At 62.3% G+C, this 225,876-nt stretch carries 204 protein-coding genes, 4 tRNA genes, 7 pseudogenes and 1 riboswitch (1 of these 216 running past the window's edge); of the genes and pseudogenes, 91 read left to right on the top strand and 124 right to left on the bottom strand.

The window, feature by feature from the left end; translation table 11 throughout:
* Both NKH50_RS02930 and NKH50_RS02925 read left to right on the top strand, forming a co-directional pair.
* Positions 1 to 314: the 3' portion of a DUF922 domain-containing Zn-dependent protease gene (locus NKH50_RS02930; protein ID WP_254817394.1), read on the top strand. The gene continues 304 nt to the left of window position 1, outside the view; only the last 314 of its 618 coding nucleotides appear in the window; its start codon lies beyond the left edge, outside the window; its stop codon occupies positions 312 to 314.
* A gap of 210 nt (positions 315 to 524) precedes the next feature.
* Positions 525 to 2,006, top strand: coding sequence for an MDR family MFS transporter (locus tag NKH50_RS02925; protein WP_352876575.1), 1,482 nt, complete (start codon positions 525 to 527; stop codon positions 2,004 to 2,006).
* A 27-nt stretch (positions 2,007 to 2,033) separates the two neighbouring features.
* Here NKH50_RS02925 and NKH50_RS02920 read toward each other — a convergent pair whose 3' ends face one another.
* The 3 genes from NKH50_RS02920 to NKH50_RS02910 form a co-directional block, all read right to left on the bottom strand.
* Positions 2,034 to 3,062, bottom strand: coding sequence for an NAD(P)/FAD-dependent oxidoreductase (locus NKH50_RS02920; RefSeq protein ID WP_254817396.1), 1,029 nt, complete (start codon positions 3,060 to 3,062; stop codon positions 2,034 to 2,036).
* 82 nt (positions 3,063 to 3,144) lie between these two features.
* Positions 3,145 to 3,465, bottom strand: coding sequence for a 2Fe-2S iron-sulfur cluster-binding protein (locus NKH50_RS02915; protein ID WP_254817397.1), 321 nt, complete (start codon positions 3,463 to 3,465; stop codon positions 3,145 to 3,147).
* Between the two features lie 97 nt (positions 3,466 to 3,562).
* Positions 3,563 to 3,931, bottom strand: coding sequence for an Hpt domain-containing protein (locus tag NKH50_RS02910; protein ID WP_352507889.1), 369 nt, complete (start codon positions 3,929 to 3,931; stop codon positions 3,563 to 3,565).
* Between the two features lie 285 nt (positions 3,932 to 4,216).
* On the opposite strand from NKH50_RS02910, the gene NKH50_RS02905 reads away from it, so the two are divergent.
* Both NKH50_RS02905 and NKH50_RS02900 read left to right on the top strand, forming a co-directional pair.
* Entirely contained in the window at positions 4,217 to 10,603 is a 6,387-nt protein-coding gene (locus NKH50_RS02905) for an apolipoprotein A-IV repeat region-like domain-containing protein (protein WP_352876571.1), read from the top strand.
* A 130-nt stretch (positions 10,604 to 10,733) separates the two neighbouring features.
* Positions 10,734 to 11,189: a macro domain-containing protein gene (locus NKH50_RS02900; RefSeq protein ID WP_352876904.1), complete on the top strand. Its 456-nt coding sequence runs from the start codon at positions 10,734 to 10,736 to the stop codon at positions 11,187 to 11,189.
* 40 nt (positions 11,190 to 11,229) lie between these two features.
* On the opposite strand, the gene NKH50_RS02895 is transcribed toward NKH50_RS02900, so the two are convergent.
* The 4 genes from NKH50_RS02895 to NKH50_RS02880 are packed head-to-tail and all read right to left on the bottom strand — an operon-like array spanning position 11,230 to position 15,312.
* On the bottom strand, positions 11,230 to 11,883 hold the full coding sequence (locus NKH50_RS02895) for an ABC-type transport auxiliary lipoprotein family protein (RefSeq protein ID WP_051406244.1): 654 nt from the start codon (positions 11,881 to 11,883) through the stop codon (positions 11,230 to 11,232).
* Between the two features lie 37 nt (positions 11,884 to 11,920).
* Positions 11,921 to 13,294 (bottom strand): MlaD family protein, encoded by a 1,374-nt coding sequence (locus NKH50_RS02890; RefSeq protein ID WP_023679998.1) that lies wholly within the window; start codon positions 13,292 to 13,294, stop codon positions 11,921 to 11,923.
* A gap of 13 nt (positions 13,295 to 13,307) precedes the next feature.
* Positions 13,308 to 14,126: an ABC transporter ATP-binding protein gene (locus NKH50_RS02885; protein WP_352593549.1), complete on the bottom strand. Its 819-nt coding sequence runs from the start codon at positions 14,124 to 14,126 to the stop codon at positions 13,308 to 13,310.
* 1 nt (position 14,127) lies between these two features.
* Positions 14,128 to 15,312, bottom strand: a complete 1,185-nt coding sequence (locus NKH50_RS02880; RefSeq protein WP_352742600.1) for an ABC transporter permease — start codon at positions 15,310 to 15,312, stop codon at positions 14,128 to 14,130.
* 78 nt (positions 15,313 to 15,390) lie between these two features.
* Here NKH50_RS02880 and dgcA point away from each other — a divergent pair, with 78 nt between their 5' ends.
* Complete coding sequence (gene dgcA, locus NKH50_RS02875; RefSeq protein WP_352645536.1) at positions 15,391 to 16,374, top strand: N-acetyl-D-Glu racemase DgcA; 984 nt, start codon at positions 15,391 to 15,393, stop codon at positions 16,372 to 16,374.
* On the opposite strand, the gene NKH50_RS02870 is transcribed toward dgcA, so the two are convergent.
* Positions 16,345 to 17,562 carry an MFS transporter gene (locus NKH50_RS02870; RefSeq protein WP_352507850.1) on the bottom strand — a complete coding sequence of 406 codons (1,218 nt, stop codon included), beginning with the start codon at positions 17,560 to 17,562 and terminating at the stop codon, positions 16,345 to 16,347. The two genes, dgcA and NKH50_RS02870, sit on opposite strands and share 30 nt — an antisense overlap.
* A 127-nt stretch (positions 17,563 to 17,689) precedes the next feature.
* Entirely contained in the window at positions 17,690 to 18,511 is an 822-nt protein-coding gene (locus tag NKH50_RS02865) for a UDP-2,3-diacylglucosamine diphosphatase (protein ID WP_352876565.1), read from the bottom strand.
* Between the two features lie 120 nt (positions 18,512 to 18,631).
* On the opposite strand from NKH50_RS02865, the gene NKH50_RS02860 reads away from it, so the two are divergent.
* Positions 18,632 to 19,411, top strand: coding sequence for an SDR family oxidoreductase (locus NKH50_RS02860; RefSeq protein WP_352705551.1), 780 nt, complete (start codon positions 18,632 to 18,634; stop codon positions 19,409 to 19,411).
* A 140-nt stretch (positions 19,412 to 19,551) separates the two neighbouring features.
* On the opposite strand, the gene NKH50_RS02855 is transcribed toward NKH50_RS02860, so the two are convergent.
* Together NKH50_RS02855 and NKH50_RS02850 are read right to left on the bottom strand one after the other, a co-directional pair.
* A complete protein-coding gene (locus tag NKH50_RS02855) occupies positions 19,552 to 20,217 on the bottom strand; it encodes a hypothetical protein (RefSeq protein WP_254820173.1) in 666 nt (221 codons plus the stop codon).
* Between the two features lie 24 nt (positions 20,218 to 20,241).
* Positions 20,242 to 21,642, bottom strand: a complete 1,401-nt coding sequence (locus tag NKH50_RS02850) for a selenium-binding protein SBP56-related protein (RefSeq protein WP_352507847.1) — start codon at positions 21,640 to 21,642, stop codon at positions 20,242 to 20,244.
* Positions 21,643 to 22,041: 399 nt separating this feature from the next.
* On the opposite strand from NKH50_RS02850, the gene NKH50_RS02845 reads away from it, so the two are divergent.
* Positions 22,042 to 24,366: an NADP-dependent malic enzyme gene (locus tag NKH50_RS02845; protein ID WP_254820171.1), complete on the top strand. Its 2,325-nt coding sequence runs from the start codon at positions 22,042 to 22,044 to the stop codon at positions 24,364 to 24,366.
* 12 nt (positions 24,367 to 24,378) lie between these two features.
* Here the strand turns inward: NKH50_RS02845 and NKH50_RS02840 are convergent, their stop codons facing one another.
* A complete protein-coding gene (locus tag NKH50_RS02840; protein ID WP_352736618.1) occupies positions 24,379 to 24,999 on the bottom strand; it encodes a DUF1287 domain-containing protein in 621 nt (206 codons plus the stop codon).
* A 258-nt stretch (positions 25,000 to 25,257) separates the two neighbouring features.
* Between NKH50_RS02840 and NKH50_RS02835 the strand changes: the two genes are divergently transcribed.
* Positions 25,258 to 26,460 carry a DUF2865 domain-containing protein gene (locus NKH50_RS02835; RefSeq protein ID WP_352876559.1) on the top strand — a complete coding sequence of 401 codons (1,203 nt, stop codon included), beginning with the start codon at positions 25,258 to 25,260 and terminating at the stop codon, positions 26,458 to 26,460.
* Here NKH50_RS02835 and gltX read toward each other — a convergent pair.
* The 5 genes from gltX to NKH50_RS02810 all read right to left on the bottom strand — a co-directional run bounded on the left by gltX (position 26,378) and on the right by NKH50_RS02810 (position 32,972).
* Positions 26,378 to 27,751, bottom strand: a complete 1,374-nt coding sequence (gene gltX / locus NKH50_RS02830; protein WP_352876556.1) for a glutamate--tRNA ligase — start codon at positions 27,749 to 27,751, stop codon at positions 26,378 to 26,380. The genes NKH50_RS02835 and gltX overlap by 83 nt on opposite strands.
* A 133-nt stretch (positions 27,752 to 27,884) precedes the next feature.
* A complete protein-coding gene (locus tag NKH50_RS02825; protein WP_352691109.1) occupies positions 27,885 to 29,690 on the bottom strand; it encodes an ABC transporter ATP-binding protein in 1,806 nt (601 codons plus the stop codon).
* A 380-nt stretch (positions 29,691 to 30,070) separates the two neighbouring features.
* A complete protein-coding gene (locus NKH50_RS02820) occupies positions 30,071 to 30,484 on the bottom strand; it encodes a GNAT family N-acetyltransferase (protein ID WP_352876553.1) in 414 nt (137 codons plus the stop codon).
* A 26-nt stretch (positions 30,485 to 30,510) separates the two neighbouring features.
* Entirely contained in the window at positions 30,511 to 32,193 is a 1,683-nt protein-coding gene (locus NKH50_RS02815) for an NAD+ synthase (RefSeq protein WP_352706623.1), read from the bottom strand.
* 65 nt (positions 32,194 to 32,258) lie between these two features.
* Positions 32,259 to 32,972, bottom strand: coding sequence for a DNA-3-methyladenine glycosylase I (locus NKH50_RS02810; protein ID WP_352876550.1), 714 nt, complete (start codon positions 32,970 to 32,972; stop codon positions 32,259 to 32,261).
* 83 nt (positions 32,973 to 33,055) lie between these two features.
* Here NKH50_RS02810 and NKH50_RS02805 point away from each other — a divergent pair, with 83 nt between their 5' ends.
* Positions 33,056 to 33,619, top strand: a complete 564-nt coding sequence (locus NKH50_RS02805; protein ID WP_254820163.1) for a DUF1003 domain-containing protein — start codon at positions 33,056 to 33,058, stop codon at positions 33,617 to 33,619.
* Positions 33,616 to 34,203: a DedA family protein gene (locus NKH50_RS02800; RefSeq protein WP_352876547.1), complete on the top strand. Its 588-nt coding sequence runs from the start codon at positions 33,616 to 33,618 to the stop codon at positions 34,201 to 34,203. The genes NKH50_RS02805 and NKH50_RS02800 overlap by 4 nt, the downstream gene beginning before the upstream one ends.
* A gap of 3 nt (positions 34,204 to 34,206) precedes the next feature.
* Here the strand turns inward: NKH50_RS02800 and NKH50_RS02795 are convergent, their stop codons facing one another.
* The 7 genes from NKH50_RS02795 to NKH50_RS02765 all read right to left on the bottom strand — a co-directional run bounded on the left by NKH50_RS02795 (position 34,207) and on the right by NKH50_RS02765 (position 41,225).
* The gene (locus tag NKH50_RS02795; protein ID WP_352876901.1) at positions 34,207 to 34,461 is read right to left on the bottom strand and encodes a hypothetical protein; all 255 of its coding nucleotides are present in this window, start codon (positions 34,459 to 34,461) and stop codon (positions 34,207 to 34,209) included.
* Positions 34,458 to 34,793, bottom strand: coding sequence for a hypothetical protein (locus NKH50_RS02790; protein WP_352876544.1), 336 nt, complete (start codon positions 34,791 to 34,793; stop codon positions 34,458 to 34,460). Before NKH50_RS02790 ends, NKH50_RS02795 begins: the two co-directional genes overlap by 4 nt.
* Positions 34,794 to 34,895: 102 nt before the next feature.
* Complete coding sequence (locus NKH50_RS02785) at positions 34,896 to 35,255, bottom strand: diacylglycerol kinase (RefSeq protein WP_254820160.1); 360 nt, start codon at positions 35,253 to 35,255, stop codon at positions 34,896 to 34,898.
* A gap of 77 nt (positions 35,256 to 35,332) precedes the next feature.
* A complete protein-coding gene (locus NKH50_RS02780) occupies positions 35,333 to 35,752 on the bottom strand; it encodes a GFA family protein (RefSeq protein ID WP_352876541.1) in 420 nt (139 codons plus the stop codon).
* A 121-nt stretch (positions 35,753 to 35,873) separates the two neighbouring features.
* Positions 35,874 to 37,247 carry a class II 3-deoxy-7-phosphoheptulonate synthase gene (locus tag NKH50_RS02775; RefSeq protein WP_352508814.1) on the bottom strand — a complete coding sequence of 458 codons (1,374 nt, stop codon included), beginning with the start codon at positions 37,245 to 37,247 and terminating at the stop codon, positions 35,874 to 35,876.
* Between the two features lie 179 nt (positions 37,248 to 37,426).
* On the bottom strand, positions 37,427 to 40,924 hold the full coding sequence (mfd, locus tag NKH50_RS02770) for a transcription-repair coupling factor (RefSeq protein ID WP_352876538.1): 3,498 nt from the start codon (positions 40,922 to 40,924) through the stop codon (positions 37,427 to 37,429).
* A 13-nt stretch (positions 40,925 to 40,937) separates the two neighbouring features.
* Complete coding sequence (locus tag NKH50_RS02765; RefSeq protein ID WP_352650500.1) at positions 40,938 to 41,225, bottom strand: FAD assembly factor SdhE; 288 nt, start codon at positions 41,223 to 41,225, stop codon at positions 40,938 to 40,940.
* A 91-nt stretch (positions 41,226 to 41,316) separates the two neighbouring features.
* Here NKH50_RS02765 and recG point away from each other — a divergent pair, with 91 nt between their 5' ends.
* A complete protein-coding gene (gene recG, locus NKH50_RS02760; RefSeq protein WP_352876535.1) occupies positions 41,317 to 43,425 on the top strand; it encodes an ATP-dependent DNA helicase RecG in 2,109 nt (702 codons plus the stop codon).
* Here recG and NKH50_RS02755 read toward each other — a convergent pair.
* The 4 genes from NKH50_RS02755 to NKH50_RS02740 all read right to left on the bottom strand — a co-directional run bounded on the left by NKH50_RS02755 (position 43,377) and on the right by NKH50_RS02740 (position 48,705).
* Positions 43,377 to 44,126, bottom strand: coding sequence for a DUF502 domain-containing protein (locus tag NKH50_RS02755; protein WP_352650496.1), 750 nt, complete (start codon positions 44,124 to 44,126; stop codon positions 43,377 to 43,379). The two genes, recG and NKH50_RS02755, sit on opposite strands and share 49 nt — an antisense overlap.
* A gap of 80 nt (positions 44,127 to 44,206) precedes the next feature.
* Entirely contained in the window at positions 44,207 to 46,030 is a 1,824-nt protein-coding gene (glmS, locus tag NKH50_RS02750) for a glutamine--fructose-6-phosphate transaminase (isomerizing) (RefSeq protein WP_352650494.1), read from the bottom strand.
* A 235-nt stretch (positions 46,031 to 46,265) separates the two neighbouring features.
* Positions 46,266 to 47,627, bottom strand: a complete 1,362-nt coding sequence (gene glmU / locus NKH50_RS02745; RefSeq protein ID WP_352650493.1) for a bifunctional UDP-N-acetylglucosamine diphosphorylase/glucosamine-1-phosphate N-acetyltransferase GlmU — start codon at positions 47,625 to 47,627, stop codon at positions 46,266 to 46,268.
* A gap of 130 nt (positions 47,628 to 47,757) precedes the next feature.
* Positions 47,758 to 48,705: an AraC family transcriptional regulator gene (locus tag NKH50_RS02740; RefSeq protein ID WP_352876531.1), complete on the bottom strand. Its 948-nt coding sequence runs from the start codon at positions 48,703 to 48,705 to the stop codon at positions 47,758 to 47,760.
* A 129-nt stretch (positions 48,706 to 48,834) separates the two neighbouring features.
* On the opposite strand from NKH50_RS02740, the gene NKH50_RS02735 reads away from it, so the two are divergent.
* A complete protein-coding gene (locus tag NKH50_RS02735; protein WP_352876528.1) occupies positions 48,835 to 49,728 on the top strand; it encodes an SDR family oxidoreductase in 894 nt (297 codons plus the stop codon).
* Positions 49,729 to 49,751: 23 nt separating this feature from the next.
* Here NKH50_RS02735 and NKH50_RS02730 read toward each other — a convergent pair whose 3' ends face one another.
* Both NKH50_RS02730 and NKH50_RS02725 read right to left on the bottom strand, forming a co-directional pair.
* A complete protein-coding gene (locus NKH50_RS02730; protein ID WP_352479022.1) occupies positions 49,752 to 50,498 on the bottom strand; it encodes a cytochrome c biogenesis CcdA family protein in 747 nt (248 codons plus the stop codon).
* A gap of 55 nt (positions 50,499 to 50,553) precedes the next feature.
* Positions 50,554 to 50,691 (bottom strand): hypothetical protein, encoded by a 138-nt coding sequence (locus tag NKH50_RS02725; protein ID WP_352806902.1) that lies wholly within the window; start codon positions 50,689 to 50,691, stop codon positions 50,554 to 50,556.
* Between the two features lie 14 nt (positions 50,692 to 50,705).
* Here NKH50_RS02725 and NKH50_RS02720 point away from each other — a divergent pair, with 14 nt between their 5' ends.
* The 8 genes from NKH50_RS02720 to rpmG all read left to right on the top strand — a co-directional run bounded on the left by NKH50_RS02720 (position 50,706) and on the right by rpmG (position 59,759).
* A complete protein-coding gene (locus tag NKH50_RS02720) occupies positions 50,706 to 51,083 on the top strand; it encodes a COG4315 family predicted lipoprotein (protein WP_352479023.1) in 378 nt (125 codons plus the stop codon).
* Positions 51,084 to 51,529: 446 nt separating this feature from the next.
* Positions 51,530 to 54,145 carry a type I DNA topoisomerase gene (gene topA / locus NKH50_RS02715; protein WP_352876523.1) on the top strand — a complete coding sequence of 872 codons (2,616 nt, stop codon included), beginning with the start codon at positions 51,530 to 51,532 and terminating at the stop codon, positions 54,143 to 54,145.
* 6 nt (positions 54,146 to 54,151) lie between these two features.
* A complete protein-coding gene (gene rnr, locus NKH50_RS02710; RefSeq protein WP_502900965.1) occupies positions 54,152 to 56,455 on the top strand; it encodes a ribonuclease R in 2,304 nt (767 codons plus the stop codon).
* Positions 56,455 to 56,907: a DUF983 domain-containing protein gene (locus NKH50_RS02705; protein ID WP_352650487.1), complete on the top strand. Its 453-nt coding sequence runs from the start codon at positions 56,455 to 56,457 to the stop codon at positions 56,905 to 56,907. The genes rnr and NKH50_RS02705 overlap by 1 nt, the downstream gene beginning before the upstream one ends.
* A gap of 72 nt (positions 56,908 to 56,979) precedes the next feature.
* Positions 56,980 to 57,714, top strand: coding sequence for an NUDIX hydrolase (locus NKH50_RS02700; RefSeq protein WP_352876520.1), 735 nt, complete (start codon positions 56,980 to 56,982; stop codon positions 57,712 to 57,714).
* Between the two features lie 16 nt (positions 57,715 to 57,730).
* Positions 57,731 to 58,906, top strand: coding sequence for an MFS transporter (locus NKH50_RS02695; protein ID WP_352508826.1), 1,176 nt, complete (start codon positions 57,731 to 57,733; stop codon positions 58,904 to 58,906).
* Between the two features lie 110 nt (positions 58,907 to 59,016).
* Entirely contained in the window at positions 59,017 to 59,472 is a 456-nt protein-coding gene (locus NKH50_RS02690) for a YqfO family protein (RefSeq protein WP_352650484.1), read from the top strand.
* Positions 59,473 to 59,591: 119 nt separating this feature from the next.
* Positions 59,592 to 59,759, top strand: coding sequence for a 50S ribosomal protein L33 (gene rpmG / locus NKH50_RS02685; protein WP_006201775.1), 168 nt, complete (start codon positions 59,592 to 59,594; stop codon positions 59,757 to 59,759).
* Positions 59,760 to 59,842: 83 nt separating this feature from the next.
* Here rpmG and NKH50_RS02680 read toward each other — a convergent pair.
* From NKH50_RS02680 to NKH50_RS02640, 9 genes and pseudogenes are all read right to left on the bottom strand, one after another.
* Positions 59,843 to 60,593: pseudogene (locus NKH50_RS02680) on the bottom strand (IS5 family transposase).
* Positions 60,594 to 60,749: 156 nt separating this feature from the next.
* Entirely contained in the window at positions 60,750 to 61,817 is a 1,068-nt protein-coding gene (locus NKH50_RS02675; RefSeq protein WP_352876517.1) for an ABC transporter ATP-binding protein, read from the bottom strand.
* A 4-nt stretch (positions 61,818 to 61,821) separates the two neighbouring features.
* Entirely contained in the window at positions 61,822 to 62,670 is an 849-nt protein-coding gene (locus NKH50_RS02670; protein ID WP_352508829.1) for a carbohydrate ABC transporter permease, read from the bottom strand.
* Entirely contained in the window at positions 62,670 to 63,593 is a 924-nt protein-coding gene (locus tag NKH50_RS02665) for a carbohydrate ABC transporter permease (RefSeq protein ID WP_352876514.1), read from the bottom strand. Before NKH50_RS02665 ends, NKH50_RS02670 begins: the two co-directional genes overlap by 1 nt.
* A gap of 215 nt (positions 63,594 to 63,808) precedes the next feature.
* Positions 63,809 to 65,086, bottom strand: a complete 1,278-nt coding sequence (locus tag NKH50_RS02660; protein WP_352876511.1) for an ABC transporter substrate-binding protein — start codon at positions 65,084 to 65,086, stop codon at positions 63,809 to 63,811.
* 30 nt (positions 65,087 to 65,116) lie between these two features.
* Positions 65,117 to 66,304: a PLP-dependent transferase gene (locus NKH50_RS02655; RefSeq protein WP_352876508.1), complete on the bottom strand. Its 1,188-nt coding sequence runs from the start codon at positions 66,302 to 66,304 to the stop codon at positions 65,117 to 65,119.
* Positions 66,301 to 67,035, bottom strand: a complete 735-nt coding sequence (locus tag NKH50_RS02650) for a FadR/GntR family transcriptional regulator (RefSeq protein ID WP_352876505.1) — start codon at positions 67,033 to 67,035, stop codon at positions 66,301 to 66,303. The genes NKH50_RS02655 and NKH50_RS02650 overlap by 4 nt, the downstream gene beginning before the upstream one ends.
* A 462-nt stretch (positions 67,036 to 67,497) precedes the next feature.
* Positions 67,498 to 68,871, bottom strand: coding sequence for a PleD family two-component system response regulator (locus tag NKH50_RS02645; protein WP_352876503.1), 1,374 nt, complete (start codon positions 68,869 to 68,871; stop codon positions 67,498 to 67,500).
* Positions 68,872 to 68,904: 33 nt separating this feature from the next.
* Positions 68,905 to 69,321, bottom strand: a complete 417-nt coding sequence (locus NKH50_RS02640) for a response regulator (protein WP_352876500.1) — start codon at positions 69,319 to 69,321, stop codon at positions 68,905 to 68,907.
* A gap of 172 nt (positions 69,322 to 69,493) precedes the next feature.
* Here NKH50_RS02640 and NKH50_RS02635 point away from each other — a divergent pair, with 172 nt between their 5' ends.
* Positions 69,494 to 69,793, top strand: a complete 300-nt coding sequence (locus NKH50_RS02635) for a DUF3572 domain-containing protein (RefSeq protein WP_254820136.1) — start codon at positions 69,494 to 69,496, stop codon at positions 69,791 to 69,793.
* Positions 69,794 to 69,977: 184 nt separating this feature from the next.
* On the opposite strand, the gene NKH50_RS02630 is transcribed toward NKH50_RS02635, so the two are convergent.
* Positions 69,978 to 71,525, bottom strand: a complete 1,548-nt coding sequence (locus NKH50_RS02630; protein ID WP_352876497.1) for a hypothetical protein — start codon at positions 71,523 to 71,525, stop codon at positions 69,978 to 69,980.
* Between the two features lie 97 nt (positions 71,526 to 71,622).
* Positions 71,623 to 72,198: a GNAT family N-acetyltransferase gene (locus NKH50_RS02625; protein WP_352706581.1), complete on the bottom strand. Its 576-nt coding sequence runs from the start codon at positions 72,196 to 72,198 to the stop codon at positions 71,623 to 71,625.
* Positions 72,199 to 72,266: 68 nt separating this feature from the next.
* On the opposite strand from NKH50_RS02625, the gene NKH50_RS02620 reads away from it, so the two are divergent.
* Positions 72,267 to 73,595, top strand: coding sequence for a DNA polymerase IV (locus NKH50_RS02620; RefSeq protein ID WP_352650470.1), 1,329 nt, complete (start codon positions 72,267 to 72,269; stop codon positions 73,593 to 73,595).
* A 3-nt stretch (positions 73,596 to 73,598) separates the two neighbouring features.
* On the opposite strand, the gene NKH50_RS02615 is transcribed toward NKH50_RS02620, so the two are convergent.
* A complete protein-coding gene (locus tag NKH50_RS02615; protein ID WP_352479038.1) occupies positions 73,599 to 74,105 on the bottom strand; it encodes a hypothetical protein in 507 nt (168 codons plus the stop codon).
* 174 nt (positions 74,106 to 74,279) lie between these two features.
* Here NKH50_RS02615 and NKH50_RS02610 point away from each other — a divergent pair, with 174 nt between their 5' ends.
* On the top strand, positions 74,280 to 75,161 hold the full coding sequence (locus NKH50_RS02610; protein ID WP_352736655.1) for a DMT family transporter: 882 nt from the start codon (positions 74,280 to 74,282) through the stop codon (positions 75,159 to 75,161).
* Between the two features lie 9 nt (positions 75,162 to 75,170).
* Here NKH50_RS02610 and NKH50_RS02605 read toward each other — a convergent pair.
* The 4 genes and pseudogenes from NKH50_RS02605 to NKH50_RS02590 all read right to left on the bottom strand — a co-directional run bounded on the left by NKH50_RS02605 (position 75,171) and on the right by NKH50_RS02590 (position 83,094).
* Positions 75,171 to 75,973: pseudogene (locus NKH50_RS02605) on the bottom strand (ion channel).
* A 108-nt stretch (positions 75,974 to 76,081) separates the two neighbouring features.
* Positions 76,082 to 77,092: a methyltransferase gene (locus NKH50_RS02600; RefSeq protein WP_352691088.1), complete on the bottom strand. Its 1,011-nt coding sequence runs from the start codon at positions 77,090 to 77,092 to the stop codon at positions 76,082 to 76,084.
* Between the two features lie 39 nt (positions 77,093 to 77,131).
* Positions 77,132 to 80,659, bottom strand: coding sequence for a DNA polymerase III subunit alpha (dnaE, locus tag NKH50_RS02595; RefSeq protein WP_352736657.1), 3,528 nt, complete (start codon positions 80,657 to 80,659; stop codon positions 77,132 to 77,134).
* A gap of 422 nt (positions 80,660 to 81,081) precedes the next feature.
* Positions 81,082 to 83,094, bottom strand: a complete 2,013-nt coding sequence (locus NKH50_RS02590) for an acetyl-CoA carboxylase biotin carboxylase subunit (RefSeq protein ID WP_352691085.1) — start codon at positions 83,092 to 83,094, stop codon at positions 81,082 to 81,084.
* 212 nt (positions 83,095 to 83,306) lie between these two features.
* Here NKH50_RS02590 and NKH50_RS02585 point away from each other — a divergent pair, with 212 nt between their 5' ends.
* The 6 genes from NKH50_RS02585 to NKH50_RS02560 all read left to right on the top strand — a co-directional run bounded on the left by NKH50_RS02585 (position 83,307) and on the right by NKH50_RS02560 (position 88,083).
* The gene (locus tag NKH50_RS02585) at positions 83,307 to 84,434 is read left to right on the top strand and encodes an S-(hydroxymethyl)glutathione dehydrogenase/class III alcohol dehydrogenase (protein ID WP_352876492.1); all 1,128 of its coding nucleotides are present in this window, start codon (positions 83,307 to 83,309) and stop codon (positions 84,432 to 84,434) included.
* Between the two features lie 70 nt (positions 84,435 to 84,504).
* Positions 84,505 to 85,074, top strand: coding sequence for an S-(hydroxymethyl)glutathione synthase (gene gfa, locus NKH50_RS02580; RefSeq protein WP_352508734.1), 570 nt, complete (start codon positions 84,505 to 84,507; stop codon positions 85,072 to 85,074).
* 66 nt (positions 85,075 to 85,140) lie between these two features.
* Positions 85,141 to 85,608, top strand: a complete 468-nt coding sequence (locus tag NKH50_RS02575; protein ID WP_254818384.1) for a YaiI/YqxD family protein — start codon at positions 85,141 to 85,143, stop codon at positions 85,606 to 85,608.
* A 5-nt stretch (positions 85,609 to 85,613) separates the two neighbouring features.
* Positions 85,614 to 86,291, top strand: a complete 678-nt coding sequence (locus NKH50_RS02570; RefSeq protein ID WP_352737115.1) for a DUF1345 domain-containing protein — start codon at positions 85,614 to 85,616, stop codon at positions 86,289 to 86,291.
* A gap of 102 nt (positions 86,292 to 86,393) precedes the next feature.
* On the top strand, positions 86,394 to 87,272 hold the full coding sequence (locus tag NKH50_RS02565) for a cytochrome b/b6 domain-containing protein (protein WP_352876488.1): 879 nt from the start codon (positions 86,394 to 86,396) through the stop codon (positions 87,270 to 87,272).
* A 1-nt stretch (position 87,273) separates the two neighbouring features.
* On the top strand, positions 87,274 to 88,083 hold the full coding sequence (locus NKH50_RS02560; protein ID WP_352876486.1) for a molybdopterin-binding protein: 810 nt from the start codon (positions 87,274 to 87,276) through the stop codon (positions 88,081 to 88,083).
* Positions 88,084 to 88,110: 27 nt separating this feature from the next.
* Here NKH50_RS02560 and NKH50_RS02555 read toward each other — a convergent pair whose 3' ends face one another.
* The gene (locus tag NKH50_RS02555; RefSeq protein WP_352876483.1) at positions 88,111 to 88,713 is read right to left on the bottom strand and encodes a DUF3011 domain-containing protein; all 603 of its coding nucleotides are present in this window, start codon (positions 88,711 to 88,713) and stop codon (positions 88,111 to 88,113) included.
* 86 nt (positions 88,714 to 88,799) lie between these two features.
* Between NKH50_RS02555 and NKH50_RS02550 the strand changes: the two genes are divergently transcribed.
* The 4 genes from NKH50_RS02550 (at position 88,800) to gcvP (ending at position 94,274) form a co-directional block, all read left to right on the top strand.
* Positions 88,800 to 89,627: a transporter substrate-binding domain-containing protein gene (locus tag NKH50_RS02550; RefSeq protein ID WP_352689968.1), complete on the top strand. Its 828-nt coding sequence runs from the start codon at positions 88,800 to 88,802 to the stop codon at positions 89,625 to 89,627.
* A 93-nt stretch (positions 89,628 to 89,720) separates the two neighbouring features.
* A riboswitch (glycine riboswitch) is annotated at positions 89,721 to 89,807 on the top strand.
* Between the two features lie 147 nt (positions 89,808 to 89,954).
* Entirely contained in the window at positions 89,955 to 91,073 is a 1,119-nt protein-coding gene (gcvT, locus tag NKH50_RS02545; RefSeq protein WP_352689967.1) for a glycine cleavage system aminomethyltransferase GcvT, read from the top strand.
* A 5-nt stretch (positions 91,074 to 91,078) separates the two neighbouring features.
* Positions 91,079 to 91,447: a glycine cleavage system protein GcvH gene (gene gcvH, locus NKH50_RS02540; RefSeq protein ID WP_352508741.1), complete on the top strand. Its 369-nt coding sequence runs from the start codon at positions 91,079 to 91,081 to the stop codon at positions 91,445 to 91,447.
* A 16-nt stretch (positions 91,448 to 91,463) separates the two neighbouring features.
* Positions 91,464 to 94,274 (top strand): aminomethyl-transferring glycine dehydrogenase, encoded by a 2,811-nt coding sequence (gene gcvP, locus NKH50_RS02535; RefSeq protein ID WP_352876479.1) that lies wholly within the window; start codon positions 91,464 to 91,466, stop codon positions 94,272 to 94,274.
* 72 nt (positions 94,275 to 94,346) lie between these two features.
* Here gcvP and NKH50_RS02530 read toward each other — a convergent pair whose 3' ends face one another.
* Positions 94,347 to 95,516, bottom strand: coding sequence for a GGDEF domain-containing protein (locus NKH50_RS02530; protein WP_352508743.1), 1,170 nt, complete (start codon positions 95,514 to 95,516; stop codon positions 94,347 to 94,349).
* A gap of 274 nt (positions 95,517 to 95,790) precedes the next feature.
* On the opposite strand from NKH50_RS02530, the gene parE reads away from it, so the two are divergent.
* Positions 95,791 to 97,842, top strand: a complete 2,052-nt coding sequence (gene parE, locus NKH50_RS02525; protein ID WP_352876477.1) for a DNA topoisomerase IV subunit B — start codon at positions 95,791 to 95,793, stop codon at positions 97,840 to 97,842.
* 168 nt (positions 97,843 to 98,010) lie between these two features.
* On the opposite strand, the gene NKH50_RS02520 is transcribed toward parE, so the two are convergent.
* Positions 98,011 to 99,132, bottom strand: a complete 1,122-nt coding sequence (locus NKH50_RS02520) for a DUF2336 domain-containing protein (protein WP_352876475.1) — start codon at positions 99,130 to 99,132, stop codon at positions 98,011 to 98,013.
* 152 nt (positions 99,133 to 99,284) lie between these two features.
* Here NKH50_RS02520 and NKH50_RS02515 point away from each other — a divergent pair, with 152 nt between their 5' ends.
* A complete protein-coding gene (locus tag NKH50_RS02515) occupies positions 99,285 to 99,737 on the top strand; it encodes a MaoC family dehydratase (RefSeq protein ID WP_352876473.1) in 453 nt (150 codons plus the stop codon).
* A 2-nt stretch (positions 99,738 to 99,739) separates the two neighbouring features.
* On the top strand, positions 99,740 to 100,621 hold the full coding sequence (locus tag NKH50_RS02510) for an HpcH/HpaI aldolase/citrate lyase family protein (RefSeq protein WP_352876471.1): 882 nt from the start codon (positions 99,740 to 99,742) through the stop codon (positions 100,619 to 100,621).
* An 18-nt stretch (positions 100,622 to 100,639) separates the two neighbouring features.
* Here the strand turns inward: NKH50_RS02510 and NKH50_RS02505 are convergent, their stop codons facing one another.
* Positions 100,640 to 101,224: a nitroreductase family protein gene (locus tag NKH50_RS02505; RefSeq protein ID WP_352876469.1), complete on the bottom strand. Its 585-nt coding sequence runs from the start codon at positions 101,222 to 101,224 to the stop codon at positions 100,640 to 100,642.
* A gap of 156 nt (positions 101,225 to 101,380) precedes the next feature.
* Here NKH50_RS02505 and NKH50_RS02500 point away from each other — a divergent pair, with 156 nt between their 5' ends.
* Entirely contained in the window at positions 101,381 to 102,346 is a 966-nt protein-coding gene (locus tag NKH50_RS02500) for an RgsD C-terminal domain-containing protein (protein ID WP_254818398.1), read from the top strand.
* 234 nt (positions 102,347 to 102,580) lie between these two features.
* Here the strand turns inward: NKH50_RS02500 and thrS are convergent, their stop codons facing one another.
* From thrS to NKH50_RS02480, 4 genes are all read right to left on the bottom strand, one after another.
* Entirely contained in the window at positions 102,581 to 104,554 is a 1,974-nt protein-coding gene (thrS, locus tag NKH50_RS02495; RefSeq protein ID WP_352876467.1) for a threonine--tRNA ligase, read from the bottom strand.
* A gap of 168 nt (positions 104,555 to 104,722) precedes the next feature.
* Complete coding sequence (gene blaOXA, locus NKH50_RS02490) at positions 104,723 to 105,535, bottom strand: class D beta-lactamase (protein WP_352876465.1); 813 nt, start codon at positions 105,533 to 105,535, stop codon at positions 104,723 to 104,725.
* 145 nt (positions 105,536 to 105,680) lie between these two features.
* Complete coding sequence (gene yidD / locus NKH50_RS02485; protein ID WP_502906828.1) at positions 105,681 to 106,067, bottom strand: membrane protein insertion efficiency factor YidD; 387 nt, start codon at positions 106,065 to 106,067, stop codon at positions 105,681 to 105,683.
* Positions 106,068 to 106,134: 67 nt separating this feature from the next.
* On the bottom strand, positions 106,135 to 106,302 hold the full coding sequence (locus tag NKH50_RS02480) for a hypothetical protein (RefSeq protein ID WP_352876463.1): 168 nt from the start codon (positions 106,300 to 106,302) through the stop codon (positions 106,135 to 106,137).
* A 91-nt stretch (positions 106,303 to 106,393) separates the two neighbouring features.
* Between NKH50_RS02480 and NKH50_RS02475 the strand changes: the two genes are divergently transcribed.
* Positions 106,394 to 107,308, top strand: a complete 915-nt coding sequence (locus tag NKH50_RS02475) for a LysR substrate-binding domain-containing protein (RefSeq protein ID WP_352876461.1) — start codon at positions 106,394 to 106,396, stop codon at positions 107,306 to 107,308.
* Here NKH50_RS02475 and NKH50_RS02470 read toward each other — a convergent pair.
* Positions 107,305 to 107,751 carry an iron-sulfur cluster assembly scaffold protein gene (locus NKH50_RS02470; protein WP_023720146.1) on the bottom strand — a complete coding sequence of 149 codons (447 nt, stop codon included), beginning with the start codon at positions 107,749 to 107,751 and terminating at the stop codon, positions 107,305 to 107,307. The genes NKH50_RS02475 and NKH50_RS02470 overlap by 4 nt on opposite strands.
* Positions 107,752 to 107,990: 239 nt before the next feature.
* Between NKH50_RS02470 and folE the strand changes: the two genes are divergently transcribed.
* The 3 genes from folE to NKH50_RS02455 all read left to right on the top strand — a co-directional run bounded on the left by folE (position 107,991) and on the right by NKH50_RS02455 (position 110,190).
* Positions 107,991 to 108,653, top strand: a complete 663-nt coding sequence (gene folE / locus NKH50_RS02465; protein WP_254818364.1) for a GTP cyclohydrolase I FolE — start codon at positions 107,991 to 107,993, stop codon at positions 108,651 to 108,653.
* Between the two features lie 10 nt (positions 108,654 to 108,663).
* Positions 108,664 to 109,134, top strand: coding sequence for a phosphoribosyl-AMP cyclohydrolase (hisI, locus tag NKH50_RS02460; RefSeq protein WP_352479758.1), 471 nt, complete (start codon positions 108,664 to 108,666; stop codon positions 109,132 to 109,134).
* Between the two features lie 84 nt (positions 109,135 to 109,218).
* Positions 109,219 to 110,190 (top strand): patatin family protein, encoded by a 972-nt coding sequence (locus NKH50_RS02455; RefSeq protein ID WP_352876457.1) that lies wholly within the window; start codon positions 109,219 to 109,221, stop codon positions 110,188 to 110,190.
* 21 nt (positions 110,191 to 110,211) lie between these two features.
* Here the strand turns inward: NKH50_RS02455 and recJ are convergent, their stop codons facing one another.
* The 5 genes from recJ to NKH50_RS02430 all read right to left on the bottom strand — a co-directional run bounded on the left by recJ (position 110,212) and on the right by NKH50_RS02430 (position 116,241).
* Positions 110,212 to 111,996, bottom strand: coding sequence for a single-stranded-DNA-specific exonuclease RecJ (recJ, locus tag NKH50_RS02450; RefSeq protein ID WP_352876455.1), 1,785 nt, complete (start codon positions 111,994 to 111,996; stop codon positions 110,212 to 110,214).
* A 60-nt stretch (positions 111,997 to 112,056) separates the two neighbouring features.
* Positions 112,057 to 113,040 carry a class II fructose-bisphosphatase gene (gene glpX, locus NKH50_RS02445; protein WP_352620512.1) on the bottom strand — a complete coding sequence of 328 codons (984 nt, stop codon included), beginning with the start codon at positions 113,038 to 113,040 and terminating at the stop codon, positions 112,057 to 112,059.
* A gap of 200 nt (positions 113,041 to 113,240) precedes the next feature.
* Positions 113,241 to 114,554: a homoserine dehydrogenase gene (locus NKH50_RS02440; protein WP_352876453.1), complete on the bottom strand. Its 1,314-nt coding sequence runs from the start codon at positions 114,552 to 114,554 to the stop codon at positions 113,241 to 113,243.
* A 42-nt stretch (positions 114,555 to 114,596) separates the two neighbouring features.
* Positions 114,597 to 115,814, bottom strand: coding sequence for an LL-diaminopimelate aminotransferase (locus tag NKH50_RS02435; RefSeq protein ID WP_254818358.1), 1,218 nt, complete (start codon positions 115,812 to 115,814; stop codon positions 114,597 to 114,599).
* A 40-nt stretch (positions 115,815 to 115,854) separates the two neighbouring features.
* On the bottom strand, positions 115,855 to 116,241 hold the full coding sequence (locus NKH50_RS02430) for a hypothetical protein (protein WP_254818357.1): 387 nt from the start codon (positions 116,239 to 116,241) through the stop codon (positions 115,855 to 115,857).
* A 97-nt stretch (positions 116,242 to 116,338) separates the two neighbouring features.
* On the opposite strand from NKH50_RS02430, the gene phaC reads away from it, so the two are divergent.
* The 3 genes from phaC to NKH50_RS02415 all read left to right on the top strand — a co-directional run bounded on the left by phaC (position 116,339) and on the right by NKH50_RS02415 (position 119,853).
* Entirely contained in the window at positions 116,339 to 118,165 is a 1,827-nt protein-coding gene (gene phaC, locus NKH50_RS02425) for a class I poly(R)-hydroxyalkanoic acid synthase (protein WP_352508758.1), read from the top strand.
* 270 nt (positions 118,166 to 118,435) lie between these two features.
* Positions 118,436 to 119,605, top strand: coding sequence for a YcbK family protein (locus NKH50_RS02420; RefSeq protein ID WP_352876450.1), 1,170 nt, complete (start codon positions 118,436 to 118,438; stop codon positions 119,603 to 119,605).
* Between the two features lie 173 nt (positions 119,606 to 119,778).
* Positions 119,779 to 119,853 (top strand) — tRNA-Glu (locus tag NKH50_RS02415).
* 123 nt (positions 119,854 to 119,976) lie between these two features.
* On the opposite strand, the gene NKH50_RS02410 is transcribed toward NKH50_RS02415, so the two are convergent.
* Positions 119,977 to 120,276, bottom strand: a complete 300-nt coding sequence (locus NKH50_RS02410) for a DUF982 domain-containing protein (protein WP_254818355.1) — start codon at positions 120,274 to 120,276, stop codon at positions 119,977 to 119,979.
* Positions 120,277 to 120,578: 302 nt separating this feature from the next.
* On the opposite strand from NKH50_RS02410, the gene map reads away from it, so the two are divergent.
* Positions 120,579 to 121,406, top strand: a complete 828-nt coding sequence (map, locus tag NKH50_RS02405; RefSeq protein ID WP_352751297.1) for a type I methionyl aminopeptidase — start codon at positions 120,579 to 120,581, stop codon at positions 121,404 to 121,406.
* A gap of 53 nt (positions 121,407 to 121,459) precedes the next feature.
* Positions 121,460 to 122,206 (top strand): RadC family protein, encoded by a 747-nt coding sequence (gene radC, locus NKH50_RS02400; protein WP_254818353.1) that lies wholly within the window; start codon positions 121,460 to 121,462, stop codon positions 122,204 to 122,206.
* A gap of 88 nt (positions 122,207 to 122,294) precedes the next feature.
* Here radC and NKH50_RS02395 read toward each other — a convergent pair whose 3' ends face one another.
* The 3 genes from NKH50_RS02395 to NKH50_RS02385 form a co-directional block, all read right to left on the bottom strand.
* Complete coding sequence (locus NKH50_RS02395; protein ID WP_352704654.1) at positions 122,295 to 124,874, bottom strand: bifunctional diguanylate cyclase/phosphodiesterase; 2,580 nt, start codon at positions 124,872 to 124,874, stop codon at positions 122,295 to 122,297.
* A 359-nt stretch (positions 124,875 to 125,233) separates the two neighbouring features.
* Complete coding sequence (locus NKH50_RS02390; RefSeq protein WP_254818352.1) at positions 125,234 to 126,100, bottom strand: class I SAM-dependent methyltransferase; 867 nt, start codon at positions 126,098 to 126,100, stop codon at positions 125,234 to 125,236.
* A gap of 234 nt (positions 126,101 to 126,334) precedes the next feature.
* The gene (locus NKH50_RS02385) at positions 126,335 to 127,429 is read right to left on the bottom strand and encodes a glycosyltransferase family 4 protein (protein WP_352508760.1); all 1,095 of its coding nucleotides are present in this window, start codon (positions 127,427 to 127,429) and stop codon (positions 126,335 to 126,337) included.
* Between the two features lie 493 nt (positions 127,430 to 127,922).
* Between NKH50_RS02385 and NKH50_RS02380 the strand changes: the two genes are divergently transcribed.
* From NKH50_RS02380 to NKH50_RS02340, 9 genes are all read left to right on the top strand, one after another.
* Positions 127,923 to 128,279, top strand: a complete 357-nt coding sequence (locus NKH50_RS02380) for an SPW repeat protein (protein ID WP_254818350.1) — start codon at positions 127,923 to 127,925, stop codon at positions 128,277 to 128,279.
* Between the two features lie 128 nt (positions 128,280 to 128,407).
* Complete coding sequence (locus NKH50_RS02375) at positions 128,408 to 128,857, top strand: DUF2231 domain-containing protein (RefSeq protein ID WP_352689959.1); 450 nt, start codon at positions 128,408 to 128,410, stop codon at positions 128,855 to 128,857.
* Positions 128,857 to 130,203 carry a PQQ-dependent sugar dehydrogenase gene (locus tag NKH50_RS02370; protein ID WP_352876445.1) on the top strand — a complete coding sequence of 449 codons (1,347 nt, stop codon included), beginning with the start codon at positions 128,857 to 128,859 and terminating at the stop codon, positions 130,201 to 130,203. The genes NKH50_RS02375 and NKH50_RS02370 overlap by 1 nt, the downstream gene beginning before the upstream one ends.
* A gap of 271 nt (positions 130,204 to 130,474) precedes the next feature.
* A complete protein-coding gene (gene coxB / locus NKH50_RS02365) occupies positions 130,475 to 131,290 on the top strand; it encodes a cytochrome c oxidase subunit II (RefSeq protein WP_254818347.1) in 816 nt (271 codons plus the stop codon).
* A 91-nt stretch (positions 131,291 to 131,381) separates the two neighbouring features.
* The gene (gene ctaD / locus NKH50_RS02360) at positions 131,382 to 133,151 is read left to right on the top strand and encodes a cytochrome c oxidase subunit I (RefSeq protein ID WP_254818346.1); all 1,770 of its coding nucleotides are present in this window, start codon (positions 131,382 to 131,384) and stop codon (positions 133,149 to 133,151) included.
* The gene (locus tag NKH50_RS02355) at positions 133,148 to 133,852 is read left to right on the top strand and encodes a cytochrome c oxidase subunit 3 (protein WP_352508764.1); all 705 of its coding nucleotides are present in this window, start codon (positions 133,148 to 133,150) and stop codon (positions 133,850 to 133,852) included. Before ctaD ends, NKH50_RS02355 begins: the two co-directional genes overlap by 4 nt.
* 13 nt (positions 133,853 to 133,865) lie before the next feature.
* Complete coding sequence (locus NKH50_RS02350) at positions 133,866 to 134,588, top strand: heme-copper oxidase subunit III family protein (protein WP_352876441.1); 723 nt, start codon at positions 133,866 to 133,868, stop codon at positions 134,586 to 134,588.
* 10 nt (positions 134,589 to 134,598) lie between these two features.
* Positions 134,599 to 135,003, top strand: a complete 405-nt coding sequence (locus NKH50_RS02345; protein ID WP_352876438.1) for a cytochrome C oxidase subunit IV family protein — start codon at positions 134,599 to 134,601, stop codon at positions 135,001 to 135,003.
* A 138-nt stretch (positions 135,004 to 135,141) separates the two neighbouring features.
* Positions 135,142 to 135,615 (top strand): aminoacyl-tRNA deacylase, encoded by a 474-nt coding sequence (locus NKH50_RS02340; protein ID WP_254818342.1) that lies wholly within the window; start codon positions 135,142 to 135,144, stop codon positions 135,613 to 135,615.
* A gap of 65 nt (positions 135,616 to 135,680) precedes the next feature.
* On the opposite strand, the gene NKH50_RS02335 is transcribed toward NKH50_RS02340, so the two are convergent.
* From NKH50_RS02335 to tig, 5 genes are all read right to left on the bottom strand, one after another.
* A complete protein-coding gene (locus tag NKH50_RS02335) occupies positions 135,681 to 136,493 on the bottom strand; it encodes a DUF2189 domain-containing protein (RefSeq protein WP_254818341.1) in 813 nt (270 codons plus the stop codon).
* 316 nt (positions 136,494 to 136,809) lie between these two features.
* Positions 136,810 to 137,742: a heme o synthase gene (gene cyoE, locus NKH50_RS02330; protein WP_352876434.1), complete on the bottom strand. Its 933-nt coding sequence runs from the start codon at positions 137,740 to 137,742 to the stop codon at positions 136,810 to 136,812.
* A 147-nt stretch (positions 137,743 to 137,889) separates the two neighbouring features.
* Complete coding sequence (locus NKH50_RS02325) at positions 137,890 to 138,243, bottom strand: c-type cytochrome (RefSeq protein ID WP_502906836.1); 354 nt, start codon at positions 138,241 to 138,243, stop codon at positions 137,890 to 137,892.
* 213 nt (positions 138,244 to 138,456) lie between these two features.
* The gene (locus tag NKH50_RS02320; RefSeq protein WP_352479775.1) at positions 138,457 to 138,981 is read right to left on the bottom strand and encodes a hypothetical protein; all 525 of its coding nucleotides are present in this window, start codon (positions 138,979 to 138,981) and stop codon (positions 138,457 to 138,459) included.
* Positions 138,982 to 139,142: 161 nt separating this feature from the next.
* A complete protein-coding gene (tig, locus tag NKH50_RS02315) occupies positions 139,143 to 140,618 on the bottom strand; it encodes a trigger factor (RefSeq protein WP_352876892.1) in 1,476 nt (491 codons plus the stop codon).
* 375 nt (positions 140,619 to 140,993) lie between these two features.
* Between tig and NKH50_RS02310 the strand changes: the two genes are divergently transcribed.
* Positions 140,994 to 141,281, top strand: a complete 288-nt coding sequence (locus NKH50_RS02310; protein WP_352704515.1) for a tyrosine-type recombinase/integrase — start codon at positions 140,994 to 140,996, stop codon at positions 141,279 to 141,281.
* Between the two features lie 412 nt (positions 141,282 to 141,693).
* Here NKH50_RS02310 and NKH50_RS02305 read toward each other — a convergent pair whose 3' ends face one another.
* Positions 141,694 to 142,002, bottom strand: coding sequence for a hypothetical protein (locus NKH50_RS02305; protein WP_352704517.1), 309 nt, complete (start codon positions 142,000 to 142,002; stop codon positions 141,694 to 141,696).
* A 239-nt stretch (positions 142,003 to 142,241) separates the two neighbouring features.
* Here NKH50_RS02305 and NKH50_RS02300 point away from each other — a divergent pair.
* Positions 142,242 to 142,326: transfer RNA gene (locus NKH50_RS02300), tRNA-Leu, on the top strand.
* 168 nt (positions 142,327 to 142,494) lie between these two features.
* Here the strand turns inward: NKH50_RS02300 and NKH50_RS02295 are convergent.
* Together NKH50_RS02295 and NKH50_RS02290 are read right to left on the bottom strand one after the other, a co-directional pair.
* Positions 142,495 to 143,079: a GDYXXLXY domain-containing protein gene (locus tag NKH50_RS02295; RefSeq protein WP_352704519.1), complete on the bottom strand. Its 585-nt coding sequence runs from the start codon at positions 143,077 to 143,079 to the stop codon at positions 142,495 to 142,497.
* Entirely contained in the window at positions 143,076 to 144,194 is a 1,119-nt protein-coding gene (locus NKH50_RS02290) for a DUF2157 domain-containing protein (protein WP_352876429.1), read from the bottom strand. The genes NKH50_RS02295 and NKH50_RS02290 overlap by 4 nt, the downstream gene beginning before the upstream one ends.
* A gap of 222 nt (positions 144,195 to 144,416) precedes the next feature.
* On the opposite strand from NKH50_RS02290, the gene NKH50_RS02285 reads away from it, so the two are divergent.
* The 5 genes from NKH50_RS02285 (at position 144,417) to NKH50_RS02265 (ending at position 147,203) form a co-directional block, all read left to right on the top strand.
* The gene (locus tag NKH50_RS02285) at positions 144,417 to 144,557 is read left to right on the top strand and encodes a DUF1127 domain-containing protein (protein ID WP_352876426.1); all 141 of its coding nucleotides are present in this window, start codon (positions 144,417 to 144,419) and stop codon (positions 144,555 to 144,557) included.
* A gap of 48 nt (positions 144,558 to 144,605) precedes the next feature.
* On the top strand, positions 144,606 to 144,746 hold the full coding sequence (locus tag NKH50_RS02280) for a DUF1127 domain-containing protein (RefSeq protein ID WP_352876424.1): 141 nt from the start codon (positions 144,606 to 144,608) through the stop codon (positions 144,744 to 144,746).
* A gap of 363 nt (positions 144,747 to 145,109) precedes the next feature.
* Positions 145,110 to 146,519 carry a methylenetetrahydrofolate--tRNA-(uracil(54)-C(5))-methyltransferase (FADH(2)-oxidizing) TrmFO gene (trmFO, locus tag NKH50_RS02275; RefSeq protein ID WP_352704523.1) on the top strand — a complete coding sequence of 470 codons (1,410 nt, stop codon included), beginning with the start codon at positions 145,110 to 145,112 and terminating at the stop codon, positions 146,517 to 146,519.
* A gap of 77 nt (positions 146,520 to 146,596) precedes the next feature.
* Positions 146,597 to 146,899, top strand: a complete 303-nt coding sequence (locus NKH50_RS02270) for a type II toxin-antitoxin system ParD family antitoxin (RefSeq protein ID WP_352704525.1) — start codon at positions 146,597 to 146,599, stop codon at positions 146,897 to 146,899.
* Positions 146,871 to 147,203, top strand: a complete 333-nt coding sequence (locus NKH50_RS02265; protein ID WP_352704527.1) for a type II toxin-antitoxin system RelE/ParE family toxin — start codon at positions 146,871 to 146,873, stop codon at positions 147,201 to 147,203. Before NKH50_RS02270 ends, NKH50_RS02265 begins: the two co-directional genes overlap by 29 nt.
* Before the next feature lie 52 nt (positions 147,204 to 147,255).
* Here NKH50_RS02265 and NKH50_RS02260 read toward each other — a convergent pair whose 3' ends face one another.
* The 5 genes from NKH50_RS02260 to yajC all read right to left on the bottom strand — a co-directional run bounded on the left by NKH50_RS02260 (position 147,256) and on the right by yajC (position 152,619).
* Complete coding sequence (locus NKH50_RS02260; RefSeq protein WP_502906835.1) at positions 147,256 to 148,083, bottom strand: phytoene/squalene synthase family protein; 828 nt, start codon at positions 148,081 to 148,083, stop codon at positions 147,256 to 147,258.
* Between the two features lie 25 nt (positions 148,084 to 148,108).
* Positions 148,109 to 148,498 (bottom strand): Mth938-like domain-containing protein, encoded by a 390-nt coding sequence (locus NKH50_RS02255; RefSeq protein ID WP_352505854.1) that lies wholly within the window; start codon positions 148,496 to 148,498, stop codon positions 148,109 to 148,111.
* A 15-nt stretch (positions 148,499 to 148,513) separates the two neighbouring features.
* The gene (gene secDF / locus NKH50_RS02250; RefSeq protein WP_352876419.1) at positions 148,514 to 151,066 is read right to left on the bottom strand and encodes a protein translocase subunit SecDF; all 2,553 of its coding nucleotides are present in this window, start codon (positions 151,064 to 151,066) and stop codon (positions 148,514 to 148,516) included.
* Between the two features lie 88 nt (positions 151,067 to 151,154).
* On the bottom strand, positions 151,155 to 152,225 hold the full coding sequence (locus NKH50_RS02245) for a SecDF P1 head subdomain-containing protein (protein ID WP_352876417.1): 1,071 nt from the start codon (positions 152,223 to 152,225) through the stop codon (positions 151,155 to 151,157).
* Between the two features lie 52 nt (positions 152,226 to 152,277).
* Positions 152,278 to 152,619, bottom strand: a complete 342-nt coding sequence (gene yajC / locus NKH50_RS02240; protein WP_254818328.1) for a preprotein translocase subunit YajC — start codon at positions 152,617 to 152,619, stop codon at positions 152,278 to 152,280.
* Here yajC and NKH50_RS02235 point away from each other — a divergent pair.
* Positions 152,525 to 152,761: a hypothetical protein gene (locus tag NKH50_RS02235; protein ID WP_254818400.1), complete on the top strand. Its 237-nt coding sequence runs from the start codon at positions 152,525 to 152,527 to the stop codon at positions 152,759 to 152,761. The two genes, yajC and NKH50_RS02235, sit on opposite strands and share 95 nt — an antisense overlap.
* 148 nt (positions 152,762 to 152,909) lie before the next feature.
* Positions 152,910 to 153,785, top strand: coding sequence for an ATP-binding protein (locus tag NKH50_RS02230; RefSeq protein WP_352876416.1), 876 nt, complete (start codon positions 152,910 to 152,912; stop codon positions 153,783 to 153,785).
* 97 nt (positions 153,786 to 153,882) lie between these two features.
* Here the strand turns inward: NKH50_RS02230 and NKH50_RS02225 are convergent, their stop codons facing one another.
* The 13 genes from NKH50_RS02225 to NKH50_RS02165 form a co-directional block, all read right to left on the bottom strand.
* Complete coding sequence (locus tag NKH50_RS02225) at positions 153,883 to 155,415, bottom strand: peptidoglycan DD-metalloendopeptidase family protein (RefSeq protein WP_352704536.1); 1,533 nt, start codon at positions 155,413 to 155,415, stop codon at positions 153,883 to 153,885.
* Positions 155,416 to 155,678: 263 nt separating this feature from the next.
* Positions 155,679 to 156,344 carry a protein-L-isoaspartate(D-aspartate) O-methyltransferase gene (locus NKH50_RS02220; protein WP_352479785.1) on the bottom strand — a complete coding sequence of 222 codons (666 nt, stop codon included), beginning with the start codon at positions 156,342 to 156,344 and terminating at the stop codon, positions 155,679 to 155,681.
* Positions 156,341 to 157,099, bottom strand: coding sequence for a 5'/3'-nucleotidase SurE (gene surE, locus NKH50_RS02215; protein ID WP_352505850.1), 759 nt, complete (start codon positions 157,097 to 157,099; stop codon positions 156,341 to 156,343). Before surE ends, NKH50_RS02220 begins: the two co-directional genes overlap by 4 nt.
* Positions 157,099 to 158,403, bottom strand: coding sequence for a serine--tRNA ligase (serS, locus tag NKH50_RS02210; RefSeq protein WP_352505849.1), 1,305 nt, complete (start codon positions 158,401 to 158,403; stop codon positions 157,099 to 157,101). Before serS ends, surE begins: the two co-directional genes overlap by 1 nt.
* 415 nt (positions 158,404 to 158,818) lie before the next feature.
* Positions 158,819 to 159,682 carry a twin-arginine translocase subunit TatC gene (gene tatC / locus NKH50_RS02205; protein ID WP_254818322.1) on the bottom strand — a complete coding sequence of 288 codons (864 nt, stop codon included), beginning with the start codon at positions 159,680 to 159,682 and terminating at the stop codon, positions 158,819 to 158,821.
* Positions 159,679 to 160,365 carry a Sec-independent protein translocase protein TatB gene (gene tatB, locus NKH50_RS02200; RefSeq protein ID WP_352505848.1) on the bottom strand — a complete coding sequence of 229 codons (687 nt, stop codon included), beginning with the start codon at positions 160,363 to 160,365 and terminating at the stop codon, positions 159,679 to 159,681. Before tatB ends, tatC begins: the two co-directional genes overlap by 4 nt.
* A gap of 28 nt (positions 160,366 to 160,393) precedes the next feature.
* A complete protein-coding gene (locus NKH50_RS02195; RefSeq protein ID WP_352505846.1) occupies positions 160,394 to 160,615 on the bottom strand; it encodes a twin-arginine translocase TatA/TatE family subunit in 222 nt (73 codons plus the stop codon).
* Positions 160,616 to 160,793: 178 nt separating this feature from the next.
* On the bottom strand, positions 160,794 to 161,573 hold the full coding sequence (scpB, locus tag NKH50_RS02190; protein WP_352689947.1) for an SMC-Scp complex subunit ScpB: 780 nt from the start codon (positions 161,571 to 161,573) through the stop codon (positions 160,794 to 160,796).
* Positions 161,570 to 162,370 carry a segregation and condensation protein A gene (locus NKH50_RS02185; RefSeq protein WP_352689972.1) on the bottom strand — a complete coding sequence of 267 codons (801 nt, stop codon included), beginning with the start codon at positions 162,368 to 162,370 and terminating at the stop codon, positions 161,570 to 161,572. Before NKH50_RS02185 ends, scpB begins: the two co-directional genes overlap by 4 nt.
* A 58-nt stretch (positions 162,371 to 162,428) precedes the next feature.
* Positions 162,429 to 163,448 carry a beta-N-acetylhexosaminidase gene (nagZ, locus tag NKH50_RS02180; RefSeq protein WP_352505845.1) on the bottom strand — a complete coding sequence of 340 codons (1,020 nt, stop codon included), beginning with the start codon at positions 163,446 to 163,448 and terminating at the stop codon, positions 162,429 to 162,431.
* 118 nt (positions 163,449 to 163,566) lie between these two features.
* A complete protein-coding gene (locus NKH50_RS02175; RefSeq protein ID WP_352876410.1) occupies positions 163,567 to 167,220 on the bottom strand; it encodes an SPOR domain-containing protein in 3,654 nt (1,217 codons plus the stop codon).
* Positions 167,221 to 167,323: 103 nt separating this feature from the next.
* Positions 167,324 to 169,081 carry an arginine--tRNA ligase gene (argS, locus tag NKH50_RS02170; protein ID WP_352876408.1) on the bottom strand — a complete coding sequence of 586 codons (1,758 nt, stop codon included), beginning with the start codon at positions 169,079 to 169,081 and terminating at the stop codon, positions 167,324 to 167,326.
* Between the two features lie 61 nt (positions 169,082 to 169,142).
* Complete coding sequence (locus tag NKH50_RS02165) at positions 169,143 to 170,357, bottom strand: deoxyguanosinetriphosphate triphosphohydrolase (protein WP_352876406.1); 1,215 nt, start codon at positions 170,355 to 170,357, stop codon at positions 169,143 to 169,145.
* A gap of 73 nt (positions 170,358 to 170,430) precedes the next feature.
* Here NKH50_RS02165 and erpA point away from each other — a divergent pair, with 73 nt between their 5' ends.
* The 4 genes from erpA (at position 170,431) to NKH50_RS02145 (ending at position 172,390) form a co-directional block, all read left to right on the top strand.
* A complete protein-coding gene (erpA, locus tag NKH50_RS02160; protein WP_254818314.1) occupies positions 170,431 to 170,778 on the top strand; it encodes an iron-sulfur cluster insertion protein ErpA in 348 nt (115 codons plus the stop codon).
* A 2-nt stretch (positions 170,779 to 170,780) separates the two neighbouring features.
* A complete protein-coding gene (locus NKH50_RS02155) occupies positions 170,781 to 171,170 on the top strand; it encodes a VOC family protein (protein ID WP_352479794.1) in 390 nt (129 codons plus the stop codon).
* 30 nt (positions 171,171 to 171,200) lie between these two features.
* A complete protein-coding gene (gene xth / locus NKH50_RS02150) occupies positions 171,201 to 171,995 on the top strand; it encodes an exodeoxyribonuclease III (RefSeq protein WP_352751310.1) in 795 nt (264 codons plus the stop codon).
* A 77-nt stretch (positions 171,996 to 172,072) separates the two neighbouring features.
* Positions 172,073 to 172,390 carry a hypothetical protein gene (locus tag NKH50_RS02145; protein WP_254818311.1) on the top strand — a complete coding sequence of 106 codons (318 nt, stop codon included), beginning with the start codon at positions 172,073 to 172,075 and terminating at the stop codon, positions 172,388 to 172,390.
* Between the two features lie 24 nt (positions 172,391 to 172,414).
* Here NKH50_RS02145 and NKH50_RS02140 read toward each other — a convergent pair whose 3' ends face one another.
* The 8 genes from NKH50_RS02140 to NKH50_RS02105 all read right to left on the bottom strand — a co-directional run bounded on the left by NKH50_RS02140 (position 172,415) and on the right by NKH50_RS02105 (position 183,532).
* Entirely contained in the window at positions 172,415 to 173,251 is an 837-nt protein-coding gene (locus NKH50_RS02140) for a tetratricopeptide repeat protein (protein WP_352876403.1), read from the bottom strand.
* Positions 173,238 to 174,962: a dihydroxy-acid dehydratase gene (gene ilvD / locus NKH50_RS02135; RefSeq protein WP_352505837.1), complete on the bottom strand. Its 1,725-nt coding sequence runs from the start codon at positions 174,960 to 174,962 to the stop codon at positions 173,238 to 173,240. Before ilvD ends, NKH50_RS02140 begins: the two co-directional genes overlap by 14 nt.
* Before the next feature lie 276 nt (positions 174,963 to 175,238).
* The gene (locus NKH50_RS02130) at positions 175,239 to 176,459 is read right to left on the bottom strand and encodes an OmpP1/FadL family transporter (RefSeq protein ID WP_352737152.1); all 1,221 of its coding nucleotides are present in this window, start codon (positions 176,457 to 176,459) and stop codon (positions 175,239 to 175,241) included.
* A gap of 381 nt (positions 176,460 to 176,840) precedes the next feature.
* Positions 176,841 to 179,624, bottom strand: a complete 2,784-nt coding sequence (locus tag NKH50_RS02125; protein ID WP_352876400.1) for a valine--tRNA ligase — start codon at positions 179,622 to 179,624, stop codon at positions 176,841 to 176,843.
* Positions 179,625 to 180,016: 392 nt separating this feature from the next.
* The gene (locus NKH50_RS02120) at positions 180,017 to 180,925 is read right to left on the bottom strand and encodes a DUF2497 domain-containing protein (protein WP_352876398.1); all 909 of its coding nucleotides are present in this window, start codon (positions 180,923 to 180,925) and stop codon (positions 180,017 to 180,019) included.
* A 198-nt stretch (positions 180,926 to 181,123) separates the two neighbouring features.
* A complete protein-coding gene (locus NKH50_RS02115) occupies positions 181,124 to 182,515 on the bottom strand; it encodes a TolC family outer membrane protein (RefSeq protein WP_352505833.1) in 1,392 nt (463 codons plus the stop codon).
* A gap of 185 nt (positions 182,516 to 182,700) precedes the next feature.
* Entirely contained in the window at positions 182,701 to 183,369 is a 669-nt protein-coding gene (locus NKH50_RS02110) for a protein-L-isoaspartate O-methyltransferase family protein (protein ID WP_352646741.1), read from the bottom strand.
* A gap of 89 nt (positions 183,370 to 183,458) precedes the next feature.
* Positions 183,459 to 183,532 (bottom strand) — tRNA-Cys (locus tag NKH50_RS02105).
* A 216-nt stretch (positions 183,533 to 183,748) separates the two neighbouring features.
* Between NKH50_RS02105 and NKH50_RS02100 the strand changes: the two genes are divergently transcribed.
* Positions 183,749 to 183,949, top strand: coding sequence for a hypothetical protein (locus tag NKH50_RS02100; protein ID WP_352505831.1), 201 nt, complete (start codon positions 183,749 to 183,751; stop codon positions 183,947 to 183,949).
* Between the two features lie 55 nt (positions 183,950 to 184,004).
* On the opposite strand, the gene NKH50_RS02095 is transcribed toward NKH50_RS02100, so the two are convergent.
* Positions 184,005 to 184,265 carry a hypothetical protein gene (locus NKH50_RS02095; protein WP_254818304.1) on the bottom strand — a complete coding sequence of 87 codons (261 nt, stop codon included), beginning with the start codon at positions 184,263 to 184,265 and terminating at the stop codon, positions 184,005 to 184,007.
* Positions 184,266 to 184,485: 220 nt separating this feature from the next.
* Between NKH50_RS02095 and NKH50_RS02090 the strand changes: the two genes are divergently transcribed.
* Positions 184,486 to 184,560 (top strand) — tRNA-Asn (locus NKH50_RS02090).
* Positions 184,561 to 184,652: 92 nt separating this feature from the next.
* The gene (locus tag NKH50_RS02085) at positions 184,653 to 186,038 is read left to right on the top strand and encodes a tyrosine-type recombinase/integrase (protein WP_352777455.1); all 1,386 of its coding nucleotides are present in this window, start codon (positions 184,653 to 184,655) and stop codon (positions 186,036 to 186,038) included.
* Positions 186,039 to 186,189: 151 nt separating this feature from the next.
* Here the strand turns inward: NKH50_RS02085 and NKH50_RS02080 are convergent, their stop codons facing one another.
* Positions 186,190 to 187,797: an AAA family ATPase gene (locus tag NKH50_RS02080; RefSeq protein ID WP_352876393.1), complete on the bottom strand. Its 1,608-nt coding sequence runs from the start codon at positions 187,795 to 187,797 to the stop codon at positions 186,190 to 186,192.
* Positions 187,798 to 188,326: 529 nt separating this feature from the next.
* On the bottom strand, positions 188,327 to 188,809 hold the full coding sequence (locus NKH50_RS02075; protein WP_352876390.1) for a DUF2127 domain-containing protein: 483 nt from the start codon (positions 188,807 to 188,809) through the stop codon (positions 188,327 to 188,329).
* 33 nt (positions 188,810 to 188,842) lie between these two features.
* Between NKH50_RS02075 and NKH50_RS02070 the strand changes: the two genes are divergently transcribed.
* Positions 188,843 to 189,385, top strand: a complete 543-nt coding sequence (locus NKH50_RS02070; RefSeq protein ID WP_352737159.1) for a phosphatase PAP2 family protein — start codon at positions 188,843 to 188,845, stop codon at positions 189,383 to 189,385.
* A 51-nt stretch (positions 189,386 to 189,436) separates the two neighbouring features.
* Here NKH50_RS02070 and NKH50_RS02065 read toward each other — a convergent pair.
* The 6 genes and pseudogenes from NKH50_RS02065 to NKH50_RS02040 all read right to left on the bottom strand — a co-directional run.
* Positions 189,437 to 189,616 (bottom strand): annotated as a pseudogene (locus tag NKH50_RS02065) (DUF982 domain-containing protein); the annotation flags it as partial.
* A 189-nt stretch (positions 189,617 to 189,805) separates the two neighbouring features.
* A complete protein-coding gene (locus tag NKH50_RS02060; protein ID WP_352876387.1) occupies positions 189,806 to 190,351 on the bottom strand; it encodes a hypothetical protein in 546 nt (181 codons plus the stop codon).
* Between the two features lie 129 nt (positions 190,352 to 190,480).
* A complete protein-coding gene (locus NKH50_RS02055) occupies positions 190,481 to 190,774 on the bottom strand; it encodes a DUF982 domain-containing protein (protein ID WP_352704558.1) in 294 nt (97 codons plus the stop codon).
* Between the two features lie 167 nt (positions 190,775 to 190,941).
* Entirely contained in the window at positions 190,942 to 191,367 is a 426-nt protein-coding gene (locus NKH50_RS02050; protein WP_352876384.1) for a hypothetical protein, read from the bottom strand.
* A gap of 360 nt (positions 191,368 to 191,727) precedes the next feature.
* Positions 191,728 to 192,006 (bottom strand): annotated as a pseudogene (locus NKH50_RS02045) (AtaL-like protein); the annotation flags it as partial.
* A 39-nt stretch (positions 192,007 to 192,045) separates the two neighbouring features.
* Positions 192,046 to 192,909: an SDR family oxidoreductase gene (locus NKH50_RS02040; RefSeq protein WP_352876381.1), complete on the bottom strand. Its 864-nt coding sequence runs from the start codon at positions 192,907 to 192,909 to the stop codon at positions 192,046 to 192,048.
* Between the two features lie 104 nt (positions 192,910 to 193,013).
* On the opposite strand from NKH50_RS02040, the gene NKH50_RS02035 reads away from it, so the two are divergent.
* The 4 genes from NKH50_RS02035 to NKH50_RS02020 all read left to right on the top strand — a co-directional run bounded on the left by NKH50_RS02035 (position 193,014) and on the right by NKH50_RS02020 (position 197,859).
* Positions 193,014 to 193,901 carry a LysR family transcriptional regulator gene (locus tag NKH50_RS02035; RefSeq protein ID WP_352876378.1) on the top strand — a complete coding sequence of 296 codons (888 nt, stop codon included), beginning with the start codon at positions 193,014 to 193,016 and terminating at the stop codon, positions 193,899 to 193,901.
* A gap of 267 nt (positions 193,902 to 194,168) precedes the next feature.
* Positions 194,169 to 194,654: a (2Fe-2S)-binding protein gene (locus tag NKH50_RS02030; protein WP_254818266.1), complete on the top strand. Its 486-nt coding sequence runs from the start codon at positions 194,169 to 194,171 to the stop codon at positions 194,652 to 194,654.
* Positions 194,651 to 195,640, top strand: a complete 990-nt coding sequence (locus NKH50_RS02025; protein ID WP_352876375.1) for an FAD binding domain-containing protein — start codon at positions 194,651 to 194,653, stop codon at positions 195,638 to 195,640. The genes NKH50_RS02030 and NKH50_RS02025 overlap by 4 nt, the downstream gene beginning before the upstream one ends.
* Complete coding sequence (locus tag NKH50_RS02020; protein ID WP_352876372.1) at positions 195,637 to 197,859, top strand: xanthine dehydrogenase family protein molybdopterin-binding subunit; 2,223 nt, start codon at positions 195,637 to 195,639, stop codon at positions 197,857 to 197,859. The genes NKH50_RS02025 and NKH50_RS02020 overlap by 4 nt, the downstream gene beginning before the upstream one ends.
* On the opposite strand, the gene NKH50_RS02015 is transcribed toward NKH50_RS02020, so the two are convergent.
* Complete coding sequence (locus tag NKH50_RS02015) at positions 197,837 to 199,036, bottom strand: amidohydrolase (RefSeq protein WP_352876369.1); 1,200 nt, start codon at positions 199,034 to 199,036, stop codon at positions 197,837 to 197,839. The genes NKH50_RS02020 and NKH50_RS02015 overlap by 23 nt on opposite strands.
* Before the next feature lie 91 nt (positions 199,037 to 199,127).
* On the opposite strand from NKH50_RS02015, the gene NKH50_RS02010 reads away from it, so the two are divergent.
* Both NKH50_RS02010 and NKH50_RS02005 read left to right on the top strand, forming a co-directional pair.
* Positions 199,128 to 199,958 carry a helix-turn-helix transcriptional regulator gene (locus NKH50_RS02010; RefSeq protein WP_352688221.1) on the top strand — a complete coding sequence of 277 codons (831 nt, stop codon included), beginning with the start codon at positions 199,128 to 199,130 and terminating at the stop codon, positions 199,956 to 199,958.
* A 70-nt stretch (positions 199,959 to 200,028) separates the two neighbouring features.
* Positions 200,029 to 200,460 (top strand): cupin domain-containing protein, encoded by a 432-nt coding sequence (locus NKH50_RS02005; RefSeq protein ID WP_352688219.1) that lies wholly within the window; start codon positions 200,029 to 200,031, stop codon positions 200,458 to 200,460.
* Positions 200,461 to 200,515: 55 nt separating this feature from the next.
* Here NKH50_RS02005 and NKH50_RS02000 read toward each other — a convergent pair whose 3' ends face one another.
* The 3 genes from NKH50_RS02000 to NKH50_RS01990 form a co-directional block, all read right to left on the bottom strand.
* Positions 200,516 to 200,962, bottom strand: coding sequence for a nuclear transport factor 2 family protein (locus NKH50_RS02000; protein ID WP_352505818.1), 447 nt, complete (start codon positions 200,960 to 200,962; stop codon positions 200,516 to 200,518).
* A 147-nt stretch (positions 200,963 to 201,109) separates the two neighbouring features.
* Entirely contained in the window at positions 201,110 to 201,451 is a 342-nt protein-coding gene (locus NKH50_RS01995; protein ID WP_352688217.1) for a nuclear transport factor 2 family protein, read from the bottom strand.
* Positions 201,452 to 201,589: 138 nt separating this feature from the next.
* Positions 201,590 to 202,498, bottom strand: coding sequence for a LysR family transcriptional regulator (locus NKH50_RS01990; protein ID WP_352688242.1), 909 nt, complete (start codon positions 202,496 to 202,498; stop codon positions 201,590 to 201,592).
* A 168-nt stretch (positions 202,499 to 202,666) separates the two neighbouring features.
* Here NKH50_RS01990 and NKH50_RS01985 point away from each other — a divergent pair, with 168 nt between their 5' ends.
* On the top strand, positions 202,667 to 203,365 hold the full coding sequence (locus NKH50_RS01985; protein ID WP_352876364.1) for a type 1 glutamine amidotransferase domain-containing protein: 699 nt from the start codon (positions 202,667 to 202,669) through the stop codon (positions 203,363 to 203,365).
* Between the two features lie 237 nt (positions 203,366 to 203,602).
* Here the strand turns inward: NKH50_RS01985 and NKH50_RS01980 are convergent, their stop codons facing one another.
* Genes NKH50_RS01980 through NKH50_RS01970 form a run of 3 tightly spaced genes read right to left on the bottom strand, consistent with a single transcriptional unit; the run spans position 203,603 to position 205,700 of the window.
* A complete protein-coding gene (locus NKH50_RS01980) occupies positions 203,603 to 204,157 on the bottom strand; it encodes a nuclear transport factor 2 family protein (protein ID WP_352688213.1) in 555 nt (184 codons plus the stop codon).
* On the bottom strand, positions 204,154 to 205,137 hold the full coding sequence (locus tag NKH50_RS01975; protein WP_352876360.1) for an alpha/beta hydrolase: 984 nt from the start codon (positions 205,135 to 205,137) through the stop codon (positions 204,154 to 204,156). Before NKH50_RS01975 ends, NKH50_RS01980 begins: the two co-directional genes overlap by 4 nt.
* Positions 205,138 to 205,196: 59 nt before the next feature.
* Positions 205,197 to 205,700 carry a nuclear transport factor 2 family protein gene (locus tag NKH50_RS01970; RefSeq protein ID WP_352876357.1) on the bottom strand — a complete coding sequence of 168 codons (504 nt, stop codon included), beginning with the start codon at positions 205,698 to 205,700 and terminating at the stop codon, positions 205,197 to 205,199.
* 128 nt (positions 205,701 to 205,828) lie between these two features.
* Between NKH50_RS01970 and NKH50_RS01965 the strand changes: the two genes are divergently transcribed.
* Positions 205,829 to 206,731, top strand: coding sequence for a LysR family transcriptional regulator (locus tag NKH50_RS01965; protein WP_352876354.1), 903 nt, complete (start codon positions 205,829 to 205,831; stop codon positions 206,729 to 206,731).
* A gap of 37 nt (positions 206,732 to 206,768) precedes the next feature.
* Here the strand turns inward: NKH50_RS01965 and NKH50_RS01960 are convergent.
* Together NKH50_RS01960 and NKH50_RS01955 are read right to left on the bottom strand one after the other, a co-directional pair.
* A pseudogene (locus tag NKH50_RS01960) lies at positions 206,769 to 207,150 on the bottom strand (carboxymuconolactone decarboxylase family protein); the annotation flags it as partial.
* 71 nt (positions 207,151 to 207,221) lie between these two features.
* A complete protein-coding gene (locus tag NKH50_RS01955) occupies positions 207,222 to 207,665 on the bottom strand; it encodes an SRPBCC family protein (protein ID WP_352477683.1) in 444 nt (147 codons plus the stop codon).
* Positions 207,666 to 207,885: 220 nt separating this feature from the next.
* On the opposite strand from NKH50_RS01955, the gene NKH50_RS01950 reads away from it, so the two are divergent.
* Entirely contained in the window at positions 207,886 to 208,650 is a 765-nt protein-coding gene (locus NKH50_RS01950) for a copper homeostasis protein CutC (RefSeq protein ID WP_352876351.1), read from the top strand.
* A 20-nt stretch (positions 208,651 to 208,670) separates the two neighbouring features.
* On the top strand, positions 208,671 to 209,168 hold the full coding sequence (locus NKH50_RS01945) for a GNAT family N-acetyltransferase (protein WP_352876348.1): 498 nt from the start codon (positions 208,671 to 208,673) through the stop codon (positions 209,166 to 209,168).
* A gap of 20 nt (positions 209,169 to 209,188) precedes the next feature.
* On the opposite strand, the gene NKH50_RS01940 is transcribed toward NKH50_RS01945, so the two are convergent.
* Entirely contained in the window at positions 209,189 to 210,211 is a 1,023-nt protein-coding gene (locus NKH50_RS01940; RefSeq protein ID WP_254818249.1) for an acyltransferase family protein, read from the bottom strand.
* 206 nt (positions 210,212 to 210,417) lie between these two features.
* Between NKH50_RS01940 and NKH50_RS01935 the strand changes: the two genes are divergently transcribed.
* From NKH50_RS01935 to NKH50_RS01925, 3 genes are all read left to right on the top strand, one after another.
* Positions 210,418 to 211,662: an FIST N-terminal domain-containing protein gene (locus tag NKH50_RS01935; protein WP_352876345.1), complete on the top strand. Its 1,245-nt coding sequence runs from the start codon at positions 210,418 to 210,420 to the stop codon at positions 211,660 to 211,662.
* Positions 211,663 to 211,672: 10 nt separating this feature from the next.
* A complete protein-coding gene (locus NKH50_RS01930) occupies positions 211,673 to 213,013 on the top strand; it encodes an ATP-binding response regulator (RefSeq protein ID WP_254818247.1) in 1,341 nt (446 codons plus the stop codon).
* A 70-nt stretch (positions 213,014 to 213,083) separates the two neighbouring features.
* On the top strand, positions 213,084 to 213,311 hold the full coding sequence (locus NKH50_RS01925) for a hypothetical protein (protein ID WP_352876342.1): 228 nt from the start codon (positions 213,084 to 213,086) through the stop codon (positions 213,309 to 213,311).
* A 415-nt stretch (positions 213,312 to 213,726) separates the two neighbouring features.
* Here the strand turns inward: NKH50_RS01925 and NKH50_RS01920 are convergent, their stop codons facing one another.
* Positions 213,727 to 214,410 (bottom strand): response regulator, encoded by a 684-nt coding sequence (locus tag NKH50_RS01920; protein ID WP_254818245.1) that lies wholly within the window; start codon positions 214,408 to 214,410, stop codon positions 213,727 to 213,729.
* A gap of 228 nt (positions 214,411 to 214,638) precedes the next feature.
* Between NKH50_RS01920 and NKH50_RS01915 the strand changes: the two genes are divergently transcribed.
* Genes NKH50_RS01915 through NKH50_RS01900 form a run of 4 tightly spaced genes read left to right on the top strand, consistent with a single transcriptional unit; the run spans position 214,639 to position 217,571 of the window.
* Positions 214,639 to 215,349, top strand: a complete 711-nt coding sequence (locus tag NKH50_RS01915; protein WP_352876339.1) for a fumarylacetoacetate hydrolase family protein — start codon at positions 214,639 to 214,641, stop codon at positions 215,347 to 215,349.
* A 4-nt stretch (positions 215,350 to 215,353) separates the two neighbouring features.
* Positions 215,354 to 216,004: a maleylacetoacetate isomerase gene (gene maiA / locus NKH50_RS01910; RefSeq protein ID WP_352876336.1), complete on the top strand. Its 651-nt coding sequence runs from the start codon at positions 215,354 to 215,356 to the stop codon at positions 216,002 to 216,004.
* Positions 215,994 to 216,470: a DUF4262 domain-containing protein gene (locus NKH50_RS01905; RefSeq protein WP_352505803.1), complete on the top strand. Its 477-nt coding sequence runs from the start codon at positions 215,994 to 215,996 to the stop codon at positions 216,468 to 216,470. The genes maiA and NKH50_RS01905 overlap by 11 nt, the downstream gene beginning before the upstream one ends.
* Before the next feature lie 60 nt (positions 216,471 to 216,530).
* Entirely contained in the window at positions 216,531 to 217,571 is a 1,041-nt protein-coding gene (locus tag NKH50_RS01900) for a zinc-dependent alcohol dehydrogenase family protein (protein ID WP_352876333.1), read from the top strand.
* A gap of 19 nt (positions 217,572 to 217,590) precedes the next feature.
* On the opposite strand, the gene NKH50_RS01895 is transcribed toward NKH50_RS01900, so the two are convergent.
* Positions 217,591 to 218,484: a LysR family transcriptional regulator gene (locus NKH50_RS01895; protein ID WP_352876330.1), complete on the bottom strand. Its 894-nt coding sequence runs from the start codon at positions 218,482 to 218,484 to the stop codon at positions 217,591 to 217,593.
* Positions 218,485 to 218,665: 181 nt separating this feature from the next.
* Between NKH50_RS01895 and NKH50_RS01890 the strand changes: the two are divergent.
* A pseudogene (locus tag NKH50_RS01890) lies at positions 218,666 to 219,808 on the top strand (MFS transporter); the annotation flags it as partial.
* 241 nt (positions 219,809 to 220,049) lie between these two features.
* Here the strand turns inward: NKH50_RS01890 and NKH50_RS01885 are convergent.
* Complete coding sequence (locus NKH50_RS01885) at positions 220,050 to 220,979, bottom strand: alpha/beta fold hydrolase (RefSeq protein ID WP_352876327.1); 930 nt, start codon at positions 220,977 to 220,979, stop codon at positions 220,050 to 220,052.
* Positions 220,969 to 221,877 (bottom strand): DMT family transporter, encoded by a 909-nt coding sequence (locus NKH50_RS01880; protein ID WP_352804087.1) that lies wholly within the window; start codon positions 221,875 to 221,877, stop codon positions 220,969 to 220,971. Before NKH50_RS01880 ends, NKH50_RS01885 begins: the two co-directional genes overlap by 11 nt.
* A 104-nt stretch (positions 221,878 to 221,981) precedes the next feature.
* Between NKH50_RS01880 and NKH50_RS01875 the strand changes: the two genes are divergently transcribed.
* Positions 221,982 to 223,385 carry an aminotransferase-like domain-containing protein gene (locus tag NKH50_RS01875; RefSeq protein ID WP_352876889.1) on the top strand — a complete coding sequence of 468 codons (1,404 nt, stop codon included), beginning with the start codon at positions 221,982 to 221,984 and terminating at the stop codon, positions 223,383 to 223,385.
* 38 nt (positions 223,386 to 223,423) lie between these two features.
* Here the strand turns inward: NKH50_RS01875 and NKH50_RS01870 are convergent, their stop codons facing one another.
* The 3 genes and pseudogenes from NKH50_RS01870 to NKH50_RS01860 all read right to left on the bottom strand — a co-directional run bounded on the left by NKH50_RS01870 (position 223,424) and on the right by NKH50_RS01860 (position 225,869).
* The gene (locus NKH50_RS01870) at positions 223,424 to 223,921 is read right to left on the bottom strand and encodes a MaoC family dehydratase (protein WP_254818237.1); all 498 of its coding nucleotides are present in this window, start codon (positions 223,919 to 223,921) and stop codon (positions 223,424 to 223,426) included.
* 138 nt (positions 223,922 to 224,059) lie between these two features.
* Positions 224,060 to 224,487, bottom strand: a pseudogene (locus NKH50_RS01865) (phasin family protein).
* Between the two features lie 83 nt (positions 224,488 to 224,570).
* Positions 224,571 to 225,869 carry a DUF445 domain-containing protein gene (locus tag NKH50_RS01860; RefSeq protein ID WP_352876323.1) on the bottom strand — a complete coding sequence of 433 codons (1,299 nt, stop codon included), beginning with the start codon at positions 225,867 to 225,869 and terminating at the stop codon, positions 224,571 to 224,573.
* Positions 225,870 to 225,876 lie beyond the last annotated feature (7 nt).

Genomic DNA, 225,876 nt, shown 5'->3' with positions numbered 1-225,876 from the left:
AAGCCGATGCAGGCGTCAGGCTGTTCTGGGATACGTTGTCCGCCGACATCAAGCGCCATGAGGAACGCCACGTCGAGATTGCCAAGAACCATGGCCGCGAACTCGAAGACGCCTTGAAGGCGAGCTACCCGGAAAAGACCTGCGAACTGGCCAAGGCCAAGGCCGCAAAAATAACGGCGGCCATGCTCGCCAAGCACGACCAGGAGCAGATGCGCTTCGATCGTGTGGAAAGCGTCAATTTCCAAAGCCGCATCCTGCGGCTCTTGAATTACCGCATCGAGCGCATTGAGAACGGCCGACTCGCTCCCGGCTGAACTCCGCGTCGTCGGACAAAGCCAATTTTGCCGAAACATGGTGCCAGCTTCGAAAAACTTTCGAGCCGCTGTCGAAATCGGCCTATAGCGAACGACATATATCGAGTTCGCAGGGCTCATCTCAAAGGCACGAGAACACGGCCAATCTGTACACTCGACGCAGTCCAGCGCCTCGCGGACGTGCACCCAAGCGTAATGGGATGAATGGATATGGACCAGGCTATCGACAAGCAAGCGATGGTGGAAACCAGCACGCCGCTGACCGAAACCGAGAAAAACGCCATCATCGGCGGCGTGCTTTTGTCGATGCTGCTGGCAGCGCTCGACCAGACCATCGTCGCGCCGGCGATGCCGACGATGGCACGTCTGCTCGGGCATGCCGAGTATCTGCCGTGGATCGTGACCGGCTATCTTCTGACCGCGACCGCCGTGGCGCCGCTCTACGGCAAGATCTCCGACATTTATGGTCGCCGGCCGACCGTCTATGCTGCAATCCTGATCTTTCTCGCCGGCTCGCTGGTCAGCGCCACCGCCCCCAACATGCTGGTCCTGGTTGTCGGTCGGGCGATCCAGGGCGCCGGCGGCGGCGGGCTGTTCGCCCTGACGCAGACCGTGATCGGCGACCTCGTGCCGCCGCGCGAGCGGGCTCGCTACGCCGCCTGGATCTCGGGCACCTGGGCCGTCGCCAGCATCGCCGGGCCGCTGCTCGGCGGCACCTTCGCCGAACATCTGCATTGGTCGCTGATCTTCTGGATCAACATTCCGCTCGGCCTGCTGGCGATGGCGATCATCAACAACCCGCTCAAGAAGCTGCCGATCGCCGCAAAACATCACCGCATCGACGGCCTCGGCGCGCTGCTTCTGGTCGCGGCCACCTCGCTGCTGCTGCTTGCCTTGAACTGGGGCGGCAGCGAGTTTCCCTGGCTGTCGCCTGAAATCCTTGGACTGCTCTTCTGCTCAGCGGTGTTCTGGAGCGCGTTCGCGCTGAGGCTGCTGCGTGCGGCCGAACCGCTGATCTCGCTCGAAGTGCTCGGCAATCCGATCGTTCTCGCCGGGACGCTGTCGATGTTCCTGCTGCAGGCCGCCAATGTCGGCTTGTCGGTCTATCTGCCGGTCTACCTGCAATCGGTCGTCGGCCTGTCGGTCAGCGAATCGGGCACCGCGTTGCTTGGGCTGATGCTCGGCACGGTGGCCGGTGCGACCTTCAGCGCGCGAATGATCCCGCGCTTTTTCCACTATAAACGCATTGCCATGATCGGAACGGTTTTCTCGATCCTGTGCCTCGGCGTGCTCAGCCTGGTCGCCGGGCATGCCTCACTGTTGCTCGTCGAGGTGTTGACGACCTGCGTAGGCCTGGGCACAGGCACGACCTTTCCGGTTGCCACTGTCTCGGTCCAGAACGCCGTCGATCGTATGCACCTTGGCGTGGCGACCGGCGTTCTCACCTTCCTCCGCTCGCTGGGCAGTGCGCTTGGCGTCGCCATGCTTGGTGCCGTCGCCCTTGGCTACGGCCTGCCGCTGGCCAGCGAAGGCACGCAGCCGGCCGGCCATGTTGCCTCGGCCGTGCCGTTCGTGATGATCTTTCTTGCAGCGGCCGCAACCTTGCTGTTGTCGTTCATCACGCTCTGGCTGATGCCGGAAAAAACGCTTCGCGGCCATGCCGAGGCTGTGGCCCCAGCGTTGGCGGAGTAGACCGGCCCGACGAAAATACAGCGAGGTTCAGTCGACCACGCCGAGCTTCTTCTGCAAGCTGGTCGACGAGGTCGTATACTGGAACACAATGCGCTCGCCGGGGCTGACGATGCGCTTGGCTGCTTGCGCCATCAAGGCGACCTCATGGAAGCCCGACAGGATCAGCTTCAACTTGCCGGGATACCAGTTGATGTCGCCGACGGCGAAGATGCCAGGCACCGAAGTCTGGAATTTTTCGGTGTCGACCGGGATCAGGTTCTCGTGAAGGTTGAGGCCCCATTCGGCGATTGGGCCGAGCTTCATCGTCAGGCCGAAGAATGGCAGCATCCGCGTACACGGTACTTCGATATCGCCCTCCGGCCCCTTGATGATGGCGGACGCGAGCTGGCCGTCGGCACCGGTCAGGCCAGTCACCTGTCCAACCTGGAATTCCAGCTGCTTCATCTCCTGCATGGCATACATCTTGTTGACGCTGTCGGGCGCTGCACGGAATTCGGGCCGCCGGTGCACCAGTGTCACGCTCTTGGCCACCGGCTGCAGATTCAGCGTCCAGTCGAGCGCCGAATCGCCGCCGCCGACGATGACGAGGTCATGGCCGCGAAAGTCCTCCATCCGGCGCACCGAGTAGAACACACTCTTGCCTTCATAGGGTTCGATGCCCGGGATCGGCGGCCGCTTCGGCTGGAAAGAGCCGCCGCCAGCGGCGATCACGACGATTTTGGCTTCGAACACCTCGTTTTCGTCGGTAGTGACGCGGAAGCTGCCGTCCTCCAGTCTTTCCAGGCCCGAAACCATGCGGTTATAGGTGAATTCGGGCTTGAACGGCGCGATCTGCTCAAGCAGCTTGTCGACCAGACCTTGCGCCGAGATCGAGGGCCAGCCCGGAATGTCGTAGATCGGCTTTTCCGGGTAGAGTTCGGCGCATTGCCCGCCGGGCCGGTCGAGTATGTCGATCAGATGGCACTTCATGTCGAAGAGGCCGAGCTCGAATACCGCAAACAGGCCGACAGGCCCTGCCCCGACAATGAGTACGTCTGTCTTGATGATAGCGGTCATGAAGCATGCGCCTTTATGGGAAAACGGCGCGACACTGCATGACCATTGGTCCGCTGCCAAGCGGCAGCGGCAAAAATCGGCTTCAGCCCTGGCGGGCCGGCACGCGCACGACCAGCCCGTCGAGGGCGTCGCGCACCTTGATCTGGCATGACAGCCGCGAATTCGGCTGGACGTCGTAGGCGAAATCCAGCATGTCCTCTTCCATGGCTTCCGGCTCGCCGACCTCCGCCGTCCAGGCTTCGTCGACATAAACATGGCAGGTCGCGCAGGCGCAGGCGCCGCCGCATTCCGCTTCTATTCCCGGCACCGCATTGCGGATCGCATTTTCCATGACGGTCGAGCCGTTTTCGGCATCCACGTCAAAACGCGTGCCGTCATGGGCGATGAAGGTCAGCTTGGTCATTTGTCACCTGAAGGGAGTCTGAGCCGACATAATCACTCTGCCGGACAAGTCAACTGCGGCGCCAAAGCGCCGCTGTGTGGCGTTTCGGGAATAAGTGCTATCGGCTGATGGCGGCGACGAAATCGCGCACTTCTTCGATCAGCGAGCCAAGCCGCTTCAGCGTGCCGGCGTCTTCGGGCCGGCATTCGATCGCACTGGCGCAATCGGCGATGGCGAAGGCGCCGACCCCGCGCGCCGAGCCTTTGAGCCCGTGTGCCAATAGCAGCCGCTGCCCGACATCCGCATCGACGATCTTGTCGCGCACCGACAGCGCCTGCTGCACGAACAGAGCCAGCACCTCCTGCTCGAGGCTCCGATCGCCCATCGTCTGGCGCGCAAGATGCGCCAGGTCGATCGGCCGCGCCCCGGCTGTCCCCGACACATCGCCGCCGGGCATCGAGAAGGCAATGCCGTTTTCGCCACGTATCACTTTGAGACTCCGTTCTTCGACCGCCGCAAAAAATAGGCGTATCCGGTGGACAACGGGTTAATGATTGCCCCGGAAAAATGTCGCGATAACGGCGCCGGAATCACGGCTGTGTTAACCTTATATTTAAAGTTTTACGTATCGGGCGGAATGCATGTTTTCTTTACCCGGCTGTGTCATTACGATACGACAGGTCCATTTTCAGCCTCCTGCGCGGGACACGCTAGGCAGAATCAATAAGCAGAACCATAAGTCCCGCCGCAGCTTGTACAGGGTAGCGAAGGCATGGCGAAGAAACCAACGACGACAAGAACGCTCGACAGCGACGTAGCCAGGGAACTCGAAAAGGCACTCGATATCGACCTGAGCGGCGATGCCGGCGGCGACTTCGACATGGCGGCATCCATGGAAGATCTGGAAGCGCAAATATCGCAAGCCGCCGACGAGCTGGCGCGCGAAGGTCGCAGCCAGAACGAACCGCCTGCGCCGGACCAGACCCAGAACGCGGCACCAGCCGCCAATCAAAGCCAGAACGCAAATTCCGCGCCAAAGGCCAAGCCAGCTGAGTTGCGTCCCGTCGCAACGCGCAATGGCTCGCAGCCGGCAGCTTTCTCGCCGGCCAACGACGATCGTCAAAAAGACTATAAGACGCTCCTGCACACCCTCAATCGGCGCGCCTCGAACACGATCTATTGGGTCGTGGCTTTCGTGTCGCTTGCCTGGATCGCCGGTGCTGGCGGCCTTGCGAACCTGTTGTTCGGACCTGGCATCTGGAACATCCGCACCTTCGATCAGTTTTTCGCCCGTCCCGAGCTGATCGGCCTGGCGGTCGCGGCAATCGTGCCTGTCATCCTGTTCTGGGCATTCGCAGTGATGATTCGCCGCGCTCAGGAGATGCGCCTTGCCGCGCAGTCGATGACCGAGGTGGCCTTCCGTCTGGCCGAGCCGGAAAATCTTGCCCAGGATCGCGTCATGATGATCGGCCAAGCGGTTCGCCGCGAGGTGGCAGCCATGGGCGAAGGCATCGAACGCACGCTTGCGCGTGCCGTCGAGCTCGAAACGCTGGTTCACAGCGAGGTGAACCAGATCGAGCGCTCCTATTCAGAGAACGAGTCCCGCATCCGCTCGCTGGTCGATGGGCTGGGCAGCGAGCGCGAAGCAGTCGTCACCCATGCCGAGCGCGTGCGCGCTTCGATCACCGGCGCCCACGAGACACTGAAAGACGAGATCAACGCCGCCAGCGATATCATTCGCGACAGCATTCTCAATGCCTCGACCAAGCTGTCGATGACGATCAACGAATCCGGCGACACGCTGATCGACAGGATCAACGGAAGCTCGATGTCGATCTTCGATTCGGTGGAAGGCCGGCTCGAATCGATCACCGATCGGCTGTCGACGTCGGGCGAGGCCTTCGCCAGCCTGCTCGACACCCGCATCGCCAAGCTGACGGACACCACCGATGGCCTGACGCGGTCGCTGACCGACCTGCTCGACGACCGCACAAGCGGCATGGTGTCGCTGCTCGGCGGCGCCGCCCGCACACTCAATTCGGAATTCGAAGCCAGCCTCAACGGCATTGAGCGGACGCTTGCCGAACGTGGCCAGGCGCTGATCAGCGAGTTCCAGACCCGCGCCGAGGCGCTCGACACCGGCACGCAGAAGCTCAACGCCGCGCTGGAGGCTCGCGCACGCCAGATCAACGAGACGCTGGTCGAGCGCGCGCGCGAAATCGCCCACACCTTCCAGGATAGCAAGGAGACGCTGTCGGCAATGATCGATCAGGGCAAGACCCAGATCGGTGCCGACATGGCCGACATCATTTCATCGACCTCGACCATGCTTGAAGCCCGCGCCGGCGATTTCGCCGGGCGCATGGAAGCGGCACGCCATGTCGTATCGCGTTCGTTCGACACGGACATCCAGCGGCTTGCCGATGCTCGCGCCGGCATAGAGGAAGCCGTTGAAAACCATAGCCGCAAGCTTTCCGAAAGCCGCGACCGGATGGCGGCGGCAATGCAGGCCGATCTGGCGAAATTCGCCGAGGGTCGCGCCGAAATCGACGCAGCGGTGGCCAACCAGGTGCAGAAGCTTGCCGAAGGCCGCAGCCTTATCTCGCGCGCCCTTGAGGAGGATCTGCGCAAGGTCAACGAATCGCGCGCAGCGATCGACGCTTCACTGGGCAGCCATCTCGAAAGCCTTGAAGAGGGTCGCAACAGGCTGGCCCAGGCCCTGAACGAAGACTCCGGAAAACTCGTGCAAGCTCGTACGATAATTGATGAAATGGTTGCCGGGCACGTCGGCAAGCTCGCCGAAGGCCGCAGCATCCTTTCGCGCGCGCTCGAGGCCGACCTCGGCAAGTTGGCAGAGAATCGCGCCGCCATCGACGGCCTCGTCGCCGGTCAGGTCGAAAAGATCGCCGAGGGTCGCGCCATACTCGCCAGTGCGCTGGAAGCCGACATCGCCGGCATCAATGGCCTCATCGAGGCGCATTCGGCGAAATTGGCGCAAGACCGCAGCGGCCTTTCCCAGTCACTCGATAACGACCTCTCCGACATCAGGAGTCTGATCGCTGATCATTCTGGCAGGCTCGCCGATGACCGCAGCCTGCTTTCGAAGACGCTTGAGGACGATCTTGCCAAGCTGGCCGAAAGCCGGTCGAGCATCGATGGGCTGGTTGCCGGCCAGGTCGAGAAGCTGGCGGAAGGCCGCGACATCCTCAAGCGCGCGCTCGAATCGGACCTGAACGCGATCAAGGGCGTCATCGCCAGCCAGTCTGAAAAGCTGGCGGAAGACCGTGGCCAGTTGTCACGGGCGCTGGAGAGCGACCTGGAGGCTGTGCGGGGCGTTGTCTCCGATCACATGAACAAGCTTGCCGAAGACCGTTCGACCCTTTCGAAGGCGCTCGAAGACGATCTCGCCAAGTTGGCCGAAAGCCGCTCGAGCATCGATGTGATGGTTGCCGGCCAGGTCGAAAAGCTGGCAGAGGGCCGCGACATCCTCAAGCGTGCGCTCGAAGCCGATCTGAGCACTGTCAAGGGCGTCATCGCCAGCCAGTCCGAAAAGCTGGCGGAAGACCGTGGTCAGCTGTCGCGGGCACTGGAGACCGATCTCGAGACCGTGCGGGGCGTCGTCTCCGAACATATGAACAAGCTTACCGAAGAGCGTTCGGCCCTCTCGAAAGCGCTCGAGGACGATCTTGCCAGGCTGGCAGAGAGCCGTTCGAGCATCGACGGGTTGGTCGCCGGCCAGGTCGAGAAGCTGGCCGAGGGTCGCGACATCCTCAAGCGCGCCTTGGAAGACGATCTTGCCAAGCTGGCCGAAAGCCGCTCGAGCATCGACGGACTGGTTTCCGGCCAGGTCGAGAAACTGGCCGAAGGCCGCGATATCCTCAAGCGCGCCTTGGAGGCCGATCTCAACACGATCAGGGGCGCCATCGCCGATCAGTCGCAGCTATTGACCGATAATCGCGCGCAGTTTTCGCGTGCGTTGGAAGCCGATCTCGGCAACGTCAACAGCCTTGTCGCAACCCACGCAGAGAAGCTCGTCCAGGACCGCTCGACCCTGTCGAAGGCGCTCGAGGACGATCTCGCCAAGCTGGCCGAAAGCCGTTCGAGCATCGATGGGCTGGTTGCCGGCCAGGTGGAGAAACTGGCGGAAGGCCGCGACATCCTCAGGCGCGCGTTGGAAGCCGACCTGGAGAGGCTTGCAATGAGCCGCAGCGAGGTCGACGAGATCGTCGCCGGTCATGTCGGCAAGCTGAGCGAGGGCCGCGACATGCTGACCCGCGCATTGCAGGACGATCTCTCCAGGCTCGCCGAAACGCGCAAGGATGTCGACCGTTCGCTGTCCGGCCATATCGACCAGATCGCCGCCAGGAGCACCGACATCTCCGATGCAATCGCTGCCGACGTAGAAAAGATCGAGCAGGCGTTCAGCCGGCAGACAGGCATCATCGAGGAGCGCGCCAGCACCATGGAGCGGGCGCTGTCGACGGGTGTCGACAACGTTCGCAGTGTGCTCGAAAAAAGCGCGGTCTTCGTCGCCGGGGCGCTGCGCGAGAAGGTCCTGGAAGTCACCAGCGCGCTGCATGAGCAGGCGGGCGCGGCATTCAGCGATGCCGACCGCAAGATCGCCGAGCGCGCCGAGCAGACCTCCGCTGCCCTGCTCGCCAGGGCGGAGGACATCGCCCGCACCTTTGAAGAGGCGGACCGTCGCCTTGCCGCGCGCGCCGAGGATACGTCGAGCGCACTGATTGCCCGCGTCGACGACACGTCGAACACCTTGCTCGCGCGCGCCCAGGAAACGGCCGATCAGCTGGCAGCCAGAGCAAGTGAGATTGCCGGCACCTTCGACGCGGCGGACCACAGGCTGGTCTCTCGCGCCATCGAAACGGCCCAGTCGCTGGCGGCACGTGCCGGCGACATCCTGCGCAATTTCGAAACGGCCGACGAGCGGCTGGGCGTGCGCATCGGCGAATCCGCCGAAGCGCTTGCGGCACGCGCGTCGGATCTAGGTCGCATTTTCGATGCCGCCGACCAGCAACTTATTTCGCGCATTGCCGAAGGCTCCGAAGCACTTTCGGCCCGTGCGTCCGAGATCGGCCGCATCTTCGAGGAGGCGGATCATCGCCTGCTATCCCGTATCGCCGACAGCAGCACCGCCATCGGCGAACATGCCGACACCATTGTCGGCGCCTTCACCAGCACCGAGCAGCGGGTTGCCGAGCGCGCCAGACAGACTGGCCAGGAACTCGCCGTCCATGCCCGTGAAATCGAGCAGGTGCTTGCCGGTGCCGACGAACGCCTGGCATCGAGTGCGGCTGCCACAGCGGCCCGCGTCGAGGAGCAGGTCGCCGGCGTCGAGAACCGCCTCGCCTACTCCGCCGAGACAATGGGCCAAAAGCTCAACGAGCAGGTCGCGAACGCCGAGGCGCAGTTGGTCTCGCGTGCCAACACGATCGCCGAAACCTTCACCGCGGTCGGCCAGCATATCGGCCAGAGCACCAATGACGCTGCAAAGACCATCGGTGCCAATACTCGCGAGCTCAATACGATGCTTGCGGCACGTTCGGCCGAAATATCGAAAATCCTGGACGAGACGGCACGGCCTCTGGTCGAGCGCTTTGCCCAGGGCGGCTCCGAGCTGCAAAAGAGCATGGAAGAGGTCACAGAACGTGCGACCGAGAAGCTGCGCACTCAAAACGCCGCCCTCGTCGACGCCCTCGCCAGCCGCACGGCAGAAACCCTGTCGGCCGTCGAAGGCGCGCGCTCGACGCTTGCCGACAGCGTTGCCGACCTCATCGGCCGCATGACCACCTCCAGCTCGCAGCTCGGTCAATTGATCGAGCAGGCGGCGGGCAATCTCGGCCAGGTTGAAGAACGCCTGACCGGGAGCACGCAAAGCTTCGCAGCGACCACGGAAAAGACCGCGCAGACCTTCGCCAGTTCGGCGCGCCTGGTCGATTCGAACACGACGCGGCTCACCGAGCTGTCGTCCTCGACCTTGCGCGAGGTTGCTTCCATCGCCACCAAGTTCGACGAGCACAGCCGGTTGCTTTCCAGTGCCTCGGACCTGTTGAGCTCGGCCCAGAGCAATCTCGAGCACACGCTCGAAAGGCAATCGTCGCTGGAGGACCTCGCCGTCGGCCTTGTCAAGAAATCGGAAGATCTCGAAAGGGTCATGCGCTCGTTCGAGAATCTGGTCGGCCAGACGCTGCAGAACGCCGAAGGCAAGACGCTGGAATCCGCCGACAAGATCCGTACCGCGATTTCCGAAGTGGTCGATTCGGCAACCAAGCGCTTTGCCGATGCGACCGAGGAGATGCGGCGTACCGCCGGCTCGATCAAGAGCGAGCTCGACCTCACCCGGGCCGAGCTTAAGAAAGGCGTCATCGAGATGCCGGAAGAGGCAAAGGAATCAACCACGGCTATCCGCCGTGCCGTTTCCGAGCAGATCAACGCGCTGAAGGAACTTTCTGAAATCGTTGCCAAATCTGGCCGCAGCACCGACAGTTCGGAACAGCGCAACCTGCGTCCGACGCCGCAAGCGCTTGCCGCACGCCCCGCCGAACCGCCACGTCGCCCGGCTCCGGCTCCCGAACAGCGCCGTGCACCGCAGGCGCCTTCGGGCGAGACGGCGCTGCGCGGTACGCTCGACCTCGAACGTCCCGCAGACCAAGCGCCGCGCCAGCGCGACCCCAACGGCCGTACGCCGCAGGGCGGTTGGGTGCGTGACCTCCTGACCGGTGCATCGCGCGAAGACGACGCCAAGCCGGCAGCGCCTGCCGAAGCGCCGCGCCCGGCTCCCGCTGCGCGTTCGCCGCTTCATGTCGTGGAATCGCTGAACTCGCTCTCCGTCGATATCGCCCGCGCCATCGATCACGATGCCTCGATCGAGCTGTGGAACCGCTACCGGCGCGGCGAGCGCGACGTCTTCACACGGCGTCTTTACACGCTGAAGGGCCAGCAGACGTTCGATGAGATCCGCCGCAAATATCAGTCGGAGGCGGAGTTCCGCGCTGCTGTCGATCGTTACTGCGATGATTTCGAAAAGCTGCTCAAGGACGTGTCGCGCAACGACCGCGACAACATCATGGCGCAGACCTACCTGACGTCGGATACCGGCAAGGTCTACACCATGCTGGCCCACGCCAGCGGCCGCCTGCACTAAGCGGGCGACAGGAAAACAGAAAGGGCACTCTGCCCTTTCTGCTTAGACCCGATACTGAAAAAGATAGTCCGCAAATCTCCTGATTTGGTCGGATGTTTGCGCCCAGAGCAGAGGCCGGTATCTCGTGGCAATGCAGACAATTCGCGGTGATCTGCTTCAGCTTGCGCTCGACGGAACGTTCGATGTCATTGTGCATGGATGCAACTGCCAGTGCCAGATGGGCAAAGGAATTGCTCTTTCCATAAAGCAGCGTTTTCCCGAAGCATATGCTGCGGATTGCGCGACATTGAAGGTTGACCCAGCCAAGCTGGGAAGCATATCCGTTGCCGAAATCAAGCGAGGCAGCCGCATTTTCCATGTTGTCAACGGCTACACTCAGTTCCATTGGCAGGGCAAAGGCGTGAAAGCCGACTACCAGGCAATTCGAAAAGTCATGCAGGCCGTCAAAGGTAAATTCGCGGGCAAAAGAATCGGCTACCCGAAAATTGGCGCAGGGCTGGCTGGAGGTGATTGGGAAACCATAGCCTCAATCATCAACGATGAACTCGCGGGCGAAGATCATACGCTTGTCGAATACGCTCCGTGAGCTGCTTCGGTCTCCAGCCGCCTCACAGCAGTAGCCCGGTTCAGATCACGGTGTCCGTCCAGCGGACGATTTGCCCTGCCGCATCGCCGAACGCGGCATCGAGCGCGCCGACATAGGCCTGGTTGCCATTGCCCGAAACGGGCGCGATGGCGCTAAACGTCTTCGAAGCGCGCACTTCACCGTTGCGATCGTTCAACAGGCGCACGAACAGCTCGACCTCGGCATGTTCGCCACCGTCGACACGCACCTCGAACGAGCGGATCTCGACGATCACCTGATAGTCGATCGCCAGCCCCTCGCCTGGCTTGCCGACGCCGGTGAAGCTGCCCGAGCGCTGGAACGTCTCTGCCAGCCGCGCCTGTACGATCATCGGCAGCCGGTCGGCCCATTGCGCGCCCTTGAGATACTGGATCGATCGCGGCGATGGCTTAATGACGATGTTCTGGCTGTCCAGCGCCTTGAGCGCCGATGGCTGAGCGATGAGGATCTGGCGACGGCTGTGGGCACGCGCTTCCAGCGACGGCGCCGAAAGCTCGAACGTATCCAGCGGCGCCGGCTTGCCGCCCAGCGCCGCGCAGCCGGCGAGCGAAAGCGCCAGCAGTGCCGCTCCGGCCTTGAACCCACTCGATCTGACGCTGCCTGAACTGATCGACTTCAAACGCGATCCCCCCCGGATCGTGGAAACAACGCGCATCCGCAAGCTATGTTCTTGCGGTGGGCGCAGGCCGAAGTCAACGGCGCACCCTGCCGTCGAACTGCCGGACCTCACCCTCGCCGCCGGACAGGATCCGCTGTGGATTGCGGCTGAGGTCGGTCACCGCCTCTTCGATGCGGTTGATCGAACGACGGCTGTCCTGGACCAGCGATTCGACGTTTTGCAGCCCCTGTCCCGAGAACCGCGCCAGATTGTCGGTGATGGTGCCGAGGCGGGCGTTCAACGTGTCGGCGACCTGCTTGAACGATTTGAGCGTCGCCCTGGCATCGGCCATGACGCCGTCGGCCTGACCGGAGCCGAGCAGTTTGTCGACCTTGGCAAGGATACCGTCGACTCGCACCGAGGCATCGTTGAGGCGTCCTGCGAGCTGGTGCGCGTCTTTGATGGTTTCGTCGATGTCGTCGGCCCGGTTGGCGAACTTGTTGGTCACCTTGGCGATGTCGGCGGCAGCCTCGTTGGCGTTTTCGCTGGCCTTCTGGATATTGGCCAGCGCGGTGCGAACCTCAGCCGGATCGATGCCGTCGAGAACGCCGTCGACCTTGGCCAGCGTGCCTTGCGTCTTCTGGGCGAACTCGTTGATCGAGCCTACCGCGGTGTCCACGTTCTTGATGACCGTGTCGAACTGCTTGCTGGTTTCCTTGAGGTTGGAAGTGACCGTGTCGACATTGGCGACGATGCTCTTGATCTGGTCCTTGTCGACGGCGTTGAGTAGCCCTTCCGCCGCCTTCAGGGTGCCGTCGAGTTTGCCCGAAACACCCTTCAGTTCGTCCGCCAGCGAGCTGACGCTGGCCAGGAACTTGTCGACGCCGTCCGCATTCCTGGCCAGTGCATCGGAGAAGGTCTGGACATTGTTGACGGTCTGCGTCAGCGGCCCGCGAACATCCTTGGTGAAGCCTTCGAGCTCCGAAAGGACCTTGTCGGCGCGGGTGAAGATGTTCTGCGCCGTCTGTAGCAGATTGGTGACCGCCGACGGGTTGGCAACGATCTCGGCGACACGGCCTTCCTTTTCCGCCTCGTCGAGAAGTTTTGGCTCTTTGGGGTCGGCGCCCTTGAGCTCGATGTTGGCCTGGCCGGTGAGGCCGGCAAGCCCGATATCGGCCTGCGTCGACTTGGTGATAGGCGTATTCCGGTCTATTTCGGTGTCGGCGATAGCAGCGGTCGGATTGTCGACGTCGATATAGACACGGCGCACGTCGCCGACTTTGACGCCATTGAACAGCACGAAGCTGCCACGGCCGAGCCCCGAAGCGGAGCCTGGAATGCGCACGCGCAGCACCGTCGTCTCACCCTTTTCGCCGATTGCCGCCGTCCAATAGACGAAAGCGAAAGCCGCGAGGATCGCGGCCAGCGTGAAAATGCCGACAATGACGTAGTTGGCCCTGGTTTCCATTGCTCACTTATGGCTATGCGCGCGCCGCAAGATCAAGTTGCCGGGCGCGTTTTCCGCGGAAATAGGATTTTACCCAGGGTTCCTCGCTCCTGAGCATGTCGTCGATCGTGCCCTCGACCAGCACTTTCTTGTTGCCGAGCACCGCCACGCGGTCGCACGCGGTAAACAGCGTGTCGAGATCGTGCGTGACCATATACACGGTCAAATCCATCGTATCGCGCAGTTTGACGACCAATTCGTCGAACTCAGCCGCGCTGATCGGATCGAGCCCGGAAGTCGGTTCGTCGAGGAAGACGATATCCGGATCGAGCGCCAGAGCGCGCGCCAGCGCAGCACGCTTAATCATGCCGCCGGAGAGCTCGGAGGGGAATTTCTGCGCCGCATCCGGCGGCAATCCCACCAACTCGACCTTGAGCATGGCAAGTTCGTCCATCAGCTTCTTCGGCAAATCGAGATATTCGCGCATCGGCACCTGGACGTTTTCGAGGACGGTCAGCGCCGAAAACAGCGCACCATGCTGGAACAGCACGCCAAGCCGCATGTCGATGCGAAGGCGCTCCCTTTCGGTTGCCCTCTCGACGTCGACCCCGAACAGTTTGATTGTTCCCGATTGCTTGCGCGTCAAGCCAAGGATGGTGCGCAAGAGAACAGATTTGCCGGCACCGGAGGCACCGACGAAGCCGAGAATCTCCCCGCGCCAGATATCGAGCGATAATTTGTCGAGAACGACCTGATCGGCGAACGACACCGTGACGTCGTGCGCCGACAGCACGATCTCGTCTTCTTTGGCTTTCGCCGCCACCTTGGTCGTGTTTGTGCCCGGCAGCGCCATCTCAGAACTCGATCGCTGCATAGAACATGGCGAAAAGCCCGTCGAGGATAATGACCACGAAGATCGACTTCACCACTGAGGCGGTCACATGCTGGCCAAGCGATTCGGCGCTGCCGCCAACCTTCATGCCCTCGACCGAGGCGATTATGCCGATGATCATGGCCATGAACGGCGCCTTGATCAGGCCGGCAAAGATGGTGCTGAGGTCGATTGCGACACGCAGCCGGTCGATGAACGCTGCCGGTGCAATATCGGAGTAGAGCCATGCAGCCAAAATGCCGCCGCCCAACGCGGCAAAGTTGGCGACGATCGTCAGGCAAGGCAGCGCGATGACCAGCGCGACCAGCCGCGGAAACACCAGCACGCCGATTGGATTAAGACCGATCACCTTCAGAGCATCGACCTCCTCGCGCATCTTCATCGAGCCGATCTCGGCGGTGATCGCACTGCCGGAGCGGCCGGCGATCATGATCGCCGTCATCAGCACGCCGAGCTCGCGCAGGATCAGCACCCCGACCAGGTCGACGACGAAGATGTCGGCGCCGAAATAGCTGAGCTGATAAGCGCCTTGCTGGGCGACGATCGCACCGACGATGGCCGACATCAGCACGACTACCGGTATGGCGCCGACACCCATGCGATCGATCTGGTTGAAGATCGCCGCCATATTGACGGCATGCCCACGGCCAAGCTTCATCTGCGAGCCGCGTATCGTGGCGCCGAGGATATTCATTGCGGCCAGGAAATCGTCGCGCATCTCATAAACGCGCCGGCCAACCGCCTCGAGCCCACGAATGATGAAGTTGGGCGGCTTTGCCGGACCTGATTCGGGCTCGCGTCGGACCGCATCACCGACGGCGCCGAGCAGGATCGAGGCAATCTCGCTTTGCCCCTGCATCGTGATCTCGACGCCCTTCTTTTCGAAGCTGCTGACCAGGCGGTCGATCAGCCACGCCCCGGCTGTGTCCATCTTCTCGATTTGTGAAAGGTCGAGCGCCAGCGTCTTGAAGCCGCTGCGCTTCTCGATCTTGCGCATCTCGGCATCGACCAGCGCCACGGTGCGCGTCGTCCAGGTTCCCGAGAAAGCGCAGCCGAGAACGCCGCCCTCCTCGCCGATCGCGATGCGCGGCTGGTGGTCGGGCTCCTTGGCAGGGCCGCTTGCGTCGCGTTTGCGGATGGTCAACATGGCGTCCTGTTTAGCCTGACGGGGTCGACCTGTCGATTTGCCGATATCCTCCTTGTTGCACAGCCGGAGCAGAAAAATATGGCGCGTGTCATTTCGGTCGAGGCCGAGCGCTTTCCGATAGCCGGGACCTTTACCATTTCGCGCGGCTCGAAGACCGAAGCGGAGGTGATTTCCTGCGCCATCACCGAAAACGGCCGTACAGGACGCGGCGAATGCGTCCCTTACAAGCGCTATGGCGAGACCGTTGAGGGTGTGCGTGGCGCGATAGAGGCGATGCGCAGTGAGATCGCGCACGGCATCAGCCGCATCGCCCTGCTCGGTGCCATGCCTGCCGGCGCGGCACGCAACGCCATCGACTGCGCGCTCTGGGACCTGGAAGCGAAGATCAGCGGAACACCGGTGGCGCATACGATACGAACCGTTCCGTTACGACCGCTTGAGACGGCGTACACATTGTCGCTCGCCGAGCCGGAAGCGATGGCGGCGCAGGCCCGCGCCAACGCCCAGCGCCCGCTGCTCAAGGTCAAGATCGGCGGCGACAACGACATCGCCCGCATCCGCGCAGTGACGGCGGCGGCACCCGACAGCCGAATCATTCTTGATGCCAACGAAGGCTGGACGAACGACAACATCGTAGAAAACCTCGCCTTTGCCGCTGCGCAAGGTATCGCCTTGATCGAACAGCCGCTGCCGGCGGGACATGACGGTATTCTTCGCCACATCGCGCATCCGGTGCCGATCTGCGCCGACGAAAGCGTGCACGAGGCGAAGGATATTGGAGCGCTTGTCGGCCTCTACGACGCCATCAACATCAAGCTCGACAAATCCGGCGGCCTGACCGCAGCACTCGTGCTTCGCGACCGCGCCCGCGAACTGGGTCTTGGCGTTATGGTCGGCTGCATGGTCGGCACATCGCTTGCGATGGCGCCGGCCGTTCTGTTGGCGCAGGATGCCGATTTCGTCGATCTCGACGGTCCGTTGCTGCTAGCCCGCGACCGCATTCCCGGTCTCGTCTATCAAGGGTCGCTGGTGTCACCGCCCGAGCCGGCGCTGTGGGGCTGAACGCGCCGCAAGTCCGATCAGCGCCAGGCCCGTCAGGGCGATCGGGATCATGGCAAAGAAGCCGTTCGCGCCGAAGCGGTCGTAAAGAGGACCGGAAATGAGCGTCGCCACCGCCATGAAGAAGCCGTTGGAAAAATAGGCGATGCCTTGCGCCGCCCCGGTGCGTTCTTCCACGACCGTCTCACCGATCATCTTTTGCAGGCCGATCAGCACCAGCGCCACCGAAACCGCGTGCAGCGTCTGGATCGCGAAAAACCCGCCAACGCCAAGTCCAAGCGGCCAGATCAAAGGGAAGGCGATCCAGCGCACGATAGCGCCTGTCCCGGCAATCAGCATGATCGACACGATCGAGAAGGAGGCGAAAGCCCGAGTGAAGACGACGAACATGCATATCTCGGCGACGACGCCCCACCCCCAGAGCAGCCCAACAACCGAATCGCTGATGCCGATCGACTTCCAGTAGATCGACACGAAGCCGTAGAGAAACGCGTGGCTGGCGGTGATGACGCCGACCCCGGTCGAAAAATAAAGAAAATACGGGTTGAGGAGTTTTGATGCCGATTGCTGGATGTCGGCAGCCGAAAGCGGCGAGGCGCGGCGCGGGCGGCCGAGGCGCGGCGCAATCAGCCCGGCGGCTAGCGCGGCGCATAACGACACGAAGATGATCACCGGGACAGCCTGAGCACCGCTCGCCGACAAGATGAAACCGCCGGCGAGATTGGCACAGAGATAGGAGATCGAGCCCCATTTGCGCATGCCGGCGTAGTTCGAGCCGAAGCGGCGAACACCAGAAAGGGCGAGCGAATCGGCAATCGGCGAATGCGGCGTCCAAACGACCGTCAGCGCCAGGGATACGGCAAGTACCATTGCGTAGGTCGGCGGCAGGAGGTAGCCGGCGGACAGGATCAGCGATGCGGCGACCAGCGCAACATAGACATTGGCGCGATCGCTCGCTTTGTCTGCCAGCGCGGTAAGAAAAGGCGTCGTTGCCACACGCAGGAACATCGGCGCGGCGAGGATCACGGCTATCTGCTCGGCGTGGAACCCCTTGGCCTGCAGCCACAGGGGAAAATACGGCACATGCGTTCCGAGCGGCACGAAGAGCGTGAAGAAGATCAAGCTCATGCGCAGTTCGAAATGGCGTGGCTTGACGAGCTGTTCGGGCGAAAGCGGCGGCAGCGAGGACATTGACAGGCGATCCGTCGGCACGGCATTCAGCCGGGTCGGCCCACCACACCTGCCGCTGCATAACACGGCGAAAAAGTCGATGAAACCGCTGGACTAACCGATTGAAGCGAGGGCGGCCGGGTTTTGGTCAAGCCGCCTGGACTGCCCTGCCCTTGATGTCGATCGGCACGAGCACCTCGCCGCCGACCGGAGTCTCCGGCAGGACATGCGCCCAGTGCAGGATCTCCATCCGGCCGTCAAAATGCTCGACCACCGCCGTGCAGCTCTCCACCCAGTCGCCGGTGTTGATGTACTGCACGTCCTCGTAGCTTTCGATCGCGGCATGGTGGATATGCCCGCAGATCACGCCGTCGACGTGCGAGCGGCGCGCCTCCTCGGTCAGCACGGTCTGGAACGAGCCGATGAAATTCACCGCCTTCTTGACCTTGACCTTGGCCCAGGACGAGAACGACCAGTAAGGCAGGCCGAGCACCTGGCGCAGGCGCGTGATGATGCGGTTGACCAGCATCGCCGCGTCATAGGCGTAGTCGCCGAGATAGGCGAGCCAGCGCGCATTGTGGACGACGGTGTCGAACTGGTCGCCATGAATGACAAGAAGGCGTTTGCCATCGGCGGTCTCGTGGATGGCGCGGTCGGCGACGACAATGCCGCCGAAATGCACGCCCTGGAACTGGCGCGCGAACTCGTCGTGATTGCCGGCGATATAGGTGATGTTGGCGCCCTTGCGCGCCTTGCGCAGCAATTTCTGGACGACGTCATTGTGGCTCTGCGGCCAATGCCAGCTTCGTCTCAAGCGCCAGCCGTCGACGATGTCGCCGACGAGATAGATGATATCGGCATCGTGATGGCGCAGGAAATCGATCAGGAACTCGGCCTTCGCCGCTTTCGATCCGAGATGGACGTCGGAGATGAACATGCTGCGGAAAGTGCGGGGCTCTGCGCCGGACATCATTTGTCACCGTTGCTTTCGCGTGAGGCTATGCCCCGATTCATGCAACAACCGTATGACGGTTGCGATTGGTCCAGCCATCCGGATAGGTTGCCACGGCAATCAGAGGAGAAAATCACCATGGATCTCGGCATTCGCGGCAAGAAGGCCATCGTCTGCGCTTCGAGCAAAGGCTTGGGACGCGGCTGCGCCATGGCACTGGCGGAGGCAGGCTGCGATCTGGTCGTCAATGGCCGCAGCGCCGACGTGCTGGCCAAAACCGCCGCTGAACTGCGGGAGAAATTCGGCGTCAAGGTGACCGAGATCGTCGGCGACATATCCAAACCCGATGTCCAGCAGGCGCTGCTTGCCGCCTGCCCCGATCCCGACATCCTCGTCAACAACAATGGCGGTCCGCCGTTTCGCGATTTCCGCGCGCTCGACCGCGAAAAGATCCTCGAGGGCGTCACCCAGAACATGGTAACCCCTGTCGAACTGGTTCAGGCCGTGATCGACGGCATGGCGGCGCGCGGCTTCGGCCGCATCGTCAACATCACCTCGCTGTCCGTCTATGTGCCTATCCCCGGCCTCGACCTGTCGTCCGGCGCCCGCGCCGGCCTCACCTCGTTCCTCGCCGGCGTCGCGCGGACGGTGATCGACCGCAATGTGACGATCAACAACATGCTGCCGGGAAAACTCGACACCGACCGGCTGCGCGGCCCGCATGAACCCGGCTGTGTCGAGGATCCGGCGGCAGCTGCCGCGCGCAAGGCGCAAGCAGCAGCCAATGTTCCGGCCAAACGGCTCGGCACGCCGGAGGAATTCGGCCAGATCTGCGCCTTCCTGTGCTCGGTCCATGCCGGCTACCTGACCGGGCAGAACGTACCGGTCGACGGCGGCCTCTACGTCAGCGCGTTCTAGTGGTAGAATCCAAACGCTTGGTTACCCTCTGGACGGCGGAAGAACGACCCTTTGCGGTTGTTGGGTGCGAGCGCCGCATGATGCGATCTGACCTTCCTGACATTCGCAGAAGGGAGAATTCCTTTGCCAATGCATGCAAGCTAGCGAGCGAATCCGATACTCGCGATCCCAATTCCGCCCACCAGGATCAGGCTCAGGGCCCACACAGTGTCGAGATTGAACCAGCTTTGTGAGATGAACTTGGGTCCGAGCCATCGATAGACGGCAATGGCGATAACACCGCCGCTTACAATCATCGCGGCCGTATGGACCACGGAGACGGTGGTGGCGGTGATCAGATTACCGGCCATGAGCGTGGTAGCCGCCTGGTGTCCAACATCGAGATCGCCTGCCTGGCACAAGCCGAGATAAATCGGCACCAGCATCAGCCCGGCGCCATGCGCGGTGGCGGCCGCGAAAGACCACAAGGCCAATTGCGCCGGCGGGATACGGGCAAGAACACGCGGGTGGCGCCGGTTGATCAGGAGATAGATCCCGGCTGCGATCACAATCAACCCCGCCGCGATGCGAATCTGTCGTTCCCAGACGATGAGCGTCAGCATCGCGCCGAAGGGCAGCAGGATACCGATCATCGCCACAAAGTGGCCTATTGCCAAAAGGCCGAGCGCCCGAAACAATTCGCCGGCACGTCTGTCCAAAAGGCCGGCCGAAACGGCCAACGGCCAGCCCATGCCAGGATTGATGCCGTGATAAATGCCGCTGGCGACGACGGCCAGCCAGAGACCGGCCGTCGTCCACTCGCTCATCGCTTCATTGACCCGGGCAGTCGGTTACACCGACGGATAGCAGAACGAATCCGTCGAGCAATCGCCACCTTCCAGACGAATCTGGTGCGAGCGATACCCCTCGGGGAACTCGACATAAAAGTCCTTGTCCAGGGTGATTCCACCGTTCTCGCCGACATTGGCCTTGACCATGGCTGCCGGAATACCATCGCGATAGAACTGATCGTCCCAAGTCGAATACAGGGAGTTGGTCCAGTAAACGCGTTTGCCGTCGCGGCTGATCTCGACCATTTGCGGTCCGCCCCTGTAGTCGCCGCCGCCGGGATGCTTGGCCTTGCGCGTGATGCCGCCAATATGGATGGACCCTGCAAGCTTAGGCTTCATCGGATCGGTCACATCGTATTGGCGCATCTCGCCGGTGCCCCAGCAGGATACGTAGAGGAATCGGTCATCGAGCGACAGGTCGATGTCGGTTACTAGCGGCGGCACCGCCTCGAAGCCCTGAAGCAACGGCGGCAGGTCATCCTTGGCGGCTGCCTCGGGCGGGATGGTCGCCGTCTTTTCGCAATGGAATTTGCCGCCCTCGCGCCACCAGGTCCAGATCGATCCCTCGAGGTTTGTCGTGTCGACGACCACTCCAAGGAAACCGTATTCCTTGACCGGGTCATGGGCGGGGCGGACTTCCAGCGCCATCTGGTGGTTGGCGCCCAGATCGATGGTCTGCACGTTCCTGCGTTCGCGCAAATTCCAGAAATGCACCCGGTGTCCGTATTTGTTCGACAGGAGGTCTTCAGGCACGATGCCCTGCTCGAACTGGGGCGGAAGGGCCCACTCGCTCGACACCATGTAGTCGCGTGGCAGGTTCCACCAGAAATCATACTGCTTGTCCTGCGGCCCGCGATCGATCTCGTAGCGCCCGATGACGTCGAACGTCTGGCAATCCATGACAAAGATGCCGGGAGGTCCGTCGGTGCCGTCAGGGCCACCGCCCCCAAGCGTCGAGACATAAATACCTTCCGGACCGCAGTGAATCGTATGAGGCCTGGAATAGCCCGTCTTGGCAAACACTTCTTCTGGCTCGATGACCTTGTGTATCTTGGCCTTGGTCGGTCCGCCCTTGGTGTCGATGACGTAAATGCGCGAAGATCGAATACCGGGAATGATCAGAAAGCGGCGCTCGAGAAACGGGTGACCATTCAGCGGCGAAAGGGCCGAAGAGCACGCGTTCCAGCCGAAATGGTGAAACTCGTCGCCCTTGTTCGGCATTATCACGCTATGGACGACCTGGCCGTAGTCCTTCGACTTCGGGTTTACGTCAACTATGGCTAGTCCATCTGGCTGAGAGAAGTCGGGACTCAACATCAAAGTGTAGGCAAAATTTTCGACTGGCGCCTGCATTGCGAGCTTGGCAGTCGCGTGGAAAGTCGGGTCTGGCCGTACAGTCATTGTCGTCCTCCCTTGGCAGGTTAAGCAGTCCGACCGACAATCAGGGGCACGATCTGTGATGCGTTTGGATGTCCGCCGAAAACGTCGGGGCGCTTTGTTGTTCGCACGCTATTTCGTGCGACTTTTCGAAGAATCTCACGGATTTTGGAGAACTGCAATGTCGACATGTTTCGCCGCAAGGCCTCTGTGAGCGACGAGCGCCACCAGACATTCGAACTGGGCGGCGTACCTCGCCGCAGCACCCCGCCTATCGCCCCAACATCTCAATGGCAGACCGCACAGGAGGGCGGGGGTGCAAGCCGCAAGCTCGCGCTTGCGACATATCACCTCTCGAAAAGCCTCGGCTGCATGCTAAGAGACTCAAAACACCAAACGGACTGAACTGAGGAGGCGGCCGTCATGACAGGCGAAAGCAAGAAGGCGGCCCGATCCGACCTCGACGAAGCGGCGCTCTATTTCCATAAGCACCCCCGTCCCGGAAAGCTTGAAATCCAGGCGACGAAGCCGCTGGGCAATCAGCGCGACCTGGCGCTTGCCTATTCGCCGGGCGTCGCCGCCCCCTGCCTTGAAATCCGCGACGACCCGGCAACCGCCGCCGACTATACAGCCCGCGCCAATCTGGTCGGAGTTGTCACCAACGGTTCGGCGGTGCTGGGCCTCGGGAATATCGGTCCGCTCGCCTCCAAGCCGGTGATGGAAGGCAAGGCGGTGCTGTTCAAGAAGTTCGCCGGCATCGATGTCTTCGACATCGAGATCGACGCACCGGGCATCGAGCGCATGGTCGAAACGATCTCGGCGCTGGAACCAACCTTCGGCGGCATCAACCTGGAAGACATCAAGGCGCCCGAATGCTTCGAAGTCGAGGAGCAGTTGAAAGCCCGCATGGGCATACCAGTCTTCCATGACGACCAGCACGGCACCGCCATCATCGTCGCCGCCGCCGTGCTCAACGGGCTGGAATTCGCCGGCAAGTCCATCTCGGACATCAAGATCGTCACGTCGGGCGCTGGTGCTGCGGCGCTTGCCTGCCTCAACCTGCTGGTCTCGCTCGGCGCGCGGGTCGAAAACATCTGGGTCACGGACCGGTTCGGCGTCGCCCATAAGGGCCGCGTCGAGGAGATGGACCGCTGGAAAGACCCTTATGTGAAGGACACCGAGGCGCGTACGCTGGCCGACGTTCTGCCCGGCGCCGACGTGTTTCTCGGCCTGTCTGCTGCCGGCGTGCTGAAGCCGGAATTGCTCCACCACATGGCGCCAAAGCCGCTGATCCTGGCGCTGGCCAATCCCAATCCCGAAATCATGCCGGAAGCAGCACGGGCGGCGCGGCCCGACGCGATGATCTGCACCGGCCGCTCCGATTTCCCCAATCAAGTCAATAACGTACTCTGTTTTCCTTACATCTTCCGTGGCGCGCTGGATTGCGGCGCAAGCGCCATCAACGAAGAGATGAAGATGGCTGCTGTGCGAGCGATTGCAGCGCTCGCCCGCGAAGAGCCGTCCGACGTTGCCGCGCGTGCCTATTCCGGCGAGACGCCGATCTTTGGTCCGGAGTTCCTGATCCCCTCGCCTTTCGATCCGCGGCTGATCCTGCGCATTGCCCCTGCTGTCGCCAAGGCAGCTTGCGAGACCGGCGTCGCGACCCGGCCGATCACCGATTTCGCCGCTTATATCGACAAGCTGAACCGCTTCGTCTTCCGCTCCGGCCTGGTCATGAAGCCGGTGTTCTCGATGGCCAAGACGTCGAGCGCCAAACGCGTCATCTATGCCGACGGCGAGGACGAGCGCGTGCTTCGCGCCGCCCAGGTCGTGCTCGAGGAAGGCATTGCCGAACCGATCCTGATCGGCCGCCCGCATGTCATCGAGGTGCGGCTGAAGCGCTACGGGCTGCGCATCAAGCCGGGCGTCGATTTCGGCTTGATCAACCCGGAAGACGATCCGCGTTACCGCCACTATGTCGACCTTTTGATCGAGCTTGCCGGCCGGCGTGGGGTGACGACGGAAGCCGCGCGCACCATGGTGCGCACCGACAATACGGTGATCGCGGCCCTTGCCCTGAAGCGCGGCGACGCCGACGCCATGGTCTGCGGGCTCGAAGGCCGTTTCGAGCGCCATTTGCGCAACGTGACGCTGATCATCGGGCCGCGCCCCGGCATTCGGGATCGCGACCTGTCGACGCTGTCCATGCTGATCTCGCAGCGCGGGATCATTTTCCTCACCGACACCCATGTCTCCGTCGATCCGACCGCCGAAGAAATTGCGGAAATGACCGTTTTGGCGGCCGAGGAAATTCAGCGTTTCGGCATTGAGCCCAAGGCAGCGCTGCTGTCGCATTCTGATTTCGGCTCCCGCGATTCGCCAAGCGCCATGAAGATGCGGCAGGCGGCGGCGATCCTGGCGCGCATCGCGCCCGACCTGCAATGCGACGGCGAGATGCATGCCGACTCGGCACTATCGGAGCAGCTGCGCCAACGCGTCTATCCGCATTCGCGGCTGAAGGGCGAAGCCAATCTGCTGGTGTTTCCCAATCTCGATTCGGCGAACATCACGCTGACCGCGCTGCGCACGATGATGGACGCGCTGCATGTCGGCCCGATCCTGCTCGGCACCGACAGCCCGGCGCACATATTGACACCGTCGGTCACCTCGCGCGGCGTCGTCAACATGACGGCACTGGCAGTGGTCGAAGCCGCGCATAAGGCGCAAGCCATCGTCGATCTGGGCTAGCGATGGGCCTTCTCAGACTGGCTTGAACCGGAAATGCCCTGTCTGCCTGAAGGCAAACAAAGTGTCCTCTTCTCTGGCGCCGCCGCCGATATTGTGAATAACCAGCCTTCTTGTCGGCACCACAGTGGAGCGATTGGACGACACGATGGCAATATGCGACAGATTGCCGGGCAGCATCTGTGCGACGAGATCCCCAGGCCGATAATCGGCGGGGTCTTGGCTGACGGGCAAGGCAGCACCGCGCCGCTCGAAATAGACCGCAAGATTGGGCACACGGCGGTGGTCGATGTTGCGGTCGGGCGCCTTCAAGCCCCACGCCTTCGGATAGGCGGCAAAATTGGCCCGCATATCCTCATGCACCAGTTCTTGCAGGTCGAGACCGAAGGCGCGGCGATAGGCACGGATCACGACATCCGTGCACACACCCCGCTCTGGCTCAACGTCCCCGCCCGGATAGGCTAGGCGTGTATAGGTCGGATCGTAGAGCGTGGTGACGCCGATCTGCTCACGAGCGGCTTCGACCAATCTGGTGCCCCAATCCGGCGTGACAAGCTTTTCCTGCGCCATGGCGACCGGCATCGCCAGGCATAAAAGACCAAATTGCACCGCGGCTCGACGGGTAATCGAGGTCATCCCAAGCCTCCGGGCATTACTGAATCCAGGCATTCTTCTCGGCGAATACGCCTTTTTCGTGCAACGCCAGGATGTCGCGGTTCTGGCTCTGTCCGAAAAGGCCGTGGGGGGTGGTCGGCATGACAGCCCTCGTCGTGATCGCGCACAGGCGCAAGCCATCGCCGATTTGAGCCGAAGCCGGAATTGGCGGTATGCTAAACGAACGGTTAACCGCGAGCGCGGTAGTTCTGAATGACAGGCAGGTGGAGGTCCGGAGGGATGACGGGCGCACATTGCAAGCTGACGCGGGCAGCCGCGCTGCTCGGCGTCCTGCTACTGTGCGGCATTGCCGTCACTCAGTCGCAGGCCGCTTCGCGCCTCTGCCGCCAGCTTGAAGCCGATCTTGCCGCCGCTTCTCGTGGTGGCGGCGGCAAGCCGGCCCTGCTCAGGAAATATGACGACGCGATCGTCCGGCAGCGCCAGCAGATTTCAAAAGCCGTCAGCCAGTCCAGCAGCGCCGGCTGCGGCTTCTCGCTGTCTCGCCGCAACGCCAACGCATGCGCGGCACTCGACGCCACCATCGATCGCATGGCTGCCAATCTCGACGCCTTGCAGGCCAAGCGCACTGAGCTTGCCGACGGTGGTTCGCGACGCGATCGCGCGCGCATATTGGCCTCGCTTGACGCCAATGGCTGCCACGATGATGCGGCGTCGACGCCCACACCGGTCCGCGAAGCCAGCCGTGAAAACGGCAACCGAAGCCTGCTCGACCAGCTTTTGGGCAGTGAACCTGGTGCGCCCGACCAGCCCGAAGAGCTCGACCAGGCTGAAGAGCTAAGTCAGCCGCGCAACATCCGCAGCATCCTCAACAACGCCGACGAGTTGGGCCAGCCGCGAGGCGAATTCCGCACCATGTGCGTGCGGACCTGCGACGGCTATTTCTTCCCGATGTCGAATGCTGCCTCGCTGGGCGATTTCGAGCGCGACCAGAAGAATTGCGAATCGAGCTGCCCCGGCACCGAGATGCAGGTTTTCTACACGCGCGGCATGAACGACGATTCGGCGTCGATGACGTCTTCAGTGACCGGCAGGCCTTATATCGAACTGTCGACGGCCTACCTCTACAAGCAATCCGACACGCCCCGGCCGCCGACCTGCGGCTGCAATGCCGTGCAGAATTTCCAGATTATCGCCGGCAACCCGCCAACCCCGGCACAATCCGAGGCGAGCGTGGAGACCACCCCGTTCATTCCGCTGCCGGTTGCCAAGCCTGATCCGGGCGCCGACCCGGAGACCTTGGCCAATTCGCAAGGCGGCCTCAACCGTGAGGCAATCAGACGGCTTGCCGCCAAACCTGTGCCCTCGCCGACGTCGCTGCCGCCGCCGGAGCAGCGCAAGGTCAGGGTCGTCGGGCCAACGTTCCTTCCCGACCCAGCAGCGGCAACAGATCTGCAAGCTCCGGACCGGAAGACTGTCCCGTAAGCGCCAGCCTGAGCGGCATGAACAGGGCCTTGCCCTTGCGGCCGCTCGCCGCTCGGATCTTGCCCGTCCAGTCCTTCCAGACAGTGCCGTTCCAAGGCTCTTCCGGCAGCAGCTCGAATGCCTGGCGAAGAAAGTCGCGGTCCTCGTCGGAAAACTCCGCCGGCTCCTCTGGACCGTCTCGAAGCGTACGCCACCAGATCGCCGCATCGGCCAGTCTGTCGAGATTGCCGCGCACCGCCAGCCAGAAAGGCTCGGCCTGTTCGCCGGAGATGCCGAGCACGATCAGCCGGTCGCGCGCCTCTGAAAACGGCATGTGGTGCAGCAGCGTGCGGTTGAGCACGAAGAGCTCGTCCGGGTCGAATTTGGCGGCGGATTTCGATGTTGCAGCCGGATCGAAGCGCTCGGCTAGCTCGGCCATCGCTGGCACCGCTACGACGTTTTCCGAGGTACCGACGAGCACCGCCAGCGAAGCCACCGCCATCGGCTCGATGCCGCTCTCACGCAGGCTCTGGATGGACAGCGCGCCGGTGCGCTTCGAAAGTCCCTCGCCTGATGCCGTTGTCAGGAGATTGTGGTGGCCGAACGCCGGCGGCTCCGCGCCAAGTGCTCGGAACAGGGCTATCTGAACGCCGGTATTGGTGACGTGGTCGTCGCCGCGAATGACATGGCTGACGCCCATGTCGATGTCGTCGACAACCGAAGGCAATGTATAGAGGTAGGTGCCGTCCTCACGCCGCAGAACCGGGTCTGAAAGCGAGGCGAGGTCGACGGTTTCTTCGCCGCGCACCAGGTCGTTCCAATGGATTTCGGTGCGCTCCGGCTGCAACGGATCGCCGGTGAAGTTGGGCAACAGAAAGCGCCAGTGCGGCCGCCGCCCATCGGCCTCATATTCCGCCACCTGCTCAGCTGTCAGCGTCAACGCCTCGCGGCCATAGACTGGCGGCAGGCCACGCGTGCGGCGCACCTTGCGCCTCAGGTCGAGCTCTTCGGGCGTCTCATAGCAAGCATAGACGAGGCGCGCCTCCTTCAGCCTCTCCAGTGCGGAATCGTAGATTTCCACGCGCCGCGACTGGTACTCCGTGGCGTCGGGGAAGATGCCCAGCCAATGCAGGTCATACAGGATAGCGTCGGAAAACTCCTGCGTCGAACGGGCAACGTCGGTGTCATCGAAGCGCTGGATGAAGCGGCCTTTGTTCTTGATGGCGAACAGCCAATTGAACAAAGCGGTGCGCGCATTGCCGATATGGATGCGGCCGGTCGGTGACGGGGCGAAACGGACGGTAACTGTCATGAGCGGGGCGTACCGGATGGTTTTGCTGTTGACAAGACGCGCCCCCGCGCTCGGCGGGAGACATAGAACATGACAAAGGCGAAGAAAAGACTGCAGCGCCGCACGTCTATCAAGACGTGCGGCGCCGTAACCGTCAGATCACCAGGCCTTTGGTCAGTTCAAGCGCCTGGCGTTCGAACAGCCGGCGGTAGATGCCGCCTTGCAGCCGGATCAGCTGGTCATGCGAGCCCTCTTCGACGATGCGGCCGCGATCGAACACCAAAAGCCTGTCCAGCGCCCGCACCGTCGACAGCCGGTGGGCAATCACCAGCGTCGTGCGGCCGACCATCAAGCGCTCCATCGCCTGCTGGATCAGCACCTCCGATTCCGAATCGAGGCTCGACGTTGCCTCATCCAGGATGAGAATGCGCGCATCGGCAAGGAAGGCGCGTGCGATTGCAACACGCTGACGCTCGCCGCCCGACAGCTTTACGCCGCGCTCGCCGACCAGCGTGCCATAGCCTTTCGGCAAATTGGCGATGAAGTCATGCGCGCTGGCCAACCGCGCCGCGTGCTCGATCTCGGCCTGCGTGGCGGCCGGCCGGGCATAGGCGATGTTTTCGGCCAGCGACCGGTGAAACAGGATCGGCTCCTGCTGGACGATTGCGATCTGTGCGCGCAGCGACGCCTGCGCCACCTTGGCAATATCCTGGCCGTCGATCAGGATATTGCCCGCAGTCACGTCGTAGAGGCGCTGGATCAGCTTGACGAATGTCGTCTTGCCGGAGCCCGAATGGCCAACCAGCCCAACCCGTTCGCCCGGCGCGATATCCACTGAAAAGTCGCGATAGAGCGGCAGGCGGTGGCTGCCATAATGGAACGTTACCTTGTCGAAGGTGATACGGCCATCGGTGATCCGGATCGGTTTGGCTCCGGGCCGATCCTCGATGCCGAGTGGTTCGGACTGGAAGTCGACCAGTTCCTCCATGTCGTTGATCGAGCGCTGCAGATTGCGGATATGCGTGCCGATGTCGCGCAGATAGCCTTGCAGCACGAAGAATGAGGTCAGCACGAAGGCGACATCGCCGGCGCTCGCCTGCCCCCACGACCACAAAAGCAGGGAGAAGCCGATGACCGCTGCCCTCAAAAGCAGCAGCATCGTCCCTTGCGTGGTGCCGTTGACGGTGCCGCGCATCCAGGTGCGGCGCGTGCGACCGCGCCATTTGGCGACGACCTCGGCAAGCCGCGTCTCCTCGCGTTCCTCGGCGCCAAAACCCTTGACCACGGCGTTGCAGCTCACCGCATCGGCCAGCGAGCCGCCAAGCCGTGTATCCCACGCATTTGCAAGCCTTGCCGCGGGCGCGACATAGCCAAGCGACAGCATCGTCGTCACCGCGATGAACAGAACCGAACCGATGGCGACGACAGCACCCATCAGCGGCCAGAACCAGCCAAGCAGCAGCGTCGAGCCGACGAGCATGACGACCGACGGCAGCAGCGCGATCAGGATCGTGTCGTTGAGCAGGTCGAGCGCCCACATGCCGCGCGTTATCTTGCGCACCGTCGATCCGGCGAAGCTGTTGGCGTGCCAGTCGGTGGAGAAGCGCTGGACGCGGTGGAAGGCGTCGGCGGCGATATCTGCCATCATCTTCAACGTCAGCTCGACAATGGCCATGAAGGCGAGATTGCGTAGCACGACACCGGTGAGCGCCAGGGCAACCAGCATCGAAAAGGCCGCCATCGCCGCGTTCCACGCAACATCGTCGGCCGCAGCACTGCTGGCGACGGCATCCACCAGCCGGCCGGAATAGAGCGGCGTCAGCACGTCGGCCAAGGTCGACAGCAGGAACGTGCCCATAATGCCGGCAAGCCGCCACGGCTGACGCCGCCAATGGCTGAGCGTGAAGCCAAGAACGCTGCGAAAGGCGCCCGCGCGCAAATCTATTCGAAAACGAGCCATGATGTCATTCGGGCACAAACGAGCCCGATCCCACGAAAGTAGAAATTGAAAAACCGCGTTGGCGCCGTTTGGCGCCCGGAGATGCGGAGGTTTGGCGTATTTGGCGGCCCTGTAGAGGGCGGCGACCGGCAGCGGCAAAATACCTGCCTTGGTTCAGCCTTGCCGCGAGGCTATGTCGCGGCGCACTGACCAAGACTAGGCTTCGCGGCCTCGCATAACGATCTCAAATCCTGGCATTCGGTTCCTCCTGAAGGGGAATCGCGGAGAGGCGTTTATAGAGACGCCTTAACGCCGCGCCAAGTCAGTAGATAGCCCAAAGCACATCTGGTCCAAGCAGTGAGACGATTTTGCAACAACGGCCGGTTGTACGCCGCGTCTGTTCAAATTGCCGGCATACGGTCGAGGCGCATATAGCGGCCGTCGGTGGACGGCCTGAAGCCGAGCTTCTCGTAAACCGCATGGGCGTCGTTGGTCGACAGGCTCCAATGCGTGACAGTCTTGCAATCCGGATGATCGATAAGCGCCTGGACAAGCCGGGTTCCGATGCCTTGCCCGCGATACCTTGGCCAGACAATGATGTCGGCGAGATAGGCAAATACCGTACGGTCGGTGATCGCCCGACCAAAGCCGACCTGATTGCCGCCGACATAGGCGCCGACGCACAGTGAATTGGCAAAGGCGCGGCGGTGCAGTTCATCGCTGCGGCCGCTGCCCCAATAACTCTCCTTCAAAATGTCGGATGTCGCCCGGAAGTCGATCTGCGACATGTCAAAGCTGATCTCAAAGTTGGCCATTGCTAAACCGTTATGCAGCCAATCGCCTACCCGCCATCCCTGAACCGGTTGGTGATGGGATAGCGGCGGTCGCGGCCAAAATTCTTCCTGGTGATCTTCACGCCGGGCGCCGCCTGCCGGCGCTTGTATTCGGCGACGTAAAGCAGGTGCTCGACGCGCGTCACCGTCGCCCGCTCATGGCCGCGCGCAACGATCTCGTCGACGCCCATCTCGTTCTCGACCAGGCACTCCAATATGTCATCGAGCACCGGATAGGGCGGCAGCGAATCCTGGTCGGTCTGGTTCTCTCGCAGTTCCGCCGAGGGCGCCTTGTCGATGATATTATTCGGGATCACCTCGCCGGACGGACCGAGCGCACCCGGCGGCACATGCGCGTTGCGCCAGCGCGCCAGCGCATAGACCTGCATCTTGTAGAGGTCCTTTATCGGGTTGAAGCCGCCATTCATGTCGCCATAGAGCGTAGCGTAGCCGACCGACATCTCGCTCTTGTTGCCGGTAGTGACCACCATCGAACCGAACTTGTTGGAAATCGCCATCAGGATGGTGCCGCGGGCGCGGCTCTGCAGGTTTTCCTCGGTGATGCCTTCCTTGGTGCCCTCGAAAAGCTGCGTCAGTGTGTGCAGGAAGCCCTCGACCGGCTCGAAGATCGGCACGATATCGTAGCGGCAGCCGAGCGCGCGGGCGCAGTCCTCGGCGTCCTTGAGCGAGTCCTTCGAAGTGTAGCGGTAAGGCATCATCACGGCGCGCAGCCGTTCCTCGCCCAGCGCATCGACGGCAAGTGCCGCGCAGATCGCCGAATCGATGCCGCCGGAAAGGCCGAGCACGACATTCTTGAAGCCGTTCTTGTTGACGTAGTCGCGCAAGCCCAACATGCAGGCGCGATAGTCGGCCTCCTCCTTTTCAGGGATTTTCGACATCGGTCCGTCATAGCAGACCCAGATGTCATTCTTTCGCTTCCAGGTGGTGACGTTGACCGTCTCCTCGAACTGGCTCATCTGGAAGGCCAGCGTCTTGTCAGAACCTATGGCAAACGATGCGCCGTCGAAGACCAGTTCGTCCTGGCCGCCAAGCTGGTTGGCATAGATGATCGGCAGTCCGCATTCGATGACCTGGCGGATGACGATCTGGTGGCGGACATCGACCTTGCCGCGATAGTAGGGCGAGCCGTTCGGCACCAGCAGGATTTCCGCGCCGCTTTCGGCCAGCGTCTCGCAGACGGCAACTTCGCCCCAGATGTCTTCGCAGATAGGCACTCCCACGCGCACGCCGCGGAAATTGACCGGCCCCTGGATCTCGGGGCCGGCCTGGAAGACGCGCTTCTCGTCGAACTCACCGTAATTCGGCAGATCGAGCTTGTAGCGTTCGGCAAGGATTTTGCCACCATCAGCAAAGATGATCGAATTGTGCGTGCCGGTCTTGCGCTTCAACGGCGTGCCGATGATGAAGCCCGGGCCGCCGTCGGCGGTATCGCCGGCGAAATCCTCCGCCGCCCGCTCGCAGGCCTTCAGGAATGCCGGCTTCAACACCAGATCCTCAGGCGGATAGCCGGCAAGGAAAAGCTCGGTGAACAGCACGAGGTCGGCGCCTTGGCGGGCGGCATCCGCCCTCGCCTCGCGCGCCTTGGCGAGATTGCCGGCGACGTCGCCGACCGTCGGATTGAGCTGGGCGACGGCGATGCGCAATATGTCTGGAGCGGTCCTGTCTGTCATGCCCGTGGGTTTAGCGCGGCAAAATTCGTCGGGCAATGGCGTTCGTTTGGACCAAACAATCGATCCTATTCGCCCATATATTCGCGCAAGGCTTCCGGCGGATGGTTCTCGCCGATCGACATTGCCAGAATGCGCGAAATGTGTCGGCGCGGCAGCCCGGTTTCCGCCGCCCAGGCGTTGATCTGCGCCTGGATCCTGCCCAAATCCCTCTTCGACGTCGGGCTCTCCGCGATGTCGAGTCCGGCATCGCGCAGTGCGGCCGCCATATCGGCCGAGACAACAAAAGCGTCCCACTCCAGCCAGCGCAGAAAATACTGGCCGGTATTGCCGCCGAGCCGGCTGCCGTGCTTGCCGAGATAGGCCATCAACCCGACCTGGTCATCCGCCGGCCAATCGGCCAGGAACTTGCCGAAGCTGCCGTGCTCCTTCGACACACGCTCGACGAAGGCCGCGTTGTCGCGTACGGATTTGATCTTCTGCGGATTGCGCACGATGCGCTTGTCGGCAGTGAGATCGTGCCAGAAATCGTCAGGCTGGAACAGCAGCCGCTTCGGTTCGAAGCCAAGAAATGCTTCCTCGAAACCCGGCCATTTCTGCTCGATGACGCGCCAGACGAAGCCGGCGGCAAAGACCCGCTCGGCCATGGTCGACAGGATCCGGTCATCCGCAATCTTTGCCACCGCGGCATTGTCAGGCATTGGACCCAGCAGCGACGTAAGGGCTGCCTCACCGCCTTTGCGTTTCGCTGCACGGGCGCGAATTTTCTGAAAATCCACCATTGTTTCCTGACCCCATCGCGTCAATCTACCACTTCCCGTATGAACCGGCAGCTTCTACCTCATCGCTGACGACGGAGGCGACGATGAACAAAACGATCGAGGACCTGGCAAGCCGCTGGCTGAAGCGAAAGCCGGACGGCCTCAGCGCGCTCGAAAGCCGGGTACTGCAATCTACGCTCGAGCGCACCACGATCTCCAAGGACACCAACAAGGCCGTCGCCTTTCACCAGACGTTTGGAGATCGCCTGGCCGACACCATCGCCCGGATCGGCGGCTCGTGGTCCTTCATCCTGGCATTCATTGGCTTCCTGATCCTGTGGACGGCAGGCAATGTCTGGCTCTTGTCGAGCGCCGCCTTCGATCCCTATCCATTCATCTTCCTCAATCTCGTGCTTTCCATGGTTGCCGCCCTGCAGGCGCCAGTGATCATGATGGCGCAGAACCGCCAGACCGAGCGCGATCGAATCGACGCCGCCCACGACTATGAGGTAAATCTCAAGGCCGAGATCGAGATCATGGCGTTACATGAAAAGCTCGACGAACTGCGCCACAGCCAGATCATCGGCATGCGAGACGAGATCGCCCGGCTGGCCGAGCAGGTGAAGCGCATCGACGATATTCTGTCGAAGCAGCGAACGTCTTCATGACGGAAGCCATCCATCGTCTCATTGAGCAATATGGGTTGGTCGCGGTTTTTCTGGGCTGCGTGGCCGAGGGCGAAAGCGCCGCCATTCTTGGCGGTTTCTTCGCGCATCAGCGTGTTTTCGTCCTGTGGCAGGCTTTCCTCGCGGCAGCGCTCGGCGCCTTCGGTGGCGACACGTTCTTCTTCATCTTGGGGCGAAGCTTCGCCGACCATAAATTCGTGATCAGGCTCCGTGCCCGGCCGGGCTTCAGCCACGCCTATCGCCTCGTCACCTCTCATCCCAACATCTTCGTGCTGTCGAACCGCTACATCTATGGCCTGCGCCTGGTCGGTGGTATCGCGGCGGGGCTGTCCGGCATCGCCGCGGCGCGTTTCGCCATCCTCAACGCCATCTCATCGGTGGTCTGGGCGGCGCTGTTCTGCACGGTCGGTTATGTGTTCGGGCTGGGCGCCGAGCGCATCGTCGGCCAGGCACTGGCCCGCCACGAGCGGCTGCTGATCGCTCTGGCAATCGGCCTCGTTGTGGCTATCCTCGGCTGGCTGACGTCGCACTTCCCCGCCAAGAAGGAGCTTCGCAAGGGAAGCTGATCGTCAATCTGTGCCGAGCGCACGGTCGCCCTTTTCCAGGATCAGCGGGATGATCAGGTCTTCCTCGTCGGCAAGATGCCTGGTCAGCATGGCGATCAGCCGGCTGTTCTCGTCGGCATAGGTGTTGGCGGCGAAGCGCTGCTTGACCTCGCTCTCCTGAAGCGTGCGGATGAAGGCATTTGCCGCCTCGGCATTGCGCTCCAGTCCCTCATGGATTGTGTGGTGATCGGCATCGAGAATCTCGAAGCCGCGCTTCAGACGGGTCTCGGCCCTGGCGAAGACCGGGAAATAATGATGGTCCTCGACATGTGATGGCCGTCGAGATTGCCGAGGAAATGGTTGAGGCGCGGCGCGAACCAGCGCGCGAATTCCGGCGCGTTCAGCCTACCTTCTGGATAATCGCCGATACCACTGGTGAGCATGCCGCCAAGCTCGCGGAACATATCGTGCCGCTGCAGCCACATATTGGCCACGCCGTGAATGTTGGCATGCGCCTGCCAGATCTCGCGCGGATATTTTTCGGCCAGCCAGCGCAGATCGTCCGGCAGGCCCTCACGTTCAAGCAGCAGAAATCCGGCGGTATCGGCCATGTCGGTTCCCTCAGACCATGATCCCGAAAAGTGGTACCGGTTTTTCGGAAGAGATCGTGGTCAAAACGAGAAATGCAGTGACGGCATGTAGTGTCTGAAACGTCAGATCGGCACCCCGAGGATCCGCTCGACGATGGCGACGCCCCAGACGCCTGCAGCGATTACCACCGAAATCAGCACCGCCAGCGAACCGCAATCCTTGGCCAGTTGGATATCGATGTTGAATTCACGGCTGAACGCGTCGCATGCCGCCTCGATGCCGGTGTTCAGCACCTCGATCATGATCATGAGCAGCACCGCGCCGATCAGCAGCGCGTAGCCGCGCCACGATTCCGAAAGGAACCAGCCGAGCGGCAAGGCAAGCACAAGCAGCGTCAGCTCCAGCTGGAAGGCCTCCTCGCTGGCGGCCAGTTTGCGAAACGCCCGCACCGAGTTGTAAAAAGCGTCGATCAGCCGCTGCATGCCAAAACCCTTCGGAATCACCGGCAGGGGATTAGCGCAATGGCTGGACCAAGGGAATAAGGCGACCTCTTCAAAAATCAGTCGCCTGCCACCTTGATCGACGGCGTTGACTTCTCGAACTGCGGCAGCCCGTCGTCGATCGCGTAATAGTCGCCCTTGTCGCCGACGAAGATGTGACATTCCCCTTGAAGTCCGGTTGGCGCGTCGAACAGCCCGGCCAGGACTGAAACATAGCCAACATCCGTCGGCTTCCAGAACAGCAGCGAGCCGCATGTCTTGCAGAAGCCACGTCTGGCAAACGAAGATGCCTCGTACCAGGTGATGCTGTCCGCGCCCGTGATTGTGATGTCGGGGTCGGCAACATTGGTTGCAGCATAAAAATGCCCGCTCTGCTTCCGGCACTGCGAGCAATGGCAGTAGATAACACCGCGCAGCGGTCCTCGTGTCTGGAACCGCACTGCCCCGCACAAGCATGATCCGGTGTGACTGTCAGCCATATCGGCCTCCCGATGCAATTGCCGCCGCTTCGCAGGATTCCAGTTTTGCGTGCGTTAGGCACGGGCAAATGCGACACCGGCCGGACGCGTTTCGCTGACCACCTCGATGATCGAAGTCTAATCAGCCGTTGACGGCCTGCTTGTGCTGGACCGGATGGCTCTTCTTGAGCAGATCGGACACCAGGAACGCCAACTCGATCGCCTGGTCGGCGTTGAGGCGCGGATCGCAATGGGTGTGGTAGCGATCCTGCAATTCTTCGGCGGTGATGGCGCGGGCACCACCGGTGCATTCGGTGACGTTCTTGCCTGTCATCTCGATGTGTATGCCGCCGGGATGCGTGCCTTCGGCGCGGTGCACCTCGAAGAACGTCTGCACCTCCTTCAGGATGCGGTCGAACGGCCGTGTCTTGTAGCCGGCGGCCTCGATCGTATTGCCATGCATCGGGTCGGAAGACCACACCACACTGCGGCCTTCCTTCTGTACCGCTCGCACCAGCCTCGGCAGATGGTCGGCAACCTTATCGGAGCCGAAACGAGCGATCAGCGTCAGCCGGCCGGGCTCGTTCTCCGGATTGAGCAGATCGATGAGCTGCAACAGGCCGTCCGGCGTCAGCGACGGCCCGCATTTCAGCCCCAGCGGGTTCTTGATGCCGCGGCAATATTCGACATGCGCATGGTCGGGTTGGCGCGTGCGATCGCCGATCCAGATCATGTGGCCAGAGGTGGCGTACCAGTCGCCCGAGGTCGAATCGACGCGGGTCAGCGCCTCTTCATAACCGAGCAGCAGCGCCTCATGGCTGGTATAGAAATCGGTCTCGCGCAGCGCATAATTGGTCTCCGAGGTGATGCCGACGGCCTTCATGAAGTCCATCGTCTCGGTGATGCGGTTGGCGAGCGACTCGTATTTCTCGCCCTGCGGGCTGTCGGAGACGAACCCGAGCATCCATTGATGCACGTTCTCCAGGCTGGCGTAGCCGCCCTGGGCGAAGGCTCGCAAAAGATTGAGCGTCGCCGCCGACTGGCGGTACGCCATCTCCTGTCTTGCAGGATCGGGAATGCGCGACTTGGCATCGAACTCGATGCCGTTGATGATGTCACCCCGATAGCTGGGCAGCGTCACACCGCCCTTGGTCTCATTGTCGGACGAGCGCGGCTTGGCGAACTGGCCGGCGACACGGCCGACCTTCACCACCGGTTGAGCGCCAGCGAAGGTCAGTACCACTGACATCTGCAGGAAGACGCGGAAGAAGTCGCGGATATTGTCCGCGCCATGTTCGGCGAAGCTCTCGGCGCAATCGCCACCCTGCAGAAGGAATGCGTCACCGGCAGCGACGGCTGCAAGCTGCTTCTTCAGCTTGCGTGCCTCACCTGCAAAAACCAGCGGCGGAAAGGTGGCGAGCTGGGCTTCCGTGTTCCTCAGCGCGGCAAGGTCCGGATAGGCAGGAACCTGCTGGATCGGCTTAGCTCTCCACGAATTCGGCGACCATTTCGTCATCGAAGCACCTAACGCTCTTTCACGCGGACGCCATCGCCCGCCAATCCGCCCCATATGGGGTCGCGGCTGCATACACGAAGCCGAATTCCTATTCTAGACCGGAATCTCAGCGCTGGCGAATGGCACGGCGGGGCGAAAGTACCAGCGCCGTCATGGTCCAGAGCACCAGCGATACCTTGCTACGCAGCCTTCTCCACCAAACGTGCCAGCTGCGTCATGACAACCGCTGAGCCTGCAAGCCGCTTTTCGGGCGTCGGCCAGTCGCGGCTGAAGACGACGCTCTGGTCCGGCCGGATCTTGGCCAACGAACCCTGTTCGCCGATGAGCTTGACCAGCCCGACCGGATTGGGGAATTCGCGCTTGCGGAAATGGATGACGACGCCTTTCGGTCCGGCATCGAGTTTTTCGACATTGGCCTTGCGGCAAAGTGCCTTGATGAAGACGATCTTCAATAAATGCCTCACCTCTTCCGGCAGCGGCCCGAAACGGTCGATAAGCTCGGCGCCAAAAGCGTCGATCTCTTCAGTGTTTTCGAGATCGCCAAGGCGGCGATAGAGCGCCAACCTGAGCTGCAGATCCGGGACATAGCTTTCCGGGATCATCACCGCTGTGCCGACGGCGATCTGCGGCGACCAGCCGCCGTCCTGCACCTCGCCGGAATCCTTCACTTCGGCCACTGCCTCCTCCAGCATCTGCTGGTAGAGCTCGAAGCCGACCTCCTTGATGTGGCCCGACTGCTCTTCGCCAAGCAGATTGCCGGCGCCGCGAATGTCGAGGTCGTGGCTGGCCAGCTGGAAACCGGCGCCTAGCGTATCGAGCGACTGCAGCACTTTCAGCCGGCGCTCGGCTGTATCGGTGAGCTTGCGGTTGGCGGGCAGCGTGAACAGCGCGTAGGCGCGCACCTTAGAGCGGCCGACGCGCCCGCGCAGCTGATAGAGCTGAGACAGGCCGAACATATCGGCGCGGTGTACGATCAGCGTATTGGCAGTCGGAATATCGAGGCCGGATTCGACGATTGTGGTCGACAAAAGCACATCGTACTGGCCGTCATAGAAGGCGTTCATGATGTCGTCGAGTTCGCCGGGCGGCATCTGACCATGGGCCACGGCCACTTTCAGCTCAGGCACGGATTCGCGCAGGAAATCATGGATTTCCGCGAGATCGCTGATGCGCGGTACGACATAGAAAGAATGGCCGCCACGGTAGCGCTCGCGCAGCAGCGTCTCGCGGATGACCAGCGGATCGAAAGGGGAGATGAAGGTACGCACGGCCATGCGATCGACCGGCGGCGTGGCGATCAGCGACAGCTCACGCACCCCGGTCAAGGCAAGCTGCAGCGTTCGCGGGATCGGCGTCGCAGACAGCGTCAGAACGTGGACGTCGGTCTTGAGATCCTTCAGCCGCTCCTTGTGCTTGACGCCGAAGTGCTGCTCCTCGTCGATGATCAGCAGGCCGAGATTCTTGAACGAGATCGAGGACCCGAGCAGTGCGTGCGTGCCGATGACAATGTCGACTTGGCCTTCGGCGACGCCCTTCTTGGTCTCGGCCAGTTCCTTGGCACCGACCAGCCGCGAGGCCTGGGCGACGCGGATCGGCAGGCCGGAGAAGCGCTGCGAGAAGGTCTTGAAATGCTGACGCGACAACAATGTCGTCGGCACCACCACCGCGACCTGAAAGCCTTCCATCGCCGCGATGAAGGCAGCACGAAGCGCGACTTCGGTCTTGCCGAAGCCGACATCGCCGCAGATCAGCCGGTCCATCGGCTTTCCTGCGCCCAGATCATCCCTGACCGAATCGATCGCCGTTTGCTGGTCGTCGGTTTCCTCATAGGGGAAACGCGCTGCAAACTCGCCATAGAGGCCTTCCGCCGGCAGCAGCGCCGGTGCGGCCCGCATTTGTCGCTCGGCGGCGATGCGGATCAGCTGCCCGGCCATGTCGAGCAGGCGTTTCTTCAGCCGTGCCTTGCGCGATTGCCAAGCGCCGCCGCCAAGCTTGTCGAGTGTCGCCTCGGCCGAATCCGAGCCATAGCGCGACAGCAACTCGATGTTTTCCACCGGCAAGAACAGCCGATCGTCGCCGGCATAGTGGATTTCGAGGCAATCGTGCGGCGCACCGAGCGCCTCGATGGTGCGCAGCCCGATGAAGCGGCCAATGCCATGGTCGGCATGGACGACGATATCGCCTGAGGACAATGCCGAAGCCTCGGCGATGAAGTCGGACGCGCGCTTCTTGCGCTTCGAGCGCCGGATCAGTCGGTCGCCGAGAATGTCCTGCTCGGCGACGACGACCAGTTTCTCCGTCTCGAAGCCGGATTCAAGCGGCAGGACGGCCAGTCCCGCTTGCCCTGGCTCAAGCTTTTCGGCTTCGGCAAGCGTCGCCACCGGTTTCAGATTGCCAAGATGATGCTCGGCCAGGATTTGGCCGAGCCGGTCGAGCGAACCTTCAGTCCAGCCGGCGACGATGACACGGCGGCCTACAGCGCGCTCGTCGGAAATGTGTTTTACGACGACGTCGAAGACGTTGGCGTTAGGGTCGGCGCGCTCCTCGACGAAGCTGCGACCATGGCGCGAGCCGGCATGGAACACCTTTTTCGCACCGGCATCGGGCGCATCGAAGGACGTGAAGTCGATCGCTTCGCGCGGGCCAAGCGAGGCAATCAGGTTCTCGGGCGACAGATAAAGCAAATCCGGCGACACCGGCTTGTAGGGCACGGCATCCTTCAAGGCGCCGTCGGCCTGTTTTTTGCGCGCCTCATAATGATCGAGGATCAGCGCATGGCGCTCGGCCAGTGCCTCATGCGCCAGATGATCAAACACCACCGGCGCATCCGGCAAGTAATCGAACACGGTTTCCAGCCGCTCATAGAAGAACGGCAGCCAGTGCTCCATGCCGGCAAACCGCCTGCCCTCGCTGACCGCCGCATAGAGCCCATCGTCGCGCGAGGGCGCCCCAAAGGCTTCGATGTAGGCGCGGCGGAAGCGGCTGATCGTCTCTGGCGTCAGCGCCACCTCGCTCATCGCCTGTAGCGCCATCGACTTGCGCTGGCCGGTGGTGCGCTGTGTTGCGGTATCGAAGACGCGGATCGATTCCAGCGTATCGCCGAAGAAATCGAGGCGCAGCGCCTCAGTCCAGCCGGGCGCGAAGAGATCGAGAATGCCGCCGCGCACCGCGAATTCGCCGATACCGCGCACCGTCGGCACTCGCTCGAAGCCGGAATTCTCCAGCCGGGAGCCCAGCACGTTCATGTCTATCTGGTTGCCCGGTTTGGCGTGGAAGGTCTGCGCCTCGACGAGTTCAGCCGGCGGAATGCGTTGCAACAGCGCATTCGCGGTGGTGAGGACGACGGCGCGGTGCGGCTTCTTCGCCAGCGCAATCATTGCAGCCAGTGCATCGAGCCGCCTTGCGGCGGCATCGGCGCCGGGCGAGACACGGTCGTAAGGCAGGCAATCCCAAGCCGGCAGTTCCAGCACCGGCAGGCCCGGCGCGGCAAAGGCAAGCGCCTCGACGATCGCCGGCAGGCGCTGGCCGTCGCGGGCCACGAACAGCACCGGCTTGTCCGGTGCGATCTCGCGCGCAGCCTGCACCAGCGCAAAGGCTTCGTAGCCGTCGGCGACGCCATCGACAATGAACTGGCCAGCGCGGCCTTTCGGCAGACCGATCGTAGGAATAAGGCTCATGGCTACACGTTGTTCAGAAGGTCAGGGGCCGGCGCGAGGCCAGGATTTTTTGCAGGACGGCACAATCGATAGTCGCCGGGACCGGGCGCTCGCCGGTGACGATGGGCAGGAATTCGGTGTCGGGAATGTCGAGGAGCCTCTCATATTGGTCGATTTCGTCGCCGGTCAAGGCGCCGATCTCGGCATCCGCGAAGCTGCCAAGTATAAGGTCCATCTCGCGCATGCCGCGGTGCCACGAACGAAACAGAAGCTTGCGGCGGCGGGCATCGAGGCCCTCGCTGGATCGTTTCGTTCCGGTCATCGTGCAACATCCTTGCCCAGGCGGCGCATATAGCGTGGATAGAAGTCGGTGTCAGCCTTGCGCTACGGCCGGCGCAACATAAGCTGACATCATGCGTCCCTCCCTCCTCGACCCTTTGTTTGTCCCGATCACATCGCTTGCCGGCGTCGGGCCGAAGGTTGGTGCGCTGATCGAGAAAGTCGTGACGGCCGACCTCGGCGACCGGACCGCGCGCGCCGGGGACCTCTTGTTCGTGCTGCCGCATACTGTCATCGACCGCCGCAACCGGCCGGGCATCGCTGGTTCGGCCGAGGGCGCCATTGTCACACTCGACGTACGCATCGACCGCCACCAGCCACCCCCACGCGGCAACAGGTCGGTCCCGTATCGGGTCTACGCCCATGACGACACTGGCGAGATCGCGCTGACCTTCTTCCATGCCCATGCCGCCTATCTCGAAAAAGCAATGCCCGTAGGCGAGCATGTCGTCGTCTCAGGCCGCATGGAATGGTTCAACGGCCGCCCGACCATGGTTCACCCCGACCATATCGCACTTGCCGGCGACGCGGAAAACCTCCCGTTGGTCGAGCCGGTCTATCCGCTGACCGCCGGGCTCTCGGCCAAGGTGCTGCGCCGGGCCATCGGCCAGGCGCTGGCCCGCCTGCCGTTGCTGCCCGAGTGGCAGGACGGCGAGTTCTGGCGCCGCCACGCTTTTCCCGCTTTCGGCGATGCGCTCAACCGCATCCACCATCCTGCCGACCCGATCGACGTCTCTGCCGACGGCGCAGCATGGCGGCGCCTTGCCTATGACGAGTTCCTGGCCAGCCAGGTATCGCTGGCGCTGGTGCGGGCCAAGGTCCGCCGATTATCGGGCCGGCCGCTCGTCGGCGACGGCCGCATAGTCGAACAACTGCGCGTGGCACTCCCCTATTCGCTGACCATGTCGCAGGAAATGGCGCTTGCCGAAATCAACGCCGATCTCGGTGACCCCGAACGCATGCTGCGCCTTTTGCAGGGCGATGTCGGCTCCGGCAAGACGGTGGTCGCGCTGCTTGCCATGGCGCGTGCCGTCGAGGCAGGCGGCCAGGCGGCATTGATGGCGCCGACCGAAATCTTGGCGCGCCAGCATCTGGCAACTATTGCGCCGTTGGCGGAACGGGCCGGCCTGCGTGTGGCCGTCCTCACCGGCCGCGAAAAGGGCCGCGAGCGTGCCGACACGCTGATCAGGCTGGCCAATGGTGACATCGACATCGTCGTCGGCACCCATGCGCTGTTCCAGGAGACAGTGACGTTCCGTGACCTCGTTTTCGCCGTCGTCGACGAGCAGCACCGTTTCGGCGTCCACCAGCGCCTTGCCATTACCGCCAAGGGCGATGCGCCCGACATGCTGGTAATGACAGCAACGCCGATACCGCGGACGCTGGTGCTGACTGCATTCGGCGACATGGATGTGTCGAAGCTGACGGAAAAGCCGGCCGGCCGCCAGCCGATCCGCACCGTCACCTTGCCGCTTGAACGGCTCGACGAACTGATCGGACGCATGCTCGACGCCGTCGCCGATGACCAAAAAATCTACTGGATCTGTCCGCTGGTCGAGGAATCCGAGGAGATCAAACTGATGTCGGCCGAGGACCGTTTTGCCTCGCTGAAGCCGCTGTTCGGCGACCGCATCGGCCTGGTGCACGGCCGCATGAAAGGCACCGACAAAGACGAGGCGATGCGCGCCTTTAAACAGGGCGACACCCGTATCCTGATCGCCACCACCGTCATCGAGGTCGGCGTCGATGTGCCTGATGCGACGATCATGGTCATCGAGCATGCCGAGCGCTTTGGCCTCGCCCAGTTGCACCAATTGCGCGGCCGGGTCGGGCGTGGCGACAAGCCTTCATCCTGCGTGCTGCTCTACAAGGACCCGCTTGGCGAGACGGCAAAACGCCGTTTGTCGGTGATGCGGGAGACCGAGGACGGTTTCCGTATCGCCGAAGAGGATCTGAAGCTGCGCGGCGAAGGCGAGTTGCTCGGCACCCGCCAGTCCGGCACGCCGGGCTTCCAGGTGGCGCGCATCGAGGTGCATGCCGACCTGCTCGAGGCCGCTCGCGACGATGCGCGGCTGATCCTGTCGCGCGATCCGGAACTGCAGTCCGAACGCGGCACGGCGCTGCGCCTGTTGCTCTATCTGTTCGGCCGCGACGAGGCCGTGCGGCTCCTGCGTGCCGGCTGAGGCATCGTGTCGAGCGGAGGATTGGCAAGCGCGTGGATCTGCTCGCCGTTCACTGTCATCATTTTGACAGCTGGCGCCACCAGGCCGGCCGACACGATCAGCTTGGCTCCGTCCTCGATCGTCATGTCGAGCGATACGATGTCGGATTTCGGCACATACATCAGAAAGCCTGTCGTCGGGTTGGGCGTACACGGCATGAACACGGCAATCAGCGGATCGCCTTCCCGGTCGAGCTTCTGGTTGATCTCGGTTTCCTTCTCGCTGGCGACGAAGACAAGCGACCAGACCCCTTTGCGCGGATATTCTACCAACCCGACCTGGCGGAACATGTCGCCCTTGTTCGACAGCACCGTCTCGAAAATCTGCTTCAGCGAACGGTAGATGCCGCGCACCAGCGGCATGCGACCAAGCAGGCGCTCGCCGAAGTTGACGATGGCGCGGCCAACGATATTGGCGGTCATAAAGCCGATGAAAGTGATGAGGATCAGGGCAACGATCAGCCCAAAACCCGGCACTGGAAACGGCAGGTAGGTGTCCGGATTGTAGCGTACCGGAATGTAGGGTTTGACCCAGGAATCGACCCAGCCGATAAGCGACCAGGCAATGTAGGCGGTAATCGCGAGCGGCGCGCAAACGACGAAGCCGGTCAGGAAATAGTTTCTCAGCCGGGTCATGCCTGAGGTCTTGAGAGCGTCCGACATGGTTCACCGCAGCGTGTGTTTGCAGCGCGACACTACTGAACCGGAAGGCGCTTTGGAATGGCGAAGTTTTTAAACGAGACCTATTCCACCGTTACCGATTTCGCCAGGTTGCGAGGCTGGTCGACGTCCGTACCCATGAACACGGCGGTGAAGTAGGCGAGCATCTGGATCGGCAGCGCGTAGATGATCGGCGAGATGATTTCCGGCACGTCCGGCAAAACGATCGTCTCCATCGTCTTCACCGTAGCGTGCGCCGCGCCCTTGCCGTCAGTGATCAGGATGATCTTGCCGCCGCGCGCCGCCACCTCCTGCATGTTCGACACTGTCTTTTCGAAGATGCGGTCATGCGGGGCGATGACGATGACGGGCATGTTCTCGTCGATCAGCGCGATCGGGCCGTGTTTCAGCTCGCCGGCAGCATAGCCTTCGGCATGGATATAGGAGATCTCCTTGAGCTTCAGCGCACCTTCCATGGCCAGCGGAAAATTGGTGTCCCGGCCGAGATAAAGCACATTCTTGTAGTGCGAGAGGTCGCGCGCGATCTTTTCGATCTGCCCGTCGAGCTTTAGCACCTGGTTGGCATAACGCGGCGCTTCCGACAGTTCGCGTATCAGCGTTTTCTCGTGCTCATGCGAAATCGTTCCGCGCGCCACGCCGGCCCGCACCGCCAGCGAGGCCAGCACGGAAAGTTGGCAGGTGAACGCCTTGGTCGAGGCGACGCCGATCTCCGGGCCGGCCAATGTCGGCAGGATGACGTCGGATTCGCGCGCCATGGTCGATTCACGCACATTGACGACCGCGCCGATCTTCATGCCAGCCTTGCGGCAGTAGCGCAGCGATGCCAGCGTGTCGGCGGTCTCACCCGATTGCGAGATGAAGAAAGCGGCATCGTTCTTCGACAGCGGCATCTCGCGGTAGCGGAACTCCGAAGCGACATCGATGTCGACCGGCAGCCGCGCATAGCGCTCGAACCAGTATTTGCTGATCAGCCCGGCGAGATAGGCGGTGCCGCAGGCCGAAATCGCCAGCCGGTCGATCTTGGCGAAATCGAACGGCAGAGCGAGCGGCTTCGAGATGCCCCCGACGAAATCGACATAATGCGCCAGCGTGTGCGAGATCACTTCCGGCTGCTCATGGATTTCCTTTTCCATGAAATGGCGGCGGTTGCCTTTGTCGACCATGAAGCTCGTGCTGAGGGACTGTTGGCGTTTGCGGTCGACCTTGTTGCCGCCCATGTCGAAAATATCGACCTCGTTGCGGCGCACTACCGCCCAGTCGCCGTCTTCCAGATAGGTGATCGAATTGGTGAACGGGGCAAGCGCGATGGCGTCGGAGCCAAGGAACATCTGGCCGTCGCCGTGACCGACGGCGAGCGGCGGGCCATTGCGCGCGCCGACGATCAAATCCTCGTCGCCCTTGAACATGATGGCGAGCGCAAAGGCGCCTTCCAGCCGCTTCAGCGCCTTATGCGCCGCCTCGACCGGCTTCAGCCCCCTGGCCAGTTCGCGCGCCACCAGGTGCGCGACGACCTCGGTATCGGTCTGTGAGGCGAAGCTGTAGCCGTCGCGCATCAGCTCGTCGCGCAATTCGGCGAAATTCTCGATGATGCCGTTATGGACGATGGCGACGCCGTCGGAAAAATGCGGATGGGCATTGCTCTCGTTCGGAACGCCATGCGTGGCCCAGCGCGTGTGGCCGATGCCGATCATGCCGTCGAGCGGTTCGTCCTTCAGCCGGCGCTCGAGATTGACCAGCTTGCCCTCGGCGCGGCGGCGGTCAAGCCTGCCGTGCTCGATCGTGGCGACGCCGGCCGAGTCATAGCCGCGATATTCGAGCCTTTTCAACGCATCGACGATAAGCGGCGCGACCGGCGAGTTACCGACAATTCCAACGATACCGCACATCGCGCTTGCCCCCGATTCCGACCTCAAACCCGGCGCTATTTAGAGACTGCCGGGCTGTCGCGAAAAATCACATTCCATTTTGTCCGGTATCAGCCGGACTGTCCTGCACAGATGCACCATGACAGGGCGCACTTGCAATCCGGTTACTGCAATTGCTCAGTTTCTCCGCTTCTGTATCCTATTTCGGCCCAACGGCTCCAGAAATCAGTCAAAGACATGATCCCGCTCGTCGCGCCTACACTTTTTTCCGGGCCGCCGCGGCCGAAGCAAACCGTTCGCGCAACTCCTTGCCCTTGCCGGGTAGAGTCCGCTGACGGGCGCGGCCGAAGGCCAGCGCATCGTCGGGTACGCTTTCGGTAATGATGCTGCCCGAGGCGATGTAGCCGCCCTTGCCGATCGACACCGGTGCCACCAGCGAGGAGTTCGAGCCGATGAAGGCACCCTCGCCGATATCGGTGAAGAATTTCGAATAACCGTCATAATTGCACGTGATGGTGCCGGCGCCGATATTGGCGCCGGCACCGATGCGAGCATCGCCGATATAGGTCAGGTGGTTGACCTTGGCGCCCTCCTCGACGATCGCCTGCTTCACTTCGCAGAAATTGCCGACCTTGGCCTTGTTTCTCAGATCGGCCCCGGGCCGCAGCCGCGCGAACGGCCCAACATCGCAATTCGACGCGATGGTGGCGCCTTCGATATGGCTGAAGGCATGGATCTTGGCGCCGGTCGCGATTTTCACGCCTGGGCCGAACCAAACATTGGGCTCGACAATCGTGTCGGCGCCGATCTCGGTGTCGTGCGAGAAGAACACGGTTTCGGGCGCAACCAGTGTCACCCCGGAAAGCATCGCTTCCTGCCGTCGACGCGCCTGCCAGATACCTTCCGCCTGGGCAAGCTCGGCACGGTTGTTGATGCCGAGCGCATTCTCGAAACTGGCTTCGGTGGCTACGACATCAAGTCCCTGCGCAGCGGCGATCTCGACGATGTCGGTGAGATAATACTCACCCTTAGCGTTCTTGCTGCCGACTTGATCGAGCAACTTCAGCGCGTGCCTGCCGGCGACCGCCATCAGCCCGCCATTGCAGAAGGTGATTTTCTTCTCCTCGTCCGAGCAGTCCTTCTCCTCGCGGATGGCCACGAGCTTGCCGGCCTTTTCGATAAGCCGGCCATAGCCCGAAGGATTTTCCGTACGGAAGCCGACCACGACGACGGCCGCACCTTCGGCCAGCTTCAGCCGCGCCGCCGCGAGCGCTTCCGGATCGATCAACGGCGTGTCGCCAAACATCACCAGGATGTCGTCATAACCTTTTGATATTGCTGCGCGTGCGGCAAGCACGGCGTGCGCGGTGCCGAGACGTTTCTCCTGGACGAAAGCTTCGGCCTTGGGCGCAAACTTGAGTGCGGCCTTGCGCATGTCATCGGCGCCATGGCCGATCACCAGCGCCAGATCGCCGCTGCCGGCGGCTTCGGCGGCCTTGACGACATGGGCAACCATTGGCAGGCCGGCGATTGTGTGCAGCACTTTCGGCACCGCACTCTTCATGCGCGTGCCTTCGCCGGCGGCGAGGATGATGGACAGGCAAGATCTCTGGCTCATGGGGACAGCAACCGTTGAAAGGGGTCTGGAATCGCAGCGTTAGTAGCACCGGCGCCATGCTGCACCAATGCGGTTAAATTCCGGTGAGACGGTGGAACCTCCAACCCGCGGCACGCTCAGGCCGATCGGCTCAGGCGGCTTCCGCCTCGTTGCGTGATGCGAAGCTGGGGGCTCGGCCACGGCCGTATTGCCGTGGCGAACAGTTCATGACCCGCTTGAAGGCTGTGCTGAAGGCGCTTTCGGATTCGTAGCCGAGCGACAGCGCGATGACGGCGACAGGATCGCTGGAATTCGTCAGCCGATCCCCGGCCAGCAGCATTCGCCAGCGCGTCAAATAGTCCATCGGCGACGCGCCGACCGTCTCCTTGAATCTGAGCGCAAAGGTCGATCGCGACATGCCGGCCCGTTCCGCCAATTCCTGTAACGTCCAGCCATGCGCCGGATCGTCGTGCATGGCGCTGATCGCCGCGCCGATCTGTTTGTCCGCGAGGGCAAAGAGCCAGCCGATGCCGCCTTTCAATCCTTCCGAAAGATGCAGCCGCAGCGCCTGAACCAGCATCATGTGGGCGAGGTGCTGGATCACCAGAAAGCCGCCCGGTTGTGGCTCGCGCAGCTCCTGCATCATCCGCTCCACTGACCAGCGCAGCGCCGACTTGTCCGACTCTTTGCGGATATGCACAATGGCTGGCAGCATCCGCAACAGGATGCCGGCATGATTGCCGCCAAGCGCGAAGCGGCTGCTGACCAGAAAGAAATCACCACCGCCATTGTGCGTCACGACACCGCCGGCTCGCGCAGGCGGAAAAATCTTGATGGCTTCAACAGGCGACAAACTCATGTCGCTTGCAAGGCGGAAAGGCCGCCCACTCGGCAACAGGAAGCAGTCCCCCGTCTCAAGGCGCACTGCGTCGGCAACGCCCTCTACTGACAGCCAGCACCGGCCGGAGACCACCGCTCCGGTCTTGATGCTTTGCTGCTGGTCGGGGAACTGGATCGACCATTCACCACCTGCATCGAAGCCGGCCGACATATAGTTTCGCGGCTTCAGCAGCGAGAGCACATCTGAAAGAGGATCCACGTGTCATTCCGGACGATTGCGAAGATAATACGGACTTTACCGCATAGATCGTATTTCCTCAAGCGGCTATCACGACGTCACCGGGCCGCGAAAATGGTCGTGGTCAGAAACGAACAAGGACAAGTCGTGATGCGTGTTTTCGTTACCGGAGCGACCGGATTCGTCGGTTCTGCCGTCGTTCAAGAACTCATCGGCGCCGGCCATCAGGTGCTCGGCCTCGCCCGCTCGGAGGCATCGGCCAAGTCGCTCGCCGCCACTGGAGCCGAGATGCATCGAGGCGACCTCGAAGACGTGGAGAGCCTGCGCAGGGGCGCGGCAGCCGCCGATGCGGTTATCCACACCGGGTTCAACCATGACTTCTCGAAGTTCGCGCAAAACTGCGAGATGGACCGGCGTGCCATCGAGGTGATGGGCGGAGCACTCGAAGGCTCCGAGCGCCTCCTGCTCGTCACCTCGGGGACCGCGCTCCAGGCGCGGGGCCGTATCGCGACCGAGGAAGATGCGCCTGTCCCCTCTTCCGCTTCATATCCCCGCGCCTCCGAAGCGACAGCCGCCGCGCTGGCGGCACGCGGGGTGCGCGCATCGGTTGTCCGCCTTCCTCCGTCGGTCCATGGCCAGGGCGACCACGCCTTTGTTCCTATTCTCATCGACCTCGCTCGCAAGAAGGGCGTGTCGGCCTATATCGGCGAAGGGCTCAATCGCTGGCCTGCCGTGCATCGGTTCGATGCCGCCCGCGTCTACCGCCTTGCGCTCGAGCATGGAGCCGGTGGCGCGCGATATCACGCGATCGCCGAAGAAGGCGTGCCGTTCAAGGACATCGCCGGCGTGATCGGCCGGCGCCTGAACGTGCCGGTCGTCGCCAAGTCCGCCGAAGAAGCCGCCGATCATTTTGGCTGGTTCGCGATGTTCGCGGCGATGGATGTCCCGACCTCAAGCGAACGGACCCAGGCGCTGCTGGGGTGGCAGCCGAGCGGACCTGGGCTGATCGCTGATATCGACCAGCCGGGCTATTTCGAAGGCTGAACAGACCACGTCGGGCGGCAAACCTAGCCCAATTGCCCCAGCACCGGAAAATTCTCGAGCAGCCAATATGACATCGTCTGCACGCCGCCGGTCAGGAAAAACACGCCGGCGACCACCAACAGCGCGCCGATGGCTTTTTCGACGCGGCCGAGATGGACGCGGAATTTCGAGAGAAAGCGCATGAAGGCGCCGGAAAACAGCGCAGCGATCAGGAACGGGATACCGAGGCCGAGCGAGTAGGCGGCAAGCAGCAGCGCGCCCTCGCCCACCGTCTCGCGACCGCCGGCGAGCGTCAGGATCGGCCCCAGCACCGGGCCGATACAGGGCGTCCAGCCAAAGGCGAAGGCCAAGCCCATGACGTAAGCGGCGATCAGGCTGGCCGGCTTGCCTTGTGACTGGAAGCGCGCCTCGCGTGAAAGCAAAGGGATACGCAGTACGCCGAGGAAATTCAGCCCCATCAGGATGATCAGCACACCGGCCGCCATTGCCAGCGGCTCCTGCCAGACCCGTAACAAATGGCCGATGGTCGAGGCGCCAGCGCCGAGCGCGACGAAGACGGTCGAGAAGCCGAGCACGAAGGCGATGGAGGAATTAACCAGCGCGCCTCGCGCACCGGCCTTTGCCGTAATGCCGGCCTCGCCGCGGAAATCGTCGACGGACACGCCGGCCATATAGCACAGGTAAGGCGGCACCAGTGGCAGCACGCAGGGGGACAGGAACGAAATTGCTCCCGCCCCGATCGCACTGACATAGCCGACGTCCAACGCCATTTCCGTCTCCAGATGACTGCACAGCCATATAGCCGCGACAACGTCCGTCCGCCAATCACCATCGCGTGGCCCCCATCACATTGGGTAGCAAGTCGACGCCGTCGCCTGGATCAATGGAAAACAGTGCGGGAAGAAAGGGCAGCCGGGCAGCGTTGACCAGAAGAAGCCGCGGTTCCGCGCGCTTTTCGAACATTCAGGGAGAGGTCTATGAAAACAATCGCAATTGGCATGGCGGCGCTTTTGCTCGGCACTGCCGGATCCTTCGCCGCCGAGGCGTGGAAGGAAGCGGAGGTCGGCGGCACCAAGATCTACACCGACGCCAGCGGCATGACGCTCTACACCTACGACAAGGACGAGGCCGGCAAGTCGAACTGTTACGACAAATGCGCCGCCAATTGGCCGCCGCTGAAGGCTGACGCCAACGCCAAGGCCGAGGGCGAATGGACGATCGTCGACCGCACCGACGGCACCAGGATGTGGGCCTACGAAGGCAAGCCGCTCTACACGTTCATCAAGGACAAGAAGGCCGGCGACGTCACCGGCGAGGGTGTCGGCGGCGCCTGGCATATCGCCAAGGCCGACTAAGCCTTGAGCTTCTGATCCGCTGTAACAGGCGGTAACACGGCTGGTCGCTAGGAGCTTGACCCAACCGCCCCGGCGGCCAACTTTTCAGCACGCCAGTTCCTTGCAACTATCCGGGCAAATGCCGGGCTACCGATTGCGCGCTTCACAGCATCTGTTCAAGCGGGGCTGGCGCGTGCTCGATGTTTCTCTTATATCCGCGGGAGAGTTTGTCCCGTTCTCCAGGATCAATTGCCGGGTTTGTCCAGCGATAGGCTGCTCATTTCCCTTGTCCAGGATTGCGGAAATCGCATGGCGCGCCGTTGGGTTGCGCATTCGGTGCAGGGCCGCATTTTGACTGCTTGGCCTTGACCGGATGCAAAAGCGCGGCCATGTGAGCGACACATTGAACGAGATTTCGTCGCGCGCAGCGGAATTCTTCTGCCGCATCACAACTGATATGAGACCGTATGGACGTCGTCGTCGTCGAATCGCCGGCCAAGGCGAAGACAATCAACAAGTACCTCGGCAAGAACTACAAGGTTCTGGCTTCGTTCGGCCATGTCCGCGATCTGCCGGCCAAGGACGGCTCGGTGCGTCCGGATGAGGACTTTGCCATGTCCTGGGCCGTCGACACCGCGTCTGGAAAGCGTCTCGCCGATATCGCCAAGGCGGTCAAGGACGCCGACGGGCTGATCCTCGCCACCGATCCGGACCGCGAGGGCGAAGCGATCTCCTGGCATGTCCTGGAAGTGCTGAAGCAAAAGCGAGCACTGAAGGACAAGCCGGTCAGCCGCGTCGTCTTCAACGCCATCACCAAGGCGTCGGTGCTGGAGGCGATGGCCAATCCCCGCCAGATCGATGCGCCGCTGGTCGATGCCTATCTCGCCCGCCGTGCGCTCGACTATCTGGTCGGCTTCACGCTGTCGCCCGTGCTGTGGCGCAAACTGCCCGGCGCCCGGTCCGCCGGCCGTGTCCAGTCGGTGGCGCTGCGTCTGGTCTGCGACCGCGAATCCGAAATCGAGCGCTTCATCCGCGAGGAATACTGGCAGGTCGCCGCCATTCTCGGCACGCCACGCAAGGAAAATTTCGAGGCGCGGCTGACCGCCTTCGAGCGCAAGAAGCTGCAAAAGCTCGACATTTCCAACAAGACGCAGGCCGACGACATCAAGGCGATGCTCGAAGGCGCCAGCTTCAAGGCGGCGTCGGTCGAAGCCAAGCCGACCAAGCGCAATCCCGGGCCGCCCTTCACCACCTCGACGCTGCAGCAGGCAGCCTCGTCGGGTCTCGGCTTTTCGGCCAACCGCACCATGCAGGTGGCGCAGCGGCTCTATGAGGGCATGGAGATCGGCGGTGAGACCACTGGCCTGATCACCTATATGCGGACCGACGGCGTGCAGATGGCACCGGAGGCGATCTCTGCCGCACGCGATGCGATCGCCAAGGAATTCGGTGCCAAATACCTGCCTGAAAAGGCGCGCTACTATTCCGCCAAGGCCAAGAATGCCCAGGAGGCGCACGAAGCGATCCGTCCGACCGATTTCATGCGCACGCCGGCTTCCGTCAGGCAGTATCTCGACGCCGACCAGGCGCGGCTTTACGAGATGATCTGGAAACGCGCCATCGCCAGCCAGATGCAGCCGGCCGAGATAGAGCGCACCACGGTCGAGATCGAGGCCATCAACGGTTCGCGTACCGCCGAGCTTCGTGCTGTCGGCTCCGTTGTTCGCTTCGACGGCTTCCTTGCTGCCTACATCGAGCAAAAGGAAGAAGATTCGGAAGACGAGGAAAGCCGCCGCCTGCCCGAGATCCGTGCCGGCGAGCAGCTCACACGCGAGGCGATCAACGCCACCCAGCACACCACCGAACCGCCGCCGCGTTATTCGGAAGCTTCGCTGATCAAGAAGCTGGAAGAGCTGGGCATCGGCCGGCCGTCGACCTATACGGCGATCCTGAAGACGCTCGAGGATCGCGATTACGTCACCATCGACAAGCGCAAGCTGGTGCCACAGGCCAAGGGCCGGCTATTGTCAGCCTTCCTCGAAAGCTTCTTCGAGCGTTATGTCGAGTACGACTTCACCGCATCGCTCGAGGAGAAACTCGATGAAATCTCCGACGGCAAGCTCGCCTGGAAGGACGTGCTGCGAGATTTCTGGAAGGATTTTTCCGGCGCCGTCGCCGACATCAAGGAGCTGCGGGTCACCGACGTCCTCGATGCGTTGAACGAGGAACTGGCGCCGCTGGTGTTTCCCGCGCGCGAAGACGGTTCGAACCCGCGCATCTGTCCGAAATGCGGCACCGGCAACCTGTCGCTGAAGCTCGGCAAGTTCGGCGCCTTCGTCGGCTGTTCGAACTATCCCGAATGCTCCTTTACCCGCCAGCTTGGCGACGCCGCCAATCCCAATGGCGAGAACGGCGGTGGCGAAGACGGCACCAAATTGCTCGGCAAGGACCCCTATACCGCCGAGGAGATCACGCTGCGCAATGGCCGGTTCGGCCCCTATGTCCAGCGCGGCGACGGTAAGGATGCCAAGCGCTCCAGCCTGCCCAAGGGCTGGACTGCCGATTCGATCGATCATGAAAAGGCGCTCGCCTTGTTGTCGCTGCCGCGCGACGTCGGCAAGCATCCGGAATCCGGCAAGATGATTTCGGCAGGGCTGGGGCGCTACGGGCCGTTCGTGCTGCATGACGGCACCTACGCCAATCTCGACAGCATCGAGGACGTGTTCTCGATCGGCCTCAATCGCGCCGTCTCGGTGATCGCCGAGAAGCAATTGAAGGGCAAAGGCGGCCGCAATGGCGGCACAGCCGCTGCGCTCAAGGAACTTGGCGAGCATCCTTCCGGCGGCGGCAAGATCGTCGTGCGCGACGGCAAATACGGCCCTTATGTGAATTTCGGCAAGGTCAATGCGACGCTGCCGAAGGGCAAGGACCCGCAATCGGTGACGATCGACGATGCCGTTGCGCTCATTGCGGAAAAGGAAGCCAAGGGCGGCAATGGCGCCAGGAAGCCCTTCCGCAAAGCGGCCGCGCCTGCCAAGAAACCAGCTGCAGCCAAAAAACCGGCGGCCAGGAAAAAGGGATAGGACGGGTTGGCGCGCAAAGTCTCCGGAAGAAGCCACGGCGATCTGCGCACCGCCGATACCCGCGCCAAGGTCAGGGACAATTACCGGCCGTCACGCGACGAGATACTGCGTTACATCGCCGAAAATCCGGACCGCGCGGGAAAACGCGACATCGCAAAGGCGTTTGCGCTACGCGGCGAAGACCGTATCTGGCTGAAGGACGTCTTGCGCGACCTGCAGGACGAAGGCCTGCTGACCAAGGAGCGCAAGCGGCTCGCCCGTGTCGGCGCCCTGCCCCACGTCGCGGTGCTCGACATCTTCGGCCGTGACGCCGACGGTGTGCTGCTGGCGCACCCGACCGAAGCGATCGGCAATGGCGAACCGCCGGTCATAGCGATCCGCGTGTCGCGCGGCAATGGGCCGACGCCTGGTATCGGCGACCGCGTGCTGGCCAAGACCTTTCCGACCGACGACCCGGCAGGCCCCGCCTATACCGGCCGGGTTATGAAGATATTCGAGAAGCGCACCGATGCGGTTCTCGGCGTTTTTCGCGTGCTGAAGGACGGCACGTTCCGCATCGAGCCGGTGGAAAGGCGCCAGCCGGAGCTGGTCGTCGACAAGGAATTCCAGAACGGCGCCAAGAACGGCGACCTGGTCGAGGTCGAGCCGGCGCGGGCCTCCCGCTACGGGCTGCCGAGAGCCAAGGTTCTGGCGGTGTTGGGCTCGCTGACCAGCGAAAAGGCGGTCTCGATGATCGCCATTCACGCACACGACATTCCGCACATTTTTCCCGCCGACGTCATCGCCGAGGCGGAGGCGGTCAAGCCTGCCACGCTTGCCGGCCGCGAGGATTGGCGCGAGCTGCCGCTGCTCACCATCGATCCGGCCGACGCCAAGGATCATGATGACGCGGTGTTCGCCATGCCCGACACCGACGAGAAGAACGCCGGCGGCGTGGTTGTCACCGTCGCCATTGCCGATGTCGCTGCATACGTGCGCTATGGCACGGCGCTCGATCGCGAAGCGCTGAAGCGCGGCAATTCTGTCTATTTCCCCGACCGCGTCGTGCCGATGCTGCCGGAGCGCATCTCGAACGACCTCTGTTCACTGCGCGAGGGCCAGGATCGTCCGGCGATAGCGGTGCGGATGACTTTCTCGGCCGATGGCCACAAACTCAGACACTCGTTCCATCGCGTCATGATGAAGTCGGCGGCGAAACTCGCCTATCAGCAGGCGCAAGCGGCGATCGACGGCGCACCGGACGACACGACTGGCCCGATCCTCGATGCGGTGCTGAAGCCGCTATGGGACGCCTACGGGATCCTGAAGCGCGGCCGCGACACGCGCCAGCCGCTTGAACTCGATCTGCCCGAGCGCAAGATCCTACTCAAGCAGGACGGCACCGTCGACAAGGTCGTCGTGCCGGAGCGGCTCGACGCGCACAAGCTGATCGAAGAGTTCATGATCCAGGCCAATGTCGCCGCCGCCGAGACACTCGAGGCGAAGCGGCAGGCGCTGGTCTACCGCATCCACGATGCGCCTTCGCTTGCCAAGCAGGAATCGCTGCGTGAATTCCTGCAGACGCTCGGCCTGTCGTTGGCGCGCGGCGCGCAGATGCGGCCGAACCAGTTCAACGGCATCCTCGCTCGTGTGCGCGGCGCCGACAATGAGGGACTGGTCAACGAAGTGGTGCTGCGCTCGCAAAGCCAGGCCGAATATTCGCCTGCCAATATCGGCCATTTCGGCCTCAATCTTAAGCGCTATGCGCATTTCACCTCGCCGATCCGCCGCTATGCCGACCTGATCGTGCATCGCGGGCTGATTGCCGCACTCGGCCTTGGTCCGGGCGGCCTGACGCAGGACGAGGCGGAACGGCTGGAAGAGGTCTCGGCGCTGATTTCGGCGACCGAGCGGCGCGCAATGGCCGCCGAGCGCGACACGGTCGACCGGTTGATCGCCGCCCATCTCGCCGAGCGCATCGACGACCGTTTCGACGCCCGTATCTCGGGCGTCACCAAATCGGGCCTGTTTGTCCAATTGCCGCAGTATGGCGCGGATGGCTTCATTCCGGTCTCAACCCTGGGCGGCGACTACTATATATACGACGAAACTGCTCGATCGCTTTTCGGAGAACGCACCGGCAAGGGCTACCAGCTTGCTGATCGCGTCGAGGTTCGCCTGATCGAGGTGGCGCCGATGGCCGGCGCGATGCGTTTCGAGATGCTGACCGAGCCAAAGCCGCTGCCCGGCTCCAAACGGTCGTTCCACAAGGCCAAAGGCCGCGCCCGGGCGTCGCAATCGCGCCCAGGTTCGCGCGGCAGGAGACGGTAATGCCAACAGAACTGCAGGTGGAAAAACGGGTTTTCGGTGGCGAACATCACTCGGGCCGGACCGCCCGGCCACTATGGACGGCAATGAAGCGCGGCATGCTCGGCCGCTGCCCGCATTGTGGGGAGGGCAAGCTGTTTCGCGCCTTCGTCAAGACCGTCGACAAATGCGATCATTGCGGCGAGGAGCTCCACCATCATCGGGCCGACGACCTGCCGGCCTATCTTGTGGTGGTCATTGTCGGCCACATCGTGCTTGGCGCTTTCATGGGTGTCGAGGCGACCTCGACGCTGTCGACCTGGCAGCACATCGCCATCTGGGTGCCATTGACCATCATTCTCGCCGTCGTCCTGCTGCAGCCAGTCAAGGGCGCTGTCATCGGCTTGCAATGGGCGTTTTATATGCACGGCTTTGGTGGTGACGAAGATCTGATCGAGTCGCATCCCGAGGCTTGAAACCGAGGCTGGCGCAATCGGCATGGCTGGACGCCACTTTCGCATCGGAGAAGATTCCGCTAGGTCGAGCGCATGGACGTTGTGACCAAGGCGGAAGTCGACAAGGTTGAGCGGGTCGCGCTCGACGCCAAGCCTATACGCCCGCGCGACGCCGCGACGCTGATCCTGCTCGACGGCAAGGGCGACGAGATCCTGGTGCTGATGGGCCGCCGCCACGCCCGTCATGCCTTCATGCCGGGAAAATTCGTGTTTCCGGGCGGCCGCACCGATCCGGCCGACAGCCACATCCCGACAGCCACCGCACTTCATCCCGACGAAGAAGCGAGATTGACCGCTGGCATCGGCCGCACCAGCCCGGCCCGCGCCCGCGCCATTGCCCTGTCGGCAATCCGCGAAACCTATGAGGAGGCCGGCCTGCTGATCGGCCAAAAAGGGGTCTTCGCAACCGCCAAGCGCGACTGGCAGGGCTTTGTCGAGCACGGCGTCATCCCATCACTGCAAGCGCTGCGCTTCGTCGCACGCGCCATCACCCCGCCCAACCGGGTGCGCCGGTTCGATACGCGCTTTCTCGCCGCATGGCGCGACGATGTCGCCGTGGAACTGCCGGATGGCGGTCCGACCAACGAATTGGAGGACGTCGTTTGGCTGCCGCTGGCCAAGGCCAGGCAAGCAGATATCCCAGACATCACGCGCACGGTCCTGGAGGGACTGGAAACCCGCCTCGCCCAGGATCCGCTGCTGAGCCCCGGCGGTCGCGTGCCGTTCTACCGGCTTGTCCGCAATCGCTTCGTCCGCGAAATTCTCTAGAGCAGCCAGGCATTCCATGACAGTCGACATCCAGCCGCAGGGCAAGGAACGCGTACACTGGCTGCCGATGGTCGCGGCGATCTCGTCGATCAGCGTCGTCGGCATTGCCATCGGCCTCGGCATGCCGCTGCTCAGCGTGATCCTTGAAACGCGCGGCCACTCCGCGTCGATGATCGGCCTCAACACCGCGGTCGCCGGCCTCGCCTCGATCGCCGGCGCACCGCTCGCCACTCCGCTTGCCATGCGGTTCGGGGTCGCCTGGACAATGCTTGCCATGATTGCGGCCGGAGCGCTGGCCTTTGTCGGTTTCCATTTCGCGCCAGCTTTCTGGATGTGGTTTCCGCTGCGGGTCCTGCTGCATATCGCGCTGACGGTGCTGTTCATCCTGTCGGAATTCTGGATCAGCACCTCGGCGCCGCCACACCGGCGCGGACTGGTCCTCGGCATCTATGCCACCGTGCTGTCTCTCGGCTTTGCCGCCGGGCCTTGGCTGTTCGCCCACCTTGGCAGCAGCGGTTTCCTCCCTTTCGGCGTCACCATCGCACTGGTTACGCTGGCTGCCATACCGGTTCTGGCGGCACGCAACGAGAGCCCGACGATCGTCTCGGACGGCGAAACCAGCAATTTCCTGCGTTATATCTGGCTGGTGCCGACGGCGACCGCCGCCGTGCTGGTGTTCGGCGCGGTCGAGACCGGCGGCTTTGCGCTGTTCCCCGTCTATGGTAGCCGCATCGGCTACTCAGAGGCGGACGCAGCCCTTTTGCTCACCATGATCGGCCTCGGCAACGTGCTGTTGCAGATCCCGATCGGCATGATCAGCGACCGCGTCAGCGACCGCCGCTATTTGCTGATGGCCTGTGCCACCGTCGGGCTTGCCGGCACAATCTTCATGCCGTTCTTCGCGCAGAACTGGCATATGATGGCAGCGCTTCTGTTCGTCTGGGGCGGTGTGGTCGCTGCCATGTACACAATCGGCCTGGCGCATCTCGGCTCGCAGCTTTCCGGCCATGAATTGGCCTCCGCCAACGCCGCCTTCGTGCTCTGCTACGGCGTCGGCATGGTGCTTGGCCCGCAGGCAATCGGCATCGGCATGGACGCTTTCGGGCCGTCGGGCTTCGGTTGGGCGCTCGGCCTGTTCTTCGCCTGCTATATCGTGCTGGTCGGCACCAGGCTGCTCCGCAAAATCCTCTGAGTCGGCCCAGCTGCCGACATCGCTCCCACTGCTGACCAACTACTGACACAACCATGTCAGGAGGGCTCGAGTATATGCTCCTCCAAAGTGCATAAGCAGGGAGACCTCGGATGATCGATAGTGGCTTTGAAACGAAATCGCTGCGGATGGAATTGCTGCTGCTGGTGACCTTTCAGGCACCGGCAGCTGATGTCGATCGCATCATGGAAGCGGTGGTCGCGATCGCGCCGCTCAGAATGGGCAAATATGACAGCAATGCCTTTCAGTCGGCGGACGGCATCGAACGCTACCGGCCGCTTGAAGGTGCCGCCGCCGGCGCCGAGACGGAATTGCGCAGGCGGCCTGGGACTGTCGAGGTGTCGTTCGAACTGCCAGATGACCAGAAGCTCGCCGCTCGCGTCGTCGAAGCGATTTACCAGGTTCACAGCTATCAGGAGCCGGTGATCCGCATTCAGCCACTGCTTGCCAGCCGCTCCAAGGGTCTCGACGACCGCGCCAACCCGAACCGCTGGTGGAACACGACGGGCGATTGGAAGAAGGTGTTGCCAGTCACGGAAGACGCATGAACCTGGACAAGGGTTGACTTTCCGGGCGCGTTCTTTATGTGTCGCGGCAAGTTTCCCGCGTCCGGGTGTTTCCCGTGCTCCAGCGGCCAAAACTCCACGAACATTAACGGACGAACATCATGGCCAAAGCCGCAAACATCAAGATCAAGCTTCTGTCGACCGCCGACACCGGTTTCTTCTACGTAACCAGCAAGAACAGCCGCACCAAGACGGACAAGCTGTCGTTCCGCAAATACGACCCGGTCGCCAAGAAGCACGTCGAATTCAAGGAAACCAAGATCAAGTAATCGGGTTTCTCTCGCAGTACTGAAACGCCGCCTCCGGGCGGCGTTTTTCGTTTCGGGAATTCAGGACTAGGGCTTGTTGAGATTCATTTGGAGTTGATGACGGCAGCAGCGAGATGAATGATGGCATTGAAGCTCTGGTCGGTTTTGTCGGCGCGCATGGCGATGCGTTTGAACTCTTTGAGTTTGCAGAAGAAATTCTCGATTAGATGACGCCATTTGTACATCTCGGCATCGAGCGGGATCGGCTTTGTTCGGCGCGGATGCTGGGAAATGACGATCTTGGCGCCACGCTCATTCAGATCGGCGATGATGGTGTTGCTGTCGAAGGCCTTATCGGCGATCAGAGCGCCGAAGGAGAGGCCTTGGATGAGCGGTTCGACACCGACCGTATCGAAGCGCTGGCCCGGCAGCAGGACAAAGCGCACGAGATTGCCAAGCGCGTCGGTAAGCGCCAAGATTTTGGTTGTCATACCGCCCTTGGAGCGACCTATGGACTGGCTTTGAGTCCCCCTTTTGCGCCCTGGCCGTGTCGATGGACCTTGACGATGGTGGCGTCGACCATGGCGTATTCCATGTCCGGCTGGCCCGAGCAAGCCTCGAAAAGCCGAATGAAACATCGGCTTTGACCCAACCTCGGTATCGCGTGAAAACGCTGTTCCACTTTCCGAAGAGGGCAGGCAGATCACGCCACGGACTGCCAGTCCGCACGATCCAAAGAACCGCTTCGACGAACAGGCGATTGTCGTGGCCGCTTCGCCCAGGATCCGCTGGCTTACCCAGACAATGCGGTTCCATCTTCGCCCACTGGGCGTCCGTCAGCACGAATCGTTCCATCCAAAGCTTGAATCACGATCAAGCCAGAATGGAAATCATGAATATCAACAGGCCCTAGAGCATTTTGCAGCCAAATGGAATCATTTGGCGTCCGCATAAATGCGGCAAAACAGATAGTTAGAGCGAGTTACCGGTTCCAAGAGAACCGGAACCGCCCTAGTCGATGCGATCGCCGCTTGCCGGATCGAACAGATGCAGCGACGCCGGATCAGCCGACAGGCGCACACCCTCACCCGGTTTCACGCTAGCCCGGCCCATGGCAAACACGCAGACCTGCTGGCCGGCAAGCCTGGTATAGAACTGGGTCGACAAGCCGAGCGGCTCCACCACGCCCACCTCGCCTTTCAGCGCGCCATTGTCGACGAGCCGGATATGCTCGGGCCGCAAGCCTACGGTGATCGCATCGCCATCCCTGAGCGGCAGGCCGTCGGGCAGCCTCAGCTTCTGGCCGTCGGCCAGGATGGCATCCGGCCCGGCGCCCTTTTCAACCACGGCAGCCAGAAAATTCATGCCGGGCGAGCCGATGAACCCGGCGACGAACATGTTGACCGGCCGGTCGTACAGATCGAGCGGCGCGCCGACCTGCTGGACGAGGCCGCCATGCATGACGACGATACGGTCGGCCATTGTCATCGCTTCGGTCTGGTCATGGGTGACATAGACCGAAGTGGTCTTCAATTGCTGGTGCAGCGCCTTTATCTCGGCACGCATGTGGACGCGCAGCTTGGCGTCGAGGTTCGAAAGCGGCTCGTCGAAGAGAAAAACCTTCGGGTCACGCACGATGGCCCGTCCCATGGCGACGCGCTGGCGCTGGCCGCCGGACAATTGCCGCGGCAGGCGTTGCAGAAGGGCATCGAGCCCGAGCCGCTTGGCGGCGGCGTCCACCCTTGCTTCGATGGCTGGCTTGCCGGCCTTCCTCAACATCAGGCTGAAGCCCATGTTCTTCGACACGTCCATATGCGGATAGAGCGCGTATGACTGAAACACCATGGCGATGTCGCGGTCCTTTGGCGCGATGTCGTTAACCAGGCGCTCGCCAATATGGATCTCGCCGCCGGAGACCTCCTCCAGCCCGGCGATCATGCGCAGCAGGGTCGATTTCCCGCAGCCGGACGGGCCGACCAGGACCACGAACTCGCCGTCGGCGATTTCGAGATCGACCGCGTGCAGGACGCGCACGGCTCCATAGTCTTTGCGGACTTTGTCGAGTGTGACGGAGGCCATCGATCTATCCCTTGACGGCGCCGGCGGTAAGGCCGGTGACGAGGTAACGTTGCAGGAAGGCAAAGAAGACGCAGACGGGGATCAGCGCCAGGATGGAAGCCGCCATCATTTGTCCCCAGTCGACCGCGAATTTGCCGATGTAGGTGAGCAAGCCGACCGCGAAAGTCTTCTGCTCGTCGCTGGAAATCAGCATCAGCGCAAACAGCAACTCGCTCCACGCGGCGGTAAAGACGAAGCCAAGCGTCGCCCCCATGCCGGGCAGCGTCAGCGGCACGATCACCTTGCGCATCGCCTGCAGGCGCGTGCAGCCGTCGATCATCGCTGCCTCTTCCAGGTCTCGCGGGATGCCATCGAAGAACGACTGCATCAGGAAGGTTGCAAAGGCTGTATTGAAGGCGGTGTAGATGATGACGAGGCCGGTCAGGCTGTTGATGAGACCGATCTGCCCCATGATGCGGTAGATCGGCGGAATGACCATGACCAGCGGGAAAGTCTGGGTGAGCAAAAGCAGGATAGCCAGGGTCGCCTTGCCGCGGAACGAAAAACGCGACATGGCGTAGCCGGCAAGCGTGGCAATGACCGTTACGAAGGCGGCCGTCGACACCGAAACGATAACGCTGTTTAGGAAATAGCGCGGAAAATCGGTGGCTTCGAGCACGGTGACGAAGTTCTGCAGCGTCGTTTGCGACGGCCAGAAAGTGATGCCTTCGGAATAGAGCAGCCGCTCCGGCGTGACCGAGATCTTCAACGTCCAGAAGATCGGGAACAGCGCGAAGGCCATGTAGGCTCCGATCGCGCCGTAAAGGCCGATGCCGCCGAGAACGCGCGAGGAGACGGAGCGTCCGGCAATCATCAGACGTGCCTTACCAGCGAACGGCGGATGCCCATCAGCGCAACCGCATAGACGATGAGCAGCACAAGCAGCAGCACCGCCACAGCGGAGGCATAGCCCTTGTCCAGCGACTTGAACGCGCTGACGTAGATATAGACCGGCACCGTGGCCGTCGAACCGGCAGGCCCGCCTTCAGTCATGACGAAGATCAGGTCGGCGAAGGTGGCGATCCATATCGTGCGCAGCATGACGGTAATGACGATGGTTGGCGCCAGGAACGGCAGCGTCACCTTGGTAAAGCGTTGCCACGGCGAGGCGCCGTCGATGGCCGCCGCCTCATGCAGTTCTGACGGGATCGACTTCAACGCCGCCAAAAGCGTGATGGCAAAAAAGGGAATGCCGAACCAGACATTGGCGACGATCGGTCCCCACATGGCTGTCGAGGGATCGGAGAGCACGTTGGTTGGCTCGGTCTTCAGCCCCGAGGCGTAGAGCCAATGCGGCAGCGGCCCGATGATCGGGTTGAACAGCCAGGCCCAGGTCAGGCCCGAGAGGAAGGACGGCACCGCCCAGGGCAGGAACACCACCGCCTGCACGATCTTTCTGCCCCGGAACGGCGTGTCTAGCAGCAGCGCCAGGCCAAGGCCGAGGAAGAACTGGAAGAACAGGCTGGCTGCCGTCCACCACAGCGTGTTGACGAGCGCCTGCCCGAGCACGGGATCCGACAGCATCGCCTGATACTGCCCAAGTCCGACATATTCGGATTTGAAAGCGGAGAATTTGCGGAACGAGTAACCGATACCGATAACCAGCGGCACCAGCAGCACGACGACCAGCAGCACGATCGCCGGGCTGAGATAAAGCCAGGGCTCGATTGCGGCATGGGATAGCCGCTTTTTTCGCGGCCTGCCGACGGATCGTATTTCGGACACGGCGTAGGTCATGGGTGCTGGATTGTCTCCTGGGGCAAGCATGGGCTGGCGACAGCGCCTTTCCCGTTTACGGGGAGATGCCGGTCCACCCTCCGCAGCTGCAGCGCAGCTGCTGCGGGGGACGGGCAGGCAGATGAGAGGCAACACGAGCCACGACGGGTTGGCGCCGCCCCTCATCCGTCACTTTGTGATACCTTCTCCGCGTGAACGGGGAGAAGGGAGGAAAGCTATTTCTTGTTCTTGGCCATCCAGTCCTGCTGTTCCTTGGTCAGGAACTTGGCCCATTCGTCGGCCACGTCCTTTGCCGCCTTCTGACCAAGCAGCACTTCCTGAAAATTCTTGATCGCTACCTGGTCGACGAAATTGCCGAGATTTTCCAGATGCGTCGGAGGCGTCACCATCTCGTATTTGTCGCCGTTGTTCAGTTCCTCGAACCAGCCTTTGAACTGCTCGGTCCTGAAGTGAGCGTCCTGGTCGGCGCCATTGTGGATTGGAATGACTCCGACTTCCTTTGCCCATTCCAGATTGTCCTTGGGCGACAAAAGCGTTGCCATCAGCTTCCAGGCATCGTCCTTGTGCTGGGAATTGGCGAACATCGCCCAGCCGGCATAACCGAGCGTCGGATAGGATTTGCCGCTCGGCCCGACTGGCATCGGCGCCACGGCGAAGTCGTCGGCGCTCATCTTGTCGGCGATGCCGAGCAGCGCGTCGGGATCCTGGTTCAGCATGGCGCAGGTGCCGCTATAGAACCCGGTGACGGTCTCGTTAAAACCCCAGCTCACCGCGTCCTTAGGCGCCAGGCCGTTCTTGTACATGTCGGCGAGCATCTGCAGGCCCTTGACCGAGCCTTCCTCGTTGATGGTCGAGGTGCCGTCCTCGTTGAAATAGCCGCCCTTGCCCGCGGCAATGTTCATGAACATGTGCATGCCGTTGAAGGCGCCAGGGCCGCCGCGCAGGCAGTAGCCGTATTTGCCCGGTATTGCCGAGATTTTTTTGGAGTCCTCGACGAATTCATCGAGCGTCGCCGGCGGACCGTCCAGACCGGCCTCCTTGAACAGCTTCTTGTTCCAGAACAGCGCGTTCAGGTAATAGCCGTAAGGGATCATGTACTGCTTATTGTCGACCGTCGAGCCGAACTGCTTGGCACGCTCGCCCAGCGTTTTGGCATCGTCCCATTTGGCCATATATGGCCCGAGATCCTCGAGCTGGCCGTTGGTCGCATAGAGGCCCATCCAGCGTTCCGGCATCTCGACGATGTCGGGCGTGTCGCCGGCCTGCACCATGGTAAGGAACTTCTCGAACGCCTGGCCCCAGGGCAGCGATACCAGCTCGACCTTGACACCCGGATTGGCCGCCTCGAACTCGGCGATCTGTTTCTTGAGGAATTCGGTACGCGGCGGGCTGGTGATGACCTCGACCATCTTGATCGTGGAATCGGCCAGTACGCTGCCGGCGGAAATCGCCAGACCTGCGACGGCACCAAGAAGGATGCTCAGTTTTTTCATGTTCAGCACTCCCATTTTGAACGGCTCCATTTATCTTTTTGCTTTGTCGAACGCCTGGGCAACGTCAGCCCACAGGTCTTCGACACTTTCCAATCCGACACTGAACCGGATGGTTCGCGGGCTGACGCCGAAGCGCGCCATCGAATTCAGGCCCGGCGTCTGCTCGAGCGAGGCCTTTGCTGGAACGACCAGGCTCTCATGGCCGCCCCAGCTGACGCCGATGCGAAAGAATTTCAGCGCATCGACGAAAGCCGGGATGTCGACGTCTTCCGTCACCTCGAATGAGAACAGCCCGGCATAGCCGGCAAGCGTCGCCTTGCCCGGATGGTTGGAATAGGCCGGGTGGTTGACCCGCTCGACATGGCCATGCGCTTTCAGCCGTTCGGCGATGGTCAGCCCGCTCTTCATGTGATGCGGCAACCGCAGCGGCAATGTGCGCAGCCCGCGCAGCAACAGCCAGGCCTCGAAAGGCGAAAGTTTGCCGCCGAGGTAGGAATAGGTCTGCTCGTTGATATGTCGGATATGGGCAGCCGAACCGGCCACCACACCGGCGACGGTATCGCTGTGGCCGCCGAGATATTTCGAGGCCGAATGCAGCACCAGGTCGACACCGTGCGAAATCGGCTTCTGGAACACCGGCGTCGCCCAGGAATTGTCGATCGTGGTGACGATGCCCTGCTCTTTGGCCAGCCGCGCCAGGTAGGTTATGTCCTGGAGCTCGAACATCATCGACGTCGGGCTTTCCAGGTAGAGCAGCTTGGCGCCGGGGAGTGCCGCGGCGACCGCGTCCGGATCGGAACCGTCGACATAGTCGACCTTGATGTTGAGCCGTGGCAAAAGCCGTTCGAACAGCCGGTAGGCATCGCCGTAGCAATTGCGCACGACAACCATGCGCTCGCCTGCACCGACGAAAGCAAGCACCGTGGCGCTGATCGCCGCCATGCCGCTGGAAAAGCCGCGCGCGGCCTCCGCGCCTTCGAGAGCGGCGACACGCGCCTCGAACTCCATGACCGTCGGGTTGTCGCCGCGCGAATAGATCGGCTGGCGTCGCCTGCCGGCGAATGTATCGGCCATTTCCGTATAATTGGAGAAGGTGAAGAGCGAAGTCTGGTAGATCGGCGGCACTACCGCGCCGCCGGGGAAAGGCTCGTCATGGGCGAGAAGCGTCGCCGCCTCGGCGAGATAGTCGTTTTCGAAACCGGCGGGATGATCGCTCATTTCTGGCCTGAAAGTTCGAGTTTGGCCGCGCCGCGCTTCAGATCGTTCTCGACGGTGGCGATCAGCTTGAGCGCCTCGGCCCGGGCCCCCTCCGGATCGTGCGCGGCAATGCGTTCGTAGATGCTGCGGTGGTAAGGAAAGCTGGCGTGGCCGAAATCACGCACGCCGAGCGGATGTTCCCAGAAACGGTGGAACAGTTCGTGCATGGCGGCGATGATCTGCTCGAAGAGCGGATTGCCGGAACTGCGGTAGATCGACTGGTGGAATTCCCAGTCCTCCTCCGCCGACATGCCGGCGCGCATGTGGAAGGCCTGCTCCATAGTGTCGAGCTTGCGCCCGATCTCGGCGATCTCGGCCTGGTCCGCGCGAACGGCGCACAGGGCGGCGGCTTCCGCTTCCAGTGCCCGGCGGATTTCCAGCGTCTGCATCAGGCTGGTGAAATCATTGCCGCCGGCCAGCGTCAGCGGCATGTGCAGCATGTCCAGCGAGACCACTCCCTTGAGATAGGTGCCGCTGCCTTGCCGCCGTTCGACCAGGCCGAGCCCTTCCCAGCGCGTCAGCGCCTCGCGCACGGTGTTGCGGCTCACCTTGAGGCGCTCGGCCAGGATGCGTTCGGTCGGCAGTCTCTGGCCGGGCCCGAGAGCTTCCCGCATTACAAAGCCGGCCAGCGCCTTGAGCACCGCGTCGTCGCGAGCAGTTGCCTGTATGGGGGAAAGGCCGAATTCGGTCATGCCAACCGGTCACCAAATGGCTCAATGGTCCAACCAATCTCTGCATAGAAGACAGGCCCTGTCAACCGACTGCGGGCGCATACGCTCTGCCCAGCCGGCTATTTCAAAGGGCGCTGTCGCTGCCCAACAAAACCAAAGCGTTTTCCGGGTTTTGGCGCAGAATCCTGATGTGTTTTGAAAATTGGGGGCCGGCCGGCGTTTGGCAGCGGTACGAGGAGGCCACTATGTGCCAGCGCCGGCCAGCCGACCCCACGGACCCAGGAGATGCGGCGGACCTGAGCATCATGGGGTATTCTTTGGGTCGAACCGGCGATCTAGACCTCGTGCCGGTTACGTCTAAGGGCTGCACATTTGCGCAACAACTTATGAAAATCAACAGTTTCTTAACCAAGCCTCGCAACTCGCTTGGATTAAGGTAAATTCGTAACCTTGTCGGGTTGACTGGCTAATTCGTCTATGGTGCTACGCCGCCTTGGCGACGACGCGATTGCGGCCGCCGCTCTTGGCCTCATAGAGCGCGAGGTCGGCTCGTTTCATCAGCGCCGCGACCGTGTCCACGCCTTTCAGCACCGACGACACGCCGACGCTGACGGTGACTTCGATCGCTTTGCCCTCGCTGCCAACGGCAAACGGCAGTTGGGCGATTTCGGCGCGAATGCGCTCGGCGACCTTTTCGGCTACCGCGCCGTCCGTGTCCGGCATCACCACCACGAACTCCTCGCCACCGAAGCGGCAGGCTAGATCGATGCCGCGCACATTCTTGCGCAGCCGCCGCGCGAATTCGCGCAGCACGTCGTCGCCGCCGTCATGGCCGTACGCGTCGTTGATGGTCTTGAAGCGATCCAGATCGGTGATCATCACCGACAGCGGCCGGCGCCGTGCTACGGCGCGGTCGAACAGCGTCTGCAGATGGCTGTCCAGATAGCGGCGGTTGTGCAGGCCGGTCAGTGCATCGGTCACCGCCATCTCTATAGTCTGGGTGACACTGGCGCGAAGCTGGTCGTTGTAGCGCTTGCGGCGAACCTGCGTACGCAGCCGCGCCGTCAGCTCCTGCTGGTCGATCGGCCGCATCAGATAATCGTTGATGCCGAGTTCGAGGCCGCGGATGATACGCCCCTCCTCGCCCTCGTCCGCCAGAAGGATGATCGGCAGGAAACGGGTGCGATCAAGCGAGCGCAATTGCGAGCAGAGCCTCAGCGGGTCGAAATCGGCGAAGGCCGTCGAGATCATCACGCATTCGTAGGGCAGCTCGGCGGCCTGGAAGAAGCCGGCATGCGGATCGTTGGCGACGTCGAGAGCGGCACTGCCGCGCAGCATCTTCTGGATGCGCTCGAACGAGGATTTGCGCTCGTCGACCAGCAGCACCTTCGGCACCGCGTCATCGGTAGCGAAGTTGCGGCTCAAAAGCTCCTCGATGCCGATATTGCGTGTCGTCGAGGCGCGCAGCCGCAGCTCGTCGGTCAGCGACTTCAGCCTGACCAGGCTCTTCACGCGCGTCATCAGCTGCAGATCGTTGACCGGCTTGGTCAAAAAATCGTCGGCGCCGGCCTCAAGGCCACGCACCCGGTCCGAAACCTGGTCGAGCGCGGTGATCATCACGACCGGGATGTGCGATGTCGCCGGGTCGCCCTTCAGCCGCCGGCAAACCTCGAAGCCGTCCATATCGGGCATCATCACGTCGAGCAGCACGACGTCGACCTTGCCGTTCTCGCAGATCTCGATCGCATCCGGCCCGTTGGTGGCGGTCAGAACCTCGAAATATTCGGCGAGCAGCCGAACCTCCAGCAGCCTGACATTGGCTGGGATGTCGTCGACGACGAGGATCCGCGCGGTCATTTCACAAAGCTCCGGCTCGGCTGGAAAAATACATCAGGCATCGCCCAGGTAGGATTTGATGGTTTCGATGAAACGCGGCACCGAGATCGGCTTGGAGATATAGGCTTCGCAGCCGCCCTGGCGAATGCGCTCCTCGTCCCCCTTCATGGCGAAGGCGGTGACCGCAATGACCGGGATGACATGGAGATCGTCGTCCTCCTTCAGCCATTTGGTGACCTCGAGGCCCGATACTTCCGGCAGCTGGATGTCCATCAGGATGAGGTCCGGCCTGTGCTGCCGCGCCAGATCCAGCGCTTCCAGGCCGTTACGTGTGCGCACCGTCTCGTAGCCGCTCGCTTCGATGAGGTCGCGAAAGAGCTTCATGTTGAGCTCGTTGTCTTCGACGATCATAACCTTCTTTGGCATCGATTTCCCGTCCCGGCTGACCTTCCACTCGAAGGGTGCCGTCATGCGCCCCTTGTCGGCACGCACCAAACCTGTTCCCACTATACGGCAATATGATTGACGAAACGGAAACCGGCCGCCCTAAAAGCTTTCGGATTCCAGGTCGGCGAGCTTGCTGCCGGCGACACTTGCCACTACTGCGAAAACAGAACGATTCCGCCCACGAAGGAAGGTAGCGATGGCAAACGCAGCGTCAATGCGCGAGGAAGCGGAAACCATTGCCGTAAAGGCGCTGGGCTTCGTCGCCGCCGATCCGGAACTTCTGCCCCGCTTCCTGGCGATCACCGGCATCGAAGCTCATTCCATCCGCCAGGCGGCGGGTGAACCGGGATTCCTGGCCGGCGTGCTGCAGTTCATCCTTGCCCACGAGCCGACGCTGATGCGTTTTTCCGAGGAGACCGGAACGCCGCCCGCCGCAATCGGCAAGGCATTGCGGGCGCTGCCGCTCGGCGACGACAATCATGAGCGTTCGATATAAGGGACGATCCCGAGACAGATCGCCGCGCCGAAAATCGTGAGTGCACTCGGGCTTTGACGCCAGCCGCGTGGAGAGCAATTCCAGGAAAAGGGTGAAACGGTTTTCCGTCTGGAATTGCGCAAAAACAAAGACATGGAGCGGATCGGCGTTTTCGTGAAACGATGAACCGCTCCAACCTCGGCATTTACGGTTTCAACTTCGCCCCTGCCCCGCCATCGTCATTCTCGCCCGAGCCATGATCCGGAACGGTAACATCGCTTGGGTCCATGATGGGGTTGTCCTGAACGGCATCGGCCGGCTTCAGCATGGCGCCGTTGACCGTGACCGAGCCGTCTGCCTTGGCGTTGATGATCCATTCCAGTCGACCATCCGGCAGTGCCTTGCCGAACCCCTTGACGGCGAGTGCGAACGGAAAATACTGTGCCGCTTCCGGTTCGGTCTTGGCCGCCGTCTGCAGGGCCTCCACGATCTTGTCATAGCCCGCGACATCGATGGTCATGCTCGCCTCCGGCTTCTTGCCGGGGAACGTCATTTCACCTTCGATCGCAATCTCGATGTTGCCGTTCTTGATCGTGCTGTGTCCGAGAGTGGCCTTTGGCGTCTTGGCCAGGAAATCGGCGAAGATCTGCTTGCCGAAATCTGCCGGCAGCGGTGGATCCTTGCTGAAATCAAGGGTTTCGATGGTTTTCTTCGCCATGCTGTCCAGATCGATGTTGGTGCCGCCGAAGTTGAGGTCGATATCGGTCGGCAGCAACGCAACGCTCCAGCTGGGCAGCACCTGCTGTGGCATTGTCAGGCCGGAAACCTTGAACGCGTAGTTGATCTTGCCGTCCTTGGCGATGCCGTCCATGCCGACGGCGGTATTCAGTTGCGTCGCGCCGAACTTGCCTACCGGGCTCTCGACCACAAAGTCCTTGAAGCTGTAGGTGCCGTCGATCCGCTCCCACAATGGCAGTGCTGCCGTCAGAAGCGATTTGAACTCCGCCTCATCCGCCTTGAATTTGGCTGTATCATCAGTCGCCACGATGAAAGCAAGCAGGTCGAGCAGCGGCTTTGTCCGCAAACCCTTGCCGGTCGCGTCCACGGAAAGTTCAGGCGCTTTTACAGCAGCCGGAAAACTCAACCCATTTTTGGGATCGTTGACTTTGATCGTTTCGGCGAAGTTCGTTATTTTTTCCGTCACCGTGAAATCGATGCCGCCATTTGCGGATTTGGTCGAAACTATTGCGGCAGTGCCAGCGCCGACCGTGACATCCGCCTGCTGCTTAGACTCTCGGGTGGTCATCGTCATGCCAGCCATCGAACCGGTTGCGCTCGCGAAAGCGGCCAGGTCAGGGTCATAAACTCCGGTGAACTTGTTGTCCGACACGGAGAAGTCGATGTGCTGCGCCCCCTCAGGGCCAACGAAATCGATAGACCCCTTCGGGGACACGTCCGCCGAAACCTCCCAGTATCCATCCTTGCGTGGCTTGACCAAGATGAAGTAAGGCGTGACGTCGAACTTGAAGGCCTGCTGCTTTGCCATCAAATCCGTGACCGGCTTGAAGTCGAAAGCGAGCTTGTAGGCATCGCCGTCGACTGAAATTTTCACGAACCCGATGTCGAACGGCTTCTTGCCGATATAGTGCGCCAGATCGTCGGAAAGCTGCTTCGCGCCTTGCCTGTCGACCGCTTGGCCGAAGGCCGGTGCGCTGCAGGCAAGAAGTAAAACAACTGGCAAAACGCGCTTCATGTCGATCCTCACTTAGTCGCGGCCCTCAAGCCGTTCTATCACTGGTAGGCAAATCCCATCGCAGCCGCAAGAGAAGGCCTATGTGTTGCGACGGCTGCTAAAGCACCAGCCGCACCAGCGGTCGGCCTGGCTTGCGTTCGACCAACCGCTGGAACCCGGCCTTTTCGAAGACCCGCGACGAGCCGACGAACAGCCCGATCGACCGCGAATCCTTCGACAGGTCGATGGGGCAGGCCTCGATCAGGCGCGCGCCGTTCTGGCGGGCGAACTCGATGCCGCCCGCGACCAGGCGGTGCGACAGGCCTCTGCCGCGTGCCTTGGTGCGGATGAAGAAGCAGGAGATCGCCCAGACGCCCGGATCGGCGGCGTCGGCGGGATCGATCGGCGCCGACCCCCTGCCCTGGTTGTTCCATTCGGGCACGTCGGCACGCGGGCCGATCTGCATCCAGCCGACCGCCTGGCCACCCTCGAAAGCCAACAGGCCGGGCGGCGGCCCGGCCTCGATTCGCGCCTTGATGTGGTCCTTGTTGCGCTCGCGATTGCTCGCGCGGCGCACCGCAGGCGCTAACCGGAAATGCGTACACCAGCAGCCGTAACAGGCGCCCTGCTTGCCGAAAAGATCCTCGAAATCCGCCCAAAGCTCAGGCACTAGCGGCGCTATGGTCGTATTCATGAGCTCTCTCCCGGCCCACCGCCTTGTCGTGGCGTCCGTCCTGACGTACCATTGCATTTGTTCTCTTTATGTTCGCAGCGATGGCGGCTCCTGTCAACAACCCCGAACACGGTTTTTGCCGCGACTGCCTGAATTTTCAGCGCAGCGAGGCACGCCGTTGCGAGCGCTGCGGCAGTCCAAGGCTCGCGCGCCATCCGGAGCTCTACCGGTTGCGCCTTGCCCATATCGACTGCGACGCGTTCTACGCGGCGGTCGAAAAGCGCGACAACCCGGCGTTGAAGGACCGGCCATTGATCATCGGCGGCGGCAAGCGTGGCGTCGTATCCACCGCCTGCTACATCGCCCGGATCCATGGCGTTCGCTCGGCAATGCCGATGTTCAAGGCGCTCGAAGCCTGTCCCGAAGCGGTGGTCCTCCCGCCGGACATGGAAAAATACGTGCGCGTCGGCCGCGAGGTGCGCGCCATGATGCAGGCGCTGACGCCGCTGGTCGAGCCGCTCTCGATCGACGAGGCCTTTCTCGACCTCGCCGGCACCGAGCGCTTGCATGGCCTGCCGCCTGCGGTGGTGCTGGCGCGCTTCGCACTCGGCGTGGAAAAGGAGATCGGCATCACCGTTTCAGCTGGCCTTTCCTACTGCAAGTTCCTGGCCAAGGTGGCATCGGACTTCCGCAAGCCGCGCGGCTTTTCGGTGATCGGCGAGACCGAGGCTATCGGCTTCCTGGCCGAGCAGCCGGTGACGCTGATCTGGGGGGTCGGCAAGGCCTTTGCCGTCACGCTCGAGCGCGACGGCATCCGCACCATCGGCCAGCTGCAGCGCATGGAGCGCGGCGATCTGATGCGCCGCTACGGCGTTATGGGTGACCGGCTCTACCGGCTCTCGCGCGGCGAGGACGACCGTCGCGTCGTTCCCGACCAGGACGCGAAAAGCGTCTCGGCGGAAACCACTTTCGACACCGACATCGCCTCCGTCGACGACCTGGTTTCGGTGCTGAGGGCGCTGTCGGAAAAAGTCTCGGCCCGGCTGAAAAAGTCCGGCATTGCCGGACGCACCGTCGTCCTCAAGCTGAAGACCCAGGATTTCAAGATCCGTACGCGCAATCGCCAGCTCGGCGATCCGACCCGGCTGGCCGACCGCATCTTTCAGACCGGGCTCGAACTGCTGCGCAAGGAGGCCGACGGCACGAAATACCGGCTGCTCGGCATTGGCGTCAGCGACCTCTCCGACGATGACCGGGCGGACCCGCCCGATCTGGTCGACGTCCAGTCACGCAAGCGCGCCATGGCCGAAGGCGCTATCGATACGCTGCGCGGCAAGTTCGGCCGCAGGGCGGTGGAAACCGGCTATACCTTCGGCAAGGGCCGCGATGCCCATCCGCCCGAACCGGTCGAGGAGTGATAGTCAGGTGCGCCGCAGATCGATCCTGCTGGTCACCACACTCTTGCCGGTTTTCGGATCGGTATCGATAACGGTCAGCCGCATGCCGTCCTCGCCGGTTTTCTCAACAGTCATTTGCGCCCTGCGGTCGCCATTGACCTCCTTGGCCCAACGAATGCCGAGATTGATCGCGTTGCCGGAGCGGCTGCCGCTCAATTGCGCCGGCCCGGTGCGCGATCCGACATAGGTGCCGGTGTATTTCGTCCCGCTCGATTTGAGATCGGCGCTGATGGCGCGCGTCACCACGATAAGACCGCGGCAGCTGCCGTCGAGCGATAGCGAGCTCGACGTTGCGTCGGAATTGAAATGACAGGAGACATTCACCGTCGGCGCATCGGTGGTGACCTTGACGGTGCCTTTGCCGGCGAAATTCCCCTGGAATGAGCGAAGAAAATCCGGATCGTCGGCATGCGCTGCGCCGGCCCCGGCCGTCAGGCACCCGGCAAGTACAAATCGTGCAAGTGATTTCATCGGACCGCTCCTCGTTGGTATCCAAAACACAGCACGCAAACACTGAGGGACCAACGCTTCCCTCAGCAGCGGGTTCCGGCTTCAACATCACTGTTTGCAACGCTTCACGGCTGGCCCAGTCGAATGCGCCGGCTAGCGGTTGCGATGAAAGCGCCGGCTTGCGACATAGCGCCCATGGCACCCGCACCCTCGATCCCCAAGGCCGCGTTCTGGATGGCGCTGTCGATCGCCTCGTTCCTGGCGATGTCGGTGGCCGGCCGCGCCACGACGGCAGAACTCAACGTCTTCCAGGTGCTCGAGCTGCGCTCGGTGATCGGCTTTTTCATCCTGCTGCCGCTGGTCATGATGTCAGGCGGTTTTCCGGCGATGCGCACCGGACGCCCGTTGGCCCATCTCGCCCGCAACGTCGTCCATTATACCGGCCAGGCTGCCTGGCTTTATGCCTTGACGCTGATCCCGCTTGCGGTGCTGATCTCGATCGAATTCACGACGCCGATCTGGACTGCGCTGCTGGCGGTAGCTTTCCTCGGCGAAAGGCTCTCCCGGCCAAGGCTGGCGGCGATCGTGCTGGGGCTGATCGGCGTGGTGATCATCGTGCGTCCGGGCGTCGGCGCGGTCAATCCGGGGCATGTTATCGTGCTGGGAGCAGCGGTCTGCTTCGGCGTCTCGGTGGTTCTCGTCAAGTCGCTGACGCGGACGGACAGCGTCGTGCGCATCATCTTCTGGATGCTGATCATCCAGTCGGTGCTTGGCCTCGTCCCGGCGCTTTACGAATGGCGCAACCCGTCGCTCGAGCTCTGGCCGTGGATCCTGCTGATCGCGTTTACCGGCATGTCGTCGCATTTCTGCATGGCCCGCGCACTTGTCTATGCCGATGCGACGGTCATCTCGCCAATGGACTTTTTGCGCGTACCGCTGTCGGCGATGATCGGATGGCTGCTTTATCGCGAGCAGATCGACGCCTTCACCGCCGGCGGCGCCCTGCTGATCCTGCTTGGCAATCTGCTCAATCTGCAGAAAAAAGCCGCCAAACCTGCGGAAGTGGCGGCAGCGTAGCCCTGCGTTTCAATCGCCGTCGTCGGGTATGTTCAGAACGTGCCCACAGGCCTTGCAATGAACGGCGTCGGGCTCGTGCCGCTGCAGCCCGCATTGCGGGCAAGGAAAGAACACGTTGGTGGGACGGAAGAGCGCCTGTGCAAGCCGGACGAACAGCGATATGCCAATGATCATGGTGGCGATCGCGGTGAGCTTGCCGGCCACACCGGGCAGGACGATGTCACCGAAACCGGTCGTGGTGACCGTGGCGACCGTGAAATACAGCGCATCGACATAGCCCTCGAGACCACCCACGGTGCGGAAGAAGAAGGTGTAGACGAAACCCGTGATGACAAAGAGGAATGTCAGGAAATTGATGACCGCACGGCTCGCCTCGCGCCATCGCCTGAAACGCGCATCTCGAGAAATCGCCACAGCGCGCCGCTACGCGACAGCGACCACAGCCGCAGGATGCGCAAAAAACCGAGATTGGCCAGCGCCGTAGGCATCAGCAGAGTCAGCAGGATGAAGGCATCAATCCACGACGCCGGCTGTTTCATCAGGCGCAGCATGTCGTTGGAGGCAAGCAGCCGGGCAATCATGTCGGCGGCGACAAGTGCTGCCACGGAGTAGTCCAGCCAGAGGAACGAAGACGACTTCTGGATCACCGGCGTGGCGATGAAAAAGGCAATGATGGCAAGGTCGATGACAACAGCCGCAAGCTGAAACCGGAACGCCGCCGCTGTGCGCCCGTGATACAGCTTGCGCAACATGTCGCGCAGCCGGGCCAAGGCTGAAATATCTTGGGCTCCGTTCTTGTCAGCTACCTTCATGACGATCGCGATAGCCTTCGCTGCGACAGACGTCCAGTGGACAGCGCAGGCGGAAGCTTGCGCCATCCGACCGATCCCGGCGGTTGCGGCAAATGGCTTCAGCCGCGATCAAACCGGCCTTGCCTCTACAACGCTGATGCGTGGCCCTGCCTGGATGATCTCGGTCACCTCGAAGCCACCCTTTGCCAGCAGCGACTTGAATTCATCGGCCGTCCGCTCCTGGCCATCGGGCGCGACCAGCATGTTGAGGTCGGAGAATTTGGCATTCGCCCCCTGATTGGGCGGCTCAAGCACGGCCTCAAAAACCAGCAACTTGCCGCCCGCACGGATCGCCTGGCGACAGTTTTGCAGGATCGCGACGTTGGTCTCGTCGTCCCAGTCATGCAAAATCCATTTGAGCAGCAGCGCGTCGGCCGCCACGGGCAGCTCGGCAAAGAAATCGCCTCCGACGATCTCACAGCGATCGGCGACACCTTTCGCCGCCAGCACCGAGGCGGCCGGCGCTACCACATGCGGCTGGTCGAAAAGGATGCCGCGGCTGCCCGGGGTCGCGGCCAGGACTTCGGCAAGCAGCGCGCCCTGGCCACCGCCGACGTCCATGATGACCGGAAACGACGAAAAATCATACGCCGCCAGGATGGCTGCCGCCACGCCGCGCGAATTCGCTGCCATGGCGCGATCGAAGATAGCGGACTCCTCTGGATGCTCTGCCCGGTATTCCCAGACGCCCTTGCCATGCGCGTGGCGAAATGCGTTCTTGCCGGTTTGGATGCTGTAGAGCAGTTCGCTCCACGCTTGCCGGTAATAGGGCCTTCCGACGAAGGCGGCCCAGGGTGCAGCGGAAAACTCAGCATCGGAGCGCAAGGCGGCGCCAAGCGGCGTTAGCGAGAACTGCCCGTCCTCTGCCTCGTGAAATATGCCGACCGCCGCAAGCGCCCGCAGCAACCGATAGAGCGCGCGCGGATGTGTGTCGGTCAGGCTTGCAAGATCTGCTGCCGAGCGCTTGCCGCCCTTGATGTGGTCGGCGATGCCGAGCGTCGCGGCGACCGAGATCGCCTGCGAGACGCGGTACCCGTTGACCATCCGTGTTAGTTCGAAAGCGGCTGCGCGTTCATCCATGGCGCCCCCCAATCGCCAAAACCCGAAGGTTTCGGTATCTTAAACCAGCTCCACTTCAACCACGCCCGGCACCGCGCGCATGGCTGACGCGATCTGAGGCGAGATACGATAACGACTGGGCAATTCGATCTCGACCTCCCCCTGGCCGTCGTCCTTTATCAGCACAAAGCTTACCTGTCCCTCGCCCTTGACGGCAAGCTGGCCGGCAAGCGTGCCGATCGGTGCTGCGTCGCGCACGAAGATGCGTAGCGCTTTCTGGACGCGGCTTGCCTCGTCTTCCAGCGACTGCACGGTCTGGATGCGCAGATTGACGCCTTCCGGCCTGTCCTCGGCCGAAACGGTGATGACCACCGAGCGGCCGGGCTCGAGCAGGTCGCGATATTGCGCCAGTCCCTCGGAAAACAGCACCGCTTCATACTGGCCGGACGTGTCGGAAAACTGCACGACGCCCATCTTGTTGCCGGTGCGCGTCTTGCGTTCCTGCTTGGTGGTCACCGTCCCGGCGAGCCGGCCGGCGGCCGCACCGCGTTTGACGGCGGCCGAGAATTCGGCCCAGGTCTGCACCCGCATTTTCTGCAGCGCCGCCTTGTATTCGTCGAGCGGATGCGCCGAGAGATAGAACCCGACCACCTGGAATTCACGGTGCAGGCGGTCGGCGGCGAGCCAGGGGTCGGTCGCCGGCAAGTTGAGTGCCTGCGACTGTGCGCCCAGCGAGGCGCCAAAGATGTCGTGCTGGCCGGTGACGGCATTCTGCTGCGCCAAGGACGCCAGCCCCATCATCCGCTCGACGCCGGCCATCATCGCCGCCCGGTCGAGACCGAAGCAGTCGAGCGCGCCGGCCATGATCAGGCTCTCGAAGACGCGTTTGCCGACGATCTTCGGATCGACCCTTTCGCAGAAATCGGCGAGGCTCTTGAACGGTTTTTCGCCGCGCGTGGCGACGATGTGCTCGACTGCGGCGTCGCCGACGCCCTTGAGCGCGGCCAGCGAATAGAAGATGCGATTCTCGCCGACCTCGAAATCCCGGAACGACGTCATCACCGACGGCGCCACCACTTCGATGCCGAGGCGCAGCGCATCCTGGCGGAAATCGGCGAGCTTGTCCGTATTGCCCATGTCGAGCGTCATCGATGCCGCCAGGAATTCGACGGGGTAATGCGCCTTCAGATAGGCGGTCTGGTAAGAGACGACGGCATAGGCGGCGGCATGCGATTTGTTGAAACCGTAGTCGGCAAACTTTGCCAGCAGGTCGAAGATGAAGTCGGCTTGCGGCTTGCCGACGCCGCGCTCGACCGCGCCCGAAACAAAGCGCTCGCGCTGCTTGTCCATCTCGGCGCGGATCTTCTTGCCCATGGCGCGGCGCAGCAGATCGGCTTCGCCCAGCGAATAGCCGGAGAGCTCCTGCGCAATCTGCATCACTTGTTCCTGGTAGACGATGACGCCTTGCGTCTCCTTGACGAGATGGTCGATCTTCGGGTGGATCGACGCCATCTCCTCCTCGCCGTGCTTTCTGGCGTTGTAGGTCGGGATGTTCTCCATCGGTCCCGGCCGGTAGAGCGCAACCAGCGCGATGATGTCCTCGATACAGTCGGGCCGCATGCCGATCAGCGCCTTGCGCATGCCGGCACTTTCCACCTGGAACACGCCGACCACTTCGCCGCGCGACAGCATGGCGTAGGTTTCCGGGTCGTCGAGCGGAATGTGGGCGAGATCGATCTCGATGCCGCGGCGGCGGATCAGCTTGACCGCCCTGTCCAGCACGGTCAGCGTCTTCAGGCCAAGGAAGTCGAACTTCACCAGCCCGGCCTGCTCGACATACTTCATGTTGAACTGGGTGACCGGCATGTCCGAGCGCGGATCGCGGTACATCGGCACCAGTTCTGACAGCGGCCGGTCGCCGATGACGATGCCGGCGGCATGAGTCGAGGCGTGACGGTACAGACCTTCCAGCTTCTGCGCCGTGTCGAGCAGCGTCTGTACGATCGGCTCGCGCTCGGCCTCCTCGGCAAAGCGCGGCTCGTTGGCGATGGCGTCGGCGAGCTTGACCGGATTGGCCGGGTTCGACGGCACCATCTTGCTCAGCTTGTCGACCTGTCCGTAAGGCATCTGCAGCACGCGGCCGACGTCGCGCAGCACGGCGCGCGCCTGCAGGGTACCGAAGGTGATGATCTGGCCGACCTGGTCGCGGCCGTATTTCTGCTGGACGTAGCGGATGACCTCCTCGCGCCGGTCCTGGCAGAAGTCGATGTCGAAGTCGGGCATCGACACGCGATCGGGATTGAGGAAGCGCTCGAACAGCAGCGAAAAACGCAGCGGATCGATGTCGGTGATGGTCGTCGAATACGCGACCAGCGAGCCGGCGCCTGATCCGCGGCCCGGGCCGACCGGAATGCCTTGCGCCTTGGCCCATTTGATGAAGTCGGCAACGATCAGGAAATAGCCGGGATATTTCATCTTCTCGATGACCCCGAGCTCGAAATCCAGCCTCTCGCGATATTGCTCGACTGTATAGCCGGGCGTCGGCCCGTGCGCCGCCAGCCGCGCCGCCAGCCCTTCATGCGCCTGCCTGGCAAGCTCCTGCGCCTCCGCCTTGACCGCCGCATCGGCATCGGCGACATCGCGGCCGGCAAAGCGCGGCAGGATCGGGTTTCGTGTCTGCGGATAGTAGGAGCAGCGCAGTGCGATCTCGACGGTGTTGTCGATCGCTTCCGGCAGGTCGGCGAACAGCCTCGCCATGTCGGCCTGGCTTCTCAGGAAATTGTCGGGCGACAGGCGGCGGCGATTATCGGCCGCAACCACGGAACCTTCGGCGATGGCGATCAGGGCGTCATGCGCCTCATAGTCTTCACGAGAGAAGAAAAACGCTTCGTTGGTGGCAACCAGCGGCAGATCGTGGCGGTAGGCGAGATCGACCGACGACTGCTCGATCGCGCGGTCGTAGCCGGAGACCCGTTCCAGTTCGACATAGAGCCGGTCGCCGAACAGACCCTTGAGCGCCAGCAGCCGGGTCTCGGCGAGTTCACGGCGGTCCTCTTTCAAGGCATTGCCGATCGGACCGCGCGGCCCGCCGGTAAGGCAGATCAGACCGTCGGAATTTCTCTGCAGCATCTCGCTCGTCAGATGCACCGCCTCGCCGGGCGGTGTCTCAAGGTAGACGCGGCTGACCAGCCTGACCAGATTGCCGTAGCCGGCCTCGGTGGCGGCGATCAGGACCACCGGCCGCATCTCCGGCCCCTGCCGCCTGCGGTCGCGCTGGCTGTCGTTCGCCTCACCGGAAAAGGCGAGGTCGATCTGGCAGCCGATGATCGGCTGTATGCCGTCCTTCACTGCCTTTTGCGCGAATTCCAGCGCACCGAACAGGTTGTTGGTGTCGGTGACGGCGATTGCCGGGCATTCGTCCTGCACCGCATGGCCGACGATCTTGCCGAGCTGCAAGGCACCTTCGAGTAGCGAATAGGCCGAATGCACGCGCAGATGAATGAACCGACGCGCCTCCGCCTCTGCCCGCGATGCCTTTGCATAGGCCTCGCGCAGCAAGGGATCGCGTGGAAGTCTCTCATCCGCCATGGTTTTTTCGCGCCGCCTCACAGGGACTCAGTCGATCAAGATGTATTGTCCGGCAGCAGATAACATGAGTCCAGCAGAAGCGATTGGAGCTTTGGACGTTTAGAGCAACCGCCGAAGCTGCCGATCTCCCCCCTCGTGGGGGAGATGTCCGGCAGGACAGAGAGGGGCGCAGTCCCGCCAACCTCAGGCCGGAAACACAAAACCCGCCACAGCGGGCGGGTCGTTGGGGCCATTTAGCACCATATCCAAATTAGTAGCATAGCTGCCGGCACAAAGCAAGAACAAAATACGTTGTGAGGGCAAAAAAAGCGAATTCCGCACGCCCCTCGCCTTGTCCCTCCTCAAGCGAGCGTGCTCAACCAATTGCAGGATCGCGTTCCTTCGCTCCCCTTTGTCCCACCAACCTCAAGCAGATTACAGCCTCACGCGAATTCCATGATCACCGCATCGACGGCAAGGCTGTCGCCGGGCTTGGCGTTGAGCTTCGAGACGATGAGGTCGCGCTCGGCGCGCAGCACGTTCTCCATCTTCATCGCTTCGACCACGGCAAGCGTCTCGCCGGCCTTGACCTCCTGCCCCTCGGCAACGGCGATCGACACGACGAGGCCGGGCATCGGGCAAAGCAGCATCTTCGAGGTATCCGGCGCCACTTTTTCCGGCATCAGCCTTTCGAGCTCGGCAGTGCGCGGCAGCATGGCGCGGGCTGTCACCGAGATGCCTTTCCAGGCGATGCGGAACCCGTTCAGCACCGGCCTGACCTGCGCCGCGACCTTGCGGCCGCCGACCGTGCCGCGCCAGATGAGATCGCCCGGCCGCCAGTCGGATGCCACGGTCAGTGCCTTGCCACCGTCGATTGTGAGGTCGAGCTCCATCGGAATGGAAATCATCCCTTCGACGATGGCAACCGAAAGATAATCCCGGCCGATCTTCACCACCCAGTCGCGTTTCAAGGCGCCCGAATGCGGCGCCAGCCGCCCGCCCAGCCGGTCGAGCCGGTCGCGGCGCAGCAGTTCGACCGCGGTTGCGATCGCGGCCAGCACCGCGTTTTCTTCGCTGTTCGGCACAATGGGCGCGAAGCCGTCGGGATACTCCTCGGCGATGAACGCCGTCGATAGCCGCCCTTCCCGCCAGCGCGGATGCTGCATCAGCGCCGCCAGGAACGGTATGTTGTGCTCGATGCCGTCGACGACGAAACTGTCCAGCGCTTCCGACATCGCATCAATCGCCGCCAGCCGCGTCGGCGCCCAGGTGCACAACTTGGCGACCATCGGGTCGTAGAACATCGAGATTTCCGAGCCCTCGGTAACGCCGGTATCGTTGCGGATGACGATTTCGCCGAATTTTCCCTCTTTCGGCGGCCGGTATTTCGTCAGCCTGCCGATCGACGGCAGAAAGTTGCGATACGGATCTTCGGCATAGAGGCGGCTTTCCACCGCCCAGCCGTTCAGCTTGACGTCGCTCTGCTTGATGGCGAGCTTTTCGCCTGCCGCCACGCGGATCATCTGCTCGACCAGGTCGATGCCGGTGATGAGCTCCGTCACCGGATGCTCGACCTGCAGCCGCGTGTTCATTTCCAGAAAATAGAAGTTCTTGTCGCTGTCGACGATGAACTCGACCGTGCCGGCGCTCTGGTAGTCGACGGCCTTGGCCAGCGCCACCGACTGCTCGCCCATGGCTTTGCGGGTCTTGGCGTCGAGGAACGGCGACGGCGCCTCCTCCACGACCTTCTGGTTGCGGCGCTGAATCGAGCATTCGCGCTCGCCGAGATAGAGCGTGTTGCCATGCGCGTCGGCGAGCACCTGGATTTCGATATGGCGCGGATCGACGATGAACTTTTCGATGAAGACGCGGTCATCGCCGAACGAGCTTTTGGCCTCCGACCGCGCCCGGTCGAAGCCGTCGCGCACCTCTGCCTTGCTCCAGGCGATGCGCATGCCCTTGCCACCGCCGCCGGCCGAAGCCTTGATCATCACGGGATAGCTGATTTCGCCGGCTATTCTTTCGGCATGGGCGGCGTTCTCGACGACGCCGAGCCAGCCGGGCACCGTCGACACCTTGGCCGTATTGGCGAACTTCTTCGATTCGATCTTGTCGCCCATCGCCTTGATGGCCTTAGGCTTCGGGCCAATAAAGACGATGCCTTCCTGCTCCAACGCTTCGCAGAAGGATGCCCGCTCGGACAGGAAACCGTAGCCGGGATGCACGGCCTCTGCTCCTGTGGCCTTGCAGGCGGCGATGATCTTTTCCGGGACCAGATAACTTTGCGCGGCCGGCGAAGGCCCGATATGCACCGCCTCGTCGGCCATTTCGACATGCACGGCGTCGCGGTCGGCATCGGAATAGACCGCGACGGTGACGATGCCCATCTTGCGCGCCGTCTTGATCACGCGGCAGGCGATCTCGCCACGGTTGGCGACCAGGATCTTTGTGAACATGCAGGCCTCGTCCCTCGGCTGCCCTTTTTTACGGGCTTCCCGTTTTATGGGCTTCAGAAGGGCGGTCAAGGCAAAGTCGGAGCCTATCCCGCATGCAGATCGGCGGGCGCTGACGAAAATCCGGGGTCGGAACGTCGCTTCGTGCATAGCGCGAAGCTGAATGGTAAGTTAAATCTAACTTGGATTGCAGACTGTCTTGGGAGGATTGCCTGATGAAAACGCGCGCCGCTGTTGCCGTCGCCGCCGGAAAGCCGCTGGAGATCATGGAGGTCGACCTCGAGGGTCCTCGCGATGGCGAGGTGCTGGTCGAGATCAAGGCAACCGGCATCTGCCACACCGACGAGTTCACGCTGTCGGGCGCCGACCCGGAAGGCCTGTTTCCGGCGATCCTCGGCCATGAGGGCGCCGGCATCGTCGTCGATATCGGCAAGGGCGTCACCTCGGTCAGGAAGGGCGACCATGTCATCCCGCTCTATACGCCGGAATGCCGGCAGTGCCCGTCCTGCCTGTCGCGCAAGACCAATCTGTGCACCGCCATCCGCGCCACGCAGGGACAGGGCCTGATGCCCGACGGCACCTCGCGCTTCTCGATCGGCAAGGACAGGCTGTTCCACTATATGGGCTGCTCGACCTTTTCCAACTTCACCGTGCTGCCCGAGATCGCGGTGGCCAAGGTCGATGCCGACGCGCCCTTCGACAAGATCTGCTACATCGGCTGCGGCGTCACCACCGGCATCGGCGCTGTGATCAACACGGCCAAGGTCGAGCAAGGCGCGACGGCGGTCGTCTTCGGCCTCGGCGGCATCGGCCTCAACGTCATCCAGGGCCTGCGCCTTGCCGGCGCCGACATGATCATCGGCGTCGATGTGAACAACGACAAGAAGCAATGGGGCGAGAAATTCGGCATGACGCATTTCGTCAATCCGAAGGAGATCGACGGCGACATCGTGGCCCATCTCGTCAATATGACCAAGCGCGGCGCCGACCAGATCGGCGGCGCCGACTACACCTTCGACTGCACCGGCAACACCAAGGTCATGCGCCAGGCGCTCGAAGCGTCGCATCGCGGCTGGGGCAAGTCGGTCATCATCGGCGTTGCCGGCGCCGGCCAGGAGATCTCGACGCGGCCGTTCCAGCTGGTCACCGGCCGCACCTGGATGGGCACCGCCTTCGGCGGCGCGCGCGGCCGCACCGACGTGCCGAAGATCGTCGACTGGTACATGGCCGGCAAGATCGAGATCGATCCGATGATCACCCACACGCTGAAGCTCGAGGACATCAACAAGGGCTTCGACCTGATGCATGAAGGCAAGTCGATCAGGAGCGTCGTGGTTTACTGAGGAGGAGAAAGCCGCCGGCTAACCAGCCAACGGCCGACAATGCACATGTTCAACACGGGAGGAGACAAAAATGCCGGAGAAACTGCATCCTAAAATCGACAATGGATTGCCACGGGAAAAGCCCGATTTTGCCGGCGGCACGCTGGTCTGCGCCTGCACCAGCAACCCGGTCAAGGTGAAGGTCAAGGGCCAGATCGCGCACAATCATGCCTGCGGCTGCACCAAATGCTGGAAGCCGGAAGGCGCGCTGTTCTCGGTCGTGGCGGTTGCCGGTACAAACGACGTGACGGTGACCGAAAACGGCGACAAGCTGAAGGTGGTCGATCCGGGCGCGCTGATCCTGCGCCATGCCTGCACCGGCTGCGGCGTCCACATGCACGGCCCGGTCGAGCGCGACCACGCTTTCAAGGGGCTGTCCTTCATCCATCCGGAGCGCTTCCAGGAGGATGGCTGGTCGCCTCCGGGCTTCACCGCCTTTGTCTCGTCGATCATTGAATCCGGTGTCGATCCCAGCCGCATGGACGGCATAAGGTCACAGCTGAAGTCGATCGGGCTCGAACCTTATGATTGCCTCAATCCTGGCCTGATGGACTATATCGCCACCTGGACGGCCAAAAGATCCGGCGCGTTGCCGGCCTAGTAGCCGCTCGACCATCATCGATCGAGCCGGGCGACGCCGCCCGGCTCTTTCACATTTGGAACAACGATGCCCGCACCTGCTATTCTCGTCGACGCCGACGCTTGCCCGGTGAAGGCCGAGGTCGAAAAAGTCGCCGAGCGGCACGGCATCGTCGTCACCTTCGTCTCCAATGGCGGCTTGCGTCCGTCGCGCGATCCGATGATCCGCAATGTCGTCGTCTCCAAGGGCGCCGATGCCGCCGACGACTGGATCGTCGAAAATGCCCGGTCCAACGACATTGTGGTGACCGCCGATATCCCGCTTGCCGCGCGCGCGGTGGCGCTTGGCGCCCACGTACTTGGTCCGACCGGACGCCCGTTTACGCCCGAAACGATCGGCATGGCGGTGGCGATGCGCGACCTCAAGCAGCACCTGCGCGAAACCGGCGAGAGCAAGGGCTACAATTCGAGCTTCGCGCCGCAGGATCGCTCGCGGTTCCTAGGCGAGCTTGACCGCATCCTACGGCGAGCGCTGAAATCCGCGCCAGCGGACTGAAAACCATGGCGACCGGTACCACGACCAAGATGCCCATGCGACGCCACACGCTGTTCGCGGTGTCGGCCTGCATCGGCGTGGCAGCCTTTGGCGCAGCGCTGATCTGGCGTGCGCCGCTTGCCTATTCGATCGGCGCCAACGTGTTCTTTGCCGCCTATCTCGTTCTTGTCATCGCCCACATGCCTCGGCTTACCGGCAGCTATCTGCGCAAGAATGCAGGCGACACGGACCTGCCGGTACTGGCGATCTTCGCGGTCACTCTGGTTGTGGTCGCCATTGCCATCATTTCGTTGTTTCAATTGATCAACAGGGAGAAGAGCGCGGACGCCGTCGAGCTTACGGTGGCGCTGCTGTCCATCCCGCTTGGCTGGTTGACCATCCATGCCATGGCGGCACTTCACTACGCGCATCTCTATTGGTTGGACGGCGATGCGATGGATGGCGACACCAAAAAGAGGATTCCAGTCGGCGGCCTCGACTTTCCGGGCGGCAAGCGGCCGGAGGGCTCGGATTTCCTCTATTTTTCGACAGTGATCGGCATGACGGCGCAAACCGCCGACACCAACGTCACGACCTCGCAAATGCGCCGTGTCGTGCTTGTGCATTCGATCCTGTCGTTCTTCTTCAACACTGTCATTGTGGCAGCCGCGGTCAACCTCGCCGTCAGCCTCGGCAGTCTGTAATAAATCCGTGATGGGGTGAAACATCGCTTAGGCTGGGGACGTATTTGGGAGAGAAGAGATCTGACGAGGCTGTGGCGAACGCGCGGCCGGAGGAAACAACAGATGGAATCGCTTGCCAGAAACCAAGCCGCCGGAGCAGATACCGCCGCGCCGAGCGATGTGACGCTGATCTATCGCCAGTCGCGCTGGACGCGGCTGACGCATTGGCTATGGGCGATCGCGCTGTTCTTCATGCTGCTTTCCGGCCTGCAGATCTTCAACGCCCGCCCGCAGCTCTACATCGGCAAGGAGTCGGGCTTTGGCTACAACAACACCATCTTCGCCATCGGCGCCGAGAATACCGCGGCTGGCCCGCGCGGTTACACCGAAATTTTCGGCAAGCGCTTCGATACCACCGGCGTGCTCGGCTGGTCGGGTCCGGCCGGCCAGGAGACTTCCCGGGCCTTCCCGTCCTGGGCGACGATTCCTTCCTATTACGATCTCGGCACCGCGCGCGTCGTTCATTTCTTCTTTGCCTGGGTGCTGACCACCACGCTGCTAGTCTGGCTGGTCGCCAGCCTCATCAACGGCCATTTGCGCCGCGATCTTGCCCCGCGCCTCGATGATTTCAGGCGGCTGCCGCAAGACATTGTCGACCACGCCAGGTTCAGGTTTCACCACAGGCGCGAATACAACACCTTGCAGAAGATGGCTTATGGCGGCGTGCTGTTCGTGCTGCTGCCGCTGATGATCATCACCGGCCTTGCCATGTCGCCGAGCATGGATTCGGTGCTGCCGTTCCTGAACGATCTGCTCGGCGGCCGACAGACGGCGCGCACCATTCATTTCACGGTGATGCTGCTGCTCGTCGCCTTCTTCATTATCCACATCCTGATGATCCTGGCCGCCGGTCCGATCAACGAGCTGCGCTCAATCATCACCGGCTGGTATCGAACCGACCCGCCGGCGCATGCCGACAATGCGCCAGAGAGGAGTGCGTGACATGGCGAAATTCGAGATCAGCCCCAAGCTACAGATAAGCCGAAGAAAGTTCCTGAACTCGGCCAGCCTCGGCCTTTCCGGCATCATGCTGTCGGGCTGCGACGCCTTCGACAGCCAGCTTGGCGTCGGCGACAGCCTGCGCAGCTTCCTCGAAAGCGCCAATGGCCTGACCTGGCGGGCGCAGCGACTGCTTGCCGGTGCTGATGCGCTGGCGCCGGAATTCACCGAGGCCGACATTCGCCAGCCGCAGCGGCCGAACGGCGTCACCGCACCCGACGACGATTTCTACAAGGGCCTGCTCGCCAGCGATTTCGCCGACTGGCGGCTGGAGGTTTCCGGCCTTGTCGAAAAGCCGCTGTCGCTGACCCGCGAGCAGCTGATGAATATGCCGAGCCGCACCCAGATCACCCGCCACGACTGCGTCGAAGGCTGGAGCTGCATTGCCAAATGGACCGGCACGCCGCTGTCGCTGGTGCTCGACCAGGCCGTGGTCAAGCCGCAGGCGCGCTATGTCATGTTCCACTGCCTCGATACGATCGACCGCAGCCTTGCCGGCGATATCAAATATTACGGCTCGATCGACCTGATCGATGCCCGTCATCCGCAGACGATCCTTGCCTATGGCCTCAACGGCAAGCCGCTGCCGGTCGAGAACGGCGCGCCGCTGCGCGTCCGCGTCGAGCGCCAGCTCGGCTACAAGATGCCGAAATACCTCTACAAGATCGAGCTGGTCGACGGCTTCGCCAATATCGGCGGCGGCAGAGGCGGCTATTGGGAGGACAATGGCTACGACTGGTACGGCGGCATCTGACTGAAACCTGATCTCAGTTTCGCCTAACTAACTGTCGCCGTCGCTGTCGTCGCCGTCGCTCCGCAGGGCCGGATTCAGGTCGGGATTATCGTCCGGGGTGACGAGCTTCCCAAGCCCGTGCGGTCCTTGGTAGTTGCCGTGGGTATCGAAGTTGGGATTGCCCTGATTGTCGAATTGCGGCGTCGGATCGATTGATTGGTCGTAACGGCGCGGGCGCGGCTTCGGATAGTAATTATCGGAATGATGGCGATGCGAATTGCTGTTGTCGAGAATGGCGCCTACCACGCCGCCGACGATAATGGCTGCGGCGAGGTCGCCAGCAGAGGGGTTACGGTTGGGGCCGGCGACTGCGAATTCGGCCGAGCAACCATTGTCGACCCAGATGCCGCCGCCGTCATAGCCCCAGCTTCTACCGTATACGCAACGCGCCTTCGACAGACGGGAGGTCAACTGCACGCCACGTCGCGTATCGACCCCGCAATAGGAATAACGGTAATCGGCGCTGGAGCAGACCACGCGTTTTGCCCCCGCAGCCTGCGCTGCCGCCGGCAGCAACGAAAGCTTCGCCGGGTTGCCCAGTATGCAACCCAGGAACATCATCGAACCGGTAACCGCCATCCGTGCCGACATCGCAACTCTCCATCAGGGTCCGCTATCGACAGAATGGCACCTCTGTGTAAGTCTGACAACCGGACGGGCTCAGTGAGGTTATATTAATGCGCGCTAAGATTATCGCCACTATTATACTTGCCCTTTCTGCATGGTTGGCTTTGTCGCTGCTGCCAGCCCGGGCGGACGACAGCCTCAAGCGCATCATCGATCAGAAGACACTGACAGTCGGCGTCGCGCTCAACCCGCCATGGATCCTCAAGAAGGCCGACGGGAAGTTCGCCGGCTATGATGTCGACCTGACCAGTGCGCTGGCGTCCGATCTCGGCGTCGACCTGAAGCTGGTCGAGGTGCCATGGAACGACCTCAAGACGCGATTGCTCAAGGGTGATTTCGACATGATCGCGGCGGGCTACGCCAGCACGCCGGAACGCGCACGCGAGGTGGTGTTCTCCGACCAGACCGGTACCGCCGATATCCGAATGGTGGCGACGATCGCCAGTCTTGGGAAAAGGCCGGGCAAGGTACTGGCGGCGCCGGGCTACAAGATCGCCGTGCTCTCCAACTCGACGGACGAAGCCGCCGCGAGGGAAGCATTCCCGAAAGCGGCCATCGTGTCATTCGACAATGCGGCCGATGTTTTCGCCGCCGTCATCAGCGGGCAAGCACAGGCGATGGTGGCGACATCGCCGACGCCGCAAATGGCCGCCAGGCTTTATGACGCCAAGCTCAAGCTGGTGGGCGGCCCGCTGTTGCGGACGCCGGAAGCGTTTGCCATGCGGCCGGACGATGTCCGCCTCATCCAATACGTCAACAACTGGATCGGCGCGCGCACCGCCGACGGCACCATAGGCGGCGTTCGCCGCTACTGGTTCGGCAGCTTCAAATGGATGTCGCGCTTCGAGACAGCCAAGCCCGAGCCCGCAAAACAATAGGGTCGCGACCTGTCCAGTAAAAATGTCGCTGGCAGGTGACAAGGTGTCGTCCACGGGCTATGGATGACGAGTCGAGGGCTCCTGACCGAGTCCTACCTGTTTGCGGGAGAGAGCAGCGAGAGCTGCCGCCGAAGGGGAAATCGCCCGAAATCTCTCAGGCAAAAGAACCGTAGACGGGAAAGACACTCTGGAAAGTCGGGGCTTGCCCCCGCGCCGAAGGTGTAAGCGCTGCCGACAGAGTACGGGGCGCGAGTCTCTCAGGCTTCAGACAGAGGGGCACGGACTGGTCGCCATTCGCGGCCGCTTGCGTGCGACTCTGGAGATGACATGACGGGCGACGACACCAAACACCTTCCCCTCGAAGATCTGCATGTGGCAGGCGGTGCGCGCTTTGGCGCCTTCGCCGGCTGGTCGATGCCGCTGACCTATCCGGCCGGTGTGATGAAAGAGCATCTGCACAGCCGCGAGCATGCCGGCCTGTTCGACATCTCGCACATGAAGCTGTTCGAAATCAGCGGTTCGGGGGCAGCAGCGCTTCTGAACCGCGCCTGCCCGTTCGATGCCGGCGCGCTTGAGGTTTCCCTGTCCAAATATACGTTCTTCCTCAACGAGGCCGCCGGCATTCTGGACGATCTGATCGTCACCAGGCTTGGCGCCGAGCGCTTCATGATGGTCGCCAATGCCGGCAATGCCGCCGCCGACGAAAAGCATCTGCGCGCATTGGCCAAAAATTTCGAAGCAGAGGGCGATTTCGACGTGAAGGTGGACGCACTCGACCGCGTCTTCCTTGCCATCCAGGGCCCCGAAGCATGGGCTGCCCTTTCCCGCGCCGGCATCGAGACGGGTTCGCTGGTGTTCATGCACGGTATCGAGCCGCGCGAAAAATGGTTCATGAGCCGGTCCGGCTATACCGGCGAAGACGGCTTCGAGATCGGCCTGCCGGAAGCGGATGCAAGAAACCTCGTCGCCAGGCTGCTCGAGGACGAGCGGGTGATGTGGGTCGGCCTTGCCGCCCGCGACAGCCTGCGGCTTGAAGCCGGACTGTGCCTGCACGGGCTGGACATCACGCCGGAGATCGATCCGGCCAGCGCCGGGCTGATGTGGGCCATCCCCAAGGAGGTTCGCGCCTCGGGCGCCTTCATCGGCGCCGATGCGCTGCGTGCCATCCTGGAGCGTGGTCCAGCGCAAAAACGCGTCGGCCTGAAGCCGGAAGGCCGCCAGCCGGTGCGCGCCGGTGCTGCCCTTTTCGATGCCGACGGCAACCCTGCCGGCCATGTCACCTCTGGCGGCTTCGGCCCCTCGGCCGGTCATCCGGTCGCCATGGGCTACGTCCAGACGCCGCTTGCCAAATCCGGCGCAAAACTGTTCGCCGATGTCCGCGGGACGAAAATCCCGGTCGACATCCACCCCTTGCCCTTCACGCCCCATCGCTACCGCAAAGGATGATTTCAATGGCAAAGACCTATTTCACCGAAGATCACGAATGGCTTCGCGTCGAGGGCGGCGTCGCCACGGTCGGCATCACCGACTACGCACAGCAGCAGCTCGGCGACCTCGTCTTTGTCGAGCTGCCGGAATTGGGCAGAAAGCTAGCCAAGGGCGACACCGCCGTGGTGGTCGAATCGGTCAAGGCCGCATCGGATGTCTACGCGCCGGTCGACGGCGAGATCACCGAGGCCAATACCGCGCTGTCGGCCGATCCTTCGCTCGTCAATTCGGCGGCAACCGGCGACGGCTGGCTGTGGAAGATGAAGCTGGCCAATGAGAGCCAGCTCGATGGGCTCCTCGATGAAGCCGCTTACAAAGCCCATATTGGTTGATAGCAGGACCAGGAAGATGACCGCAGCACCCTACCCCTTCTCGGCTCGCCATATCGGCCCGGGCCTCCATGACGTCAGAGCCATGCTGGCGACGATCGGCGTCCCTTCGGTCGAGACCCTGATCAGTCAGGCAGTGCCGAAGTCGATCCGGCTCGACCGGCCGCTGGCCCTGCCCGCCCCCGCAAGCGAAGCGGAAGCGCTGGCCGAGCTCGCGGCGACGATGGCAAAGAACACGGTGCTGAAGAGCTTTATCGGTGCCGGCTATCATGGCGTCCATGTGCCGCCGGTAATCCAGCGCAACCTGTTCGAGAACCCGGCCTGGTATACCGCCTACACGCCTTACCAGGCCGAGATCAGCCAGGGCCGGCTGGAAATGCTGTTCAACTTCCAGACGCTGGTGACGGAATTGACCGGCCTGCCGGTGGCATCGGCCTCGCTGCTCGACGAGGCGACGGCGGTGGCCGAAGCGGTCGGCATTGCGCTGCGCCATCATCGCGACAAGCGCACCAAGGTGGCACTGGCCGGCACGCCGCACCCGCAGACGCTGGACGTCGTGCGCACCCGCGCCGAGCCCCTCGGCATCGAGGTGGACGGCGAGGTGATCGACGACAACACCGCCGCCCTGCTGGTCTCCTGGCCCGATACATTCGGCGTCTACGGCAATCACAAGGCAGCGATCGACAAGGCCCGTGCCGCCGGCGCGCTGGTCGTCTTCATCGCCGACCCGCTTGGCTTGACGCTGACCGATGCGCCGGCCAGGCTTGGCGCCGACATCGCCGTCGGCCCGATGCAGCGTTTTGGCGTGCCGATGGGCTTTGGCGGGCCGCACGCCGCCTATTGCGCGGTCTCCGACAGGCTGACGCGGCTGATGCCCGGCCGGCTCGTTGGCCAGTCGACGGATAGCAAGGGCCGTCCCGGTTATCGCCTGGCTTTGCAGACACGCGAGCAGCATATCCGCCGCGACAAGGCGACCTCCAACATCTGCACCGCACAGGCGCTGCTCGCCAACATGGCGACGGCCTACGCGATCTGGCATGGCCCTGCCGGGCTGCAGGCGATTGCCGGCCGCGTCCACACGCTGGCCAACCGCCTGGCTGCCGGCCTCAAGGCAGCGGGCGTTTCGGTGGTCGGCGAAAGCCGGTTCGACACGGTGGCTGTGGAAGTGAAGGGCAGAGCCGGCGCGATTGCCGCCGCCGCAGAAAAGACGGGCCGCCTGTTGCGCGTCATCGACGCCGACCATGTCGGCATCAGCTTCGACGAGACCTCCACCGAAGCCGATCTGGAGGCGATCGCAGCACTTTTCGGCGCCAAGGCCGGCGTTGCCGCCGGCAGTTCCATGCCAGGAAAACCGCGCGGCAAGGAGTTCCTCACCCAGCCCGTGTTCCGCGAAAACCACTCGGAAACCGACATGATGCGCTTCCTGCGCCGGCTGGCCGACAAGGACCTGGCGCTTGACCGCGCCATGATCCCGCTCGGCTCCTGCACCATGAAGCTCAACGCCGCCGCCGAAATGATGCCAGTGAGCTGGCCTGATGTCGCCAACCTGCATCCCTTCGCGCCGGCAAACCATTCGATAGGCTATCGCGCCATGATCGACGAGCTGGAAGGCTGGTTGGCGGAGATCACCGGCTTCGACGCGGTGACCCTGCAGCCCAATGCCGGCAGCCAGGGCGAATATGCCGGGCTGCTCGCCATTCGCCGCTATCATCTGTCACGCGGCGAAGGCCATCGCACCGTCTGCCTGATCCCCTCCTCGGCGCATGGCACCAATCCGGCAAGTGCGGCCATGGCCGGCATGAGCGTCGTCGTTGTGCGCTGCACCGAGGACGGCAATATCGACATGGACGACCTGCAGGCCAAGGCGGCCGAGCATGCGCATAATCTCGCGGCGCTGATGTTCACCTATCCCTCGACGCATGGCGTCTTCGAGGAAGGCGCGCGCGACCTTTGCGCCCTCGTCCACAGCCATGGCGGCCAGGTCTATTTCGACGGCGCCAACCTCAATGCGCTGGTCGGCCTCGCCCGTCCCGGCGATATCGGCGCCGACGTCTGCCACATGAACCTGCACAAGACCTTCTGCATCCCGCATGGCGGCGGCGGCCCCGGCGTCGGCCCGATCGGCGTCAAGGCGCATCTGAAGCCGCATCTGCCCGGCCACGTCACCGAAGGCTCGGTCCATGCCGTGGCGGCGGCACCGTTCGGCAGCGCCTCGATCCTGCCGATCACCTGGATGTATATTCGCATGATGGGCGCTTCCGGCCTGAAGCAGGCGACCGAGACGGCGATCATCTCCGCCAACTATGTGTCGACGCGGCTTGGCGAGCATTTCCCCCTGCTTTACAAGGGGCGCAACGGACGCGTCGCGCATGAATGCATCCTCGACACCCGCGTGCTCAAGGACAGCGCCGGCATCAGCGTCGACGATATCGCCAAGCGGCTGATCGACTATGGCTTCCACGCGCCGACCATGTCGTTCCCGGTCGCTGGCACGCTGATGGTGGAGCCGACCGAATCCGAGCCCAAGCGCGAGTTGGATCGTTTCTGCGAAGCGATGATCGCCATAGCCGGCGAGGCAGCCAAGGTGGCGAAGGGCGAATGGCCGTTGGCCGACAATCCTCTGGTCAACGCTCCGCACACCGCCGCCGAGGCATTGGCCGGCCAGTGGACACATCCCTATTCGCGTCTGGAGGCGGCCTACCCCGCCGGCGATGCCGATACGGCAGCAAAATACTGGCCGCCGGTGTCACGCATCGACAATGTCGCCGGCGACCGCAACCTTGTCTGCTCCTGCCCGCCGCTGTCGGAATATCTGGGTGCGGCGGAATAGATCATGATTCCGAAAAGTGGAATCCGGTTTTCCGACAAGATCATGGGTCTAACAAGAAGATAGAAACCCCAATCAGGCAGAACGCAAGGCCGGCCCGTCGGCCTTGCTCGCCCGGTCCCGAACGACGACGCGATTTCGCCCGGCGCGCTTTGCCGCATAGAGTGCTGCGTCGGCTTCGGCCAGCACATCGTCGAGACCGGTGCCGTTTGTTCCGCCAAAGCCGATGCCGCCGCTGACTGTGCTTCGCAACGGACCAAGTTGTGTGGCCACGACTTCTGTGCCGAAGGCGACGCTGATCTTGCTCGCAATGTCATAGGCCTTCTCTTCCGTCATCCGCGACATGACGAGCACGAACTCCTCGCCGCCCAACCGGAACGCGTCGACGCCGGTCCTGGCGTATTTCCTGATGACAGCGGCAAAGCGGCGCAGAACCTGGTCGCCGACCGGATGACCGAAAACGTCGTTCGTTCTCTTGAAATGGTCGAGGTCGAACATGGCGACGGACATGAACGGGCCGAAGACCCGCTCGCCGTAGAGTGCCGTCAACGCCCGCCGGTTCATCAGCCCGGTCAATGGATCGGTCATCGTCTCGGCCTTCAATTCGATCTGCGCCTGCAAATGGTGCAGGGAGAGCGTCAATGCGCCGAGCCCGGTCATGCAGGCGACGGCTACGACGGAATTCACCCGCTCGGCCCAATTGTCGGGCGCAACACCCAGCACCCATTGCCCCTTGACCAGCAGGACCGCGCCGCAAAGTCCGAACGACAGCGCACAGACGCCGCTCAGGAACGAGACGACCAGCAATATCCGGCGATCGTGACCACCCTCAATCCAGAACATCACCCCGATGAGCGAGAGCAGCGCCGTTACCGTCGCGTAGGTGACGATGAAGCCGACACCATCAAACCCGAGATACGTCGCGCCCGCGCAAACAGCCGTCGCAACCAAGGTCGGCAAGATGGCGCGCCTGTAATCGCCTATGCCGAGATATTGCATGGCCGACAGGCAGATAATCAGGAAACCGAGGCTGAGAAGCGCAAGCACGATCTGGCAGAGCCAGGCGCTTGGATCCCTGGTGTAATGCCAGAACAGCACCACATGTGCGACGAGCACGAGAATGCCGCACGCCACCGTCAGCACAAAGCGTGCCTGTGGCGCGGTGAACCAGATCGCAAACATTGTGATGCTAAGGCACGTGCCCGACAGCGCCGCCGCGAGCAGGAGCGAACTGTAATCCAACATGCGTAAGCGACAGCCTCGTGAGCGTTCCGCTGCATTCTAGGTCAGCGACAGTCCGCAAATACCGTTTTTTCAGCCAGTCTTCCGGCGTAACCTTCGGACAAGGTTTACAAAGCGTCGATGCTCCAAGCTTCGACCCCATTTCCGCCGCTTGGCTGTCGAATGGTTTTGCAGTAAGAGGCTCTATCCTCGAACGTAACAGGAACCTCCGTCGCCTGCCCGCGAAAAGCGTGGCAGTATCGGGTGGTGATTCGCAGCATCGGAATCCAGGACCGGCATGGACGACAACAACGATCTTTTCGCCAAATTGGACAAGCAGCCTCAGCCTGCTCGCGCCGCCGCGCGCCCGGCCGATCCGCTGGTGCAGGCGGCGAAGCGGCCGGCGCCCCGCGACGCCAGCGAGAGTTACAGTGCCGCCGACATCGAGGTGCTGGAGGGGCTGGAGCCGGTGCGCCGCCGCCCGGGCATGTACATTGGCGGCACCGACGACAAGGCGATGCACCATCTGTTCGCCGAGGTCATCGACAATTCGATGGACGAGGCGGTCGCCGGCCATGCGACCTTCATCGATGTCGAGCTTTCCGCCGACGGATACCTGTCAGTCACCGACAACGGCCGCGGCATTCCGGTCGATCCGCACCCGAAATTCAAGAAGCCGGCGCTCGAACTCATCATGACGACGCTGCATTCAGGCGGCAAGTTCGACAGTAAGGTTTACGAGACGTCCGGCGGCCTGCACGGTGTCGGCGTTTCCGTCGTCAACGCGCTGTCCGACCATCTCGAGGTCGAGGTCGCGATTGGGCGCAAGCTCTATCGCCAGCGCTTCTCACGAGGCGTTCCGGTGACCGGCCTTGAGCAGCTCGGCGACGTGCATAACCGGCGCGGCACGAAGATCCGCTTCCATCCAGACGAGCAGATTTTCGGCAAGGGTGCTGCTTTCGAGCCGGCGCGGCTCTACCGCATGGCGCGGTCAAAGGCCTATCTGTTCGGCGGCGTCGAAATCCGCTGGACCTGCGATCCCTCGCTGATCAAGGAAAAGGACACGACGCCGGCCAAGGCAGAATTCCATTTTCCGGGCGGCCTCAAGGACTATCTGAAAGCCTCGCTCGGCGACGAATTCCAGGTGACCCGTGAAATGTTCGCCGGCAAGAGCGAGAAGCAGGGCGGTCACGGCTCGCTCGAATGGGCCGTGACCTGGTTCGGCGGCGACGGTTTTATCAATTCCTATTGCAACACCATTCCGACCGCCGAAGGCGGCACGCATGAGGCCGGCTTCCGCAACGTGCTGACGCGCGGCTTGCGCGCCTACGCCGATCTGGTCGGCAACAAGCGCGCCTCGATCGTCACTTCCGAGGATGTGATGATCTCGGCGGCGGGCATGCTGTCGGTGTTCATCCGCGAACCGGAATTCGTCGGCCAGACCAAGGACAGGCTGGCGACGATCGAGGCGATCCGCATCGTCGAAACCGCCATCCGCGACCCGTTCGACCACTGGCTGGCGGACAATCCGCAGGAGGCCTCGAAACTGCTCGAATGGGTGATCGCGCGCGCCGACGAACGGGTGCGCCGCCGCCAGGAAAAGGAAGTGTCGCGCAAGAGTGCGGTGCGCAAGCTGCGCCTGCCCGGCAAGCTCGCCGACTGCACGCAGAATGCCGCCGCCGGCGCTGAGCTCTTCATCGTCGAGGGCGATTCGGCCGGCGGTTCGGCAAAGCAGGCGCGCGACCGCGCCAGCCAGGCGGTGCTGCCGCTGCGCGGCAAGATCCTCAACGTCGCCAGTGCCGGCAGCGACAAGCTTGCTGGCAACCAGCAGATATCCGACCTGATCCAGGCCTTGGGCTGCGGCACGCGCTCGAAATATCGCGACGAGGACCTGCGTTACGACCGGGTCATCATCATGACCGATGCCGACGTCGACGGCGCCCATATCGCCTCGCTGCTGATCACCTTTTTCTACCAGGAGATGCCAAGCCTGGTCCGCGGCGGCCATCTCTACCTGGCGGTGCCGCCGCTTTACTCGATCCGCCAAGGCGGCAAGGTCGGCTATGCCCGCAACGACGCGCATAAGGACGAACTCCTGCGCACCGAATTCACCGGGCGCGGTAAGGTCGAAATCGGCCGCTTCAAGGGGCTGGGCGAAATGATGGCCGCCCAGCTCAAGGAAACCACCATGGACCCGAGAAAGCGCACGCTGCTCAGGGTCGATGTGATCGACGCCGAGGCGGCGACCAAGGATGCTGTCGACGCACTGATGGGCACCAAGCCCGAGGCCCGTTTCCGCTTCATCCAGGAACGCGCGGAATTCGCCGAGACGGAAGTGCTGGATATCTGAGCGTCTTCTGCCAGGTGAGCCACAGACGGCGGTTGTTGCGATCCGGATATTTTCGCGAAGGACGAGGCCTGGAACGGTTCAGCGTTCACGGAAACGCCGAACCGCTCTTTCTTTTGTTCTGAAGCAATTCCGGACGGAAAACCGTTTCACAGTTTTCCTGGAATTGCTTTAGGCAGCCGCGATCGCCAGCGCGTGCCCGCGCGCGTTCTCGCGCAACGCGTCGAGATGGATCGACTTGATCAGCCCGGCGAGATCGCCCGCGGCGGACTGCCCGCCCAATTCCTTCAGCATCAACCAGCTGACTTCCTGGACGCCGGCGAGGCGTTTGCCATTGGCGACCTCGCGCCAGACCTTCAGCGCGCGCAGGATGATGGCGTGGGTGGCGGCGGCAAGCCCGGCGCTGCGAAACAGTGCCTGCAGCGCCACGTCATGGCCGCCGGCCAGCAGTGCTCTCACCCGTTGTTCGGATTGCTGGCTGAGCGCGACCAGGGCCGAACCAAAGAAATCGACCTTGCCGTGCGCGATGGTGCGGATGACGAAGCTTGCGGTCAGGTCACCGCGCAGACGCAGATGTTCGACAAGCGCTGTATGTTCCTCGGCACGCGTGCCTTCGATCAATGTCACGGAAGCTTTGACGCAGGCATCGCGCGTGACGCGCTCGGCTCTTGCGGCGCCCATCAGCGCCAGCACCAGCGGCGAACCCTTGAGCGTCTCGCCTACTTTGACCAGCAGCAAATGCCGACAATCGGCGGGCAGGCGCGCGTCGGCAATCAGCGCCTCGCGCACCAGAGGCAGATGGCCGTGCCGCTCGGCCATGCGCCGAAAGCTGATCGATGCGATGTCGGCGCCGCTGTTGGCGAGCAACGTGGTGCAGGCCTCCGGCTCGCCGATCTCGGCGATCGCCGCCGCAACCGACATCGACACCCGCGGCCGGTCGGCGATCACCTTCTGCGTCGCTTTCTGGCCGCCGGCAACCCGATCAATCAGGTCGGCATCAGTAAGCAGTGGCGACCGCGCCAGCACCAGGGCTGCGACTTCCGGCTGGTCCGAGGCCAGCGCGCTGACGATCTGCGGCGGCGCATGATGGCTCATGGAAAGCGCGTCGGCGATCGCCAGTCGCACCTTCGACGATGCGTCATCGAGCAGCAATGTCAGCGCCGCCTCCGCAGCGCAGCGGTCCTCGAAAGGCAGGTCCGAATCGACATAGGCGCGAGCAAGTGCGCTTGCCGCTGCAACGCGCTCCGACACCTTCGCCGTGTGGATCCATTTCAGGAAATGCGAAACGACCATGTCGCCTGCTTACGCCCTTTGCCAGAACGCTTCTGGCCCCTGTCGCGACCGTAGGCACAAATGGTTTACGAACGGTTCACCATGTTCGTTAACTGGCTTGCGAGCCCGATATGCAACGCCTATCAACCCTTAGGCAGCAGAGGAGATCGACCATGGCCGGGCTTTATCTTGAGGAGTTCGCTGTCGGCCAAGTGTTCAAGCACGCGCTGCGCAAGACCGTGACCGAAAGCGACAATATGCTGTTTTCGGTGATGACGCTGAACCCGCAGCCGCTGCACATCGATTTCGATTTCGCCGCCAAGAGCGAATGGGGCAAGCCGCTGGTCAATTCGCTGTTCACGCTGGGCCTGATGATCGGCATCTCGGTCAACGACATCACCGTCGGCACCACCATCGCCAATCTCGGCATGAAGGAGACGGTGTTTCCGCACCCCGTCTTCCACGGCGACACCATTCGCGTCGAAACCACGGTGGTTTCGGTGCGCGATTCCAGGTCGAAACCGGACCGCGGTATCGTCGAGTTCGAGCACCGCGCCTATAACCAGAACGACGTGCTGGTCGCCAAATGCACGAGGCAAGCCATGATGATGAAAAAGGCGGTGTGAAGATGCGTTCACTGCTCTTCGTTCCCGGCGATTCGGAAAAGAAGCTCGAAAAGGGCTTTGGCGTGGGCGCCGACGTGGTCATCGTCGACCTCGAGGATTCGATTGCCGCGCAGAACAAGGATCTGGCGCGCGACACAGCGGCGCGTTTCATCGCCGGGCACAGGCACCGAACCAGCTCCGTGATCTATGTGCGCGTCAATGATCTTTCGACCGGACTGACCGACGACGATCTGGCGGCGCTCGTGCCGGCAAAACCAGATGGCATCATGCTGCCTAAGTCGAACAGCGGACTGGATGTCCAGCATCTCTCGGCCAAGCTCAGGGTGCACGAAGCTGAAAGCGGCCTGCCCGATGGAGCTATAAAGATCCTGCCGATCGTCACAGAAACGGCCGCAGGGGTCTTGGCCGCAGCGACCTACGCCCGTGCAAGCGCGCGGCTTGTCGGCGTCACCTGGGGGGCGGAAGATTTGTCGGCGGCGATCGGCGCGCGCGCGACGCGCGACGCGAATGGCCGCTACACGGATGTGTTCCGCCTCGCCCGCACCATGACCATGCTTGCCGCAAGTGCCGCGGAAGTCGCGGCAATCGACACCGTCTTTCCGGACTTTCGCGACATGGCGGGCTTCGAGGCCGAATGCGCCGAGGCCGAGCGCGACGGTTTCACCGGCAAGATGGCGATCCATCCGGCGCAGGTGCCGGTCATCAACGCCGCCTTCACGCCTTCGGCGCAAGCGGTGAAAAGCGCCCTGGCGATCGTCGAGGCATTTCAGGCGGCGGGAAACCCCGGCGTCGTCGGCATCGACGGCAAGATGTATGACCGGCCGCATCTCAAGCTCGCCGAGCGGCTCCTGGCGCGGGCCAGGGTAGCTGGGCTTGGCGCTTAGGTCTGTTTCGCGCCGAAATTATCCCACCCACGGCCCCGAATAATCGGCATAGAGCTTTGCCGGATCGGGCCGTGGCCGCTCCGGTGCCGGCCCCTGGTAGGAGCCGATATGGACGAAGCCTACGACCCGCTCATCTGGCGCCAGGCCGAGGATCGCCCTGCCCTCGGGCACGTCGGAATACCAGTTGCTGATCATGTTGGTGCCGTAGCCCAGCGCATTGGCGGCGAGCATCAGGTTCATCGCGGCCATGCCGCCGGACAGGAACATCTCCCATTGCGGGATCTTTGGATTTTCCCTGGGGATCGAGATCACGCCGATAACCAGCGGCGCCCGCGAAAAGCACGCCAATTCCTGGTTGCGGCGGCCTTCCGGCAGCGGTCCTTCACGCTGCTCGGCAAGTGCCGCCAGCTTCTTGCCGATCTCGACGCGAGCTTCGCCGCGATAGAGGACGAAACGCCAGGGCTCCAGCCGGCCGTGGTCCGGCACCCGCGAGGCGGCGGCGATCATCGTCGCGATCTCCGTATCGCCCGGTGCCGGCTCTTTCAAATCTGGGATCGGCGCGGAATTTCGGGTCAGCAGAAAATCGATGATCGGCGACGCCATGGGCGCAAGTCTCCTGGAATTTGAGCTGAAGCGCACCATCGGGACATCGGGCGGCTTGGGCATTGGCGCAGCGCGCCGGACAAAGAGCCCTGTAGCAGAAGCCGACCGGACTCTTAAGCCTTGAAATTGCCACCGCCTTGGGCTTCAACGCAAGGCATGTTTGAGGGGACATTGCGTCTTTTCCTGATATGGCTCGCTGCCGCACTGTTGATGGTGCCGGTTTCGCTCGCCGTCGCCCAGGATGTGGACGGCCTCGGCGAACTGAAACTTCCCGGAATTTCGGGCTATGCGCCTCCGAAAAGCGAGACATCGCTGGTGTTGGGGAGCAGCGGGGCAATCACGCTGTCGGCGCAATTGACAGACAAGGGCGCCGACATCACGCGCGGCATCGTCTGGCGCGTCTTCAAGCCCGAATCGGCCAGCGACGGCAAGTTGCCGATGGTCGCCTCCGCTCATGGCGGTACCGCCGTGTTCCAGCTCGAGCCGGGTTCGTATCTGGTCCACGCCTCCTACGGGCGGGCCGGCGCCACCAAGCGCATCACCGTCGGCAAGGAAGCCAAGCGCGAGAGCCTCGTGCTCGATGCAGGCGGCCTCAAGCTTGATGCCGTGCTGTCCGGCGGGGTACGCATACCACCGAAGAAGCTGCGCTTCTCGATCTATGAGAGCCACGCCGCGGCCGACGGCGATCGCGCCCTGATCATACCCGATGTCGAGCCGAACAGCGTCGTGCGGCTCAATGCCGGCACCTACCACGTTGTTTCGACCTATGGCGCTGTGAACGCGGTCATCCGCTCCGACATCCGCGTGGAGGCCGGCAAGCTGACTGAAGCGACCGTCGAGCACCGTGCGGCCGAGATGACGATGAAGCTGGTGCGCGAACCGGGCGGCGAGGCGATCGCCGACACCTCCTGGTCGCTGCTGAACGAATCCGGCGATCCGATCAAGGAAACCGTCGGTGCCTTTGCCTCGATGGTGCTGGCCGAGGGCGACTACACCATCATCGCCAAGAACCGCGACCGCATCTACCAGAAGGATTTTACGGTGGTGGCGGGGCACAACCAGGACATCGAGGTTCTGGCCACAGAGGCTTCGGCCATCGATTCCGAGGAAGGCGCCGACTAAGCCGCGCCCCTCTAAGCTGCCTTGCGCATGCGGCGCGCCAGCAACTGCGCGTGGCCACGCCATACGACCAGAGCCGGATCGACGACAGCCCGGTAAAGCCGCTCGAGCAATTCGTCTCATTCAGCACCTGACCGAAGCGCACGTCGATCGATTTGCCGGATAGGCGCGCGGCGCAACAGTCATCTGAAAATGGCGGTGGATCGCTCCACCGCCATTCATTGCAGGTCGGCTGGTTCAGGCCGCGCGGCGCTTGCGGTCGGGTGTCACCGCCTCGTCGGCAAGCAGCTTCACGGCAGCTGCGAGACCAAGCGATTCCTGGTCGCGCGAACCGAGACGGCGGATATTGACCGTTTCTTCCTCGGCCTCGCGCTTGCCACAGACGAGGATGACCGGGACCTTGGCCAGCGAATGCTCCCGGACCTTGTAGTTGATCTTCTCGTTGCGCAGGTCGGCCTCGGCGATCAGCCCGGCCGCCTTCAACTGCGCGACGACGTTTCGCGCGTAATCGTCGGCATCGGAAGTGATCGTCGCCACCACCACCTGCAGCGGCGCGAACCAGAGCGGGAAATGGCCGGAATAATTCTCGATCAGGATGCCCAGAAACCGCTCCATCGAGCCGCAGATGGCACGATGCACCATTACCGGCTGCTTCTTTTCCGAATCGGAGCCGATATAGAAGGCACCGAACCGTTCCGGCAGGTTGAAGTCAACCTGCGTGGTGCCGCATTGCCAGTCGCGGCCGATGGCGTCCTTCAGCACATATTCGAACTTCGGCCCGTAGAACGTGCCCTCACCCGGATTGACGCCCGTCTTGATCCGGTTGCCCGACCGCGCCGCGATCTTGTCGAGCACGTCCTGCAGCACGCTCTCAGCATGATCCCACATCGCGTCGGTGCCGACCCGTTTTTCGGGGCGGGTCGCCAGCTTGACGGTGATTTCGTCGAAGCCGAAATCCGCATAGGTCGAGAGGATCAGATCGTTGATCTTGATGCACTCGTCGGCGAGCTGTTCCTCGGTGCAGAAGATGTGGGCATCGTCCTGGGTAAAGCCGCGCACGCGCATCAGCCCGTGCAGCGCGCCGGACGGCTCATAGCGATGCACATTGCCGAATTCCGCAAGTTTTACCGGCAGATCGCGGTAGGACTTCAGCCCGTGCTTGAAGATTTGGACGTGGCCGGGGCAGTTCATCGGCTTCAGCGCAAACACCCGGTCGTCGTCGGTGTCGTCGCCAGCAACCGTCACCTTGAACATGTTGTCCCGGTACCAGCCCCAGTGCCCGGACGTCTCCCATAGGCTCTTGTCGAGCACCTGCGGCGCGTTGACCTCCTGATAGCCCTGCTCGTCGAGACGGCGGCGCATGTAATTGACCAGGTTCTGGAACATCCTCCAGCCTTTGGCGTGCCAGAACACGACGCCCGGCCCCTCCTCCTGGAAATGGAACAGGTCCATCTCACGGCCGAGTTTCCTGTGGTCGCGCTTCTCGGCCTCCTCCAGCATCGTCTGGTAGGCTTCGAGCTGCGCCTGGTCGGCCCAGGCCGTGCCGTAGATGCGCGTCAGCATCGGGTTGTTCGAATCGCCGCGCCAATAGGCGCCGGCGACCTTCATCAGCTTGAAGGCGCTGCCGATCTGGCCCGTCGAGGCCATATGCGGGCCGCGGCAAAGGTCGAACCAGTCGCCCTGCGCATAGATCTTGAGATCCTGATCCTCGGGAATGGCGTCGATCAGCTCCAGTTTGTAGCGCTCGCCCTTGTCGGCAAAGATCCTTTTCGCCTTTTCACGCGACCATACCTCTTTGGTGAACGGCTTGTTGCGCGCAATGATCTCGCGCATTTTCTTCTCGATCACCGGGAAATCGTCGGGCGTGAACGGCTCGTTGCGGGCGAAGTCGTAGTAGAATCCGTTCTCGATCACCGGCCCGATGGTCACCTGCGTTCCCGGCCAAAGTTCCTGCACGGCTTCGGCCAGCACATGGGCTGCATCGTGACGGATGAGCTCCAGCGCACGCGGATCCTCGCGGGTGATGATTTCGAGCTTGCCCGATTTGCCGATCGGGTCGGAAAGGTCGCGCAACGTGCCGTCGATCGAATAGGCAACGGCCTTCTTGGCCAGCGACTTCGAGATCGATTCCGCCAGGCCGGCGCCGGTCATCGCCGCGTCGTAGTCGCGGACGGAGCCATCGGGAAATGTCAGGGAAACGGAATTCAGCATAAGATTCTCCTATCCAGTCCCGCAAACGAGCGCGGGTGGTAAAATGCACGTCGCTCAAAACTGCCTAGCTGTTTTGGGGGTTACGACATACATCAAGTAAGAGCCGGATGCGTCCGGCGGCGAGCGGTCTTTTATGGACAGTTTTCGGCGCCGTAAAGCCGGATATGGTCACCTGACGAGATTCGGCAGCTCTTTCAGGAACATCGCCCGCGTCTTGGGTCCCTTGGGCGTGTCGGAACGTTCCGTATCGATTACCAGGCGGGCAAAGACGATCTTGCGAGCATCCTTCTGCGCCCAGCCGACAAACCAGCCAAGCGAGCGCTTGTCGGCGTCGCCGAGCCCGGTCGTCCCGGTCTTGCCCTGCACCGTCCAATCGCCTGCTCGAAACGTCGGTATGATCGCACCGGTCATGGCGTGGGCCTTGTTCGAAACCGGCAGTTTTCGCGCCAGCAGCTTGCGCAGGAAATCGACCTGCTCGACGGGCGATATCTCGAGCGAAGAATTCACCCAGGAATGGGTGAGTCCATCATTCTTGCCGGGAGTTCCGGAAACGTCCGTGTTGCCATATTCGAATTTCGACACATAGCCGGCAAATTGTTTGCTGCCGAGCCGGCGCGTAATCTCGCGTGAGAACCATATGACCGAATCCCTTTCCCAGATCGTCGGGTCGACGGTCTTGCGGTCCCGTTTCGGCGCATTGAACTCTGCCTTGTACTCCCAGCTTGGCGTGTGCTCGTCGCTCAGGATTCCAGCATCGTAGCCGATCAGCGCCAGCGGAACCTTGAACGTGGAGGCGGGGCTGACGCGCTGATCGCAGGTCCCTTCGCGATACAGCGTCTCGCCGCCTGCGGCGTCGACGATCAGCGTGCATTCGACGTCCCCGAGCGGCGCCGATTGCGCACGGATCGGAAAACCCAACAGCCACGCCAGGACATAGAGAACCACGGCGAAAACGAAAGGAAGACGATCTATCCGGCGCATTTGGCAATCTCTCCTGAAGGGTGTCAGGAGCGGCTTAGCGAGGCGTCTTGTCTCGATTTTGTCTTAAATGCGCTATGTCCGCGCAAGCTGCGGTTAACCCTACCAGATCGTAAAAGCGGTCCGGTTGTTCACCGAACAGTTGCGGTCAACTGTCTAGGTCGCCACGTTTTTTCCTGATCCGCCAGTACCGCCATGGCGTGAACCAACGGTAACGATCAGCCAGGATTTCCGGTACGGGGTCGATGCCGTGCGTTCCGAACGGTCCGCAGCGCAGCACCCGGAAAACCCCCATCCAGCCACCGGCCCACAGCCCGTGGCGGGCGATCGCTTCGTATGCGTATTCGGAACAGGTCGGCAGATGCCGGCAGGAATTGCCGACGAAGCCTGACAGCGTCAGCTGGTAGAGCCGGACGAGCGACGTGCCGAGGAGGCGGCCCGGCGTCTTGCGCCACGGGCCGGGCCAGTTGCGTCCTTGTCGAATCGGCCTGGCGCCGTGCGCATGCCGATGTTGGCCGACCACCGCAGTCTCCACATCGCGTTTCCCTACACGATAGATGTGCGCATCGGGCCAGGAACGCAATGCCGTTCTGGCAATCCCGTCAGGGCCTGGTACGGCGAACCGGGTAGCGGTCGGGCGTCGGCTTCCGGCATACGGCGACGCTGGTCGGCGGCCTCTCCTCGCACCAATCCCTATGCGGTTTCTCGTCATGCCATTGAAACGTCGCGATCCGCACGACATCGCCCAGAACGTTGAGAAACTGGATCATGGCAGCACTCCTTGAGCGCCGATTAGAGCGCCGCTGGCCTTGCCCTTCAAACGAGTATAACGTCCACGTCAGATAACTCTGAGTTATGCGAATGAAGCGCGGACACCTCCCCCTGACGGCGCTTAGAAGCTTCGAAGCAGCCGGTCGTCACCTCAGCTTCAGCCGTGCGGCCGAGGAGCTTTATGTCTCGCAGGCGGCGATCAGCCGCCAGATCCGCGAGCTCGAAACCTTCCTGCGCCAACCTTTGTTCTTCCGCCATCATCGCCGCGTCGAGTTGACCGACACCGGCCGGCGGCTGCTCGACCAGTTGGTCAGAAGTTTCGAGGGCATCGACAGGCTGCTTTCGGAATTGACGGCGGCCCAGACGCAGTCCGTGGTCCGTGTCAGCGTCGAACCATCGCTTGCATCCGAATGGCTGGTGCCGCGGCTCAACCGCTTTCGCGAGTTGCGACCCGATATCGACGTTTCCCTTGAGGTCGACCCGAGGTTGATAGAGTTTCGCAGCGATCAGCCCGAACTTGCCCTACGCTTCAGTGCGCACGCCACCTCATGGCCACGCAGCGAAGCCGAACAGCTTGCCGCGGTCATCGATTCACCAGTCCTGTCGCCGGCGCTTCTTGCATCCGGCCCAGCTCTGGAAAAACCCATCGACCTTGGTCGCTACACATTGCTGCACGAAGAAAACCGTCAGGCTTGGGCGCGCTGGTTCGAAGCGGCCGGCGTGACGGCTGAGGCCGTGCCTGCGCGCGGCCCGATGCTGGCGGATGCTTCGCTTTCGAAGCAGGCAGCCTTGCTTGGACATGGTGTCGCGCTGGGCGATCTTCTGCAGATCGGCGAAGAACTTGCGTCCGGCGCGCTGATCAAGCCTTTCGACATCGACGTCGCGTCCGGCGCCTATTGGCTGGTGGCCAGAAGGCTGAATGACCTTTCAGAGCCGGCCAGAGCTTTTGCCGACTGGGTCCGGGCGGAATTCGCCGAAAGCCGGCGTTTCCTTGCCAAGGCTTAAGCCGCCTGTTCCGCCCGCTTCTTTTCGATCTGGCCGATGGCGTCGACCACTGCGTCGAACGTCAGCATGGTCGAGGCGTGGCGCGCCTTATAGTCGCGCACCGGTTCCAGGTATTTCAGGTCGGCGAAGCGGCCTTCGGGCGGCGGGCCATTTTCCTTCAGCATCTTCAGCATCGTCTCGCGCACGCTGCGCAATTCTTCGGCGCTGGCGCCGACGACATGCTGCGCCATGATCGAAGAGGACGCCTGGCCAAGCGCACAGGCCTTCACGTCATGCGCGAAATCGCTGACGACCCCATCATCCATCTTCAGATCGACGGTCACCGTCGAGCCGCACAGCTTGGAATGTGCTCGTGCGGTTGCGTCGGGCCGGTCGAGCCGGCCGATCCGTGCGATGTTTCCGGCAAAACCCAGAATTTTCGCATTGTAGACATCGTCGATCATATTTTTCCAATCCGTCGCCGCCCAGCGAACAGTCATTGCCGCTCTGGCGCTTCCTTTCGCTCGGCACGAACATATATAATGGCGGTAGTCGGGTATCGACAAGGCGACCACAAACCTCGTCATGCCCAATTCCGTTCACGCCACTTACGGGCTGGAAACCGGGCGAGTTTCTGACACCCGAAAGGTCGTGGTCCGTTCAACTCGTTCCTCCTGAGAGAGGAACTACGGGAGACGCCTTTATGGACGCCGTTATCAAGAAACTCATGCCGCGGTCCGCCTATATGGAAAAGCCGGTCACCGACCGGCCGAGCGAGGCCGAAGTCGAAGCCGCTGTGCGCATCTTGCTGCGCTGGACCGGCGACAACCCTGACCGCGAGGGCCTGATCGACACGCCGAAGCGCGTCACCAAGGCATTCCGCGAAATGTTCAACGGTTATGATATGTGCCCAGCCGAGGAACTTGGCCGCACCTTCGAGGAAGTCGCCGGCTATGACGACCTCGTCCTCGTCAAGGACATATCCTTCCACTCGCATTGCGAGCATCACATGGTGCCGATCATCGGCAAGGCGCATGTCGGCTATCTGCCTGACGGCAAGGTTGTCGGCCTGTCCAAGATCGCCCGCGTCGTCGACATCTTCGCCCATCGCCTGCAGACCCAGGAAGCGATGACGGCGCAGATTGCCGGCGTCATCCAGGACGTCCTCAATCCGCGCGGCGTCGCCGTCATGCTCGAGGCCGAGCATATGTGCATGGCCATGCGCGGTATCCGCAAACAGGGCTCCACCACGCTGACCTCGACCTTCACCGGCGCCTTCAAGGATACACCCGAAGAGCAGGTCCGCTTCGTCACCATGGTGCGCGGCGGCGGAACTGATCAGACCCGCCCCACCTTCGTCAAATAAGGACCGGCGAATGTCGGCATTGGAATTCCCGAAAGCTCCCTCAGACAAGAAGGCGCTTGAGGAAGGCACGGTCCTTTCGCCGCGCTTCGATGCCGGCGGCCTCGTCACCGCCGTCGTCACCGATGCCGAAGACGGCATGCTGCTGATGGTCGCGCATATGAATGCCGAGGCGCTGGCGCTGACGCTCGAGACCGGCATCGCGCACTACTGGTCGCGTTCGCGCAACGCGCTGTGGAAGAAGGGCGAAACCTCGGGCAATGTCCAGCAGGTCGTCGAGATGCTCACGGATTGTGACCAGGACGCGATATGGTTGCGCGTCAAAGTGCTGGGTCATGAAGCAACTTGTCACACCGGCCGACGTTCATGCTTTTATCGGACGGTGGGGCTGAGCGATGGCAAAGGGACGCTTGCCAGCGACGGCAGCAAGCCGCTGTTCGATGCGGAAAAAACCTATCGAAAGCCCAATACACCATCAATATGAACCATTCGCAGCACTTCAGCCACGTGTATTCATGATTTCGATACGGCCCGCCTGTAGGATGACCGTGGGACAAGGGAGATTGTGATGCTCGAGTGGGCGTCATTGCGCAACAGACCTGACGTTCGGGAGGCGAATGGCCTCTCCTCGGCCGCGGGCGCATCCGAAACCAAATCTCCGGGCAAAACAGCGATTTCGCTGGCATTGGGCGGCGGCTGTGCGCGCGGCTGGGCGCATATCGGCGTGCTGCGCGCGCTTGACGAAGCCGGCATCGAAGTGTCGATGATCGCCGGCACCTCGATCGGCGCGCTGGTCGGCGGCTGCTATGTTGCCGGCAAGCTCGACGAGTTGGAAGAATTCGCCCGCAGCCTGACCAGGCGGCGCATTTTTGGCCTTCTCGACCTCAATCTACGCGGCAGCGGCCTGTTCGGTGGCATGAAGCTCGATGCGCGGCTGCGCGAGCACATAGCCGGCATCCGCTTCGAGGACCTGCCAAAACCGTTCGTCTGCGTCGCTTCGGAAATCCGCACCGGCCATGAGATATGGCTGTCGAGCGGCTCGTTGAGCACCGCCATGCGCGCCTCCTACGCGCTGCCCGGCGTGTTCGAGCCGGTCGCCTGCAATGGGCGTGTGCTGGTTGACGGCGCCCTGGTCAATCCGGTGCCGGTCTCGGTTTGCCGTGCCTACGAGCAGCCGCTCGTGGTCGCGGTGAACCTCCACTACGATCTGTTCGGCCGCGCCGCGGTGATCAAGCACAGCGCCGGCGAGTTGGTCATTGAGAAAGACGCGCCAAGAGGTGGCCACGCCGATCCCGAACGCCAGTCGCGCGAGACGCGGCTCGGCATTACCGGCGTTATGGTCGAGGCCTTCAACATCATTCAGGATCGCATTTCGCGCGCCAGGCTGGCCGGCGACCCGCCGGACATATCGCTGCAGCCGAAGCTCAGCCATATCGGCCTGACCGAATTCCACCGCGCCGACGAAGCAATCCGTATCGGCTACCAGGCAACGATGGCGCAGATCGGCGACCTGACCCGGCTGCAGACCGTCCTCGCTTAGGCAGAGCGGACAGCGAGCTTCTCAGGCAAGCGCCGCGTCGACGATACGAAATTGCACCGTGCGGTTGCCGTTCCAGTGGTTGCCCGACAGCGAGCCGGCTACATGCACCGGCTTACCCCTGTTCTTGAACAGGAATTCGCCGAGCGCGGTATCGACGGCGCGAAAGGCGATCGCCTGGATGCGGCCGCCGCTTTCCGACTGCAGGTCGGCGCGGATGTGGTTGGTGCCGACCGCCCGCGCATCGACAAGCCGGTGGCGCGGCAGCGCGAACACCGGCGCGACATGCCCTGCGCCGAACGGCCCTGCCCTCTCAAGTGCATCGAGCAGCGCGAGCGTCGCGCCCTCGGCGGCAAGCGCACCGTCGATCGCCAGGCTCTCCTCGCCTTGCAGGCGGAACACGTCCACCGCCGCGCGCTCTTCGAAGAAAGCCCTGAGTTCGCCGAGCTTCGCCCGCTCGACAGTGATGCCGGCCGCCATTCCATGGCCGCCGCCCTTGACGATAAGTCCGGCATCGGCCGCCTCGCGCACCAGCCGGCCGAGGTCGAAACCAGACACTGAACGGCCTGAACCGGTACCGACACCATTGGCGTTGAAGGCAATGGCAAATGCGGGCCGGCGCGCATGGTCCTTGAGCCGCGAGGCAAGGAGGCCGACAATGCCCGGGTGCCAGTTGCTGCTGGCTGTGACCACGATGGCCGGACCATTGCCGCCGGCAAGCTCGGCGTCGGCCTCTGAGCGCGCCGCGGCCAGCATCTCCTGCTCCATCGACTGCCGCTCCTGGTTGAGTCGATCCAGCGTCTCGGCAACGGTGCGGGCTTCGACCGGGTCGTCGGTTGCAAGCAGGCGGCTGCCAAGTGCTGCGTCGCCGATGCGCCCGCCGGCGTTGATGCGCGGACCGATCAGAAAGGCCAGGTGGAACGTGCTGATTGGCTCGCCTATACGCGACACCCGCGCCAACGCCGCCAGCCCTTCGTTTCTCTGCTGCCGCGCCACCTGCAGCCCCTTGACCACGAAGGCGCGGTTGACGCCGGTGAGCGGCACCACGTCGCAGACTGTGCCCAGCGCCACCAGGTCGAGCAGGGCAAGCAGGTCCGGCGGTGCGGCATCCGGCAAGCGGCCGCGCAGGATCTTCGCGGTCTGCACCAGGCAAAGGAAGACGACGCCGGCGGCACAGAGATGACCTTGGCCGGAAAGGTCGTCCTCGCGATTTGGGTTGACGACCGCAGCCGCCGCCGGCAACGGCCCGCCGACCTGATGGTGATCGAGCACCACGACGTCGGCGCCGGCGGCCTTTGCGGCGTCGATGGAAGCAGCGCTGTTGGTGCCGCAATCGACTGTAACGATCAGCGTCGCGCCGCGCGAGACGAGTTCGCGCATCGCTTCCGGATTTGGGCCGTAACCCTCGAAGATGCGGTCCGGTATGTAGATCTCCGACGCCACCGAGAAATGCGCGAGAAAGCGCTTGAGCAGCGCCGACGAGGCGGCGCCGTCGACATCGTAGTCGCCAAAGATCGCTACCTTTTCCCTGGCCATCACCGCTCGGGCGATGCGAGAGGCGGCCTTGTCCATGTCGGTCAGCGATGCCGGGTCGGGCAGCAGGTTGCGGATGGTCGGATCGAGGAACCGCTCGGTCTGATCGGCGGTGACGCCGCGCCCGGCCAGCACGCGCGCCACGATGTCGGGCACGCCATAACCTTGCGCGATGGCGAGCGCGGCCATGTCCTGGCGCTCGGTCAGCCGGTGTTCCCAGGAAACGCCGGTGGCCGATTGCCTTACATCGAGGAAAAAGCGTCTTTCCCCCGTCACGTGGTGCGCCGTCTGCAATTTGTCATTGCGCACAATATGCAACGGCTAACTGAGTCGAAATCAAAACTTTTCCAGATCCTGATGCCTGGCCTTGATTTCGCGCACGGTCCGCGATGACGAGCGCAGCACGATCGTGTGCGTGGTGATGAAATTGCGGCCGAACTTGACGCCGGCCAGCATATTGCCGTCGGTGACGCCGGTCGCGGCAAACAGCACGTCGCCGCGTGCCATGTCTTGCGTGTGGTAGATCCGTTTAGGGTCGGAGATGCCCATCTTGGCGGCGCGCGCCAGCTTTTCCGGCGTATCGAGGATCAACCTGCCCTGCATCTGGCCACCAGTGCAGCGCAAGGCGGCAGCTGCGAGCACGCCTTCGGGCGCGCCTCCGGTGCCGAGATAGATGTCGATGCCGGTCTCGTCAGGGTCGGTGGTGTGGATGACCCCGGCGACATCACCGTCGCCGATCAGACGGATCGCGGCGCCGGTCGCCCGCACGGCTTCGATCAACGCGCCATGGCGTGGCCGGTCGAGAATACAGGCGGTGATCTCCGCCACCGGCACGCCCTTGGCCCTGGCGAGGCTGGCGATGTTTTCGGCCGGCGAGGCATCGATGTCGATGATGCCGTCGGCATAGCCCGGGCCGATCGCGATCTTGTCCATATAGACATCCGGCGCGAACAAAAGGCTGCCTTTTTCGGCAATGGCGATAACGGCCAATGCGTTGGGCAGGTTCTTGGCGCAGATCGTCGTGCCTTCGAGCGGATCGAGCGCGATGTCGACAGCCGGGCCTTTGCCGGTACCGACTTCCTCGCCGATATAAAGCATCGGCGCCTCGTCGCGCTCGCCCTCGCCGATCACTACCGTGCCGTTGATGGCAAGACGGTTGAGTTCCTGCCGCATGGCATCGACCGCAACCTGGTCGGCGGCTTTCTCGTCGCCGCGTCCGCGCAATCTGGCGGCCGCGACCGCGGCGCGTTCGGTGACGCGCACCAATTCCATGGTCAGTATCCGGTCGAGGCCGGCGACAATGTTCTGGGCCACATTCATCGATGGACAATCCTCGTTGGCACTTTGTTTTCATGCATGTCGTCGTCCCAAAAACCGCCGCACACTTTTGGGCGACATGCATTAGCCTCCCGCCAGAGACGCGCTCCTTGTGTCAAAGCCCCGTGACAACAGCAAGACCTGCGCTGGACCTTTTTGAAAACGCAGCAATATCAATCGATTAAAGGCAAATAAGGAGACTTCTATCCGGCCCGCTCGATGCGGATGACTTGCGGCTTGTCGGTCAGAAGGCTGTCCCTGGTGATGCCGTCGACGGCCTTGCGCACCGCCGCCTCGGTCGTCTCGTGGGTCACCAGGATGACGGTCTTCTGTGCCTCGGTTTCCGGACCGGCGGCATGCTGGACGATCGATTCCAGCGAAATGTCGTTGTCGGCCATGCGCTTGGCTATTGCCGCGAAGACGCCGAGGCGGTCGTGCACGGTCAGCCGGATGAAATAACCCCCGGCATGGCTGCGCATCTGCGCCTTCTTATAGGGCTTGAGCTCCTTCGCCGGCCGGCCGAAAACCGGACCATGCTGGAAGCCAGGCCGGCTTTTAGCGATGTCGGCAATGTCGCCGATCACCGCCGATGCGGTGGCGTTGCCGCCGGCACCGGGGCCGGAGAGCAGCAATTCGCCGAGGATGTCGGTCTCGATGGCCACCGCATTGGTGACGCCGTGCACTTGCGCGATGACCGAGGCCGTCGGCACCATGGTCGGATGCACGCGCTGCTCGATGCCGCTTTCGGTGCGTTGGGCGACGCCAAGCAGCTTGATCCGGTAGCCGAGATCGCCGGCCGCACGGATATCGGCCTGGCTGATGTTGGAGATGCCCTCCATATAGATATCGTTGGCGGCGATCCTCGTGCCGAAAGCCAGGCTGGTCAGGATCGACAGCTTGTGTGCGGTGTCGTGGCCCTCGATGTCGAAGGTCGGGTCGGCTTCGGCATAGCCCAACCGTTGCGCGTCCTTCAGGCAGGCATCGAAGGACAGGCGCTCGGCCTCCATGCGTGTCAGTATGTAGTTGCAGGTACCGTTGAGGATGCCGAAAACGCGGGTCACCGAATTGCCGGCCATCGCCTCGCGCATTGTCTTGATAACCGGAATGCCGCCGGCCACCGCCGCCTCGTAATTGAGCAGCACGCCTTTCCTCTCGGCGATCTCGGCCAATGCCACCCCGTGCTTGGCAAGCAATGCCTTGTTTGCGGTAACGACATGTCGGCCGGCCTCGAGCGCCGCTTTGACGGACGAGCGCGACGGGCCTTCGTCGCCGCCGATCAGCTCGACGAAGACATCTATCTCGGCGATCTGCGCCATCTTGACGGCATCGTCGAACCACTGTGCTGTGCCAAGATCAACGCCGCGGTCGCGTTTGGGATCGCGGGCCGAAACCGCCGACACCACGATATCGCGTCCGCACTGCCGCGTCAGTTCGGCCGCCTTGTCGCGCAGCACACGGGCCACAGACGCACCGACGGTGCCGAGGCCGGCAATTCCAACACGCAACGCTTCAGCCATGTCCGGCGACGCCCCTCAACAATTCGGTCGATGTGTATAAGATCAGCGATGCGCGGCGAGCGGTACGACATTATTCGGCTGCTTGGCGCTGGATGCGAGGAAGCGCTTGATGTTGCGCGCCGCTTGCCGGATCCGATGCTCGTTTTCGACCAGCGCGATGCGCACGTGATCGTCGCCATGCTCGCCGAAGCCGACGCCCGGCGCCACCGCGACGTCGGCGTGCTCGATCAGGAGCTTGGAGAACTCAAGCGAGCCAAGGTGCTTGAACGGCTCCGGGATCGGCGCCCAGGCGAACATCGATGCCGCCGGTGCGGGAATGGTCCATCCGGCACGGCTGAAGGAGTCGACCATGACATCGCGGCGTTTGCGGTAGACGTCGCGCACTTCGGCGATGTCGGCGCCGTCGCCGTTAAGTGCATGCGCCGCCGCCACCTGGATCGGCGTGAAGGCGCCATAGTCGAGATAGGATTTCACCCGCGTCAGCGCCGAGATCAGCCGTTCATTGCCGACCGCAAAACCCATACGCCAGCCCGGCATCGAAAAGGTCTTCGACATCGAGGTGAACTCGACGGCGACGTCTATGGCGCCCGGCACCTGCAGCACCGAAGGCGGCGGATTGCCGTCGAAATAAATCTCCGAATAGGCAAGATCCGACAGGATGATGATGTCGTTCTTCCTGGCGAAGGCCACCACCTCCTTGTAGAAATCGAGCGAAGCGACCAGTGCCGTCGGGTTGGACGGATAATTGAGGATCAGAGCCAGCGGCTTCGGGATCGAATGGCGGATGCCGCGCTCCAGGGCCGGGATAAAGCCGTCGTCCGGCTCGACCTGCAGCGAGCGGATGACGCCGCCCGACATAATGAAGCCGAAGGCGTGGATCGGATAGGTCGGATTGGGGCACAGGATCACGTCGCCGGGGGCGGTGATCGCCTGTGCCATATTGGCGAAGCCCTCCTTCGAGCCGAGCGTCGCCACCACCTGGCTGTCCGGGTCGAGCTTCACGCCGAAGCGGCGGGCATAGTAGTTGGCCTGTGCACGGCGCAGACCCGGAATGCCGCGCGACGACGAATATCGGTGCGTGCGCGGATCGCGCACCACCTCGCATAATTTGTCGACGATGGCCTTGGGCGTCGGCAGGTCCGGATTGCCCATGCCAAGATCGATGATGTCGGCGCCGCGCGAACGGGCGCTGGCCTTCAGGCGGTTGACCTGTTCGAAGACATAGGGCGGAAGCCGGCGGACCTTGTGAAATTCTTCCATGGCAGTTCCAGACAGTGAGGTTGCGGTCGCGCGTATAAGCTTATTTGCAACTAGGGTCGAGAGCGGGGTCGCATTTGCCTTCGATCTGCTTCAGCGCCTCGGCGCCGTGTTTTTTTGCCAGCTGGTCCAGCGCTGCCTGGTCCGCAACCTTGACGCCGCCGCCCTTGGCGGCCTGGCTCTGCTTCTCGGCCTTCAGTTGGGCGAGCTTGGCGTTCTTTTCCTCGTCGGTGAATTGCTCGGCCGCCACCTGCGGCCGGATGTTCAGGTTCGGATAGGAACCGGTGTCCTTCGCGCCGACAAGGCCGGTGGCGGGCGCCGCACCTTCCATGTTGCTGCTCGTGCAACCGGCCATCGTCAACATGACGAGCGCCATGCGGCAAAAACGACCAGTGCCGGAAAAAACGTTCTTGCCAATATTAATCGTCATATTGTTTTCCTGGCGGCCGGGTTAGAGCACATTGGACCCTGTTCGATATCCCATGGTAATATGTCAACAAAACGCTTCGGGAGGAACCCCGCGAACCATGGCCAAAACACCCGATTCGGGCAAAGCGGAAGATGACCAACCTTCGACCGTCGAGCAATATCTGGTGAAGGACCCGGAACGCTTCGCTCTGAACATGGCCCGCATGATCGAGCAGGCCGGCAAAGCCGCCTCGGCATGGGCCGAGCCGCGGGAAAAGGGCGAGGTACGCGATCACGTCGCCGAGCCGGTCGTCGACATGGTGAAGACGTTCTCCAAGCTCACCGAGTACTGGCTCTCCGACCCGCAGCGCGCGCTGGAGGCGCAAACGCGGCTGTTTTCCGGCTACATGACCGTCTGGGCCAATGCTGTCCAGCGCGTCGGCGCCGGCGCCGAGGACGCGGTCAAGCCCGAGCGCGGCGACAAGCGTTTCCAGGACCCGGAATGGGGCCGCAACGCCTTCTTCGATTTCCTCAAACAGGCGTATCTGGTCACCTCGCGCTGGGCGGCCGAACTGGTCGAGCACGCCGACGGCCTGGACGAGCATACCCGCCACAAGGCCGGCTTTTATGTCAAGCAGGTGTCCAATGCCATCTCGCCGTCGAATTTCATCCTGACCAATCCGGAATTGTTTCGCGAGACTGTCGCCTCGAACGGCGAAAACCTGGTGCGCGGCATGAAGATGCTTGCGGAGGACATCGCCGCGGGCAAGGGTGACCTGAAGCTGCGGCAGGCAGATTATTCGCCCTTCGAGATCGGCAAGAATCTCGCCGCCACGCCGGGTAAGGTGGTCGGCCGCAGCGACGTCGCCGAAATCCTGCAATACGAGCCGACTACCGACACCGTGCTCAAACGGCCGCTGCTGATCTGCCCGCCATGGATCAACAAGTACTACATCCTCGACCTCAACCCGCAAAAATCCTTCATTCGCTGGGCCGTCGAGCAAGGCCACACCGTGTTCGTAATCTCCTGGATCAACCCGGACGAGCGGCACGGCGCCAAGAGTTGGGAGGCCTATATCAGGGAGGGCCTGCAATACGGCCTCGACACGATCGAGAAGGCGACCGGCGAAAGGCAAGTCAACGCCATCGGCTATTGCGTCGGCGGCACGCTTCTGGCGGCGGCCCTGGCGCTGATGGCGCAGGAAGGCGACCACCGCATCAAATCCGCCACCTTCTTCACCACCCAGGTCGATTTCACCTATGCCGGCGATCTAAAAGTGTTCGTCGACGAGGAGCAGGTCGCGGCCGTCGAAAAGGCGATGAACGAGAAAGGCTATCTCGACGGCACCAAGATGGCGACCGCCTTCAACATGCTGCGCTCGGGCGACCTGATCTGGCCCTATGTCGTCAACAACTACATGCGCGGCAAGGATCCCCTGCCCTTCGACCTGCTCTACTGGAATGCCGATTCGACCCGCATGGGCGCTGCCAACCATTCCTTCTATTTGCGCAATTGCTATCTCGAGAACAGGCTCTCGCAAGGCATGATGGAACTGGCGGGCCGCACGGTTTCGCTGAAGGACGTTACCATTCCGGTCTACAACCTCGCCTCTAAGGAGGACCACATCGCGCCGGCGCTATCGGTATTCCTCGGCTCGAAATATTTCGGCGGCGAGGTCGACTACGTCATGGCCGGCTCCGGCCACATCGCCGGGGTCGTCAATCCGCCGGCGGCGCAGAAATATCAATACTGGACCGGCGGCAAGCCGGCCGGCGACTTTGACAAATGGCTCGCCGGGGCCACAGCCCACCCCGGTTCCTGGTGGCCGCACTGGCAACGTTGGATCGAAGCCAAGGACAATACCCGCGTACCGGCCCGCAAACCGGGCGAGCATATGCAAGTTCTAGGCGAAGCCCCCGGCACCTATGTCAAGGTGCGCGTGTAACCATCTGTAATGTGTGGTGAGTTGACGCGCCGCCAAAAGCGGGCGAAATGGTGCCGTTAACCCTGAGCAGCCTTGATTCATCCTCTAGCCGCCAAATTACTTTGAGGCTTGCAGATTTGACACAGGTCTCGTTTCCGGTTCGGGGAACAAGAGTCATTTCGACGAGACGTTTCGGCGTCGCGCCAATGACGAACCGGTCGGATATCGAGGGGGAATTTTGTTTTGAGATCAGCAGGATCGCGCCTCGCGAAGGGAGAAAGCCGCGCCATTGTGGCGGCGCTTTTCTCGGTGCTCCTGGCGTCCTGCACCTCGGCCGGCGACCCGACCATGTCGGTCGGCATGCCAGGCTACAATACCTCGGCTACCGAAATCAGCACGGCCGCCGGTGCGCCCCAGGCCAGCACGGCCGCATCATCGTCGCAGATGACAACCGCACAAATGACGATGAATGCCGACGGTGACGCCAACCTTCCCGAGCAGGTCGCCTATGTGCCAATAGCCAAGCCAGGGGCCAAGCCCGATGCCGGCTTCCCGATCGCCGTTCCAACGGCAGCCGAGACGATCGCGGGACACACGCCGCAGCCGCTGCAACCAAACGCCCAGACGGCCGAACAGGCCGTGGCACAAAACAGTGCTGATGCATCGAAGCCCGACGCCAAGGCCGCCGCGCCGGCGATGAACAACCCGGTCTATGTAACCGCCGGCGAGATGCCGCAGCCACAGGCCTACGCACCGAAGAAAAACTTCCTAGCCTCGCTGTTCAGCGCCACCCCCGCTTCGGCAGCATCGCCGGCCAACAGCAGATCGGGCGGGCAGCCAACGGCCGTGCAGGCCAAGGCGACGCCTGCGGCGAAACCCACCGTTACCTTGGCCTCGGCCAATCCGGCTGAAAAGCCGGTGCAGTTGGTGTCGACCGGCGATACCAGCCATTTCACGGCCGATGCGCTGCCGGGCGTGCGCCAGACGGCGTTGTTCGAGATCAAGCGCAAATCCGGCCTCGACGATGAGAGCGACGTCGATCTCAACGAAGACGAAGGTTCGGGTGGTGCCTACCAGGTCGCCTCCGCCGCCGGCCTCGCCAGGCTCGCGCCCAACGGCCTCCTGAAACAGAACGAAAGCGTCGATGTCGCCTGCTTGAAGCCGTCGCTGGTTCGCGTGCTGAAGACGATCGAAGGCCATTACGGCCGCAAGATGACGGTCACCTCCGGCTATCGCGACCCGGCCCGCAACCGCCGCGCCAACGGCGCCAAGAATTCGCTGCACATGTACTGCGCCGCTGCCGACATCCAGGTCCCCGGCGTCTCGAAGTGGGAACTGGCGAGCTACATCCGCACCATGCCGGGCCGCGGCGGCGTCGGCACCTACTGCCACACCGAATCCGTCCATGTCGATGTCGGCCCCGAGCGCGACTGGAACTGGCGTTGCCGCAGGCGCGGTTAGGGAGACGTTCTTCGGCCACAGCGAAGTCCCCTCGGCGACGTTGCAGCATGCTGCAAAACCAGCTTGGCTGTCGGAAAGACGCGGTTTGGAGCCAAAGGAAAAAAGTTGTCGCAGCCGGCGGCAGACGGGTTGCCGGTTTGTCGCGACGCAACTATAAGCGCTCACATCTGAGCGCGCCCATCGTCTAGCGGTCAGGACACCGCCCTTTCACGGCGGTAACAGGGGTTCGATTCCCCTTGGGCGTACCAGCAATTTCAACTTGGCATATGTCTATCGCCAGCGTGATGCTGGCAAACCTGGCCGGACCCCACCCACTCTGATGGGGTGTCAGCAAAGGGGCGAAGACAAACTGCGGATGTGCCGAGGGCTCCCTACGCCCGCAGTCCCCTCGCCTCGCCGCCGCGCTTGCGCGGAGGAACCATCATGTCCCTGGCAAGCAGGCCGCTCACCCGGCAAAAGGCCATGAAGGCCCGCCATGCGTCTTCGGTCTCGACGATGTCCACCGTGGCGCCAAAACAGGCATTGAACGCAGCCTGGTAGGTTGGCCCCTTCCGGCGAACCGGCCACGTTTGCAGGAAATCGAGCGCCTGCTCGACACTGTAGATTTCCTCGACCGGCTGGCTGGGCACAGGCGCGATACGCACCGGCACCGCAAATTGCAGTCTGTCCATTCGACCTCTCCCGAACCGACACCCCCGCAGCAACATCGTTCGGCATAAAAAGTTGCCGTGGCGGCTTCATGCTTGGGCCGACTTCTCGCCTAGAAATGTGTCGTCACTGCGGTAGCCAAATGAACCGGTCGGGAGCATGGGCAGCTACAGGCAAGGAGAGTGCCCCAAAGACCTGAATATCGCCGGTCTTCGGTCGTCGCCGGCAGTTCGTCCTTGAACCTTGCGCCTTCCAGTGCCAAATCTGGGGAGATTTCTCTGGCGGGGGCTCATCCAGCCCTCGCATCCCTGCAAGACGGACAAAAATGGTCACCTATCTCGACGCCGCCACGGCACCGCTCAGAAACACCGGCCAGATCCGTCTTTACGACGAGGAAGGCTTTGTCGGCATGCGCAAGGCTTGCGATCTCACCGCGCGCTGCCTCGACGAACTGGTATCGATGGTGGCGCCCGGCGTCACCACCGAAGCGATCGATCGCTTCGTCTTCGAGTTCGGCATGGACCATGGCGCGCTTCCGGCGACACTCAACTACCGCGGCTACACGAAATCATCCTGCACCTCGATCAACCACGTCGTCTGTCACGGCATACCCGACAGCAAGCCGTTGAAGGATGGCGATATCGTCAATATCGACGTCACCTATATACTCGACGGCTGGCATGGCGACTCCTCACGCATGTATCCGGTGGGCACGATCAAGCGTGCCGCGGAGCGGCTGCTCGAAGTCACGTATGAGTGCCTGATGCGCGGCATCGCGGCAATCAACCCGGGCGCCCGCACCGGCGCCATCGGCGCCGCCATCCAGACCTACGCCGAAGCCGAGCGTTGCTCGGTGGTGCGCGATTTCTGCGGCCACGGCGTCGGCCGGCTGTTTCACGACGCGCCGAATATCCTGCATTACGGCAGCGCCAGCGAAGGCGTCGAGATGCGGCCGGGCATGATCTTCACCGTCGAGCCAATGATCAATCTCGGCCGGCCGCATGTGAAAGTGCTGTCGGACGGCTGGACCGCGGTGACGCGCGACCGTTCGCTGTCGGCGCAGTACGAACACACGATCGGCGTCACCGAGACCGGCTGCGAGATCTTCACGCTGTCGCCAAAAAACCTCGACCGCCCCGGCCTGCGGGCCTAGTGTCTGGCAGATCGGGGCGTTACCGTGCCCGGCAAATGCTGGGTGGGGCAGCCATGAACGGTGACGACGACGAGCGGGCCTTCTTTCCCGAAAGGCCGGTGCGATCGCCCGCGAAGGCGGTGGCCGCCGACAAGCCGCATTATCTCGGCCATCGCGACCGCTTGCGCGAGCGCTTCGCCGCCAGTCCTAACACCCTCCCCGACTACGAACTGCTCGAGCTTCTATTGTTCCGGCTGATCCCGCGCGCCGACACCAAGCCGGTCGCCAAGGCCTTGCTGGCACGCTTCGGTACATTGGCCGAGGTCCTCGGCGCGCCCGTCGAGCGCCTGCAGGAAGTGAAGGGCATAGGCCCGATGGTGGCGCTCGACCTCAAGGTGGTTGCGGCAACGGCGCAACGCATGGCGCGCGGCGAGATCGCCGGCCGCGAGCTGTTGTCGACCTGGACGCAGGTTCTCGAATACTGTCGGTCGGTGATGGCCTTCGAGGAGCGCGAGCAGTTCCGCATCCTGTTCCTCGACAAGAAAAACGCGCTGATCGCCGACGAAGTGCAGCAGGTCGGCACCGTCGACCACACACCGGTCTATCCGCGCGAGGTGGTCAGGCGCGCCCTGGAGCTCTCTGCCACGGCGATCATTCTGGCGCATAATCATCCGTCGGGAGACCCGACGCCGTCGCGCGCCGACATCGAGATGACCAAGCTGATCATAGAGACGGCCAAACCGCTTGGCATTGCCGTTCACGACCACATCATCATCGGCAGGAAAGGCCACTCCAGCATGAAGGGCCTGCTGCTGATCTGAGGTTTGGCGTTGTTTTCAGCTTTGTCCGCTGTGCGCCTATGTACCGCAACCTCAAGGCGGTCGGCTCGATAAATTCTGGCGCCGAGGCTCAGCTGGCCGTGCGCAGGCGCCGCGATCGGACAAATGTCTTAAGTCCCTCGGAGTCTAACGGGTGGCCGAAGGCATAACCCTGCAATATGTCGCAGCCCAGGCCCTTGAGTAGCCGTGCGTGCTGCATCGTCTCGACGCCTTCCGCCACGACCTCGATACCCAGCGATTTGCCGATTTCGATGATCGACGAGACAACCTGCCTTCTCTGCGGCGATTTGACGATTGGGGTGACCAGCTGCCGATCTATCTTCAGCCGGCGCGGCTGCAACTTCAGCAAACTGACCATCGAAGCGTAGCCGGTACCAAAATCGTCTATTTCGATGTCAATCCCCAGTTCTTTTATTTGCTCGATGTTCCACGTGACAAGATCGTCGTTCTCGTCCAGGAAAATCGACTCAACAAGCTCGAACGAAACTGTTCCTCTCTTGATATCTTGTTCTCGCAGGCTCTTGATAAGCTCCTCGTCTTGAAGGCGCCTCGCCGAGACATTGACCGACACCCGTGGAATGTTAAGTTTTGCAGCGGACCACTCTTCGAAATCCGAAAGCGATTGCTTCAATATGGCTTGGTCGATGATCGAGACGACGTTCAGTTCTTCCGCAATCCTCAGGAAGATGTCGGGCGCCAAAATACCCTTTACTGGATGTTGCCACCTCGCCAGCGCCTCAACCCCAACGATTTCGAGCGTCTTTGCGTCAAATTGGGGCTGGTAGAACGGGATGAACTCGTTGCGCTCGAGGCCGCCGAGAATTTCGTCGGCAATCCGTTTTGTATCGACGATTTCGCTTTGCATCGCGTCAGTGAAGAATTCGTATCGATTGCGCCCTCGGCTCTTTGCTCGGTAAAGCGCGATATCTGCGTTCACCAGCAGGTGTTTGGCTTCGACATCTTTTCCGTTGTCGACAGCTATACCCACGCTGACGCCAAAACGGCACCGGTGGCCCTGATAATAGACGGGCTCGCGCATCTGGCTGATGACCCGATCGGCAAGCAGCGCCAGTTGCTTGGTATCGTCGCGTACCACGCACAGAACGATGAATTCGTCTCCTCCAATGCGGGCGACGAATCCTTCGTCGCCGACCTTCGATCTGAGGACTGTCGACGCGTGAACCAGCATCGCGTCACCGGCGGCGTGGCCCAGCGTATCGTTGATGTGCTTGAACCGATCCAGATCGATGTGAAGCAGTGCCGCACGCCCGCCTGAGCGCCTGGCGTTTGCCGCGTAGTCTTCCAGTACCTGGTCGAGGTAACGCCGGTTGGGCAAGCCGGTCAGCGAGTCATGAAGCGCAATGTGCTCTATGCGCGCCTTGGCCGACTCGAGTTCTGCATTTTTCGACTCCGACAGCTGTTTTGCGCGAACCAGATCCTTGTTCAGCAGGACGTCGGCAGTCACGTCCCATTCCGCGCCGATCATTTTTGGGGTGTCGTTTGTGGCCCGGTAAAGGATCGCCTTGGACCGGACATGACGGACCTCGCCATTCGGGCGCACAATCCGGTACTCCGACAAATATGGTCGTCCGCTGGCCACCGCCGTATCGAAATCTGCGTTGGCGCCAGCCAGATCATCTGGATGGATCGCTCCCGCCCAGTCTGTGTAGCCCCGGTGCTCCCCCGCTGGTTTGCCATATATTTCATTGACGCGTTCATCCCATGTAAGCTCGTTGGTCGCGAGATCGTGTTCCCAAACCCCGATAGCCGAAGCTTCCAGAGCGAGTTCGAGGCGTCGTGACAATCGGCGCAATTCCGCATAATTGCGCTGTCTTTCGCCTATCAGACGACCAGTGACCAGGAAAGGGAACACAACCAAGGCCCCGGCCGTCGCCATGATCGCGCGCAACAACCATGCGTTACTTGGCGTCGAAGGCCAGCCGTTCTTGGGAATGGCAGCGAGCTGCCACGAGCCGGAAGGAAGCAAAACGTCAGCCGTCACCGGATCGCTTTTGCTGATCTCCTCATTGCCGTAGAATTGACCACCTCGGTGACCGAGGGCGTCCCTGCCGATCAGCGCTACGTCGATCCCGAGATCGTCGTCAAGCATGCCGCTCGCTTTGTAAAGGCGCTGCACGTCGACAACGGCTGAAATAATGCCCCAGAACCTTTCCGTGTTGCCCGCGCTGGGCACGAAAACCGGAAAGCGGCCGATGAAGCCTTGTCCCCCCTGCTTCAGCTCGACGGGACCGGCAAGCACCAGCTTGCGTTCATCTCGCGCCCTCAGCGCAGCCGCACGCTGCCGCTCGTTCTTGCGGTAGTCCAGGCCCATCGCCTGCTCATTACCCTCCATCGGGTACATCAGGGAAACGACCAGATCGGGCGCGCCGGCAATATTGTTCAATTGCGAGTCGGCGCCAAATAGATTGCTCGCCAGCGAGGCGAAGCGTTGCTGTCCCATATAAGGCTCGGTCACGACGGCGGCGACCAATCCACGCACGAGTTGAAGGTTTCCGTTGATATTGCCTTCGAGCTTGGCGCGGATGAGATTGACCTTGGTCAACACGTCCGCACGGACGGCCTGGTCCGAGACGACTTTGTTCTGGTGCTCCGCGAACGCGGCGCTGATAAGTATGACGATAAGCGCGATCGCCGCCGGAATGTTTGCCGACGAAAAGACGACCTCCTTGATGCCGCCGAACTTAGCGCGGAAAAAAGCCAATAGGCGATTCCTCAAGTGCCATTTCAGGTTCCCGGGTCGACCCGATGAGGAACATTAGCTTTCAATGTTTAATGTCACCTTCACGCTCCTTAGAGCTTTTGCGCTTTCCGACCCGTTGCTGATGTTGCAGGCCCGAGCGGCTGGAGCCAGCTGCCGATTTCCACTGACATCGTCCCACTGATTGAGTTGAGATGCGCTGGCGCCGGCGATCCTTCGGAAGATCGAGGAGCGCGAGCGATTGCAAACTTCGACGCTCCGACCCGAGTACTCAGGAGCGTCGACCTGGACTAGTGCCCCTCGATCGCCTTGGGAGACACAAGGTATGGTATCTTGCCGATGCTACGCTTCGTCGCGCCAATGGAATAGGCCATCGGTATCTTGGGAGAGTTCTCTGGCAAGCCGTACATATCCTTGCCGGCCCGCACGGCAAATGAAAAGTGCTGCCACGAAACAGTGTCATGCTCATTGAGAAAATCGAGCGTCAGACCAGCTGAAATCAGCGCATTCACCACGTCACTGATCGGGTGGATCCATTCATAATAGCGAGGATGCTTCAGGATGCGGTCATCGCCGGTGTAGGTCAGTTCCTCGTTCCAGGCGAGCGGCCGAGCTATCGGCGTTCGCCAGTCGTGCTTCAATTCCAGGGCCGCGGCCTTTCGATCGCACTGAAACATCAATGGATGGCCCTCGGCCATGTAGAGACGGCCGCCGGGTCTCAGGAGGTCGGCAACCACCCGCGCCCAACGGAACACGTCGTCCAGCCAGTTTACCGAGCCCCATGTAACGTAAGCGATGTCAAAGGTCCGACCGAGCGCTTCCACCGCTTCGAACAGTGGCGCTTCCACGAAGCGCACGTCGGTGCCTGCCTTCGCAGCAAAATCCCGCGCCGCCGCGATCGCCGCCGGTGAAAAGTCGAGCCCCGTCACACTGCCTGCGCCGAGATTCTTCAGGCTGATCGTGTCGAGGCCGATGTGACACTGCAGGTGGACGATATCCTTGCCGGCAATATCGCCGACCTCGCGCGTTTCCAGCTCATAAAGATTGGATCCGCCGGCCAGCACATTCTCGATGTGGTAGCTGCCCGTTGTGTCGGTCGAGTGCAGTTCGGCCCGATCATCCCAATTAAGGCGGTTCGCACCCAAAAACCGTTCCAAATTCCCCCACCCCTGACTGACGCATGGTAAACAAGTCGTTAAAGTACCTTTGCAGCGAAAGTATCGCGCGTCAATCCGGACCGGGCGGCAGTTTGCCACCGTTCGCGGACACCATAGCTTCTGGAACGCTTGCCGCAGATCAAAGGCTTCTGGCGCAGTCGCCGCGCTTGGCAATAAGACCCTGCAGGCGCACCTGACGCCATCCTCGTGGTCTGCATGTGGATTGTCGGTTCCTCAGCCCGGCACAGCCACCATCGCGACATTTCGGGAGAGTTCGTTTGTGGGGGCACCTGCGCCCGCCGTGCCGTTCGTGAGTGCTCGGTAGAGTGCCACATAATCGCTGCACATGCGCTCGACCGTGAACCGCTTCTCGAACGTCTGCCGCACTCGTGCGCGATCGAGGCAGTCTATGCGCCGGAGCGCGCCCACAGCTTCCTCCACCGTATCCACGATCCATCCGGACACACCGTCATCGATGATCTCCGGGACGGCGCCACGCCGGAACGCAATTACCGGCGTACCGCAGGCCATTGCTTCGATCGTCACGAGCCCGAAGGGTTCCGGCCAGTCGATCGGGAACAAAAGCGCTTTCGCATTGCCCAGAAAATCCGCCTTTTGCCGCTCATCGATTTCGCCAATGAACTCCACGTTCGAATGCCGCAGCACTTGCGGCTCGACCCTTTCCTTCCAGAACGACTGGTCCACCTTGTCGATCTTGGCGGCGATCTTCAGGGGAAACCCCGCCCGCACTGCTATTTCTATGGCCGCTTCCGGCCCCTTTTCCGGCGAGATGCGACCGAGAAACGCAAGATAGCCAGAGGTGTTCGGGTGGAATGGCAGAAGATCGCGTGGCAGGCCATGATGCACGGTTCCAATCCAATTGACTGGCGGCACGGGCCGGCGCTGGTCGAAGGAGATCGAGACCAGGGGAACATCGTCGAACATAGCATAAAGTTGCGCCAGATCGGGCAGGTCGAGCCTGCCGTGAAGCGTGGTAACCGTTCGTCTGGCAAAATCCCGAATGATGGGGAAGTGCAGAACATCGACGTGGAAATGCAAAACGTCGAATTCATCGGCTCGCCGGCGCACCCGTTCAAGCATCATGACGTGGTGCGGACCACCGTCCTGGACCCTGGGATTCAGGCGCAGCGCGACGTCGCAACACGGCACCAGCTCGGCTGAGGTACGAGAATCGGCGCTGGCGAACAACGTCACCTCGTGGCCCTGTCGGACAAGTTCTTCGGTCAGATACGAAACAATTCGCTCGGTTCCACCGTAGGTTCGGGGCGGCACGGATTCGGTTAGTGGCGCGATCTGGGCTATTTTCATTTAGAAAATCTTTTCGGCGGCGACCGCCGTCTTTCAAACAAGCTTCGGCGGCAACCAAGACAAGCGAGAGCTTCTCGTTGCGAAGTATTCTATGCAGAGCGTATTTATAGTTGTGCCTTCCGTGCTCCTCCCGTGCAAGCAGGTTGCCCTTATTCAACTCCTCTGGATCCAAGAACTGCGATCCATAAGAAATGTTTCACCGGCTCGATAAAAAGACAGAATGAGCTACGCGCCGCCGCCCCGCCGCCCCCTGACAGGCAGCTTTGGATCGCTCGATCACCACCAAGTGATCCAGGCGTGCCGGTGCCGAATGGAACATAAAGCCCGGAATTCAGTTAGATAGCCGGATTTGGCTGGAGTACCGCCAGATGCGAATTCCAGCTGGGCAGGGCACTACCGTGACACGGAGTGAGCGGCTTCGGGCGCATCTCGCCGAACTCAGGCACCACCTTGCCGAACTCGGGAGCCATAAACGCTCCCTATGGAGGATGCCATGAACCAGTGGACAAACGCCAGGCTCTGTGACGTAGCCAACCTGATCCTTGGGGCAATTCTGTTCTTCTCTCCCTGGATCTTCACGTTTGCGGCAGGCCCGCAGACGCAGAACGCCCTCGGCAGCGGAATCTTGATCGTCGTGCTGTCGGTTGCCGCCCTCGCAGCATTTGCCGTGTGGGAAGAGTGGGTGAACCTGGTCGTCGGGCTGTGGGTTCTCGTATCGCCCTGGGTGCTTGGATTCCAGGCGACAACGGCGATGACCGTGCATGTCGTGATCGGCATTCTGGTCGCGGTGCTGGCGGCGATCGAGCTCTGGATGATGTATCAGAACCCGCCGACCCAGTCGGCCGCCTAGCAGGCGCAGCCAGCCAGCGCCCTTTTTGGGCCTGACAGATCGATCGGTCGTCTGCCGGCCTCTCGGCAACAGCCGCCGGAGGCCGGGTAGGCGGTTGTCTGGACGAGAACCAAGAAGGATGGCGCATCATGGTCGGTGACAATCCGCGTTCGACGGCCAGGATTGCAGGACATCCCGTTCATCCGATGCTGGTGCCGTTTCCGATCGCCTGCTTCGTCGGCACCCTGCTGACGGATCTGGCCTACTGGCGAACAGCGGAGATGATGTGGGCTGACTTCTCCGCTTGGCTGGTTACCGTCGGCGTGATCATGGGCTGCCTTGCAGCGATCGCGGGGCTGATCGATTTCCTGGCCAATCCGCTGGTAAGAGCACAGCCCCCCGCCTTGCCGCACGTGCTAGGCAATCTGCTGGCGCTGGCGTTGTCCATCATCAACATGCTCGTGCACACCCGCGATGCATGGACCTCCATCGTTCCTACCGGCTTGATCCTCTCGGCGGTTGTCGTGCTCATCCTCATCTTCACCGGTTGGCTGGGCTGGTCCATGGTTTACCGGCATCACGTCGGAGTGGCGGATTGATGCGCGTAGAAAGCTCCATCAGACAAGCCGGGCGCATCACGGTGTCCGTGCTCATTTGCACTGCGGCGATCACTCTTGCAGCGTGCAGCGGCAACGACCCGGATCCCAGCAGTCAGATAGGGCCGAATCCAAACCTGCCCGAGCCGATCCAATATTTCTTCCCGCCCATGCATCTCGCTTCCGTGGTCGGGTGGAAGAACGACGAAAAGCCGACCGTCGCGCAGGGGCTCCAGATCCAGGCCTTTGCCAACGGCCTGCAGCATCCGCGGTCGCTTTATGTGCTGCCCAATGGCGATGTCCTGGTGGTCGAGTCCAAGGCGCCGGGCGGCGAACCGATCAAACGGCCCAAGGATTTGGTGATGGGCTGGATCGAGTCCTGGGTCACCTCGGGCGGCGACAGCGGCCCGAGCAACCGCGTTACGCTGCTGCGCGACGCCGACGGCGATGGCAAGCCGGAGCTGACCAGCGTCTTCCTCGACCACCTGAGCTCCCCCTTCGGCGTGGCGCTGGTGGGAAGCGATCTCTACGTCGCCAATACCGATTCCATCGTCCGCTATCCCTACAACACCGGTGAAACCAAGATCACCGCGCCCGGAACGCCGCTAACCGCCCTGCCCGGCGGCCCGATCGACCACCATTGGACGAAGAGCCTGGTGGCAAGCCCCGACGGCTCGCTGCTCTATGTCGGCATCGGCTCGAACAGCAACGTCGCCGAAAACGGCATCGAGGCCGAGAAGAACCGCGCCGCCATCTGGCAGGTGGACAGGGCCACCGGCCAGTCGCGCATTTTCGCCAGCGGTTTGCGCAATCCAAACGGCCTGAGCTGGGAGCCGCAGACCGGGGCGCTCTGGGCCGTGATCAATGAGCGCGACGAGCTCGGCCCCAATCTCGTGCCGGATTATCTGACCTCGGTAAAGGATGGCGGCTTCTACGGATGGCCGTACAGCTATTATGGCCAGCATCTCGATCCCCGCGTCATGCCCCAGCGTCCGGACCTGGTCGCGAAAGCGATCGTTCCGGACTATGCGCTGAGTTCCCACGTCGCCCCTCTGGGACTGGCCTTCTATACGGCAAACAACCTCCCCGAGGCATATCGCGGCGGCGCTTTCGTTGGCGAACACGGCAGCTGGAACCGCACGCGCTTCAATGGCTACAAGGTGGTGTTCGTACCATTCAACGGCGGCCATCCTAGCGGCGTCGCTACCGACGTGGTGACCGACTTCCTGAACAAGGACAACAAGGCGCGCGGCCGGCCTGTCGGCCTGGCTGTCGACAAAACCGGGGCCCTGCTCATAGCCGACGACGTCGGCAACACAGTTTGGCGGGTGACATCTGCCGGCAAATAAGGTGACGCCGCTCCCTTCGTCGAGCTGTCGGTCGAGCAGGTGGAAGGTATCCCCGGCGATCGCCGTTCCGGTGGTTCTGCCAGGCGCATTCGGCGTGCTCGCCATTGCCTTCCGCTGTCACCGCCGAACCGAAGGACCGCCAGCGCCGCGAAATGGTATTTTTGCCCTTCCCACAGCCGGCTCTAGAATTTTCATCGCAAATCAAGTTATGATGCACTTGGTATTTCCCGGGACGGCTTGCGCCGCTTGGAATACCGGGAGGAACCGGGACATGGCCGTTGCGCTTGTACTCGTTCTGATAGTCGTGGGCTCGGTGTTGTTCCACTTCCTGAGCCCATGGTGGTGGACGCCGATTGCCTCGAACTGGGACTATATCGACAACACCATCATCATAACTTTCTGGATCACCGGCGTCGTCTTCGCCGCCGTGGTTCTTTTCATGGCCTATTGCGTCTTCCGCTTCCGTCATCGGGAAGGCAATCAGGCGGCATATGAACCTGAGAACAGGCGGCTCGAATCCTGGCTGACGGTCGTCACCGCGGTTGGCGTCACGGCTTTGCTCGTTCCTGGCCTGTTCGTCTGGAGCCGGTTCGTTAACGTTCCAAGCGACGCAACCGAGGTCGAAGTCGTCGGCCAGCAGTGGCAATGGAGTTTCCGCCTGCCCGGCAAGGACGGCAAGCTCGGCACATCCGACACTCGCGACGTCAACGCTGAAAATCCACTCGGCGTCATCGCCACCGATGCCAACGGCCAGGACGATGTCGTAGTGGAAGCGGCCGACCTGCACCTCCCGGTTGGCAAACCGGTCAAGATGCTGCTCCGCTCGATCGATGTGCTGCACGATTTCTACGTGCCGGAATTCCGCGCCAAGATGGACATGATCCCGGGCTCGGTCACCTATTTCTGGTTCACTCCGACCAAGACCGGAACCTTCCAGGTCCTGTGTGCCGAACTCTGCGGCCAGGGACATCCGATGATGCATGGCGTGGTCATGGTCGATACGCAGGAAGACTATCTGGCGTGGCTTGGCCAGCAGCAGACTTTTGCGCAGCTGTCCGCGCCCCAACAGATGGGCTCGGCAGAGTAGGAAACCGAAACGACGGTGCGCCGTCGGGATTGAAAATAGTGCGGCAAGCCCGAACTGTCGGGCTGGCCGAAAAGGGCACGGAGGTGTTCCTATGGTCGATATCACACCTGCAGATGCGGTACCGCCGGCCGAAGTCGCGGAAATGGAACTCTACCATCCGCACAGCTGGTGGACGAAATACGTTTTCTCGCAGGACGCCAAGGTCATTGCCATCCAGTATTCGGCGACGGCGACAGCGATCGGCATGGTCGCGCTGGTGCTTTCCTGGCTGATGCGGCTGCAGCTCGGCTTCCCCGGCACATTCGACTTCATCACCCCGGAAGCCTACTACCAGTTCATCACCATGCACGGCATGATCATGGTGATCTACCTGCTCACCGCACTCTTCCTGGGCGGCTTCGGCAACTACCTGATTCCGCTGATGGTCGGCGCTCGCGACATGGTCTTTCCCTATGTCAACATGCTGAGCTACTGGATCTATCTGCTGGCCGTGCTGGTTCTGGTGTCGAGCTTTTTCGCGCCCGGCGGACCGACGGGTGCCGGCTGGACGCTCTATCCGCCGCAGGCGATCATGACCGGTACGCCCGGCGGCCAGGACTGGGGCATCATCCTGATGCTCGTCTCGCTGATCCTGTTCATCATCGGCTTTACTATGGGCGGCCTGAACTATGTCGTGACGGTGCTGCAGGGCCGCACGCGCGGCATGACGCTGATGCGCCTTCCGCTCACTGTCTGGGGTATTTTCACCGCCACCGTCATGGCGCTGCTCGCCTTCCCGGCGCTGTTCGTCGCCTGCGTGATGATGCTTCTCGACCGGGCGCTCGGCACCAGCTTCTTCATGCCGGCGATCGTCGAGATGGGCGAACAGTTGCAGCACGGCGGCGGCAGCCCGATCCTGTTCCAGCATCTGTTCTGGTTCTTCGGCCACCCGGAGGTCTACATCGTTGCGCTTCCGGCCTTCGGCATCGTGTCCGACCTGATCAGCACCCATGCGCGCAAGAACATCTTCGGCTACCGCATGATGGTCTGGGCCATCGTCGGCATCGGCGCGTTGAGCTTCGTAGTCTGGGCGCACCATATGTATGTCAGCGGCATGCATCCCTATTTCGGCTTCTTCTTCGCCACCACGACACTGATCATCGCCGTTCCGACCGCCATCAAGGTCTACAATTGGGTGCTGACGCTGTGGCGCGGCGATATCCACCTCACCATTCCAATGCTTTTCGCCCTCGCCTTCATTGTTACCTTCGTCAATGGCGGGTTGACCGGCTTGTTTCTCGGCAATGTCGTTGTCGACGTTCCGCTGTCGGACACCATGTTCGTCGTTGCCCATTTCCATATGGTCATGGGGGTCGCGCCGATCCTCGTGATTTTCGGGGCGATCTACCACTGGTACCCAAAGGTCACCGGCCGGATGCTGAACGAGACACTGGGCCGGTTCCACTTCTGGATCACCTTCCTCGGCGCCTATCTGATTTTCTTTCCCATGCACTATCTCGGCTTGATGGGCGTGCCGCGGCGCTACAACGAATTGACCGACATGACGATCATGACGGAATCCGCCCACCACCTGAACTCGTTTATCAGCATCATGGCTTTTATGGTCGGTTTTGCCCAGATTGTGTTTCTGTTCAATCTCATCTGGAGCATCCGCCATGGCCGCGAGGCTGGCGGCAATCCGTGGCGGGCAACGACGCTCGAGTGGCAGACGCCGCAAACACCGCCCGCCCACGGCAATTTCGGCAAGGATCTGCCGATCGTCTATCGCTGGGCCTATGACTACAGCGTACCGGGAGCCAAGGAGGACTTCATACCACAAAACGTTCCGGGCTCCTTCGCGCCCTCCAGGGAGCCGGCATGAGCGTAATCCTGGTCTTCCTGCTCGTGATCGCCGGTATTGCTGGGTGGTGGCTTTCCCATCAGCGGCTAATGACGAAGCCGTGGCTCGAGCAAAGCATGGCCGGGGATTTTGTCGCTCTGGACCGATCGGCGCTGCCGACCGCAAAGATCGGCCTCGGCGTCTTCCTTGCCGTCGTCGGCTGCCTGTTCGCGCTGTTCACCAGTGCTTACTTCATGCGCATGGCGCTGTCGGATTGGCGGCCGCTGCCCATCCCGCCCCTGCTCTGGCTTAACACCGGCGTACTGGTCTTGAGCAGCATTGCGATACAGTGCGCTTCGCTCGCGGCGCGCAAGGGTCAAGTGGACATGGTCAGGCTCGGCCTCGCCACAGCTGGACTCACGGCGCTCGTCTTCCTGATTGGACAGCTTGTGGCATGGCGGGAACTGAGTGCGGACGGCTATTTTCTGGCATCCAATCCGGCCAACAGCTTCTTCTACCTGCTAACGGGAATGCATGGCCTGCATATACTGGGAGGACTGGTCGGGCTGGGCAGAACGAGCGTCGGCGCCTGGAACGGAGCGCAGCCGCAGCGGCTTCGCCTCAGTGTCGAGCTGTGCGCGATGTACTGGCATTTCCTGCTTTTCGTCTGGCTCGCCATCTTTGCGCTTCTGGCCGGCTGGGCTTCGACTTTAATCGACATTTGCCGAGGGTTGCTGACCTAGGAGGAACGGGCGGATGGCAGAGACGACACTGGCCCACATCGGCCGAACAGAGCCGCGGCCCGCAGGCTGGCAAGGCATCGCCGCCGACTGGTCCTCGGATCAGCGGGCGTTCAAGAACGTGTCCTGGGGCAAGGCCATGATGTGGATCTTCCTGCTCAGCGACACGTTCATCTTCGGCTGCTTCCTGCTCTCCTACATGACCGCGCGTATCTCAACACGCGTGCCATGGCCCAATCCAAGCGAGGTCTTCGCCCTGCGCATCGGCGGCTCCGACATTCCGCTGATCCTTATCGCCATCATGACCTTCGTGCTGATCTCGAGCAGCGGAACGATGGCCATGGCGGTCAATTTCGGCTACCGCCGCGACCGCCGCAAGACGGCAGTCCTGATGCTCTTGACCGCAGCACTCGGCGCGACCTTCGTCGGCATGCAGGCCTTCGAATGGACCAAGCTGATCACCGAGGGCGTGCGGCCTTGGGGCAATCCCTGGGGCGCTGCACAGTTCGGCGCATCCTTTTTCATGATTACCGGCTTTCACGGCACGCATGTGACGATCGGGGTGATCTTCCTGATCATCGTGGCGCGAAAGGTCTGGCGCGGGGATTTCGATGTCGAACGGCCCGGCTTCTTCACCAGCCGGAGGGGGCGCTACGAGAACGTCGAAATCATGGGGCTCTACTGGCATTTCGTCGACCTGGTCTGGGTGTTCATTTTCGCATTTTTCTATCTTTGGTGAGAGGCAGGACATGGCTGAAGCAACCGCAAACGGCCTGGGACAACACGCACTGGACAGCGCCCATAGGCATGATGCGACGACGACCGCCGTTACCCCGGCGGAGGTTCATCAGGAGCACCCGATCAAGCTCTATCTGGTGGTGTGGGCGTGGCTGTTCATCCTCAGCACCTGCTCCTATCTGGTCGACTATTTCGGTCTCCATGGCTATCCTAGATGGTCGCTGATCCTGATCTTCATGATGCTCAAGGCCGGACTGATCGTCGCCATCTTCATGCACATGGCCTGGGAACGGCTGGCGCTGACATATGCGATCATCCTGCCGCCGGTGCTGGTGCTGGTGTTCGTGACGATGATGGTCTTCGAAGCGGACTACACGCTTCTCACCCGAATGGCGTTTTTCGGGGCCGGGCCCTGACATGCAATCCGGATCCACGCGGTCCGGTCCTGGAGCCTTGAAACAATCCACGGCTGGTCCATTTCTGTTGGTACTGGAGACGACAGGCGATGCTGGCGTTTCCACATGCGTCGCGAACACCAGCAAGGGGCGCCCAAGATGACCATCGCAAACAGATTGAAGGACTTCATCGATAGGAAAGGAATTTCCTACGACACCGTCGAGCATCACCGCACCGCGACAAGCAGACAATCCGCCATTGCGGCACATGTGCCCGGCAGCATAATGGCCAAATCGGTGGTCGTTCACCACGACCGTGGCTACGCGCTCGCCGTGGTTCCAAGCACGCACAGGATAGAACTCGCGACATTGCAGGATGTCATGGAGAAGCCTCTTGGACTTGCCTCCGAAGACGAGGTGGTCTCGTTGTTCGGCGATTGCGACGTCGGCGCTGTGCCGCCGATCGGCGCTGCCTATGATGTGCCGGTGGTTCTCGATGAAAGCCTCGGCGACGCTCCCGAAATCTATTTCGAGGGCGGCGACCACAAGACGCTTGTGCATGTGAGCGGCAAAGATTTCCGCGACCTGACAAAGGACGCGCGCCAGGCCCGTTTCAGCCACCCCGCCTATTGAAAGCTCTGCCTCACCCTGCCCGCACCGGCACTTTCGCCGGTGCGGGCAGAGTGCATTTTTTCAGCTCACGGTCTGGTCGCCGGCGGCGATTCCACAACTTTCCGGTAAACATGCCAGGTGGCATGGCCAAGGATCGGCAGCACGACTGCCAACCCGGCGAACACTGGCAGCGATCCGATGATCAGGGCGACGGCGACAATAAGGCCCCACACCGCCATCACGATCGGGTTGGCCAGGACAACGCGCACCGAGGTGTGGATAGCTTCGTAGGCGCCGACATCGCGGTCGAGCAACAACGGGAATGCGACGACCGTGGTGCACAACACAACCGCGGCGAACACGAAGCCGATGGCGTGACCCAGGATGATGAGCGTCCAGCCGCGTCCCGTGGCGAATATTTCACTGATGAAGCTGGACAGCGATTGCGGCGGCGCCGGGCCGAACAGGGTCTGGTAAAATATCTGGGCCGTCAAAAGCCAGGCGATGAAGATCGCAAGCAGCATGACGCCGACCGCTGCAATAGCCGGCAGCGCTGGAGAACTCCTGACCTCAAAGGCGTGTCTCCACGACGCGTCGAGCCCGGCTTCCCGCCGCCGGCTGATCTCATACAGGCCGATCGCGGCGAACGGACCAATCAGCGCAAAGCCGGACACAAGCGGAAACAGCAACGGCAGCGTGTTGTTGCCTGATGTCCAGACAGCAAGCACGACTCCGGCAATCGGATAGATCAGGCAGAGAAATACGATGTGCGACGGCTTGACCATGAAATCATCGACGCCACGCCTGAGCGCATCAAAAAGATCGGAGACACCGATTTTTCGAATTCTGGTGTGTTCCAGCGTCTCGCTGGCGCCTGCTATCACGTGAAAGCTTGCCATGACCATTCCTCCAGACCAGGTCCGGTAAGGTCGCGTTTTACGGTGCTGCCGTTCTGCATGATTGGCCCACGCAAACCGCGACCTGCACCATGATCAATATACTCTCATGCGGGGGACTTGTCGCGCTTTGTAGGAAGGCCCGGGAGTAGGAGGTCCCGGGTAGCCCGACTAGCTACGGACGTGGTTCTTCGATATGCTCTTCTAGTCGAAGGTGAAGGTCATGGACGGAAGGACAGTTCTCATACTCGGCCTTGGCGTCGTTATTCTGCTGTTGTTGGGATTTTGTGCTCTGCCAACGTGATGTTTTGAGCCGGGGTCAATAGCCGGCTGAAGCGATCACTCGCATTACAATGGTGTCGGCAAGCAACGCCGCAAATATTGCGAAAAGATAGACAATCGAATACGCAAACATCGCCTTTGCCGGCTTCATGTCCTTGTCGGCGACGAGAACCTTCCAGGCCTGCCAAATGAAACCTGCACCTAACGCGGCTGAAGCAGTGCCGTAATATCCGCTCGCGAAGCCGAAGCCCCAAGGGAGCACGCCGATTGGCGCCAAGAGCAGCGAATAGGCGAAGATTTGTTTTCTGGTCGAGTGCTGGCCGGCCACATTCGGCATCATCGGGATGCCCGCCGCGGCATAGTCGCCGACCTTGAAAAGGGCCAGCGCCCAGAAATGAGGCGGCGTCCAGAGGAAAATAATCAGAAACAGAATGAGACTTTCAATGCCGATTGCGCCGGTTGCGGCCGCCCACCCGATTACCGGAGGAAGGGCGCCTGCCGCGCCGCCTATGACGATATTCTGTGGCGTCGAGCGCTTCAGCCACACTGTGTAGATAACGACATAGAAAAAGATGGTGAACGCCAACAACGATGCGGCGAGCCACCCCACCAGCACGCCGAGCGTCATGACCGACAGTGCGGAAAGCACCAGACCGAAGCCGAGAGCTTCGCCAGGCGTGACGCGACCGGACGGAATTGGTCGCTTGGACGTGCGAGACATCAAGGCGTCTATGTCTGCGTCGTACCACATATTGAGCGCGCCGGCGGCTCCCGCTCCAACCGCGATTGCGCCGATGGCGATTACGGCGATAACTGGATTCATCACGCCGGGCGCCATCACTAGGCCGACGAAGGCAGTAAACACTGCAAGCGCCATGACCCGTGGTTTCAAGAGCGCAATGAAATCACCCGCCGTCGCCTCCGAGAGGCGGATGCCGGTATCCTTGAGACGGCTTTCTTCAGTCGACATTCAGACGACCACCGATGGGAACGGCAGCCTAGCCGCCCAATGTCTTTTTTGCAACGAGCCGCCCTCCCCACCGACACTGCCGGCAGATTGCGGCCGAGGCTATGCCTCGACCTGTTTGCGATACCAAGATCCGGCGGAAGAGCCGCGCTATTTGGAGAATTGCTTCAGGTAGGCAATGACATTGGCGATGTCCTCGTCTTTCTTGAGGCCGGGAAACGCCATCTTCGTTCCTTTGACCATCGCCTTGGGATCGCGAAGGTAGGTCGTCAGCGTGGCTTCGTCCCATTTGACGCCCGACTTGCCGGCCTCGGTCATGGCCTTGGAATAGCTGAACCCTGGATGCGTGCCGGCCGTTCGGCCGATGACGCCGTTCAACGACGGACCGACCTTGTTCTGATCCTTGTCTGCGACGTGGCAGACCTTGCATTTGGCGAAGACCTTCTCACCCGCCGCGGCATCCTGTGCCCGCAAGGGGCCGGCAACGACGGTCGCGACGGACATGACGATAAAAAACACAATGGCACGCATGGCATTTCCTCCCTGATCGCCAATTTACCCTGGCTGACCTGCGCAGGCCGACATTTAGTCCGCTGGCATGCGCTCTTGAATGGCAGAACGGATATCCACTGCTTGGAGTTTGCGGCACCTACATACCACGGAACCCGGCCGGCAGGTAGAGTTCGATCATGCAATGGATTAATGCGGACAATCCGCTCAAGGCAATTTGGTGTTGCAGGTGGTGGCGATCCGGCCGACCGCCTCTTCAACTCCGGCGAGGTCAAACTCGGCTTTGCCGCGCCCCGACAGCAGCCCGAACCGCCAGGACAGCAGCAACCGGTCCGCGGAAATCAGTCGCCTGATGCCATCGGCACCGTCGCGGACCAGCATCCTGCTATGCGGCCCGACCGACCAGCTTTCGTTGAGCTTGGCGGATTGGTCGACAGTCACCGACATGGCGATGGTTCGGCTGGCGGAAACGGTGTCGCTCAGCTGCAGCCATTCGCTCCAACGCGGTTCGCCGGCGGTCCGGCAGGCGATCGTCAACACCGGGCTGTAGCTCAATGCGCCGCCACCGGTGATGAGCTTGTTGGTCGCGTAAAGCGAGGCGGTGACAAGGCCATCGCTGCTCTTGTCGAACCGCCAGTTATCGAGAACCGTATCAGCCTGGGCAATGCCGAAGACCGACGCAAGCAGGAACGCCGCCGCCGCCACGCTTCCGATACCGAAGAACTGTCTCAACGATGCCTCCAACAACCGCTGCGATTTCGCAACCCAGCGCAGATAATCATCAAAGCTTCGTATCGCTACCTCGACCGCCAGATACGTGAAATCCGTTGCGTCTGCGCCACAACGAAAAAGGCCGCCTCGAGAAGGCGGCCTTTCGGAATTCAACAGGAACGTTATTCAGCGTCCTTGGCGGCCTTCTTCTTCGGCGCGGCCTTTTTCTTCGGCTCTTCGGCGTCGTCGTCGGCCTTCTTTGCGTCCGCTTTTTTCGCAGCCGCCTTCTTCGCCGGCTTGGCCCTGGTTGTCTCCGTATCCCCGTCGTCGGCCAGCAGCTCTTCCTTGCTGACTTTGACATCGGTGACCGAAATCTGGCCGAGCAGATGGTCGACCACCTTCTCTTCGAACATCGGCGCGCGCAACGTGTTCAGCGCTTCGGGATTGTTGCGATAGAATTCGAAGGCTTCCTGCTGCTGGTTGGCCGGGTAGCGGCGTACCTGCTCGAACAGGCCGCGCTGCAGTTCCTCGTCCGTCACCGTGACGCCGGCCTTCTCGCCGATTTCGGCGAGAACCAGGCCGAGACGCACGCGGCGCTCGGCAAGCCGCATATATTCAGCACGCGCTTCTTCTTCCGTCGTCTCTTCGTCGGCAAAGGTGCGCCCGGCGGCTTCGAGATCGCGATTGACCTGGTTCCAGATGTTGTTGAACTCGGCCTCGACGAGCTTGGACGGGGCCTCGAACGAGTAGGCAGCGTCGAGCTGGTCGAGCAACTGCCGCTTGACTTTCTGGCGCGTTATCGAGCCGAACTGGTTCTCGATCTGACCGCGCACCACCTCGCGCAGGCGCTCCAGCGATTCCAGGCCGAGATTCTTGGCCATCTCGTCGTTAATCTCAAGCGCGCCGGGCTTCGACACTTCCTTGACCGTCACGTCAAAAGTGGCTTCCTTGCCGGCCAGATGCGCCGCCTGGTAGTTTTCCGGGAAGGTAACCGTGACCTGCTTCTCGTCGCCGGCCTTGCTGCCGACCAGCTGGTCCTCGAAGCCGGGGATGAATTCCTTCGAGCCGAGCACCAGCGGCTGATCGGTGCCGGCGCCGCCGTTGAAGGCTTCGCCGTCGATCTTGCCGACGTAATCGATGGTCACGCGGTCGCCCTCGGCGGCCTTGCCGGTCTTCGGCTCGTAAGTGCGGGCAGATTCAGCGACACGCTTGACCTGCTCATCGATCTCTTCATCCGGCACGTCGAACACCTGGCGCGTCACCTTGATGTCGGAGAAATCCTTGATCTCGATCGGCGGAATGACCTCATAGTTCAGGCGGAACTCGAAGTCGGCACCGCCTGCCAGGATCTTCTCGGCTTCCTTCTCGTCCTCGGTCATGATCACTTCGGGCTGCATGGCAGCCTTTTCGCCGCGCCCGGTGATGATCGAACGGGTCGAATCGTTGAGGATCTCGTTGACCACTTCGGCCATGAACGACTTGCCGTATACTTTGCGCAGATGCTGCACCGGCACCTTGCCGGGGCGGAAGCCGTTGATGCGGACCTTGTTCCTGGCATCGGAGAGCCGCGCCATCAGCTTGGCTTCCATGTCACCAGCCGGCACGGTGATCTTGATCTCGCGCTTGAGACCGGAGTTGAGCGTTTCGGTGACCTGCATCATAAAACCTTTGTTTCCACCAATGAGGCCGTCAAACGGCCCCTGCCGCTTACAGCCTGCCGGTATGATCTTGCCGGGAATGGCTTTTGGTGCGGGACTTGGCGATCTGTCCGCTCAACGCGGCACAAATCCTCCAGAAATACGCTCCAAAATGTGAATAAGTCTTTGTTTTTCCTACTTCTTATCACATTCTGCAGAAGCGGATCGTCGCGTCCCGTCACATTCGACACGCCTTTTGTCACAGCCGCGGCCGATTTTCAACCATCTTTGCACTCCGGCCAATGGTGCCGATGTGGGCTCTGACATTGACAGAATGATGGCTACATGGTGCCTACCCAGATATCAGGGGACCGTTCCAACATATGAAAGGCTCGGATGGAAAGGCACATCACCTCCGAGACCTGTGGGATGTGGGACGAGATGCAGAAGACCCTCGGCTGGGACGATGTTGTGGTCCATACGCTGCGGCACACCTGTGCGAGCTGGCTGGTCAAGAACGGCGTCGACCTCAAGCGCATCCATACGTGGCTCGGCCACAAGCGCATAGAGACCACCCCCAAATACGCCAAGCTGGCTACCGGTGATCTGGACCTTGCCGGCGACATTCTCGGTGACAGCCTCGATGACAACAAGCCGAAGCTGGAGGTTGTGAAGAATGGGTAGACGCTCAAAGGCTGCCGACCAGGAAAGGGTCGTCCCCCGCCAAGTCATACAAACGTGATCGGCCCGTTTCGAGTAAGTTCGTTCCGATCTATGTCCGTTGGTTCCACTCTATTCCTGTTAATGCCGATTGCTATTTGTTTGTTTCCCCAAGGCGTCTCGGGACAACTGCACTTAAGCCATTGACATCGCGCCACGGCTCACCGCTTATCTTAGCAGTTCCTTGTTAGAACTTTTCTCAATGGCGAGATCTGTCTTGAAAGGAACGCTCCCATGATAATCACTCTCGACCTCGGGCAGGTGCTCACCCTGACCGCAAGCGTGTTCGGCGTCGTGGCCGGACTGATCGCGATTGCGCGCTTCTTGAAATGGTGGTGGCACAAGCCCTAGTCGGGCCGACTGCGGCCAAGATCCACTATTCCTCTCCCCGATCCACGATGATGATGGAAGGATCATCAGCGGCACCATAAGCGAAGGTTTCTGGATTTGAGGTAATCGGAACGCGTCCAATGCGAATATTACCGCCACTCGTGACAATCGTGAGCCGTTCGCCCGACCATTGCAGCTCCTCCACGACGACCGGATCAATACCGAAACTGATAGCGACATCCACTGGGGTCCAAGCAGTAATAGCGCCATCTTCAAAAACGACGGAAAAATCGTCGGGTGAATGGTTTAGCTGTCGTATGGCCTTTCCAAGTATGCGATCCCCGAGCAAATCCATCCGTCGCTCCTCCACGTCGCCCGTCTTCTAGCCCAATCACCACCTCTGGAAAGACGGCTTGCAGCCCGGCGCTCAGTGCCAAGAGTTTAATTGGCATTGATACCCTATACGACCAATGTGTGAGGAGCACATCGCTTACGCCCCAGGAATCGGGTGAATGACCCCGACCCCGCTACCAAAACCGCCGCGTTGACTTGTGACAATGCCCGTGACAAACGGTGACGAAGTGACAAACTTTCGCGGGTATGGCGGAACTGGTAGACGCACTTGGTTTAGGTCCAAGCGTTGAGAAACATGGGGGTTCGAGTCCCTCTACCCGCACCAGCTCCCTTAGCGGAACAGATTTAGGTTCCAGTGCCGAAAGGCGTGGGGGTTCGAGTCCCTTCATCCGCACCATCCTCGCTCTTCGAGCTTCGGGTGGCAGGCCACTCGAAGCTCCTCCGAAGCCCTGGCGAAGGAGGATCATTGGCAAGGCCGTCGCGCGATCTAATTCTAATAAAGCGGCTCCTCGAACAGTGTCTTGTCGCCGTCGACCAGCGCCTTGATCTGCGCCGTGCCGTTGGCCGCGATCGCCACGCGGATGCCGAACGGCCGCACCCGCATGTCGTTCTGGATCGTTATCCCCTCGCCTTCCGGCAGATAGAAGCGCTCGATGCCGTACTCCGGCGCGATCGTCGTTGCTCCCTGGCTGATATCCCAGCCCTCGGAGACGTGTCCGACGATATCGGCTTCGCCGGATGCTGCCGGCGCCGGCGCTTGCCCGAACCAAGCCGCGGTCGGCCCCCAATAGCCATCGGCGCCCTGCTTCAGCCTGACCACGATCGACGTTTCCTCGCTGGAAAGCTTGCCGGCCGGAATGTTGCCGATCAGTTTCACCGGTATGCGCGAAATATCGTAGCCGAGCAGAATGTAGTCACCGCGCAAGAGATCGCGCGGATCGATCGGCTCGACTCTGAGCAGGACCTGCTTGCCATCGCGCAGGATTGCCGCGCGTCCGGCGATGATCCAGCTCAGAAAGCCAATCTGGACGAGCGCCACGACCAGCGCCGAGATGATCAGTCTTTTGCCGGTCATCATGCCGCCGCTCCTGTCATGTTCGAGGCGTTCATGCGCTTTTCTATGCGGATGATAATGAAAGCAAGAACGGCGAGAAGCACCGCCGCCGCAAGGAAGAAGCCTGCCGTGTCGAGCATTGATTGCAGCATCACCACATAGATGATGGCGAGTTCGAAGGCGAAGCCGGCATAGGCAACCCAGCGCAGTCCCCGGCTCTCGCGGCCGCCCAGCACGATCGCCGCGACGATGCCGGCCAGCGCAACAGCCGAGGCAATGGCGAAGCCGCTATTGTAGCTGCTTTCATCCGCCAGTTCGAATTGGATCATCGCCAGGCCGGTGAGAAAGCCGATCAGCGCGTGCAAGGGTAACCTGCCGCCGAGTTGCAAAACCCTCTCGACCGGCCCGGCAGCAAAGATCGCAGCGGTAAAAAGCAGCACCGACGCGGCAACGAGCGGGATGGCGACTTGCAGCGTGTCGTATTCCATGGCCAACAGCACGAGGTAGAAAAGGACCGACAGGATGATCAGGTGGCGCGCCGCCTGGCTGCGCGTCCAGAACGAAACGGCGAACAGAATTAGCGCCATGACCACGAAGAGATGCGGAAATTCCGTGCGCCGGAAGTAGTCGAACCCTCTCAGGAACAGCCAGGCATCGGCGATGCCGACGGCAGCGACGGTCAGCGGGTTTGAGCGCAGCGCCACCGCCGCCAGCGCCGTGCCGGCGCCCCAGGTGGTCAAGGCCGAGGCCTCGTCGCCCGACAAATGATACATCTGGCCGATCAGCGCGATCGATCCGCCGAACGCTGCTGCCGCGACGATCCACAGCGCCTCGCCGATCGCCGCATGGTCGCGCATCTTCAGCACCGCCCCGCCGACATAGCCGGCAAGGATAACGGCAAAAAGTGCCGCGACCCGCACCAACCGCGGGATGACTTCCCAGTTGGCGGCGATGAAGATCAGGATAGCGGCGCCGAACAGCAGCGCCGCCATCATCGCCAGGATCGAGCCGAAACTCAGCGATTTGCGTTCGTTTGCCTCGACGTCGCGCGTCAGCGCATAGGCTGTCGGCGCGTCGATCAGGCCGGCCTGTTGCCATCGTGCGATATCCGACCTGACCCGTGACGAATAGCTCGCCATGCCCCTCCCCCTCTGCTTGGTCCTTTTAGCTTGTCCGGCCAAGCGTTTGACCTAACGGCATTTTCCGATCTGGGCGGAAAACCGGACGCGCGTTAATGTTGCATTGCACAATTTGCATTGCTGCCATGCACCAATAGCGCTTTTAAATCGATATGACCCCACCTATTTTCACGGTGCACACAAAGACGGAATGATCCGAAAGAAAGACGAAACGAGACTACCATGAACCTGATCCACAACTATCGCAACTGGCGCCGCTATAGGGACACCGTGTCCGAGCTGAGCCGCCTGAGCACCCGTGAACTGACTGATCTCGGCATCAGCCGCAGCGACATTCACTACGTCGCCCGCAAGTCGGTCTAATCCTTCGGGCCGCAAATGGTCCGAACCAGTTTTGAAAAGAGAACGACAATGAACCTGATCCGCAACTACCGTAACTGGCGCGTCTACCGCGAGACGGTTACCGAGCTGGGTCGCCTGTCGAACCGCCAGCTCAACGATCTCGGCATCGTCCGCGACGAAATCAAGATAATCGCTCGCAAGGCGATCTAACCACAAGAATTTCGCCAGGGTCGACCTCCTCCCCGACCCTGACGGATACGGTCAGCCTTCACCTCCTCCCGAGGGTTGACCACAAAAACGGCGCCCGCCGGACCTCCTCCCCCGGCGGGCGTTGTTTCTAAAAAGGGTTTCGCGCCCTTTCAAACGGCGAAAAGAATTTCGTCAAAGCCGACCTCCTCCCCGGCGATGACGAATACGGTCGATCTTCACCTCCTCCCGAGGATCGACCAACAAAACGACACCCGCCGGACCTCCTCCCCCGGCGGGTGTTGTTGTTTTGAGGCGGCTTCCCCCGTCAGCCATTCTCCCGCGTGGCAATTGCAATCCTTGCGCCAAGCGACTATTTCGGCGCTCATGAGCAACAATCCCATTCACGTCATCGGCGGCGGTCTCGCCGGCTCCGAAGCCGCCTGGCAGGCGGCCGAAGCCGGCGTTCCCGTTGTCCTGCATGAAATGCGTCCCGTCCGCGGTACCGACGCGCACAAGACCGACGGACTGGCCGAGCTCGTCTGTTCCAATTCCTTCCGCTCCGACGATGCGCAAACCAATGCCGTCGGCCTGCTGCACGCCGAAATGCGGCTGGCCGGTTCACTGATCATGAGCGCCGGCGATGCTCACAAGGTGCCGGCCGGCGGTGCGCTTGCCGTCGACCGCGACGGGTTTTCTGACGCGGTGACCAGAACGCTCGAAACCCATCCGCTCATCACCATCCAGCGTGAGGAAGTGCCCGGCCTGCCGCCGACGGAGTGGGACCAGGCGATCGTTGCCACCGGACCGTTGACAGCGCCGTCGCTCGCCCAGTCGATCGCGGAAGCAACCGGCGCCGACGCGCTCGCCTTCTTCGACGCCATCGCGCCGATCGTCCATTTCGACACGATTGACATGGACATCTGCTGGTTCCAGTCGCGCTACGACAAGGTCGGCCCCGGCGGCACCGGCAAGGACTACATCAACTGCCCGATGGATAAGGAGCAGTACCTTGCCTTCGTGCAGGCGCTGGTCCACGGCCAGAAAACCGAATTCAAGCAATGGGAAGGCACGCCCTATTTCGACGGCTGCCTGCCGATCGAAGTGATGGCCGAGCGCGGCGTCGAGACATTGCGCTACGGGCCGATGAAGCCGATGGGACTGACCAATGCGCATAATTCGTCTGTAAAGGCGTATGCCGTCGTTCAGCTTCGCCAGGACAATGCGCTGGGCACGCTCTATAACATGGTCGGCTTTCAGACCAAGCTGAAGCACGCCGAGCAGGTGCGCATATTCCGCACCATCCCCGGGCTGGAAAACGCCGAGTTCGCCCGCCTCGGCGGCCTGCACCGAAACACCTACATCAATTCGCCGACGCTGCTCGACGCTTCGCTGCAGTTGAAGTCGCGGCCCGGCCTGCGTTTTGCCGGCCAGATCACCGGCTGCGAGGGCTATGTCGAGAGCGCCGCCATCGGCTTGCTTGCCGGGCGTTTCGCCGCCGCCGAAAGGCTTGGCCACGCGCCGTCGCTGCCGCCCTTGACCACCGCCTTCGGCGCATTGCTCAACCACATCACCGGTGGCCACATTGTCTCCGACGACGAGCCGGGAAAGCGCTCTTTCCAGCCAATGAATGTCAATTTCGGCCTGTTCCCGCCCGTGGAGGCGCCAAAGATCGAAGGCAAGCGGCTGCGCGGCAAGGACAAGACGGTCGCCAAGCGGCACGCGGTGACATCGCGTGCGCTCGCCGACTGCCGCGAATGGCTGGGGATGCCCGCGCGGTCAGAGGCGGCGGAATAAGGTTCCGGTCTTCGTTCTTGCGGATTGCTCGGCGGAGGAGTAGGATAATATCCCACTCCTAACCCGAGGCTAAATCTATGGAATCCGCCGAGAAACTTTCAGTCACGATCACCCCCGCCATGGCGCGCATGATCCGCGAAAAGGTCGAGGACGGCTCCTATGGATCGGCGAGCGAGGTCGTCCGCGCGGCACTTCGCGCCTTTCGGCGCGAAGAGGAAGAACATGCCGAGCGCATGGCCTCGATCAGGGCACGCGTAAAGACATCGATCGAGGACACGAGGCCTGACATCCCACTGGACCAGGCAATCACGAGAGTAAAGAACAGGATTTCGGAATTGGCGAGAGACAGCAATGATTCAGCGTCTCGCCGTAGTTCTTAACGAAAGCGCGCTCATAGACCTGGAATCGATTGCCGCCTACATCCTCGATAATGGTGGAAGCGAAAACATAGCCAACAGTTTCGTCGATCGGATCAAGGTGCGCTGTGGAAATATTGGCAATGCACCGCGTGGCGGCCGACCGCGCGACGACATTGCACCGGGTTTACGAACGGTGCCGTTCGAGCACTCGGCTATTATCGCCTATATTGTCGGCGATGACCTCGTCCGTATCGTCAACATCTTCTATGGGGGGCGCGACTATGAAGTGTTGATGCGCGACGGCGGATCGAGCGACCCATCGTAATGGAATTCCCTCGCGGCGGCAGCTACGGTTCCGGTTCCCCGAATTCCGGCCTTTATACCGCTGTCCAGCCTTGCGTGGCGCGCCGGAACAACAGCCAATGCCGGCGCAGGGCTGAGAGCCGCGCCACATCCTTGAGAGGCGAGCGGCGGGCATTCTCTATTCTGTCGAGATAGGCGCGCGTCAGAGCCAGCGGCAGAAAGGCCGGGCGCAGTGAAACCGGCAGAGCGAACGCCCCCTGCTCGAAAGCGGAAAGATGCTCGCGTGCCAGCGCGATCATCGCGGCGACCGCGCGTTCCGCGCCCGGCCCGCCGTCACCTGTAACGAACTCTTGCGGCGACGATCCCGCCGCAGCCAAAATATCGGCCGGGACAAAGCACTGTCCCCGCTTGCGATGCAGCGGCAGCAGAAGCAGGAGACCGGTCATCGCCTGCGCACAACCTGCCCTGCCGGCAAGATCGGCAAAGCGCGGCGCTTGGACCGGATCGAGCACCATCGCCGCAAGCTGGATGAGTGCTGCGGCAGTCTCGCCGCAATAGCCTTCGAGGTCGGTGCGTGACGGCATCGGATCGTCATAGAGATCGAAGATGCGCGCTTCGAGCATATTGTCGAAAGCGGCCTTAGGCAGGCGGTGAGCGGAAATCGCCGTCCTCAGCGCGTCCGCCACGGGATGGCCGATCTGAGTCCGATCCTCTTCGGCGGCGATGACGTCGCGCCACCATTGCAGCCGCACCTCGCCCGGCAGCGCCTCGTGGATGCGATCGCGTACGCCGGCGATTTCGGCGTTGAAGGCATAGAGCGAAAACAGCGCGTCACGCTTGTTCTCGGGCGCATAGAGCACGCTGAGATAGCGGTCATGGTCGGCGGCACGCACCGTCTCCATGACGAGTTTGGTGTTTTCGGCCACGTCAGTCGACGGCGATGAGCGCTGCGGCCACGGCGCGATCTTCCGCCAGCAGCACATTATAGGTCCGCACCGCCGCCCCCGTCGACATCGGATCGGCGGAAATGCCCGCTTCTTTCAGTGCCGTACGCAGCGCGGCAGGCAATGGTCTCAGATCCTTGCCGCTGCCAACCAGCAGGATCTCAACCTTGGCGGCCTCGTTGAACAGCTTGGCGAAATCCGCTGCCGTCAGCGCCAACGGATCGGCCGGCTCCCAGCCATAGATGCCCGAAGGCAGGCACAGCAGCGAGCCGCGATGCGACATGTCGGCAAAGCGGAAACCGCCATTGCCGTAAGCCTCGATCGGTGCGCGGCCCGGGAAATGCGCCTCGCGGATGACGATGCCCTTGGCCACTTTTGAGGCAAGCCGTCAGGTAGCTATGGCTTTGCCGCCGCCCACCGGCTTTTCCTCATCGGACGCTGTGGCCTGCGGCCGCAGCTTGAACAGGATAAGCAGTGGCGCGGCGATAAAGATCGACGAATAGGTGCCGAACACGACGCCGAACAGCATCGCCATGGTGAACGAGCGGATCACCTCGCCGCCGAACAGCACCAGCGCCAGCAACGCCAGGATCGTCGTCACCGAGGTCAGCGTCGTCCTCGACAGCGTCTCGTTGATGGCGTTGTTCAGCAGTTGCGGCAGCGGCATTCGCTTGTATTTTCGCAGATCCTCGCGAACGCGGTCATAGACGACGATGGTGTCGTTGAGCGAATAACCGATGATGGTAAGGATCGCCGCCAGCGACGACTGGTTGAATTCCAGGCCGGTGATAACGAAGAAGCCGATCGTCATGACCACGTCGTGCACGGTCGCAACGATGGCGCCGACCGCGAACTGCCATTCGAAGCGGAACCAGACATAGATCAGGATGCCGAGCAGCGCGATAAGCATGGCGATGGTGCCTTGCTTGGCAAGCTCGCCCGAGACCGTCGGCCCCACCACTTCGACGCGGCGGAAATCATACTGATCCTGCAGCTCGCCGCGCACCTTGTCGATGACGGTCTGCTCAGCGTTCTCGCCGCCCGCCTGCGTGCCGACGCGGATCAGCACGTCGTTCGGTTCGCCGAACTGCTGAACCTGCACCTCGCCGATATTAAGTTCCGTCAGCCTGCCGCGGATGTCGGCCAGATCGGCATTGCCGACCTTGGACTGCACCTCGATCAGTGAGCCGCCCTTGAAATCGATGCCGTAATTTATGTCGATGGTCATGAAGCCGATGACCGACAGCACCGAAAGCACGCTGGACAGTGTGAACGTCCAGCGGCGGATACCCATGAACGGAATTTTCGTGCCTGGTGGAATGAACGTCACAGGCGCCCGCGGCAACTCCTTCGGACGGGCGCGGCGAAGCCAGATCGACACGAGCAGGCGTGTGAAGGTGAAGGCGGTGAAGACCGTGGTCAGGATGCCGATGGCATAGGTGACGGCAAAGCCCTTCACCGGCCCGGTTCCGAGCCAGAACAGCACCACGGTCGCGATCAGTGAGGTCACGTTGGAATCGACGATGGTCGCCAGCGCCTTGCTGAAACCGGTATCGATTGCCTGAATGACCGAGCGGCCGGCACGTCGCTCCTCGCGGATGCGTTCATAGATGAGAACGTTCGAATCGACCGCCATGCCGATGGTCAGCACGATACCGGCGATACCGGGTAGGGTCAGTGTCGCTCCAAGCAGCGACAGCAGCCCGACGATCATCGCCACATGCACCGCCAGCGCGATGTTGGCGAGGAAGCCGAGGAAACCGTAGGCGACGAACATGAATGCCACCACCAGGATCGACCCGATGATGCCGGCGACCTTGCCGGCATGGATGGAGTCCTGGCCAAGTCCCGGCCCCACCGTCCGCTCTTCGATTACCGTCAGCGTCGCTGGCAAGGCGCCGGCGCGCAGCAGCACGGCGAGATCGTTGGCGCTCTCGGCGGTGAAATTCCCCGATATCTGTCCGGTGCCGCCCGGGATCGGTTCACGGATCTGCGGCGCCGAAATCACCTGATTGTCGAGGATGATGGCAAACAGCTTGCCAACATTCTGTGCCGTCGCCTGGCCGAACCGCTGCGCCCCTTTCGAATCGAACCGGAACGAAACAACCGGCTCGTTGGTCTGGGAATTGAACGTCGCCTGGGCATCGACCAGGTTTTCGCCGGAAACGATGACGCGGTTCTCGATCAGGTACGGAACCGGCGGGTCGTCCTGCGAATACAGCACCGAGGATCCCGGCGGCGGGCGGCCGTTCAGCGCATCCTGCACCGGCATCGACTGGTCGACCATCTGGAAGGTCAGCTTGGCAGTCTGGCCAAGAATTTCCTTCAGCCGTTGCGGATCCTGCAGACCAGGCACCTGCACCAGGATACGGTCGTCGCCTTGGCGCTGCACGATCGGCTCGGTGGTGCCGAGTTCGTTGACACGACGCTCGACAACCTGGATCGCCTGCGTCAGCGCCGTCGAGGTGCGATATTTGATTCCCGCATCGGTGACGGAGAATTTGAGCAGGCCGGGCTCGGAATCATCCAGCGTCATCTCCTGGATGGAGCCGCCGCTGAACAGGCCTGTGGCCACCGGATTGGTCAATGGTTTCAAGGCTGTCTTGGCAGCGTCGATCTGTGCGGGATCGGTGATGCGGACCTGCACCGTGCGGCCCGTTCCGGAAAGGCCGGTATAGCCGATCTTGGCATCGCGCAGCAGCGTCCTGATTTCGTCGCGCGTCGTCTCCAGCCGATCCTTGATCAGATCGTTCGGATCCATCCTGAGCAGGATGTGCGAGCCGCCCTGCAAGTCGAGGCCGAGCGTCATCTGCCGCTTCGGCACCCAGTCGGGCAACTTGGCCAGCGTGCTGGCGGAAAAAAGGTTGGGCGCAGCGAGGACCACTGTGGCGGCCACGGCCAGCCAGATCAGGATCATCTTGAAGCGCGAAAAATAAAGCATCAGTTCTTATCCGTTCAGGCGTACAAGCGGCAGCATTCCGCCATCGGTCGGTTTGCGGGCATATTTCTAATTCTGACCACGGCCGGCCCTATCGTGCTTCCTCGGCGATTGTCAATCTTGCTGGCAAGGGGCCGGTGCGCAGCAGCAGGGCGAGGTCATTGGCGCTTTCAGCGGTGAAATTTCCCGATATCTGACCGGTGCCGCCTTCAATGGGCTCTCGGATAACAGGCGCCGAAATAACCTTATCGTCTAATATAACCGCAAACGGCTTGCCGATATATTGCGTCGTAGCCCATTTGAAACGCGCCGTACCCCGGGAATCAAGCCGGAATGAGACGACGCGTTCATCGGTCGCCAAATTGCGGGTTGCTTGCGCATCCAGCACATTTTTACCTGAAAGGATAACCCGATTTTCGATCAAGTAGGGAACCGGAGGATCGTCCATCGAATAAAAAACCGCCGAGCCGACGGGCGGGCGGCCGCTGATTGCCTCGTCGACTGGCATCGACAGATCAACGAGTTGGAAGCTCAGGTGACCGGGCCGGGTGAGAATTTGTCCTAGCCTTTGCGGATCGGCAACGCCCGACGTGCGGACCAATATGCCGTCTTCATTCGTTGACCGAACCACCGGGTGGGTGGCGCCCAGGTCGCGGATACGATCTTTGATGACTTCAACCGACTGTGCAAGCGCGGCCGAAGTTCGATACTTCAAACCTGCATCCGTTACGGTGAATTTGAGCAGGCCGGGCTCACTGTCGTCCAGGGTCATTTCCTGGACGCCGCTGTCCGCGACAGGATCGGTCACCGTTTTGATTGCCGCCTTGGCGAGGTCAAGCTGAGCCGGATCTGTTATGTGCACCTGAACGGTCCGAGCCGAACTGGCAAGGCCGGTATAGCCGATCCTTGCTTCGCGTAGCAGCGACCGGACCTCGTCGCGTGTCGCTTTCAGCCGGCCCTCGATCACGTCGGTCACATCCAACCTGAGCAGGATGTGTGGACCATCTTGCTGGCTTGCTTCAACTATTGACTGGCTTTCGGCAAGCCATTCGGGTCGCGTGGTATGCAAACCGGCGGCGAAGATATTAGTCGCGTGGAAGACAACCGTGCCGGCCAAGGCAAGCCACTTCAGGATCATCTTCAGGCGCCAAAGGTGGAACATATGCCGTCGTTCGTCAGAGCCCTGCCCGCGGATCGTTCCGCCGACAATTCGGTTATTTCTTGGCGTTCTGGTTCGCCACCGGCTCGCCCTTGACGCGCACGTCGGCGATCGTCGATCGCAGCGCCGTCACCTTGGTGCCACCGCCGAGATCGATCTCGAGCTCGTTGTCGTCGATGACCTTGGTCACCTTGCCGACAAAGCCGCCGCCGGTGACGACGGTGTCGCCACGGCGAACCGCCGCCAGCATCTCGCCGCGCTTCTTCAGCTGCGTGCGCTGCGGCCGGATGATCAGAAAATACATGATCACGAAAATCAGAGCAAACGGCACGATCTGGATAAACATTGCGGACGAGTCCCCGCCGATGCCTTGGGCGTATGCCGGTGTCACGAACATCGAGGTACTCCTGAATTTTAAAAACAGCCGCAAACCGTTCTGGGAATTTGACGGCCCCGCCAAATTTGGCCGGAATATAGTCGGTAACGTTGCCAATGCAACTGCGCGGCCGGGCAAATCGGCTGCTTTTCCGGCCTGGTGAGCCGTGTTAGAGGGTGATCCCGAAAAGCGACGCTCGGTTTTCGCAAAAGATGATGCCCGAACAAATGCTTGGGACGAGTTTCGAAACCGCTGAAATCAGGTAGGTTGGCCTGCCGCACCGTCCCGAATGCGAAACAAAAAGACGAGAGATGACCGACAGCACCATCGATATCCTGAGCCAGAAGCTCGACCGTCTGATCGAGGCGATCGCCCGCCTCGCGCCGCCGCCGGTGCCGCAAACCGACCTCGGCGACGCCGATTGCTTCGTCTGGCAGGCCGACCCCGGCTATCTGGAGCCGGTGCTCAAGGTCAACCGCGTCGACATCGGCCTGATCCGCGGGGTCGACCGCGTCCGCGACATATTGGTCGACAACACCGAGCGCTTCGCCTCCGGCTATGCCGCCAACAACGTGCTGTTATGGGGCGCGCGCGGCATGGGCAAATCGTCGCTGGTCAAGGCCGTGCACGCCGCGGTCAACGCTTCGACCGAGCTCGACCTGCCGCTCAAGCTCATCGAGATCCATCGCGAAGACATCGACACGCTTCCGAAGCTGATGAGCCTGCTGAAGGCAGCGCCCTTACGCTTTATCCTGTTTTGCGACGACCTGTCATTCGACCATGACGACACGTCCTATAAATCGCTGAAGGCAGCGCTTGAAGGCGGCGTCGAGGGCCGCCCGGCCAACGTGATCTTCTACGCCACCTCGAACCGGCGGCATTTGTTGCCGCGCGACATGATCGACAATGAGCGCTCGACGGCGATCAATCCGTCCGAAGCGGTCGAGGAGAAGGTTTCGCTGTCGGACCGCTTCGGCCTGTGGCTTGGCTTCCACAAATGTTCGCAGGACGAATATCTCGACATGATCGACGGCTATGTCCGCCATCACGATCTCGCCATCGATCCCGAGACGCTGCGCGCCGAGGCGCTGGAATGGGCGACGACGCGCGGCAGCCGTTCGGGCCGCGTCGCCTGGCAGTTCACCCAGGATCTGGCCGGCAGGCTCGGCAAGCCGCTGAAGGATTAGCCGCTCAAGGGCTAACAGCAGAAGAAGCCCGCACCTTGCGGAGCGGACTTCCTCGGCGGGCTGAAGGTCAGGTGGCCCGCAAATCGCTTTTCGTCGTCTATTCGAGATAGGTCGAAGGATCGACCGGCGCCGAGTTCTTGCGCACTTCGAAATGCAGTTTCGGCGAGTCGGTGGTGCCGCTCATGCCGGACAGGGCGATTTCCTGGCCGCGCTTGACCTTCTGGCCGCGCTGCACCTCGATCGAGCTGGCGTGGCCGTAGACGGTGACCAGACCGTTTTCGTGCCGCACCAGCACCGTGTTGCCGAATTCCTTGAGGCCGTCACCGGCATAGATGACGACACCGTTTTCAGCCGCCTTGACCGGCGTCCCCTCGGGCACGGCAATGTCGACGCCGTCCTTGCCGCCGCCGAAGCTTGAGATCACGCGGCCGCGCACCGGCCAGCGCATCTTGCCGATGCCGGTCGCGTCCGGCGCCACCGCATCGTCGTCCTCGGCCTGCTGGATGACTTTCGCATCCTTCTTCGGCGGCGTGTAGGAGGCGAGCGTCTGCGTCGGCGTGGCCTTGGCCGGCGGCTGGGTGGTGGCCGTCGTCACCGGATCGACCTTTGCCGGCTTCACGCCGGCGACGACAGCGGTTCCGCCTGCCGGCACTTTCAGGGTCTGGCCGATCTTGAGCAGTCCATCCTGCATGCCGTTCGCCTGCTTCAGCGCAACGACGCCGACGCCGGTCTTTCTGGCAATGGCGGACAGCGTATCGCCTTGCTGAACCGTGTAAGTGCCGCCGGCACCGGCCGGTTTGGCCGTCGCCGAAGCCACCTTCGCCGCAGTCTTTCCATCCTTCGGCTGGCTCGCGGCAGCCGAGGCGTCCACCTGCGCGGCAGACTTGCCTTCCCTGAGCTTCGGTTGCTGCGGCAGCACGGCCACCTTCGCCGGCGCCTCGGCCGGCTGGTCGTGCCTGGTGCCGTTCGCGGGCTTGGCGTCGGCGACTTTCGGCGCGGCGCCGTTGCTCGAATACGCATAGGCCGGGATGACGAGCTTCTGGCCGGTCTTCAGCCCCTTGGTCGCGCTCAGCCCGTTGACTTTCATGATGGCATCGGCCGGCACGCCGTAGCGCCGTGACAGGCCGGAAATGGTCTCGCCGTCCTTGACGACGATCTCGGTTGCATGCGGCGCGCCGGCGGCCGTCGCCATGCGCGGCGCGTCGGGCTCGGCGTTCTTGAACGGCCTTGCCGCCGGAGCGACGGTGCCGGTTGCCGTCCTGTCGACACGAGGAGCGGCAGGCGCCAGGGCCGGCGCGGCAGCGGTACGCACCGGCCGGGCGGCAGGTGCCAGGGCGGGAGCCGGCGGTGGCAATTGCTGCGCCGTGACCGGTTCGAGGCTTGAGCGGCTGACCGACTGGGTGTGGCTGCCGTCGATCGGCGCGGCCGCAACATCGCCCGGATAGGGCTGGGCAGCATCCTGCTTGTCGATGATGGCGCGCTGGTTGTTGGTCGAGGCGGTGAACACGTCGTCGACGCTGTTGAACCGCGCCACCTGGGAACTACACCCCGTCGCAGCGCCTGCGATCATGAGGACGGCGCAGCCACGCGCCAGATTGCGTCCGTTTGCCTTCAAAACACTGAATTGCATCGCACTAACCCGCACAGACCCGGTACAACTGAGTGTGATTAAAGCGCGTTAATGTTACCGGTCGGTTAAACCTGTAGAATCAGGCGCAAATTTTCTTAAAATATTCCAGGATCCGGGCGCCGGGTGTGCCGAGATTCAGGTCAGGCCGAGCCGAAAATGGTAGGTTCCGAGAACCGGAGCGGAGCGTACTTTTGGGTACATGAGCACCGGAAGCGGAGGAAACCGCCATTTGCAGGCCGACCTCACCTGAATATCGACACAGCCTAGATCACTGCGGCGACACCGTGCAGGATCGGCTGCAGGCGCACCAGGCCGATATCCTCGCGTTCGAAGCGGCTGCCGACCTTGGTAAGCTTGGCCAGCACCTGCTCGCCCTCGTCGGGTCCGATCGGCGCGATGACGATGCCGCCGCTCGACAATTGATCGAGGAGAAAGCGCGGCAGGCTGTCGAAGGCCGCCCAGGCAACGATGCGGTCGAACGGCGCTTCGTTGGCCAGTCCGTTGGAACCGTCCGCCTGACGCACGATGACATTGCCGATGGCGAGTGCCTCAAGGCGCTGCCGGGCCTGTTCGGCCAGCGTCTTGTAACGGTCGATGGTGACGATCCGCGCGGCAAGCCGCGACATCACCGCCGCCGTGTAGCCCGACCCGGTGCCGATCTCGAGCACGCGGTTGCCCGGCTCGATCGCAAGTGCCGCGATCACCGCCGCCTGCAGGTCGGCGCCTTCGATGGCCTCGCCGCATTCGATCGGCAGCATACGGTCCGACCAGGCTATGGAGTGAAAATGCGGAGACAGAAAGCCGCGCCGCGGCGTCGCCTCAAAGGCGGCGATCAGCGCCTTCGGCACCGTGCCCCTGCCGCGCAGGCGAAGCAGGAAGGCAGCGAAACCTTCGCGCTCGTCGACCGTTGCAGCGTGGTTTGAGTTCATGCGAGCGCCTTGGCCAGTTGATCGCGGATTTCATGCGCGGTGAGATCGAGCTGCAGCGGCGTCACCGACACCAGCCGATTGCGCAAGGCATGGAGGTCGGTGCCTTGCTTGCCCTCGACCGGCTCGCGGCCGAAGCGCAGCCAGTAGTAAGGCAAGCCGCGCCCGTCGCGCCGCTCGTCGACCCACAGGCTGTGGACCAGCTTGCCCTGCGAAGTAACCACAGTTCCGGCGATCTCTTCCGGCGTACAATTCGGAAAATTGACGTTGAGCAGCACGCCGTCCGGCAACGGCATGGCGACGAGCTTTTCGAGCAGCGCCGGCGCCAGCGCTTCGGCGGTCTCGTAGGGAACGACGCGGTCCTCGCCGACATAGGAATAGGCCTGGCTGATGGCGATCGAGCGCACGCCGAGCAGCGCGCCTTCCATGGCGCCGGCGACCGTGCCCGAATAGGTGACGTCGTCGGCGATGTTGGCCCCGGAATTGACGCCGGACAGGATCAGGTCAGGCGCTTCGGGCAGGATCTTCTTCACGCCCATGATGACGCAGTCGGTCGGCGTGCCGCGCACCGCAAAGTGCTTTTCGCCGATTTTCCTGAGCCGCAGCGGCTCCGAGATCGACAGCGAATGCGCATAGCCGGACTGATCCTGTTCCGGTGCCACCACCCAGACGTCGTCCGACAGCGTGTGCGCGATGCGTTCGAGTGATGCAAGGCCCTCGGCATGGATGCCGTCGTCGTTGGTCAGAAGGATGCGCATTATGTCGATTCGATCTTTTCCAGACCGCCCATGTAAGGCCGAAGCGCTTCAGGAATGGTTACGCTGCCGTCCTCGTTCTGGTAATTTTCGATGACGGCAATGAGAGCGCGGCCGACGGCGGTGCCCGAACCGTTCAGCGTGTGGACGAAGCGGTTGCCCTTGCCGTCCTTGTCCTTGTAGCGGGCGTCCATGCGCCGCGCCTGGAAATCGCCGCATACCGAGCACGACGATATCTCGCGATAGGCATTCTGGCCGGGCAGCCAGACCTCGATGTCGTAGGTCTTGCGCGCACCAAAGCCCATGTCGCCGGTGCACAGCGTCACGGTGCGGAACGGCAGGCCGAGCCGCTTCAGCACCTCCTCGGCGCATTCGGTCATGCGCTCATGCTCGGCAACCGAAGTCTCCTGGTCGGTGATCGACACCAGTTCGACCTTGTAGAACTGGTGCTGGCGCAGCATGCCGCGCGTGTCGCGCCCGGCCGAGCCCGCCTCGGAGCGGAAGCACGGCGTCAGCGCCGTATAGCGCAGCGGCAGTTTTTCGTGCGGCGTGATCTCGTCGCGAACGAGATTGGTGAGCGGCACTTCGGCGGTTGGGATCAGGCCAAGCCTGCCGTCCCCGTGCCGAACGAAGAATAAATCCTCCTCGAATTTCGGCAGTTGCCCGGTTCCGAAAAGCACCTCGTCGCGCACCATCAACGGCGGCTGGATCTCTACATAGCCGTGCTCGGTGGTGTGCAGATCCAGCATGAACTGGCCGAGCGCGCGTTCCATCCGCGCCAGGCCGCTTTTGAGTACGGTGAAGCGCGAGCCGGAAAGCCGTGCTGCCCGCTCGAAATCCATCATGCCGAGCGCTTCGCCGATCTCGAAATGCTCCTTCACCCAGTTCGGCCGCGTCGGCACCTCGCCGACGACGCGCTTGACGACGTTGTCGTGCTCGTCCTTGCCGACCGGCACGTCGTCGAACGGCACGTTTGGCAGCACAGCCAACACATCGTTCAGCGCCTTGTCGAGCTCGCGCTCGCGCGCCTCGCCATTCTGGATGAAGGCCTTGATCTCGCCGACCTCGGCCTTCAGCCTTTCGGCAAGAGCGGCGTCGCCCGAGCGCATGGCATTGCCGATCTCCTTCGAGGCGGCGTTGCGGCGTTCTTGTCTGGCCTGCAGCTCGGTCAGATGCTCGCGCCGCGCCTCATCCGCCGCGATCAAGTCGTCGACCGTGGACCGCGCATCCTCAGCCGACCACGAGCGCTTCTGGAGCGCTTCGACAAGGGCCTTCGGGTTGTCGCGAATCCATTTGATGTCAAGCATGGTCTGTTCGTCCTTGAGTAGGCCAGAGGGGGTAAACCGCATCGATGCAAGGCGTCAAGGCAGAGTTCCTTCGCGCACCCCTCTGTCCTGCCGGACATCTCCCCCACGGGTGGGGAGATCGGCCGTCACTGCGGCTTTCGCCAATCTCCGGCGCTGAAAAAGCAAGCCATCGGCGAAGTTGCCAATCTCCCCCCAAGTGGGGGAGATGTCCGGCAGGACAGAGGGGGGCGCTGTCCCGCCGACCTCAGGCGGCAACACCGGAACTTCAAAAGGAAGAAACAAAAAAACCCGCCCTGAGTGGGCGGGTTTTTGGAGCCAATTGGCACCATAGCCAAATTAGTAGCATAGCTGCCGGCACAAAGCAAGAACAAAGTTGCAGCGGCCGGAAGAAAGATGCTGTCCGCTTCAACCGAACCTACGTCGAAGACGCGTCCGCCGGCTTGTCGGCCACCTCTTCCGTGGCGTCCTGTTTTTCGCGAGCCACACGGTCGCGCTCCTTGCTGCGTTCGATCAGCCGGGCCGACCAGATCGAGACCTCGTAGAGCAGGATCGTCGGAATGGCGAGGCCGATCTGGCTCATCGGGTCGGGCGGCGTCAGCACCGCCGCCACGACGAAGGCGATGACGATGGCCCATTTGCGCTTCTCGGCAAGGGCCGTGGACGACAGCATGCCGACCCGCGTCATCAGGCTTGTCACTACCGGCAACTGGAACACCAGGCCGAAGGAGAAGATCAGCGTCATGATCAGACTGAGATATTCGGACACTTTCGGCAGCAGCGAAATCTGCACCTGGTCATTGGTGCCGGTCTGCTGCATTGCGAGGAAGAACCACATCACCATCGGCGTGAAGAAGAAATAGACCAGCGACGCGCCCATCAGGAACAGGATCGGCGAGGCGATCAGGAACGGCAGGAAGGCATTGCGTTCGTTCTTGTAGAGGCCGGGCGCGATGAATTTGTAGATCTGCGTGGCGATCAGCGGAAAGGCTATGACCATGCCGCCGAACATGGCGAGCTTGACCTGGGTAAAGAAGAATTCCTGTGGCGCCGTATAGATCAGCTCGACCTTGTGCGGGTCGAGCCCAGCCCATTGCGTGGCCCATTTGAACGGAATGACCAGAAGGTTGAACAGCCGCTTGGCGAAAAAGAAGCAGACCAGGAAGGCAACAAAAAAACCGCCGATCGACCAGATCAGGCGCCGGCGCAGCTCGATCAGGTGCTCCATCAGCGGAGCCGACGATTTTTCGATCTCGTCCTTTTCCTTGTCCGAAACGCTCACTTGGCGGCTCCCGCCGTTTTCCTGGCGGCCGGCTTCTTCGCTGCTGACGCCGGCTTCTTCGCTGCTGGCGACTGCGGTTTCGGCTCGGCTTTTGCGGCGGCCTTTGGCGCAGCGGTCTTTGCCGGCTTGGCCGGCGCGGCGGCCGCGGCTTTCGCGGGCGCCGGCTTCTTCCTTGCCGTAGATGCTTTTTGCGGCACTGCCGCCGCAGCCGTTTGCGCCTGCACGGCCGGCGCCACGACGGACTCGTCCGTCATCGCCGGAAAGATCGGCGTGGCCGGCGTCGGCTCCGGCGGGCTGACGCCCGGCATCGTCGTTGCGCCGTTGTTCAGCGGCTCGGCTGCCTGCTCCGTCGAAGCGGCGGCATCGACGGCCGGCTTGGGTTTCATCACGGCGTCGACGCCGGAACGGACGTCGGCGGCGGCCTGTTCGAATGGATTGAGCTGCTTCCTGATCTCGGCTGCCGGATTGAGACTTCTCAGCGAATCGACCGACTTCTTGACGTCGTCGAGTTCGGCTTCCTTCAACGCGTCGTTGAACTGCCGCTGGAAATCGGACGCCATGGCGCGCAGCTTCGCCGTCGTGCGACCGAAGGTGCGCAGCATGTTGGGCAAATCCTTGGGCCCGACGACCACGATCATGACGATCGCGATCACCAGCATCTCGGTCCAGCCGACTTCGAACATGGCTATACGTTCCGACTAAAGTTTGGGCTCAGCCTTTGCTGGCCTTTTCCTTCGGTACCGAAACGGTTTCGTCGGCACGGTGTTCGACGGTACGCTTGTCGTCGGCAGCGTCGTCGTCCGCCATGCCCTTCTTGAAGCTCTTGATGCCCTTGGCCATGTCGCCCATCAGCTCGGGGATCTTGCCGCGGCCGAAGACCAGCAGCACGATCACCAGAACGATCATCCAGTGCCAAATCGAAAATGAACCCATAGCAAATCTCTCTCGAACGGTTTCCCAGACGCTGATCTATGCGCTTTCGGGTTCGGATTCAAACAGAACTGCGACAGAGTTCATGAATGAGTGGCCGAAGTCACGCACTTTCGGCACAGCGGCCCGCTACCAATCGGCGCAGTTCCATCCTGCCTGTGGCTTTAAGATGGCGCTTGGCTCAATCTTCCGTGACGCGCGGCGTCAAAAGGCCGAGTTCCTCGAGGTCGATATCGGTCAGCGGATCCTCGTCGTCGGTGAGCGCATCGGGGTCGGCCGGCGGCAGCGGCACCGAGAAATTCGACGGCATACGGCCGGACAGCAGCCCCGCACCCTTCAATTCCTCCATGCCGGGGAGATCGCGTATCTCCTCCAGTGCGAAATGGTCGAGGAAAATATCGGTCGTGCCATAGGTGACGGGACGGCCGGGCGTGCGGCGCCGGCCGCGCATCCTCACCCATTCGGTCTCCATCAGCGTGTCGAGCGTCCCCTTTGACGTCTCGACGCCGCGGATGTCCTCGATCTCGGCGCGCGTTACCGGCTGGTGGTAGGCGATGATCGCCAGCACTTCGAGGGCAGCGCGGGACAGTTTGCGCTGCTGCACCGTGTCACGGCTCATCAGGAAGGCGAGGTCGCCGGCGGTGCGAAACGCCCACGCATCGCCGACGCGCACCAGATTGACGCCGCGCCGCGCATAGATCTGCTGCAGTTCGGCCATTGCCGCGGCAATGTTGATGCCGTCGGGCAGTCGCGAAGTGAGCTGTTTTTCGCTGACCGGCTCGGCGCTGGCGAATACGATCGCCTCGGCCATCCGTACGGCCTCCGCTATATGCAGCCGCTCGCCAGGATTCCGCGACAAATTTTGCCCCTGATTTTGTGCCGGATTCTCGGCGACCGCGCCTTGCTCGGCGTCGTCCTCGACCTTGAACGGAATGATCGAAGCGTTGGCGCGTTCGCTCATGATGTCACCTCGACTATCTTGATGGCCTGGGCGCGGCCGCGCAGATAAAGCGGCGCGAACACCTGGTCCTGCCGCATTTCCATCTTGCCTTCGCGCACCAGTTCCAGTGTCGCGGCAAACGAGCTGGCAACCGCGGTGCGCCGGTCTTCCGGGCCGGCCAGATATTCGACCAGGAAACTGTCGAGCGCCGTCCAGTCGCGCAGCGACCCGATCAGCCTGGTCAGCACGTCGCGCGCATCCTTGAGCGACCACACGCCGCGCCTGGCAATCGTCACATTGGTGATCGCCTGCTTCTGGCGCTGCTGGGCATAGGCGGTCAACAGGTCATAGAGCGAGGCCGAATAGGCATTGCGCCTCTCGACGATCACCATCTCCGGCATGCCGCGTGCAAACACGTCGCGTCCGAGCCGGTTGCGGTTGACCAGCCGTGCCGCCGCGTCGCGCATCGCCTCCAGCCGCTTCAGCCGGAACTGCAGCACCGCCGCCAGTTCCTCGCCGCTTTCGCCTTCGTCGCCGGGCTGCTTGGGGATCAGGAGCTTCGACTTGAGAAACGCCAGCCACGCTGCCATCACCAGATAGTCGGCGGCAAGCTCCAGCCTGAGCGCCCTCACCTTCTCGACGAATGCCAGATACTGTTCGGCCAGCGCCAGGATCGAGATGCGCGACAGGTCGACCTTCTGATTGCGGGCAAGATGCAGCAGAAGATCGAGCGGACCTTCGAAACCGGCCACATCGACGACCAACGCCGGATCGCCGGTCAGCCGGGAATCGTCGTTCTCGGCCCACAAGCGGTCCATCGGTGCGGCCTTGCCGGCCTTCAGGTCCAATGCTTCCGCCACTTAGCTTCCTTTGATGCTAGGCTACCGCGTCGAAATAACTGGCAAATTCGGCCCGAATCTCGGTCTCGTCCGCAACGTCACGGTTCCTGATATAGGTCAGCGCCCGCTCCGCGCGCTCAAACGACTTGCCTTCAAGGCCGGTCGTTCGCGATGCAATGCCGGCCATCTCCTCGAACACGCCGTTGCAGTGAAGGACCAGATCGCAGCCCGCCGCAAGGATAGCGGCCGCCTTTGACGGGAAATCCCCAGAAAGTGCCTTCATCGAAGTGTCGTCGCTCATCAACAGACCGTCGAAGCCGATTTCGCCGCGGATGATCTTTTCGATGACCTTGCCGGATGTGGTGGCCGGGTTCTTCGGGTCGATCGCGCTATAGACGACATGCGCCGTCATCGCCATCGGTAAATGGTTGAGCTCCCTGAATGGCGCAAAATCATGCCGCTGCAGGTCGCCGATCGAGGCATCGACGGTGGGCAGTTCGAAATGCGTATCGGCGAAGGCCCTTCCATGACCGGGAATATGCTTCATCACCGGCAGCACGCCGCCTGCCATCAGGCCTTCCGCCGCGGCGCGACCCAATTCGATGACGGCGCGCGGCTCCTTGCCATAGGCGCGCGCGCCGATGACGTCGCTGGCGCCCTCGATCGGCACATCGAGCACCGGCAGGCAATCCGCCGTGATGCCGTAGCGCAGCAGGTCGAAGGCATGCAGCCGCGCCATTAGCCATGCGGCACGGGTGCCGGCGTCATGGTCGTCGCGCCACAAGGCGCCGAGTGCACCGGCAGCCGGATAGTTCGGCGCCAGCGGCGGCCGCAGGCGCTGCACGCGGCCGCCCTCCTGGTCGATGAATACCGGCGCGTCCGCACGCCCGACGCAGTCGCGCATGGCGGCGACCAGATCGCGGATCTGCTCGGTCTCGCCGATATTGCGCGCAAACAGGATGAAGCCCCACGGGCATTCGTTGCGGTAGAATCGGATCTCGTCGCGGCTCAGTGATTTCCCGGCGCAGCCGAGGATCATGGATTTTGATTCGGTCATGCGGAACAGTTTAGAGCTTCGCGACGACAAAGGGAATCGCCCGCAATTGCCTCCAAAGGTTTCCGTTCACGCAAAAAAGCCGGCGCGGGCGCCGGCTTTTCGAGGGGCTTTGGTGCCGCTAGTGGGACACGAAGCAATTGCCGCCGGCGGCCTTGTAGCTGGTGCACAGTTTGATCGCCTCGTTGCGAGACTGCGCCGGAACGCGGACGCGGTAGAAGGTGCCCTTGCCGGCAATCTCGGCCTTGACGATGTTGGCGGTGCGGCCGGAAAGCACGCTGCCGTAGCGGCGCTGCAGATCCTGGTAAGTCGCCTGGGCGCTTTCGACTGTCGGCTGCGAAGCGATCTGTATCGACCACGAACCAGCGCCGGCAGCGGCCGGATCGATGGAAGCAACCTGATCGGGCTTGACCTCGCCGACCACGTCGACCGGCTGGTCGGACGGGCGCTGCGGCGCCACCGGAACCGTGGCCGGGGTGGTGGCCGACTGCTTGCTGGCTGACGCCTGGGCCTTGGCTTCAGCCTTTGTGTCGGGCTTGGGCGCCGGCTGCAGCTTGGAGGTTTCGGCCTGATCGCCGCTCGCCTGATCGCCACTCGGCTGGTCGCCAATCTTCGGGTCGCCAATCTTCGGGTCGCCAATCTTCGGGTCGCTTGTCATTTGGTCGATCAGGGGCACGGTGCCGGTCTGCGCGGCGGCGTCGGCCTGGGCGGCCGGAGCCACGTGCTGCGGCGCCGGATCGGCCGGCTCGGCAGCGGCCATCTGCGGGGCGGCTGGCGCCGGATCCTCGCGCGCCACCAGCGAGCCGTCAGGTTTCACGACCATGGTCCGTACCTTGCGCGGCGCAACGGCGACGGTCTCGGCACCCTTGTCGACCTCCTGCAGAACCTGCGCGATGCGATCCTCGGACTTGGGCGCCGGTGTGGCGGCGGTTTCGGTAGCGCCAGCCGCATTGGCGCCAAGTGCATTGGCGTCAGGCGCGTTGGCGCCAGACGCATTGCTATCGGACGCCACGGTACCGGGCGCGTCGATATCGTCTGCGGCATCGGGGTCATTGGGCGAAAGATCGACGACGCGGCTCTCCGGTTCGTTGGCCTTCAGGTCCACAGGCTCTTCGGTGTTGGTGACCAGCTTCTGCTGAACCGGCTCGGCGGGCTTGGCGCCCTTGGCCACAGCGTCATAAACCTTGTTGTCCTGGTTCGGCACGACAGTGCCGCCTGGATTTTCCGGCTTGATCTTGATCGGCCTGTTGTCGGCTTTGACGATGACCGGCGCATCGCCGCCGCTCTTGTCGCCGACGGTCAACGCAAAGGCGCCAAGGCCTCCGGCGATCGCAACGGCGCCGACCACCGCACCTATCAGCAGCCCGCGCCTGCGCGGCTGCCTTTCGGCCTCGCGTTCGGCGAGGCCGGGAACTGACATCTCCTCGTCCAGTTCGGGATCGTAGTCGAGCTCATCGAAGGTGAAATCGTCGGCTTGCGAAACCGGCTGGCCGCCGGGCAATGGGCCCAGATCGAAACCGTCCGCTGCATCTGCATAGGAAGCGGCTGCCGGGCTGACAGGGGCTTCCGCAGGCTTTGCGCCATAGGCGCGCGTCTCGCCGCGATCTTGCTTGTAGCCAGACGCGAAGCCGGCATCGTATTCATCGTCATAGCCAGCACTGCGCACCGGGGCCGGCGCTATATCCGTGGCATTCATTTCGGTGAGAAGGCTGGCAAAATCGGCATCGAGATCGTCGTAGGGGGGCGCCACCGGCTCGTCATCGTCGAAGTTGAGCTCCGGAATGTCGAGATCGTCCGCCAGCGCCACGACGCGCTCGGGCACGTCGACCGTCTCGACATCGGGCATCTCGTCATAGGCGGAAGGCTGTTGATGCGAGCTTGGCGCAGCTTCCATGTAGGCGGGCCGATCTTCATAGGATGACCTATCTTCACGGGATACCTGGCCTTCATAGGACGGCCTCTCTTCGACCGGTGCGGCCCGATAGGATGGCGTTGCAGCCGGTTGCGGTGGTGGTGCCGGACGCGCCGAAGCCACCGGCTGGCTTGCAAAAGCGGGTTGAGGCTGTGCGACCGGCGTCACGCGGCTCCACGAGCGGGCCGGCTCGGGCGGCGTGGCGCGTGTCGTCAGCCAGTTCAGCGCATCGAGCGGGTCTTCTTCGGCAGCAGCTGCCGCACTCTTGTCGGCCGAGTCATGGTCCAGGCCGATGTTCCTGGCGAAGTCGGCATCGAGCGCATCTTTGTCTAAATCACCCGCAGGTCCGGCAGCGGCTTCAACACCGAAATCCTCGCCTTCAAGCTCATCGAGGAGGACACTGCCAAGATCGGCGTCATCGGCGGCACTGGACTGCGGCGGCTCAGCGGGCTCGTGCTCGTCGAGTTCCCAATCCAGCTCGTCGACAACATGCACCGGGTCGTTGGCGGCATCTTTGACCGCCGCCATTGGCTGTTCGGCAGCCACTGCTGGCTTCTGAATTACCGGCGCGATGGGCTGCTGAACAGCCATCACGGGCTGCTGGGCAGGCTGCTGGCTTGTCTGAGGTTCGTTGACCGCTGGTGCCGGCCGTGTGCTCATCGCACCCAACAGCGCGTTCAGTTCGTCCTCCAGGCTGCGTTCCTCGGCCACTGGGGCCGTTGGGACGACAGCGGCGGCCTGGGCCGCGGGTTCGGCTGCAACGACCTGCGCTACGGGCTGTTCGGCGTGCTCGGCAGGCGCATCGTCGAAGCTCAGATCGAAATCGTCGTCGAGCGCCGCTTCAGCGGCCGTGCCGGAAAGCCGGGCGGCCTCTGGCTCTTCGATCGACAGCTCTTCGATAAACTCTGGTTCTTCGATTTCGGCAGGCTCGTTCGCACGAACGTCGAAGTCCATGTCGACATCAGCCATGGCATCATCGGCATGGCCGGCAAAATTCTCATCGGCCGCCTCAACCGGCGATACCGGGGCGGCGTTATCGGCCGGCTCCTGCTCGTCAAACATCCGCTCGTCTTCAAGCGAGCTTGCAACCGCATCGTCGAACTCGTCATCGAACGCAGGCGCGGCCGCTTGCGCCGCCGTTTCAGCGGCGACCGCCTGCTCCATCGGCTCATGCTCTTCGAGCATCAGCTCGTCTTCGAGTGAACTTGCCACGGCGTCGTCGAACTCGTTGTCGAAGGCGGGCTCGTCGACCGGCTCGATCGCCTCGGCTGCGGCCTTGGGTTCGTCCTCGCCCGTCACGTCGTCGTCGAGCCGAAATTCCTGGTCGAGCGAGGCGGCAGGGTCGTCGTCACTCGAAAGGTCGTCCTCGAACGGCGACACGTCTTCGAGCGAGCCGGCGACGGCATTATCGAACTCTTCGTCGAACTCCGGCTCGACAGCGGGAGCGAATGCCCTTTCGGGGCCGGAGGCAATTTCGTCGGCGGCAACAGGAGCGGCCGCAACAGCAGCACCATCATCCGCCGCACTGTCGCCGAACGCGAAATCCTGGTTGAACGAGGCGGCAAGCGCGTCCTCCATCTCATCCGTGGTAGCCGGTTCGGGTGCCGGCTCGCGAAGCTCGACAGGGAAAGCATTGTCGTTGGCGTCGGCGCCGAATTCGCCCATCAACTCCTTCTCGAGATCGATCTCGAAATCGCCCTCGTCCACCGACGGTTCGGCGGCAGCGGTTTTCGGCTGGGCCGGCGTTTGCGGTTTGACCGGCTGGCGCGGGTCGAACCCCATGATCCTGGTCAGTTCCGCGAACGGATCATCGTTGGCGATGTCGTTGTGGTCGGCTGCTCTCAGCTGGGTTCTGTCTGCCATTATTGTTCCCGAACTCGCACTCATTCGGACGCCATGGACGTCGCGTAGGGTTGGCCCTTACCAGCGCAATGTGGGCAAAAGGTGACAGGTTTTTTACTCAAACCTAACGCATTTCGGTGGGCGCATTGGCTCCGATCAGCGTCAGGCCGGACGTCAAAACGTCCGAAACAGCCTGCACCAGCCCTAGTCTGGCATGCGTCAATTGTCGGTCGTTAACCTTAACAAAACGTAAGTCGGGATTGTCGGTGCCTCGGTTCCAGTGTCCGTGGAAGCTGGAAGCGAGTTCGTAGAGGTAAAATGCCAGCCGGTGGGGCTCGAGCGCGAGCGCCGCGGCTTCGATCAGCCGAGGATATTCGGCGAGCTTCCTGATCAGGCCGATCTCGCCCTCGTCGGTCAGCAAAGCCACTTCGGCGGCCAGCTGGTTGCGGTCGAACATGGCCTCGCCCAACTGCTCGCTCGCCTGCCGGAACACCGAATGGCAGCGCGCCGAGGCATACTGCACGTAGAATACGGGATTATCCTTCGACTGCTCGGTCACTTTGGCGAAGTCGAAGTCGAGCGGCGCGTCGTTCTTGCGATAGAGCATCATGAAGCGGATCGGGTCGCGGCCGACCTCCTCGACCACTTCGCGCAAGGTCACGAACTCGCCCGACCGCTTCGACATGCGCACCGGCTCGCCGGCGCGAAACAGCCTCACCAGCTGGCAAAGCAGCACGGTAAGCTTGACCTCGTCGCCGGCAATCGCCCGGGCAAGCGCTTCCAGCCGTTTCACATAGCCGCCATGATCGGCGCCAAGCACATAGGTCAGATCGACGAAGCCGCGATCGACCTTGTCCTTGAGGTAAGCGACATCGGCGGCGAAATAGGTGAAGGTGCCGTCCGACTTGACCAGCGCCCGATCCATGTCGTCTCCGACTGCGGTCGAGCGAAACAGCGTCTGCTCGCGGTCCTCCCAGTCCTCCGGCTTCTCGCCCTTGGGCGGCGGCAGCTTGCCCTTATAGATGTGGCCCTTCAGCGTCAGGTCGTTGATCGCCGAGCGGATCTTCTTCGCATTGTTGGCATGCAGCGTCCGCTCGGAGAAGAAGACGTCGTGATGCACGTTGAGCAGCGCCAGATCCTCGCGGATCATCGTCATCATCGCATCGATCGTCCTGTCCTTGACGATGGCAAGCGCCTCCTCGTCCGGCATCTGCAGCAGGGAGCGGCCGAATTCGCTGGCCAGCGCTTGACCAACGGGGATCAGATAGTCGCCTGGATAAAGCCCGGCCGGAATGTCGCCGATCTCATCGCCAAGCGCCTCGCGGTAGCGCAGCATGACCGAGCGTCCGAGCACGTCGATCTGCGAACCGGCATCGTTGATGACATATTCTTTGGTCACGTCGTAACCGGCGAAGGCCATCAGATTGGCCAGCGCGTCGCCGACCACGGCACCCCGGCAATGGCCGACATGCATCGGCCCGGTCGGGTTGGCCGAGACATATTCGACATTGGTTTTCTTGCCGCCGCCGATCGTCGAGCGGCCGTAATTGCGGCCTTCGCCGAGCAGCGCCGTCAGATGCGCCTGCCAGAAGCCGTCCTTGAGCCTGAGATTGACGAAGCCCGGGCCGGCGATCTCGGCGGCCGCGATATCCTCGTCGGCGCGCAGCCCCTCGGCCAGCCTTTCTGCCAGCGCGCGCGGATTCTGGCCGGTCGGCTTGGCCAACACCATGGCAGCGTTGGTCGCGAGGTCGCCATGGCTGGCATCGCGCGGCGGCTCGACAGCGATGCGCGACAGGTCCGGCGACGCGCCATCCTTGTCTTTCAAATCAAGCGCTTCGACGGCCTTTATGATTCGCGCGTTGAAATCGGCGAAGATGTTCATTGCTGTGGCTCTGACGGTTTTGCAGGGATCCGGCTCGCTGGCCGGCAAAATCGAGCCCGCCCTAGCTCAAATCCGGCGTATGGTCAAACAAACGCCGGTGTTCCTTGAGCGCATAAGTGTCCGTCATGCCGGCCAGGAAATCGGCAACACTGCGCGCCTTGACGCGGTCCTCTGCCCGGTCGAGCCCTTCGCGCCAGCCATCCGGCATGGCGCGCGGATCGGCGAAATAGACGTCGAACAGGTCCCTGACGATCTGGTCGGCATCGGCGCGCACCCGCATGACGTCCGCGTGCCGGTAGAGATGCTTGTAAAGAAAGGCCTTCAGCTCCTTTTCCGATACGGCCGTTTCGGCGGAGAAGCTCACCATCGTCTCGCCGGCCGCCCTTACCGCTTCGGCGCTGTCGGGCTTGATGCGCGCCAGATTGGCCGTCGTCGAGACGATCACGTCCTCGACCATGATGGTGATCTGCCGGCGCATCAGCTCGTGGCCGGTGCGTACGTCATCGAGCGCCGGATAGCGCTGACGCACGCCCTTGAGGATCGACCCCGGCAGCGAGATGCCCTCCAGCATATCCAGCGTCAACAGCCCTGCCCTCAAGCCGTCATCGATGTCGTGGGTGTTGTAGGCGATGTCGTCGGCAATCGCCGCGCACTGCGCCTCGATACCGGCGAAGCGGTCGAGCTCGAGGTCGTGCAGTTCGGAATAGTCGCGGATTGCCTGCGGCACCGGCCCCTTCAGCCCTTTGCCCTTGGCATCGGTCAGTGGGCCATTGTGCTTGACCAGCCCCTCCAGCGTTTCCCAGGTGAGATTCAGCCCATCGAACTCGGCATAGCGCCGCTCCAGCCGCGTCACCACACGCAGCGACTGCGCATTGTGGTCGAATCCGCCCCAGGCGGCCATCTTCTCATTCAGCGCGTCCTCGCCGGTATGGCCGAAGGGCGTGTGGCCGAAGTCGTGCACCAGGGCCACCGCCTCGGCCAGGTCCTCGTCGCCGCGCAGTGCCCGCGCCAGAGCGCGGGCAATTTGCGCGACCTCGATCGAATGCGTCAGCCTCGTGCGGTAATGGTCGCCTTCGTGCGCGACGAACACTTGCGTCTTGTGCTTCAGCCGGCGGAACGCCGTCGAATGGATGATGCGGTCGCGGTCGCGCTGGAACGGCGTGCGCGTCGGGCTTTCCACCTCGTCGAACAACCGCCCGCGCGACTTTGCCGGGTCGCTGGCATAGGCCGCGCGCGGCCGATAGCCGAATCCGATGTCGCCCAACTCGTTGGTCATAGCGTATGCCGCAGTTGACTTGCCCCGTCGCGCTTCATACCTATCATACGAAACCGAATGCAAGGTGACGCCCATGGGCGCTGATGCCAAGACTGCCATGAAAGTCGAGATGACCGACGCCGCCGCCAGGCGGATCGCCAAGATTGTGGCGAGCGAAGCCGGTAAGACGGCGCTGCGCGTTTCGGTCGAGGGCGGCGGCTGTTCCGGCTTTTCCTACAAGTTCGATCTGGTCGACAGGCGCAATGACGACGACGTCGCCATCGAAAAGGACGGCGCCACCGTACTTATCGACGACCTGTCGCTGGTCTACATGGGCGGCTCGGTAATCGATTTCGTCGACGATCTGATGGGCCAGTCGTTCCAGATCAGAAACCCGAATGCGGTCGCCTCCTGCGGCTGCGGCACCAGCTTCTCGATCTAGAAATGCCTCACATCGGCGCGGTCCGTCAGGTCGCGCTTTCCGCCGGGCGCGACCTCGATGCGACGCTGGCGTTTTGGCGCGAAGTGCTCGGCATGAGCCTGCACGCGCGTTTCGACCCGCCGGGCATCGCCTTCATCCTGGCCGGTGACGTGCGCCTGCTTTTCACCGACGGCCTGCCGGCCGGCACCGTCTATCTCGATATATCGGGCCTCGACGAGTTCCACGCTTCGGCAAAGGCCGCCGGCATCCCCTTCACCGCGCCGCCAGCGCTCGTTCATCGCGACACCGAAGGCCTGTTCGGCCAAGCCGGGGAAAGCGAATGGATGGCCTTCCTAAAGGACCCGGCAGGCAATACGATCGGCCTTGTCGAACGTCATCCACCGGATCGCTAGTCTCCGGACCACCAGCCTATCGAGGCCGCCATGAAAATCGTCACCTGGAACATCAACGGCGTTCGCGCCCGCATCGGCAATTTGACCCATTGGCTGACGGAAAGCGCGCCCGACATCGCCTGCCTGCAGGAGATCAAGACGGTCGACGAGCAGTTTCCTCGCGCCGAGATCGAGGCGCTCGGCTACAATGTCGAGACTTACGGCCAAAAAGGCTTCAACGGCGTCGCCATCCTGTCGAAGCTGCGTTTCGATGAGGTCAATCGCGGCTTGCCGGGCGACGATGCCGACGAACAGGCGCGTTTCATCGAGGGCGTGTTCTCGACCGACAAGGGCGCCTTGCGCGTTGCCTCGATCTACCTGCCGAACGGCAACCCGATCGACGACGAGAAGAAGTTCTCCTACAAGCTTTCCTGGATGTCGCGACTTGAGCGCTGGGCCGAGGAGCGGCTTGCTCTGGAAGAGCCGCTGGTCCTGGCCGGCGACTACAATGTCATCCCCGAGCCAATCGACGCGAAATATCCGGAAAACTGGCTAAGCGATGCACTGTTCCAGCCCGCGACGCGGCAGGCGTTCCGGCGGCTGAAGAATCTCGGCTTCACCGAAGCCGTGCGTGCCGTCACCGACTCCGCGGACGTCTTTACGTTCTGGGACTATCAGGCCGGCGCCTGGCAGAAGAACAACGGCATCCGCATCGACCATTTGCTTCTGTCGCCCGAAGCAGCCAACTGGTTTTCCTCGGCTTCGATCGAGAAGCAGGTGCGCGCCTGGGAAAAACCCTCCGACCACGTGCCGGTGGCGATCGATCTGGCGCTGCGGCCGGCCTGACCGGACCTGCTGTCCGGCGGCACATTGATAAGTTGACCTCTTATCGCCACAAATCGCGCGCTTGATGCGAAATCATCATGGTGGCTGGGGTTCCCATGACTACTCGATTTGCACTCTGCCCGATTGGCTGCGCGCTTGCGATGGCGGTGGCGACGCCGGCTTTTGCCGATGCAGAGTGCCTTGCCAACGGCAAATCATTCCAGATCGGCCGGGTCGCCTGTCTGACGCCTGCCGGCCAAAGCTACCTCGCCCGTTGCGAGATGGTGCTCAACAACACGTCCTGGACAAAGCAGCGGGATGGATGCCCGGAGGACACGCCGGCCCCGCATTTGCAAGGCACGCCGATCTCAACGCCGGCGCCCAGCGGCATGCCGGCGGAACCGAACGAGAATTGATCTCAAAACGGAATTTCTGCCGGCCTACTGGTCGCCGCCACCCTTGGTGAGGATGTCGTCGGCCAGCGAGATCGCGGTGCGGCGGTCGGCTTCGCCGGCGGCGGCAAACGCTTCTTCCTGCATGCCGCGGATCCATGGCTGGTCGGCAGGTGAGGCCCGTTCGAGCGCCGCGGTCATCATCGCCAGCCCTCGCACGATCTTGCCGCTTTGGAAGAGCAGATTGCCGAGCGTCGCCTGCGCGCCCGCATGGCCCTTTTCGGCCGCCAGCTGGAACCAGCGTCCGGCCTGCTTGACGCTGGCCTTGACGCCGCCCTCACCCTTGAGGAACATCTGGCCCATCTCGAACTGGGCATTCGGATTGCGGTAGTTGGCGGCGGCACGCATGTAATATTCCTGGGCCGCCACCTCGTTCTCCTCGACGGGGCTGCCGGGAATGCCCTTCCTCAGATAGTCGCCAAGCGCCACCAGTGCGTCCGAAACATAGCTTTCCTCGGGCGAACCGGGCTCGACATCCTGGTCGACGATCTCCGAGAAGAACTTGAACGCCGCGTAGTCGTCTCGCGCCACCCCGTCGCCTTCGGCATACATGCGCGCAAGCTTCCAGGTGGCGCCGATCTGGCCGTTCTCCGCGGCATATTTATAGGCTTCCGCGGCCTGCTCCTTATGGCCGTTCTTGTAGGCGGAAAAGCCGAACTGGAACACCGCCCACGGGCTCGACTGCGGCTTCACGCCGGTCTTGTCGTCGAACACCTTGTCGTCGAAGGCCATGGCCTGGCCGACGGCGCCCAAGGTCGCGCCAAACGTGGCGAACGCAACCATTGCCGAAAGGACAGACGACCTCAACAACTCAGATGTCCGCATAGCAGTGTGTTTCTTTGGCACCGCCGGGATGGGTGACCGCGCCGTCGCGGGCAGATCCGACCGTCTGTGCGTATTTCCAGATCGCGCCCGATTGATAGTCGGTCGTGCGCGCCTTCCATGCCTTTGCCCTCGCCGCCAGTTCGGCTTTGGACAATGCAACCTCGATCGTGCCGTTCACCGCATCGATCGAGATCAAGTCGCCATCCCTAAGCAGCCCGATCGGGCCGCCCACTGCCGCTTCCGGCCCGACATGGCCGATGCAGAAACCGCGCGTTGCGCCCGAAAAACGCCCGTCGGTGATGAGCGCCACCTTGCCGCCCATGCCCTGGCCGTAGAGAGCCGCCGTTGTCGACAGCATTTCGCGCATGCCCGGGCCGCCGCGCGGACCCTCGTAGCGGATGACGAGAACCTCGCCTTCCCTATAGTTGCGATGCGTAACCGCTTCGAAACATTCCTCTTCCGAATCGAAGCAGCGCGCCGGACCCGAGAATTTCAGCTCCGTCATGCCGGCGACCTTCACGATCGCGCCTTCGGGGGCAAGGTTACCCTTCAAGCCCACGACCCCGCCGGTCTGGGTAATCGGCCTGTTGGCGGGACGGACCACATCCTGGCTGTCATTCCAGGAAACATGTTCCATATTTTCGGCCAAAGTGCGGCCAGTCACCGTCAGGCAATCGCCATGAAGGTAGCCATGGTCGAGCAGCGTCTTCATCAAGAGCGGAATGCCGCCGGCCTCGAACATGTCCTTGGCGACGTACTTGCCGCCCGGCTTGAGGTCGGCGATGTAGGGTGTCTTCTCAAATATCCTGGCCACGTCGAAAAGATCGAACTTTATCCCGGCCTCGTGCGCGATCGCCGGCAGATGCAGCGCCGCGTTGGTCGAGCCGCCGGTGGCCGACACCACGGTCGCGGCATTTTCCAACGCTTCCATGGTAACGATGTCGCGCGGGCGGATGTTCCTTGCGATCAGCTCCATGATCTTTTCGCCGGAAGCGAAATTGAAGCGGTCACGCATCTCGTAGGGTGCAGGCGCGCCGCAGGAATAGGGCAGCGCCAGGCCGATGGCCTCAGCGACGGTGGCCATGGTGTTGGCGGTGAACTGGGCGCCGCAGGAGCCGGCCGAAGGACAGGCGGCTTGCTCGATCTCGAGCAGCTCGGCGTCGCTGATGGTGCCGACCGAGTGCTGGCCCACCGCCTCGAACACGTCCTGCACGGTGATCTGCCGGCCACGGTAGCTGCCGGGCAGGATCGAGCCGCCATAGATGAAGATCGACGGTACGTTGAGGCGCACCATGGCCATCATCATGCCGGGCAGCGACTTGTCGCAACCGGCCAATCCAACCAGCGCATCGTAGCAATGGCCGCGCATGGTGAGTTCGACCGAGTCGGCGATGACCTCGCGCGACACCAGCGACGACTTCATGCCCTGATGGCCCATGGCGATGCCGTCGGTGACGGTGATGGTGCAGAATTCGCGTGGCGTGCCGTTGGCCGCCGCCACGCCCTTTTTGACCACTTGCGCCTGGCGCATCAGCGAGATGTTGCAGGGTGCGGCTTCGTTCCAGCAGCTGGCGACACCGACCAGCGGCTGCGCGATCTCGGCCGCCGACAGCCCCATAGCATAGAGGTAGGAGCGATGCGGCGCCCGCTCGGGACCAACGGTCACGTGGCGGCTCGGCAGCTTGGCCTTGGAGATCGCTCTGGTGTCCATACTCGTCCTTGCCGCGGGCGGTGCGGCCTGCCTCTTCGCCTAGCCTTTTGGCGCGTGTCCCGAGACAAATTCGAGGTGCGCCGCGTTTATGGCGGGAAATGGGCAATGTTCCCAGGCGGCCGGGTGGCGCGAGGGTTGTTCAGAAACTGTTGCCAAAACGTCACAATTACAGGAGCGAACATCTTGGGGGCAATTGTTGCGCCGCCGAATGCCGGACGAGCGCCGAACGAACCGACCGGGCAGTGCCCGGCCGTTTTGTCGTTTAAAAATCCGTAGTTAGAACTTGATCTTGACGGACGCCGAACCGGCGAGAAGCAGGTCGTTGTCGTAGCTATAGGTGACCGCATTTGCCTCGTCGCCGACACCGCTGAAAGTCGATGACCCGCTCGTCAGCACACCGATCGAGCCGCCGAGCCTGACCTCGACCTGATCGTTCGGCGAATAGGAGACGCCGCTGGCCACGGCCCAGGTATCCGACTGATAGCCGGAGGTCGTCGAGGTGCCGCGATCCCAGGTCAGCGAAACCACGCCCGACAATTGATCGGTGAACTTGTGACCGATACCACCGGTAACCGTCCAGCCGTCGCGATAAAGCAGATCGAATGAAACGGGCGAGGGAGCACCGGTCACCGGACTGCGCACGCCATTGATGGCAATAACGCCAAGCTTGCTCCACTCCTGCCAGCGGACGGAACCAAAGGCCAGCCAGCCAGGAGCTATGCCGCTCTGCAGCTTGAATTCCAGAGCTTGAGGTATCTCAGCCGACGCCGAGACTGGGTACACGCCGGTAGAGCCGGGAATCAGATCCGCTGGAAAGGCGCCCCTGAAGCCGGTCGTGTCGACGGTTCCCGACAGCCCGTCATATTTGTAGCTCGAAGAGTACATCAGGCTGGCGCGCAGAGCGATCTCGGGCATCTCATAGGCTGCGCCCGCACGCCAACCCCATGCCTCGTCGGATAGCTTGAAGACGCCGAGGCCGGTATTGCCGAAGGCGAGCAGTGTCTGACGGGAAAGAAACGCGTCTACCTGCTGGTAGGAGACACCGCCGATGAATCGTATGGCGCCCTTGCCGACGTTCACCTTATAGGAGCAGGTGAGACCGAAATCGTCTGTGTCGACGGCGTATTTGACCGCTGTCGGCGAATAGGCGTTGTTCATGCCGAAATTTGCATCCGCACCATACGGTCTCGTATAGGTGGCAAGACAGTCTACGGGCTCAAAGATGTTGGCCTTGATGCCGACATGCGGCACCGCATAGTCGCCACCAACGTCCACCGCCGATGTCGACAAACCCGAGCCATCGAGACGCTGCACATTTTTGAGTTTGCGCTGTGGCGAAACATAGGTGACGCCCGCATCGAACGAATATGGCGCCGCGTCGAACAGCTGGTCGATGTTGACGCCGCCCCGGTCAAAGCCCCCGGCTTGCACCGTCCCGGCAAAAGCCAGCGAAAAAGCCCCCGCGCCCAGCAGCACTTTCAGACGCGAACAACACATGAATCTCCTCCCCGAAATGTCCTTGCATCAAGCTAGAACCAATTCAGGTTAACGGCGCAACAACGAATTCGCCGTGCGTACACGTATACCTTGGCGGAACGCATTTCCGACAAGGTGTCGGCCTTCTTACCGAGGCAGGAAAATGGCCGCCTCAATACAAATCGACGAGAAAACTTGGTAAAACCGCCTAAATCACCATGGAACAGGGAATTTTGCCTGCACGGCCGGCCATTGTTACATTATGGCAACAATGGGGCAAAAACATTCAGTTTGCCTCAAGATTTACGCTGCGGAATGCCTGTTTTCGTGACAGGCGGCGCAGCTGGAAAGCAGATTCGTGAACGGCGAATCTATTGCGGCCAGCCGGCCCAGTTTGTTCGATCAGCCCGCATCGCGCACCCGCGCCAATGCGACCGAAAGCTTCTCTTGCGCCTCGCGATATTCGGCGAGTTTTTCACGCTCGGCCTCCACTACCTCTTCCGGCGCGTTGGCGACGAATTTCTCGTTGGACAGCTTCTTGTAGAGCCGCGCTATTTCCTCGGTCACCTTGGCAAGCTCCTTGTGCAGGCGCGCTGCCTCGGCGGCAAGGTCGATCAGGCTGCCGAGCGGCAGGCAGATCGTCGCCTCGTTGACGACGATCTGGGCGGATCCCCTGGGTGGCGCCTCCGCTAGCGAGATGTCGCCGACCCGCGCCAGACGCTTGATGGCCGAGCCCTGACGCTCGAGCCTTTCGCGTGTCGTTTCGTTGGCGCCGATCACCACGAGCGGTGCGATCGCCGCCGGCGGCACGTTCATCTCCGAACGCACCGAGCGGATGCCGGAGACGAGATCGACCAGCCAGTTAATATCGGCGGCGGCCGCCTCGTCCTCGAAGTCGGGCGACGGCCAAGCCGCATGACAAAGCAGCGACGGCCGTTGCCTGCCCTCGCCGGCGGTTTCGGCCCACAGTTCCTCGGTCATGAACGGCATCATCGGATGCAGCAGCTTATAGATCTCGTCCAGCACGAAGGCGACGCATGCCCTGCTCTCGGCCTTGGCGGCCTCGTCGGTGCCCATGAACACCGGCTTCAGCAGTTCCAGGTACCAGTCGCAGAACTGGTTCCAGACGAACCGGTAGGCGGCACCCGCCGCCTCGTTGAAGCGGTATGAGGTGATACCGTCCGTTATGTCCCGCGCGGCTCGCGTCAGCTCCGTCAGGATCCAGCGGTTGACCGCCAGCTTGGCGTCCTGCAGCCAGAAATCGTCGTCGCGCGCCACTTCGTTCATCTCGGCGAAGCGCGTCGCGTTCCACAGCTTGGTACCGAAATTGCGATAACCTGCAATGCGGGCCGGATCGAGCTTAACGTCGCGCCCTTGCGCTGCCATCACCGTCAAGGTGAAGCGCAGCGCATCGGCGCCGTATTCGTCGATGAGTTCGAGCGGATCGATGACGTTGCCTTTCGACTTCGACATCTTCTGCCCGTTCTTGTCGCGAACCAGCGCATGGACATAGACGGTATGAAACGGCTCCTGATCCATGAAATGCAGGCCCATCATCATCATGCGGGCGACCCAGAAGAAGATGATGTCGAAACCGGTCACCAGCACGTCGGTCGGGTAATAGGTCTTCAGCTCCGGCGTCTGGTCCGGCCAGCCAAGCGTCGAGAACGGCCACAGCGCCGACGAGAACCATGTATCGAGCACGTCCTCGTCGCGGGTCAGGATCTCGCCAGGCTGGAAATTCTCGAGCTTGTCCTCGACCCAGGCCTTCCACGGCCCTTCCAGCGCCAGATAATATTCGACGGCGGCACCGAGTGCCTCTTCCTCGGTCTTTTCGACAAAGACATGCCCGTCCGGCCCATACCAGGCAGGGATCTGGTGGCCCCACCAGAGCTGGCGCGAAATGCACCAGGGCTGGATGTTCTCCATCCAGTCGAAATAGGTCTTTTCCCAGTTTTTGGGCACGAAATTGGTACGGCTCTCGCGCACCGAGGCGATCGCCGGCTTGGCCAGTTCCGCCGCATTGACATACCATTGGTCGGTCAGAAACGGCTCGATCGGCACGCCGCCGCGGTCGCCGTGCGGCACCGTGTGGCGATGCGGCTCGACCTTCTCGAGAAAGCCGCCCGCCTCCATCAACTCGACGATCTTCTTGCGCGCATCGAAACGGTCCAGGCCGTCGAGGCTGTCCCATACGGCCTGGTGCTCCGGCGTCACTTCCAGCCCGGCGAGAAAGTCCTCATTGTCCTTGAGGCTCACCGCCGCATTGACGGCGAGGATGTTGACCGCCGGCAGCCGGTGGCGCTTGCCGACCTCGAAATCGTTGAAGTCATGCGCCGGCGTGATCTTGACCGCACCGCTGCCTTTTTCAGGATCGGAATACTCGTCCGCGACCACCGGGATCCTGCGGCCGACGATCGGCAGGATGAGTTTCTTGCCGACAAGATGCCGGAAACGCTCGTCGTCGGGGTGGACTGCGACAGCCGTATCGCCCAGCATCGTCTCCGGCCGGGTCGTCGCAACGGTGATGAAGGTCTTCGGATTTTCCGGATCGAAGGTCATGCCTTCGACCGGATAGCGGAAGTGCCAGAGGTTGCCGTTGACTTCCTGCTGCTCGACCTCGAGATCCGAGATGGCGGTCAACAGCTTCGGGTCCCAGTTCACAAGGCGCTTGTCCTTGTAGATCAGCCCTTCCTTGTAGAGCGTCACGAACACTTCGAGCACGGCCTTGGACAGGCCCTCGTCCATGGTGAAGCGCTCCCGGCTCCAGTCGGCCGAGGCCCCGAGCCGCTTCAGCTGGTTGAGGATGGCGCCGCCGGATTCTGCCTTCCACTCCCACACCTTGTCGATGAACTCATCGCGCGTCAGGTCGCGGCGGTGGATCTGCTTTTCCATCAGCTGGCGCTCGACCACCATCTGCGTGGCGATGCCGGCATGATCCATCCCCGGCTGCCACAGCACGTTCTTGCCGCGCATGCGCTCGAAGCGCACCAGAATGTCCTGCAGCGTGTTGTTGAGCGCGTGGCCCATATGCAGCGAGCCGGTGACGTTCGGCGGCGGGATGACGATCGTGAAGGCTTCAGCCCCCTCCTCGGCCCCGGCGCCGGCCCGAAACGCGTCGGCCTCTTCCCAGATCCTGGCAATCTTCGGCTCGACGGCTTTGGCGTCGTAGGTCTTTTCGAGCATGGGAAAACGGTCCGCGCTGTCCGGAATCTGTGGTCCGGTGTAAATCGGAAGGTTGTTGCCAAGTCAACCGCAACGGCGGCATGGCCAATAGATAGCGCCGGGATGGTTCGGTGCAACTCGCGCAACTGAATGTTGCAAGGCAATCGCTTCAGGTTTGCGCCGCCCTCATTGCCCTGCCGGGCATTTCTCCTCGTATGGTGACGGGGAGAAAGACGCCTGTACCGAAGCTTTCGCCAATCACAAACGTTGCGGAAAAGGCGCCCCAGGTTGCGGCCAATCCCTTCTCCCGCTCACTATGCGGGGAGAAGGTGCCGGCAAGGCGGATGAGGGGCAGCGCCGACTTCGACAATTCGCCGGTCGAGCCGCCTATCGGCGGCGTTTCCTCCGAACTGCTATTGTGCGCCGCGCGCGACGCGCTCGATTTCCTCGCGCACCAGCCGCTCGACCAGCGTCGGCAGGTTGTTGTCCAGCCAGTCCTGCAGCATGGGCCGCAGCATCTCTTCAGCCATCTCGTCGAAGGTCTTCTTGCTGCGGCTGGCAAACGCGTCGGAAAGCTCGCCGAAGGCGGCGGCAACCTGCCGGCCCGTATGCTCCGAAAGGATCGCCGGACGTGCGGGCGGCGGCTCGCTCGCCGCCGGACGCGCCAATCCGACTTTCGAAGATTCCGGGCCGATTTTCGAAGATTCCAGGCCGATTGTCGAAGATTCCGGGCCAAGTTTCGAAGGTTGCGGGCCGCTTTCCGAAAGCTCCGGCCCAATTTCCGAAGGCTCCGGCGCAGGTCCAGCAGTCGCCTCGTTCTCGAAAACCTCGGCTTTCGGCTCGGCGTCCGGCGTGGGTGGCTCGGCGCGCACCGGCTTGGCCATCGCGTCGCCGACCGCGGCGATCTCGCGCCGCCAATCGGCAATGATGGTGTCGGTCGTCTCGGCAGCCTTGGCCATTGCAGGCCGTTCCGGCTTTGCGGGCGGTACGGGAGCGGCGTTCACCTCAGCCAGCGTCACCGGTGCTTTTACCGGGCCGGGGCGGAGCGGCGTTTCCAGGCGCTCAATAACCGGTGCGGCCGTTGGCTGCACCTCGGCCCGCGTGGCCGGCTTGGCGATCTCCAGTCCGCCGCGCAGTTCGGAGCGGAACGCATCCGCCTCTGCTGTGCGTCCGGCTGCCGGTGCCGGTTGCAGATCCTGGCGCAGCTCGTCCGCTTCGCCCGGCTGCTTGCGGCCGGTATCGCTGTCCTCGATGATCCTTCTGATGGAAGCCAGTATCTCTTCCATGGAAGGTTCGCGCTGTACGCTGCTCGCCGTCGCCATCGTCACATCCGCCGCCCTTGTGACTCGTTCTCAGATTTCCTGTCCGGCAATGCCGGATTCGAATCATGGCAACAGCGTAACCGACGGAACGCCTTGCGAGAATCCCCAATCTGGCGACATCTCGGATTTCAACAGATTAGGGTCGGGAGTTGGAGCCCGCGCGTCGTTCGAGCGCGGGCTGAAAGCACGGCCTGGCGATCAGCGGCCGTCCGGCGTGCGCAGGCCGATCCACTTGTCCTTGACGGCGTCGTAATGCTCTTCCGGCCTGTACTTCGTCACGTTGAGAGCAAGGCGGTCTGCCGACAAATGGCCAACCGCCGAGAGGATGGCATAGCTTGCCACCACCACATCGCGTTCGGCGCTGACAAGATTGATCTTGGCGGTGATGAGGGTCGCCTGCGCGTTGAGCACGTCGAGCGTGGTGCGCTGGCCGACATTGCGCTCCTCGATGACGCCGTTCAGGGCAAGCTGTGCGGCTGCGACCACCTGCCGATTGGCCGTGACGCTTTGCTGCGCGGCGGTGTATTGCGACCATGCGGAGGTCACAGCCTGGCGCACGGTGTCGCGGCTGACATCGACCTCGATACGGGCCTGGCTAAGTGATTCCTTTGATTGGCGAACCAGTGCCGAAGTGCGGCCGCCGGAATATATCGGTATCGTCAGTGTCGCGCCGATGTTCGCCGAATTGGTTACGCCATCCTGTGTCGAGGAGAGCGAGCCCGGCGCGGTGCCGCGAATGGCACTCGAAACACCCGCCGACGCCGAGAGCTGCGGCAGCAGCGCGCCTTCGGCAGACTTCACCGAAAACGCCGCCGCGTCGACCAGATGCGCGGTGGCGAGGATGGCCGGATGCTCGGCCGATGCGATCGCGATCGCCGCATCGAGGCTCGACGGCAACAGCTTCGACACCGGCGCAGCCGGCCTGAGCTTGCCCGGCTCGTCGCCGACGACCTGGCGATAGGTCGCAGCACTTGCCAGCGCCGTGGCGCGGGCGGCACTCAACTGCGCCACCGCGGAGGCGCGCTGGGCGTCGGCTTGCGCGACGTCGGTGCGCGTACCTTCGCCGACCTCGAAGCGCGAACGCGCCGCACGCGCCTGCTCGGTCAGGAATTGCAGGTTCTGTTCGGTCAGCACGGCGACCTGACGGTCGCGGATAACGTCCATATAGGCACTTGCCGCGTTGAAGAGAGTGTTTTCTTCGGCGTTGCGCAGGCTTTCGAACGAAGCGCGGACCCGCGATTCGGCGGCCGCCACATTGTTCCTGGTCTGAAAACCGTCAAACAGCGTCTGATCGATCTCGACGCCGAAGTTGCCGGTGGTTATCGAGATGTTTCGGTGCAACCGGTTGCTGTGGCTGGCGGTATAATCAATACTTCCGGAACCGGTGATGGTCGGGCGGTAGCCGGACTTGGCAATAGCAACGCCCTCGTCGGTGACGCGGGCGCCGGCGCGCGAAGAATTAAGCGAGGAATTGTTCTGGTAGGCTTTTGACAGCGCCCCGAGAATGGTTTCGGCCGAGGCGGCCAATGGAGAAAGCGCGGTCGCCGAAACGAGGACGGCGGTAAAAAGCAACTTGCGTACAGACGGCACGTTATATTCCCTCATTCGTTTTGCACGGGAACTGCGCCACGCTGGCTTCTCCTTCTGATCAGCCGGCGCCGCGTTTTTTATCGTTCCCCCGCTGAAAGCCCCAGAAACGCCCGGTTATGCAGATCAGCAACGATTGTTCAAACGCAAGCGATCATGACAACGCCTTCGCTGCAAGGCAAAATCACTCAGAATTCGAAGGCGGGAATGCGTTCGAATCCCGGTAGTGGCTTAATTGCCGCATTAAATGCGCGTCTTCCCGTTACAACCCCCCCAGTCTTAAAAAAAAGCCGGGCTACGCCCGAATTGCCCTGCCCTTCCACGGCGACGAGTCGGCCGCCTTCGGCAAGCTGGTCGAACAGCGCCGCCGGCACCTCGCCGACGCTGCCACCGATCAGGATGACGTCGTAAGGCCCATTGGCGGCATGGCCTTGCGGCAGCGGTCCCTGGACCACGGTGACATTGCCGCACCCCAGCGCCGCAAGCGTCGAAGTGGCGGTCTCGGCCAGCGCCGGATCGCTTTCCAGCGCCACCACGGACCTTGCCAGCCGCGACAGGATCGCCGCCGCATAGCCGGTGCCGCAGCCGACATCGAGTGCCGAATCGCTTGGGCCGATATCGGCCAGCTGCATCAGCTTGGCCAATGGCGACGGTTCCATCAGATAGCGCGGACCATCGGCCGTATCGGCGATGCGGATGTCCTCGTCGATATAGGCAAGGTCACGCTGGCCCGGGGCAACAAAGGCCTCGCGCGGCACGACAAGCATAGCCTCGAGCAGCGGTGCGCTGGTCACGTCGGTGGTGCGGATCTGGCCGTCGACCATCTTCACCCGGCGTTCGGCAAAATCAGCGCTCATGTTCCAACCATCCGCTTGCCGCGCAAAGGCCGCGGCTGTTTCGACCGGAACTGAAGCCCCCTGGCGCTGACGCGCGGGAGCTCGGGCATTGGAGGCCTCGCCCGGAATCGAACCGGGGTGCAAGGATTTGCAGTCCTCTGCGTAACCACTCCGCCACGAGGCCTCATTGCTCCCGGCGTTCCACCCGGCTCCAATAGGTTGCGGCGAAAATGCCGTCAAGCGGCCACCATGCATTCCCAACGGTTCTTCCTACATCGAGGCACTGCTTATCAATGCAATGCCATGCTAGCAATAACATATTAGCTTATCGTTAAGGATGATCCTCGGCGACAGGAACCCGAAACCGGCGGCCACGTTGGGCAGAAAGGAGGGTTCCGCCATGGGTCGAGCAGCTACGAAAGACGGCACACCGCGCGGATTGTCGCAGTCTGCAGAGCTTGTGCGCTATGCCATCGATCGCCTCAGCATAGAAGGCGCAAACAGCCTGCCGCCGCGCGACCGGGCGCGGCTGGCATCGGCTACCGCCGTTCTCAAGGAGCTCTGCGAACGCCTGGAAAGCTGTTTCGACCAGCCTCGGTGATGACCACGCCGCTCTCAAACAATTGCCCTGTTTCCCGCCTGTCAGCAGGGCAACCTCAATCCGGCCGGCGGCGTCGCTCCCACCAGACGACGAAGCGGCGCCGGTGACGGCGCACCAACGCGAATTCGTAGGAGAGCACCAGCAATCCGATCGGCACCATCCAGAAACCCAGGATCGGCAGGAAGCCGAGAATGCCGCCGATGATCAGCACGACGCCGATCGCAATCCGGAGGCCGCGCGAGCGCGGCATGGTGAACTGGCGGCCGAAGACCGAGATTTTCCGGGCCGGTGGCTGGTCGTCGCTCATTGCCGTCATGTGAAATATCGATCCGTTTGCTTCAGTAGCACCATCACCCGGAGAAAGCCGCAACGGCCTTTTCCGTTCCGTGACAGGCGAGAGACAGCTCATATGAGAGCGCTTGCCGGCCACTGCCAGGAAGCCTCGCGCCAAAAAGCGTCGAAAAAATGCGAAATGCTTCTTTGCAAAGCCGAAACGGGTTTGCTATAGGCTGCCCCACTCACGCAAGAGCCTCTGTTCCCCGGTAGCTCAGTGGTAGAGCAACCGGCTGTTAACCGGTTGGTCGCTGGTTCGAATCCGGCCCGGGGAGCCACTATCACCAGAAAAGGCTTGAAACCCAAGGATTGCAAGGGTTTCCGCTTCCCCAGAGATACACCGCGCGATACACTGCGGGGTACCCTGAGCATGAAGATTGATGTGAAGCACATACAGAAACGTGGCAAGGCAGGCTGGCGCTACAGGCGCAAAATTCCTGAGGAACTTCGGGCCATTCTCGGCAAACGGGAACACCTCGTGCCGCTTGGCGCCACCGAACAAGAAGCCCTTAAGAAGTATCCGAAGGTTCACGCCGACGCCGAGAAACTCTTAGCCGATGCGGTCAAGCGCGCCAGAGGACCGGCCCCGACAGAGTGGGGTCATTTCCGCGACGGTATAGCTGCTGCCCGCAAGATGGGCTTCCGCCAAGACCGCGACTTCCCGTTTGCCGACGAGATCGAGCATGACACGGACTGGCAGGCCAGATTGAAGGCTGTCGAGAAGATTGCCGGCAAGTACGTTCCAGATTTCGACAGTGTCGAGTACGACGACGACGACCTCCCCCTCCCCGATTTCCTCCCGACCGAGGCAGACACCGCATTGGCGCGCGGGCTGATGCTGAACCCTTCGGGTACGCCAGCCCCGACCCTTGAGGATGCCAAGAGGCTCTATCTTAAGGAACGCGTTGGGGACGACGAGACGAAGCAGATGGAGCTTGAGCGGGTCTTCAAGCTCGTCGTGGAGGCACTTGGCAAGGACCGCAAGCTGGCAAGCGTCAAGCGCGAGGACGCCAAGGAAGTTCGCGATCACATGCTCGATGGGCGCAAAGCGTCTTCTGTAGACCGCTACTTGAACGTGGTCCGTGCGGTCATCAACCACGCCATAAGGGAATTTGACTTAGCCGGCGCCACCAACCCCTTTATGAACTTGGAGGCTGCGCCGAAGGACAGGGCAGAGCCCGACAAGGACAAGCGTCGGCCATTCACCCTGGACGAGGTTGCAGCCATAACCGCCCGCATTGCCTACCATGCCAAGACGGACCTTCGACACATTTGGACAATTCTAAATGGAACCGGGTGCCGCCTCGCTGAGGTCTCAGGCCTTCGTGTCGCGGACGTGTGCCTTGACCACGCCATTCCGCACATCACGGTCGAGTGGCATGACGACCGCCGGATCAAGAATAAAGTGTCACGTCGCAACGTCCCTCTGATAGGAGACGCTCTTGAGGCCGCAAAGGAAGCCGTCAAAGCCGCCGGCAAAGCCACAATGCTGTTCCCTGCCTATGGTCGACCCCGTGGTCCCGCGTCAGCCTCCGCTGCCCTCGGCAAGCATGTCCGCGCCTGCGTGTCTGACCCTAAGGCCACCACCCATTCCCTTCGCCACCTGATGAAAGACCGGCTGCGACTGGCCGGCGTCACCAAGTCAGACCAAGACATAGTCCTTGGGCACTCCTCGGGCAGCGTTGGGGAGGACTATGGGGGCGACGAGGCGCGGCTTGAGGTCGCCAGACGGGCGCTTGGGAAGGCAATGGCCTGACGTAGTAACGCCGGACGGGGCCAACTTGTTGCTCGAAGCAAAGAAGCGCTCCTGCCTGGCACTTTTTTGTGTCACCTGTTTGCCATCTCATCGTTTGGCAGGCGACTATCGGCTCGTCCTCAAAGATGAGACAGCTTCCCACGTCACCTATTCATCGAGCACGAATTTCTGGAAGAACTCGGCGTAGGGCTCGCGTGAGTTCGGGAACGAGGTTGTTGCGCAGAGCGCGTGTTAGCCACATTTCGAACTCACCCAATGGTGTGTTCTTGAGATGTCTCGCTACAAGGGCCATCAATCCCTTGTTGTCATAGTGCTTGGCCAGCTCGGCTAAGTCCTGATCTGCGGCAGCGGCGTTGATTCGGGCAGACGCCGCCGCTCCGATTGCAGCCACATCCAATGCAGATGTCTTAACAGCATATTCGGTGGCAATGTCCGCAACCGTGCTTGCGCCGCTGAGATCAATCTTCTTCAATGTGCGGTCAATTCGCCTGCGGCAGTACCGCGCGACAGCGCTTGCCGCCGATGCGGGGGTTACGTCGGCGATGACAGCTTGCCGAAATGTATCAAGCCGGTCGTTGAGGTCTGCCCCACGATAGCCCTCGTGCTGCGCGATTGCGCGTCCCACGTCAGGCAGCAGGAAGAGGTTCTCTATCTCCGAAACCGGCAATACGGCGACGCCGAGCTTACCCAAATTGGCAACCTCTTCCGCAGAATAGTCGTCGGCATCGACGATCCCCGAACAGGTCACCCGCGTAAGATGGGCATTGGCCCTCATTGTGACGACGGAATGAATTACTTCTTCGCAAGAACCGCGCGGAATGACAGTCCATTCCGGATAGCAACAGCGAAAAACAGCTGTGTCGAGACTGGTTTTGCTGCCTTCGACAAACAGAATTGCACGTCGGCTGCCGAGGATAAGCGTCGCAATCTCTTCATCAAAACCAGTATCCTCTGGAACCGGTTCGATTGTCCAACCGGCCTTAGGGTCATAGTCGCGGATTAGGAATTTTCCGGCAATGCGGGACGCGGCAAACTCGAGGTCATGCGTGATGAAAATGAAAGCGCAATCCGGCCGTGCCGCCTCAAGCTCGTCCCATAGTTTGGCCATGATGGATCTATGAACATGAAGCTCCGGCTCGTCAAAGATCAGAAGTATGTCCGGGTCGGCGGCGAGAACTTGGCCAATCATGTAGAACACTGAGCGCTCGCCATCGCTCATATCCTTAGCGTTGTATTCGGTATCCGATCCCGCGACCTGAACCCGAATGTCATCACCGGAGATCACGAGCCTGCGGTTAGGAAGAAGCCGCTGCCAAATGTCGGCAAGAAGCTCGAACTTCGTCATCTCGGCCGGAGATGTGTCACCGGCTCTGGCCTTTTGGTGGGTCCGCAGCGTCTTATTCATCTGATCGGCAAAAAGGGCTTGAAGCAGGACGTCGAAGTCATTGAGGAGCCCAGTTGCCATGTCCCCATGCCAGCGACTTCCTACACGGTGATCAAAGCTCGCACCTATGCCAGTATGGCCGGTCCGAAGCCCCAGCAACGCTACCTCCTCGTTGATTTTGGCGACCGTGGGCTTCAGCGAGAGTGCCCTATGGGCGGAAATACGGTGCGCGCGCAGCCGAAGTTGGTTCTCTATTTCGACGGCGAGGCGCGTCTTGCCTCCGCCGTTTGATCCAACAAAGATCAGGGAAGTGCCGGGCAGTATGATGAAAGGGATCGGACCGCCAGGGCTTCGGGTCGTGAACTCAAAGGGCATAGACCATCAATCTTTTGATTGTTGCACCACTGGCAAGCGCGAGGGCTGCCAAATGTGTCGCCCTGAGCCGAACGTATTGGGGTCGAAGTGGGAAGTAAGGCGACTGTCATCAGTTAGCATGGGCCGGTTATCGCGTGCAATCGATGAGCCTTGATTGCCTCAGGTCAATAGCGTCTTTTTCAATCCTCATCCCTCCAAAGGACCCGCCGAACAACCTTTATCTGGGCAAGCCGCCTAATCCGAATGCCCTGCCGCTCGCGCCATTGGGTTGTATGTCTCGGCTGCATGAAGTCGTCTTGCCGCATCGTTCGCAGCTCATTTTGGTCCCGACCAACTCAGCCTCAATGTCCCCAAAGATTTCCTTTAGCCCACCCGGCCACCAACGCTTGACGTTAAAGAGCCCGCAGCGGACCAGCACAAATGATCGTTCGCAACGGGCGCCTTCAGGAACAAACTGACGCGCGCTCTGCTTGGGCCATTCTGTGTTGGTCTGCCGTGCAGTGGCTTGACCGGAGGCGCGGCTGACACGTCACGCGGGCCTGTGCTGTCGCACGATCCTCCACTCGTGCCAGATCAGCACCATGACGACCGCATCGAAGACGGTCAGTACGAGCAGGCCCGGAGAGTGGGTATAGGAATAGCGGTAGACTTGGTAGACCATGAATGCGCCCAGCGCGACGAGGGAGGCCGGGTACGACCAGAGCTTGCCTCGCAAAAGGCCGACGACCAATAGCAGCTTTATCAGGCCGTGGCTGAGCAGGTAGAAGGCGTAGAACTCCTTGCTGGCGACGGAAAAATGGCCTGCCATCTGCGACAGATAGCCAGCTACGAAATCATTCGGATCTTCGATCAATTCCTCTTGGGTGAAGGCATTGACCCACGAGGCAATGGTGTCTGTGGTGACGAGATAAAGCAGGACACCGCCAAGGCATTCGATCAGGGCGTGCGCACCCTTGAGCCAGACGCTGACTTCAAAAATCTGATGGATGCGGCGTTCATCAAAAGCCTTCACAACCCACCTCGCGGTCAATAACGGAACCAAACAATGGATGCAGCTCTCACTCACTGGATCAACGCGGCAGCCGGGCTCAGCCCTTTCCTAGATAGAGCAATGATTGGCGTCTCACAGATCGGCGTTCCGCTGATGGTGCTGGCCGTGGCCCTACAATGGTGGGCGAAGGTCGACCGCTACCATGTCCGTCACGCGGCCTTGTCGGCCGGTCTGGCGTTCCTGCTCGGCCTTGCGATCAACCAGTTCATTCTTCTGTTCGTGCATCGGATGCGGCCCTACGATGCCGGTGTGACCCACTTGTTGATTGCGCCCAGCGCCGACTGGTCATTCCCGTCCGATCACGCGACAGCCGCCATTGCGATTGTTGCGGCCTTTGCGATGCAAGGCCTCCCGCGCCGGACGATTGCGCTCTTCATCATGGCATTTCTGATTTGCTGGTCGAGAATTTACATCGGCACTCACTACCTTACCGACGTTCTCGGCGGTGCCATCACTGGCGTCTTAGGTGCCGGTGTGGTGCGATTGACTTACCGCAAGAACTCCCGGCTGGACAATCTGGTGACCAAAATTCTTTAGATTGATGCGGCTCGAGACGCATCGATAGTGGCAAGGTGAGCGGTAACAGGGCTAGCCAGATTGCCGTAACACCCCTTCCTCCTTGGCAGCAGCCTCGAAGGCCTTACGGGCTTCCTCCGGGGTAGCCCGGTCCCCGACGGCCTCGATGCACACTTGCACAGCCTTCCGCCACTTAGGTCCCATCTTGGTCCACTTCATGAGTTCCTCGGCGGCACCCTCGACATTGTTGCAGCCGTAGGTGACCCCAGGTCGTTGGGTCTTGAGAAAGGCCGGCCGGTGTCAGCAATGGTCAGTTTCCTGCAATGCTAGATCGGTAAGTTCATGTCGGAAGTTGACGCTCTGCTCCCCGGACCTGGATGGCGAAGTAGAGCTGGTCGCCAGCGAACGCCAGTGCGCGATGGCGGCCAGGTGGTCTGAGCGTTATCTCTTCATGCACTGCCCGGAGCCGCCGGGATCGCAGACTTCTCCTACACCGCAATCGAAATCGCGTGTGCAGGCGGGCGGCGACAAGGGCGGGGCGAGAACAATATAAGGCGTATGGACCCTGTCGCCAGGCGGCACGAAAGCCGGCGCTCGCTCGCCTGCGTCACCGAGCGTGCGAATATAGAGATAGAGCGACTTCTTGTCCTCATCGCTCATCGCCCGTACGTTATACCCTGGCATCGGTGGATAAGTCTCAAGGCCTCGAAGATATGAAACGAAGCCGTCGGCTGTGAGGTCGGCGGCCGTCAGCCGTAGGTTTGCCGCATAGCTGGTTCCCCACGGTCCCTGAAAGCCGAGTGCATTTCCCTTGAAAGCCTTGGCCGGATCGATCTTGCCGCCACTTTCGCTATATCCTTCGGTGTGGCAATCGTGGCAGCCGCCGATGATGGAGACATAGAGTCCTCGCTCGACCGAAGGTTCCCCTGCCGCCGGCGCGGCATTGAGAGCAAGCGCGGCAATGCGCATCAACCAATATGCACGCATCGCATTCCCCTTCCTTGGTGCCGAACGGCTCTGCGAGGGACTTGTTCGGCTTTGTCGTGCTTTGTCATGTCGGCCGAGCTTCCCCGCCTGTCGCGCAACTCGGAGATGAGGGAATGGTTGCATTAGGGATCAGGAATGTTTGGGAACTGGGCTCGGGTAACTGGCACATTCGGCCCTATCAGACGAGCGTAGCACCAACCCCTCTTCCTTGGCAGCCGCCAAGAATGCCTTGCGGCACTCCTCAGGCTCCATCTCGTCGGCAATCACAGCGAGGCATACGTGCACCGCGAGGTTCCACTGAAGGCCATGGTTGGTCCACTTCAGGAGTTCCTCAGCGGCTGCTTCAGCGTTGCTAACCTTCCGCGTCGAACCGCTACCCTCGGTGCTGACAGGGACCGGCGGGGAGAACCAATGGAGCGCCATGCAGTCACTCTTTGTCGGCCCGATCAAGTTCCTGCAGCAAATGCTTTTGCTCAGCCGGCAGCTCCCGTTCTACGGGCAGATTTAGCAGGTTGCGAAGGTAATTGCGGATTACCTCTGAAGTGATCCACCGCCGCACAACTTCGGCAATAACCTTCCGTTTGGCTGCGTCAATTTCGACCACGTTCGGTGCGGACCCGTAGGTCGGACCTATCCCCCATGTTTCCCACATCTTTGGTCACCATCCCCGGCGAAGATACGGACACCGCCCCGCTCACCTTAACGTTGACCGTAAAGGTTCTTCTAGGCGTCTTCTCCAATTCTCGCTTCCTGTAGATCTGGAAACGAATCGACGGGGTTAAAGCTTTGACCTGCCGGCGTGGCGCGGTGTCTATGTCGATAGCCACCTCGCCTGCCACGTCAGCCTTGGCCGCCTCCAGCGATGCAATCACGACGTCGTTTAGCCAAGCCTTTGCTTGCTCGCTGAAGTCCGCCATGGGGGCATCTCGCTTCCCCATCTGCGCGCCACCGACGGGCTCCTCCTGCTGACGGCGAGCTTTCTTCCCGCGCTCAAGGGCTTCTTTAAACTTTGCCATCCCTGTTGCTCCGACTTGTCATCAGACCACCCCCGTCAGATCGGCTATGGCGCCCTCCCATTTCACTAGAACGCGCACAGTCGGGGTACGTTGCGTTGGGGAGCCTTTGGGTTCGCCGCTATTCAGCGTTTGGTCAGTCACAACGAACGTTGACGTTAGACAATGCTTCGGCCACCACCTTGTCAGGCACAACGCTTGAACTGGACAAGGCCGTGAATCAGTACGTCATCTACACCCGCGTTTTGACGGACTGGCTTTGCGTTTCGTCCGTGCTTATGAAGCAGCTCGCTCACCAGCTGGTTGCAATTGCCGTTGGCGCAACTTTCTGATGTGAATGACCCGACGACTAGCTATGAAGGCGATTTCCGCGCCTTCGCGCGGACCGGCCGCCTGGAAGAAGGTGACCTTGCTTTCCGGCTCGATCATGATGATTTCGCGCAGATCAGCACCGGCGATCGTAGCTTGGCGCACGAAGCGGGTCGCGCTGTCCTCCACGACGTCGCAACGGGTGCAGAGGCCTGCGGGCAGGAACAGGCGGGCGTCGCGCGCCTTGAGTTCGAGGCCCTGCCATATCTGCGCACGGGTCAGCCTGGTCTCGCCTCCGGGATTCACCGGAACGGCAGCGGTCGAGTAGATCACGATGTGTCTCCTGGGACAGAAGGTTATCAGTGCTGGAGCTCAGCCGGCAATTGCGGCCGCATAGTCGCGATACGAGCGCAACGGCCGGCCAAGCAGCGCGGTCAGCCGGTCGACATCGCCGGCGTCGGGGACCATGCCGTCCGTGAGGAAGCGCTCGGCCATCAGGCGCATGTCGAGCGCCATCCAGCTCGGCATGAACTGCCGCAGGTTCTGCTCGAAGCCGGCGGTGTCGTCGCCGGGATACGCGATATGTCGACCGAGGACGTCCGTCCAGATCGCTGCGACGTCCGTGCCAGTCAGCGTGTCGGGGCCGACCAGGTTGATGCGGTCGAACGGCAGCGGCGCGGCGGCCTGCTCACGGCGGAGGAGTTCGATCGCGGCGATCTCGCCCAGGTCCCGCGCGTCGATCATGGCGATGCCCTTGGCTCCGATCGGCATCGGATAGATGCCGTAGCCGATCACCACGTCCTTGATCGTGATGTCGTTGTCCATGAAGTAGGCGGGCCGCAGGATGGTGGCGTTGAGCTCCATCTGTTCGATCATCCGCTCGACGCCGAACTTGCCCGCGAAATGCGGCACATTGACGTAGATGTCGCTGTGGATCACCGACAGATAGACGATCCGCTCGATGCCGGCCTCACGGGCAACGGCCAGCGCTACCAGCGCCTGAGTGTATTCGTCGGCCACCACCGCGTTCAGCAGGAAAAGGGTGGAGACGCCGGAGAACGCCTTGCGCAGGGAATCGACATCGAGCAGGTCACCCTGCACGACATCTACGCCAGCGGGGAAATTGGCCTTCGAGGGATCGCGAACCAAAGCGCGCACATCGGCGCCACGCTTCACAAGCTGTTCGACTACGTTGCGGCCGACATTGCCGGTCGCGCCGGTAACGAGAATGGTCATGGGATTACTCCTGAGTTGAGCCGGATGGCGTCTCAGAAAATTAGTGATCCACATTTGTGTCGGTAGGCATGATATCTGAACACGCCGTCCCACAGGTGGAACACATGGATCTACTTGCCCTTGCTGATTTCAATCTGGTCGCCCGCCACGGGGGCTTCGGTAAGGCCGCCCGCGCTGCCGGGCGCCCGAAGGCCACCTTGTCCCGACGCGTGGCGGAGCTGGAGGCGAGTCTGGATCTACGGCTGTTTGAGCGTGGCGCGCGCGCGTTAAAGCTGACGGAAGAAGGACGCGCGCTTTTCGAGCGCGCGGGCCGGTTGCTTTCCGAGCTCGAAGAGACGACGGCGGCGATCGCCTCAGGCGGCGAAAGGCCGCGCGGCCGGTTGCGGATCAGCGCCCCATTGCTGTTCGCACAGATCGCGATGGGGAAGATCGCCGCCGGCTTCGCCCTGAAATACCCGGAGGTCAGGCTCGAGGTCACGACCGAAGACCGCGTCGTCGACATGATCGAAGAGGGATTTGACCTGGTGATCCGGGTCAATCCGGATCCGGATGAGAGCCTCGTTGGGCGAGCCTTTCTGCGTGATCGGCTGGTGGTCGTGGCAAGTCCTGACCTCGCCCTGCCGGCCGAAGGCCTGGCGACCCCGGCCGTCATGCGTTCGACAGATCGCGGGGCTTGGGAGGTGAAAACGCCAACTGGCCGGTTAACAATCGCGATCGAGCCCGTCCTTGCGTTGTCGTCGCTCATCATGGTCCGGGATGCAGTGCGAGCGGGCGTCGGCGCGGGACGCCTTCCCGTGTCGCTAGTGAGCCATGATCTGGCGGACGGAACGCTGGTACTTTGGGGGGATGTCGAGGGACCCGACATCGCCCTGTGGACACTCTATCCCTCTCGGCGGCTGCTGAGCGCGCGCGTCTCCGCATTCCTCGACCATCTGAAACGCGCCTTTCCCATGGGGACACCTGACGAGCTGGCCGCCTATATCGGCAAATGACTCCCACGAAACTGGCTAACCAAGCTGATGCGTTACTCCATAAATCTTTCAGCGTTACTTCACACCCGAATTACGGTGCCAGTGCACTTTTTGCGGCGGCATTCAGGGCCTTTCCGCCGCAAATCTCGAATGCGCGTTTTTTAGCCTTCCCTGACCGGCAGCGCCTTTTCACCGGAATCGACCGCCCTATTTCGCCTCGACAGGTGGGTGGCTGCTTGCTGGACAAGTCCTTGCGGCGAGTACGGCATGTGCTTCGAGGTACCCCACATGAACTTCCACGATCGGCACCTATTGAGGTTGCGGGTGAACGGAGAGGATCACAGCCTTTCCGATCTCGATCCCCGCGTCACGCTGCTCGACCTGCTGCGCGAGCGGCTTCATCTGACCGGAACGAAAAAGGGATGCAATTTCGGCGAGTGCGGCGCCTGCACCGTGCACCTCGACGGGCGGCGTGTGAATGCCTGCATGATACTTGCCGTGTCCTGCGAGGGACGCGAGGTTACCACGATCGAAGGGCTGGCAGACGGCGATGCGCTTCATCCCGTGCAGCAGGCGTTCATCGATCATGATGGTTTTCAGTGCGGATTCTGCACGCCCGGCCAGGTGATGTCAGCGGCGGCGCTGATCGAGGAGGGACATACCGGCTCCGATGCCGAGATCCGCGAATGGATGAGCGGGAATCTGTGCCGCTGCTCGGCCTATCCGCAAATCGTCGAGGCGGTGCGCGCAGCGGCCGGGAGGGCGAGCCAATGACCCCATTCGTCTATGCACGCGCCGACAGCCTGGGTGACACGATCGCAGCCGGTGCCGCGCCGGACAGCGCCTTTCTCGCCGGCGGCACCGAATTGCTCAACTGGCTGCGCCTTGGCATTGCCGAGCCGACCCGGATCATCGACATCTCCCGCCTCGACGGGCTGGATCAGGTCGAAACACTGCCCGGCGGCGGCTTGACGATCGGCGCGCTGACGCATCTCAACGATGTCGCGCAGCATGCGTTGGTCGTGCGCGACTATCCGGTGTTGAGCCAGGCGATCCTCAACGCCGCATCGCCGCAGCTGAGAAACCTGGCAACGATAGGCGGCAATCTTCTGCAGAAGACGCGCTGTGCCTATTTCCGTGCCGAAGAGCAGTTGCCATGCAACAAGCGTCAGCTCGGCTCCGGCTGCTCGGCATTGCATGGCATCAACGACAATCACGCGATATTCGGCTGGACCGAGGATTGCGTCGCCACCCAGCCATCCGACCCGGCCCTGGCGCTGGCAGCACTTGATGCGGTCATCGTCACCGCGCACCGCAGCGGCGGCCGGCGCATTCCGGCAGCGGAATTCCACCTGCTTCCCGACACGCGGCCCGAGGCAGACAATGTGTTGCAGCAAGGCGAACTGATCACGGCAATCGAGCTGCCGGCGCCGGCGCCGCGATCGGCTTACCTCAAGGTGCGCGAGCGCGAATCCTACGAATACGCCATCGTCTCTGCCGCCGCTGTGCTGGAGATGGACGGCCAAACCATCCGTCGGGCCGCCCTGGCGCTGGGGTCGGTGGCGCTGCGGCCGTGGCGGCTGAGCGCCGCCGAGGAGCAGCTCGCCGGTGCCGAAATCGGCGATCGCGAGACGTTGAGCACCGCTATCGAGCAATCCTTTGCCCAAGCGCGTCCCTTGTCGCAGAACGCCTACAAGATCGAACTGGCCAAGACCGCCGCTTTGCGGGCGACCGAAAGAGCAGCGAGGATGCCGTCATGATGATCAGCCAGCCTGTTGCCCGCCCTGACGGCGGCGTCAAGGTCACCGGCCGCGCCCGCTATGCGGCCGACTATTTCGCCCCCGACCTGCTCTATGCGGTACTCGTGACCGCGCCCGTTCCGGCCGGCCGCGTGACCTCGATCATGGTCGACGACGCGCTCGCCGAGAAGGGCGTCGTGCGTGTGCTCACGCATGAGGACATGCCCAAATTCGGCCGGTTCGCATCGCCGAGGGCCGAGCCCGATACGCAGATGCAGCAGGCCGAAGGCCCACCGGCAGCGCAGAGCTTCATGCCCATGCAGGGCGACGAGATACGTCACGAGGGTCAGCCGCTTGCCATTGTGCTGGGCGAGACGCTGGAGGCGGCGGAGGCCGGTGCCCGCCACGTCGCATTGCGCTTCGAGTTCGCCGAGCCGGAATTGCCGGCACCGCCGGAGTGGACCGCCATCGACAAGGCTGCGGTCGTGCCGAGGGAGAGCGGCTTCCTGTTCCTGGAGCCGACATTTACCAAGGGCGACGTCGACCGCGGGCTTAGCGACGCAGCCGCCATGGTCGAAGCCGTCTACCTGCAGCCGTCGCGCCACCACAACGCCATGGAGCCCTCGGCGACGCTCGCTGAGTGGAACGACGGAGAGCTGACGCTGCACGACGCCACGCAGCACGTCTATGGTGTCCGCCAGGTGCTTGCCGCCCGTTTGAATGTCCCCGCCGGGAAGGTCCGCGTGATTTCCCGCCATACCGGCGGCGGCTTCGGCGGCAAGGGTTGGATCTGGCCTCATCAGGTGCTGGCCGCCGCCGCGGCGCGCATCATGCAGCGCCCGGTCAGGCTGGCGCTGAGCCGCGCCAATGCCTATTCCTGCCTCGGCTACCAGCCGCGCATGGCACAGAAGATCGTGCTGGCTGCGGACAGGTCGGGCAAGCTGACCGCCGTGCAACAGGACGTGGTCAACCTGACCACCGTGAGCGACGATTTCGTCGAGTTCGCCACCGAAGCCTCGAAGGGTCTTTACGCCACGCCGGCCATGCGTCTCAGCCAGCGTGTCGAGCGCGCGAACGTCGCCATGCCGACGGCGCTGCGCGCGCCGGTCGAGGGTCCGGGTACCTGGGCCCTCGAAAGCGCGATGGACGAGCTCGCCCACCGCCTCGGCATCGATCCGCTCGACCTGCGTCTGATCAACCATGCGGACACGGATCCGGCCACCGGCCAGCCCTGGTCATCGAAGAAGCTGCGCGAGGCTTATGAGGAAGGCGCCCGCCTGTTCGGCTGGCGCGAGCGCCCGCGCAAGCCGCAACGCGATGGCGATTGGCTGATCGGCTACGGCATGGCAACCTGCAGCATGGGCTGTTTCCGCCACCCGACACCTGCAGCCGAGGTCAGGCTGCACAGGGACGGCAGGGTGCTCATCCGCACCGGCACCCAGGACATAGGGACCGGAACACTCACCATCTTTCCGCAGATCGCGGCCGACGTGCTGGGCCTGCCGATGGCGAAGATCGAGTTGGAAATGGGCGATACGCAGCTGCCGGAGGCGGGACCGACTTATGGCTCGTCATCGACCATGGGGGTGGGCGCGGCGGTGCTTGCCGCCGCCGAAGATGCGCGTTCGCAGCTTGCCCGTCTTGCCAATCTGCTGCCGGACGAGGTGGAGATGCAGGACGGCAAGATTCGCCGCAAAGGCGCTGCCGGCGGTCAGACGATCGCCGGCGTTATGAGCCATACCGACATCGGCGAGATCATCGGCTCCGGCTCGTTCGATCCGGCGCAGCATGGCAAAGGCCTCGCCATGCGCACTTTCGGCGCGATTTTCATGGAGGTCGGCGTCGATCCGGGGCTCGGCCTGCTCAGGCTTCGTCGCGCCGTCGGCAGCTACAGCGCCGGCCGCATCGTCAATCCCCGCACCGCACGCAGCCAGATGACGGGCGGCATCATCTGGGGCTGGGGCATGGCGGCGATGGAGCAGAGCAGGCACGAACCGGTGCTTGGGCGGTTCCTGTCGAAGAACCTTTCCGGGGTCGCCATTCCGGTCAATGCCGACATTCCCGGCGACATCATAATCCACTTCGTCGACGAGGTGGACGAGCATGCCAGCCCGATCGGCGGCAAGGGCATCGGCGAGCTCGGCGCCACAGGCGTTGCCGCTGCGGTGGCCAATGCCGTCTTCGACGCCACAGGCAAGCGGATCCGGGAGTTGCCGATCACGCCGGAAAAACTGCTGTAGAAGGACCGGCCCGCGGAAGCGTCTGCTCGACGAGGTTGACGTAATAGCGCATCACCGTCGGCACGATCTCGTCGTTGAAAACGTAGCGGTCGCCATGTAGGCCTTCGCCGGGGCCGACCTCCCCGGCACCGATCCACGCATAACAGCCGCCGGCGTCGCGGATCATGAAAGCGAAATCCTCGCAGCCGAGACTGGGGCTGAACCCGGTCAAGACATTCTCCCGGCCGACGACGGATGCCGCCGCCTCGACGGCGTGGGCCGTCGCGTCCGCCGTGTTGATCAGCGGCGGATAGCCCTTCCGGTAGTCGAGCCTGGCGTTGAGCGAATGCGCGGCGGCAATGCCTTGTGCGATCTCCCCGATCAGCCTCTCGCAGTGATCGGAAAGGCCGGGCTCGAAGAAGCGGCAGGTGCCTTGCAGCCAGACCTTGCCCGGCACGATGTTGCCGACATTGCCGCCGTGGATCTGCGTGAGGCTGACGACAAGCGCGCTTTGCGGGTCGACCGAGCGGCTGACGATGCGCTGGACGGCTTGCACAAAGGCGCTGGCGGCCAGGATCGGGTCATCGCCGAGCTGCGGCATCGCGGCATGCGCGCCAAGACCCTCGAAGATCAGTTCGAAATTGTCCACGGCCGCCATTTGCGCACCAGCGCGGGCGGCGACCGTTCCCAGCCTGACGCCCGGCCAGTTGTGGACCGCATAGACCGCCTCGACCGGAAAGCGCTTGAACAGGCCGTCCTCGATCATGCGCATGCTGCCGCCCTCGTTTTCCTCGGCCGGCTGAAAGATGAACGTGACGGTGCCGTCGAAGGTGCGCGATTGACTGAGCAGTTTGGCGGCGCCGAGCAGCATCGCCGTGTGGCCGTCATGGCCGCAGGCGTGCATTACTCCTTCTTTCCTGGAGGCATAGGCCAAGCCGGTTTTCTCCAGCACCGGAAGCGCGTCGAGTTCGGCGCGAAGGCCGATGGCGCGTGCGCCGCCACCGCTGCGCAGGACACCGACGACGCCGGTGCCGCCGATCCCTTCATGCACCTCGTCGACGCCGAAGGAGCGCAGCTTCTCTGCAACGAAACGCGCCGTTTCGTATTCATTGAATCCGAGCTCCGGATTGGCATGGATATGGTGCCGCCAGCCTATGACCTCTGGTGTCAGCGCGGCGATGGGGTCATTATGCAGCATGATGCCTCCTTTCACGCCGGCAAGGCGGCGCGGTTTGGTCCTGCCAGCCATATAGAAGGCCAGACGAAAAGCGTCTTGAACCGGATTGACCATGGCAAAGACAATCGAAGCGGCAGAGACCGGGAAATACTGGCGCCATCCGTGCTTCCCCGACCTGGGCCTGTTCAAGGCGCGCTTCACCCAGCACCGCTACGACCTGCACACGCACCCGACCTATGTGATCGCCCTGATCACCTCCGGCTGCGAGCGCATTCGCATCGGCCGTCAAAGCGTTCTCGCTCCGGCGGGCGCCATTGCCGTCGTCAATCCTGAAGAGTGGCATGACGGCGAACGCGGGGCGGATGAAGGCTGGGCCTACCGGACATTTTATCCTTCGGTGCCGATGATGACCGCGCTTACCCGCGAACTCGGCCGCGACGGCGCTCCGGCGTTTTCGCGCGCGACGATCGAAGACAGCAGTCTCGCCGCAGCATTGACGGCAGCGCACCAGGGCTCGACATCCCCGGACACAATGACGGCAGAGACGTCCCTGCTCGTGGCGCTGAGACAACTGATCGTTCGGCATGGCGACTCGAGCGGACCGGCCGAAGAGATTGAAAGCTGCGGATCGCAGCGAAGATTTTCGCTGTACCGCGATCTTGTCGAAAGCGAGCTTGGCTCGCAGCTCGACCTCAAGCGGCTTGCCGGCGCGGCTGGCGTGACCCGGTTCCAGGTCATCCGCGACTTCAACAAGGCAATTGGCCTGACGCCGGCGGCCTATATCCGCGACCGGCGATTGCGCCGGGCGAGCGCGCTGATCGAACAGGGATTTGGCCTCGCCGACGCCGCTATTACGGCGGGTTTCGCCGACCAGAGCCATTTTTCCCGTACATTCCGGGCCATGCATGGTATGACGCCGGGCATGTTCAGAAGAGCTGGATAAGGCGCTCCTGAACAGACAAGCTTGCGCCTCAAAGCTTGCTGCGCAATGCTGACGCAGTTCGGGGGGAATCATGCGAAAAATCTTGGCACCGACGCTGCTGCTCACGGCTGCACTGTTTGCAAACAGCGCCCAGGCGCTGGATGCCAGCGGGACGCCGGTTGTCGTGACCCCGCTTGCCTCTCGCACCGAGACCGCGTCCGGCCAGCCGATCACGCTGCCCCAGAAGAACGTCCAGGTCCTGGTCTCGGCCTATCAGATCGCGCCGGGCGCGACCTTGCCGGTCCACAAGCATCCGTTTCCGCGCTATGCCTATGTCGAGGCCGGCACGCTTCAGGTCACCAACGTCGAGACCGGCAAGAGCAACACCTATCAAACAGGTGATTTCATCATCGAGATGATCGGGCAATGGCATCAGGCGATCAATGTCGGCGCCGATCCGGTCAAGCTGCTGGTCATCGACCAGGTCGAAGAAGGCACCAAGAACACCGTGTTGCGCCAGTAGCTACCACGTCTGAAAACGGCGTCCGTGGCGAATCCAGCGCAGCGCGTAACAGACGTCAGAACGCGAACCCCTCCGGCAAATTGTGATTCCAATAGCCTTCCTCGACAAGTTCACTTATGCGCCAGCCCTCGGACGTGCGTACGACGCGGTCGCGATACCAGAGCCCCTGGAAGAAGACCTGCCTTTTGCCTTCGCCGAGGTCGACCACCATCGGGCATGAACAATGCACGCGCGCGCTGGCCTCATCCCCTCGGAGATCCAGAAGGATTGTCGAAATGGCGTGCTGCGAGATCAATATCTTCGAAAGGGCGCCTTTCATGTAAGCGACATGCTCATCCACACCGCTCCTGATTCCACCTGTTACAGTGTCGTCAAGCACGGCATCGAGTGTGAATATTTTGCGATAGGCGTCCCAGTCGCGATCGTCCACAGCATAGCAATAGCGAACAAGCAGCTGTTCGATCTCGAGCCGATCCGAAACCTCTTGCAATGAAAGGGTCATGTCCTGTCTCCGCGGTTGGCGGCACTAATGCCGCATGCGCCAAGCCTGCCCCGACATTTCGATCAATATTCACGTTGCCGATGCTCCGAGCAACCTCGCCGCGCGACTGGGCATGCGCAAACCCGAACACTCATTTGGCCTCCGCCTTTACCCGGTCGGCAGCGGCGGCCAGAACGGCGCGATCCCCCTCTTCGTACAAACGGCGGATGGAAATTGCCTTGACGCGCCAGCCTTCCGGCGTCCGCACCAGCTAGTGGAGATAGCTGCCACCGACCGTCCAGAACCGCCCGTGATCCAGTGGGCTGCGCAGACATGGCTGCGTGCAACCGCGTCATTGCCTGCGCCTTCGACAATGATGTTGCTGATAAGGTGCTGGGTGGCGTCGAAACCCGGAAGCAGACCCTGCCACTGCGCGATCAGCGCGTCGCGGCCGCTGGTCGCGGCTTCGCCGCCGAAGAGGCTGGTATAGTCGGTCGTGACGGACAGCACTTAGTTGGCGGCATGGTGCGACCCTAGCTGCCGCTTGCTGGTAGCTCGGGCAAGTCCGGATCTGGTGCTCGGCATACGGCACGATGAATGGCCCGGTTTGGCCTTTGCGGACATCAACGCGGATACAAGAAAGCCGTCTTAGGTCTCCGACGCCATTTCTTTTGCCAATTCGCCGATCATCGAACGCAACCACCTGTGGGCTGGGTCGTGGCGGTAGCGAATGTGCCAAGCCATCTGCACTGGAAAAGTGCCGAGGTCGACGGGCGGCGGTAGTATCTTCAGGCGCGGATCCCTCTCAAGGCTGCGGCAGATCAGTCTCGGCAGCGTTGCGCAGTAATCCGTAACGGCAAGCATCTCTGGCACGGCCAGGAAGTGCGTGACAGAAAGGGCAATCTCTCGCTTGAGGTTTTGTTGCTCCAATGCCTGGAAGAGGCCCGCCCGCAGCCGGCCCGGCGGGAGCACGTTCACGTGCTTGAGCCTTTCATACTGTTCTCGGGAAATATGGTCTCGAACGTCGGGATGATCCTTGCGCACCGCGCAGGCGAGCCCATCGTCCATAAGATGCTGGACGACAAGATTGCCCGGCGGATCGACGATCCGGCCAATCACCATGGCCGTGGTACCGGAAATGACGCCGGTCTCGGCGAGATCGTTGCCAAATGCTGTCATGCGGAGCTTGATACCAGGCGCCAGCTCACGCGTCCTCGCGACGAGGGCCGGCATCAACACAAGCTCCACGTAACTGTTGGGGGCAAGCGTGAACAGCCGTTCGGCCTTTGCTGGCTGAAATTCCTGCTGGTTCAAAATGAGATCGTCCAGTTGCGCCAGCGCTGCTTCGATCGTCGGAGCGATCTCCTCAGCCAATTGCGTCGGCTTTATGCCATACCTTTCCCGGATGAATAGCGGATCCCGGAGGGTGTCGCGCAGGCGGTTCAACGAATTGGACAGCGCCGGCTGGGTGATGCCCAGTCGCGCTGCTGCCCGTGTCACGCTCCGCTCTTCCATCAGGGCGAGGAAAACCGGGAGCAGGTTCAGATCGTATCTCATCGAGATATAATCTGACATGAATATATAAAATAAATGAAATAAATTTCTGAAATACATGGGCAGGTGCCATTATCCGTGCATCGACAGGCCGACGCGGCCGATCGAGCTCCAAATCAACCAACTACGACGCCTCATTGGCGCGGCATCACCTGAGAAAAGGATCCGACAATGAAAGTCCTGATGGTACTCACCTCCCACGACACTCTCGGTAACACCGGCAAGAAGACCGGCTTCTGGCTCGAGGAACTGGCAGCCCCCTACTACGTCTTCAAGGACGCTGGCGCCGAGATCACCCTCGCCTCGCCGAAGGGCGGCCAGCCGCCTCTCGATCCGAAAAGCGACGAGCCTATGTTCCAGACCGACCTTACACGGCGCTTCAGTGCTGACGATATTGCCAAGGCGCAGCTCGCAGAAACCGTGCGCCTGGACAGTGTCGACCAGAAGGACTTCGACACGGTCTTCTACCCCGGCGGCCACGGCCCGCTGTGGGATTTGGCCGAAGATCCGAATTCGATCAAGCTGATCGGATCCTTCATCGCGGCCGGCAAGCCGATCGCCCTCGTTTGCCACGCACCGGGCGTTCTGCATCGCGTGACCAGTCCCGACGGCACGCCGTTTGTGCAGGGACGCTACGTCACCGGCTTCACCAATAGCGAGGAGGAGACCGTAGGTCTCACGAATGTCGTGCCGTTCTTGGTCGAGGACGAGCTGATCAGCCTCGGCGCGGTTTTCTCCAAGGTCAAGGACTGGGGCGTCCACACAGTCGTCGATGGCCAGCTTATCACGGGTCAGAACCCAGCATCATCGAGCGAGGCAGCTGAGGCGCTGCTAGGCGCTTTGAGCCCGAGGAAGAGCAAGACCGCCTGAGCGGTCTGGAACAACCGTGATCTGCCGACGGCTCGCGTCGGCGGATCAACTTCAGAACCCGCTACAGTCTCAAGCCGATCCGAAACGTCTTGCAGTGAAGGGGTCATGTCCTGTCTCCGCGGTTGGCGCCACTAATGCCGCATGCGCCAAGCCTGCCCCGACATTTCGATCAATATTCACGTTGCCGATGCTCCGAGCAACCTCACCGCGTGGCTGGGCATGCGTAAACCCGAACACTCATTTGGCCTCCGCCTTTACCCGGTCGGCAGCGGCGGCCAGCACGGCGCGATCCCCCTCTTCGTACAAGCGGCGGATGGAGATTGCCTTGACGCGCCAACCTTCCGGCGTCCGCACCAGCCGGTGGAGATAGCTGCCGCCGACCGTCCAGAACCGCCTGCCGATCCAGTGGGTTGCGCGGACGTGACTGCGCGCCATGGCAGCATTGCCCGCGCCTTCGACAATGATGTTGGTGATGAGGTGCTGGGTGGCGTCGAAACCCGGCAGCAGTGCTTGCCACTGCGCGATCAGCGCGTCGCGGCCGCTGGTCGTGACCTCGCCGCCGAAGAGGCTGGTATAGTCGGTCGTGACACGGGGCGCGAGATAGGATCTGACCCGGTTCCATTCACGCAGGTCGGCATAGAGGCCGATCCCGGCCACTGCCTCGGCGATTGTGATCCTGTCTTTGACCGTCAGCGCATCTCCCGGGGCGCTCGAGGCGGGCGCCGAGACGGCGGAAACCATCGCAGCGGAAACCGCCGAAGCCAGGACATGCCGGCGGGTGACGAAGCTCATTGTCCCGCCTCCCCTGCACTGCCGAGCGTCGCGCGGAAGTGCGCGGCGGCGGCATCGCTCGCCGCCTTCACCGGCGCGGCGCGATCGTAGAAATCGAACTGGGTGACGTTGTCGAGCCACAGCTCCTGCCTGGAACTGGTCAGCCGCGCGTAGAACTTGTGCGCACCCTGCGGAATGGCAGCCGCCTCGCTATGCACCATCAGAAAGGGCTGGTGCAGGCGCGGGGCAGCCTGGATGGCGTCGAACCTCAGCCAGCCGCGCCAGAAGGCCGGATCGGCCTCGTTACGCCAGGCCGGGATCATGCCGCGATCGGGTTCGGTGTAATAAGGCACCTTGAACATGATCGCGCGATCGTCGCTCAGGCTGGCGGCCGGCAGGAACGCCTGTCTGCCGGTGCGGCGATACGCGGCCTCTGCCGCATCGCTCGCGGCCTCAAGCCTGGCGACGCCTTCCTTGCCGCCATAGGTCTGCTCGACCACTTCGGCATCCTGCAACCAGGGCGCGACGAGAGCGACCGACTTGATCGCGGTATCTTCGGCGGCGGCAGTGACCATGTAGCCGGAGCTGGCGCAAATGCCGAGGCCGCCGATGCGGTCCTGATCGGCTTCGGGCCGGCTCGCGAGATAGGCGACCGCGGCTTCGATGTCGGCGATCTTGGCCTTAGGATCCTCGTACTGGCGGCGTATGCCGCCGCTTTCGCCCCAACCGCGAAAATCGAAGGTCAGGGCGACGAACCCGCGATCCGCCATCTCGCGGGCGTAGCGGGTCGGCATCTGTTCCTTCACCGTCATCCAGGCGCCAGTCACGACCAGCGCGGGCCGAGGTCTCGCCGCGTCGAGATCATCGGGCAGATAGAGTTCGCCGACGAGCTGCTCACCGTGCGAGGAGAATGTGACGTGCTCGACGCGCGGTGCGGCGGCGGCATTGGAGGCGGCGAGCGTCACGGCGGTTGCTGCAGCAAGTGTCAGGGTTTTAAGCATTGCAAGTCTCCTTTGGCTTGGAGTGAGAACCGCGGCGCGTTGCGAAAAAGACCGCCGTCTCAGCGCTCGCCAGCAAGTCGGCCGGGCAGTGGCTTCAGCAGGTAATGCGCCCAGTAGAAGGCGTCCGACTGGTACATGTCGGTCAAAAAATTCTGTGCCTCGGCGATCTTGCCGTCCTTGATGCGGAACATCAGGGCGTAGAGCTGGTCGATCTCGGGACCCGAGCCGACATTCGACCAGCCGCGATGGACATCGACGACAAGGTCGCCTTGCGCCTGGAAGAAGATCGGCTCGGCCTTGAATTTGCCGTCGGCCAGGCCGCGGAAGAAGGCGACCACCTCGTCCGGCCCGCGCTTGTCGCCGGCAAGCGGATGATGGCCGGGAATGCGCCACACGATGTCGGGCGCGAGGAAGGGCCGGACGGCCTCGGGATTCCCGGTCGCATAAGCTGCGTAGTAGTCCTTGACGAGTTGGATGTTGCTGTCTTCCAGCGGCCCGGCATTCGCCGGGGCGGCAGACACCGCCAGAAGAGCGGCGGCGGCGAGCGAAGCAAGCCTGGTCATCGGTCCTGTTTCCTTCCCTTTTCGAGCCGTTCCCAACACAGAGGCCCGTTCGTCGGACTCAACATGACGCCTTTTGTTCACCGGAAAAACCAGTAGAATTCGACAGGGCTATTTGGAAAATCCTTACAATGCGCCTCGACCAGCTCAGCGGCATCGTCGCCTTCGTAAAAGTTGCGGAGGCCAAAAGCTTCACCCGCGCCGCCGCCGAGCTCGGCGTCGCTCCGGCCTCGTTGAGCGAGGCGGTCAAGGGGCTCGAGGAGCGTCTGGGGGTGCGGCTGCTCAATCGGACGACTCGCAGCGTTGGCTTGACCGAAGCTGGCGCTCAATACCTCGACCACGTGCGCCCGGCAGCCGAAGATATCCGGGCGGCTGGTGCGGCACTGCGCGAAGCTCGCGACCGTCCCGCCGGCACGCTGCGCCTCAGCCTGCCCTGGATCGCCGCCCCGCTGCTGATCGAGCCACTGATGCGGCCGTTCATGGATGCTTATCCCGAAGTGCGGCTTAGTCTGATTTTCGACGACAGTTTCGTAGACATCGCCGCCGAGGGCTTCGATGCTGGCCTGCGCATCGGCGAGCTTCTCGATAAAGATATGATAGGCGCGCGCCTGGGCGGGCCTCTGCAGATGGTCGTGGTGGGCAGCCCGGACTATTTGGCGCGCAATGGTACGCCGAAGCGGCCGGCCGACCTCGCCGCCCATCGCTGCATCGCATTCGCCCTCACCCGCGCGATTTCGCCCTGGGAGTTCATCGTGGAGGGACGCGAAGTCGCATTCACGCCGGACGCATGTCTGGTCGTGAACACGCTTCCGCTGTGCATTACCGCCGCCGAGCAGGGGCTTGGCCTCGCCTTCGCGGTCGAGGGCCTCGCCGCGCCGCTTCTTGCCTCAGGCGCGCTGGTCAAGGTGCTGGAGCCTTTCTGTTCCGCTTACGAGCCGCTCCACCTCTACTATCCCAGCCGCCGCCTCGTACCGCCGAAGCTGCGGGCCTTCATCGACTTCGTGCGCGCGAACGCTCACAAGCTGCGTATCTGATGTGACCTTTCGAGAACTTGGCCCCGTTCAGCCCCAGGGCGCCGACCATCTGCCTGGTAGTTGCGTTGAGCCGGTTGAATGCGTTGATCAGGGCAATCTGGATGACCAGGACGGCAAGGGCCTTTTCGGCACCGGATCCGGCCGGTCAGCCAACCGGGTTGCCGCCTCGGTCAGCGCCAGCACGGCGCGCTCGGCGCGGTGAAGTAAGGTGTTTCCCGCCAGGCGGACACGGTGAAGACGCGCTCGTCCTTTTCACCGGCCTTCTTCAATTCGCGCGCATGCATATCGATACAGACGCTGCATCCGTTGATCTGGCTGGCGCGCAAATGGACGAGCTTGGGCGTCACATAGGACAGATCGGCCGTATCCGTCGACTTGTCCAGCGCGAGCAGCGCCTGCAGGGCCCGGGGAATGAGCATCACATCCGGGGTCTCGACATCCTTGGCTCTGTCAGTTCGCCGGCCGCCGCGTTGCGGCGACGCAGGGATCTTCAGCTTTGCGAGGCAGTCACCTGCTCAAGCCGCTCGAGAATGCGCGGCCAGCCGCTTCCCATTCCGATGTACCCGCGCTCGTCCTCGGCCCGGAACCCGGAATGCTCCATGCGAACCCGGGTCGCCGTACCTTCGGGCGTCAACGACCATGTCACGACGGTCTTCAGACCGCTGTCGGATTCGGTGCCGTCGCCCCAGCTGTAGGCGAGTAGGCGCGGCGGCTCGATCTTCAGCACCTCGCAGTTCGTCACGCCGGACCAGCCCGGTACCGGCGTCGCGCGAAAGGTGAAGCGATGGCCTTGCACAGGCGCGAAGTCGTTCTTCATCAGCCATTCGGCAACCAGATGCGGCACGGTCAGTGCGCGCCATATCTTTTCAGCCGCGTGCGGTATGAGACGCTCGACGACAATGGATTTGGTTTCGACTGTAGTTGCTCCAGTCATAACTTCGGACCCGTTGTTTGCGGTTTGGCTGGTCTGTTCACCAACGCGCTCTCCACGAGAACCAATAACCCACCAGCTATCGTTTACGTATAACTCTGAAGTTATGAATGTGTCAAGCGGCGGAATGGCAGGCGCAAGCACATTGAGCCAACAGTTCCGGCTTTCATCGCACTAGGCCCGATGCTACCGCTGGCCAGCTGAAATCATCGACGGATCGCCCATGACCGAGACCGAACGCCCTCGCCTCCCGCTGATCGAGATCTGCGTCGAAGGCATAGACGGCCTGCTGGCCGCGCAAGCCGCCGGCGCCGACCGTGTCGAGCTCTGTGCCAGTCTGATCGAGGGCGGCATCACGCCAAGCTTCGGCACGGTGCGCACGGCGCTCGAGCTGGCGACGATCCCGTTCCACGTCATCGTGCGGCCGCGCGGCGGCGATTTTCTCTATAGCGAAGCCGAATATCGTTCGATGCTCGCCGATGTCCACGCGCTTGCCGACACCGATGTCGCCGGTGTCGTTATCGGCTGCCTTAATGCCGACGGCACGATCGATGAACAGCGCATGAGCGAACTGGTGCAGGCGGCGGGGCGATTGAACGTCACCTGCCACCGCGCCTTCGACATGACGCGCGACCCGACAGAGGCGCTGGAGACACTGATCCGCTGCAAGGTCGGCCGCGTGCTGACCAGCGGCCAGCGCGACACGGCGCTCGAGGGCGCTGACCTGCTCGCCGATCTTGTCAGGCAGGCTGGCGACCGCATCATCATCCTCGGCTGCGGCGGGCTTGACCCAGAGAACATCGGCAAGGTGCGGAGGAAAACCGGGTTGAGCGAAATGCATTTCGCCGCGCTCAAGGACGTGCCGAGTGCCATGCGTTACCGCAACCCAAGGGTCGGCATGGGCGGCACCGATCTCGACCGCGAATACCGCAACACCGTGACCGACGAGGCGAGGGTGGCGGCGACCATTGCCGCCGTCCGGACATGATCCCGGAAGACAGAAAAAACATGATCGAAACGCGTTTGCCGATCGAGCGGGTTTCGCCGCGTGATGAGCCGGCCGTCCTCGCGCTAAACAACGAGCACGCCGCCGAATTGTCGTGGCTCGAACCCGAGCACCTTTCCTTCCTGCTCGGCGAAGCGTTTTACGCACGCCGTATCGGTTCGCTCGAAGCCTTCATCATGACCTTCGACCAGGACGCCAGCTACGACAGCCCCAACTTCCTGTGGTTTCGCCGGCGCTATCCGCGGTTCGTCTATGTCGATCGCGTCGTGGTCGCCGCCGCAGCGCGCGGGCGCGGCCATGCCCGCCGGCTGTATGAGGATCTGTTCGAGCAGGCGTCACGCGCCAGCCAGGCGATCGTCACCTGCGAAGTCAATGCCGAGCCGCCCAATCCGGCTTCGGACGCCTTCCATGCCGCACTCGGCTTTGCGGAAGTGGGCGACGCGGTAATCCACGATGGCAGGAAAGCCGTGCGGTATTATGCAAGGCGGATCGCCGGCTAAAACGGCGGGCGCCGTTCGCCCTACCAATTGCGGTTCAGCCAGGAGCGGGCCGGCCTTTCGATGATGTAGTAGCTGCACAGCGCGCAAGCGAACGCCGCCGCCAGCATCAGCCACGGCGAACTGCCTTTTATGTCGACGAATTGATAAAAGGGCTGCTGCCACAGATAGAGCGAGTACGACCACAGGCCCAGCATCGTCATCGGCAGGGACGACAGAACCCCGGTCAGGTAGCGGCTGCTGAAGTCGAGCAAATTGACGGCGAGCGCCAGCAGCGGCACCGCGACCAGATAGTGGATGGGGGTTGGCACGGCAGCCATGAAAAGGAGCACAGCCACGACTGTGGCCGCCAGGGCAACGTGCGGCCCCTTGAGCAGCGCCGGCAGCCTGTCGTCGGCCTTGAGCAGGCATAACACCGCCGACAGCAGGATCGAGGCGATGTGCACGTCGGTGCGCCAATAGGTGCCCTCGTAGCCTATTGCGAGCACCCAGTAGGAGATGGCGCCGTTCGCCATGGCCAGCAGCGACAATGCGCCGAGCAGCATGATGACGCGGGACCGTCCACGGACGACGACGCTGATCAGAGCCAGAATGATATACGCATGCTCTTCGACGCAGAGCGACCAGATATGGTCGAGCGAGCCGGCGCGGGTAACGAGAACTCCGGCGTAATTGTAGGTGAACGTCAGCGCCGTCAGCGCCGCCTTCCACTTGAAGGCGATGAACGTGCCGGACAAGGCGATCATCGCGACGACGACGAAAACCAGCAGTGCCGGATAGATGCGGGAGAACCGGCGCTTGAAGAATTTCTTCAGCGGATAGTATTCGACGAACAGGATCTCGGCCATCAGCCGGCCGCTGAGCACGAAGAAGAATTCGACGCCCAGGACGCCGAGATTGATGCCGGGAACGGGGAAGAAATGGCCGATCAGCACCAGCGCGATCGACAGGCCGCGCCAGCCGTCAAGATAGGCAAGCCTCGCCCTTGACGATGTGTCGGCGACAGGCCTGGCCACGACAAGACGCGTCGCGGAGATGTCCGTCATGCCGGTCCCCTCTGCGAAAGGCGGGCTCAAGGCCGCATTCTCAGCCATATTGCAGTGCACTACAACTTTGTGCAAGTGCGAGATAACGACACGCCCGACGGGACGCACACCTTCCGTCCGTGAGCGGCTGCGCTGACGCCGTCAAACGGTAGAAACTTCAAATCCATCATGTTGGCTCATTGCCAAAGCGCCGCTTCAAGACAACAATGACCTCGACGCCGGCGCGCCAGACGCGCACAAAAAAGCGTCGGAGGAAATGGAGGAGGAAGCCGCTGGCCAAGTCACGGACGCGCTATGCATGCGGCCTCTCGGTGCTCACCACCGACGAATCCGACGCGGATGCGTTCGCCCGGGCGGTGGCAGCGGAAGCAGTGGCCATTGACGCCGGGTTTGCCCTCCTGTTTTTCTCGCAGAGACTCATAGAGGCCGTCGCCCTGTCGGAAGCGCTGAAGACCCACGCGCCGGCGCTCCACTATGCCGGTTGCTCGACGGCCGGTGAGATAACGCCCAAAGGGCTGGAGGAAGGCCAGATCCTGGCTATGCTGCTTCCCTCCGCATCGTTTTCGGCAGCCAGCACCATGGTCGAAAATCTGTCCTCATCGGGCATGGACGGGATTACCGGCGAAGTCGAGGCGCTGAGGCGGTCATTACGCGAGCGCCTCGGGCACGAGCGAGCCGACACCACTTTCGCGCTCTGCTTGATCGACGGCCTGTCTTATGCCGAAGAAGCGGTGACCTCCGCCATCCATTGGGGGCTCGACGATATTCCATTGATCGGCGGGTCGGCTGGCGATGATTTGAAATTCGAGACAACGCGGCTGATCTCGAACGGCAAAGTGACCTCCGACAGCGCCATCATCGTGCTGATCACCACGGAAATTCCTTTCCACGTGTTCAAGACCGACAATTTCGTTCCCACCGACGAGAAGCTGGTGGTGACGGCATCCGATCCCGACCACCGCATCGTGCGCGAATTCAACGCCACCATTGCCGCCGAGGAATATGCCGCCTCGGTCGGCGTCGTCGCGCAGATGCTGACGCCACTGAGTTTTGCCTCGCACCCGGTGGTGGTGAAAGTCGGCGGCGAATTTTACTGCCGTTCAATCCAGAAGATGCACGCGGACGGCTCGCTGTCGTTCTTCTGCGCCATCGACGATGGTGTCGTGCTTGCCGTCGCCCAGCCTAAGGACATGGTCGAGGCGACCCGCGCCGCTCTCAGCGACGTCAGTGAAAGGCTTGGCGGCATCGACCTGATCCTCGGTTTCGACTGCGTGCTGCGCCGGCTCGACGCGCGCAATCGGCAGGTCTATCGCGAGATTTCGGAACTCTACAAGGTCAACAACGTCCTCGGCTTCGGCACCTATGGCGAACAGTACCGTTCGATGCATCTGAACCAGACCTTCACCGGCATCGCCTTCGGTGAACGCAATGCGGCCGAAGCGGCGGAGTAGGAAATCCGGCATGCCGCTCAGGAACATCGACGACCTGGAAAGGCTGAAGAAGATCAACGCCGCGCTGATCAGCCGCGTCGAGCGCTCCATGGACCAGCAAGGCAATGCTTTTTCGCTGTTCCAGACCGCCATTTCGCTCGAGAGCCGGGTGCGCAGCCGCACCGAAGAGCTGCATTCGACCTTGCGCCGGCTGGAGCAGTCGAACATCGACTTGAATGCAGCCAAGGAAAACGCCGAGCTGGCGAACCTGTCCAAGACCAGGTTCCTTGCGGCCGCCAGCCATGACGTGCTGCAGCCGCTGAACGCCGCGCATCTGTCGGTCTCGGCACTTGCCGAAGTACAGACCAGCGAGGAAGGCAGAAACCTGGTCCGCCAGGTCGAGCGATCGCTGGAGACGATGGAGGACCTGCTCCGCACCTTGCTCGACATTTCCAAGCTCGATGCCGGCGTCGTGCAGCCCGACATCACCGATGTCAGCCTGGAGACGCTGTTTTCCTCTCTGCGCTCGGATTTTCAGCCGGTCGCGGAGATGAAGGGGCTGACGCTGAAGTTCCGGCCGGTCGATGCGCTCGTTCGTTCGGACCGAACCTTGCTGCGCCGCATCCTGCAGAACATCCTGTCCAATGCACTGCGCTATACCCGCTCGGGCGGCGTGTTGGTCGGCACCAGGCATCGCGGCGACACGATCCGCATCGACGTCGCCGATACCGGCTGCGGCATCCCCGACGACCAGCGCGAGGCTGTGTTCGAGGAATTCCATCGGGGCGTGATCCCGACGGATGCCGGGCTTGCCGCCGGCGGGCTGGGGTTGGGGCTGGCCATCGTGCGCCGCATCGCCGCGGCACTCGGCCATCCCGTCACGTTTTCGTCGAAGGTCGGACATGGCACGATTTTCCATATCGACGTTCCGGTCGGGATCGGCGACACGGCCGATCCAATCGCCGGCACCGTCGACATGGAGCGGCCGCGCGGGTACGGTCTGTTCGGCACAAGGGTGCTGCTGGTCGAGAACGACATCGAGGTGCTGCAGGCGATGACCTCCCTGCTCGAGCGCTGGCAATGCCTGGTGCGCCCCGCCACCTCGACCGGTGACGCGCTCGACATGCTTGGCGATACCGACTGGTTGCCAGACATTGTCATAGCCGACCAGCATCTCGATGGCGGCGACCTCGGCACCACCACAATCGCCGAGGTCCGTGATTATCTCGGCCGCGCCGTGCCGGCGCTGATCGTCACCGCCGACGGTTCGGAGACCGTCGCCAACGCCGCCCGCGCCGCCGGCATCGAGCTGATGCGCAAGCCGCTGAAACCGGCACAGCTAAGGGCGCTGCTGGCGCATTTGCTGGCTTGAACTGGTCGTATCTTCCCAGCACACGGGTCACCGCATTCCAGCCATTACTTGTGCCTAGGCGGTAATTCATATGAAGCAGGTTCACTTCTTTGCGTTAAAGGATGATCTTCTCCCTGTGTTGGAAGCTGTAGAGCGTGATATTCCGATAAAATACATTCTCATGGGTCAGTTTCCCACGATGGAATTTGAAACTTTAGCAATGGAAGGCAAATTCCCAGTCTTGGGCAATCAGCCACTGGATCGGCTTCCAGCGGTCGATCATTTCTTGTCACTGGCCGCGACATTCCGATTGAGGTGAGGCCGATAAAAACAGTCTTCGGTATCCGATATTCGTTAGATCAGCTTATCAACCCGGACACAGTCACGCTTTCCCCCGGTGGGCGATGGGGTGAAGATGTTGTCATAAATGGCCGCGTGGCAACAGCCTCCGACGCGCCGCTTGCTCAGGAGCTGATGAAGATTTTTAGCAGGGCGTTCAGAAGCAATTCAGTAAAGTTAGAGCATTCTACGTTGGACCCGGAGCGGCCATTTTACTAGATGCCGGAAAGAGGCTAACTGCCGCCGAGCAATCGCCCCGCGAGTTTGATCTGACTAGAGAGAGGCCCGTTCCTTAGCTGGCGTTGGGAAACGTGAGAGCCGTCGCTAGTCTAGTCCGATTGCGGTGACACGAGTGCGGTCGACTACAGTGACGGTGCGCTTTTTAGCGAGCCCTCTCAAAACCCCGCCGGATCGCGAAACAGCTCGGCATTGTCCAGCTTCGAGACCTCGATCACCGCCTGGGTGCGGCTGTAGACGTTGAGCTTGCGCAGGATTTCCGAGACATGCGCCTTGACCGTGGTCTCGCCGACCTGCAGCTCGTAGGCGATCTGTTTGTTGAGCAGGCCCTGGCGCAGCATCTGCAGCACCTTGAGCTGCTGCGGCGTCAGCGTGGCCAGGCGCTGTACCATCTCGGCGCGGTCGGTGCTGTCGGCGTCGGGCGGCCGGCCCTCATAGGTCTGGGGAACATAGATCGCACCTTCCATCACCGAGCGGATGGCCGCGGCAAGATCGCTCTTGCGTGCCGATTTCGGAATGAAGCCGGCCGCGCCGTAGGACAGCGCCTCGGAAATGATCTTCGGCTCCTCATAGCCGGAGACGATGACCACCGGCAGGCGCGGATAACGCGTCCTGAGCTGCAGCAGCCCGTCAAAGCCATGCACGTCGGGCATACTGAGATCAAGCAATGCGAGGTCGAACGGCTTGGCATCCGTCAGAAGCTCGAGCGCCTCGGCAATCGAGCGCGCTTCCACCGTGTCGACCTCCGGATAGGCCATCTGCACTGCGCTGTGCAGGGCCTCGCGAAACAGCGGATGGTCGTCGATGATGAGGAACCGGGCGCGATCGTTGACTGCGGTCATTAGCTTCACTTCGGTTCGGTCTGGTCTGTTCTGGTCTAGAATAGTCCGGCAACCATGGCCAGCTTATTGCCAAATAGTACATTGCCATCTTGGCTGGCTAAAGCAGAATGGGCCGACGATTTCCGCGGCACCGTGCGGCAGGCCTGCTCTTCCGCCATCCAATGCCTTGCCCGTTTGCCCAAATCGGCCGAATGTGCCGGGGACAGATCCACTGAACAGAGACAGTGCATGACCGGCTTCGTCCTTCCCCTGCCCGCAACCCCGTCGGTGGCCGTCGCCGGCTCGCCGGAGCGTTTTGCGGTGCGCCGGATCTTCTGCGTCGGCCGCAACTATGCCGCCCATGCCCGCGAGTTCGGCAATGACGAGCGCGACCCGCCCTTCTTCTTCACCAAACCGGGCGACGCAGTGGTCGACGCGGTAGTCGGTTCGGGCGCCACGATCCCCTACCCGCCGCTGACCCAAAACCTGCATCACGAAATCGAGCTGGTCGTCGCGATCGGCAAGACCGGCTTTCGCATCCCGCGCCAGCGGGCGCTGAACCATGTCTGGGGTTACGGCGTCGGCGTCGACCTGACCCGCCGCGACCTTCAGGACGATGCGAAAAAGGCGGCACGACCGTGGGACTGGTCGAAAGCCTTCGACCGTTCAGCGCCCTGCGGCCCGCTGGTCCCGGCGCAACAATCCGGTAATCCCGACAAGGGCAGCATCTGGCTCGCGGTCGACGGCGAGATCAGGCAGGACGGCGACCTTGCCGAACTGATCTGGCCGGTTCCCGACATCGTCTCGATTTGCAGCGAGGCGGTAGAACTTAGGCCCGGCGACCTGATCTTCACCGGCACGCCGGCCGGCGTCGGCGCCGTTGGGCCGGGCGAAAAGATCACCGGCGGCGTCGACGGCATCGGCGAAATCGAACTGACCATCGGCCAACCGGGCCCGTGACACAATGAGCGATATCGTCCTTCACAACTACTACCGTTCCTCGACCTCTTACCGGGTGCGGATCGCGCTGGAGATGAAGGGCTTGGCCTACGAGTACGTGCCGCATCATTTGCGCCACGGCGAGCATCTGGATCCCACCTACCTCGCGGTCAATCCGCAAGGGCTGGTGCCGGCGCTGGTCCTCAGCGATGGCACGCTGCTGACGCAATCGCTGGCGATCATCGAATATCTTGACGAGACCACCCCTGAGCCACCGCTGCTGCCCAAGGATGCGCCTGGCCGCGCCCGCGTCAGGATGCTGGCGCAGATGATCGCATGCGACATCCATCCGGTGAACAATCTGCGCGTGCTGACCTCGTTGCGCACGCTGTTCGGCGCCGGCAACCAGGATGTCGTCAACTGGTTCCGGCACTGGGTCAACGAAGGCTTCCAGCCGCTTGAAAAGATTCTGGCTCCCTCGCCCGAGACCAAGACATTCTGCCATGGTGACACGCCGGGATTGGCCGATATCTGCCTGGTCGCACAGGTCACCAGCAATGCCCGCTTCGGCCTCGACATGACGCCCTACCCGACGATCGCGCGCATCAATGCCGCCTGCATGGCGCTGCCGGCATTCCGGAAGGCCGCGCCGGAGAACCAGATCGATGCCGAATAGAGAAGCCAAAGATCCAGATGAAGCGAAAACGCTCGCCGACATCGAAGAATATGGCTGCCACATTCTGTATGTGCTGGAAGAAGGCGAGCATCCCCCTTTCAGCTACTCGGTGGGGATAGAGCACAATTTCAATGCTCCTGAACTGGTCGTTGTCGGGCTGAAGCCAGAGCTTTCCCAGTCTGTCATCAACCAATACTGCAGACGGGTGTGCAACGGCGAGATTTTCCGCATCGGGCAGCGATCGTCTGGTTTCATAGGCGGCTTCGACTGTCAGTTTGGCTCGGTCCATGTTGAGCACTACCCTGAACATTTCGGTTGGGACATCTGGTTCTACGACGGCCTGGGCTTCCGGGTTATGCAGCTTATCTATCCTACGACCGAAGGCATCTGGCCGTGGGATACTGAAGCGAGCGAGTGGTTTCGAAAGCGGCAACCGCTTCTCGACACGCCGCCGGCATCAAGCTAACTCCGAACAACCGCCTGACGAATGCGCCCTTAGTGAATTGAAACTTATGAAAGCCTTGTCATGAAAGCCGTCGTCTTCGAAAAATTCGGCGAGGCGCCGACGATCCAGACGGTGCCGGATCCGACGCCTTCGCCGGAAGGCGTCATCATCAAGGTGGAGGCGACCGGCCTCTGCCGCAGCGACTGGCATGGCTGGATGGGCCACGACGACGGCATCCGGCTGCCGCATGTGCCGGGCCACGAACTGGCCGGCGTCGTGGTCTCCGCAGGCAACCAGGTGACCCGCTGGAGGGGCGGCGAGCGCGTCACCGTGCCGTTTGCCGTCGGGTGCGGCCGCTGCTTCGAATGCACGTCGGGCAACCACCAGGTCTGCGAGCACCAGTTCCAGCCCGGCTTCACCGCCTGGGGGTCGTTCGCCGAATATGTCGCCATCGACCATGCCGATACCAATCTCGTACGCTTGCCCGACGAGATGGAATTCGCCACCGCCGCCAGCCTCGGCTGCCGCTTCGTCACCTCGTTCCGCGCCATCGTCGATCAGGGCCGCGTGACTCCCGGCGAATGGGTGGCCGTGCATGGCTGTGGCGGCGTCGGCCTGTCGGCGATCATGATCGCCAGCGCCATGGGAGCCAATGTCGTCGCCATCGACCTCACCGACGAGAAGCTGGACTTCGCCAAAAAGATCGGCGCGGTGGCGACGATCAACGCGGCAAAGACGCCCAACGTGGTCAAGGCGGTCAAGCAGATCACCAATGGCGGCGCGCATATGTCGATGGACGCGCTCGGCCACCCGACAACCTCGTTCAATTCGATCGCGAACCTGCGCCGCCGCGGGCGCCACGTGCAGGTCGGCCTGATGCTCGGCGACCATGCCAGGCCGCAGATTCCGATGGACAAGGTGATCGCATTCGAGCTCGAAATCCGCGGCAGCCACGGTATGCAGGCGTTTCGCTACCAGGCGATGATGGAGATGATCCGCACCGGCAAGCTCAAACCCGAACTCCTGGTCGGCAACAAGATCAGCCTCGAGGAAGCGCCGGCGGCTTTGATGGCGATGGGCGGCTTCGAAGGCATCGGCATCGGCGTGGTGACCAGATTCTAGATCACGCCCCGACTCTGGATCAGCGAAACGACGCGCAGACCTCCCGCACGCAGGCTCGCAGCCAGCGCTGCGCCGGATCGACATCGAGCCGCGGATGCCAGAGCATCGAAATGGTGACCTCCTCGATATCGACCGGCAACGGGAAGCTGTACATGCCTGCGCGCGCGCCCGGCGTGTGCCGTTCGGGGACGCTGGCGATCAGATCGGAGGCGCGCGCCATGGCGAGCGTGGCCGAGAAGCTGGAAACCATGCACGCAACCGTCCGCTGGAGACCCAGCAGTTTCAAGGCCTCGTCGATCGGGCCCTTTTCGCGGCCACGCCGCGACACGCTGATGTGGCGACCGGCCGCATAACGTTCCGGGCTCACCGGGCCCTCGCTCAGTTTATGTCCCGTTCGCACCACACCGATGAAGCGGTCGCGAAACAGCGCCTGAATGCGCATTTCAGGGCTCGTTTCACTGGCAACCCCGATTTCGAGATCAATCGCCGCGTCGCGCAACGACATGTCGCTCTTGTCGGATTTCGGCGCAAAACGCAGCCGCACGCCGGGCGCATCCGCTTCGACACGGGTCACAAGACGCGGTGCGAACTCCTCGACGAAGCTTTCGTTGGCGCGCAGCGTGAAGACCTTGTCGAGAGCGGAGAGGTCGAGGGGCCTGGCCGGGCGCAGCAGCGCTCCCGCATCCTGCACGACGCGTCCCACTTGTTGCTGCAATTCGAGCGCGCGCGGCGTCGCAACCAGGCCACGGCCAGCCCGAACCAGCAATGGGTCGCCTGTCGCCTGGCGCAACCGCGCCAACGTCCGGCTCATCGCCGAGGGACTGAGGCGCAGCCGCCCGGCGGCGCGCGCGACGCTGCCTTCGCTCAGCAGCACATCAAGGGCGACAAGCAGATTGAGATCGGGCGACGACATGCAAGGACCGTAGCACAGCTCAGCCGTAATGTGGCGTTTCATGCACGAATAAGATGCAAATACTGCGCCTTCCGCCACATCGTGCGAGGGAATAGCCTCCGACAGCTCCGATTTGGGGCTGACGGCAGAGGAGTTCACCTTGGCATCGACCGCTGAAAAGACCTGGGACGAAGTTGCCCCGGTGAGCGCCCGCTCGACCCGATGGGCATTGGCAAGCCTGTCGCTTTCAACGCTGCTGTCGTCGCTCGCCACCAGCATCGCCAGCGTCGGGCTGCCATCGCTGATGCAGGCGTTCGGCGCATCGTTCCAGCTCGTGCAATGGGTCGTTCTTGCCTATCTGCTCGCCATCACCACCCTGGTCGTCAGCGCCGGACGGCTCGCCGACATATTCGGCCGCCGCCCGCTATTGCTCGGCGGCATTGCCCTGTTCACCTTCGCATCCGTGCTTTGCGGGCTTGCCCCGACGCTCTGGCTGCTGATCGCCGCACGGGCGGCACAGGGGCTCGGCGCGGCTGTCATGATGGCTCTTACGCTGGCCTTTGTCGCGGACACGGTTCCCCGGGGAAAAACCGGCAGCGCCATGGGCCTGCTCGGCGCCATGTCGGCGATCGGCACCACGCTTGGCCCGTCGCTTGGCGGATTGCTGATCGCCGGCCTCGGCTGGCGCGCGATCTTCCTCATCAATCTGCCGTTGGGGGCGCTGGCCTTCGCGCTTGCCTGGCGCGTCCTGCCGGCCGGAAAAAAGACGCCAGATCGGCGGGGTTTCGACGGGATCGGCACGGCCTTACTTGCTCTGACGCTGGCCGCCTATGCGCTCGCCATGACTCTTGGGCGCGGCAGTTTTGGTTCTCTCAATATCGGCTTGCTGATTGCCGCCGCCGTGGCTGGCCTGCTGTTCGTGATTGCGCAGACAAGGGCCGAGAACCCTTTGATTCAACCTGCGAGGCTCCGCGATCAGGCGTTGAACGCAAGCCTCGCCATGAGCCTGATCGTCGCCACCGTGATGATGGCGACGCTGGTGGTCGCGCCGTTCTATCTGTCGCGCACGCTTGGGCTAGACGCAGCCATGGTCGGGCTGGTTCTGTCGACCGGCCCTCTGGTTACCGCATTGGCGGCGCTGCCGGCCGGACGCCTGGTCGATCGTTTCGGGGCGCACCGGATCACGATCGTCGGCCTGTTCGATCTCGCTATTGGTACTTTTGCTCTGTCGCGGGCGGAATTCGGTATTGCCGGCTATATCGTGCCGATCATCATCGTCTGCACCGGCTACAGCCTGTTTCAGACCTCCAACAATTCAGCCGTGATGACCGGCGTGGCACCCGACCAGCGCGGCGTCGTCTCCGGCCTTCTCAATCTGTCGCGCAATCTCGGCCTGATCACCGGTGCGTCGGTGATGGGCGCGGTGTTTGCCTTCGCATCGGCTGGCGGAAGCGAAGGAACTGGCTTGGCCATATTAGCACCTGCGGCAGCCGCACGAGGGATGCAGGTCACTTTCCAGGTGGCGACGGCCCTGGTAGTGGCGGCGCTGATCCTTGCGACTATTTCTGGTCGCCGCGGCCAGCGCGCTAAGCTGAGCCGCCGGCGACGAACTCCAGCATCAGTCCAGCAGCCTTGGGCGCATGCGTCTCCAGAAGAAAATGGCCTGCGTCGAAGACGTGAGCTTCCATCCGGGGAAGATCCACAAGCCACGACTGAACCTCTGCAATGTCGAAGAAGGCATCGTGGCGACCCCAAAGAAGCATCGCTCGGGGCTGATGCTTCGCCAGATAATCAGCAACTTCCCCGAACCGGTCGACGTACCGGCCGTAGTCGGCAATCAGCGCCTTCTGCAGATCAAGTCGTCCCGGCAGACACATGACCCGCCAGTCTTCAATCCAATTACCTGGATCGACCCGCGCCGCGATCTCGGCTGGCAGCCCGGCGACGTACTGGTCGCGTGTTCCCTCGAGGGTCAGATGGGCGGTGGCGGCCTGCTCATTCGCCGCATTCGGCGCAGCCCAGAAATCCAATGTGTCTGCCCATTGCGGACCAAAACCGGAGCGGTGGGCATTGGCATTCTGGATAACGAGGCCTTCGACGAGTTCCGGCGCGCGCATGGCGAGATGAAGCGCTACCGGGGTTCCGAAATCATGCAGATAAAGAAACCTGCGGCCAACGTTGAGACGCGAGAGCAGCTCTTCAATCGCGCTGGCCAGCATGTCGAACGATGGCTCGGGCGGCAGATCGGACGCGCCGAAGCCCGGCAGGTCAGGCGCCACGACATAGGCGCAGCCGGAGAGCGGCGCGATCACGTCGCGAAACGTCCGCGAAGAGCGGACCCCAGGCACCAAAATCGTCCCTTTTTCCTCCACGCCGACGTGAGGCCACCTCGCGCCTTTGTGCCACTCTGGCCGACTCGGCACCTCGAGACGTCGTTCCGCCAGGTCGGCAGCTCTTGGTATCAATTGGACGCGATTGTATCGAGTCAAGAGTGCGCTGCCGCACCTATTTTGCATATCTCTTGGCACCGACCACGCAAAGCACGATGGCTGCGGTGACGGCGATCATGGCGGGACTGACCTGCTCATGCAGCAGCGCTGCCGCCAGCCCGAGTCCGAAGAAGGGCTGCAGCAGCTGCAACTGACCGACCGCGGCGATGCCGCCTTGCGCCAGGCCGCGATACCAGAACACGAAACCGATCAGCATGCTGAACAGCGAAACATAGGCCAAGCCAATCCAGGCGCCCCTGCCGGCACTTTCGAGCGACGGCGGCATCGTGATGAACGTCAGCGCCAGCATGAAGGGCAGCGACAGCACCAGTGCCCACGAAATCACCTGCCAACCACCGAGTTTGCGCGACAGCGCCGCTCCCTCCGCATAGCCCAATCCGCACACGATGATGGCGGCCAGCATCAGGATGTCGCCGAGCGGCGAGACCGACAGGCCTTGCGTGACTGCAAAACCGGCAACAAGGGCGCTGCCGAGGCAGGAGAACAGCCAGAACGCCGGCTTCGGGCGATCGCCGCCTCGAACCACGCCGAAGATCGCGGTCGCCAACGGCAACAGGCCGACGAAAATGATCGAGTGAGCCGACGTGATGTGCTTGAGCGCCAGCGCCGTCAGCAGGGGAAAGCCGACCACGACGCCAAGCGCCACGATCGCCAGCGGGAACAGATCTCGCCGCTCCGGGCGCTTCTGGCGAAAGAGGAGCAGCAGCGCCAGGCCGAGGATGCCCGCCGAAGCCGCACGGGCGACCGTTACGAACACCGGATCGAAATCCATCACCGCCACGCGCGTCGCCGGGAGCGAACCGCTGAAGATCAGCACGCCGATGAACCCGTTGACCCAGCCACTTGCCGCCCAGCCACTCGCCGCCCAGCTACTCGCCGCCCAGCTACTCGCCGCCTTGTCCATAGATGCCCCGCTGATTTCGCCCTCTATCGGGCCGAGCGTATGGCTCCGCCAGAGACAATCAGGTACAGTTTGACAAAACTGTCATGGTGGGGCGAGCAGTACGGATGGACGAGCAGACGACAACAGATGAAGGCAGCCGAACGCTTGTCGAAAGCGTCATGGCGACGATCAGGCACAGGATCGCCTCGCGCAGCCTGACACCGGGAATGCGGCTGCCTTCGATCCGAGCTTTCGCCAAGGCCATGCAGGTTTCCAAATCCACCGTGGTCGAAGCCTATGAACGTCTTGCGGCGGAAGGCATGATCCGCTCGCGGCCAGGCTCGGGCTTCTATGCCGCCGGACCGCTGGCTCCGCTGTCGCTGGCCGAGATCGGCCCCAGGCTTGACCGTGCTGTCGACCCGCTCTGGGTCTCACGCCAATCGTTGGAAGCCGGCGACGGCGTCCTGAAACCGGGTTGCGGCTGGTTGCCGGCGTCATGGATGCCCGAGGCCGGATTGCGTCGCGCGCTGCGGACGATGGCCCGCGCCGACGATGCAGCGCTGACCGATTACGGCACGCCGCTCGGGTTGCCGGCGTTGCGACACCTGCTGGCGCGGCGCATGGCCGAGCACGGCATCGAAGCGTCCCCGGAACAGATCATGCTGACGGAATCGGGCACTCAGGCGATCGACCTGCTGTGCCGGTTCCTGCTCGAACCGGGTGACACGGTGTTGGTCGACGATCCGTGCTATTTCAACTTCCATGCCCTGTTGCGCGCCCATCGGGCCAAGGTGATCAGTGTCCCCTACACGCGCTCGGGACCGGACATCGAACTGTTCGCGCAGGCGCTGAACGAGCACCGGCCGCGCCTCTACATCACCAATTCGGCGCTCCATAATCCGACCGGCGCGATATTGTCCCCGGTCGTTGCCCATCGGGTGCTGAAGCTCGCCGACCAGTCGGGGCTGACGATCATCGAGGACGATATATTCGCCGATTTCGAACTCACGCCCGCGCCCAGGCTGGCGGCCTTCGACGGCCTCAGCCGGGTCATCCATATCGGAAGCGTTTCCAAGACGCTGTCGGCATCGGTGCGCTGCGGCTTCATCGCCGCTCCTCGCGACTGGATGGAAGGTTTGACCGATCTCAAGATTGCCACATCCTTTGGCAGCGGGCGACTTGCATCCGAACTGGTGCTGACGTTGCTGAAGGACGGCCTCTATCGCAAGCACGTCGATCTGCTGCGCGCGCGGCTCTCGCACGCCATGGAAGAAACCGGCACCCGGCTCAGGGCAATCGGCATCGTGCCGTGGATAGATCAGCCGGCCGGCATGTTTTTATGGTGCAGGCTGCCGGAGGGAATAGATGCCGCGGACGTCGCCCGTCACGCTTTGTCGGCCAACGTCGTGCTTGCGCCCGGCAATGCGTTCAGCCTGTCCCGTTCGGCCAGCCGTTACATGCGCTTCAACGTCGCCCAATCGGGCGACGACCGGATTTTCAGGGCGCTTGAAGAGGCGATGTCGCGTTGATTGCGCTGCCGGAAGCCTGCTGGCCTGAGGCTGTGCTCTCAGGCCCCTGCCCGCTTGCGGCGTGCATAAAGCATGACGAGCGTCTCGGCGGTCAGCGCCGGCTTTTGCTCGCCTTCGATCTCGACTGTATTGGCGGCCTTCATCAAATACTGCCCCGGACCTTTGTCTTCCATCGACAACAGCGTGGTGCGCAGCCTGATTCGCGAGCCGACCCTGACCGGCGCTACGAAACGCACTTTGTCGAAACCGTAGTTGAACGCGGCCTGCGTGTTTTCGGGCACGATCCCCATCTCGAGCGCCAGCGCGCCGATGATCGACAGGGTCAGATAACCATGCGCGATCGTGGTGCGGAACGGGCTTTGCCGCTTCGCCCGTTCGGGATCGACATGGATCCATTGATGATCGCCAGTGCATTCGGCAAACTGGTCGATGCGGTGCTGATCGACCAACGTCCAGTCCGAAACGCCCAACTCCTGCCCGGCCATCGCCCTGAGTTGCTCGAAGGTCGGCGGCGTCCTCGGCCGTATCTGCGTCATTCCTGCTTTCCCGATCGCTTGCCTGTTCCGGACCACGACCGGCCGCCCCTGTCAATTCGCCAGTGCGATTCCAGCCCATAATCTTCGGCCGCGAACCGCCGGTCGTCGCTGCCGGCAAGCGTGCTGCCGGGGAACAGCTTACCTCTTGTGGTGGCCGGCGCGGATCTCCTCCATCGCCTCCTTGATGCGGCTGCGCAGGATTTCGATCGATTCGGTACCGGACGCCCTCGCCAGTTCGGCCATTTCGCCGGCATTCTTCAGCGCGGTCTCGAAGGATTCCTGGCGAACGCCGCCTGCTTCTGCATCATTTCCTGCGGATTGCCGGGCGCTCGATAGTTTTGTGCCATGTCGGTGATTTCGCGCAGCGTGTCCTGCAGCATCTCGCGTTGCCTTGACAACAGCGCCGACGCTCCGGCGGCACTCGCCCGGGCCGACTTCTCCAGCGCTTCCAGGTTCCTGGCGTGGTGGGCAAGGATCGCCTCGACGTCGACATTCGGCAGCTTCAGGTCGCGGCCGAACTTGCCGAACATGTCGATGAAGGACTCAGACTCCGGTCGTTTTGCCATGCTGGTTCTCTCCCCCTGTTGCCGTGAACGCCGCCACTGCACCGAAGATAGTGCAGCGAAGCTCAGCGGTCCATTCGGACGAGTCAGCCGACGACAAACAGCCGCTCGGCGATGTAGAGCACGAGTCCGGCAAGGCCACCGATGATCATGCCGTTGAAGCGGATATATTGCAGGTCCTTGCCGATGTTCATCTCGATAAGCCTTGTCAATTGCGCGAGGTCCCAGCGCTTGACCTGGTCGGCGATGAACTTCGACACGCCGCTTTTCTGGCTTTCAACGAAGGAGGCCAGCGCCACGATGAAGCCCTGGTTCATGTCGGCCCTGATCTGCGCGTCGTCGGCAAGATGGCGGCCGACCTCGACGAACATGGTGGCGAGATGGTCGCGGATCATCGAATTCGGCGCCTTGGCGTCCTGTTCGATGAACAGCCGCAGGCTGTCCCACATATCGCCGGCCAGCGCGCTGAGCTCTGGCCGGGCAAGGAAATCGCGCTTCAGCTTTTCGGCGCGCCTGGCATATTGTTTGGATGTCCTCAACCGCTCGACGAAGGTTTCGACGAAAAGGTCGAATTCGGCTCGCATCGGGTGGTGCGGATCGGCCCGCACCTCATCGAGCAGCGAGCCGGCCGACGCAACGATCTTCTTCAACAGATAGGCGTCGGCGCGAAACAGGTTGAACAGCGACGGCAGTTCCTCGCGGATCTTCTCGCGCATCGTCGCCAGCGCCTGCTCGTCGCTCAGAAAGCGGCCGACCACCTTGGTGAACTCGTCGAACAGTTTCTGGTGGCGGCGATCGTCGGTCAGCGCCGACAGCAGCTCGGCGGCGAGCGGCGCCAGCGGTACCTTCTCGATCTGCTCCAGCATGCGGCTGGTGACGAATCCGCGCAGCCCGGACTGCTCGACCGCTACCAGCGTCTGCGGCACCAGCCGGCCAACGAAACGCGACAAATCGGCGGCGCGGTTCGGGTCGGCCAGCCAGTCCGCGACCAGCGCCGAAAAGTCCACCTCGGCAAGCTTTTCGCGCACCGGTTCCGGCGCCAGGAAATTGACCTCGATGAAGCGGCCGAGATTGTCGGCGATGCGGTTCTGGTTTTCCGGGATGATGGCCGTATGCGGGATCGGCAGGCCAAGCGGCCGCCGAAACAGCGCCACCACCGCATACCAGTCGGCCAGCCCGCCGATCGTCGCCGCCTCGGCGAAAGCGGCGACGAAGCCCAGCCACGCATGCCGGCTCTCGAGCGATTTCGCCACCGCAAAGACCAGCACGCAAAACGCAAGTGCTGCGGCGGCAACGAACTTGGTGCGCCTGAGCGCCGAAAGCTTGGCATCGGCATCGAACCGGGCGGACGCGACAGATGCAAATGCCGGGGCTGGTCGAGACATGATGGGC

It is taken from the genome of Mesorhizobium sp. M1027, assembly GCF_040318745.1.
Taxonomy (GTDB): Bacteria; Pseudomonadota; Alphaproteobacteria; order Rhizobiales; family Rhizobiaceae; genus Mesorhizobium.
The sequence above is the reverse complement of the archived record's forward strand: the minus strand, read 5'-3'. Positions and strand labels throughout refer to the sequence as shown.

What these genes read in the sequence shown, in the direction of transcription:
- NKH50_RS02925 (WP_352876575.1), top strand. Translation starts at nt 525, where the DNA reads ATGGACCAGGCTATCGACAAGCAAGCGATGGTGGAAACCAGCACGCCG.
- NKH50_RS02920 (WP_254817396.1), bottom strand. Translation starts at nt 3,062, where the DNA reads ATGACCGCTATCATCAAGACAGACGTACTCATTGTCGGGGCAGGGCCT.
- NKH50_RS02915 (WP_254817397.1), bottom strand. Translation starts at nt 3,465, where the DNA reads ATGACCAAGCTGACCTTCATCGCCCATGACGGCACGCGTTTTGACGTG.
- NKH50_RS02905 (WP_352876571.1), top strand. Translation starts at nt 4,217, where the DNA reads ATGGCGAAGAAACCAACGACGACAAGAACGCTCGACAGCGACGTAGCC.
- NKH50_RS02900 (WP_352876904.1), top strand. Translation starts at nt 10,734, where the DNA reads ATGCAGACAATTCGCGGTGATCTGCTTCAGCTTGCGCTCGACGGAACG.
- NKH50_RS02895 (WP_051406244.1), bottom strand. Translation starts at nt 11,883, where the DNA reads ATGCGCGTTGTTTCCACGATCCGGGGGGGATCGCGTTTGAAGTCGATC.
- NKH50_RS02890 (WP_023679998.1), bottom strand. Translation starts at nt 13,294, where the DNA reads ATGGAAACCAGGGCCAACTACGTCATTGTCGGCATTTTCACGCTGGCC.
- NKH50_RS02885 (WP_352593549.1), bottom strand. Translation starts at nt 14,126, where the DNA reads ATGGCGCTGCCGGGCACAAACACGACCAAGGTGGCGGCGAAAGCCAAA.
- NKH50_RS02880 (WP_352742600.1), bottom strand. Translation starts at nt 15,312, where the DNA reads ATGTTGACCATCCGCAAACGCGACGCAAGCGGCCCTGCCAAGGAGCCC.
- dgcA (WP_352645536.1), top strand. Translation starts at nt 15,391, where the DNA reads ATGGCGCGTGTCATTTCGGTCGAGGCCGAGCGCTTTCCGATAGCCGGG.
- NKH50_RS02870 (WP_352507850.1), bottom strand. Translation starts at nt 17,562, where the DNA reads ATGTCCTCGCTGCCGCCGCTTTCGCCCGAACAGCTCGTCAAGCCACGC.
- NKH50_RS02865 (WP_352876565.1), bottom strand. Translation starts at nt 18,511, where the DNA reads ATGTCCGGCGCAGAGCCCCGCACTTTCCGCAGCATGTTCATCTCCGAC.
- NKH50_RS02860 (WP_352705551.1), top strand. Translation starts at nt 18,632, where the DNA reads ATGGATCTCGGCATTCGCGGCAAGAAGGCCATCGTCTGCGCTTCGAGC.
- NKH50_RS02855 (WP_254820173.1), bottom strand. Translation starts at nt 20,217, where the DNA reads ATGAGCGAGTGGACGACGGCCGGTCTCTGGCTGGCCGTCGTCGCCAGC.
- NKH50_RS02850 (WP_352507847.1), bottom strand. Translation starts at nt 21,642, where the DNA reads ATGACTGTACGGCCAGACCCGACTTTCCACGCGACTGCCAAGCTCGCA.
- NKH50_RS02845 (WP_254820171.1), top strand. Translation starts at nt 22,042, where the DNA reads ATGACAGGCGAAAGCAAGAAGGCGGCCCGATCCGACCTCGACGAAGCG.
- NKH50_RS02840 (WP_352736618.1), bottom strand. Translation starts at nt 24,999, where the DNA reads ATGACCTCGATTACCCGTCGAGCCGCGGTGCAATTTGGTCTTTTATGC.
- NKH50_RS02835 (WP_352876559.1), top strand. Translation starts at nt 25,258, where the DNA reads ATGACGGGCGCACATTGCAAGCTGACGCGGGCAGCCGCGCTGCTCGGC.
- gltX (WP_352876556.1), bottom strand. Translation starts at nt 27,751, where the DNA reads ATGACAGTTACCGTCCGTTTCGCCCCGTCACCGACCGGCCGCATCCAT.
- NKH50_RS02825 (WP_352691109.1), bottom strand. Translation starts at nt 29,690, where the DNA reads ATGGCTCGTTTTCGAATAGATTTGCGCGCGGGCGCCTTTCGCAGCGTT.
- NKH50_RS02820 (WP_352876553.1), bottom strand. Translation starts at nt 30,484, where the DNA reads ATGGCCAACTTTGAGATCAGCTTTGACATGTCGCAGATCGACTTCCGG.
- NKH50_RS02815 (WP_352706623.1), bottom strand. Translation starts at nt 32,193, where the DNA reads ATGACAGACAGGACCGCTCCAGACATATTGCGCATCGCCGTCGCCCAG.
- NKH50_RS02810 (WP_352876550.1), bottom strand. Translation starts at nt 32,972, where the DNA reads ATGGTGGATTTTCAGAAAATTCGCGCCCGTGCAGCGAAACGCAAAGGC.
- NKH50_RS02805 (WP_254820163.1), top strand. Translation starts at nt 33,056, where the DNA reads ATGAACAAAACGATCGAGGACCTGGCAAGCCGCTGGCTGAAGCGAAAG.
- NKH50_RS02800 (WP_352876547.1), top strand. Translation starts at nt 33,616, where the DNA reads ATGACGGAAGCCATCCATCGTCTCATTGAGCAATATGGGTTGGTCGCG.
- NKH50_RS02790 (WP_352876544.1), bottom strand. Translation starts at nt 34,793, where the DNA reads ATGGCCGATACCGCCGGATTTCTGCTGCTTGAACGTGAGGGCCTGCCG.
- NKH50_RS02785 (WP_254820160.1), bottom strand. Translation starts at nt 35,255, where the DNA reads ATGCAGCGGCTGATCGACGCTTTTTACAACTCGGTGCGGGCGTTTCGC.
- NKH50_RS02780 (WP_352876541.1), bottom strand. Translation starts at nt 35,752, where the DNA reads ATGGCTGACAGTCACACCGGATCATGCTTGTGCGGGGCAGTGCGGTTC.
- NKH50_RS02775 (WP_352508814.1), bottom strand. Translation starts at nt 37,247, where the DNA reads ATGACGAAATGGTCGCCGAATTCGTGGAGAGCTAAGCCGATCCAGCAG.
- mfd (WP_352876538.1), bottom strand. Translation starts at nt 40,924, where the DNA reads ATGAGCCTTATTCCTACGATCGGTCTGCCGAAAGGCCGCGCTGGCCAG.
- NKH50_RS02765 (WP_352650500.1), bottom strand. Translation starts at nt 41,225, where the DNA reads ATGACCGGAACGAAACGATCCAGCGAGGGCCTCGATGCCCGCCGCCGC.
- recG (WP_352876535.1), top strand. Translation starts at nt 41,317, where the DNA reads ATGCGTCCCTCCCTCCTCGACCCTTTGTTTGTCCCGATCACATCGCTT.
- NKH50_RS02755 (WP_352650496.1), bottom strand. Translation starts at nt 44,126, where the DNA reads ATGTCGGACGCTCTCAAGACCTCAGGCATGACCCGGCTGAGAAACTAT.
- glmS (WP_352650494.1), bottom strand. Translation starts at nt 46,030, where the DNA reads ATGTGCGGTATCGTTGGAATTGTCGGTAACTCGCCGGTCGCGCCGCTT.
- glmU (WP_352650493.1), bottom strand. Translation starts at nt 47,627, where the DNA reads ATGAGCCAGAGATCTTGCCTGTCCATCATCCTCGCCGCCGGCGAAGGC.
- NKH50_RS02735 (WP_352876528.1), top strand. Translation starts at nt 48,835, where the DNA reads ATGCGTGTTTTCGTTACCGGAGCGACCGGATTCGTCGGTTCTGCCGTC.
- NKH50_RS02730 (WP_352479022.1), bottom strand. Translation starts at nt 50,498, where the DNA reads ATGGCGTTGGACGTCGGCTATGTCAGTGCGATCGGGGCGGGAGCAATT.
- NKH50_RS02725 (WP_352806902.1), bottom strand. Translation starts at nt 50,691, where the DNA reads ATGTTCGAAAAGCGCGCGGAACCGCGGCTTCTTCTGGTCAACGCTGCC.
- NKH50_RS02720 (WP_352479023.1), top strand. Translation starts at nt 50,706, where the DNA reads ATGAAAACAATCGCAATTGGCATGGCGGCGCTTTTGCTCGGCACTGCC.
- topA (WP_352876523.1), top strand. Translation starts at nt 51,530, where the DNA reads ATGGACGTCGTCGTCGTCGAATCGCCGGCCAAGGCGAAGACAATCAAC.
- NKH50_RS02705 (WP_352650487.1), top strand. Translation starts at nt 56,455, where the DNA reads ATGCCAACAGAACTGCAGGTGGAAAAACGGGTTTTCGGTGGCGAACAT.
- NKH50_RS02700 (WP_352876520.1), top strand. Translation starts at nt 56,980, where the DNA reads ATGGACGTTGTGACCAAGGCGGAAGTCGACAAGGTTGAGCGGGTCGCG.
- NKH50_RS02695 (WP_352508826.1), top strand. Translation starts at nt 57,731, where the DNA reads ATGACAGTCGACATCCAGCCGCAGGGCAAGGAACGCGTACACTGGCTG.
- NKH50_RS02690 (WP_352650484.1), top strand. Translation starts at nt 59,017, where the DNA reads ATGATCGATAGTGGCTTTGAAACGAAATCGCTGCGGATGGAATTGCTG.
- rpmG (WP_006201775.1), top strand. Translation starts at nt 59,592, where the DNA reads ATGGCCAAAGCCGCAAACATCAAGATCAAGCTTCTGTCGACCGCCGAC.
- NKH50_RS02675 (WP_352876517.1), bottom strand. Translation starts at nt 61,817, where the DNA reads ATGGCCTCCGTCACACTCGACAAAGTCCGCAAAGACTATGGAGCCGTG.
- NKH50_RS02670 (WP_352508829.1), bottom strand. Translation starts at nt 62,670, where the DNA reads ATGATTGCCGGACGCTCCGTCTCCTCGCGCGTTCTCGGCGGCATCGGC.
- NKH50_RS02665 (WP_352876514.1), bottom strand. Translation starts at nt 63,593, where the DNA reads ATGACCTACGCCGTGTCCGAAATACGATCCGTCGGCAGGCCGCGAAAA.
- NKH50_RS02660 (WP_352876511.1), bottom strand. Translation starts at nt 65,086, where the DNA reads ATGAAAAAACTGAGCATCCTTCTTGGTGCCGTCGCAGGTCTGGCGATT.
- NKH50_RS02655 (WP_352876508.1), bottom strand. Translation starts at nt 66,304, where the DNA reads ATGAGCGATCATCCCGCCGGTTTCGAAAACGACTATCTCGCCGAGGCG.
- NKH50_RS02650 (WP_352876505.1), bottom strand. Translation starts at nt 67,035, where the DNA reads ATGACCGAATTCGGCCTTTCCCCCATACAGGCAACTGCTCGCGACGAC.
- NKH50_RS02645 (WP_352876503.1), bottom strand. Translation starts at nt 68,871, where the DNA reads ATGACCGCGCGGATCCTCGTCGTCGACGACATCCCAGCCAATGTCAGG.
- NKH50_RS02640 (WP_352876500.1), bottom strand. Translation starts at nt 69,321, where the DNA reads ATGACGGCACCCTTCGAGTGGAAGGTCAGCCGGGACGGGAAATCGATG.
- NKH50_RS02635 (WP_254820136.1), top strand. Translation starts at nt 69,494, where the DNA reads ATGGCAAACGCAGCGTCAATGCGCGAGGAAGCGGAAACCATTGCCGTA.
- NKH50_RS02630 (WP_352876497.1), bottom strand. Translation starts at nt 71,525, where the DNA reads ATGAAGCGCGTTTTGCCAGTTGTTTTACTTCTTGCCTGCAGCGCACCG.
- NKH50_RS02625 (WP_352706581.1), bottom strand. Translation starts at nt 72,198, where the DNA reads ATGAATACGACCATAGCGCCGCTAGTGCCTGAGCTTTGGGCGGATTTC.
- NKH50_RS02620 (WP_352650470.1), top strand. Translation starts at nt 72,267, where the DNA reads ATGTTCGCAGCGATGGCGGCTCCTGTCAACAACCCCGAACACGGTTTT.
- NKH50_RS02615 (WP_352479038.1), bottom strand. Translation starts at nt 74,105, where the DNA reads ATGAAATCACTTGCACGATTTGTACTTGCCGGGTGCCTGACGGCCGGG.
- NKH50_RS02610 (WP_352736655.1), top strand. Translation starts at nt 74,280, where the DNA reads ATGGCACCCGCACCCTCGATCCCCAAGGCCGCGTTCTGGATGGCGCTG.
- NKH50_RS02600 (WP_352691088.1), bottom strand. Translation starts at nt 77,092, where the DNA reads ATGGATGAACGCGCAGCCGCTTTCGAACTAACACGGATGGTCAACGGG.
- dnaE (WP_352736657.1), bottom strand. Translation starts at nt 80,659, where the DNA reads ATGGCGGATGAGAGACTTCCACGCGATCCCTTGCTGCGCGAGGCCTAT.
- NKH50_RS02590 (WP_352691085.1), bottom strand. Translation starts at nt 83,094, where the DNA reads ATGTTCACAAAGATCCTGGTCGCCAACCGTGGCGAGATCGCCTGCCGC.
- NKH50_RS02585 (WP_352876492.1), top strand. Translation starts at nt 83,307, where the DNA reads ATGAAAACGCGCGCCGCTGTTGCCGTCGCCGCCGGAAAGCCGCTGGAG.
- gfa (WP_352508734.1), top strand. Translation starts at nt 84,505, where the DNA reads ATGCCGGAGAAACTGCATCCTAAAATCGACAATGGATTGCCACGGGAA.
- NKH50_RS02575 (WP_254818384.1), top strand. Translation starts at nt 85,141, where the DNA reads ATGCCCGCACCTGCTATTCTCGTCGACGCCGACGCTTGCCCGGTGAAG.
- NKH50_RS02570 (WP_352737115.1), top strand. Translation starts at nt 85,614, where the DNA reads ATGGCGACCGGTACCACGACCAAGATGCCCATGCGACGCCACACGCTG.
- NKH50_RS02565 (WP_352876488.1), top strand. Translation starts at nt 86,394, where the DNA reads ATGGAATCGCTTGCCAGAAACCAAGCCGCCGGAGCAGATACCGCCGCG.
- NKH50_RS02560 (WP_352876486.1), top strand. Translation starts at nt 87,274, where the DNA reads ATGGCGAAATTCGAGATCAGCCCCAAGCTACAGATAAGCCGAAGAAAG.
- NKH50_RS02555 (WP_352876483.1), bottom strand. Translation starts at nt 88,713, where the DNA reads ATGTCGGCACGGATGGCGGTTACCGGTTCGATGATGTTCCTGGGTTGC.
- NKH50_RS02550 (WP_352689968.1), top strand. Translation starts at nt 88,800, where the DNA reads ATGCGCGCTAAGATTATCGCCACTATTATACTTGCCCTTTCTGCATGG.
- gcvT (WP_352689967.1), top strand. Translation starts at nt 89,955, where the DNA reads ATGACGGGCGACGACACCAAACACCTTCCCCTCGAAGATCTGCATGTG.
- gcvH (WP_352508741.1), top strand. Translation starts at nt 91,079, where the DNA reads ATGGCAAAGACCTATTTCACCGAAGATCACGAATGGCTTCGCGTCGAG.
- gcvP (WP_352876479.1), top strand. Translation starts at nt 91,464, where the DNA reads ATGACCGCAGCACCCTACCCCTTCTCGGCTCGCCATATCGGCCCGGGC.
- NKH50_RS02530 (WP_352508743.1), bottom strand. Translation starts at nt 95,516, where the DNA reads ATGTTGGATTACAGTTCGCTCCTGCTCGCGGCGGCGCTGTCGGGCACG.
- parE (WP_352876477.1), top strand. Translation starts at nt 95,791, where the DNA reads ATGGACGACAACAACGATCTTTTCGCCAAATTGGACAAGCAGCCTCAG.
- NKH50_RS02520 (WP_352876475.1), bottom strand. Translation starts at nt 99,132, where the DNA reads ATGGTCGTTTCGCATTTCCTGAAATGGATCCACACGGCGAAGGTGTCG.
- NKH50_RS02515 (WP_352876473.1), top strand. Translation starts at nt 99,285, where the DNA reads ATGGCCGGGCTTTATCTTGAGGAGTTCGCTGTCGGCCAAGTGTTCAAG.
- NKH50_RS02510 (WP_352876471.1), top strand. Translation starts at nt 99,740, where the DNA reads ATGCGTTCACTGCTCTTCGTTCCCGGCGATTCGGAAAAGAAGCTCGAA.
- NKH50_RS02505 (WP_352876469.1), bottom strand. Translation starts at nt 101,224, where the DNA reads ATGGCGTCGCCGATCATCGATTTTCTGCTGACCCGAAATTCCGCGCCG.
- NKH50_RS02500 (WP_254818398.1), top strand. Translation starts at nt 101,381, where the DNA reads ATGTTTGAGGGGACATTGCGTCTTTTCCTGATATGGCTCGCTGCCGCA.
- thrS (WP_352876467.1), bottom strand. Translation starts at nt 104,554, where the DNA reads ATGCTGAATTCCGTTTCCCTGACATTTCCCGATGGCTCCGTCCGCGAC.
- blaOXA (WP_352876465.1), bottom strand. Translation starts at nt 105,535, where the DNA reads ATGCGCCGGATAGATCGTCTTCCTTTCGTTTTCGCCGTGGTTCTCTAT.
- NKH50_RS02480 (WP_352876463.1), bottom strand. Translation starts at nt 106,302, where the DNA reads ATGATCCAGTTTCTCAACGTTCTGGGCGATGTCGTGCGGATCGCGACG.
- NKH50_RS02475 (WP_352876461.1), top strand. Translation starts at nt 106,394, where the DNA reads ATGAAGCGCGGACACCTCCCCCTGACGGCGCTTAGAAGCTTCGAAGCA.
- NKH50_RS02470 (WP_023720146.1), bottom strand. Translation starts at nt 107,751, where the DNA reads ATGATCGACGATGTCTACAATGCGAAAATTCTGGGTTTTGCCGGAAAC.
- folE (WP_254818364.1), top strand. Translation starts at nt 107,991, where the DNA reads ATGGACGCCGTTATCAAGAAACTCATGCCGCGGTCCGCCTATATGGAA.
- hisI (WP_352479758.1), top strand. Translation starts at nt 108,664, where the DNA reads ATGTCGGCATTGGAATTCCCGAAAGCTCCCTCAGACAAGAAGGCGCTT.
- NKH50_RS02455 (WP_352876457.1), top strand. Translation starts at nt 109,219, where the DNA reads ATGCTCGAGTGGGCGTCATTGCGCAACAGACCTGACGTTCGGGAGGCG.
- glpX (WP_352620512.1), bottom strand. Translation starts at nt 113,040, where the DNA reads ATGAATGTGGCCCAGAACATTGTCGCCGGCCTCGACCGGATACTGACC.
- NKH50_RS02440 (WP_352876453.1), bottom strand. Translation starts at nt 114,554, where the DNA reads ATGGCTGAAGCGTTGCGTGTTGGAATTGCCGGCCTCGGCACCGTCGGT.
- NKH50_RS02435 (WP_254818358.1), bottom strand. Translation starts at nt 115,814, where the DNA reads ATGGAAGAATTTCACAAGGTCCGCCGGCTTCCGCCCTATGTCTTCGAA.
- NKH50_RS02430 (WP_254818357.1), bottom strand. Translation starts at nt 116,241, where the DNA reads ATGACGATTAATATTGGCAAGAACGTTTTTTCCGGCACTGGTCGTTTT.
- phaC (WP_352508758.1), top strand. Translation starts at nt 116,339, where the DNA reads ATGGCCAAAACACCCGATTCGGGCAAAGCGGAAGATGACCAACCTTCG.
- NKH50_RS02410 (WP_254818355.1), bottom strand. Translation starts at nt 120,276, where the DNA reads ATGGACAGACTGCAATTTGCGGTGCCGGTGCGTATCGCGCCTGTGCCC.
- map (WP_352751297.1), top strand. Translation starts at nt 120,579, where the DNA reads ATGGTCACCTATCTCGACGCCGCCACGGCACCGCTCAGAAACACCGGC.
- radC (WP_254818353.1), top strand. Translation starts at nt 121,460, where the DNA reads ATGAACGGTGACGACGACGAGCGGGCCTTCTTTCCCGAAAGGCCGGTG.
- NKH50_RS02385 (WP_352508760.1), bottom strand. Translation starts at nt 127,429, where the DNA reads ATGAAAATAGCCCAGATCGCGCCACTAACCGAATCCGTGCCGCCCCGA.
- NKH50_RS02380 (WP_254818350.1), top strand. Translation starts at nt 127,923, where the DNA reads ATGAACCAGTGGACAAACGCCAGGCTCTGTGACGTAGCCAACCTGATC.
- NKH50_RS02375 (WP_352689959.1), top strand. Translation starts at nt 128,408, where the DNA reads ATGGTCGGTGACAATCCGCGTTCGACGGCCAGGATTGCAGGACATCCC.
- NKH50_RS02370 (WP_352876445.1), top strand. Translation starts at nt 128,857, where the DNA reads ATGCGCGTAGAAAGCTCCATCAGACAAGCCGGGCGCATCACGGTGTCC.
- coxB (WP_254818347.1), top strand. Translation starts at nt 130,475, where the DNA reads ATGGCCGTTGCGCTTGTACTCGTTCTGATAGTCGTGGGCTCGGTGTTG.
- ctaD (WP_254818346.1), top strand. Translation starts at nt 131,382, where the DNA reads ATGGTCGATATCACACCTGCAGATGCGGTACCGCCGGCCGAAGTCGCG.
- NKH50_RS02355 (WP_352508764.1), top strand. Translation starts at nt 133,148, where the DNA reads ATGAGCGTAATCCTGGTCTTCCTGCTCGTGATCGCCGGTATTGCTGGG.
- NKH50_RS02350 (WP_352876441.1), top strand. Translation starts at nt 133,866, where the DNA reads ATGGCAGAGACGACACTGGCCCACATCGGCCGAACAGAGCCGCGGCCC.
- NKH50_RS02345 (WP_352876438.1), top strand. Translation starts at nt 134,599, where the DNA reads ATGGCTGAAGCAACCGCAAACGGCCTGGGACAACACGCACTGGACAGC.
- NKH50_RS02340 (WP_254818342.1), top strand. Translation starts at nt 135,142, where the DNA reads ATGACCATCGCAAACAGATTGAAGGACTTCATCGATAGGAAAGGAATT.
- NKH50_RS02335 (WP_254818341.1), bottom strand. Translation starts at nt 136,493, where the DNA reads ATGGCAAGCTTTCACGTGATAGCAGGCGCCAGCGAGACGCTGGAACAC.
- cyoE (WP_352876434.1), bottom strand. Translation starts at nt 137,742, where the DNA reads ATGTCGACTGAAGAAAGCCGTCTCAAGGATACCGGCATCCGCCTCTCG.
- NKH50_RS02325 (WP_502906836.1), bottom strand. Translation starts at nt 138,243, where the DNA reads ATGTCCGTCGCGACCGTCGTTGCCGGCCCCTTGCGGGCACAGGATGCC.
- tig (WP_352876892.1), bottom strand. Translation starts at nt 140,618, where the DNA reads ATGCAGGTCACCGAAACGCTCAACTCCGGTCTCAAGCGCGAGATCAAG.
- NKH50_RS02310 (WP_352704515.1), top strand. Translation starts at nt 140,994, where the DNA reads ATGGAAAGGCACATCACCTCCGAGACCTGTGGGATGTGGGACGAGATG.
- NKH50_RS02305 (WP_352704517.1), bottom strand. Translation starts at nt 142,002, where the DNA reads ATGGATTTGCTCGGGGATCGCATACTTGGAAAGGCCATACGACAGCTA.
- NKH50_RS02295 (WP_352704519.1), bottom strand. Translation starts at nt 143,079, where the DNA reads ATGATGACCGGCAAAAGACTGATCATCTCGGCGCTGGTCGTGGCGCTC.
- NKH50_RS02290 (WP_352876429.1), bottom strand. Translation starts at nt 144,194, where the DNA reads ATGGCGAGCTATTCGTCACGGGTCAGGTCGGATATCGCACGATGGCAA.
- NKH50_RS02285 (WP_352876426.1), top strand. Translation starts at nt 144,417, where the DNA reads ATGAACCTGATCCACAACTATCGCAACTGGCGCCGCTATAGGGACACC.
- NKH50_RS02280 (WP_352876424.1), top strand. Translation starts at nt 144,606, where the DNA reads ATGAACCTGATCCGCAACTACCGTAACTGGCGCGTCTACCGCGAGACG.
- trmFO (WP_352704523.1), top strand. Translation starts at nt 145,110, where the DNA reads ATGAGCAACAATCCCATTCACGTCATCGGCGGCGGTCTCGCCGGCTCC.
- NKH50_RS02270 (WP_352704525.1), top strand. Translation starts at nt 146,597, where the DNA reads ATGGAATCCGCCGAGAAACTTTCAGTCACGATCACCCCCGCCATGGCG.
- NKH50_RS02265 (WP_352704527.1), top strand. Translation starts at nt 146,871, where the DNA reads ATGATTCAGCGTCTCGCCGTAGTTCTTAACGAAAGCGCGCTCATAGAC.
- NKH50_RS02260 (WP_502906835.1), bottom strand. Translation starts at nt 148,083, where the DNA reads ATGGAGACGGTGCGTGCCGCCGACCATGACCGCTATCTCAGCGTGCTC.
- secDF (WP_352876419.1), bottom strand. Translation starts at nt 151,066, where the DNA reads ATGCTTTATTTTTCGCGCTTCAAGATGATCCTGATCTGGCTGGCCGTG.
- NKH50_RS02245 (WP_352876417.1), bottom strand. Translation starts at nt 152,225, where the DNA reads ATGTTCCACCTTTGGCGCCTGAAGATGATCCTGAAGTGGCTTGCCTTG.
- NKH50_RS02235 (WP_254818400.1), top strand. Translation starts at nt 152,525, where the DNA reads ATGATCACGAAAATCAGAGCAAACGGCACGATCTGGATAAACATTGCG.
- yajC (WP_254818328.1), bottom strand. Translation starts at nt 152,619, where the DNA reads ATGTTCGTGACACCGGCATACGCCCAAGGCATCGGCGGGGACTCGTCC.
- NKH50_RS02230 (WP_352876416.1), top strand. Translation starts at nt 152,910, where the DNA reads ATGACCGACAGCACCATCGATATCCTGAGCCAGAAGCTCGACCGTCTG.
- NKH50_RS02225 (WP_352704536.1), bottom strand. Translation starts at nt 155,415, where the DNA reads ATGCAATTCAGTGTTTTGAAGGCAAACGGACGCAATCTGGCGCGTGGC.
- NKH50_RS02220 (WP_352479785.1), bottom strand. Translation starts at nt 156,344, where the DNA reads ATGAACTCAAACCACGCTGCAACGGTCGACGAGCGCGAAGGTTTCGCT.
- surE (WP_352505850.1), bottom strand. Translation starts at nt 157,099, where the DNA reads ATGCGCATCCTTCTGACCAACGACGACGGCATCCATGCCGAGGGCCTT.
- serS (WP_352505849.1), bottom strand. Translation starts at nt 158,403, where the DNA reads ATGCTTGACATCAAATGGATTCGCGACAACCCGAAGGCCCTTGTCGAA.
- tatB (WP_352505848.1), bottom strand. Translation starts at nt 160,365, where the DNA reads ATGTTCGAAGTCGGCTGGACCGAGATGCTGGTGATCGCGATCGTCATG.
- NKH50_RS02195 (WP_352505846.1), bottom strand. Translation starts at nt 160,615, where the DNA reads ATGGGTTCATTTTCGATTTGGCACTGGATGATCGTTCTGGTGATCGTG.
- scpB (WP_352689947.1), bottom strand. Translation starts at nt 161,573, where the DNA reads ATGAGCGAACGCGCCAACGCTTCGATCATTCCGTTCAAGGTCGAGGAC.
- NKH50_RS02185 (WP_352689972.1), bottom strand. Translation starts at nt 162,370, where the DNA reads ATGGACCGCTTGTGGGCCGAGAACGACGATTCCCGGCTGACCGGCGAT.
- nagZ (WP_352505845.1), bottom strand. Translation starts at nt 163,448, where the DNA reads ATGACCGAATCAAAATCCATGATCCTCGGCTGCGCCGGGAAATCACTG.
- NKH50_RS02175 (WP_352876410.1), bottom strand. Translation starts at nt 167,220, where the DNA reads ATGGCAGACAGAACCCAGCTGAGAGCAGCCGACCACAACGACATCGCC.
- argS (WP_352876408.1), bottom strand. Translation starts at nt 169,081, where the DNA reads ATGAACATCTTCGCCGATTTCAACGCGCGAATCATAAAGGCCGTCGAA.
- NKH50_RS02165 (WP_352876406.1), bottom strand. Translation starts at nt 170,357, where the DNA reads ATGACCAACGAGTTGGGCGACATCGGATTCGGCTATCGGCCGCGCGCG.
- erpA (WP_254818314.1), top strand. Translation starts at nt 170,431, where the DNA reads ATGGGCGCTGATGCCAAGACTGCCATGAAAGTCGAGATGACCGACGCC.
- NKH50_RS02155 (WP_352479794.1), top strand. Translation starts at nt 170,781, where the DNA reads ATGCCTCACATCGGCGCGGTCCGTCAGGTCGCGCTTTCCGCCGGGCGC.
- xth (WP_352751310.1), top strand. Translation starts at nt 171,201, where the DNA reads ATGAAAATCGTCACCTGGAACATCAACGGCGTTCGCGCCCGCATCGGC.
- NKH50_RS02145 (WP_254818311.1), top strand. Translation starts at nt 172,073, where the DNA reads ATGGTGGCTGGGGTTCCCATGACTACTCGATTTGCACTCTGCCCGATT.
- NKH50_RS02140 (WP_352876403.1), bottom strand. Translation starts at nt 173,251, where the DNA reads ATGCGGACATCTGAGTTGTTGAGGTCGTCTGTCCTTTCGGCAATGGTT.
- ilvD (WP_352505837.1), bottom strand. Translation starts at nt 174,962, where the DNA reads ATGGACACCAGAGCGATCTCCAAGGCCAAGCTGCCGAGCCGCCACGTG.
- NKH50_RS02130 (WP_352737152.1), bottom strand. Translation starts at nt 176,459, where the DNA reads ATGTGTTGTTCGCGTCTGAAAGTGCTGCTGGGCGCGGGGGCTTTTTCG.
- NKH50_RS02125 (WP_352876400.1), bottom strand. Translation starts at nt 179,624, where the DNA reads ATGCTCGAAAAGACCTACGACGCCAAAGCCGTCGAGCCGAAGATTGCC.
- NKH50_RS02120 (WP_352876398.1), bottom strand. Translation starts at nt 180,925, where the DNA reads ATGGCGACGGCGAGCAGCGTACAGCGCGAACCTTCCATGGAAGAGATA.
- NKH50_RS02110 (WP_352646741.1), bottom strand. Translation starts at nt 183,369, where the DNA reads ATGAGCGCTGATTTTGCCGAACGCCGGGTGAAGATGGTCGACGGCCAG.
- NKH50_RS02100 (WP_352505831.1), top strand. Translation starts at nt 183,749, where the DNA reads ATGGGTCGAGCAGCTACGAAAGACGGCACACCGCGCGGATTGTCGCAG.
- NKH50_RS02095 (WP_254818304.1), bottom strand. Translation starts at nt 184,265, where the DNA reads ATGACGGCAATGAGCGACGACCAGCCACCGGCCCGGAAAATCTCGGTC.
- NKH50_RS02085 (WP_352777455.1), top strand. Translation starts at nt 184,653, where the DNA reads ATGAAGATTGATGTGAAGCACATACAGAAACGTGGCAAGGCAGGCTGG.
- NKH50_RS02080 (WP_352876393.1), bottom strand. Translation starts at nt 187,797, where the DNA reads ATGCCCTTTGAGTTCACGACCCGAAGCCCTGGCGGTCCGATCCCTTTC.
- NKH50_RS02070 (WP_352737159.1), top strand. Translation starts at nt 188,843, where the DNA reads ATGGATGCAGCTCTCACTCACTGGATCAACGCGGCAGCCGGGCTCAGC.
- NKH50_RS02060 (WP_352876387.1), bottom strand. Translation starts at nt 190,351, where the DNA reads ATGCGTGCATATTGGTTGATGCGCATTGCCGCGCTTGCTCTCAATGCC.
- NKH50_RS02055 (WP_352704558.1), bottom strand. Translation starts at nt 190,774, where the DNA reads ATGGCGCTCCATTGGTTCTCCCCGCCGGTCCCTGTCAGCACCGAGGGT.
- NKH50_RS02050 (WP_352876384.1), bottom strand. Translation starts at nt 191,367, where the DNA reads ATGGCAAAGTTTAAAGAAGCCCTTGAGCGCGGGAAGAAAGCTCGCCGT.
- NKH50_RS02040 (WP_352876381.1), bottom strand. Translation starts at nt 192,909, where the DNA reads ATGACCATTCTCGTTACCGGCGCGACCGGCAATGTCGGCCGCAACGTA.
- NKH50_RS02035 (WP_352876378.1), top strand. Translation starts at nt 193,014, where the DNA reads ATGGATCTACTTGCCCTTGCTGATTTCAATCTGGTCGCCCGCCACGGG.
- NKH50_RS02030 (WP_254818266.1), top strand. Translation starts at nt 194,169, where the DNA reads ATGAACTTCCACGATCGGCACCTATTGAGGTTGCGGGTGAACGGAGAG.
- NKH50_RS02025 (WP_352876375.1), top strand. Translation starts at nt 194,651, where the DNA reads ATGACCCCATTCGTCTATGCACGCGCCGACAGCCTGGGTGACACGATC.
- NKH50_RS02020 (WP_352876372.1), top strand. Translation starts at nt 195,637, where the DNA reads ATGATGATCAGCCAGCCTGTTGCCCGCCCTGACGGCGGCGTCAAGGTC.
- NKH50_RS02015 (WP_352876369.1), bottom strand. Translation starts at nt 199,036, where the DNA reads ATGCTGCATAATGACCCCATCGCCGCGCTGACACCAGAGGTCATAGGC.
- NKH50_RS02010 (WP_352688221.1), top strand. Translation starts at nt 199,128, where the DNA reads ATGGCAAAGACAATCGAAGCGGCAGAGACCGGGAAATACTGGCGCCAT.
- NKH50_RS02005 (WP_352688219.1), top strand. Translation starts at nt 200,029, where the DNA reads ATGCGAAAAATCTTGGCACCGACGCTGCTGCTCACGGCTGCACTGTTT.
- NKH50_RS02000 (WP_352505818.1), bottom strand. Translation starts at nt 200,962, where the DNA reads ATGACCCTTTCATTGCAAGAGGTTTCGGATCGGCTCGAGATCGAACAG.
- NKH50_RS01990 (WP_352688242.1), bottom strand. Translation starts at nt 202,498, where the DNA reads ATGAGATACGATCTGAACCTGCTCCCGGTTTTCCTCGCCCTGATGGAA.
- NKH50_RS01985 (WP_352876364.1), top strand. Translation starts at nt 202,667, where the DNA reads ATGAAAGTCCTGATGGTACTCACCTCCCACGACACTCTCGGTAACACC.
- NKH50_RS01980 (WP_352688213.1), bottom strand. Translation starts at nt 204,157, where the DNA reads ATGAGCTTCGTCACCCGCCGGCATGTCCTGGCTTCGGCGGTTTCCGCT.
- NKH50_RS01975 (WP_352876360.1), bottom strand. Translation starts at nt 205,137, where the DNA reads ATGCTTAAAACCCTGACACTTGCTGCAGCAACCGCCGTGACGCTCGCC.
- NKH50_RS01970 (WP_352876357.1), bottom strand. Translation starts at nt 205,700, where the DNA reads ATGACCAGGCTTGCTTCGCTCGCCGCCGCCGCTCTTCTGGCGGTGTCT.
- NKH50_RS01965 (WP_352876354.1), top strand. Translation starts at nt 205,829, where the DNA reads ATGCGCCTCGACCAGCTCAGCGGCATCGTCGCCTTCGTAAAAGTTGCG.
- NKH50_RS01955 (WP_352477683.1), bottom strand. Translation starts at nt 207,665, where the DNA reads ATGACTGGAGCAACTACAGTCGAAACCAAATCCATTGTCGTCGAGCGT.
- NKH50_RS01950 (WP_352876351.1), top strand. Translation starts at nt 207,886, where the DNA reads ATGACCGAGACCGAACGCCCTCGCCTCCCGCTGATCGAGATCTGCGTC.
- NKH50_RS01945 (WP_352876348.1), top strand. Translation starts at nt 208,671, where the DNA reads ATGATCGAAACGCGTTTGCCGATCGAGCGGGTTTCGCCGCGTGATGAG.
- NKH50_RS01940 (WP_254818249.1), bottom strand. Translation starts at nt 210,211, where the DNA reads ATGACGGACATCTCCGCGACGCGTCTTGTCGTGGCCAGGCCTGTCGCC.
- NKH50_RS01935 (WP_352876345.1), top strand. Translation starts at nt 210,418, where the DNA reads ATGACCTCGACGCCGGCGCGCCAGACGCGCACAAAAAAGCGTCGGAGG.
- NKH50_RS01930 (WP_254818247.1), top strand. Translation starts at nt 211,673, where the DNA reads ATGCCGCTCAGGAACATCGACGACCTGGAAAGGCTGAAGAAGATCAAC.
- NKH50_RS01925 (WP_352876342.1), top strand. Translation starts at nt 213,084, where the DNA reads ATGAAGCAGGTTCACTTCTTTGCGTTAAAGGATGATCTTCTCCCTGTG.
- NKH50_RS01920 (WP_254818245.1), bottom strand. Translation starts at nt 214,410, where the DNA reads ATGACCGCAGTCAACGATCGCGCCCGGTTCCTCATCATCGACGACCAT.
- NKH50_RS01915 (WP_352876339.1), top strand. Translation starts at nt 214,639, where the DNA reads ATGACCGGCTTCGTCCTTCCCCTGCCCGCAACCCCGTCGGTGGCCGTC.
- maiA (WP_352876336.1), top strand. Translation starts at nt 215,354, where the DNA reads ATGAGCGATATCGTCCTTCACAACTACTACCGTTCCTCGACCTCTTAC.
- NKH50_RS01905 (WP_352505803.1), top strand. Translation starts at nt 215,994, where the DNA reads ATGCCGAATAGAGAAGCCAAAGATCCAGATGAAGCGAAAACGCTCGCC.
- NKH50_RS01900 (WP_352876333.1), top strand. Translation starts at nt 216,531, where the DNA reads ATGAAAGCCGTCGTCTTCGAAAAATTCGGCGAGGCGCCGACGATCCAG.
- NKH50_RS01895 (WP_352876330.1), bottom strand. Translation starts at nt 218,484, where the DNA reads ATGTCGTCGCCCGATCTCAATCTGCTTGTCGCCCTTGATGTGCTGCTG.
- NKH50_RS01885 (WP_352876327.1), bottom strand. Translation starts at nt 220,979, where the DNA reads ATGCAAAATAGGTGCGGCAGCGCACTCTTGACTCGATACAATCGCGTC.
- NKH50_RS01880 (WP_352804087.1), bottom strand. Translation starts at nt 221,877, where the DNA reads ATGGACAAGGCGGCGAGTAGCTGGGCGGCGAGTAGCTGGGCGGCGAGT.
- NKH50_RS01875 (WP_352876889.1), top strand. Translation starts at nt 221,982, where the DNA reads ATGGACGAGCAGACGACAACAGATGAAGGCAGCCGAACGCTTGTCGAA.
- NKH50_RS01870 (WP_254818237.1), bottom strand. Translation starts at nt 223,921, where the DNA reads ATGACGCAGATACGGCCGAGGACGCCGCCGACCTTCGAGCAACTCAGG.
- NKH50_RS01860 (WP_352876323.1), bottom strand. Translation starts at nt 225,869, where the DNA reads ATGTCTCGACCAGCCCCGGCATTTGCATCTGTCGCGTCCGCCCGGTTC.